General features: G+C 61.4%; 230 protein-coding genes and 2 tRNA genes (1 of these 232 cut by a window edge). 109 read left to right on the top strand and 123 right to left on the bottom strand.

What is annotated here, in order from left to right:
• The 3 genes in view from Q0936_RS06260 to dusB are tightly spaced (at most 3 nt apart) and all read right to left on the bottom strand, a layout consistent with a single transcriptional unit that may run on beyond the window.
• Positions 1-1076 carry the 5' portion of a sigma-54 dependent transcriptional regulator gene (locus Q0936_RS06260; RefSeq protein ID WP_299298753.1) on the bottom strand. It extends 286 nt beyond the left edge of the window, so the window shows 1076 of its 1362 coding nt (coding positions 1-1076); its start codon is at positions 1074-1076; the stop codon falls past the left edge of the window.
• 3 nt (positions 1077-1079) lie between these two features.
• Positions 1080-2168 carry an ATP-binding protein gene (locus Q0936_RS06255; RefSeq protein ID WP_299140975.1) on the bottom strand — a complete coding sequence of 363 codons (1089 nt, stop codon included), beginning with the start codon at positions 2166-2168 and terminating at the stop codon, positions 1080-1082.
• The gene (dusB, locus tag Q0936_RS06250) at positions 2165-3145 is read right to left on the bottom strand and encodes a tRNA dihydrouridine synthase DusB (protein ID WP_299298750.1); all 981 of its coding nucleotides are present in this window, start codon (positions 3143-3145) and stop codon (positions 2165-2167) included. Before dusB ends, Q0936_RS06255 begins: the two co-directional genes overlap by 4 nt.
• A gap of 166 nt (positions 3146-3311) precedes the next feature.
• On the opposite strand from dusB, the gene ispD reads away from it, so the two are divergent.
• From ispD to Q0936_RS06225, 5 genes are all read left to right on the top strand, one after another.
• Positions 3312-3998 carry a 2-C-methyl-D-erythritol 4-phosphate cytidylyltransferase gene (gene ispD / locus Q0936_RS06245; RefSeq protein ID WP_299298747.1) on the top strand — a complete coding sequence of 229 codons (687 nt, stop codon included), beginning with the start codon at positions 3312-3314 and terminating at the stop codon, positions 3996-3998.
• A complete protein-coding gene (gene ispF, locus Q0936_RS06240; RefSeq protein WP_299298744.1) occupies positions 3988-4467 on the top strand; it encodes a 2-C-methyl-D-erythritol 2,4-cyclodiphosphate synthase in 480 nt (159 codons plus the stop codon). Before ispD ends, ispF begins: the two co-directional genes overlap by 11 nt.
• Positions 4464-4958 carry a phosphatidylglycerophosphatase A gene (locus tag Q0936_RS06235; RefSeq protein WP_299298741.1) on the top strand — a complete coding sequence of 165 codons (495 nt, stop codon included), beginning with the start codon at positions 4464-4466 and terminating at the stop codon, positions 4956-4958. The genes ispF and Q0936_RS06235 overlap by 4 nt, the downstream gene beginning before the upstream one ends.
• The gene (locus Q0936_RS06230) at positions 4955-5422 is read left to right on the top strand and encodes a CinA family protein (protein ID WP_299298738.1); all 468 of its coding nucleotides are present in this window, start codon (positions 4955-4957) and stop codon (positions 5420-5422) included. The genes Q0936_RS06235 and Q0936_RS06230 overlap by 4 nt, the downstream gene beginning before the upstream one ends.
• A 176-nt stretch (positions 5423-5598) precedes the next feature.
• Positions 5599-6780 carry an ammonium transporter gene (locus Q0936_RS06225; protein ID WP_299298735.1) on the top strand — a complete coding sequence of 394 codons (1182 nt, stop codon included), beginning with the start codon at positions 5599-5601 and terminating at the stop codon, positions 6778-6780.
• Here Q0936_RS06225 and Q0936_RS06220 read toward each other — a convergent pair.
• Both Q0936_RS06220 and Q0936_RS06215 read right to left on the bottom strand, forming a co-directional pair.
• Positions 6762-8009, bottom strand: coding sequence for an MmgE/PrpD family protein (locus Q0936_RS06220; RefSeq protein WP_299298732.1), 1248 nt, complete (start codon positions 8007-8009; stop codon positions 6762-6764). The two genes, Q0936_RS06225 and Q0936_RS06220, sit on opposite strands and share 19 nt — an antisense overlap.
• A 21-nt stretch (positions 8010-8030) precedes the next feature.
• Positions 8031-8474: a type II toxin-antitoxin system RatA family toxin gene (locus Q0936_RS06215; protein ID WP_299298729.1), complete on the bottom strand. Its 444-nt coding sequence runs from the start codon at positions 8472-8474 to the stop codon at positions 8031-8033.
• Positions 8475-8552: 78 nt separating this feature from the next.
• Between Q0936_RS06215 and hpt the strand changes: the two genes are divergently transcribed.
• The 3 genes from hpt (at position 8553) to Q0936_RS06200 (ending at position 10555) form a co-directional block, all read left to right on the top strand.
• The gene (gene hpt / locus Q0936_RS06210) at positions 8553-9089 is read left to right on the top strand and encodes a hypoxanthine phosphoribosyltransferase (protein WP_299140959.1); all 537 of its coding nucleotides are present in this window, start codon (positions 8553-8555) and stop codon (positions 9087-9089) included.
• A gap of 92 nt (positions 9090-9181) precedes the next feature.
• Positions 9182-9652, top strand: coding sequence for a cytochrome c (locus Q0936_RS06205; RefSeq protein ID WP_299298726.1), 471 nt, complete (start codon positions 9182-9184; stop codon positions 9650-9652).
• Positions 9653-9661: 9 nt separating this feature from the next.
• Positions 9662-10555, top strand: coding sequence for a cytochrome c family protein (locus Q0936_RS06200; protein ID WP_299298723.1), 894 nt, complete (start codon positions 9662-9664; stop codon positions 10553-10555).
• Here Q0936_RS06200 and lipA read toward each other — a convergent pair.
• The 3 genes from lipA to Q0936_RS06185 all read right to left on the bottom strand — a co-directional run bounded on the left by lipA (position 10552) and on the right by Q0936_RS06185 (position 13302).
• The gene (gene lipA / locus Q0936_RS06195; RefSeq protein ID WP_299298720.1) at positions 10552-11505 is read right to left on the bottom strand and encodes a lipoyl synthase; all 954 of its coding nucleotides are present in this window, start codon (positions 11503-11505) and stop codon (positions 10552-10554) included. The two genes, Q0936_RS06200 and lipA, sit on opposite strands and share 4 nt — an antisense overlap.
• Positions 11506-11587: 82 nt before the next feature.
• The gene (locus Q0936_RS06190) at positions 11588-12025 is read right to left on the bottom strand and encodes a hypothetical protein (RefSeq protein WP_299140952.1); all 438 of its coding nucleotides are present in this window, start codon (positions 12023-12025) and stop codon (positions 11588-11590) included.
• A gap of 140 nt (positions 12026-12165) precedes the next feature.
• Positions 12166-13302, bottom strand: a complete 1137-nt coding sequence (locus Q0936_RS06185; protein WP_299140948.1) for a DUF6456 domain-containing protein — start codon at positions 13300-13302, stop codon at positions 12166-12168.
• Between the two features lie 265 nt (positions 13303-13567).
• Between Q0936_RS06185 and Q0936_RS06180 the strand changes: the two genes are divergently transcribed.
• Positions 13568-13867, top strand: coding sequence for a DUF6477 family protein (locus Q0936_RS06180; protein WP_299140945.1), 300 nt, complete (start codon positions 13568-13570; stop codon positions 13865-13867).
• Between the two features lie 30 nt (positions 13868-13897).
• Here the strand turns inward: Q0936_RS06180 and Q0936_RS06175 are convergent, their stop codons facing one another.
• Entirely contained in the window at positions 13898-15442 is a 1545-nt protein-coding gene (locus Q0936_RS06175; RefSeq protein ID WP_299140941.1) for a trimethylamine methyltransferase family protein, read from the bottom strand.
• A 193-nt stretch (positions 15443-15635) separates the two neighbouring features.
• Here Q0936_RS06175 and guaA point away from each other — a divergent pair, with 193 nt between their 5' ends.
• From guaA to Q0936_RS06125, 10 genes are all read left to right on the top strand, one after another.
• Complete coding sequence (guaA, locus tag Q0936_RS06170) at positions 15636-17210, top strand: glutamine-hydrolyzing GMP synthase (protein ID WP_299298646.1); 1575 nt, start codon at positions 15636-15638, stop codon at positions 17208-17210.
• The gene (locus tag Q0936_RS06165) at positions 17201-17479 is read left to right on the top strand and encodes an antibiotic biosynthesis monooxygenase (protein WP_299298648.1); all 279 of its coding nucleotides are present in this window, start codon (positions 17201-17203) and stop codon (positions 17477-17479) included. The genes guaA and Q0936_RS06165 overlap by 10 nt, the downstream gene beginning before the upstream one ends.
• Positions 17476-18345 carry a DMT family transporter gene (locus Q0936_RS06160; protein WP_299298650.1) on the top strand — a complete coding sequence of 290 codons (870 nt, stop codon included), beginning with the start codon at positions 17476-17478 and terminating at the stop codon, positions 18343-18345. The genes Q0936_RS06165 and Q0936_RS06160 overlap by 4 nt, the downstream gene beginning before the upstream one ends.
• A gap of 148 nt (positions 18346-18493) precedes the next feature.
• The gene (locus Q0936_RS06155) at positions 18494-19630 is read left to right on the top strand and encodes an outer membrane protein transport protein (protein ID WP_299298652.1); all 1137 of its coding nucleotides are present in this window, start codon (positions 18494-18496) and stop codon (positions 19628-19630) included.
• A gap of 109 nt (positions 19631-19739) precedes the next feature.
• The gene (locus Q0936_RS06150; RefSeq protein ID WP_299298654.1) at positions 19740-20675 is read left to right on the top strand and encodes a DMT family transporter; all 936 of its coding nucleotides are present in this window, start codon (positions 19740-19742) and stop codon (positions 20673-20675) included.
• A gap of 33 nt (positions 20676-20708) precedes the next feature.
• Positions 20709-21578, top strand: coding sequence for an ATPase (locus tag Q0936_RS06145; protein WP_299298656.1), 870 nt, complete (start codon positions 20709-20711; stop codon positions 21576-21578).
• Positions 21579-21611: 33 nt separating this feature from the next.
• Entirely contained in the window at positions 21612-22559 is a 948-nt protein-coding gene (gene metA, locus Q0936_RS06140; protein ID WP_299298658.1) for a homoserine O-succinyltransferase, read from the top strand.
• Between the two features lie 4 nt (positions 22560-22563).
• Positions 22564-23535, top strand: coding sequence for an alpha/beta hydrolase (locus tag Q0936_RS06135; protein WP_299298660.1), 972 nt, complete (start codon positions 22564-22566; stop codon positions 23533-23535).
• A 53-nt stretch (positions 23536-23588) separates the two neighbouring features.
• Positions 23589-24458, top strand: a complete 870-nt coding sequence (gene ppk2, locus Q0936_RS06130) for a polyphosphate kinase 2 (protein WP_299298662.1) — start codon at positions 23589-23591, stop codon at positions 24456-24458.
• Positions 24451-25068: a TetR/AcrR family transcriptional regulator gene (locus tag Q0936_RS06125; protein WP_299140916.1), complete on the top strand. Its 618-nt coding sequence runs from the start codon at positions 24451-24453 to the stop codon at positions 25066-25068. The genes ppk2 and Q0936_RS06125 overlap by 8 nt, the downstream gene beginning before the upstream one ends.
• 73 nt (positions 25069-25141) lie before the next feature.
• On the opposite strand, the gene Q0936_RS06120 is transcribed toward Q0936_RS06125, so the two are convergent.
• The 3 genes from Q0936_RS06120 to rplM all read right to left on the bottom strand — a co-directional run bounded on the left by Q0936_RS06120 (position 25142) and on the right by rplM (position 26982).
• Positions 25142-25885: a hypothetical protein gene (locus tag Q0936_RS06120; protein WP_299298664.1), complete on the bottom strand. Its 744-nt coding sequence runs from the start codon at positions 25883-25885 to the stop codon at positions 25142-25144.
• 144 nt (positions 25886-26029) lie between these two features.
• A complete protein-coding gene (gene rpsI, locus Q0936_RS06115) occupies positions 26030-26518 on the bottom strand; it encodes a 30S ribosomal protein S9 (RefSeq protein ID WP_299298714.1) in 489 nt (162 codons plus the stop codon).
• Positions 26519-26520: 2 nt separating this feature from the next.
• Positions 26521-26982, bottom strand: coding sequence for a 50S ribosomal protein L13 (gene rplM, locus Q0936_RS06110; protein WP_299140909.1), 462 nt, complete (start codon positions 26980-26982; stop codon positions 26521-26523).
• A gap of 150 nt (positions 26983-27132) precedes the next feature.
• On the opposite strand from rplM, the gene Q0936_RS06105 reads away from it, so the two are divergent.
• A complete protein-coding gene (locus tag Q0936_RS06105) occupies positions 27133-27456 on the top strand; it encodes a hypothetical protein (RefSeq protein ID WP_299298666.1) in 324 nt (107 codons plus the stop codon).
• A complete protein-coding gene (locus Q0936_RS06100; protein WP_299298668.1) occupies positions 27456-28502 on the top strand; it encodes a hypothetical protein in 1047 nt (348 codons plus the stop codon). The genes Q0936_RS06105 and Q0936_RS06100 overlap by 1 nt, the downstream gene beginning before the upstream one ends.
• On the opposite strand, the gene Q0936_RS06095 is transcribed toward Q0936_RS06100, so the two are convergent.
• Positions 28499-29914, bottom strand: a complete 1416-nt coding sequence (locus Q0936_RS06095; protein WP_299164889.1) for a PLP-dependent aminotransferase family protein — start codon at positions 29912-29914, stop codon at positions 28499-28501. The genes Q0936_RS06100 and Q0936_RS06095 overlap by 4 nt on opposite strands.
• Before the next feature lie 93 nt (positions 29915-30007).
• On the opposite strand from Q0936_RS06095, the gene Q0936_RS06090 reads away from it, so the two are divergent.
• Positions 30008-30241 carry a DUF1127 domain-containing protein gene (locus Q0936_RS06090; protein WP_299298670.1) on the top strand — a complete coding sequence of 78 codons (234 nt, stop codon included), beginning with the start codon at positions 30008-30010 and terminating at the stop codon, positions 30239-30241.
• 72 nt (positions 30242-30313) lie between these two features.
• Here the strand turns inward: Q0936_RS06090 and Q0936_RS06085 are convergent, their stop codons facing one another.
• Positions 30314-30751, bottom strand: a complete 438-nt coding sequence (locus Q0936_RS06085) for a PaaI family thioesterase (RefSeq protein ID WP_299298672.1) — start codon at positions 30749-30751, stop codon at positions 30314-30316.
• A 57-nt stretch (positions 30752-30808) separates the two neighbouring features.
• On the opposite strand from Q0936_RS06085, the gene Q0936_RS06080 reads away from it, so the two are divergent.
• From Q0936_RS06080 to gluQRS, 4 genes are all read left to right on the top strand, one after another.
• Positions 30809-31594, top strand: coding sequence for an enoyl-CoA hydratase (locus tag Q0936_RS06080; RefSeq protein ID WP_299298674.1), 786 nt, complete (start codon positions 30809-30811; stop codon positions 31592-31594).
• A 259-nt stretch (positions 31595-31853) separates the two neighbouring features.
• Positions 31854-33206 carry a methylenetetrahydrofolate--tRNA-(uracil(54)-C(5))-methyltransferase (FADH(2)-oxidizing) TrmFO gene (gene trmFO, locus Q0936_RS06075; RefSeq protein ID WP_299298676.1) on the top strand — a complete coding sequence of 451 codons (1353 nt, stop codon included), beginning with the start codon at positions 31854-31856 and terminating at the stop codon, positions 33204-33206.
• A 41-nt stretch (positions 33207-33247) separates the two neighbouring features.
• On the top strand, positions 33248-33853 hold the full coding sequence (locus tag Q0936_RS06070) for a methyltransferase domain-containing protein (protein ID WP_299298678.1): 606 nt from the start codon (positions 33248-33250) through the stop codon (positions 33851-33853).
• A complete protein-coding gene (gluQRS, locus tag Q0936_RS06065; protein ID WP_299298680.1) occupies positions 33850-34752 on the top strand; it encodes a tRNA glutamyl-Q(34) synthetase GluQRS in 903 nt (300 codons plus the stop codon). Before Q0936_RS06070 ends, gluQRS begins: the two co-directional genes overlap by 4 nt.
• A gap of 8 nt (positions 34753-34760) precedes the next feature.
• Here the strand turns inward: gluQRS and hisI are convergent, their stop codons facing one another.
• Positions 34761-35126 carry a phosphoribosyl-AMP cyclohydrolase gene (gene hisI / locus Q0936_RS06060; RefSeq protein WP_299298682.1) on the bottom strand — a complete coding sequence of 122 codons (366 nt, stop codon included), beginning with the start codon at positions 35124-35126 and terminating at the stop codon, positions 34761-34763.
• A 78-nt stretch (positions 35127-35204) separates the two neighbouring features.
• Between hisI and Q0936_RS06055 the strand changes: the two genes are divergently transcribed.
• Both Q0936_RS06055 and Q0936_RS06050 read left to right on the top strand, forming a co-directional pair.
• The gene (locus Q0936_RS06055) at positions 35205-35657 is read left to right on the top strand and encodes an iron-sulfur cluster assembly scaffold protein (protein WP_299298684.1); all 453 of its coding nucleotides are present in this window, start codon (positions 35205-35207) and stop codon (positions 35655-35657) included.
• Positions 35658-35726: 69 nt separating this feature from the next.
• Entirely contained in the window at positions 35727-37121 is a 1395-nt protein-coding gene (locus tag Q0936_RS06050; protein WP_299140884.1) for a methyl-accepting chemotaxis protein, read from the top strand.
• Between the two features lie 181 nt (positions 37122-37302).
• Here the strand turns inward: Q0936_RS06050 and Q0936_RS06045 are convergent, their stop codons facing one another.
• The 5 genes from Q0936_RS06045 to Q0936_RS06025 all read right to left on the bottom strand — a co-directional run bounded on the left by Q0936_RS06045 (position 37303) and on the right by Q0936_RS06025 (position 43003).
• On the bottom strand, positions 37303-37431 hold the full coding sequence (locus Q0936_RS06045) for a hypothetical protein (RefSeq protein WP_299140883.1): 129 nt from the start codon (positions 37429-37431) through the stop codon (positions 37303-37305).
• A gap of 101 nt (positions 37432-37532) precedes the next feature.
• Positions 37533-39620, bottom strand: a complete 2088-nt coding sequence (gene recG, locus Q0936_RS06040) for an ATP-dependent DNA helicase RecG (RefSeq protein ID WP_299140881.1) — start codon at positions 39618-39620, stop codon at positions 37533-37535.
• Complete coding sequence (gene ligA / locus Q0936_RS06035) at positions 39617-41734, bottom strand: NAD-dependent DNA ligase LigA (protein ID WP_299298686.1); 2118 nt, start codon at positions 41732-41734, stop codon at positions 39617-39619. The genes recG and ligA overlap by 4 nt, the downstream gene beginning before the upstream one ends.
• 170 nt (positions 41735-41904) lie before the next feature.
• Positions 41905-42624: a response regulator transcription factor CtrA gene (gene ctrA, locus Q0936_RS06030; RefSeq protein WP_299140877.1), complete on the bottom strand. Its 720-nt coding sequence runs from the start codon at positions 42622-42624 to the stop codon at positions 41905-41907.
• A gap of 100 nt (positions 42625-42724) precedes the next feature.
• Entirely contained in the window at positions 42725-43003 is a 279-nt protein-coding gene (locus Q0936_RS06025; RefSeq protein WP_299140876.1) for a DUF1153 domain-containing protein, read from the bottom strand.
• 123 nt (positions 43004-43126) lie between these two features.
• Between Q0936_RS06025 and mnmA the strand changes: the two genes are divergently transcribed.
• A complete protein-coding gene (gene mnmA / locus Q0936_RS06020) occupies positions 43127-44266 on the top strand; it encodes a tRNA 2-thiouridine(34) synthase MnmA (RefSeq protein ID WP_299298689.1) in 1140 nt (379 codons plus the stop codon).
• A gap of 72 nt (positions 44267-44338) precedes the next feature.
• The gene (locus Q0936_RS06015; RefSeq protein ID WP_299298692.1) at positions 44339-45094 is read left to right on the top strand and encodes an SDR family NAD(P)-dependent oxidoreductase; all 756 of its coding nucleotides are present in this window, start codon (positions 44339-44341) and stop codon (positions 45092-45094) included.
• Here the strand turns inward: Q0936_RS06015 and Q0936_RS06010 are convergent, their stop codons facing one another.
• From Q0936_RS06010 to bamE, 3 genes are all read right to left on the bottom strand, one after another.
• Positions 45095-46903, bottom strand: coding sequence for an ATP-binding cassette domain-containing protein (locus tag Q0936_RS06010; protein WP_299298696.1), 1809 nt, complete (start codon positions 46901-46903; stop codon positions 45095-45097).
• A 131-nt stretch (positions 46904-47034) separates the two neighbouring features.
• Complete coding sequence (locus Q0936_RS06005; RefSeq protein WP_299298699.1) at positions 47035-47757, bottom strand: GNAT family N-acyltransferase; 723 nt, start codon at positions 47755-47757, stop codon at positions 47035-47037.
• Between the two features lie 85 nt (positions 47758-47842).
• Positions 47843-48295: an outer membrane protein assembly factor BamE gene (bamE, locus tag Q0936_RS06000; RefSeq protein ID WP_299298702.1), complete on the bottom strand. Its 453-nt coding sequence runs from the start codon at positions 48293-48295 to the stop codon at positions 47843-47845.
• A 103-nt stretch (positions 48296-48398) separates the two neighbouring features.
• Between bamE and Q0936_RS05995 the strand changes: the two genes are divergently transcribed.
• The 8 genes from Q0936_RS05995 to Q0936_RS05960 all read left to right on the top strand — a co-directional run bounded on the left by Q0936_RS05995 (position 48399) and on the right by Q0936_RS05960 (position 54602).
• Positions 48399-48953: a DUF177 domain-containing protein gene (locus tag Q0936_RS05995; RefSeq protein ID WP_299298705.1), complete on the top strand. Its 555-nt coding sequence runs from the start codon at positions 48399-48401 to the stop codon at positions 48951-48953.
• A 197-nt stretch (positions 48954-49150) separates the two neighbouring features.
• The gene (gene rpmF, locus Q0936_RS05990) at positions 49151-49357 is read left to right on the top strand and encodes a 50S ribosomal protein L32 (RefSeq protein ID WP_189370522.1); all 207 of its coding nucleotides are present in this window, start codon (positions 49151-49153) and stop codon (positions 49355-49357) included.
• Between the two features lie 40 nt (positions 49358-49397).
• Positions 49398-50489, top strand: coding sequence for a phosphate acyltransferase PlsX (gene plsX, locus Q0936_RS05985; protein ID WP_299140858.1), 1092 nt, complete (start codon positions 49398-49400; stop codon positions 50487-50489).
• On the top strand, positions 50486-51463 hold the full coding sequence (locus Q0936_RS05980) for a beta-ketoacyl-ACP synthase III (RefSeq protein ID WP_299298708.1): 978 nt from the start codon (positions 50486-50488) through the stop codon (positions 51461-51463). Before plsX ends, Q0936_RS05980 begins: the two co-directional genes overlap by 4 nt.
• A gap of 113 nt (positions 51464-51576) precedes the next feature.
• Positions 51577-51879 (top strand): integration host factor subunit alpha, encoded by a 303-nt coding sequence (ihfA, locus tag Q0936_RS05975; RefSeq protein WP_299140856.1) that lies wholly within the window; start codon positions 51577-51579, stop codon positions 51877-51879.
• A 3-nt stretch (positions 51880-51882) separates the two neighbouring features.
• Positions 51883-53310: a MerR family transcriptional regulator gene (locus Q0936_RS05970; RefSeq protein WP_299377947.1), complete on the top strand. Its 1428-nt coding sequence runs from the start codon at positions 51883-51885 to the stop codon at positions 53308-53310.
• Between the two features lie 65 nt (positions 53311-53375).
• A tRNA-Pro gene (locus Q0936_RS05965) sits at positions 53376-53452 on the top strand.
• 70 nt (positions 53453-53522) lie between these two features.
• Complete coding sequence (locus Q0936_RS05960) at positions 53523-54602, top strand: 2'-deoxycytidine 5'-triphosphate deaminase (RefSeq protein WP_299297733.1); 1080 nt, start codon at positions 53523-53525, stop codon at positions 54600-54602.
• On the opposite strand, the gene Q0936_RS05955 is transcribed toward Q0936_RS05960, so the two are convergent.
• The 8 genes from Q0936_RS05955 to Q0936_RS05920 all read right to left on the bottom strand — a co-directional run bounded on the left by Q0936_RS05955 (position 54599) and on the right by Q0936_RS05920 (position 62663).
• Positions 54599-55822 carry a hypothetical protein gene (locus Q0936_RS05955; RefSeq protein ID WP_299297734.1) on the bottom strand — a complete coding sequence of 408 codons (1224 nt, stop codon included), beginning with the start codon at positions 55820-55822 and terminating at the stop codon, positions 54599-54601. The two genes, Q0936_RS05960 and Q0936_RS05955, sit on opposite strands and share 4 nt — an antisense overlap.
• Before the next feature lie 78 nt (positions 55823-55900).
• Complete coding sequence (locus Q0936_RS05950) at positions 55901-56131, bottom strand: hypothetical protein (protein WP_299297735.1); 231 nt, start codon at positions 56129-56131, stop codon at positions 55901-55903.
• A gap of 60 nt (positions 56132-56191) precedes the next feature.
• Complete coding sequence (scpB, locus tag Q0936_RS05945) at positions 56192-56845, bottom strand: SMC-Scp complex subunit ScpB (RefSeq protein ID WP_299140849.1); 654 nt, start codon at positions 56843-56845, stop codon at positions 56192-56194.
• On the bottom strand, positions 56829-57632 hold the full coding sequence (locus Q0936_RS05940) for a ScpA family protein (RefSeq protein ID WP_299140848.1): 804 nt from the start codon (positions 57630-57632) through the stop codon (positions 56829-56831). Before Q0936_RS05940 ends, scpB begins: the two co-directional genes overlap by 17 nt.
• A complete protein-coding gene (locus Q0936_RS05935; protein WP_299297736.1) occupies positions 57625-58629 on the bottom strand; it encodes a glycoside hydrolase family 3 N-terminal domain-containing protein in 1005 nt (334 codons plus the stop codon). Before Q0936_RS05935 ends, Q0936_RS05940 begins: the two co-directional genes overlap by 8 nt.
• Positions 58626-59612 (bottom strand): SPOR domain-containing protein, encoded by a 987-nt coding sequence (locus tag Q0936_RS05930; protein WP_299297737.1) that lies wholly within the window; start codon positions 59610-59612, stop codon positions 58626-58628. Before Q0936_RS05930 ends, Q0936_RS05935 begins: the two co-directional genes overlap by 4 nt.
• A gap of 108 nt (positions 59613-59720) precedes the next feature.
• Entirely contained in the window at positions 59721-61463 is a 1743-nt protein-coding gene (gene argS, locus Q0936_RS05925) for an arginine--tRNA ligase (protein WP_299297738.1), read from the bottom strand.
• 60 nt (positions 61464-61523) lie between these two features.
• Positions 61524-62663, bottom strand: coding sequence for a deoxyguanosinetriphosphate triphosphohydrolase (locus Q0936_RS05920; protein WP_299297739.1), 1140 nt, complete (start codon positions 62661-62663; stop codon positions 61524-61526).
• An 84-nt stretch (positions 62664-62747) separates the two neighbouring features.
• Between Q0936_RS05920 and Q0936_RS05915 the strand changes: the two genes are divergently transcribed.
• Entirely contained in the window at positions 62748-63071 is a 324-nt protein-coding gene (locus Q0936_RS05915; RefSeq protein ID WP_299140843.1) for an iron-sulfur cluster assembly accessory protein, read from the top strand.
• A gap of 46 nt (positions 63072-63117) precedes the next feature.
• On the opposite strand, the gene Q0936_RS05910 is transcribed toward Q0936_RS05915, so the two are convergent.
• Together Q0936_RS05910 and Q0936_RS05905 are read right to left on the bottom strand one after the other, a co-directional pair.
• Complete coding sequence (locus Q0936_RS05910; RefSeq protein WP_299297740.1) at positions 63118-64203, bottom strand: hypothetical protein; 1086 nt, start codon at positions 64201-64203, stop codon at positions 63118-63120.
• Positions 64204-64253: 50 nt separating this feature from the next.
• Complete coding sequence (locus Q0936_RS05905; protein ID WP_299377944.1) at positions 64254-64775, bottom strand: DUF6749 domain-containing protein; 522 nt, start codon at positions 64773-64775, stop codon at positions 64254-64256.
• A 345-nt stretch (positions 64776-65120) separates the two neighbouring features.
• Between Q0936_RS05905 and xth the strand changes: the two genes are divergently transcribed.
• Complete coding sequence (gene xth / locus Q0936_RS05900) at positions 65121-65903, top strand: exodeoxyribonuclease III (protein WP_299297742.1); 783 nt, start codon at positions 65121-65123, stop codon at positions 65901-65903.
• Positions 65904-65911: 8 nt separating this feature from the next.
• On the opposite strand, the gene Q0936_RS05895 is transcribed toward xth, so the two are convergent.
• A complete protein-coding gene (locus Q0936_RS05895; RefSeq protein ID WP_299297743.1) occupies positions 65912-66472 on the bottom strand; it encodes a hypothetical protein in 561 nt (186 codons plus the stop codon).
• Between the two features lie 76 nt (positions 66473-66548).
• Complete coding sequence (locus Q0936_RS05890; protein ID WP_299297744.1) at positions 66549-67133, bottom strand: HNH endonuclease; 585 nt, start codon at positions 67131-67133, stop codon at positions 66549-66551.
• Positions 67134-67429: 296 nt separating this feature from the next.
• Here Q0936_RS05890 and Q0936_RS05885 point away from each other — a divergent pair, with 296 nt between their 5' ends.
• A complete protein-coding gene (locus Q0936_RS05885) occupies positions 67430-67570 on the top strand; it encodes a hypothetical protein (protein ID WP_299297745.1) in 141 nt (46 codons plus the stop codon).
• 13 nt (positions 67571-67583) lie between these two features.
• Here the strand turns inward: Q0936_RS05885 and Q0936_RS05880 are convergent, their stop codons facing one another.
• Genes Q0936_RS05880 through Q0936_RS05870 form a run of 3 tightly spaced genes read right to left on the bottom strand, consistent with a single transcriptional unit; the run spans position 67584 to position 69558 of the window.
• The gene (locus Q0936_RS05880) at positions 67584-68249 is read right to left on the bottom strand and encodes an alpha/beta fold hydrolase (protein ID WP_299140829.1); all 666 of its coding nucleotides are present in this window, start codon (positions 68247-68249) and stop codon (positions 67584-67586) included.
• Positions 68246-68875, bottom strand: a complete 630-nt coding sequence (locus tag Q0936_RS05875; RefSeq protein ID WP_299297746.1) for a DNA-3-methyladenine glycosylase 2 family protein — start codon at positions 68873-68875, stop codon at positions 68246-68248. The genes Q0936_RS05880 and Q0936_RS05875 overlap by 4 nt, the downstream gene beginning before the upstream one ends.
• A complete protein-coding gene (locus tag Q0936_RS05870) occupies positions 68872-69558 on the bottom strand; it encodes a precorrin-6A/cobalt-precorrin-6A reductase (RefSeq protein WP_299297747.1) in 687 nt (228 codons plus the stop codon). Before Q0936_RS05870 ends, Q0936_RS05875 begins: the two co-directional genes overlap by 4 nt.
• A 91-nt stretch (positions 69559-69649) precedes the next feature.
• On the opposite strand from Q0936_RS05870, the gene Q0936_RS05865 reads away from it, so the two are divergent.
• A complete protein-coding gene (locus Q0936_RS05865) occupies positions 69650-70873 on the top strand; it encodes an MFS transporter (RefSeq protein ID WP_299297748.1) in 1224 nt (407 codons plus the stop codon).
• Here the strand turns inward: Q0936_RS05865 and Q0936_RS05860 are convergent.
• The 4 genes from Q0936_RS05860 to cysS all read right to left on the bottom strand — a co-directional run bounded on the left by Q0936_RS05860 (position 70870) and on the right by cysS (position 75445).
• Positions 70870-71637, bottom strand: coding sequence for a squalene/phytoene synthase family protein (locus tag Q0936_RS05860; protein WP_299297749.1), 768 nt, complete (start codon positions 71635-71637; stop codon positions 70870-70872). The genes Q0936_RS05865 and Q0936_RS05860 overlap by 4 nt on opposite strands.
• Entirely contained in the window at positions 71634-72362 is a 729-nt protein-coding gene (locus Q0936_RS05855) for a class I SAM-dependent methyltransferase (protein WP_299297750.1), read from the bottom strand. Before Q0936_RS05855 ends, Q0936_RS05860 begins: the two co-directional genes overlap by 4 nt.
• A complete protein-coding gene (gene cimA / locus Q0936_RS05850) occupies positions 72359-73975 on the bottom strand; it encodes a citramalate synthase (RefSeq protein ID WP_299297751.1) in 1617 nt (538 codons plus the stop codon). The genes Q0936_RS05855 and cimA overlap by 4 nt, the downstream gene beginning before the upstream one ends.
• Positions 73976-74053: 78 nt before the next feature.
• A complete protein-coding gene (cysS, locus tag Q0936_RS05845; protein ID WP_299297765.1) occupies positions 74054-75445 on the bottom strand; it encodes a cysteine--tRNA ligase in 1392 nt (463 codons plus the stop codon).
• A gap of 211 nt (positions 75446-75656) precedes the next feature.
• Between cysS and Q0936_RS05840 the strand changes: the two genes are divergently transcribed.
• Together Q0936_RS05840 and Q0936_RS05835 are read left to right on the top strand one after the other, a co-directional pair.
• Positions 75657-76019, top strand: a complete 363-nt coding sequence (locus tag Q0936_RS05840; RefSeq protein ID WP_299140800.1) for an MmcQ/YjbR family DNA-binding protein — start codon at positions 75657-75659, stop codon at positions 76017-76019.
• A gap of 98 nt (positions 76020-76117) precedes the next feature.
• Positions 76118-77293 (top strand): aminotransferase class I/II-fold pyridoxal phosphate-dependent enzyme, encoded by a 1176-nt coding sequence (locus tag Q0936_RS05835; protein ID WP_299297752.1) that lies wholly within the window; start codon positions 76118-76120, stop codon positions 77291-77293.
• Between the two features lie 35 nt (positions 77294-77328).
• Here the strand turns inward: Q0936_RS05835 and Q0936_RS05830 are convergent, their stop codons facing one another.
• Positions 77329-78867, bottom strand: a complete 1539-nt coding sequence (locus Q0936_RS05830) for a trimethylamine methyltransferase family protein (RefSeq protein WP_299297753.1) — start codon at positions 78865-78867, stop codon at positions 77329-77331.
• A gap of 392 nt (positions 78868-79259) precedes the next feature.
• On the opposite strand from Q0936_RS05830, the gene Q0936_RS05825 reads away from it, so the two are divergent.
• Complete coding sequence (locus Q0936_RS05825; RefSeq protein WP_299297766.1) at positions 79260-79856, top strand: outer membrane beta-barrel protein; 597 nt, start codon at positions 79260-79262, stop codon at positions 79854-79856.
• 259 nt (positions 79857-80115) lie between these two features.
• Here Q0936_RS05825 and Q0936_RS05820 read toward each other — a convergent pair whose 3' ends face one another.
• Positions 80116-80364, bottom strand: a complete 249-nt coding sequence (locus Q0936_RS05820) for a hypothetical protein (protein WP_299140786.1) — start codon at positions 80362-80364, stop codon at positions 80116-80118.
• Positions 80365-80598: 234 nt separating this feature from the next.
• Between Q0936_RS05820 and Q0936_RS05815 the strand changes: the two genes are divergently transcribed.
• The gene (locus Q0936_RS05815) at positions 80599-81078 is read left to right on the top strand and encodes a sigma-70 family RNA polymerase sigma factor (RefSeq protein ID WP_299140784.1); all 480 of its coding nucleotides are present in this window, start codon (positions 80599-80601) and stop codon (positions 81076-81078) included.
• 458 nt (positions 81079-81536) lie between these two features.
• Here Q0936_RS05815 and Q0936_RS05810 read toward each other — a convergent pair whose 3' ends face one another.
• Entirely contained in the window at positions 81537-85193 is a 3657-nt protein-coding gene (locus Q0936_RS05810) for a vitamin B12-dependent ribonucleotide reductase (protein ID WP_299297754.1), read from the bottom strand.
• Between the two features lie 620 nt (positions 85194-85813).
• Here Q0936_RS05810 and Q0936_RS05805 point away from each other — a divergent pair.
• Complete coding sequence (locus Q0936_RS05805) at positions 85814-86185, top strand: hypothetical protein (RefSeq protein ID WP_299377943.1); 372 nt, start codon at positions 85814-85816, stop codon at positions 86183-86185.
• An 11-nt stretch (positions 86186-86196) separates the two neighbouring features.
• On the opposite strand, the gene Q0936_RS05800 is transcribed toward Q0936_RS05805, so the two are convergent.
• From Q0936_RS05800 to pdxH, 4 genes are all read right to left on the bottom strand, one after another.
• Positions 86197-86273 (bottom strand) — tRNA-Pro (locus Q0936_RS05800).
• 43 nt (positions 86274-86316) lie between these two features.
• The gene (locus tag Q0936_RS05795; protein ID WP_299297767.1) at positions 86317-86796 is read right to left on the bottom strand and encodes a DUF192 domain-containing protein; all 480 of its coding nucleotides are present in this window, start codon (positions 86794-86796) and stop codon (positions 86317-86319) included.
• Entirely contained in the window at positions 86789-87325 is a 537-nt protein-coding gene (locus tag Q0936_RS05790; RefSeq protein WP_299140778.1) for a cold-shock protein, read from the bottom strand. Before Q0936_RS05790 ends, Q0936_RS05795 begins: the two co-directional genes overlap by 8 nt.
• 120 nt (positions 87326-87445) lie before the next feature.
• Positions 87446-88069: a pyridoxamine 5'-phosphate oxidase gene (gene pdxH, locus Q0936_RS05785; RefSeq protein ID WP_299297756.1), complete on the bottom strand. Its 624-nt coding sequence runs from the start codon at positions 88067-88069 to the stop codon at positions 87446-87448.
• Between the two features lie 116 nt (positions 88070-88185).
• Here pdxH and fabI point away from each other — a divergent pair, with 116 nt between their 5' ends.
• The 7 genes from fabI (at position 88186) to Q0936_RS05750 (ending at position 95828) form a co-directional block, all read left to right on the top strand.
• On the top strand, positions 88186-88992 hold the full coding sequence (gene fabI, locus Q0936_RS05780) for an enoyl-ACP reductase FabI (protein WP_299297757.1): 807 nt from the start codon (positions 88186-88188) through the stop codon (positions 88990-88992).
• A 2-nt stretch (positions 88993-88994) separates the two neighbouring features.
• Positions 88995-89603, top strand: a complete 609-nt coding sequence (locus tag Q0936_RS05775; protein ID WP_363323316.1) for a LysE family transporter — start codon at positions 88995-88997, stop codon at positions 89601-89603.
• Between the two features lie 2 nt (positions 89604-89605).
• Positions 89606-90124 (top strand): xanthine phosphoribosyltransferase, encoded by a 519-nt coding sequence (gene gpt / locus Q0936_RS05770; RefSeq protein ID WP_299140771.1) that lies wholly within the window; start codon positions 89606-89608, stop codon positions 90122-90124.
• A 53-nt stretch (positions 90125-90177) separates the two neighbouring features.
• On the top strand, positions 90178-91353 hold the full coding sequence (locus tag Q0936_RS05765; RefSeq protein ID WP_299164884.1) for an aminotransferase: 1176 nt from the start codon (positions 90178-90180) through the stop codon (positions 91351-91353).
• A gap of 77 nt (positions 91354-91430) precedes the next feature.
• Positions 91431-93275 carry a peptidylprolyl isomerase gene (locus Q0936_RS05760; protein WP_299140767.1) on the top strand — a complete coding sequence of 615 codons (1845 nt, stop codon included), beginning with the start codon at positions 91431-91433 and terminating at the stop codon, positions 93273-93275.
• Positions 93275-94783, top strand: coding sequence for an anthranilate synthase component I (gene trpE / locus Q0936_RS05755; protein WP_299297758.1), 1509 nt, complete (start codon positions 93275-93277; stop codon positions 94781-94783). The genes Q0936_RS05760 and trpE overlap by 1 nt, the downstream gene beginning before the upstream one ends.
• A gap of 7 nt (positions 94784-94790) precedes the next feature.
• Positions 94791-95828 (top strand): succinylglutamate desuccinylase/aspartoacylase family protein, encoded by a 1038-nt coding sequence (locus Q0936_RS05750; protein ID WP_299297769.1) that lies wholly within the window; start codon positions 94791-94793, stop codon positions 95826-95828.
• Between the two features lie 4 nt (positions 95829-95832).
• Here the strand turns inward: Q0936_RS05750 and Q0936_RS05745 are convergent, their stop codons facing one another.
• Positions 95833-97296, bottom strand: coding sequence for a polysaccharide deacteylase family 2 protein (locus Q0936_RS05745; RefSeq protein ID WP_299297759.1), 1464 nt, complete (start codon positions 97294-97296; stop codon positions 95833-95835).
• A gap of 165 nt (positions 97297-97461) precedes the next feature.
• On the opposite strand from Q0936_RS05745, the gene Q0936_RS05740 reads away from it, so the two are divergent.
• The 6 genes from Q0936_RS05740 (at position 97462) to lexA (ending at position 102369) form a co-directional block, all read left to right on the top strand.
• On the top strand, positions 97462-98043 hold the full coding sequence (locus tag Q0936_RS05740) for an aminodeoxychorismate/anthranilate synthase component II (RefSeq protein ID WP_299297760.1): 582 nt from the start codon (positions 97462-97464) through the stop codon (positions 98041-98043).
• Positions 98040-99056, top strand: coding sequence for an anthranilate phosphoribosyltransferase (gene trpD, locus Q0936_RS05735; protein WP_299297761.1), 1017 nt, complete (start codon positions 98040-98042; stop codon positions 99054-99056). Before Q0936_RS05740 ends, trpD begins: the two co-directional genes overlap by 4 nt.
• 76 nt (positions 99057-99132) lie before the next feature.
• Positions 99133-99948: an indole-3-glycerol phosphate synthase TrpC gene (gene trpC / locus Q0936_RS05730; RefSeq protein WP_299297762.1), complete on the top strand. Its 816-nt coding sequence runs from the start codon at positions 99133-99135 to the stop codon at positions 99946-99948.
• Positions 99948-100421 (top strand): cyclic pyranopterin monophosphate synthase MoaC, encoded by a 474-nt coding sequence (gene moaC, locus Q0936_RS05725; protein ID WP_299297763.1) that lies wholly within the window; start codon positions 99948-99950, stop codon positions 100419-100421. The genes trpC and moaC overlap by 1 nt, the downstream gene beginning before the upstream one ends.
• Entirely contained in the window at positions 100418-101593 is a 1176-nt protein-coding gene (gene glp / locus Q0936_RS05720; RefSeq protein WP_299297764.1) for a gephyrin-like molybdotransferase Glp, read from the top strand. Before moaC ends, glp begins: the two co-directional genes overlap by 4 nt.
• 77 nt (positions 101594-101670) lie before the next feature.
• A complete protein-coding gene (gene lexA, locus Q0936_RS05715; RefSeq protein ID WP_299140745.1) occupies positions 101671-102369 on the top strand; it encodes a transcriptional repressor LexA in 699 nt (232 codons plus the stop codon).
• Between the two features lie 48 nt (positions 102370-102417).
• Here the strand turns inward: lexA and Q0936_RS05710 are convergent, their stop codons facing one another.
• Positions 102418-104505 (bottom strand): ComEC/Rec2 family competence protein, encoded by a 2088-nt coding sequence (locus Q0936_RS05710; protein ID WP_299297350.1) that lies wholly within the window; start codon positions 104503-104505, stop codon positions 102418-102420.
• 81 nt (positions 104506-104586) lie between these two features.
• Between Q0936_RS05710 and gltX the strand changes: the two genes are divergently transcribed.
• From gltX to Q0936_RS05695, 3 genes are all read left to right on the top strand, one after another.
• The gene (gene gltX / locus Q0936_RS05705; RefSeq protein WP_299297349.1) at positions 104587-105987 is read left to right on the top strand and encodes a glutamate--tRNA ligase; all 1401 of its coding nucleotides are present in this window, start codon (positions 104587-104589) and stop codon (positions 105985-105987) included.
• A gap of 105 nt (positions 105988-106092) precedes the next feature.
• Positions 106093-107388 carry a citrate synthase gene (gltA, locus tag Q0936_RS05700; protein ID WP_299377941.1) on the top strand — a complete coding sequence of 432 codons (1296 nt, stop codon included), beginning with the start codon at positions 106093-106095 and terminating at the stop codon, positions 107386-107388.
• Between the two features lie 273 nt (positions 107389-107661).
• Positions 107662-109362 carry a calcium-binding protein gene (locus Q0936_RS05695; protein ID WP_299297942.1) on the top strand — a complete coding sequence of 567 codons (1701 nt, stop codon included), beginning with the start codon at positions 107662-107664 and terminating at the stop codon, positions 109360-109362.
• A 52-nt stretch (positions 109363-109414) separates the two neighbouring features.
• Here Q0936_RS05695 and Q0936_RS05690 read toward each other — a convergent pair whose 3' ends face one another.
• The 10 genes from Q0936_RS05690 to Q0936_RS05645 form a co-directional block, all read right to left on the bottom strand.
• On the bottom strand, positions 109415-110191 hold the full coding sequence (locus tag Q0936_RS05690) for an enoyl-CoA hydratase-related protein (protein ID WP_299140730.1): 777 nt from the start codon (positions 110189-110191) through the stop codon (positions 109415-109417).
• Positions 110192-110261: 70 nt separating this feature from the next.
• A complete protein-coding gene (locus Q0936_RS05685; protein ID WP_299140729.1) occupies positions 110262-110717 on the bottom strand; it encodes a cytochrome c-type biogenesis protein in 456 nt (151 codons plus the stop codon).
• Positions 110714-112672: a heme lyase CcmF/NrfE family subunit gene (locus Q0936_RS05680; protein ID WP_299297940.1), complete on the bottom strand. Its 1959-nt coding sequence runs from the start codon at positions 112670-112672 to the stop codon at positions 110714-110716. The genes Q0936_RS05685 and Q0936_RS05680 overlap by 4 nt, the downstream gene beginning before the upstream one ends.
• Positions 112673-112859: 187 nt before the next feature.
• Positions 112860-113432: a holin family protein gene (locus Q0936_RS05675; protein WP_299297939.1), complete on the bottom strand. Its 573-nt coding sequence runs from the start codon at positions 113430-113432 to the stop codon at positions 112860-112862.
• Positions 113423-114034, bottom strand: coding sequence for a holin-associated N-acetylmuramidase (locus Q0936_RS05670; RefSeq protein WP_299140720.1), 612 nt, complete (start codon positions 114032-114034; stop codon positions 113423-113425). The genes Q0936_RS05675 and Q0936_RS05670 overlap by 10 nt, the downstream gene beginning before the upstream one ends.
• A gap of 82 nt (positions 114035-114116) precedes the next feature.
• Complete coding sequence (gene ccmE, locus Q0936_RS05665) at positions 114117-114560, bottom strand: cytochrome c maturation protein CcmE (RefSeq protein ID WP_299297937.1); 444 nt, start codon at positions 114558-114560, stop codon at positions 114117-114119.
• A 9-nt stretch (positions 114561-114569) separates the two neighbouring features.
• On the bottom strand, positions 114570-115598 hold the full coding sequence (argC, locus tag Q0936_RS05660; RefSeq protein ID WP_299297935.1) for an N-acetyl-gamma-glutamyl-phosphate reductase: 1029 nt from the start codon (positions 115596-115598) through the stop codon (positions 114570-114572).
• A gap of 27 nt (positions 115599-115625) precedes the next feature.
• Positions 115626-116435, bottom strand: a complete 810-nt coding sequence (locus tag Q0936_RS05655) for an aspartate/glutamate racemase family protein (RefSeq protein ID WP_299297933.1) — start codon at positions 116433-116435, stop codon at positions 115626-115628.
• An 8-nt stretch (positions 116436-116443) separates the two neighbouring features.
• Entirely contained in the window at positions 116444-117325 is an 882-nt protein-coding gene (locus tag Q0936_RS05650) for a lysophospholipid acyltransferase family protein (protein ID WP_299297931.1), read from the bottom strand.
• A gap of 87 nt (positions 117326-117412) precedes the next feature.
• Positions 117413-120814 carry an indolepyruvate ferredoxin oxidoreductase family protein gene (locus Q0936_RS05645; RefSeq protein WP_299297929.1) on the bottom strand — a complete coding sequence of 1134 codons (3402 nt, stop codon included), beginning with the start codon at positions 120812-120814 and terminating at the stop codon, positions 117413-117415.
• Between the two features lie 185 nt (positions 120815-120999).
• Here Q0936_RS05645 and Q0936_RS05640 point away from each other — a divergent pair, with 185 nt between their 5' ends.
• The 5 genes from Q0936_RS05640 to purL all read left to right on the top strand — a co-directional run bounded on the left by Q0936_RS05640 (position 121000) and on the right by purL (position 127987).
• A complete protein-coding gene (locus Q0936_RS05640; protein WP_299297927.1) occupies positions 121000-121905 on the top strand; it encodes a LysR family transcriptional regulator in 906 nt (301 codons plus the stop codon).
• 328 nt (positions 121906-122233) lie between these two features.
• Entirely contained in the window at positions 122234-124468 is a 2235-nt protein-coding gene (locus tag Q0936_RS05635) for a mechanosensitive ion channel family protein (protein WP_299377988.1), read from the top strand.
• A 97-nt stretch (positions 124469-124565) separates the two neighbouring features.
• A complete protein-coding gene (locus Q0936_RS05630) occupies positions 124566-124949 on the top strand; it encodes a hypothetical protein (protein ID WP_299297923.1) in 384 nt (127 codons plus the stop codon).
• 152 nt (positions 124950-125101) lie between these two features.
• Positions 125102-125500, top strand: coding sequence for a hypothetical protein (locus tag Q0936_RS05625; RefSeq protein WP_299297921.1), 399 nt, complete (start codon positions 125102-125104; stop codon positions 125498-125500).
• Between the two features lie 327 nt (positions 125501-125827).
• The gene (gene purL / locus Q0936_RS05620; RefSeq protein ID WP_299297919.1) at positions 125828-127987 is read left to right on the top strand and encodes a phosphoribosylformylglycinamidine synthase subunit PurL; all 2160 of its coding nucleotides are present in this window, start codon (positions 125828-125830) and stop codon (positions 127985-127987) included.
• 60 nt (positions 127988-128047) lie between these two features.
• Here purL and Q0936_RS05615 read toward each other — a convergent pair whose 3' ends face one another.
• Positions 128048-129307 (bottom strand): VWA domain-containing protein, encoded by a 1260-nt coding sequence (locus tag Q0936_RS05615; protein ID WP_299297917.1) that lies wholly within the window; start codon positions 129305-129307, stop codon positions 128048-128050.
• Between the two features lie 57 nt (positions 129308-129364).
• Positions 129365-130279: a MoxR family ATPase gene (locus Q0936_RS05610; RefSeq protein WP_299297915.1), complete on the bottom strand. Its 915-nt coding sequence runs from the start codon at positions 130277-130279 to the stop codon at positions 129365-129367.
• Between the two features lie 214 nt (positions 130280-130493).
• Between Q0936_RS05610 and Q0936_RS05605 the strand changes: the two genes are divergently transcribed.
• The 10 genes from Q0936_RS05605 to Q0936_RS05560 all read left to right on the top strand — a co-directional run bounded on the left by Q0936_RS05605 (position 130494) and on the right by Q0936_RS05560 (position 141754).
• A complete protein-coding gene (locus tag Q0936_RS05605) occupies positions 130494-131522 on the top strand; it encodes a glycosyltransferase family 2 protein (RefSeq protein ID WP_299297913.1) in 1029 nt (342 codons plus the stop codon).
• Positions 131519-132145: a sulfotransferase gene (locus Q0936_RS05600; RefSeq protein ID WP_299297911.1), complete on the top strand. Its 627-nt coding sequence runs from the start codon at positions 131519-131521 to the stop codon at positions 132143-132145. The genes Q0936_RS05605 and Q0936_RS05600 overlap by 4 nt, the downstream gene beginning before the upstream one ends.
• Complete coding sequence (locus Q0936_RS05595; protein ID WP_299297909.1) at positions 132145-134514, top strand: glycosyltransferase family 2 protein; 2370 nt, start codon at positions 132145-132147, stop codon at positions 134512-134514. The genes Q0936_RS05600 and Q0936_RS05595 overlap by 1 nt, the downstream gene beginning before the upstream one ends.
• Position 134515: 1 nt before the next feature.
• Entirely contained in the window at positions 134516-135217 is a 702-nt protein-coding gene (locus tag Q0936_RS05590) for an FkbM family methyltransferase (protein WP_299297907.1), read from the top strand.
• Positions 135214-136260, top strand: a complete 1047-nt coding sequence (locus tag Q0936_RS05585) for a glycosyltransferase family 2 protein (protein WP_299297905.1) — start codon at positions 135214-135216, stop codon at positions 136258-136260. Before Q0936_RS05590 ends, Q0936_RS05585 begins: the two co-directional genes overlap by 4 nt.
• A gap of 87 nt (positions 136261-136347) precedes the next feature.
• Positions 136348-137313, top strand: a complete 966-nt coding sequence (locus Q0936_RS05580; protein WP_299297903.1) for a phosphoadenosine phosphosulfate reductase — start codon at positions 136348-136350, stop codon at positions 137311-137313.
• 33 nt (positions 137314-137346) lie between these two features.
• Positions 137347-138381, top strand: a complete 1035-nt coding sequence (gene pyrC, locus Q0936_RS05575) for a dihydroorotase (protein ID WP_299297901.1) — start codon at positions 137347-137349, stop codon at positions 138379-138381.
• A 30-nt stretch (positions 138382-138411) separates the two neighbouring features.
• Positions 138412-139086 carry an orotate phosphoribosyltransferase gene (locus Q0936_RS05570; protein ID WP_299297899.1) on the top strand — a complete coding sequence of 225 codons (675 nt, stop codon included), beginning with the start codon at positions 138412-138414 and terminating at the stop codon, positions 139084-139086.
• 254 nt (positions 139087-139340) lie between these two features.
• Positions 139341-140837 (top strand): replicative DNA helicase, encoded by a 1497-nt coding sequence (locus Q0936_RS05565; protein ID WP_299140664.1) that lies wholly within the window; start codon positions 139341-139343, stop codon positions 140835-140837.
• A gap of 125 nt (positions 140838-140962) precedes the next feature.
• Positions 140963-141754 (top strand): DUF1194 domain-containing protein, encoded by a 792-nt coding sequence (locus tag Q0936_RS05560; protein ID WP_299297897.1) that lies wholly within the window; start codon positions 140963-140965, stop codon positions 141752-141754.
• Here the strand turns inward: Q0936_RS05560 and Q0936_RS05555 are convergent.
• The gene (locus Q0936_RS05555; protein WP_299297895.1) at positions 141751-142884 is read right to left on the bottom strand and encodes a sterol desaturase family protein; all 1134 of its coding nucleotides are present in this window, start codon (positions 142882-142884) and stop codon (positions 141751-141753) included. The genes Q0936_RS05560 and Q0936_RS05555 overlap by 4 nt on opposite strands.
• 131 nt (positions 142885-143015) lie before the next feature.
• Here Q0936_RS05555 and alr point away from each other — a divergent pair, with 131 nt between their 5' ends.
• The 17 genes from alr to Q0936_RS05470 all read left to right on the top strand — a co-directional run bounded on the left by alr (position 143016) and on the right by Q0936_RS05470 (position 157988).
• Positions 143016-144050, top strand: coding sequence for an alanine racemase (gene alr / locus Q0936_RS05550; RefSeq protein WP_299297893.1), 1035 nt, complete (start codon positions 143016-143018; stop codon positions 144048-144050).
• A complete protein-coding gene (locus Q0936_RS05545) occupies positions 144047-144820 on the top strand; it encodes an ABC transporter permease (RefSeq protein WP_299140658.1) in 774 nt (257 codons plus the stop codon). The genes alr and Q0936_RS05545 overlap by 4 nt, the downstream gene beginning before the upstream one ends.
• A 67-nt stretch (positions 144821-144887) precedes the next feature.
• Positions 144888-145637, top strand: a complete 750-nt coding sequence (locus Q0936_RS05540) for an ATP-binding cassette domain-containing protein (RefSeq protein WP_299297891.1) — start codon at positions 144888-144890, stop codon at positions 145635-145637.
• 65 nt (positions 145638-145702) lie between these two features.
• Complete coding sequence (locus Q0936_RS05535) at positions 145703-146161, top strand: paraquat-inducible protein A (RefSeq protein WP_299297889.1); 459 nt, start codon at positions 145703-145705, stop codon at positions 146159-146161.
• 106 nt (positions 146162-146267) lie between these two features.
• Positions 146268-147026 carry a DNA repair protein gene (locus tag Q0936_RS05530; protein WP_299297887.1) on the top strand — a complete coding sequence of 253 codons (759 nt, stop codon included), beginning with the start codon at positions 146268-146270 and terminating at the stop codon, positions 147024-147026.
• A 40-nt stretch (positions 147027-147066) separates the two neighbouring features.
• Positions 147067-148434 (top strand): DNA repair protein RadA, encoded by a 1368-nt coding sequence (radA, locus tag Q0936_RS05525; RefSeq protein ID WP_299140655.1) that lies wholly within the window; start codon positions 147067-147069, stop codon positions 148432-148434.
• A gap of 32 nt (positions 148435-148466) precedes the next feature.
• A complete protein-coding gene (locus Q0936_RS05520; RefSeq protein ID WP_299140654.1) occupies positions 148467-149021 on the top strand; it encodes a CvpA family protein in 555 nt (184 codons plus the stop codon).
• 89 nt (positions 149022-149110) lie between these two features.
• Positions 149111-150142 (top strand): Hint domain-containing protein, encoded by a 1032-nt coding sequence (locus tag Q0936_RS05515; protein WP_299297885.1) that lies wholly within the window; start codon positions 149111-149113, stop codon positions 150140-150142.
• 150 nt (positions 150143-150292) lie between these two features.
• On the top strand, positions 150293-151747 hold the full coding sequence (gene purF / locus Q0936_RS05510; RefSeq protein ID WP_299141238.1) for an amidophosphoribosyltransferase: 1455 nt from the start codon (positions 150293-150295) through the stop codon (positions 151745-151747).
• A gap of 47 nt (positions 151748-151794) precedes the next feature.
• Positions 151795-152208 (top strand): hypothetical protein, encoded by a 414-nt coding sequence (locus Q0936_RS05505; protein ID WP_299297883.1) that lies wholly within the window; start codon positions 151795-151797, stop codon positions 152206-152208.
• A gap of 116 nt (positions 152209-152324) precedes the next feature.
• A complete protein-coding gene (locus Q0936_RS05500) occupies positions 152325-152603 on the top strand; it encodes a hypothetical protein (protein ID WP_299297881.1) in 279 nt (92 codons plus the stop codon).
• A 31-nt stretch (positions 152604-152634) separates the two neighbouring features.
• Positions 152635-153276 carry an SDR family NAD(P)-dependent oxidoreductase gene (locus Q0936_RS05495; protein WP_299377939.1) on the top strand — a complete coding sequence of 214 codons (642 nt, stop codon included), beginning with the start codon at positions 152635-152637 and terminating at the stop codon, positions 153274-153276.
• Entirely contained in the window at positions 153266-153955 is a 690-nt protein-coding gene (locus Q0936_RS05490; protein WP_299377937.1) for a class I SAM-dependent methyltransferase, read from the top strand. The genes Q0936_RS05495 and Q0936_RS05490 overlap by 11 nt, the downstream gene beginning before the upstream one ends.
• Positions 153956-154062: 107 nt before the next feature.
• Positions 154063-154845 (top strand): 5'/3'-nucleotidase SurE, encoded by a 783-nt coding sequence (gene surE / locus Q0936_RS05485; RefSeq protein ID WP_299296727.1) that lies wholly within the window; start codon positions 154063-154065, stop codon positions 154843-154845.
• Entirely contained in the window at positions 154842-155501 is a 660-nt protein-coding gene (locus Q0936_RS05480; protein WP_299296726.1) for a protein-L-isoaspartate(D-aspartate) O-methyltransferase, read from the top strand. Before surE ends, Q0936_RS05480 begins: the two co-directional genes overlap by 4 nt.
• Before the next feature lie 69 nt (positions 155502-155570).
• Positions 155571-156776: a peptidoglycan DD-metalloendopeptidase family protein gene (locus Q0936_RS05475; RefSeq protein WP_299296724.1), complete on the top strand. Its 1206-nt coding sequence runs from the start codon at positions 155571-155573 to the stop codon at positions 156774-156776.
• A gap of 168 nt (positions 156777-156944) precedes the next feature.
• Entirely contained in the window at positions 156945-157988 is a 1044-nt protein-coding gene (locus tag Q0936_RS05470; protein ID WP_299296722.1) for a Hint domain-containing protein, read from the top strand.
• On the opposite strand, the gene Q0936_RS05465 is transcribed toward Q0936_RS05470, so the two are convergent.
• From Q0936_RS05465 to tatA, 4 genes are read right to left on the bottom strand one after another with little or no spacing between them, the layout of a single operon-like run.
• On the bottom strand, positions 157985-158827 hold the full coding sequence (locus Q0936_RS05465) for an ATP-binding protein (protein ID WP_299296720.1): 843 nt from the start codon (positions 158825-158827) through the stop codon (positions 157985-157987). The genes Q0936_RS05470 and Q0936_RS05465 overlap by 4 nt on opposite strands.
• A 1-nt stretch (position 158828) precedes the next feature.
• Positions 158829-159725 (bottom strand): twin-arginine translocase subunit TatC, encoded by an 897-nt coding sequence (tatC, locus tag Q0936_RS05460; protein ID WP_299296718.1) that lies wholly within the window; start codon positions 159723-159725, stop codon positions 158829-158831.
• The gene (gene tatB, locus Q0936_RS05455; protein WP_299296714.1) at positions 159726-160172 is read right to left on the bottom strand and encodes a Sec-independent protein translocase protein TatB; all 447 of its coding nucleotides are present in this window, start codon (positions 160170-160172) and stop codon (positions 159726-159728) included.
• Between the two features lie 3 nt (positions 160173-160175).
• Complete coding sequence (gene tatA, locus Q0936_RS05450) at positions 160176-160394, bottom strand: twin-arginine translocase TatA/TatE family subunit (protein ID WP_299140640.1); 219 nt, start codon at positions 160392-160394, stop codon at positions 160176-160178.
• Between the two features lie 217 nt (positions 160395-160611).
• On the opposite strand from tatA, the gene Q0936_RS05445 reads away from it, so the two are divergent.
• Together Q0936_RS05445 and Q0936_RS05440 are read left to right on the top strand one after the other, a co-directional pair.
• Positions 160612-160986, top strand: a complete 375-nt coding sequence (locus tag Q0936_RS05445) for a hypothetical protein (protein ID WP_299296712.1) — start codon at positions 160612-160614, stop codon at positions 160984-160986.
• 1 nt (position 160987) lies between these two features.
• Complete coding sequence (locus tag Q0936_RS05440; RefSeq protein WP_299296710.1) at positions 160988-161659, top strand: YafY family protein; 672 nt, start codon at positions 160988-160990, stop codon at positions 161657-161659.
• 66 nt (positions 161660-161725) lie between these two features.
• On the opposite strand, the gene Q0936_RS05435 is transcribed toward Q0936_RS05440, so the two are convergent.
• From Q0936_RS05435 to Q0936_RS05410, 6 genes are all read right to left on the bottom strand, one after another.
• A complete protein-coding gene (locus tag Q0936_RS05435; protein WP_299296708.1) occupies positions 161726-162061 on the bottom strand; it encodes a Lin0512 family protein in 336 nt (111 codons plus the stop codon).
• Entirely contained in the window at positions 162061-162402 is a 342-nt protein-coding gene (locus tag Q0936_RS05430; protein ID WP_299140633.1) for a Lin0512 family protein, read from the bottom strand. The genes Q0936_RS05435 and Q0936_RS05430 overlap by 1 nt, the downstream gene beginning before the upstream one ends.
• On the bottom strand, positions 162399-163484 hold the full coding sequence (locus Q0936_RS05425) for an ABC transporter ATP-binding protein (protein ID WP_299296705.1): 1086 nt from the start codon (positions 163482-163484) through the stop codon (positions 162399-162401). The genes Q0936_RS05430 and Q0936_RS05425 overlap by 4 nt, the downstream gene beginning before the upstream one ends.
• Positions 163485-163520: 36 nt before the next feature.
• Positions 163521-164876: a sodium:proline symporter gene (locus Q0936_RS05420; protein WP_299296702.1), complete on the bottom strand. Its 1356-nt coding sequence runs from the start codon at positions 164874-164876 to the stop codon at positions 163521-163523.
• Positions 164877-165025: 149 nt separating this feature from the next.
• Positions 165026-166153, bottom strand: coding sequence for a DNA alkylation repair protein (locus Q0936_RS05415; protein ID WP_299296699.1), 1128 nt, complete (start codon positions 166151-166153; stop codon positions 165026-165028).
• Positions 166153-166932, bottom strand: coding sequence for an SDR family oxidoreductase (locus tag Q0936_RS05410; RefSeq protein ID WP_299296696.1), 780 nt, complete (start codon positions 166930-166932; stop codon positions 166153-166155). The genes Q0936_RS05415 and Q0936_RS05410 overlap by 1 nt, the downstream gene beginning before the upstream one ends.
• A gap of 137 nt (positions 166933-167069) precedes the next feature.
• On the opposite strand from Q0936_RS05410, the gene Q0936_RS05405 reads away from it, so the two are divergent.
• Positions 167070-168071, top strand: a complete 1002-nt coding sequence (locus Q0936_RS05405) for a Hint domain-containing protein (RefSeq protein ID WP_299296694.1) — start codon at positions 167070-167072, stop codon at positions 168069-168071.
• 4 nt (positions 168072-168075) lie between these two features.
• Here Q0936_RS05405 and Q0936_RS05400 read toward each other — a convergent pair whose 3' ends face one another.
• Positions 168076-168441, bottom strand: a complete 366-nt coding sequence (locus Q0936_RS05400; protein WP_299140620.1) for a nuclear transport factor 2 family protein — start codon at positions 168439-168441, stop codon at positions 168076-168078.
• Positions 168442-168568: 127 nt separating this feature from the next.
• Between Q0936_RS05400 and Q0936_RS05395 the strand changes: the two genes are divergently transcribed.
• The 4 genes from Q0936_RS05395 to Q0936_RS05380 all read left to right on the top strand — a co-directional run bounded on the left by Q0936_RS05395 (position 168569) and on the right by Q0936_RS05380 (position 173637).
• A complete protein-coding gene (locus Q0936_RS05395; protein WP_299296692.1) occupies positions 168569-170179 on the top strand; it encodes a peptide chain release factor 3 in 1611 nt (536 codons plus the stop codon).
• Between the two features lie 4 nt (positions 170180-170183).
• Positions 170184-171137 (top strand): glycosyltransferase family 2 protein, encoded by a 954-nt coding sequence (locus Q0936_RS05390; RefSeq protein ID WP_299296690.1) that lies wholly within the window; start codon positions 170184-170186, stop codon positions 171135-171137.
• A 3-nt stretch (positions 171138-171140) separates the two neighbouring features.
• The gene (locus Q0936_RS05385) at positions 171141-172076 is read left to right on the top strand and encodes a glycosyltransferase family 2 protein (RefSeq protein WP_299296687.1); all 936 of its coding nucleotides are present in this window, start codon (positions 171141-171143) and stop codon (positions 172074-172076) included.
• Between the two features lie 124 nt (positions 172077-172200).
• Positions 172201-173637, top strand: a complete 1437-nt coding sequence (locus Q0936_RS05380) for a DEAD/DEAH box helicase (RefSeq protein WP_299296685.1) — start codon at positions 172201-172203, stop codon at positions 173635-173637.
• 73 nt (positions 173638-173710) lie between these two features.
• Here Q0936_RS05380 and Q0936_RS05375 read toward each other — a convergent pair whose 3' ends face one another.
• The 31 genes from Q0936_RS05375 to Q0936_RS05225 form a co-directional block, all read right to left on the bottom strand.
• On the bottom strand, positions 173711-175381 hold the full coding sequence (locus Q0936_RS05375) for a ribonuclease J (protein WP_299296682.1): 1671 nt from the start codon (positions 175379-175381) through the stop codon (positions 173711-173713).
• Between the two features lie 4 nt (positions 175382-175385).
• The gene (locus Q0936_RS05370) at positions 175386-176159 is read right to left on the bottom strand and encodes a type III pantothenate kinase (RefSeq protein ID WP_299296680.1); all 774 of its coding nucleotides are present in this window, start codon (positions 176157-176159) and stop codon (positions 175386-175388) included.
• A gap of 16 nt (positions 176160-176175) precedes the next feature.
• Positions 176176-176925 carry a biotin--[acetyl-CoA-carboxylase] ligase gene (locus Q0936_RS05365; protein ID WP_299296678.1) on the bottom strand — a complete coding sequence of 250 codons (750 nt, stop codon included), beginning with the start codon at positions 176923-176925 and terminating at the stop codon, positions 176176-176178.
• 23 nt (positions 176926-176948) lie between these two features.
• Positions 176949-178385, bottom strand: a complete 1437-nt coding sequence (nuoN, locus tag Q0936_RS05360) for an NADH-quinone oxidoreductase subunit NuoN (protein ID WP_299296675.1) — start codon at positions 178383-178385, stop codon at positions 176949-176951.
• 47 nt (positions 178386-178432) lie between these two features.
• Positions 178433-179974, bottom strand: a complete 1542-nt coding sequence (locus Q0936_RS05355) for an NADH-quinone oxidoreductase subunit M (protein ID WP_299296673.1) — start codon at positions 179972-179974, stop codon at positions 178433-178435.
• Positions 179974-182040: an NADH-quinone oxidoreductase subunit L gene (gene nuoL / locus Q0936_RS05350; RefSeq protein WP_299296671.1), complete on the bottom strand. Its 2067-nt coding sequence runs from the start codon at positions 182038-182040 to the stop codon at positions 179974-179976. The genes Q0936_RS05355 and nuoL overlap by 1 nt, the downstream gene beginning before the upstream one ends.
• A 459-nt stretch (positions 182041-182499) precedes the next feature.
• Entirely contained in the window at positions 182500-182805 is a 306-nt protein-coding gene (gene nuoK, locus Q0936_RS05345) for an NADH-quinone oxidoreductase subunit NuoK (protein WP_011569388.1), read from the bottom strand.
• Between the two features lie 42 nt (positions 182806-182847).
• On the bottom strand, positions 182848-183318 hold the full coding sequence (locus Q0936_RS05340) for a hypothetical protein (RefSeq protein WP_299296668.1): 471 nt from the start codon (positions 183316-183318) through the stop codon (positions 182848-182850).
• Positions 183319-183321: 3 nt separating this feature from the next.
• Positions 183322-183924 carry an NADH-quinone oxidoreductase subunit J gene (locus Q0936_RS05335; protein ID WP_299296667.1) on the bottom strand — a complete coding sequence of 201 codons (603 nt, stop codon included), beginning with the start codon at positions 183922-183924 and terminating at the stop codon, positions 183322-183324.
• Positions 183921-184340 (bottom strand): carboxymuconolactone decarboxylase family protein, encoded by a 420-nt coding sequence (locus Q0936_RS05330; protein ID WP_299140583.1) that lies wholly within the window; start codon positions 184338-184340, stop codon positions 183921-183923. The genes Q0936_RS05335 and Q0936_RS05330 overlap by 4 nt, the downstream gene beginning before the upstream one ends.
• The gene (locus tag Q0936_RS05325) at positions 184333-184719 is read right to left on the bottom strand and encodes a carboxymuconolactone decarboxylase family protein (RefSeq protein WP_299296666.1); all 387 of its coding nucleotides are present in this window, start codon (positions 184717-184719) and stop codon (positions 184333-184335) included. Before Q0936_RS05325 ends, Q0936_RS05330 begins: the two co-directional genes overlap by 8 nt.
• Entirely contained in the window at positions 184716-185210 is a 495-nt protein-coding gene (gene nuoI / locus Q0936_RS05320) for an NADH-quinone oxidoreductase subunit NuoI (protein ID WP_299140578.1), read from the bottom strand. Before nuoI ends, Q0936_RS05325 begins: the two co-directional genes overlap by 4 nt.
• 3 nt (positions 185211-185213) lie before the next feature.
• A complete protein-coding gene (nuoH, locus tag Q0936_RS05315; RefSeq protein WP_299140575.1) occupies positions 185214-186254 on the bottom strand; it encodes an NADH-quinone oxidoreductase subunit NuoH in 1041 nt (346 codons plus the stop codon).
• Between the two features lie 6 nt (positions 186255-186260).
• Positions 186261-186641 (bottom strand): hypothetical protein, encoded by a 381-nt coding sequence (locus Q0936_RS05310; RefSeq protein ID WP_299140573.1) that lies wholly within the window; start codon positions 186639-186641, stop codon positions 186261-186263.
• Positions 186638-188656 (bottom strand): NADH-quinone oxidoreductase subunit NuoG, encoded by a 2019-nt coding sequence (gene nuoG / locus Q0936_RS05305; protein ID WP_299296665.1) that lies wholly within the window; start codon positions 188654-188656, stop codon positions 186638-186640. Before nuoG ends, Q0936_RS05310 begins: the two co-directional genes overlap by 4 nt.
• 3 nt (positions 188657-188659) lie before the next feature.
• Positions 188660-189058: a DUF5333 domain-containing protein gene (locus Q0936_RS05300; protein WP_299296664.1), complete on the bottom strand. Its 399-nt coding sequence runs from the start codon at positions 189056-189058 to the stop codon at positions 188660-188662.
• A gap of 122 nt (positions 189059-189180) precedes the next feature.
• Positions 189181-189549: a hypothetical protein gene (locus Q0936_RS05295; protein ID WP_299296663.1), complete on the bottom strand. Its 369-nt coding sequence runs from the start codon at positions 189547-189549 to the stop codon at positions 189181-189183.
• A gap of 27 nt (positions 189550-189576) precedes the next feature.
• On the bottom strand, positions 189577-190023 hold the full coding sequence (locus Q0936_RS05290) for a DUF3291 domain-containing protein (RefSeq protein ID WP_299296662.1): 447 nt from the start codon (positions 190021-190023) through the stop codon (positions 189577-189579).
• Positions 190024-190423: 400 nt separating this feature from the next.
• Entirely contained in the window at positions 190424-191704 is a 1281-nt protein-coding gene (nuoF, locus tag Q0936_RS05285; protein ID WP_299296661.1) for an NADH-quinone oxidoreductase subunit NuoF, read from the bottom strand.
• 73 nt (positions 191705-191777) lie between these two features.
• Complete coding sequence (locus Q0936_RS05280) at positions 191778-191996, bottom strand: DUF5337 family protein (protein WP_299140557.1); 219 nt, start codon at positions 191994-191996, stop codon at positions 191778-191780.
• A 3-nt stretch (positions 191997-191999) separates the two neighbouring features.
• On the bottom strand, positions 192000-192875 hold the full coding sequence (locus Q0936_RS05275) for an endonuclease (protein WP_299296660.1): 876 nt from the start codon (positions 192873-192875) through the stop codon (positions 192000-192002).
• Positions 192876-192902: 27 nt separating this feature from the next.
• Positions 192903-194066: an NADH-quinone oxidoreductase subunit E gene (locus tag Q0936_RS05270; protein ID WP_299296659.1), complete on the bottom strand. Its 1164-nt coding sequence runs from the start codon at positions 194064-194066 to the stop codon at positions 192903-192905.
• On the bottom strand, positions 194066-194416 hold the full coding sequence (locus Q0936_RS05265; protein WP_299296658.1) for a hypothetical protein: 351 nt from the start codon (positions 194414-194416) through the stop codon (positions 194066-194068). Before Q0936_RS05265 ends, Q0936_RS05270 begins: the two co-directional genes overlap by 1 nt.
• Positions 194417-194422: 6 nt before the next feature.
• Positions 194423-195634 carry an NADH-quinone oxidoreductase subunit D gene (locus tag Q0936_RS05260; protein WP_299296735.1) on the bottom strand — a complete coding sequence of 404 codons (1212 nt, stop codon included), beginning with the start codon at positions 195632-195634 and terminating at the stop codon, positions 194423-194425.
• Between the two features lie 154 nt (positions 195635-195788).
• Positions 195789-195959, bottom strand: coding sequence for a hypothetical protein (locus Q0936_RS05255; protein ID WP_299140551.1), 171 nt, complete (start codon positions 195957-195959; stop codon positions 195789-195791).
• Entirely contained in the window at positions 195960-196835 is an 876-nt protein-coding gene (locus Q0936_RS05250; RefSeq protein ID WP_299296657.1) for a sulfotransferase, read from the bottom strand.
• Positions 196836-196865: 30 nt separating this feature from the next.
• Positions 196866-197465, bottom strand: a complete 600-nt coding sequence (locus Q0936_RS05245; RefSeq protein ID WP_299140547.1) for an NADH-quinone oxidoreductase subunit C — start codon at positions 197463-197465, stop codon at positions 196866-196868.
• A gap of 9 nt (positions 197466-197474) precedes the next feature.
• The gene (locus tag Q0936_RS05240) at positions 197475-198008 is read right to left on the bottom strand and encodes an NADH-quinone oxidoreductase subunit B family protein (protein WP_299296733.1); all 534 of its coding nucleotides are present in this window, start codon (positions 198006-198008) and stop codon (positions 197475-197477) included.
• Positions 198005-198370, bottom strand: a complete 366-nt coding sequence (locus Q0936_RS05235) for an NADH-quinone oxidoreductase subunit A (RefSeq protein ID WP_299140543.1) — start codon at positions 198368-198370, stop codon at positions 198005-198007. Before Q0936_RS05235 ends, Q0936_RS05240 begins: the two co-directional genes overlap by 4 nt.
• A gap of 159 nt (positions 198371-198529) precedes the next feature.
• Positions 198530-199270, bottom strand: a complete 741-nt coding sequence (locus Q0936_RS05230; protein ID WP_299296656.1) for a GAF domain-containing protein — start codon at positions 199268-199270, stop codon at positions 198530-198532.
• Between the two features lie 209 nt (positions 199271-199479).
• Entirely contained in the window at positions 199480-199761 is a 282-nt protein-coding gene (locus Q0936_RS05225; RefSeq protein WP_299296655.1) for a DUF1330 domain-containing protein, read from the bottom strand.
• A 106-nt stretch (positions 199762-199867) separates the two neighbouring features.
• Here Q0936_RS05225 and Q0936_RS05220 point away from each other — a divergent pair, with 106 nt between their 5' ends.
• Entirely contained in the window at positions 199868-200770 is a 903-nt protein-coding gene (locus Q0936_RS05220; protein ID WP_299296654.1) for a LysR family transcriptional regulator, read from the top strand.
• On the opposite strand, the gene Q0936_RS05215 is transcribed toward Q0936_RS05220, so the two are convergent.
• From Q0936_RS05215 to Q0936_RS05165, 11 genes are all read right to left on the bottom strand, one after another.
• Positions 200761-201552, bottom strand: a complete 792-nt coding sequence (locus Q0936_RS05215; RefSeq protein ID WP_299296653.1) for a crotonase/enoyl-CoA hydratase family protein — start codon at positions 201550-201552, stop codon at positions 200761-200763. The two genes, Q0936_RS05220 and Q0936_RS05215, sit on opposite strands and share 10 nt — an antisense overlap.
• A 16-nt stretch (positions 201553-201568) precedes the next feature.
• A complete protein-coding gene (locus Q0936_RS05210; protein WP_299296652.1) occupies positions 201569-202429 on the bottom strand; it encodes a hydroxymethylglutaryl-CoA lyase in 861 nt (286 codons plus the stop codon).
• Positions 202430-203089, bottom strand: a complete 660-nt coding sequence (locus Q0936_RS05205) for a glutathione S-transferase family protein (RefSeq protein WP_299296650.1) — start codon at positions 203087-203089, stop codon at positions 202430-202432. It lies immediately after the preceding gene.
• Positions 203086-205020 (bottom strand): acetyl/propionyl/methylcrotonyl-CoA carboxylase subunit alpha, encoded by a 1935-nt coding sequence (locus tag Q0936_RS05200; RefSeq protein WP_299296648.1) that lies wholly within the window; start codon positions 205018-205020, stop codon positions 203086-203088. Before Q0936_RS05200 ends, Q0936_RS05205 begins: the two co-directional genes overlap by 4 nt.
• Positions 205020-205709 carry a hypothetical protein gene (locus tag Q0936_RS05195; RefSeq protein ID WP_299296646.1) on the bottom strand — a complete coding sequence of 230 codons (690 nt, stop codon included), beginning with the start codon at positions 205707-205709 and terminating at the stop codon, positions 205020-205022. Before Q0936_RS05195 ends, Q0936_RS05200 begins: the two co-directional genes overlap by 1 nt.
• A 7-nt stretch (positions 205710-205716) precedes the next feature.
• Entirely contained in the window at positions 205717-207321 is a 1605-nt protein-coding gene (locus tag Q0936_RS05190; RefSeq protein WP_299296644.1) for a carboxyl transferase domain-containing protein, read from the bottom strand.
• A complete protein-coding gene (locus tag Q0936_RS05185) occupies positions 207318-208790 on the bottom strand; it encodes an AMP-binding protein (RefSeq protein WP_299296642.1) in 1473 nt (490 codons plus the stop codon). The genes Q0936_RS05190 and Q0936_RS05185 overlap by 4 nt, the downstream gene beginning before the upstream one ends.
• Positions 208787-209047, bottom strand: coding sequence for a hypothetical protein (locus Q0936_RS05180; protein WP_299296640.1), 261 nt, complete (start codon positions 209045-209047; stop codon positions 208787-208789). Before Q0936_RS05180 ends, Q0936_RS05185 begins: the two co-directional genes overlap by 4 nt.
• Positions 209047-210210, bottom strand: a complete 1164-nt coding sequence (locus tag Q0936_RS05175; RefSeq protein WP_299296638.1) for an isovaleryl-CoA dehydrogenase — start codon at positions 210208-210210, stop codon at positions 209047-209049. Before Q0936_RS05175 ends, Q0936_RS05180 begins: the two co-directional genes overlap by 1 nt.
• An 81-nt stretch (positions 210211-210291) precedes the next feature.
• Entirely contained in the window at positions 210292-211485 is a 1194-nt protein-coding gene (locus tag Q0936_RS05170; RefSeq protein ID WP_299296636.1) for an aminotransferase class I/II-fold pyridoxal phosphate-dependent enzyme, read from the bottom strand.
• Between the two features lie 81 nt (positions 211486-211566).
• Positions 211567-212229, bottom strand: coding sequence for an HAD-IA family hydrolase (locus tag Q0936_RS05165; protein ID WP_299296634.1), 663 nt, complete (start codon positions 212227-212229; stop codon positions 211567-211569).
• Positions 212230-212356: 127 nt separating this feature from the next.
• Here Q0936_RS05165 and glmU point away from each other — a divergent pair, with 127 nt between their 5' ends.
• The 3 genes from glmU to Q0936_RS05150 are packed head-to-tail and all read left to right on the top strand — an operon-like array spanning position 212357 to position 216199.
• Positions 212357-213703: a bifunctional UDP-N-acetylglucosamine diphosphorylase/glucosamine-1-phosphate N-acetyltransferase GlmU gene (glmU, locus tag Q0936_RS05160; RefSeq protein ID WP_299296632.1), complete on the top strand. Its 1347-nt coding sequence runs from the start codon at positions 212357-212359 to the stop codon at positions 213701-213703.
• A 1-nt stretch (position 213704) separates the two neighbouring features.
• On the top strand, positions 213705-215525 hold the full coding sequence (gene glmS, locus Q0936_RS05155) for a glutamine--fructose-6-phosphate transaminase (isomerizing) (protein WP_299296630.1): 1821 nt from the start codon (positions 213705-213707) through the stop codon (positions 215523-215525).
• Positions 215522-216199, top strand: a complete 678-nt coding sequence (locus tag Q0936_RS05150) for a DNA alkylation repair protein (RefSeq protein ID WP_299296628.1) — start codon at positions 215522-215524, stop codon at positions 216197-216199. The genes glmS and Q0936_RS05150 overlap by 4 nt, the downstream gene beginning before the upstream one ends.
• A gap of 18 nt (positions 216200-216217) precedes the next feature.
• On the opposite strand, the gene Q0936_RS05145 is transcribed toward Q0936_RS05150, so the two are convergent.
• Positions 216218-216583, bottom strand: a complete 366-nt coding sequence (locus tag Q0936_RS05145) for a hypothetical protein (RefSeq protein ID WP_299164878.1) — start codon at positions 216581-216583, stop codon at positions 216218-216220.
• A gap of 154 nt (positions 216584-216737) precedes the next feature.
• Here Q0936_RS05145 and moaA point away from each other — a divergent pair, with 154 nt between their 5' ends.
• From moaA to Q0936_RS05130, 3 genes are read left to right on the top strand one after another with little or no spacing between them, the layout of a single operon-like run.
• A complete protein-coding gene (gene moaA, locus Q0936_RS05140; protein ID WP_299296626.1) occupies positions 216738-217745 on the top strand; it encodes a GTP 3',8-cyclase MoaA in 1008 nt (335 codons plus the stop codon).
• Positions 217746-217750: 5 nt separating this feature from the next.
• Complete coding sequence (locus Q0936_RS05135; protein WP_299296624.1) at positions 217751-219046, top strand: 3-deoxy-D-manno-octulosonic acid transferase; 1296 nt, start codon at positions 217751-217753, stop codon at positions 219044-219046.
• Positions 219039-220088, top strand: coding sequence for a glycosyltransferase family 4 protein (locus tag Q0936_RS05130; RefSeq protein ID WP_299296622.1), 1050 nt, complete (start codon positions 219039-219041; stop codon positions 220086-220088). The genes Q0936_RS05135 and Q0936_RS05130 overlap by 8 nt, the downstream gene beginning before the upstream one ends.
• A 55-nt stretch (positions 220089-220143) precedes the next feature.
• Here the strand turns inward: Q0936_RS05130 and Q0936_RS05125 are convergent, their stop codons facing one another.
• From Q0936_RS05125 to Q0936_RS05105, 5 genes are all read right to left on the bottom strand, one after another.
• A complete protein-coding gene (locus Q0936_RS05125) occupies positions 220144-221310 on the bottom strand; it encodes a M20 aminoacylase family protein (protein ID WP_299140501.1) in 1167 nt (388 codons plus the stop codon).
• A 28-nt stretch (positions 221311-221338) separates the two neighbouring features.
• On the bottom strand, positions 221339-222505 hold the full coding sequence (locus tag Q0936_RS05120; protein ID WP_299296620.1) for a M20 aminoacylase family protein: 1167 nt from the start codon (positions 222503-222505) through the stop codon (positions 221339-221341).
• Positions 222506-222549: 44 nt separating this feature from the next.
• Positions 222550-223893, bottom strand: a complete 1344-nt coding sequence (locus Q0936_RS05115; RefSeq protein ID WP_299296618.1) for an FAD-binding oxidoreductase — start codon at positions 223891-223893, stop codon at positions 222550-222552.
• Positions 223894-223983: 90 nt separating this feature from the next.
• Entirely contained in the window at positions 223984-225144 is a 1161-nt protein-coding gene (gene argE, locus Q0936_RS05110) for an acetylornithine deacetylase (protein ID WP_299296615.1), read from the bottom strand.
• Between the two features lie 130 nt (positions 225145-225274).
• Positions 225275-227107: an ABC transporter ATP-binding protein gene (locus Q0936_RS05105; RefSeq protein WP_299296613.1), complete on the bottom strand. Its 1833-nt coding sequence runs from the start codon at positions 227105-227107 to the stop codon at positions 225275-225277.
• Between the last annotated feature and the right edge of the window lie 202 nt (positions 227108-227309).

The following is a 227309-nucleotide window of genomic DNA, read 5'->3' as shown; positions in this document are numbered from 1 at the left end:
GGCTGGCTGCCCAGCACTTGTTCGACCTCGGAGGCGGAGATTTCGACGGCACGGCTGGTCAGCCCCAAGCGGCGCACGGCGTTTTCCAGTTGGCGGACGTTGCCGGGCCAGGAGTATGTGCGGAAGATTTCGGCGGCGTCTTCGGACAGGACGCGGCGGGGTTGACCGGATTTCTCACCGCGCAGCAGGAAGTGGTCGGCCAGCAGTGGGATATCGTCGACCCGTTCGCGCAGTGCAGGCACGTTGAGGGTGGCACCTGAGAGGCGGTAGTAGAGGTCCTTGCGCACCTGCCCCGCCTCCATCGCCATCGTCAGATCGTTTTGCGACGTAGCGAGAAAGCGCGGGACGTATTCGCCGGGCGTGTCCATCATCCGCACGATGCGGGCCTGAAGCTCTTCGGGGATGTCGCCGATCTCGTCGATCAGGAGCGTGCCGCCCTTGACCTTGGCCAGCACGCGGGCCGGGCCTTCGAGGTTTTGCAGCTCGGCGGCGGTGACGGTCACAAATGGCAGCGTGCGCCGGTCGGAAAAGTCGTGGATGGCGCGGGCGATGAGTGATTTGCCTGTGCCGCTTTCGCCCCAGATCAGCACGGGCAGATCGGTGTTCATGACCCGTGCCACAACGCGGTAGAGCGCCTGCATGATCGCGGTGCGCCCCACCAGCGGCAATTCGTCGGGGCGGTCGGTTTCTTCCTCGCGGGCGGGCGCGTGGGCCTTTTGCTCGAGCGCCTTGGCGGTGCGTTTCATCAGATCGGGCAGATCGAAGGGCTTGGGCAGGTAGTCATAGGCCTCGGCCTCGGCGGCCTGGATCGCCGTCATAATGGTGTTCTGCGCAGAAATCACGATCACCGGCAGGCCCGGCCGGTCCTGATTGATCTTGGGCAACATCTCGAGCCCATTGCCGTCAGGCATCATCACATCCGAGATCACGACGTCGCCCTTGCCCTCGCCCACCCAGCGCATCAGCGTCGTCAGGGACGAGGTTGCGTGGACCTTGCACCCGGCCCGTGTGAGCGCCTGGGTCAGAACCGTGCGGATCGTGCGGTCATCATCCGCGACAAGAACGGTGCCATCCATGAATTAGTCCTCTTTGGTCAGGTCGGGGTGAGCAGATTTGGGCGCGCGCGGCAGAGACAGGCGAAACACCGTCCGGCCCGGCACGGAAGTGACCGAGATCCAGCCGTCGTGATCGGAGATGATCTTGGACACCAGCGCGAGGCCCAGGCCGGTGCCGTTTTCCTTGCCCGACACAAACGGGTCAAAGATGTCGGCGGCGATGCCGTCGGGCAGACCGGGGCCGTCGTCGATGATCTCGACCTGCAGGGGCAGCGACTGGCCGGAACCATCGGCGCGGCGCAGTCGGAACGAGTGTTCGAAATAGCTGTGCAGGTGGATCGTACCGCCGGCATTGCCCGCCGCTTCGGAGGCGTTTTTCAACAGGTTCAGCACCACCTGCAAAAGCTGATCGGCATCGCCGTAGGCCAGCGGCAGCGATGGGTCGTAGTCTTCGACGATGGTCATCTGCGCCCCAAACCCAAGCAGCGCAGAGCGCCTTGCGCGGTCCAGAACATCGTGGATGTTCACAGGTTTCAGATCGGGTGGCGACAGGTTGCCGAACTGTTCGACCTGTTCCAGCAATTTCACGATGCGGCGGCTTTCGGCGACGATCAGGTCCGTCAGTTCGAGATCATCCTGATTTAGGTTCATCGACAAAAGCTGGGCCGCGCCAGTGATGCCCGCCAGCGGATTCTTGATTTCATGGGCCAGCATCTCGGCCATGCCAATCGCGGACTTGGCCGCCGATTTGACCGAATGGTTCTGGGTCATCCGTCCCGCCAGTTCGCGGGGCGACACCATCAGCACCATGTGATCCGGCGCGCCCACCAGCGGCGCAATCTGGAGCGCGCATTGCAACGGCGCGCGTTGGCCATTACCCACATCCACATCGTTCACAAACAGGGGCGTGCCGTTTTTGCGGGCGCGGGCCAGGCTGTCTTCGAGGGGGGCGTCGACGGCCAGTTGATCCCAGAGGGGCATGCCGCGCATCGTCTTGGCCGACGCGTTAAAGAACCCCTCGGCGGCGGAGTTGATATCGACGATGTCGTCATTCGGGCCGATTACAATCGTCGGCACGGGCAGTGAGGCCCAGAGGTCGCCAGCGCCGGTCATGCGGCGGCCTGCGCGTGTTCACCCGCAAAGGCGCGGGGCAACAGATCAAGCGTGGCATCTGGCGTCGCAGCGGTCAGTACGGCGCGGCGCAGGTCCGTTGGCGTGTGCGCTGTGTCCATGAACCAACCCAGGTGCTTGCGCGCGACGCGCAGGCCCAGTGTGGTCCCGTAGAAGGCGCACATGTCCTGATAATGCTCGGCCACCAGTTCGAGCAAATCGGCGCCCTTGGGCACCAGGGGTGCGGGCATGCCGTAGAGGTCATGGGCAATCTGGGCCAAGGCCCAGGGCCGCCCCTGTGCGCCACGTCCGATCATCACGCCATCCGCGCCCGACAGCGCCAGTGCCGTGCGCGCAGTCACCGTGTCGGTGATGTCGCCGTTGGCGATGACGGGAATGCCCACTGCGTCCTTGACCTGGGCAATCGCCGCCCAATCGGCCTGTCCCTTGTAGAATTGGCAACGGGTGCGCCCGTGGATCACGATCTGGCGGATACCTGCGGCCTCGGCCCTGCGCGCGATCTCGGGGGCGTTCATCATCGCGTCGTCCCAGCCCAGCCGGGTTTTCAGAGTGACAGGAATGTCCACCGCGTTCACCACCGCCTCGATCAGGGTCAGCGCGTGGTCGGGGTCACGCATCAGCGCAGAGCCGGAATAGCCCTGTGTCACCTTTTTCGCGGGACACCCCATGTTGATGTCGATGACCTGAGCACCCTGCCCGGCAACCATGCGCGCGGCTTCGGCCATCGGCGCGGCCTCGCGACCGGCAAGCTGCACGGCGGTGCCAGCAGCGCCCAGCCCCAGTTCCGCCTTTTCCCGGCTGCCGGGACGGGCGTTCAGCATGTCGTGGCTGGCGACCATTTCAGACACGACCATACCCGCCCCGAACCGCGCCACGAGGGTGCGGAACGGCAGGTCTGTGATTCCGGCCATCGGGGCCAACATCACCGGTGCGATCATATCGAGCGGGCCAGAGGCCATGGGCGGGTGCCTAATCCTTGTGCGTTTGTTCCGAACTATACCACGATTCCGTGTTTCTCAATCAAAGCAAAGGCATTCACTGCCACGGGTTAGACCATTTGCCTGTTTTTTGTGCAAAAGCCACGTGGCATGGACAGCGCAGACGCAACCGCCTAGAGCTTTGAGCATGACTGAAGAGCATGCAGAGGGCCGTCGCGCCGCCGCCGTGATCGTTGCCGCAGGACGCGGGCAGCGCGCAGGTGGCGATGTGCCAAAGCAGTGGCAAATGCTGGGGGCGCAGCCGGTGTTGGCGCACACCTTGGCCGCCTTTGCCGCGCATGATGCGGTGGGTGAGATTGTGTTGGTGTTGCACCCGGATGACCGCGACCGCGCTGCGCCGTTCCTGGTGCCCGGCATGGTGCTGGCAGATGGCGGTGCGGACCGTGCGGCGTCGGTGCGGGCCGGGTTGGCCGCCGTGCGCGACAGTGATTTTGTGCTGATCCATGATGTGGCCCGCCCGCTGGTGTCGGCGGCGTGCATTTCGGCGGTTTTGGCGGTGTTGGAACATCATGCAGGCGCGGCCCCGGCCCTTGCCGTCACAGATGCGCTGTGGACGGGGCGTGATGCGCTGGTGACGGGGACGCAGGATCGGTCCGGCCTGTATCGCGCGCAGACACCACAGGGGTTCCGTCTGGACGCTATTCGGGCGGCGCATGATGCCCATCCCGGCGGCGCGGCGGACGATGTCGAAGTGGCGCGGGCCTATGGGCTGGACGTGGCGATCGTAGCGGGCGACGAAGACAATCTGAAGATCACGCTACCCGGCGATTTCGCGCGGGCGGCACGTATTTTGCGAGGACGCGATGGACATTAGGCTTGGCAATGGGTTTGACGTGCATGCCTTTGGGCCGGGGGATCATGTCACGCTGTGTGGTGTGCAGGTGCCGCATGAGGCGGGGCTGGTTGGCCACTCGGACGCGGATGTGGGGATGCACACGGTCACCGACGCGATCTATGGCGCGTTGGCGATGGGTGACATCGGCCAGCACTTTCCCCCGTCGGACCCGCAATGGAAGGGTGCCGCGAGCGAGATTTTCCTGCGCCACGCGGTGAACCAGGCCGGTGAGATGGGATTTACCCTGTCCAATGTGGATTGCACGCTGATCTGCGAGTGGCCCAAGATCGGGCCGCATGCGCCCGCGATGCGCGCGGCGATGGCCGAGATCATGGGAATGACGCTGGACCGGGTGTCGGTCAAGGCCACGACTTCGGAACGGCTGGGGTTCACCGGGCGTGGTGAAGGTATCGCCTGTATCGCCACGGCCACGCTGGTGAAACCATGATCGCCCAAATGATAGGCACGGTGTGCGGCGTGGGGCATCTGCGCCCTGCCCCCGGCACTTGGGGGTCGGCGGCGGCATTGCCCCTAGGCTGGGCGGTGCATGTGATCGGCGGCTTTCCCATGCTGGTCGTCGCCACGGCCCTTGTGTTTGCCGCCGGTTGGTGGGCAACGGCGCGCATGACCGCCGGGCAAGAAGACCACGATCCATCAGAGATTGTCGTGGACGAAGTTGCAGGCCAGTGGATCGCGCTGGCGCCACTCAGCTATGCGGCGTGGGACCGTGGGATCGACATTCTGGCGATGTGGCCGGGTTGGGTCGCGGCCTTTGTCCTGTTTCGACTGTTCGACATCTGGAAACCGCTGTGGGTCGGAACGGCAGACCGGCGTGGTGACGCACTGGGTGTGATGCTGGATGACGTGATTGCGGGCGCTATGGCCTCCGTGGGCGTTCTGGCCCTTGCGGCGCTGGCGCATGGGGTGTTGATGGGATGAACCTGGCCCCGCAAATCATTGAAAATGCGACATATAAGTCCGTGATGATCGCGACCGCCGAAAGCTGTACCGGCGGAATGGTCGCGGCCGCGCTGACGGATATTGCCGGAGCATCGCGCGTGTTGGAACGCGGGTTTGTCACCTACACCAACGCGGCCAAGACCGAGATGCTGGGCGTGGCCCCCGCAACGCTGGACGCCCATGGTGCCGTCAGCGAAGAAGTGGCGGCCGAAATGGCCCAAGGGGCGGTGCGCCATGCACATGTTCAACTGGCAGTGTCGATCACCGGGATCGCGGGACCCGGCGGGTCGGAGTTCAAACCCGAAGGGCGCGTGTGTTTTGGCATTGCGCAGGGCGATTCCGTGCGCACCGAAACGGTCGAATTCGGGGCGCTAGGCCGGATCGAAGTGCGGACAGCCGCGCGGGATCACGCGCTTGGGCTGTTGCTGGACGCGCTGCGCTGAGCCGCACCGCACCTTTCCATTCTGCCGATTTTTAAGTCACTCAACCGCATTTTACGCCTATTTTTTAGCCTGTTTGCGTTTTGCACTGTTTTAGGGCGTCGTTTTGCCCGCTTGCCGCTTTTTTCTACACCGGCACTGCGCCAAAGCCCCTCGCATATAAAATTCCGGAGGGGACAATGAACGGAGCCGATACAGCCTGGATCATCGTGGCGACCGCCTTGGTGCTGATGATGACGTTGCCAGGTCTTGCACTTTTTTATGGGGGTCTGGTCAGATCCCGGAATGTGCTGAGCGTTTTCATGCACTGCTACGCCGTGGCATGCCTGATGAGCATTCTGTGGTTTGTCGCAGGCTATTCGATTGCATTTGGCGGTGGCACGTCGGGCTTTTGGGGCGGTTTGGACAAACTGCTGCTGAGCGGTGTGGACGCTGACAGCCTGTCTGGCACCCTGCCCGAAGTGCTGTTTTTCGCGTTTCAGATGACATTTGCGATCATCACGCCTGCGCTGATCGTCGGAGCCTATGTCGAGCGGATCGGCTTTGGCTTTGTCCTGCTGTTCTCGGGCCTCTGGATGCTCTTGTGCTATGCGCCGGTGGTGCATTGGGTCTGGGGTGGCGGGATGCTGGCCGATGGCGGCATCTTTGGCGAGACGGGCGTGCGTGATTTCGCGGGCGGCATCGTGGTCCACGAGACTGCGGGTATCGCAGCCCTCGTGCTGGCCGTGTTCCTGGGCGCGCGCAAGAACCAAACAACGCCACCGCACAATCCCGGCATGGTGATGATGGGCGCGGCGCTGCTGTGGGTCGGTTGGTTCGGCTTTAACGGTGGTTCGCAACTGGCGGCTGATGGCGGTGCTGCGATGGCGCTGACTGTCACGCATATCTCGGCGGCGATGGCATCGCTGACCTGGGCGCTGTGGGAAAAGGTCAAATTCGGCAAAGCGAGCCTGGTTGGCATGGTCACGGGCACCATTGCGGGTCTTGCGTCGATCACACCTGCGTCGGGTTTTGTCGGCCCGGTCGAGGCGATGATCATCGGCGCAGTGGCCGGTATTCTGTGCCAGGAGGCCGTGAACCTGATCCGCAACACGCTCAAGATCGACGACACGCTGGACGTGTTCGCGGTGCATGGTGTTGGCGGTATCTTTGGCACGATCATGATCGCGGTGTTCGGTGCCGGTGCATGGGCCGCGCAGTTGGGATCGCTAGTGATCGTGGGTGTTTACACCGTGGTTGTGTCGGTTGTTCTGGTGCTGGTTGTGCGTGTCATGACGCCGCTGCGGGTCGATGAAGAGACCGAAGAACAGGGTCTGGACCTGATTGTCCACGGTGAACGTGCCTACGACGTAAGCAGCTGAACCAGTCCGGCGCGGTCGCCCTTGGTGATCGCCGCCCATATGCCATCCGCCCGTGCGCCCACCAGCGCGCGGGCTTTTTGCATCAGACGTGCGGTGCGTTGATCCAGCGACAGCGGCGTATCGAGATCGTGCAGATAGATGGTGCCATCCACAACGACGCGCGCCTGCATTTCCGTCAGTTGGGGATCTGCGTGCACCTGCACACGGTGTCGGAACCGGCCCATGCCCGCATCGCGCGCGCAGGCATCCGAAAAGGCCGCAATGTCCCCGGTGTCATGGCCCGCCGCCGTCGTGGCCAGCACGTGGGCATAGGAAAACTTGGCCCCCAGACCGGTCTCGGGCGCGGGTTGGTTGCACACTGTCAGCCAGCGGGGATGGGTGTGGACGGTGATCTGTTGGGCATCGGCAAGTGGTATATCCCGCACAGCCTCTAGGCAGGCATGCAGCCCATGGCAACAGGCGTGGAACTTGTGACTGACGCGGGGCATGCGCCAGTCCAGCGTGACGGGGTCCCCGGCCCCGTGATGGGTGTCGCCAAAGCCCAGCGGCCCGGCCAACCCGTCGGGCGCAGCGGTCATGCCAGTTTGGGCCCAGAGCGCGGCCTCGACCCCGGTGCGGGCGGCAAGCCCGGCGTTGAGCGGCTTGCCCATGGTGCCGAACTGGGATTTCAACCCCGAGGCCATGGTGGAACACAGACCAATCGCGTGCCGCGTTTGCGCGGGCGTCAGGTTCAGCAGGCGGGCGGCGGCGATGGTCGCACCGAAGGCACCGGCGGTGGCGGTCTGGTGATAGCCGATCTGGTAATGCGCGCGGCCCAGCCAGAGGCCCGTGGCAATCGACGCCTCTGCCCCGACGAGCGCCGCGTCAATCACCGAAGCCAGCGTTGCATCCTGCGCCTCGCCCACGGCCAGCGCTGCCGAGCAGACCACCACAGAGGGGTGGCCGATGTGGTCGAAATGGGTGTCGTCGTAGTCGAGCGCGTGAGACAGTGTGCCGTTCACCAGCGCCGCGTCGGGCATGGTGCGTGCAATGCCGTCAAAGCCTGTTGACGGGCCAGATGTGCCAAGGCCGCGCGCCCAGTTGGAGAATTCGCCCTGTGCCGCGCCAGCGATGCCGCATGCCGCCCAATCCAGCACCGAAAGGCGCATGACATCTCGCGCTGATTGGGGCGGTGTCGCGCTGGCATAGTCTATCAGCAGCGTGGTGATGTCACCGTTGTCCGGTTGCACGTGATCCCCCTTTTGGGCGCATCAGCCGTAGAGGTCCGCCGCCCGTCTTTCAAAGGCACGCACGATCCGCTGCATCGCCTCGTTGAACACAACGCCGATGATGCCCTGAAGGATCGCGTTTTTGAACTCGAAATCCACAAAGAAGGACACGTCGCAGCCCCCCTCTGTGTCGGTGAAGGCCCAGTTTGATTTCATATAGCGGAACGGGCCGTCCAGATATTCGGTGTCGATCTTGTGGGCATCGGGCCAAAGGACGACGCGGCTGCCGAAGCGTTCGCGGAAAACCTTGAAGCTGATGACGAGGTCGGCCTCCATCACGGAATGATCCGTGTGTGGCGTCACCTGCCGCACGCGGGCCGCGGCACACCACGGCAGAAACTGGGGATAGGCGGCCACATCGCCCACCAGATCGTACATTTGTTGCGCAGTGTAAGGCAGGAAGCGGGTTTCGGAATGGGTTGGCATTGCGTAAGTAGGGACCTTGGAACAACCGGGTTGCTTCGGCATGTGTCGCGAACGGCGCGTAAATTCAAGGGGATGGGTGTGTCAGAGCGGCCATATGTCATAGACCGGATGATCTCGGCCAAGGCGATTGCGGCCCGCATCGAAGCCTTGTGCGGCGAGATTCAGAGCGAATTTGCAGGCACCGACAAGCTGATTGTGGTCGGTCTGTTGCGCGGATCCTTTGTGTTCATCGCCGATCTGGTGCGCGAGCTGGACCTGCCGATCGAGGTCGATTTCCTTGAGGCGTCATCCTATGGCGACGGTATGGAATCGAGCCGTGAAGTGCGTATTCTCAAGGACTTGCGCGGCGCCATTGAAGGGCGCGACGTGCTGGTTGTCGAGGATATCGTCGACACAGGGTACACGATGCACCACGTCATCCGCCTGTTGCAGGGGCGCAATCCGGCCCGTTTGCGCACCATTGCGCTGCTCGACAAACCCACGCGCCGCGAAGTCGACGTCAAGGCGGATTGGACCGGCTTTGAAATCCCCGATGAATTTGTCGTGGGCTACGGGATCGACTTTGCCCAGCGCAATCGAAACCTGCCCTTTATCGGCAAAGTACGGTTCACCTGACAGCGCCCCACGGCTCACATCGACAAGTTGTGACTTTGGTTAATGGCGCAACCGCGCTAGGGTTGTGTCACATCGCCACACAGGAGTTCCCCATGAAGCGTATTTTCGGTCTGTCCCTTGCCACTTGTGCCCTGGCCGCCGCCGCCTTTGCCGGCAGCCATGCCAATCCCGCGTTGGAAGGTGCCGTCAAGGCGCGCAACGCGCAGATGTCCGTGATCGCCTATCACACCGGTTTGCTGGGCGGGATGGCCAAGGGCGATGTGCCTTATGACGCCGCGACAGCGGTGGCTGCGGCGGAAAACCTGGCCTCGGCCGCGGCGATGAAACGCGCCGTTCTGTGGATTGAGGGGACGGAACAGGGTGCTGTTGCCGGATCACGTGCCAAAGCCGAAATCTGGAGCGATGCCGCCGGGTTCGAAGAAAAAGCCGTGGCGCTTGAGGCCGCATCAAGCGCGATGATCACCGCCGCCGGTACGGATCTGGATGCGTTGCGCGCGGCGATGGCGGATGTGGGCGGCAGCTGTGGCGCGTGCCACAAAGCCTACCGCGGCCCCAAGAACTGAAGCGATACCATGCGCATCTGGCATGGCCTGCTGATTGCACTGGGTCTCGGAGTTGCGGGGGGGCTGTACATCACGGCCCCTGCGCCACTTGATGCAGGCTTTGCCTCTGATCATACGGCGGATACCGAGGCCGGGGCGCTGGTTTTTGCCGCAGCGGGCTGTGCCTCGTGCCATACAGCACCAGATGGTGCATCCGAAGGCCCACAGGTGCTGGCCGGTGGCCATGCCTTTGCCAGTGATTTCGGGACGTTTTATGCCCCCAATATTTCGCCCGATCCCGCATCAGGGATCGGTGCGTGGGATTTGCCGACATTTGCGCGCGCTGTCACCAAAGGCGTGTCGCCGGACGGCGCGCACTACTATCCCGCGTTTCCCTATGCATCGTATCAGAACATGACGGATGCGGATGTTGCGGACCTGTTTGCCTATATGCAAACCCTGCCCGCGAGTGCGCAGCCGAACCAACCACATGATGTCGGGTTCCCATTTAACATACGGCGTGGTCTGGGCCTGTGGAAGGTCGCGTTCATGCCAGATGGCTATGTGACCCCTGCCCCGGATGATCCGGTGCTGGCGCGCGGGCGATACCTGGCTGAGGGGTTGGCGCATTGTGCCGAATGTCATACGCCGCGCAACGCTGTCGGCGCATTACTGACCGACCAGTGGATGGCGGGCGCGCCCAACCCGTCGGGCAAGGGGCGCGTGCCCAACATCACGCCCGCAGCGCTGGACTGGTCAGAGAGCGATCTGATCGAGTATTTCACGTCCGGCTTTACACCTGACTATGACAGCGCGGGCGGCGAGATGGTTGAAGTCATTGAAAACCTGAGCCAATTGCCCGAGGCTGACCGGGCGGCTTTGGCAGCCTATGTGGCCGCCCTGCCCCCGATCCCGTCGCCTTAGGCGCGGCCCAGTTTGGCCTGACGTGCGTCCCGCAAGCGGGCAAAGTCGTCGCCTGCGTGATAGGATGACCGGGTGAGCGGCGTGGCCGACACCATCAGGAACCCTTTGCCGTAGGCGGCCTTTTCGTAAGACGCAAATTCCTCGGGCTTGACAAAGCGGTCCACGCGGTGGTGTTTGGGCGTGGGTTGCAGGTACTGGCCGATGGTCAGAAAATCGATGTCCGCGGCGCGCATGTCCTCCATCACCTGAATGACGGATTGGCGATCTTCGCCCAGGCCAACCATGATGCCCGATTTGGTGAACATGGACGGGTCCAGTTCCTTGACCCGTTGCAGCAGGCGCAGAGAGTGGAAATAGCGCGCGCCGGGGCGCACCTCTGGATAGAGGCCCGGCACGGTTTCGAGGTTGTGGTTGAAGACGTCGGGGCGCGCCTCGACGACGACCTCGAGCACGGAGGGATCACAGCGGATGAAGTCCGGCGTCAGAATTTCGATCGTGGTGCCAGGGCTGCGGTGGCGGATGGCGCGGATGGTCTGGGCAAAGTGATCAGCGCCGCCATCCTCGATATCGTCGCGGTCCACGGAAGTGATCACCACGTGGTTCAGACCCAGTTTCTCGACGGCATGGGCCACACGACCCGGTTCAAACGCATCCAGATCTTCGGGTGGTTTGCCGGTGGCGATGTTGCAGAAGGTGCAGGCGCGGGTGCAGACCTCGCCCATGATCATCATGGTGGCGTGGCCCTGGCTCCAGCATTCGCCGACGTTGGGGCAACCGGCCTCTTCGCAGACGGTGACGAGCTTGTTCTCGCGCATGATGCGGGCGGTTTCGGCATAGCCTTCGCCGCCGGGGGCTTTTACACGAATCCAGTTGGGTTTCTTGGGTTGCGGATTGTCCGGGCGGCGCGCCTTTTCGGGGTGGCGCTGTTCGGGAATTTTCAGATCACGCATGGGGTCCCCCGGAGGTCGTTCAACGTTAAACTTGTTTCTAACATAGAAAGCGTACGAAAAAATACCACGCGGCGCATGGCCGCTATGCGTGTTTGCGCCGGACCCAAGCCCCAAGACTATAGTGATCGCGGTGGATCAGCAGGATCAACGCCACCATCGCCGCCAGCACAGCAAGGTCAATCACCTGATTGCGGTGGATGGGAAAGCCGCGCGCATTGAGGGCAAAGGGGTCCAAGAACCCTTCCCACCGGCGCAGGACGGTAAAAAGGTGCATGAGGGCCAGGGCGGGGTAACTGACCCAGCGGATGGCCCCAAGCGCAACGAGAATACAGATGAGGATCTGAACACCGGCCACCGCGTAGATCGTCGTGAAATCCAGATCGACGCCGTCAAAATGGCGCGCAAGCCCCTGATACTGCTTGGGTGTGATGATTTTATGCGCCGCCCACAGAAAGATGAACCAAGCCAGCCCCAACCGCATGAGCAAGAGCGCAAGCCCGTCGCGCGCGTGATGTGTCATCTTTGGTTCCCCCCGGCGGATGCGTTACCGCGCGGCCTAGCCAATCGTGCGGGTTTTGCCAAATCACATTGCCTGCGGGGCATGCAAAAATGGCGCTGCGGGGAGGGACGCAGCGCCATTTTCTCAGGATCAGAGTGGTGTCAGCCGATCAGGCCGCCACCCGGTCCCGTCGTCTCGTCATAGTGTTGCTTGAGCCGCATGAGCGCGATGCGCAGCACAATCTTGCCGGACCGCGCCGACCAGCCCAGCCGTTTTTCAGTGCTTTCCAGGCCCTCGAGGTAGCAGCAGCAGCGCAGCACCACGTCCGACAGGCCCGGCCCCAAGTCCTTGAGCGCATGCGCCACCCGGCCCCGCGCCTGTTCGGGGCCATTGCCCACCCCGCTGTCCATGGCAAAGCCGCCGCGTCCGCCCCCAGTCAGGAAACGATCCCAGTTCTGTGCGACGCGCGGCCCCATCTGGGCCAGTTCGAAGTCTTCGCGCAAGCGCTCTCCGGCTGTGACCAGATCATCGCTCAGAAACGGGCTGCCGTCCTTGTCGCGGCGCCGGGCCAGCGCAGTCAGTGGCGATTCCGCGAGATTGTAGCGCAGCTTGCGCGGTTGGCCGGTGTCGGTGTCCTGCACCGTCCGTTCACCCCATACCCGGTGCTGGTCGGCGAAATCGGCTGGCGCCTCAGAGAGACCGGGCGCGGTGCGCTCTTCGACGTCCATCATGTCCTCGAGAGCGGCGCGGCCTGCGGGGGTGATGCGGTAGCGCGTGATGCGCCCCGCCCGCTCTGCGCTGATCCAGTCCTGCAACGCCATGGCTTCGGCGACCTTGCGATCGACCACCGCGGTGCGTGTGCTGGAACCGGATACGCCATCGCGCACCACGACAGCCTTTTCCATATCCACGGCCACGGCCAGCACAGCCCCCGTTTCGCACAGGCGACGCAAAATGCGCCGCGCATCGCGGTTGAGTGTCGGCGTGTCCGGAGCTTGATCTTTGAGGGCGGCTTGCATCGGAGTGGTATCCTTTTGTTGCGCACGTGCAGCCGACGAATGTGTGTGACCGACACGCGCACCAAGTTTTCGCAGCGCCGCGTCGATCAACGGATCATCGCGGCGGGTTTCGAAACGGCGGATCTGGCGCAGCACAGTCGAGGCATGGCAACCCGATTTCCGCGCAAGTTCGCGGATCGGCAGGCCGGCCTCTGTATGGGCAAGGTAATGCAGCGCGGCATCCGGCACCCAAGCCGGCAAATCCGCCAACACCGGGTCTGATCTATTGATCTGATGCATGTGTCTTGTCCGTCCTCTTCGTGTGTTGGTCCGAGGTCGTTGCGCCCCAGTTGCCCACAGGTTTATCCACACAACCTAAAAGTGCATTGGTTACCCGTTCGTTAACATTCGTCGATATGCCAAGCATTGTTTCTAAATGATAAACAGTTGCTAAACCATCGAACGGCGGCGCGGGAGCCTGCGCAACACCCGTTCAGGTTGTGCCATGGTCGAGACGTCACACCGATGGGGATCGGTCAAACGACTTGCTAGAGGAGCACTGGAAATGAAAGATATTTTGTCGATGCTGAACGCGCTGCGCCGCCCACGTTTGCTGATGCGGGCCGCCCGAATCGGTGCAGAAGACTACCGCCGGTCCGCCCACCTGCCCCGCCTTTTGGGCTATGGTCAGCTGCCGCGCCACGGGGCCGCGCTGATGCGCCTGATGGAGATCGAGGGAGAGCTGAACACGATGCGTCTGGGCGACGATTCGTCCTACAGCCTGTTGCGTCACATCGACGTTTTGATCGCAATCGTGGGCGAAGCACGCATCCTGCGCGCCGCACAGGCAGAGCCCGCGCTCTGATCCTGTGGGCCCGTCGGACCAGCGCAGATCCTACATGAAACTGTCAGGTTCCGCCTCTTTTTTCATAGCCACATAGGCATCAAGTGCCTCGCGCGTTGCGGGGTCCATGGCGGGTTGCTGATAGTCGCCCAGCATCTTTTTGACCCGTAGGGAGGCCAGTTGCATCGTGTCGCGGGCGCCCTCGTCTTCCCATGTCTCAAAGGGTTTGTAGTCCAGCAAATCCGATTTCCAGAACGCGGATTTGAAATTGGCCTGTGTGTGCGCGCAGCCCAGATAGTGACCACCCGGACCCACCTCGCGGATGGCGTCCATGGCTTGGGCATTGTCATCCACACTGACACCCGCGGCCAGGTGGTGCAGCGTGCCGAGTTGATCCGCGTCCATCACGAATTTCTCATAGGAACTGACCAGCCCGCCTTCCATCCAGCCGCAAGAGTGCAGCATAAAGTTCACGCCGGACAGCAGCCCCATATTGAGTGAATTGGATGTCTCATAGGCCGCCTGCGCATCGGGCAGTTTGGACCCGCAGAACGATCCCGCCGACCGGAAGGGCAGCCCCAGCCGCCGCGCCAGTTGCCCAGCGCCATAGGTGATATGCGCTGCTTCGGGCGTTCCGAATGTCGGCGCGCCAGAATTCATGTCAATCGAGGTCACAAAGGCCCCCATGATCACGGGCGCACCTGCTTTGCACAGTTGTGAATAGGCGATGCCTGCCAAAACCTCGGCCAACACTTGCGTCAGCGTCCCGGCGACGGACACAGGCGCCATGGCCCCCCCCACGATGAACGGCGATACGATGCAGGCCTGGCCCGCCTGAGCATAAACCTCGAGCGCACCCATCATCACATCGTCAAACGTCATGGGGGAGTTGATGTTGATCAGCGATGTCATCACCGTGTTCTCGGCCACGAAATCCTTACCGAAAAGCACTTCGCACATCTCGACGGAATCGCGCGCGCGGCTGGGTTCCGTGACCGACCCCATGAACGGCTTGTCGCTCAGCGTCATATGGGCGTGCAGCATATCGAGGTGGCGCTTGTTCACCGCCACATCTGTCGGCTCGCACACGGTGCCGCCGGAATGGTGCAGCCACTTGGACATATACCCCAGTTTCACGAAGTTGCGGAAATCCTCCATGGTCGCATAGCGGCGACCGCCTTCGGCATCATGCACAAAGGGTGGCCCATAGACCGGGGCCAGGACCAGGTTTTTGCCACCAACAACCACCGACCGTTCGGGATTGCGCGCGTGCTGGGTGTAGGACGCAGGCGCCGTCTTGCAAAGCTGGCGGGCCAGCCCGCGCGGTATGCGCACACGTTCTCCGTCGACGTCCGCGCCGGCATCGCGCCACCGTTGCAGCGCGGGGGGATTGTCGGGAAAGTTGACACCGATCTCTTCGAGCACCGTTTCGGCGTTGTGCTCAATGATCTCTAGCGCCTCTTCGGTCAGGACCTCAAAGTTGGGGATGTTGCGTTCGATAAAGCGGGCCGTCTCGAACGACACTGCGCTGCGTTCGGCCCGACGCGCTGCGCCACCACCGCCACGACCCCGTCTGCGTGCTGCTGCCTCGGCCATCGCTCGTCCCCTTGTCCATGATCCTTTGATGCGATGGTGCTACCGTTTGCAATCGGCGACGGGTGCGCGGTTAGCGCCCCCCAAGGGAAAAAAGCGACATCCCCCGGTCATCTTGCCAAATAAACTCCGGGGTACGGGGCAGAGCCCCGTCCGACGCTTGCCACCATCCGTTCACGGGCCTATTGGACAGACCATGACCGACCAGACCCATGACCGCCTCCTGATCATTGATTTCGGCAGCCAGGTGACGCAGTTGATTGCGCGCCGCTTGCGCGAGCTGAACGTGTATTGCGAAATCCACCCCTACCAAAGCGTGAGCGCCGATTTCATCCGCGACATGGTCCCCCGCGCGGTGATTCTGTCCGGTGGCCCCGACAGCGTCACGCGTGACGGCTCTCCGCGCGCGCCGGATGCCTTGTTTGACATGGGACTGCCGGTTCTGGGCATCTGCTATGGCCAACAGGTGATGATGCAGCAGCTCGGTGGTCTGGTCGAAGGTGGCAAGATTTCGGGCGGCGGCGGCACTGCCGAGTTTGGCCGGGCCTTTGTCACGCCAACAACCCCCCTGCCCCTCCTCGACGGTTGGTTCGAGGCAGGCAACGAGCAGGTCTGGATGAGCCATGGCGACCACGTGTCGAAGCTGGCCCCCGGCTTTGAGGTCTATGGCACCTCGCCCAACGCGCCATACGCCATCACGGCTGACACCACGCGCAATTTCTATGCGGTACAGTTCCACCCGGAGGTCCACCACACGCCCAAGGGCGCCAAGCTCTACGAAAATTTTGTCCGGCTGGCCGGGTTCGCGGGCGACTGGACGATGGGCGCCTACCGCGAAAAGATGATCGAGGCGATCCGCGATCAGGTGGGCGACCGCAAGGTGATCTGTGCCCTGTCGGGGGGCGTCGACAGTTCGGTGGCCGCGATCCTTATTCACGAGGCGATTGGCGACAACCTCACCTGCGTCTTTGTCGACCACGGGTTGTTGCGCAAGAACGAGGCGGAAGAAGTCGTGGGCATGTTCCGCGACAACTATAACCTCAAACTGATCCATGCGGATGAAAGCGATCTGTTCCTGGGCGAGTTGGACGGCGTGTCCGACCCCGAGACCAAGCGCAAAATCATCGGCAAGCTCTTTATCGACGTCTTCCAGAAATACGCCGATCAGGTCGAAGGGGCCGAGTTCCTTGCCCAAGGCACGCTTTATCCGGATGTCATCGAATCCGTCAGCTTCTCCGGTGGCCCGTCCGTCACGATCAAGTCGCATCACAATGTGGGCGGTCTGCCGGAAAAGATGGGCCTCAAGCTGGTCGAGCCGCTGCGCGAGCTGTTCAAGGACGAGGTGCGTGCGCTCGGGCGCGAGCTGGGCCTGCCGCCCAGCTTTATCGGTCGCCACCCCTTCCCCGGTCCGGGCCTTGCCATCCGCTGCCCCGGAGAGATCACCCGCCCCAAGCTGGAAATCCTGCGCGAGGCGGATGCGGTCTACATCGACCAGATTCGCAAACACGGGCTTTATGACGACATCTGGCAGGCCTTTGTCGCGATCCTGCCTGTGCGCACAGTCGGTGTGATGGGCGATGGGCGGACCTATGACTATGCCTGCGCCCTACGCGCCGTGACATCCGTGGACGGCATGACGGCGGATTACTATCCGTTCACCCATGACTTCCTGGGCGAGACGGCCACGCGGATCATCAACGAGGTACCGGGCATCAACCGGGTGACCTATGACATCACCTCGAAACCGCCGGGCACTATCGAATGGGAGTGACCCTGACAGGAACGCTGCGGTGCAAGACGGCTGAAGAAGCCGATCGCGTGCGCGCGGCCTTGCCTGCGCATGTGGCACTGACGCGGGCGGAGCCGGGCTGCGTGTCTTTTGAAGTGACGCCGACGGATGATCCGATGATCTGGACCGTCGCCGAAGAGTTCACCGACCCCGCCGCATTCGACGCGCATCAGGCGCGGGCGGCGGCCTCGGACTGGGCGCGCGAGACGGCGGGCATCGAACGGGATTACGTCGTCAAAGGCATGCCATGAACCCGGTGCTCAAGGCCGCCCTGTGGATGAGCGGATCGATCGGATCGTTTTCGATCATGGCGGTGGCGGGCCGCGAGGTGGCGACACAGCTCGATACATTTGAGATCATGATGTACCGCAGCGTTGTCGGCGTGATTGTCGTCTGTGCGCTGCTCACGGTCACGGGGTCATGGGCCCAGGTACAGACCGCGCGCATCGGCACCCATCTGATGCGCAATCTGGCCCATTTCACCGGACAAAACCTGTGGTTCTACGCAGTCACCGTAATCCCGCTGGCGCAGGTCTTTGCACTGGAGTTCACCTCACCGATCTGGGTGATCGTGCTGAGCCCGTTGATCCTGGGCGAACGGCTGACGGCAGTGCGTGCATTTGCGGCCATCATGGGGTTCATCGGTATCCTGATCGTGGCGCGCCCCGACATGGCGGGGATCACGCCCGGCGTTATCACCGCTGCCAGCTCTGCGATCTTTTTCGCGCTGACCATGATGCTGACCAAGAAGCTGACCCGCAACGAGGGCATCGCATCCATCCTCTTTTGGCTGACGGCGATGCAGCTGGTCATGGGCCTGATCATGGCGGGCTATGACGGGGACATCGCGGTGCCGGACATGCAAGCCGCCCCTTGGGTGTTCCTGATCGGCTGTGCGGGCCTTTTGGCGCACTATTGCCTGACCAATGCGCTGGCCATCGCGCCTGCCACGGTGGTGGTGCCCATCGATTTCATCCGCCTGCCGACCATCGCGATTATCGGCATGCTGGTATACGGCGAAGTGATCGACATATGGGTTTTCGTCGGTGCCGCGGTGATTTTTGCGGGCAATTATATCAACATTTGGGTTGAAACACGGGCATCCAAACCGCTGTGACAGGAAAGTCACAAATTTATGACGCTCCGTCACTTGGGCATTTTGTTCCCTAGGGTCAATATTGACGCACCCCTCTTGCAATGGGCAACTTACCGCCCATCGCGCAATCACTCGAAACAGTCCTACGCGCGCTTTTGGGAGGAATAACATGAAAACCCGTCTTTTGACGGTTGCGGCGCTTTTGGCGTCCACCGCATCTGCACACGCCGTTGGACTTGACCGCTCGGGTCAGCGCATCGGCATCCTGTTCGAAGAAGGCAACCGCGTCGAGCTGAGCTTTGGCTATACGGACCCGACGCTGGAAGGCACGACGCAGACCAACCCTGCATTTGGCCCCCTTGGCGGTCAGAGCATCGACAACGTTGGCGACTCTTTCCTGATCTGGAACCTAGGCCTGAAATACGATTTCAGCGAGAAACTGTCCTTCGCGTTGATCACGGACGAACCATACGGGTCCGACGTGTTCTACCCAGGCAACCCGGCCGCAAGTCTGCTTGGTGGCACTGGCGCGACAGTTGACAGCTTCGCCGTTACCGCACTTGGACGCTATAAATTCAACGACAACTGGTCGGTGCATGGCGGCCTGCGCTACCAAGAAGTGTCTGCCGGTGTGACATTGGGTGGTGCTGCATTCGGTGCAACGAACGGATACTCGAGCTCTTTCGGCTCTGACGGTGACGTAGGCTACGTTATTGGTGCGGCCTATGAAATTCCGGCGATCGCGCTGCGCGTTGCGCTAACTTACAATTCGTCGACGACGCACCAACTCCCCACAAGTGAGTCCGGTCTGCCAGTTCCGTCTCTCAACACGACGAGCATCACCGAAGTTGATACACCTGAAACTCTGAACCTGGACTTTCAGACCGGTATCGCCGCCAACACGCTTGTGTTCGGTAACTTGCGGTATGCCCGTTACAGCGACACTGTGGTTGCTCCTACAGGATTTACCGGTTTGACCGGCAACCCCTTGACCGACCTCGAAGATGGCTATGATTTCGAAATCGGCATTGGCCGTCGTTTCAACGAAAAATGGTCCGGCTCTGTTGCAATTGGCTTCTCGACCGTGGGCGACGACAATTTCGTCTCACCTCTGGGCCCGAACAACGGCTCGCGCCACATTGCGGTGGGTGCGAAATATGACGTCAATGAGAGCTTCGCGATCTCGGGTGGTATCCGCTACACCAGCCTCGGCGACGCGGTTTCTTCGCCCGGCGGCAATCCGGTCGCCGACTTCACAGGCAACGACGCGATCTCGGTCGGTGTGAAGTTCGCCTACAAATTCTGATCTGCCCCAAGAGGCAAATCAAACAAAACCCCGTCTGTTTCAGGCGGGGTTTTTTCGTATGCGCAAGAAACGGGTGTCGGCGCGTGGACACGTCTGACACTAAGGCGGCATGACACAGCAAAAGACATTGACCGGCCGCGCTTGGGTCGAATTGATCCTGTTGGCCGTGATCTGGGGCGGGTCGTTCCTGTCGATCAGGGTCGCGCTGGATGAAATCTCACCGCTTACATCTGTGGCACACCGCACGGGTTGGGCCATGGTCGCGCTGTGGCTTGTCGTCTGGGCAATGCGTTTGCCGATACCACGTGATCCGCGGGTCTGGATTGGGTTTCTGGGCATGGGCCTGCTCAACAACGTGATCCCCTTTGGTTTGATGGCGTGGGGGCAGTTGCACATCGAAACCGGCCTCACCTCCATCCTGAACGCGGCGACGGCGATTTTCGGTGTGCTGGTGGCCGCCCTGTTTTTTGCCGACGAGCGGATCACCCTGCGCAAGGGTGTAGGCGTTGCTCTTGGGTTTGTTGGCGTGGCGACGGCCATTGGACTGGACAATTTCCGCAACTTTGACCTGCGCAGCCTCGCGCAGATTGCAATCATTGCCGGCACGTTGAGCTATGCGCTGGCGGGGGTGTGGGCGCGCAGCTTTCTGAGCGGCCTGTCACCGCAAGTTGCGGCGGCAGGCATGCTGACAGGCAGCACATTGATCACCGTTCCGGTGGCGTGGATTGTGGATGGCCCCATCTCGTTTGATCTCCAACCCGCCACACTCATCGCCATCGGCTACTATGCGATTGTCGCGACGGCGGGTGCTTACCTACTCTATTACCGGGTGCTGGCCATGGCCGGTTCGGGCAACCTGATGCTGGTGACACTGCTGATCGCGCCGGTTGCCATCACGCTGGGCGCATTGGTCCGCGATGAGGCGCTTTCGGCAAACGCCTTTGCCGGGTTTGCCATGCTGGCGCTGGGGTTGGTCATATTGGATGGCCGTCTGTGGGGCCACATCAGACGCCGTGCCGTTGACCCATCCCGTCCCCGCAGCTAGGACAGCCTGCAAACGGGGACGGGGACAACCGGAATGCTCTATCGCGATGCTGATCATTGGCGTGCGGCGCCACAAAAGCGGGTGCTGGTCTATGGAATGTCAGGTCTGGGCAAGACCCATATGTCGACAACCGTCAGGGCGTCGGGGACCTGGTTCCACTACTCGATAGATTACCGCATTGGCACGCGGTACATGGGTGAACTGATCGCGGACAACGCCAAAGCCGAGGCCATGAAGGTGCCGTTTCTGCGGGATCTGTTGTTGAGCGACAGCATCTATATCGGGTCCAACATCACCTTTCACAATCTGAGCCCGGTATCGACCTATCTGGGCAAGCCCGGTGATCCGGACCGCGGCGGATTGCCAATCGACGAATATCGGCGGCGTCAGGAACAGTTTCGCCAATCCGAACTGGCGGCATTGAACGACACGCTGCACTTCGCCGAACGCGCGCAAAGCCTTTACGGCTATCCGAATTTCATCTGCGACACCGGCGGCTCTATCTGCGAATGGGTGAACCCGGACGATCCGTCAGACCCTCTGATGACCACACTCAGCACTGCATGCCTGCCGATCTGGATCAGGGGTGACGATGCGCATACCGCCGCCCTGATTGCCCGCTTTGACGCGGCCCCCAAGCCCATGGCGTATCAGCCCGAGTTCCTCTTGACCTGCTGGCAGGCTTATCTGGCCGAAACCGGCCTGCCCGACAGCCGCGTGGACCCGGATGCCTTTGTGCGCTGGACCTATGCGCGCGCGCTGGCGCACCGCCAACCGCGCTACGAGGCCATGGCGCGCTGGGGTGTAACCGTCACTGCGGACGAGGTTGCCTCGCTCAAAGGTGAAGCGGATTTCATCGACCTTGTCGCCACAGCCCTTGAGCGCCGCGCGTCGCTGGCATAAGTCCAGCCTTCACATCATTATCGGACCAATCCCATGCCCATCAAACTGCCCAGCACCCTGCCCGCCTACTCCGTCCTCACGGACGAGGGCGTGATGGTGATGGACGAAGAGTTGGCGGCGCATCAGGATATCCGCCCGCTCAAGATCGGGTTGCTGAACCTGATGCCCAAGAAAATCCAGACGGAAACCCAGTTTGCCCGTCTGATCGGCGCGACCCCACTGCAGATCGAACTGACCCTGATCCGCATGTCCAACCACGAGACGCGCAACACCGCGGCCGAACACATGGAGAGCTTTTACCGCACCTTCCAGGACGTGAAGGACCAGAAATTCGACGGGCTGATCATCACTGGCGCCCCGATCGAACATCTGGAGTTCGAGGACGTCGACTATTGGGCGGAGCTGGAAGAGGTCATGGACTGGACCCAAACCAATGTGCATTCCACGTTTGGCGTGTGCTGGGGTGGGATGGCGATGTTGCACCACTTCCACAAGGTACCGAAACACCTGTTGGGATCGAAACTGTTCGGGACGTACCGGCACAGCAACCTCGCCCCGGCCTCGCCCTATCTGCGCGGGTTCTCGGATGACTGTGTTGTGCCCGTCAGCCGCTGGACTGAGGTGCGTGCCCCCGAGGTGGAAGCCGCAGGCCTGCCCATTCTGCTTGGGTCAAATGTCACCGGGCCATGCTTGATCGAAGATCCCGAGCATCGCGCGCTCTATATTCTGAACCATTTCGAATATGACAGCGACACGCTGAAACAGGAATATGACCGCGATCTGGCCTCGGTGCAGGTCGAAGGGGCCGAAATTGCCCTGCCCGTCGGGTATTTCCCGGAAAATGATCCCAGCCAGACCCCGGCGAACCGTTGGCGCAGCCACGCGCATCTTCTTTATGGAAACTGGCTGTCCGAGATTTATCTGACCACCCCGTATGACATGGAACGTATCGGACAGGACCGCACAGACCTGCGGGGGTGACATTATGAAAACCGGATTGTTTTTCTTGCTGGGTCTTGTGGTTCTGGCATTTGCGGTTGTGCAGTTGTTTGCGTTGAAACGCGAACGCGCGGCGACGCGGAATTTTCCGCCAACGGGTCAGATCATCGATGTTAACGGTGTGGATGTGCATGCGGTGCAGATGGGTGCGGGACCTGACCTTGTCCTGATCCATGGCGCATCGGGCAACACGCGTGATTTCACCTTTGCTTTTGCCGACAGCGTGGCGGATCGATACCGCGTGACGATACTGGATCGGCCCGGCCTTGGGTGGACCGAACAGATGTCAGACATCCACAAAGCGGCATGGAGCACAGCCCACGCCGATCCACGCGCGCAGGCAAGGCTGCTCAAGCAAGCGACGGATCAGCTGGGCGTGGTGCAACCGATTGTGCTGGGGCACTCGTTTGGGGGCGTTGTTGCGCTGGCCTGGGCGCTGGAGTTTGACGATCTGGCGGGCGTTGTGTCTGTGGCTGGTGTGGCAAACCCATGGCCGGGCGATCTGGGCTGGACATACACGGTGAATGGGTCGGCCTGGGGCGGGGCTTTGGTCGTGCCGGTGCTGTCTGCCTTTGTGCCGCAGTCTTACGTGGATGGCGCTGTGGCCAGCATTTTCGCCCCGCAGGTGGCGCCCGAGGGATATGTGGACCATGTGGGCCCTGCCTTGATCCTGCGGCGCGGGTCGATGCGCGCCAATGCGCGGCAGGTGAACTGGTTGCGGCCACATGTGGTCGAGATGTCCGCGCAATACGGGTCCATCAACGTGCCAGTCGAAGTTGTCCACGGCGACGCGGATACAATTGTGCCGCTGTCCGTGCATTCCGCGAAACTGCCGGGACAGATCGAAGGCGCGAATGTCACGGTGTTACAAGGTGTTGGCCACATGCCACAGCACACGCACCCCGAGGAGGTCATCGCCGCGATTGACCGGGTCGCGGCACGTGCGGGTTTGCGTTAAGCGCCGCCCTCCCCCATATTGCATGTTAAGAGCAGTAACTTGGACAATGCAGCATGAGCCTTCCTTTTGACGGCGCGATCACGGCGTTTTACGAAACACACGCCCCGGATGACATCCGCGACCAGATCCGCGGTGCCAAGAAGAATGACATTCTGACACCGACCTACCCGCATGATGCGCCGATGGACAAGAAATCCTATGAGCGCCAGATGGAGGCGTTGCAGATCGAGCTGGTCAAGATGCAGGACTGGGTGTCGACCACAGGCGCGCGGGTGGCCTGCGTGTTCGAGGGCCGCGATGCCGCAGGTAAGGGCGGCACGATCAAACGGTTCCGCGAAAACCTGAACCCGCGCGGTGCACGCGTCGTTGCCCTGTCCAAACCGACCGAGACCGAGGCGACAGAGTGGTATTTTCAAAGGTACGTCAGGCAGTTGCCCGCGGGTGGCGAAATCGCCTTCTTTGACCGCAGCTGGTACAACCGGGGCGTGGTGGAACATGTGTTCGGGTTCTGCGAACCTGCCCAGCGGCAACACTTTTTCGGGCAAGTGAACCCGTTTGAGCAGATGCTGGTCGATGACGGCATCCACGTATTCAAATTCTGGCTCAACGTAGGTCGTGCCGAGCAGTTGCGCCGTATCATGGCCCGCGAAAGTGATCCCTTGAAACAGTGGAAACTGAGTTGGATCGACGTAGAAGGGCTGAAGCGTTGGGATGCGTACACCGCTGCCATCCGCGAAACGCTGGACCTGACGCATACAGGCCACGCGCCCTGGACCATCGTACGATCCGACGACAAAAAGCGCGCCCGTCTGAATGCAATCCGCACGGTTTTGCACGGGTTGGACTACACGAACAAAGACGCGCAAGCCATTGGCGACATAGACACTTCTATCTGCGCAGGCCCGGATATCTGGGATGCCTAAACGCGGCTACCACCACGGTAACCTGCGCCAAGCCCTAATTGACGCAGCCCTCGTGTTGATCGAAGAAAAGGGTCCCACGGGGTTCACCTTGTCAGAGGCGGCCAAGCACGCCGGTGTGACCCCTGCGGCGGTGTATCGGCACTATGAAGGCCGCGAGGATCTGATCGCCGAATGCGCGCGCCAGGGGTATGGCATTTTCGCTGACCTGATGGAGCATGCGTACCAGTCGGGGCAGCCCTCGGCCTTGGCGGCGTTCGAGGCGACGGGCCGCGCCTACCTCGCATTTGCACGTCGGTTTCCGGGCCACTACATCGCCATGTTTGAAGGCGGCATATCAGTCAACCGCACGCCTGAACTGGCCGACGTTGCCGGGCGGGCCAATGCGGTGCTGGAAAAGGCCGCGGGCGACCTGAGCCAACACATTCCCGAAGACCGCCGCCCACCTGCGTCGATGTTTTCGGCGCATATCTGGGCCATGAGCCACGGAGTGGTCGAGCTTTTCGCGCGCAATTCGCCGGGCCGCGCCTCTCCCTTTCCACCTGAGGATCTATTGGAAACCGGGATCGGGATCTATTTGCGTGGTCTAGGACTGATCCAGCCGGACAACTGACGCAGGTTTGCCCTTAACCGGCGGTCATTTGGCGATCACCTTTGCACAGGCAAGTGACCCACGACTTCAACGACTAGAGCAACCCGCCCAGTGCATCTTTGGCCCGTACCGTGCTTTGGTCGATATCTTCGGACAACTGTTTGACCTCACGGGCGATCAGTTTGAAACCAGCGGCGGACTGCTGCGGTCGGGTGGCCAGAACCGCCGTGTTGATTGCAATCATGCGAATGGCAGCGGAAAACTGTTTGATGTCAGACAACGTGGTCTGCAGCGTTGTTTTGAGCGCAGCGTTCTGAGCGACTGCATCCGTTTTCTGCGCGTCCAGATCGGCCCACAGATCCCAAATGATTTCTGTGATCTTGTCGCGGACGATCGGCCAATTGGTATCAAACACCTCTCGCGCCGCGTCAAAATCCGGAACGTGCCCATCGGAGAGTTGCTTAGACAGTGCCAAAAACCGACTCTGCACGGCCTCCAGCGCGGTGCGGCGCGCGACATCATTCCTCACGATGTCTCGGATCCAAAGGACATGATCACGCATCTCACCGCTTGGCGGGGACGTCCCGAACAGAATGTCCATATTTGCGCAAAACTGCTGAAACAGAGACTGAAATTCCGAGCGGATACGCTCTTGTTGCGTCGGATCAGGCGTCGCGGCAAGGGCCATCAACCGCATGGACATCTGGATTGTCAAACCCCGCAAGGTCGCCGCCTCGTCGATCATGACGCGCAATTTGTGTTGCGCGGGGTCCGCATGGGCCGTCGCCGGTTCGTAGTAGGTCGGTGTGGTTTGGGTATCCAGAGCGCCGCCAGTCACAGGTGTGTTTTCCTTGATGCTGTGGCATTGCTACGCGGTTATTGCTTTCCCACCGATTAATATTCCCAAGCCATAGACAGGCCTCGCAAACAAAAAAGGCCGCTCCGGGGTGGAGCGGCCTTTTGATTGTTTGTGGGGTACAGCTTAACGCTTGGAGAACTGGAAGCTCTTGCGCGCTTTGGCCTTACCGTATTTCTTACGCTCAACCACACGGCTGTCGCGGGTCAGGAAACCAGCAGCTTTCAGCGCGGGACGCAGCGAAGGATCGTAGAGTTGCAGCGCCTTGGACACGCCGTGCTTGACCGCGCCGGCCTGACCGGAGAGTCCACCGCCCTTGACGGTTGCGACAACGTCGAACTGACCTTCGACACCTGCAACGGTGAAGGGTTGTGCGAGGATCATCTGCAACACGGGGCGGGCAAAGTATGTGTTCATCTCTTTGCCGTTCACGGTGACCTTGCCCGAACCGGGTTTGATCCAGACGCGGGCAACCGCATCTTTCCGCTTGCCTGTGGCGTAGGACCGGCCCAGCTCGTCGCGGACGGGCTCACGGTGCACCAGGTCAACCGCCTCGGGGGCTGCGTCGCCTGCAACTGCTTGCAGGTCTTCGAGTGTGTTGATTTCGTCGGACATACTCATGCGCTCCGCGTGTTTTTCGAGTTCATGGATGCGACATCCAGAACTTCGGGGCTTTGCGCCTCGTGGGGGTGTTCGGCGCCTGCATAGACGCGCAGGTTGGTCATGATCTGACGGCTCAGGCGGTTGCCGGGCAGCATACGCTTGACCGCGAGGGTCACGACGCGCTCGGGGTGCGCGCCCTCAAGGATCTGTTCCTTGGTCCGCGATTTGATCCCGCCGGGGTGGCCAGTGTGCCAGTAGTGATGTTCCTGGCGTTTGTTCCCGGTCAGCTGGATCTTTTCAGCGTTGATGATGATGACGTTGTCACCGCAATCCATGTGGGGTGTGAACGACGGCTTGTGCTTGCCACGCAGGCGCATGGCGACAATCGACGCAAGACGGCCCAGCACCACGCCTTCGGCGTCGATGATGATCCATTTCTTGTCGATGTCCGCAGGTGTTGCGGTATAGGTTTTCATAAGTCACTTCCAAGACGGGTGGAATTTCAGATTGCGCGGTTATACAGCAAGGCCATGTCAGGTCAACGGCATGAAAACGGATTTAAGTGAGCGAAATCAATTGATTGAAAATAAGGTATCATTTTACCCCATGAAAATAGCGGCCAAACCATGACGATGTTGATCCAATGGGCGGCCCCTGCTCTCTCGGCACTGCTGCTTTTATTGATCGCGACGGGCGCGGGTGTACCCGCGATGCGCAAGCTGATCACGGTGTACGAGGCCAAACACGAGCTCAAACACGGCTCGGCCGGGTGGCTGCGGTCCTTGCGTGGTTGGTCGATGGTGGCCTTTTGGCTGATGATCACGTGGTACGTGGCCTCAATCATCGGAGACTGGGGCATGAACGGTGATCTGGGCGGCGCCATTGACCGCGGATGGTTACGGCTGCGCATTCTGTTGGAGATCGCGATGGCCATCATGGAGAGCAACTGATGCAGGTGGCCGGAACCGCTCAGAGTGAACTGCAATGCGCGGCCTGTGCCGGGCAATGCCTGTATGAACCGGCACAGCAGGCGTTGGTGTGTTCAAGCTGCGGCACGCGCTATGGTCTGGAAACGGACGCTGATGCCGATGCAGCGGCGGAGTTTCCGTTCGACCCTGCCGCACCTGATGTCGACCCACCTGTCACGCAAGATGCACAGGTCCATCACTGCGAAACCTGCGGTGGCGACGTGGTGTTTGTTGGTGCTGCACTGAGCGAGCGTTGTGCCTATTGCGACGGGCCTGTGGTGATCACGGGCCATGACACCGGGTATGCGTCCACCGCTTTGATCCCCTTTCGTGTGCCACACAAGGATGCCCACGACGCGGCCGTGGACTGGGTCGCCCGCCGGTTTGCGGCGCCGGGTGATCTGAAATCCGTTGTCGCAAGCGCACGGGTGGCAGGGATATATGTGCCCTTCTGGACCTTCGACAGCGATGAGGCCGTGAATTACTGGGCCAAGTACAAGGTGCGCAGCGGCAAAAACACCATCACACGGGAAACACGGGGCGCGGTGCGCATCCGGTTCAATGACATGTTGGTGCCCGCCTCGGACCACGTCACGCCATTGATCCGCGACGGCATCCTGCACGAGTTTGAACCCCGCCGCCTGCGCCCTTATCGCCCCGGTTATCTGGCAGGGTTCGGCGCAGAGCGGCACCACCAGACGGTGGCCGAGGGGCTGGACGCAAATGCAAGCGACAAGGATTTGTTGATCCGCAACCAGATCAAGAGTGACGTGGGCAAATCGAGCGTCCACGGCGTCAGGTATCTGACGGACACAACCGGTATCCACTATCGCCGAATTCTGCTGCCTGTTTGGATCCTGCACTATACGTACCGGGGCGAAGCACTCAAAATTGTGGTCTGCGGCATGCAGCGGCGGGCCTATGGTGAGCGACCGTTTTCCGTTTGGAAGCTGATAGGCTATGCCGCCGCCCTGTCGGCCCTGACCATCGCCTTTGGATTGGCGTGGGGGGCGGGCGGGTTGCTTTAGACGCCGATCTGTTCGGGCGGATTGTCCAGCAGTACGCGCAGACGTTCGATTGCGGCCTCAAAAGACTGCAACGACACCCCCGCATTGACCGCCATGCGCACCGCGTGGGGTGTCCGCGCGTCACGGCAGGCGTATTCCTCGGCGGCACGGATGCGCACGCCCTGTTGTTCTGCCGCTTGCACAAAGGCACCTGCGCGCCAGCCTTCGGGCAGATGCAGCCACAAAAACGGTACATCCTCACGCCATACGATCTCGTACCCACCCAGAATGTTGACGGCGCGGCGCACATACGTGCCGATGCCCTTACGGGCGGCATCCATCAAGCGTGGCAATTCGGGATGCACCAACAGCTTGGCCGTCAGGTCCGTCAAAGGTGTCGCCAAGCCAAAGAACGAATATTCCGCGGTCCGGCGCAGAACACCGGCCCGCCCTTTGGGCGCGACAGCCATGCCCAGACGCAGTGCAGGCGTGATGGATTTCGAGATCGACGAAATGTACCAACTGCGTTCTGGTACAATCATGCGGTATCCGGGCGCTTGTGCCTGCCCCAATCTGTAACAATCGTCTTCGAGGATCTGCAAATCGTTGCGGCGCGCCACTTCGGCCAATTCATTCCGGCGCTCGAGCGGCGTAAATCCACATGTGGGGTTGTGCACTTCGGGGGATGTGCAAAAGACCTGTGCGTCATGGGCACGTGCGGCGGCGTCCAACGCCTCTGGAATGACACCATGCGCGTCCATTTCTACTGGGATCACATCTGCGCGCAACAACTCGGCGGCGCGACGAAAGCCGGGGTATGCCAGATCCTCGACCAGAATCGCGGGACGGCGCCCTTTGAGAAGCGCCTGAAAGATCAAGAGAATCGCGTTTTGCCCACCATTGGCCAAAACCACATCATCCGCACCAAATGATCCAATCGGCGCGCCGTCCAACCACGCGACCGCCGCCGCGCGGGCTGCAGCACCGCCCGTCCGCGTCGGGTAATGCATCATCCCCGACGGCGGGTCCTGCGCAACCTCGGCCAAAAGGCCACGGATCAGGGTCGCCTGCCCCACACTGGGCAGGTGCGGGGAAAACAGGTTTACATGCCAGGACTGCGCTTCTGACAGGTGTGTCGCGCTGTCTACTTCAAGCGGGACATCTGCGAATAACGGCGCCTTTTCATCAGGTTGTGCGACGAACGTTCCGCGCCCCACCTCTGCGGTCAGGGTGCCGTCATCGGTCAACAGCGTATAGGCACGCGCCACCGTTCCCGGTGTAATGCCAAGGTGCCAGGCCAGATCACGCACCGGCGGTAACTTGTCTCCCGGTGTCAGATCATGGTCCGCAATGCGCAGCCGGATCGCCTGCATCACCGCTTTGTATTTCGGGCCTTGCCCCTCGATGAGATCCGGCGACCAAATTGTATCCATTACAATATATCCATAGCATTTGCGCAGCACGCATTGTACCACTTATTTGTGCGCTATACGCCACATTGTGTCAATACAATTTAGGAGATACCCATGACACGGTCCCTGCAGTCTACACATCCCCACCTCGCCTACCTGACGGCGCAGACAAATATGCCTGCTGTCTCGGTGCTGGCGGTTCGTGTTGCAGTGACCGTCTCGAAATGGGCCACACGCCGGCGTACGCGCCTGGCGCTGCGTCAACTGACGGCTGAGCAGTTGCGCGATGTGGGACTGACACCCGTCGACGCCTCAATCGAGACCCGGCGCGTGTTCTGGCGGGCGTGACATCCCCGTGGCATCCGCCAGACCTCTTCCTCTGCGGTCGGGTTCAGGTCATCTCCTGGCTCGACCGTTTTTTCAGCTCGGCAGATCGACGCCCGCTGGTGGAATAGCATATGTCAGACTGGCCCGCGCAACGGGCTGCTCCACCCCTTCGGAATAGATCAGCACGTCTGACACCGACAACTGTTTGCCCAGTTTGAGCAACCGACCGTGCGCAATCAGGTCGACCCCAGCGGCAGGTTTTCGCATGAAATCTATGGCGCAATTCGTCGTCACGGCAAGCGCGCGCGGCCCGATATGTGCCAGTGTGACCATATAGGCGGTCACGTCCGCCAACCCGAACATTGCAGGCCCGGAGATCGTGCCGCCGGGCCTCAGGTGACGGTCCTGCACCAAGAGCCGAAGGGTGACGCCGGTGTCGCTCACCTCTTCGACGTGAAATTCGCCGGCCACTTCCAAAAAGACCTTTTGCAGAAATGCGTTCATTTCTGTCGCCGTCATGACAACGCCCATACTTCCCCTCGTGCATTTGGTGTCCTAGGGTTTGCCGGAAACGGGGTGGAGGGCAAGATGGCAATTCTGGAACGTGAGGTCGCAAACGGGGTTGCGCACCTAAGGCTGAATGCGCCCGAACGGCTGAACGCCCTGTCGGACGAGATGATTTCAGCGCTGCATTCCGCATTGGACGAAATAGCCGACGACAACAGCGTGCGCGCCGTGGTTCTGTCGGGCGCGGGCAAGGCATTTTGCGCGGGCCATGACCTCAAACAGATGACTGCCGGGCGGCAGGCCGAAGATGGCGGTGCGGCGTATTTCAAGGATTTGTTCGACCGCTGTGCCGCGATGATGGCGCGGGTACAGTCCCTGCCCCAGCCTGTGATCGCGCAGGTACACGGGATCGCAACAGCCGCCGGGTGTCAGTTGGTGGCCACATGCGACATGGCAGTTGCCGCGCAAGGCACACGGTTTGGCGTGAATGGGGTCAATATCGGCCTGTTCTGCTCCACCCCCATGGTCGCCCTCAGCCGCAACATCCCCCGCAAGCAAGCGTTTGAGATGTTAACCACAGGCACGTTCATCGAGGCGGACAAAGCCATAGAACTGGGCCTGATCAACCGCGCCGTCCCAATGGACGAACTGGCACAGGAGGCGCATGCGCTTGCCACGCAAGTGGCTGCAAAACTGGGTTCCGCCGTGCGCATCGGCAAGCAAGCGTTCTATGCGCAGCTGGAGATGCCCGTGGCGCAAGCCTATGAATTTACAGGTGACGTGATGGTCCACAACATGATGCGTGACGACACCGCCGAAGGTATCGCCGCCTTTATCGACAAGCGTGATCCAAACTGGCGTCAATAACCTTTCTCGCACCTTTGTTTCCAAAACGGGACCTGACTATTTCCAAAAGAAGTCTGGCAAATTGGGCGCAAATGAGGCATAAATGGGTCACGGTTAACAGCAACCGTGACTATTTTGGGTCGCCGTGGGCGGAAGGTCCCTCCAGGTCAGCCTCTCTCTGACCGACCATTCCCGCAGCGGCGACCCCAAAATCCTCCTCATTGTATCCACGGTGATCTACAGCATTGCGCTGTGTGTGCCCCTGCCCTACATCCGCGTCATGACACAGACATTGCATATTGTGGGCGGCGGCATGGCCGGGTCCGAAGCGGCGTGGCAAGCGGCACAACTGGGCGTTCAAGTGGTGATCCACGAAATGCGCCCCAGCGTTGGCACCTTTGCGCACCAGACAGGGTTGTTGGGCGAAATGGTCTGCTCGAACTCGTTTCGGTCTGATGACAGCGAACAGAACGCCGTGGGCCTGTTGCATTGGGAAATGCGCGCCGCGGACGGGTTGATCATGCGCACGGCCGATGCGCACCGTTTGCCTGCGGGCGGCGCGCTGGCTGTGGATCGTGAACCATTTGCTCAATCGGTCACCGACGCGCTGATGGCGCATCCGAATATCACAGTGGAATACGGCGAAGTGACAGCCCTGCCCGATGACGGCAACTGGATCTTTGCAACCGGTCCTTTGACGTCCTCGGCCCTTGGGGCCGCCATCGCGGCAGAGACTGGCGCCGATGCGCTGGCATTTTTCGACGCCATTGCGCCCATCGTGTATTTTGACAGCATCGACATGTCCAAGGCGTGGATGCAGTCGCGCTATGACAAGGGTGAAACCGAAGAAGAGCGGACCGCCTATTTGAATTGTCCCATGGACCGGGATCAGTACGAGGCCTTCATCGACGCGCTGTTGGCCGCTGACAAGACCGAGTTTCACGAAGGCGAGACGGCGTCCTATTTTGATGGGTGCCTGCCGATTGAGGTGATGGCCGAACGCGGTCGCGAGACATTGCGGTTTGGCCCGATGAAACCCGTCGGCCTGACCAACCCCCATGCGCCTGACATCAAACCCTATGCGGTTGTTCAGTTGCGCCGGGACAACAAATTGGGGACGCTCTATAATATCGTCGGCTTTCAAACCAAGATGAAGTACGGTGCGCAGACCGATGTTTTCAAACAAATTCCAGGGCTGGAAGAGGCGAGTTTTGCGCGACTGGGCGGCATTCACCGAAACACGTTTTTGAACGCACCGACGCTGCTGACGGCGGATATGCGTTTGAAATCACGCCCCCACATCCGTTTTGCAGGCCAGATCACCGGCGTCGAAGGTTACGTTGAATCCGCCGCTATGGGGCTGCTTGCTGGCCGTATGGCAGCGGCGGACATCATGGGTGGGACGTTGGACGCACCGCCACCCACCACCGCGATGGGCGCGCTGATCACCCACATCACCGGCGGCGCAGAGGCAAAGACGTTCCAACCCATGAACGTGAATTTTGGCCTGTTCCCACCGGTCGAAGGTCTGAAGGGTGGACGCCGCGGGCGCAAGGATCGGTACAAGGCATATACGGATCGCGCCAAGGCAGATTGGCAAACCTGGCTCGCGCCGCAGGCCGTTGCAGCCTGAAACGCTGGACGGGACAGCATCTGCCCCGTTAATCTGCTGCCATGACTGGTTTTCTGGACAAAGCCTACAAGGCCCGAGATACGGCATCTACACGTGCGCTTTATGATGATTGGGCAACGAGTTACGAGGCCGAGCTGGCCGAAAACGGTTACGCGACGCCCGTGCGGTGCGCCGAAGCCCTCAAGGCACACGTCACAGACATGGCATCACCTGTTCTCGATTTTGGATGCGGCACGGGCCTGTCAGGGCTTGCTCTGAAACATGCTGGGTTCACCACGATTGACGGCGTGGACTTGTCTTCGGAGATGCTGGAACAAGCGCGCACCAAGGGGGCATATCGCCAACTCGATACTGTGGATGCGGATGGTGCAGTACCGCGCGGCGCTTACGCCACAATGTCCGCCATCGGTGTCATTGGCGCGGGGGCCGCACCGATTTCCGTTTTGCACAGCTTGATGCGGGCCCTACAGTCGGGAGGCAAATTGGTGTTCTCACTGAATGATCATGCGTTGGAAGACCCCGCGAACGAAGGGGCAATTGCCGAATGGACCGACTGCGGTGCTGCGCGGCTCGTGTTCAAAGAGCATGGCCCGCACTTGCCCGGAATCGACTTGAGCTCCACTGTCTACGTGATTGAAAAAGCGTGATCTTTACGACCCGCTTTGCACCGTCTCCAACGGGTCCGCTGCATTTGGGCCATGCCTATTCCGCCATCCTTGCACATGATATGGCGCGCGCGCGCGGCGGGCGTTTTCTGTTGCGTATTGAGGATATCGATACCACGCGAGCGCGACTGCAGTGGGAACATGCGATCTACGATGATCTCTCGTGGCTCGGGCTCACCTGGGACGCCCCGCCGATCCGTCAGTCGGACCGTATCGAAGCCTATCGCGATGCGTTGCACGATTTGTGGGCGAACCGTCATGTCCTCTTTGACTGCACCTGCTCTCGCAAGGATATCCTTGGCGCCTTGGGTGCGCCGCAAGAAGGCGCGGAGCTGCCCTTTGGTCCTGATGGATTGATCTATCCCGGAACGTGCCGTGATGACCGCGAGATGCACGAGGCTTTTCCAGACAAGACGACCTTGCGCCTGGATATGAGCAAAGCGGTTCAGATGGCGGATGGCGGGCCGTTCACCTTTCAGGAAACAGGTACTCCCACCGATCAATGGGCGACCGAGTGTTCTGTGACAGGCCATGCGTTGATCCGCGACGTGGGCGATATCGTCTTGTCACGCAAGGATTTTGTCGGTTCCTACCACCTGTCTGTGGTGCTGGACGACGCGTATCAGGGGATCACCCATGTGGTGCGCGGCGCGGACCTGTTTGACAGCACAAAAATTCACGTATTGTTGCAACGGCTGCTTGGCTTGCCGACACCTGTTTACCACCACCATCGACTGATCCGCGACGATGCCGGGAAACGGCTGGCCAAACGCGACGATGCACGCGCTATATCCAAATACCGGGCGGATGGATGCAGCCCCGCAGATATCCGCGCCATGGTGGGCTTGCCAGTCGCATCCGACACTGCGACCAGCGGGTGAGGCGCAGGCTAGACCTCAGGTGCCATCAATTCGACTTCGGGGCCGTCCGTGACGTCCGTATAAAAACAGGTGCGCCGCCCTGTGTGACAGGCGGGACCGGTTTGACGGATGCGCAGCAACAGGCAATCCCGGTCACAATCAACCCGCATCGATACCAGTTCCTGAACGTGCCCGGATGTTTCACCCTTGATCCAGAATGACTGGCGCGAGCGCGACCAATACGTGACGCGCTTTGTGTCCAAGGTTCGTGCAACCGCTTCGGCGTTCATCCAGGCCATCATCAGAACGTCGCCGTTTTCGTCATCTTGAGCGATGGCGGGGATCAGGCCGTTTGCATCATAGCGCAGTGTGGCGGGGTCAAACGGAACGGTCATGGCAAAACCTTTTTGCATCTGGTTCAGGGCCGCTTATGTAAGGACAAAGACCACACGACACCATACCCGGATCATGCCATGCCCGCCGACACCGACCTGATCAAACTCTATTCGACACGCATCCTGGCTCTGGCGTCCGAGATACCGCATGCCACCCGCCTTGATGCACCCGACGCCACGGTCAAGAAACGCTCCCCCCTGTGCGGATCGACCGTCACGGTGGATGTGCAAGTCACGGATGGGCGGATCAGTGGTTTTGGACAGGACGTAAAGGCATGCGCCCTGGGTCAAGCTGCGGCGTCGGTTACTGGTGCGGCAGTCATCGGGCGAAATCTGAGCGAGCTTGAGGCCGCCCGCGACGGCTTGCGCGCCATGTTGAAATCAGGTGGCCCCGTACCGGACGCGCCATTTGAAGGGTTCGAAGTATTGGAACCTGCGCGGGACTACAAAAATCGCCACGCGTCGATCTTGCTCAGCATCGAGGCCACAACCGAAGCCTTGGATCAGGCACTGCGGTCTGATTGCGCCTGACTGCATTAGCCAAATCTGAACGAATTCCCCCTACCCACCTGTCATTCGATATGTAGCAAAGGCGCTTGAATGACGGCCCGGCAAGAGTTTCCCGAGATACCGCAGTTGAACGCTTTGGCGCGTGCGGCAGCAACCCTTGGCTATGAAATCGTCGACATCGCCGGATTTCTCGACATGGTCGAAGCCCAAGCACTTGAGCAACGCACGGCGCTTTCTGCGTTGGAAAGCGGAGCAAGTGACATTGAGGCCGCCAATGCGGCGGTGCAAACATCCGCGTTCGACCTGGGCGAAAGCGTTTCACGCACGGCCGAAGACGTTGAACAGTCAGCGACCCTGATGCGCGCGCTCGGGGCACGTTCGCAGGATGTGGCGGAGTGGGTTCAGGATTTGTCCGATCGCAGCGGCACGGTCAGCGACACCCTGAAAGCGGCCAAAGACAACAACGCCCAGATCGCCGCGATCTCAATGCAGGTCAACACACTGGCCATCAATGCCAAAATCGAAGCCGCGCGCGCCGGGGATGCCGGGCGTGGCTTTGCCGTCGTGGCCGAGGCGATCAATGAACTCTCGCGCAAGACCAAGGATGCGGCCGCGCAGATCTCCACCAATATCGAGACGCTGACCGACTGGATTGCCACCCTGAATGTCGAGGCGAGCAATGTCTCACAAACGGCAACCGAACTGATTGACCATTCAAGCAGGACCGACGGGGCGCTGACGCGGATGGAACGGTCGATTGCCGACACGCAAGAACAGGCACAGCGGATCGAAACCCAGGCAGGTAAAGTGCGCACCGCTATTGAGCAGTTTTCACCGGATATGCGCGGGATCGGAGCCAGCATTGCAACCACGACCTCTGGCATCCACGAAGCACATGGACGTATCCAACGGTTGATCGACACATCGGAAACCATTGTTCAGTCCAGTGCGGGCTTGGGCGGGATGACTGATGATGCGCCATATATCGCTTACGCGCGTGATCGTGCCGCTGCGATCATCGCGGCCTTTGAGGCGCTGCTTGAAAGCGGGCGCCTGACACGCAACGCGCTGTTTGACCGCGCCTATCAACAGATACCCAACACCAACCCGGCGCAGGTCCGAACGGCTTATGTCGATCTGTTTGACCAGATTCTGCCGGCTATCCAGGAACCTGCGCTAGAGTTTGATCCAAAGGTCGTGTTTTGCGCGGCTGTGGATGTGAACGGTTATCTGCCGACGCACAATCTCAAGTTCTCACAACCGCAAAGCCACGACGTTGTCTGGAACACCGGGCATTGCCGCAACCGACGCATTTTTGACGACCGTGTGGGCCTGAAGGCTGGCCGGAACACTGCGCCATTCCTGTTGCAGGTGTACCGACGTGATATGGGCGGCGGCGCGTTCAAGATGATGAAAGACTTGTCTGTACCGATCACGGTGAACGGTGAACACTGGGGTGGGCTGCGCCTCGCCTACACGTTCTGAACCACGCAAAAAAAAGCGCCGCACATCCGGGCGGATGGCGGCGCGAGGAAAGCGTCTCTTGCGTGGGACAGATCCGGAACCCCGAAGGCAGACGGGGCGTGATACGGCAGGCAGAGCCGGTCACGAGGGCGCCAATTGGGACGGGCGCAAAAAGGGATCGAAGCAAGATCGCAGGCAGAACTCAGATCAAGGCAGGAAGATGCAGACCCACCACCAGCATCACCGCCAAGGCCGCTGCCCCAATCGCATCCTGAAGCAATGTGGCTTCGGCGCGGGTGGCAATATCCTTGATGTGGCGCAATGTGGTCATGTCGGCATCTCCCATCTTGAGTTGCCTCTTTGTTCCCATATTATTAACGAAGCGTAAAGAACTTTTTGAGAACATTTGCGAACTTTTTGGAACAAATAGGGTTAACCGACTGATATCAAACGGATCGCCTCGTCTTGCCGCATCAACCACAAGAGAACGCGGGCCGCTTGACCTCGAGGGGAACTGAGAGTCGGATCATCAGCCAGCAACTTTCGCGCATCGCTTTGCGCCACGGCCATCAGCGCGGATTGGCGATCCAGATCCGCAATCCGAAACTTGGGCACCCCAGACTGTGCTGTGCCGATCAGATCGCCATAACCCCGCATCTGTAAATCCGTTTCAGAGATGCGAAATCCGTCCTCGGTTTCCCGCAACACCTCTAACCGTTTTTGCCCCGCCTCGGACATCGGAGCCTGATAGAGCAGCAGGCAGGTTGAAGCCGCATCACCACGCCCAACCCGCCCCCGCAACTGGTGCAACTGAGCGAGCCCAAAGGTTTCGGCACGTTCAATGACCATGATGGTCGCGTTTGGAACGTTCACACCGACTTCGATCACCGTTGTCGCGACCAGCACGCCCGTCTCGCCCGCTTGGAACCTGGCCATTGCCGCATCTTTGTCCGCAGGCGGCATTTGCCCATGCACCAGACCCACGCGGTCCTCGCCCAAAACAGCGCGCAAGCGTTTGAACCGTTCCTCCGCCGCTGTCAAATCCACGGCTTCGCTTTCCTCGACGAGTGGACAGACCCAGTAACACTGCCGCCCCTCGGCCATGGCAGCACTGAGGCGCGCGATCACTTCGTCCATGCGCCCTGTGCTGACCAATGCCGTTTTGATCGGTTTGCGTCCGGGCGGTTTTTCATCAAGGACAGAAACATCCATGTCGCCATATTGCGCGAGCGCTAGGGATCGCGGGATTGGCGTGGCAGTCATGACCAAAACGTCCGCCCCACCCCCTTTTTGACCAAGTGCAAGGCGCTGTCGCACACCAAACCTGTGCTGTTCATCGACGATGGCCAGACGCAAATCGGCAAATTGTACGTCGTTCTGGAACACAGCATGGGTGCCCACGAGAATGTGGATGTCCCCACGCGCAAGCGCATCCAGTTTGGCCTGTCGTTCGCGCCCCTTATCGCGACCAGTCAACAGCTCGAGAACGACGCCTGCGTCCTCGGCCATGGGTTGCAACCCTTCAAGATGCTGACGCGCCAGAATTTCCGTCGGGGCCATCATCACGCCCTGCCCGCCCGCTTCGACGGCAATCAACAGCGCCATAAACGCCACGAGCGTCTTGCCAGCACCGACATCCCCTTGCAGCAGGCGGTTCATTCGCGCGGGCTGCGCCATGTCGGCCGCTATTTCGCCAATTGCCCGTTCTTGCGCACCCGTCGGCGCGTAAGGCAGGCCAGCGCGCACACGTTGCTGCAGCGTTCCCGACCCGATCGATGCAACCCCGGCACCCCGGCGTTCGGACACCCGCGCCAGCGCAAGTGTTAGCTGATGGGCCAACAACTCGTCATAGGCCAACCGCTCGCGCGCCACACTGGTCGGCGATACATCCCCTTGCGATTGCGGCGTATGTGCCGACCGCACCGCAGTGGTGAAATCGGGCCATTTCGCTTGCGCGACTTGGTTGGCATCAGCCCATTCAGCAAATTCCGGCAGACGCGCCAAAGCCGAACGGGACGCCTTGAACATGGTTTTCTGCGTCACTCCTGCAGTCAAAGGATAGACCGGTTCAAAGGGCGGAATCGTCTCGGCGTCTTCTTCGGGCACGATATGTTCGGGGTGCACCATGTTTGCGATGCCGTCGAACAGCTCAACCTTGCCGGAAACGATACGTGTGCTTCCTGTTGGCAGGACTTTGTTCAGGTAATCGCTCCGCCCATGAAAGAAAACGAGTTGAAAACTCGTTTGCGCGTCTTCGACATGGATCCGGTAAGCACCGCCGCGATTGCGCGCGGGGTGATGCGCGCCCACCGTCACTTTGACCGTGACAGTTGCTGGCAGCGGCAGGCTGTCCACCGTTTCCTGCAACGCACGGTCAATCCCGGAATGCGGCAAGGTAAACAACATGTCGCGCGGTGCTTGAATGCCCAGATGGTCAAGGTTCTGGGCTGTCTTCGGCCCCACGCCATCAAGCGTTTCGAGATCGGCGAAAAGAGGAAAGAGAATTTCGGGTCGGCTCATGACGCGCTGATCAGGTCCAGCCAACCGTCTTCATCAAGCGTTTCAATGCCCAGTTCCGCGGCTTTTTTCGCCTTCGATCCTGCACCTGGCCCCGCCACCAGAATGTCGGTTTTCGCGCTCACTGATCCTGACACTTTGGCGCCCAATGTCTCGGCCCGCGCCTTGGCCTCGGCCCGCGTCATCTTTTCCAATGTCCCGGTGAACACGACGGTTTTGCCTGCCACCGGGCTGCCAGACGTGTCGGGGCGCACTGCATCCTGAATATCGAGATGCGCGGCCAACCGGTCGATGCTGTCGACCTCGGCTTGCTGGTTGAAAGTCGTGACAAGCGAACCCGCCATGACAGCCCCCACGCCGTCGATGTCGGTCAGTTCTTCCCACGCGGCGTTACCCGTTTCGGCCGCACGCATTGCGGCGCTGAATGCGTCCCAACTGCCGTAGTGATTGGCCAATAGATTTGCCGCTGCTTCGCCAACGTGGCGGATCCCCAGTGCAAAGATCACGCGCCCCAGTTCGATCTTGCGCCGCTCGTCAATTGCGTCGAAGAGGTTGGTCGCTGACTTTTCGCCCCAACCCTCGCGGTTTTTCAGTTGCTGCATGCCGGTGCCATAGCGCGTGCGCAGTTCAAAAATATCCGCAGGTTCCGCGATCCACCCATCGGTATAGAATTGTTCGACTTGCTTTGCCCCCAATCCGTCGATGTCAAAGGCCGCGCGGCTCACCAGATGTTTCAATTTTTCAACGGCTTGCGCCGGACAGATCAACCCACCAGTACACCGCCTTACGGCATCACCGGGTTCACGCACGGCATCGCTTTGGCAATCCGGGCATTGGGTCGGCATCTCAAATGGGACTGACTGCTCTGGCCGCTTTGACAGATCCACATCAGCAACTTTGGGGATCACATCGCCCGCGCGGTACACTTGGACCCAATCACCCACGCGGATGTCTTTGCCATCACGAATCTCGCCACCCTTGTTGTCGCGACCAGCAATATAGTCTTCGTTGTGGAGCGTGGCGTTCGATACCACGACGCCACCCACCGTCACCGGTGTCAAACGTGCCACGGGGCTTAATGCGCCCGTGCGCCCCACCTGAATGTCGATGGCTTCCAGGCAGGTCCAGGCCAGTTCCGCAGGGAATTTATGTGCGATCGCCCATCGAGGGGTCGTCGAGCGAAAACCAAGTCGGGATTGCAAAGTCAGGTCATCAACCTTGTAGACCACGCCGTCGATATCATAGCCCAGCTGGGCCCGTTGCTGTTCGATGGCACGGTAATGCGCGACCATTTCCGCGGGTCCGTCGCAAATGGCGGTGAGCGGATTCGTCTGAAATCCAAGGTCAGCCAGTCGTGTGATCGCCGCGTGTTGCGTTTGAGCCAACGGATCCGAAAGCGTGCCCCACGCGTAGGCAAAGAACCGAAGAGGACGGGCGCGGGTGATTTGAGCGTCAAGCTGGCGCAACGATCCGGCAGCCGCATTGCGCGGATTGGCAAATGTTTTTTGGCCCGCATCCTGTTGGCGGACGTTCAGCGCTTCGAAATCGGGGTGAGACATGTAGACTTCACCCCTTACTTCCAAGACCTCTGGTGCGTCGATCAATTCGTGGGGAATATCCGCAATCGTCCGGGCATTTTCGGTAACGTTCTCACCGGTAGTGCCGTCACCGCGTGTGGCAGCCTGCACCAGTTTTCCGCCTTGGTACCGCAGTGACAGTGACAGCCCGTCAATTTTTGGCTCTGCGGTGTAGGCAAGTGGCGCATCAGACGGCAGACCGAGATATTTGCGAACACGCCCGTCGAAATCAGCCACATCTTCATCATCGAAGGCATTTGCCAAAGACAACATGGCGACACTATGTGCAACCTTGCCAAAGCCTTCGGCTGGTGCAGCGCCAACTTGCTCCGAAGGGCTATCTGTGCGCTTCAGGTCTGGAAAACGCGCTTCGATGTCTGCGTTTCGACGTTTGAGCGCGTCGTATTCGGCGTCCGAAATATCAGGTCTGTCCGCTGCGTGATAAGCGGTGTTCGCGCGTGCCAAGGTTTCGGCAAGGCGTGCCAACTCCGCTTTAGCTTGTGTGTCAGACAATTCATGGATGGCGATTTCGGCAGTCACGGCGTCCCTCGGGTCAATCTGGCCAAGAGATAGAAGCGTGTGCGGACGCGGTCCAGTCATTGATCCCATCACGCCTCAAAAAGGCGGGATCGATGGCAACAGGATGCCCAACGGAAAAGGGACCGGTCACTGCATTTGCAACCGGCCCCGTGCGTGTCATGTGTCGGAAATCAGGCGCCGATGGCGATCCGTTCGTCATCCGTTTGTTCCGCCGGTTCAGGATCACGCAATACGTATCCCCGCCCCCAAACGGTTTCGATGTAGTTATGCCCACCAGTGGCTGTGCTGAGTTTCTTGCGCAACTTGCAGATGAACACGTCGATGATCTTCAGTTCGGGCTCATCCATGCCGCCGTAGAGATGGTTCAGGAACATCTCCTTGGTCAACGTCGTCCCCTTGCGCAGGCTGAGAAGCTCGAGCATTTGGTACTCTTTGCCGGTCAGATGCACGGTCTTGTTGTCGACGCTCACCGTTTTGGCATCCAGGTTCACGGACACGTCGCCAGTGACAATCACCGACTGTGAATGACCCTTGGACCGCCGAATGATCGCGTGGATGCGTGCAACCAACTCTTCGCGGTGGAACGGCTTGGTCAGATAGTCGTCGGCGCCAAAGCCGAACCCCTTGATTTTATTCTCTGTATCGTCGGCGCCAGACAGGATCAGAATGGGCGTTTCCACCCGCGCGAGGCGCAGTTGGCGCAGAACCTCGTGGCCGTTCATATCCGGCAGATCGAGATCAAGGAGGATCAGGTCGTAGTCATAGAGCTTGGCCAGATCAATCCCCTCCTCGCCTAGGTCCGTGGCATAGACGTTCAGGTTAGCATGGGTCAGCATCAGCTCGATGCTTTTGGAGGTCGTTGGATCGTCTTCTACAAGCAGCACACGCATTCGTCGGTCTCCGCACTTGGGGGTGTCTAAGGGGTCGAACTAAACGTGAACTGAAAAGGTTAACCACACGTTACCCTTGATGGACTAATAACATAACAACTTAAGGTTGTCTATATTTTTGTAGTGCCGTCGCTTTGAGCGCCTCTTCACCATGGGTGGAGACGGCACGCACCCACTCGTGAAACTCTTCTTCGCTTAGCTTGTAACGCTCCAATGCGCCCTCTTGGGTGATCAACCCATAGAGCACGCCCCGCACCACCGCCGCCTTGCGCGACGCGACCCACCGCCGGGTGGATGCAGGCGGCAAATCCGCCTGTGTCAACACAGTCCCATCCGGGAGGGTGACGGCACGCGGGCCATCGACTTTCTTCAAATACATTACACTGCTCACGTTTGATGTTGGCCAGACCATCACCGCGCGCGTTTAATGCAGCGTTAAACCGCCCCTTGAGACTATTTCGCATTTTCATATATATGCGCCCAACATCCCCGGAGACATGCCATGCTTGACCAAACCGGTCCGCTCAATTCGCTCGGCTTTGCCAAAGCGCCCGAAGACACGCGTGTGGTCGTTGCCATGTCAGGCGGCGTTGACAGTTCTGTGGTCGCGGCCGAGTTGAAGGCACAGGGGTATGACGTGGTCGGCGTGACACTGCAGCTCTATGACCATGGCGCTGCATTGGCCAAAAAGGGGGCATGCTGCGCGGGGATCGACATCCATGATGCGCGCCGGGTGGCCGAGGAAATGGGCTTTCCACACTACGTTTTGGACTATGAAAACGTGTTCCGTGATGCGGTGATCGACGAATTTGCTGACAGCTACCTGGGTGGCGCAACACCTGTGCCCTGCATTCGGTGCAATGAACGGGTGAAGTTCAAAGACCTGTTGGAAACGGCCAAGGATCTGGACGCCGACTGCATGGCGACCGGCCACTACATTCAGCGGCTGGTGGGCTCACATGGCCCGGAGTTGCACAGTGCAGCGGACGCAAACCGGGATCAGAGCTATTTTCTGTTTTCCACAACGCCGGAACAGCTGGCCTATCTGCGCTTTCCCTTGGGGCATTTGCCGTCAAAGGACGACACCCGCGCGCTGGCGGCAAAATACGGCCTGAGCGTTGCCGACAAGCCGGACAGCCAAGATATTTGTTTTGTGCCTGACGGCGATTATGCCTCTGTTATCCGCAAGTTGCGTCCCGAAGCGGCAGCACCCGGTGACATCGTGGATGTCGACGGACGTGTTCTGGCGCAGCATGAAGGGGTGATAAACTACACCATCGGCCAGCGGCGCGGCTTGGGCATCGGCGGCTTGGCGGACCCGCTCTATGTGGTCAAGCTGGATGCAGATGCGCGTCAGGTGATCGTTGGCCCCAAAGAGATGCTGGCCACCCGAATCGTACCAGTCAAAGAGGTAAACTGGTTGGGCGACGCACCCTTCGACAGCCAGCCGGAATGGCATGTGGCGGTCAAAGTCCGTTCGACCCGCCCACCGACTGACGCCATCATCCGCCCGCTCAGCGCGACCGAGGCAACGGTTGAACTGGTGGCTGCTGAAGCAGGTGTTTCGCCGGGTCAGGCCTGCGTGTTCTACGACCGCGACAGCAGCCGGATCTTTGGCGGCGGCTGGATTCACAAGGGCTGATCTACGGCTTGCCAGATGGCGGTGGCTGCGGGTAAATGAACATACGTTCATATACGCGGAGGAACTGGCCAGATGAAGCTCGACACAACCTTAGCGATAGTTACCGGCGGCGCATCGGGCCTTGGCGAAGCCACAGCCCGGCATTTTGCGTCACGTAGAGCCGTCGTTACGATTCTGGATCGCGATGCGAATCGCGGCCCGCAAGTGGCCCACGACATTGGTGGGCACTTTGTAGAAACGGATGTCACCGACGATGTGTCGGTCCAAACTGCGATTGATCAGGCCTGCGCCCAGATGGGCGGCATTACCACTGCGGTAAACTGTGCTGGCATCGCGCTTGGCATCAAAACTGTGGGACGCGACGGCGCGCACCCCTTGCCCGCGTTCCAGAAAACCATCGACATAAACCTCGTCGGCAGTTTCAACATCGCGCGACTGGCAGCGGTCGCCATGACGCAAAACACACCCGAGCCAGACGGCGCACGCGGTGTGATCATTAACACCGCGTCCATCGCGGCCTTTGACGGCCAGAAAGGTCAAGCCGCATATGCCGCATCCAAAGGCGGCGTCGTCGGCATGACCTTGCCCATGGCGCGCGATCTCGCATCCAGCGGCGTGCGCGTCATGACCATCGCGCCGGGCATTTTCAAAACACCGATGCTGGCCGGTTTGCCCGAAGACGTGCAGACCGCCCTCGCTGCAGACGTGCCAAACCCTGCGCGTTTGGGCGACCCGTTGGAATACGCCCGCTTGGCCGCGTTTATCGTCGAGATGGGGTATTTAAACGGCGAAGTGATCCGTCTGGACGGTGCGCTGCGGATGCGATGATCAGGCGTCTGCCTTTTCGGCCAACGTCAGCCACTCTTCCTCTGCCGCATCCAGCTTGGCCTGGCGTTCGATCAAGGCATCCGTGGCCTTCTGGAATTTCACCGGGTTCGAGGTAAAGAGGTCGGGATCGGACAGCAACTCCTGCACCTTGCCGATCTCTGCCTCCAGACGCTCCATCTCCGCGGGCAATGCGTCCAGACGGTGCCGCTCCGTAAAGCTCAATCCTGTTTCGGCCTGAGCCTTGGGCTTGTTCCGGTTTTCGGACTTCTTTGCCTTGGTTCCGGCGTCCTGCGACGTCTTTGGCTGGCGTTGTGAGCGGTAGTCGCTCCAACCGCCCGCATAAACGGTCGCTTTGCCGTCGCCTTCCATTGCAATCGTCGTGATCGCCACACGATCCAGAAAGTCGCGATCGTGGCTGACCAACAGAACCGTGCCGTCATAGGCCTCGATCAGATCTTGCAACAGATCGAGCGTTTCCACGTCCAGATCATTGGTCGGTTCGTCCAAAACCAACAGATTGCTGGGCCGCGCCATCAACTTGGCCAAAAGCAGCCGCGCTTTCTCCCCCCCGGACAGCGACCGGACGGGTGCGCGGGCTTGCGCCTCGTCGAAAAGGAACTCTTTGAGGTAGCCCACCACGTGCTTGGGTGCGCCGCGCACCATAACCTGATCCGCCTTGCCACTGACGCGCATGTCCGGATCACCCGTCAGGCTGTCCCAAAGGCTCATGTCCGGATCAAGCTGTGCACGGGATTGGTCAAAAACAGCAAGTTCAAGGTTGGTACCACGGGTCACTTGCCCGTCATCCGGTGTCGTGGTGCCGATCAGCATATTCAGCAGCGTCGTCTTGCCAACGCCGTTGGGGCCGACAAATGCAATGCGGTCGCCCCTTTGTATCGTCAGAGAGAACGGCTCAAGGATCACCTTTTCGCCGAAAGACTTTGAAATATCTTTGACCTCGATGACCTTGCGGCCCGACTTCGGACCTGCCTCAAAGGCCATTGCCGCTGTCCCTTGGCGCTTGATCTGGCTGGCACGCTCCGCCCGCAACTCCTGCAACGCACGCACGCGGCCTTGGTTGCGCTTGCGTCGCGCACTGATGCCTTCCACGGCCCAGCGGGCCTCGGCCTTGATCTTGCGGTTCAGCTTGTGCCGTTGGGTGTCTTCTTCTTCCCACGTGGTGTCGCGCCATGCCTCAAAGGCGTCAAAGCCTTTCTCTTGCCGTCGCACAATTCCCCTGTCAATCCAGAGAGTTGCACGCGTTAGCTCACGCAGAAACGCACGGTCGTGGCTGATCAGTACAAACCCCGCTCTCGTCGCCTTAAGCTCCGCTTCGAGCCAGGCGATCGCTTCGATGTCCAAATGGTTGGTCGGCTCGTCCAAAAGCATCAGGTCCGGCGCTTCGGCCATCAACCGGGCGAGCGCCGCGCGACGACGCTCCCCGCCGGATGCTGTGCTGACCGGGCGCGCGGGGTCAAATTTCAACCCTTCGCCTGCGCGTTCCACTTTGTAGAGGTCCGAGGCATCAAGGCCCGCAGTTGCAAAGTCTCCAAGCGTGGAAAATCCTGACATGTCAGGATCTTGCTCCATGTAGCCAACACTGATCCCAGGGCCGGCCACGATGTCGCCGCGGTCAGCCTCGACCAGACCGCCCATCACTTTCATCAACGTGGATTTGCCCGAGCCATTGCGCCCCACCAGCGCAACGCGGTCGCCGGGCTGGATCACCAACGACAGGTTGTCGAACACAGGATCGCCACCAAAGGTAAGCGAAATATCGGAAAGCTGGAGCAAGGGGACACGGGCCATCCCCGCCAGCTAGCCGCCCTTCCTGCGGGCGTCAACCACACTGTACCGCGTGTACGCCGTTAGCTGGTGCGTCCGTGTGGCACGTGGCTTGAAGCTATGCACCGGCTTGCGCACCAAGCGGCGTTTTTCGACTAGCCAACAACCGCGCGCAGCAGCCGTTTGCGTGCCGGTGGAATCGCCCCAATCTCTACGCCGGTAAACACGTGCAGCGTGTTCATCTGGCGGTCGACAACTGCATGGTCGCTCACCCAGCCCCCCATCATGAGATAGGTCCGCAACAGTGGTGGCATCCGAACCATCGCCTTTTTGACGTCAGGGGCGCGGCGCAGGCGGGCTGCAAATTTAAAAACATGCGGGGCCTTGACCCGTGGCAGCCAGCGTTTGGGGGCCAGATGACGCGCCTTCAGCATTGCAAACGCATCCAGATAGTCGGCGGTTTCTGTCCCTGCAAAAGAAGAACAGCCAAAGAGCAGTTTGACCCCATGCGCATCCACGAACGCGGTCATTGCACCCCATGCCACGCGCAGGATGTCGGGATCTGCAACGGTCGGGTCCACGCAAAAACGGCCCATCTCGACCATGTTGCCATCATAGCTCTCTAACGCGCCGAGCTCGTAGTACTGCGCCGAGTAGCTGCGCGAGATGTCAGCGCCTGTGAGCGGCATCATACGAAAGCAACACACTAAGCTGTCGTCAACATCACGGGAGATCAGAATGTGCTTGCAGTGGGCGTCAAACAGATCCTCGTCATGTGCGAGCCCGAAACAGCGTGCGCGCAAGGCCTGCGCGTCTGCAATATCTTGCTGTGTGGTGGCCTGCCGCGCGCTGTAGCGTCCCTTTTTCAAACCGATCATGCCACGCGCCCTCCACCGATGGGATGTGCCATCCCGGTAGCACGAAACGCATGACGTTGGCGTGACAGGGTCAGAGCAACATCCTCTAGCCGTCGCCGCCAAAGGCGCCAGCGGGGCCAACGCGTCCGATGTTGCCGAGCAATTGACGCAGGAAACCGATGTTGGTTGTGCCGTTGTCCGTCACGCGCCGGTTCAGGCGGACGACATTGCCATCCTCAAGCCCAAAGCGTTCGATGTTCTGCAACACGCCCTTGCCGTCAAAGCTGATCGCCAGAACCTGACGGTCAACGACCTGCGGCCTGCGCGGGCCAAAGGTGCGCACCTTGCTGCGCACATAGAAGTAATCACCACCCTCAAGAACACCGCCCGCCGTTGGCGGCCCAACCAGGTCTTCGACCGAGGCACGGGTGTCGATCCCGACGACCAATTCCTGCAGGTCTTCTTCGGGCGGGATATAGCCGTGATTGCGGAACGTCGGCGCGCAGCCCGCAACGGAAAGGGCCAAAACGGTGGCCAGTAATGCTGTAAAGGTCCGCATTCCGGCCCCCCTTGTCTGCGACGCCCCTTGCTCAGAGGACGCCGTGCTTTTATCTCGACTTACTCAAGGATTGGCTCTGGTTCAAGAAACGAAAGTAGGTGGCATGTCCAAGACCCCTCCCTCGCGCGCGGCTTTGCGGGTGTCAGACCTGGCACAAAACACCGCCACAGCCTTTGAAATCGTGCCTGATGCGACGCAGATGACGGCCATCGCGCAAGAGTTGGACCTGACCGGTTTGCGCAAGGTGCGTTTTGTCGGCGAGGTTCAGGCCGAGGGGCGTGCCGACTGGCGATTGACGGCGAAATTGGGCGCAACGGTTGTGCAGCCCTGCGGTGTGACGCTGGCCCCAGTCACCACACGCATAGACGTTCCCGTGACACGGTTGTTTCTGCGCGCATGGCAAGAGGTCGATGATGAAGAGATTGAAATGCCTGAGGACGACTCGGTCGAGGCATTGGGAATGTGGATTGACCCCGAGGCCGTAATGATCGAGGCGCTGAGCCTCGAGATACCGGCCTATCCACGTGCCGCCGATGCCGAACTGGGGCAGACCGTGCTTGCCGAACCGGGTGTCGCCCCCCTGACAGACGAAGCGATGCGCCCCTTTGCAGGGCTGGCCGATCTCAAGGCGAAACTCGAAGGCGACAAAGAGGGCTGATTTGCCCTTGCGCGCCTGACAAAGATGCGTATTTTGCCGCCCTCACGTCATTTTGGGTTGGACATGGCCAAGGGCTTTGCCTAAACGCACGTCACGCCCACGATCGGACGACAGAATTTGCGCCCCACACCGGGCACGTTGAAACACGCATCCGCGCAATGCCGCGGCCCTGCCCAGAAAACCAAAGGCCCATTCCAATGGCTGTGCAACAGAATAAAGTGTCGAAATCGCGCCGCAACAACCGCCGTGCGCATGACAGCTTGACCCCCGCGAACCCCAACGAATGCCCAAACTGCGGTGAGCTGAAGCGCCCGCACCACGTTTGTGCGGCATGCGGTCACTATGACGACAACGAGATCGTCGCGATGACCGAAGAAGTTGATCTGGAAGACGACGCGGCGTAACGTACACGGGCAACAAGGCGGCACGGCACGACAGTACCCTATGACGGCCCTCACATCAGACAAGGCCGACGCCGGCGCCGCACTCGATTTTCCAATCATTCTATCCGTTGATGCAATGGGCGGGGACGCGGGCCCCGCCGTTGTCGTGTCCGGATGCTCGACATCTGCCAAAAAGAATCGCGACATCGGGTTCATCCTTCATGGACCCGAAGACGAGCTGCGTCGTTTGGTCGACCGCCGCAAACACTTGCGCGGGCGATGCATCATCCGGGACGCGCGTGATGTTGTGACCATGGACGACAAACCCAGTCATGTGGTGCGCAATGGCAAAGGGACGTCCATGTGGTCCGCCGTCGAATCAGTGCGCGCCGGTGAGGCCACCGTCGCGGTGAGTTGCGGCAACACCGGGGCCCTGATGGCCGTTTCGATGATCCGCCTGCGCAAACTGCCGGGTGTGAACCGTCCTGCCATTGCCGTCCTATGGCCAAGTCGCAATCCGCAAGGCTTTAACGTGATGCTGGATGTCGGGGCCGATGTGCGCGCTGACGCGACCGATCTTTTGCGGTTTGCACTAATGGGGGCGTCATACGCCCGCAACGGTATGGATTTGCGCCGTCCACGGATCGGGTTGCTCAATGTCGGGACCGAAGAACATAAAGGTCGGCCAGAGCTCAAGGAAGCATTTGAGTTGATCCGCGACCACGCGGACGCCGCCGAGTTTGATTTTGTTGGCTTTGTCGAAGGTGGCGACTTGCCCGGTGACGTGGCTGACGTGATTGTCACGGACGGCTTCACCGGCAATGTGGCGATCAAGACCGGCGAAGGCACTGCCACACTGATTGGCGAGCTTTTGCGCGAGGCGTTCCGTTTCACCCCCCTGTCCCGACTTGCGTCGGTTCTGGCGTTCACGTCGATGCGGCGTTTGAAAAAACGAATCGACCCGCGCCGCGTAAACGGTGGCGTCTTTTTGGGTCTGAATGGCACGGTGGTCAAAAGCCACGGCGGCGCAGATTCCACAGGTATCGCGGCAGCAATCAAACTGGCTGCGCAATTGGCCGAACTGGGCTTTAACGACAAATTGGCGGCACGGATCGCCCGCGCGGCATCCGCCGCCGAGGAGAGCAAGGAATGACAGTTCGAGCCGTTGTGCGTGGTGTTGGGCACTATTTGCCCGGTCGTGTGGTTGAGAACGCCGAATTCGAGGCGATGCCGGACCTCGACACAACCGATGAGTGGATCAAAACGCGCTCGGGCATCGAGCGCCGCCATTTTGCCACCGAAACCGACACGACGTCCTCGATGGCGACCGAGGCCGCCAAGGCCGCGCTGGCCGATGCCGGTTTAGTGGCGGATGATATTGATGCCGTCGTTCTGGCGACGTCCACTGCGGACCTGACATTTCCATCCGCCGCGACCATGGTGCAAAGCGCATTGGGGATGACACGGGGGTTTGCCTTTGACGTACAAGCGGTGTGCGCCGGGTTTGTCTATGCCCTCGCAAATGCAAATGCGTTGATCATGTCAGGCCAGGCCACTCGGGTTCTGGTCATCGGAGCCGAGACCTTTTCCAAGATCATGGATTGGACCGATCGTACCACCTGTGTCCTGTTCGGTGACGGTGCCGGGGCATTGGTGCTCGAGGCGCAGACGGGCGCAGGCACAAGTGCCGATCGCGGTATTCTGGCCACTGACCTGAATTCCGATGGGCGGCACCGTGACCTGCTTTATGTGGACGGCGGTGTCAGCACGGGCACCAGCGGGTATCTGCGGATGCAGGGCAATCAGGTCTTCCGCCACGCCGTCGAAAAACTGGCATCCACGGCCCAGACGGCCATGGACCGCGCCCAGGTGACCGCCGACGACGTGGATTGGATCGTGCCGCATCAGGCCAATATCCGCATCATCCAAGGCACCGCCAAAAAGATGAGCATTCCGATGGACCGTGTCGTTGTGACGGTTCAGGACCACGGCAACACGTCGGCGGCCTCTATTCCGCTGGCGATGTCGGTGGGAAAATCGCGCGGCCAAATCAAGGAAGGTGACCTGGTTGTCACTGAGGCAATTGGCGGCGGTCTGGCTTGGGGCGCAGTTGTTTTGCGCTGGTAGCATCAAATTCGAACGGATTGCCGATGCGGAATCGGCTTTTGCCCGCTTTCGCAAGCCATTGATATTGACTCGGAATTTCCCCTCAACTTATGCTCACCCAAAGGGGAGAATTCATGGCTGAGAAGACTTTGACGCGCATGGACCTGAGCGAAGCAGTGTTTCGTGAGGTCGGATTGTCGCGGAACGAAAGCGCGCAACTGGTGGAAAGCGTGCTGGATCACATGTCGGATGCATTGGTAAAAGGTGAGCAAGTCAAGATTTCGTCCTTCGGCACATTTTCTGTGCGCGACAAGTCGGCTCGTGTGGGCCGAAACCCGAAGACCGGCGAAGAGGTGCCTATCAATCCCCGCCGGGTTCTGACCTTTCGCCCCTCGCATCTGATGAAAGAGCGTGTGGCCGACGGCAACAAGTCCTAAGCCATGACCAAGTCCGCAGACGCCTTTCGCACCATTTCCGAGGTGGCCGAATGGTTGGGTGTCCAGACCCATGTTCTGCGGTTTTGGGAAAGCAAGTTTACACAGGTCAAACCGGTCAAACGTGCGGGTGGTCGACGGTATTACCGCCCTGCAGACATGTTGTTGTTGGGCGGCATTCGCAAGCTGCTGCACGAAGACGGTTTGACGATCAAAGGCGTGCAAAAGATCCTGCGCGAAGAGGGCATGGCCCACGTGGCGGATATGTCGCCAGCGCTGGACGAAGAAACCGACGCGCAACTGGACAATGACCTGGTGTCTCGCATCGCGGATGACGTGGAAATGCCTGTCACACAGGAAGCTGCACCCAAAGCACCCGCGAGGCCCATTGAAGTGTTGGGGGGCGCTCCGGTTGATCCAACGCCCGCACCGGCGGTTGAAGAAGGCCCGCCGCCGCCCAGCCTGACCGTCGATCACGTGCCGGTCGATGACGCGCCAGCGCCACCCGAACCAGAACCGCCAGTTTTTGTTGAGACCGAAGGTGCTGTGCCTGTAGCGCCTGCGCCTGAGTTACCTCCGGCACCTATGACCGCCGAGCCGACACCGGAAACGACCGCACCGGACACGCCAATCGAAAACGATGCGCCTGCTGCTGAAATTACTTCGACGGAGCAGACGACACCGGTTGAAGCAACTGAGGCCCCTGCCGCCGCTGAGTCGCCACAGAGCGAAGACCCGCTGGATCCGCCCACATTGCCCTCGTTTCTGTCAAACACCGAGGACGAGCCAGTCGAAGCACCCGGTGAACCTGTCGCCGACACGGCCCCGGCCGAACCATCCCAGAGCGTCGATGCAGAGGAGGAGCCAAGGCTGCCTTCGTTCCTGTCGGCGCCACCAGAAGCAGTGCCACCGGTCACCGAAGAGCCAACGCCGGAAGCAGGAAACGAAGCCGTAGAACCCGCTCCGCTTCCATCGTTCATGACCCCAACACAGGCGGAGGACACGCCGGTAGAGCAAGTTGAGGATGAGACGGCGACTGACGACACGGCCCCTGCTCCGGATGAAACGATGTCACCTTTGCCGTCGTTCCTCACCGCGGAACCAGCACCTTCCGTGCCAGTTGAGCCCGAGGAACCGATTACCACCTCAGACGCGCAAACATCCGAAGATGTCGAACAAGAGATCGTCGAAAACATCCCAGCAACTGAGACCATTGAGGCCGCCGCACCCGAGGCTGCCGCGCCCGTGCCGCGCATCATTGACGCGCCAGATGGGCCGGATGCAGACACTCTGGATGCCACCCCGTCCCCGCTTGGCCGCGTTGGGCAAATCACGTCTCTGACGCCCACACAGCGCGACGCCATTCGCCCGCTGGTTGCTCAACTCAGTGCGTTGCGCGACCAGATGTCCGGCGCCAGACGCGATCCGCGTTAAAGAGGCACGTCAGTGCGAATTGTCCCTTGCCCCCGGCCAAAAATCGGGTATGACACCCATCACGTCGGGCTATGGCGCAGCCTGGTAGCGCGTCCGTCTGGGGGACGGAAGGTCGCAGGTTCGAGTCCTGCTAGCCCGACCATTTTCTTCCGCCCCAGCGCTACGGGGCCATGTTTCCAAACCCAAGTACACGGCGACCGCTGGGGGGAAACATGACAGGTGTTCTTGCAGACACACAACTGAAAGACATGATTGCGAACGGTGCGATTGTGGCCGAACCGGCTGTTACCGACGCACAGGTCCAACCCGCCAGCCTCGATCTGCGATTGGGGCGCGTGGCCTACCGTGTGCGTGCATCTTTTCTCGCTGGGCATGGGCGCACTGTAACAGACCGCTTGTCCGAGTTTGAAATGCACCGGGTCGACCTGAGCGAAGGCGCCGTCCTTGAAAAAGGATGCGTCTATGTCGTGCCTTTGATGGAAGCGCTCAATCTACCAAATCATGTGCAGGCCGTCGCAAACGCCAAAAGCTCAACCGGGCGGCTGGACCTGCTGACACGCACAATCACCGATGGTGGAACCGAATTTGACCGCATCGCGCCCGGCTATCGCGGTCCTCTGTTTGCCGAGATATGTCCCCGATCGTTTTCGGTGCTGGTCCGTCCCGGTATGCGCCTCAACCAAATCCGTTTTCGCACCGGCCAAGCGGTATTGAGCGACGCAGAGCTATCTGCCCTGCACAGCGACACGCCGCTTGTGGACGGTGCTGCCGTGATCGACGAGGGGCTTGGGTTTTCCGTTGACCTCCGCTTGCCCGGCTCCACGCTGGTTGGATACCGGGCCAAGCCGCATACAGGCGTCATCGATCTGGACAAGATCGGTTGCTACAACCCCGCCGAATTCTGGGAAGAAGTGCACGCAAGCGATGGACACATCATCCTCGACCCCGGCGCGTTTTATATTCTTGTCAGCCGCGAAGCTGTGCACATCCCGCCTGAGTATGCGGCGGAAATGGCACCTTACCTGGCGATGGTGGGCGAATTCCGCGTCCACTACGCCGGCTTTTTCGACCCCGGCTTTGGCCACGATGCCGCTGGCGGCACCGGATCGCGCGGTGTTCTCGAAGTCAGATGCCACGAGGCCCCGTTCGTGTTGGAACACGGGCAGATTGTCGGGCGGTTGATCTACGAGCGTATGGCCGCCCTGCCCGCACAACTCTATGGCGCTGACATCGCGTCAAATTACCAAGGGCAAGGTTTGAAGCTGTCCAAACACTTCGCGACACCGCACTAACCCGTGGTGTCGTCTTCGGCAATCGTGTCGATCACGGTATCATCACCCCGTTTCGTCCCATCGGATGCAGGATTCGGTTTGAAGATGCGCTTGCCCGCCGATTGGATCGAGGCAAAGGCATCCTCGGCCATAAAGCCGGACAGAAAAGCGATAAACGCCACCGTATAGGGGCTGAGTTCGACATCGTTGCCGGGGCTGCCACCTTGGGTGAGCGCGAGCATCCCCGCACCTGAGAACAAGAAAATGGCGATCGCTGCGGCGATGCCTTCGCCCACGTTGACGAACAAGCGCGAAAGGGTCAGGTTCTCGGCCTGTTTGGACGAATAGTAGCGACGGGAAAAGGCCACAACCGTCCCCAAACCACCCGCCGCGATGGTCACGATCAGCGTCAGGAAGATGGTTGGAAAGCTGACCAAGCGCATCAGGATGTCTGGAAAGATCGGGGAATCCAATGACAAAGCAGCCAATCGCGCACGTGCGACCGAAGCCAGCGGCAGGCGTTCCTGCAGCTCTGCGATGGCTTTGTCATGGTTTTCAATTTTATCTGTCAAAGCCGTAATCTGCGACTTGACGACCGACTGCTCGGACTGAACATCAAGAGACGCCTTGATCGCAGCGTCGCGCGTGGTGATCAGGTCATCAAACACCTGCTCAGACCGGGTTTTGAGATTTTCAAATGCACGGCGCAATTCGGGACTGACATCCGCGCTCTCCGGGCTCAATCCGGTATCGACAATCTGCAACAGGCTGCGAACTTTGGCGTCGGGGTCAAAGTTCTCATCGTTCATGACCAACTCGAATGCCGACCGATTGGTTCCCGGCAATGCAAACCGGTAGTCTTCCAACGCATCAACGCTGACGATCATCTGATCGCGCAACGCATCCTTGGCGCGCGCAATGGGACCAAAGGACTGTTTGACCCGCGACCCAAAGCCTGAAAGTTCGATCTCGGCCTTGGCAATCTGCCCCATGATTTCGGTCTTCGATGCTTCAAGCGATTGTTCCCGCTTGAGAATGAACAGCATGTTGTCGATGTCCACCGATTGGGCTTGCTCAATGTTGCCGTTCGCATCCGTCGCGGCTTCGACTTGCCACGTTGTGCGGTAGATATAGCTGCCAAACCCAAAGGCCACCAAACTCACGAACAGGAAATACAACCCGACAACCGTCACCCCCAGCAATACGCTGCCAACGCTCTTGCGTTTGCCATCTGCGGCCATGATCAAATCTCCCATTGAAATCAATGGGTTTACGCTAGGTCAGCGCCGCACTTCAATCAACGGTGGATTTCCGTACCCTTACCCGCGGTCATTCTCGCGCGCTTGACGGGCCGCACGGCGCGCCTGGCGGGCGGCTCGCACCTCGGCTTGGGTCGGGCCGTTTTGAGGGGTCTCATCCACATCAAGCTGCTGGCGCTGTGGTTGTTTGCGCCCCCTTGTGGCCCGGTTCACACCGGCGTCGATGCTCTTGGAAATTGCTTTGCGCATCACGATGCGCATGATCATATTGATAATCTGATTTGCATTCATGGGACTGCTCCGCCCTGTTGCGTTGACCGCAATATAGCGACAAATGCGGCGAATTTCAGGTCAATCTTCAAAAAGCTCGGATTGACCCTCTGTGCTTTCCTCGTCGTCTTCACTCTCTGGTCCTGGCAATGTACCGGGCGGCGGCCGGTTTTCCAAAAGGCCAGCGGCGCGCAATTCCTTGAGACCCGGCAGATCGCGTGCGTTTTCCAGCCCGAAGTGATCAAGAAAGGTCTGCGTCACAACAAAGGTAACAGGGCGACCGGGTGTCATTTTGCGGCGGCCAAAACGGATCCACTCCAGTTCCAGCAATTGGTCCACCGTTCCCCTGCTCACACTCACACCGCGGATCTCTTCGATCTCGGCGCGGGTGACAGGCTGGTGGTAGGCGATGATGGCCAGCGTTTCGATGGCCGCGCGGGACAGTTTGCGGGTTTCGACGGTTTCCTTTTGCATCAGGAACCCTAGGTCAGCCGCGGTGCGTATTGCCCAAGCATCACCGATTTTCATCACCTGCACGCCGCGCCCTTCGTAGCGTTTGCGCAGATACACCAATGCCTCGGCCGGATCGCACCCGTGCGGCATGCGGGCAGCCAATTCACGGATTGTGATCGGTTCCGCCGTGGCAAAGAGGATGGCCTCGCACATGCGCTCCTGTTCGGCCATCGGAGGCGCTTCGAACAGGCTTTCTTCTTTTTCTTCAGGTGCTTCTGTCACGTGCTTCGTCTCGCTTTCGCAGCTGAATGGGTGCGAATGTCTCGGATTGGCGAATGTCGAGGTGTCCCTCTTTGACCAGCTCAAGAGATGCGGCAAACGTCGCGGCTGTCGCAGACCGGCGTTTCACTGGGTCCGCCTCCCAACCCTCGGGCAGGTACGACAGGATGTCCGTCCAATCGCCCGCATATCCAATCAAACCCCGCATCCGGTCCAGCGCCTGTTCCATGGTGAAAACGGCGTCACGGTCCATAACAAACGGTCTGAATTCGTCGCGGGTTCGGATACGAGCATAGCCCTGCATCAGGTCCAGCAACGTGGCGGAATATGTCACCTTGCGCACACGCGTCACCATTTCGGACTGACCGCGCGCAAAGAAATCGCGGCCCAACTGATCACGCGCCATCAGCCGCGCCGCCGCATCGCGCATCGCTTGCAGCCGCTCAAGTTGGAACGCCAGATGGGCGGCCAGTTCTTCGCCGGACGGCCCCTCTTCGGTAGGGTCAGGGGGGAGCAGGAGACGCGATTTAAGGAACGCGAGCCAGGCAGCCATCACGAGGTAATCCGCGGCCAATTCCAGCCGGAGCTGCTTCGCTTTTTCCACAAATGCCAGATACTGATGGGCCAGTTGCAGAACCGAGATTTTGCGCAAGTCCACTTTTTGCGTACGGCTGAGCGTCAGCAAAAGGTCTAGCGGCCCTTCAAAGCCATCGACATCAACGATAAGCGCCTCGGCGGCGAGGCGTTCGGCGACAGAAACCGTGTCTTCTTCGAATGTGTCGTCAGCCATGCACCGGTCCGCCCAAAAGCGCTTCAAGTTCGGCTTTCAGGTCGGCAATGTCAATGTCGTCAGGTGTCTGGCGCGCCGCAAGCGCTGCCTCTGCCCGTGTTTGTGCGGCATCTGTCATTTGGCCCGCGACGTTTGCACACGCGATGCGGTCGGCCAGAGGGGCGTTACAGTGCAGGATCACGTCGCATCCAGCCGCAAGCGCCCGCGCCGCGTTCTGCGCCACCGTTCCACTCAGCGCCTTCATCCCGATGTCATCCGTCATGATCAACCCGTCAAAGCCGATGTCATTGCGGACCAGCGCCATCGTATCGGCAGACAAAGTGGCCGGCACTTCGTCAATCGCCTCGTAAAGAACATGCGCCGTCATACCCATCGGCAAATCATTGAGGGCTCGAAACGGCGCAAAGTCGGTTTCACGCAATGTATCAAGGCTCACATCCACACGCGGCAGATCATAATGACTGTCGAGGTTCGTGCGGCCATGGCCCGGAATGTGTTTCAGCACCGGCAGAACACCGCCGTCCAACATGCCATTCGCAGCCGCGCGACCGAGCAACGCAAGATCACCAACCGACGTTCCATAGCACCGGTCGCGCAGAAATGCGTGGGTTTCCTTGACAATCAGGTCGACCATAGGCGCGCAGTTGCTGTCGATTGTCAGCGCATAAAGCTCATGCGCGATGTAGCGGTAGCGCAGATACATCGCCCGCTCTGCCTCGTCCCCGGCCTTTTGCACGAAATCCAGCGGCGGCAACCAGTCTGTCCACGTGGGCGCGCGCAGTCTCTGGACGCGCCCGCCTTCCTGATCGATGGTGACCGGCGCATTACGCCCTATCGCGTCCCGAAATTCCGAGCACAACCCATAGACCTGATCCGGCGTGTCTATGTTTCGGGAAAACAGAATGAACCCAAACGGGTTTGCCTCGCGAAAGAATGCCTTTTCATCGCGCGACAGCGTCAATCCGTCAGCATCAAGTATGGTTGCGCCAAAGTTCATCGCGTCACGACGGGGATACAGTCAGCGCCTTCGGCAACCAGCGCAGAACAAAAGCGGCGCGCGTCGCTCAGATCGGCAAACCCGTGCGCCCGGAGCCGGTAGAAGGTCCTGCCACCCGATTGCGCCTGCTGCACGATCCGGTCCTTGCCCGCCAGATAGTCACCAAAGCGGCCTTGCATCTTTTCCCACTGCGCCCGCGCGATGTCGGCGCTGTCAAAGGCACCCAACTGCACGAGCCGCGTTCCCGCGGGGATCGCGGCGGGGTCAAGTTCGGATTGCTGCGGCACAACGGCGGTGACAGTCGCGGGCACAACCACGGCAGGGGCCGAGTTTGGCCGCAGTTGCGGTCGCTTGGATAACTTCGGGCCCGGCCCGGTCACAACGGCAGCACGCGGCGTTGGAGCCGCCGGAGCCGCGACGCTGGCCAAAACGGGTTGCGTTTCATCTTCGGTAGCGTCGATGGTCGCTATGCCGGACGTCAACTGGTTGACCAGGTCTTCGACATTGCCACTCGTGAGCGCATCGGCAACATCGACGGGCTGCTCAGCGTCAAAACTGGCGGCCACATCAAGGGGTGCAGGCTGTTGCACGGGTGCCACCGTTGCGGTCGACATCGGCTGGTCTTCTTCGGTCAAATCGATGGGTTTCGGGGCCAACACAACTTGATCAACTGGTCCCGACGCCTCTCCGACGGCGGCCACTTCGTTCACCGCAAGGCCCGTGTTTTGCGCAAGCTGTCCACCGGGATCCGCAGGTCGAACGCGCATCTCGCCTTCGGCGGCACGCACAACCGGAATGCCCGATACGTCACGCATCACCAGCTTATAGCCCCACACCGAAACGCCCGCGATCAACGCAAGGGACACCGCAGCGCCAGCAAGGTTCGTGATGTTCTTCAAAGGGTTAGAGGATGATCCGGACGTGGGTTCGGGGGCCGCATACCCCACGTGACCCATATCATGGGTGTACTGCATATCTGCCATCTCTGCCTCGTTGTCCGCGCAGATACGTGCCCGCGCAGATCATCTGATTGTGGGTGCGCCATATGGCGCAAAGGGAAACGTTGCCTGTGTTGCCCCTTTTGGCGGGGCTTAACGCAGCTCTTCGGCTGGTTCGACGCCAAGAATACCAAGACCGGATGCAATTACAACGGCGCAGGCACGTGCCAGTGCAATTTTTGCCTGTGACACCGCGGCATCATCCTGGAGAAAGCGCAGTTCCGGCAGATCATTGCCCCGGTTCCACAGTCCGTGAAACACGCCCGCGAGATCGTAGAGATAGAACGCCACCCGATGTGGTTCGTTTGTCCGGGCCGCCGTTTCCACCAACCGCGGCCATTCCGCCAGCTTAGCCGCCAGCGCCAGTTCCGCCTCGTGATCCAGCAATGCAAGGTCTGCCGACGCCAAAGTCGCGTCGTCCACAGTGACACCTGCCTCGCCTGCTTTGCGCAGCACGGATGTGACCCGCGCATGGGCGTATTGTACGTAGAACACAGGGTTCTCGCGGCTTTGCTCAAGCACCTTGTCGAAATCGAAATCCAGAGCGGCGTCGTTTTTGCGGGTTAGCATGTGAAACCGGGTCACTCCGGGACCCACCTGATCCACCACGTCCCGCAAGGTCACAAAGGTCCCTGCCCGCTTGGACATCTTGAACGGCTCACCGTCTTTAAAAAGCTTCACCAGCTGCGTCAGCTTGATGTCCAGCGGCACACTGCCCTCGGACAAAGCCGATACCGCCGCCTTCATCCGTTTGACATAGCCACCGTGGTCGGCACCAAACACATCAATCAGGGCGTCAAAACCGCGCTGCACCTTGTCGTAGTGATAGGCGATGTCCGGCGCAAAATAGGTCCAAGCGCCGTCCGACTTCATCACGGGCCGGTCCACGTCGTCGCCATGTTCGGTTGATTTGAACAGTGTTTGCTCGCGCGGCTCCCAATCCTCGGGCTTTTTGCCTTTGGGTGGCTCCAGCACACCTTCATAAATCAGCCCCTTGGACCGCAGATCGTCCAGCGCCGCCTCGATCCGGCCCGTGCCATAGAGCGACTTTTCCGAATAGAACACGTCCATCTCGACGCCCAAGGCCGCGAGGTCCTCGCGGATCAGATCCATCATCGCCTCGGTGGCAAAGGTCCGCACGTCCTCAAGCCAGTACTGCTCGCCCTTGTCGAGATAGCTGTCACCGACCCGCGCCTTGAGCGCTTGCCCCACTTCGATCAGGTAGTCGCCGGGATAGGTGCCATCCGGGAATGCCACGTCTTGCCCATGCGCTTCCAGGTATCTGAGGTACACCGAGCGCGCCAACACATCGACCTGCGCGCCGCCGTCGTTGATGTAGTATTCGCGCGTGACGTCATGCCCGGCGAAATCCAGCAGGGACGCCAACGCATCACCAAACACCGCGCCGCGCGTGTGCCCCACATGCAGCGGGCCGGTTGGGTTTGCCGACACATACTCGACGTTGACCTTCTTGCCCTGCCCCATATCCGACCGGCCAAAGCTCGGGCCCGATGTCAGGACGGCTTTCACGACGCCCTGCCAAACCGACGGCGCCAAGCGCAGGTTCAGAAAACCCGGACCAGCCACATCCGCAGACGTGATCCGCGGATCAGCGGCCAAACGTGCCGCCAGCGTCTCGGCAATATCGCGTGGCTTCATGCGCGCGGGCTTGGCCAGCACCATCGCGGCATTTGTGGCCATGTCCCCGTGTGCCGCATCGCGCGGCGGTTCAACTGTCACGTTGGCGGTGGACAGGTCGGCAGGCAACTGCCCTGCCTCGACCATGGCAGCAAGATCGGACAGCACAAGGGCGCGAATGTCGGCAAAAAGGTTCATCAGGGGCCTATTCATTGGATGCGCGGGGTGTATCACCTGCACCCCAAGCGTCAAGCGCGCTTAGCCGATCAGGCGCGCATGTTCCTGCAAGGCAAAGCGGTCCGTCATACCGGCGATGTAATCCGCGATGATGCGGGCCAGCGCCGTCTTGTCACCGTCCGCCTTTGCGACGTCCCGCCCCCAGCGGTCGGGCAGCAGATGCGGTTGGTTCAAAAAAAGCGGGAACAGGTCATGCACGACCAGCGTCACCTCTTGGCGTTTCTCCATCACGGACGGTGCGCGATACATGTTGTGAAACAGAAACGAGCGGATGGCGTTCAGGTCAGTCCATAACTGCTCAGAAAAACGCACAACGGGACGTCCGAGGTGGCGAATATCAACCACATCCTGCGCACCGCTGTCCGCCAACAGGACACGAGAGGTTTCAACAACATCACTGACCATCGCTCCGAACACCCGGCGCAGCGCCTCGTGACGGCGCCGTATGGGGTCAAGGTCCGGGTACTTACGATCGACAGCCGAGAACGCGGGCCCGATGATCGGTAGTCCGACAATATCCGCCTCTGTGAACAGACCCGCGCGCAGACCGTCGTGCAGATCATGGTTGTTGTAGGCAATATCATCCGACAGCGCGGCGACCTGCGCCTCTGCACTGGCATGGGTCGCCAGTTCCAGATCATGTTCCGCATCGTATTCGGCCAGCGCATAGGGCAGCGCGCCCGTCACCGGCCCATTGTGCTTGGCAATGCCTTCGAGACACTCCCACGTCAGGTTGAGGCCATCAAAGTCGGCATAGTGACACTCAAGCTGGGTCACGATCTTGATCGCCTGCGCATTGTGATCAAAGCCGCCGTAGGGTTGCATCAACGCCTGCAAGGCATCCTCACCCGTATGGCCAAATGGCGGATGGCCCAGATCGTGTGCGAGGGCCACCGCTTCGGTCAGGCAGTCGTTCAGCCCCAAAGCACCGGCAATTGTGCGCGCGACCTGAGCCACCTCGATCGAGTGGGTCAACCGCGTGCGGTAATAGTCCCCTTCGTGCTCAACGAACACCTGGGTCTTGTGCTTGAGGCGGCGAAAGGCGGATGCATGAATGATGCGGTCCCGGTCACGTTGAAAAGACGACCTGAAAGGCAGCTCTTCTTCAGGCCACCGCCGCCCGCGCGCATGTGCGGGATCAGAAGCATATGGCGCAGTCATGTCTGCTGATCCTTGTCGCCTGTTCCTGCGCACCATATATTGCAGTTGCAGCGAAGTTAAAACGCGCCTTTTCGGAGAAATGCGATGCAATTGCCCCCAACGGTCACGCCCCGCGCCTTTGAGCGTCTTGCCGAAATCGGTGCCGCCGATCAGGGACAGGCCCTGCGTGTGGCAGTCGAGGGCGGTGGTTGCTCTGGGTTTCAGTACGAGATTGCGCTGGATGCGCCCAAGGACGACGATCTGATCCTCGAAGGGTCCGGCCAAAAGGTCGTCGTGGACAGCATCAGCCTTCCGTTCCTGTCAAACGCCGTGATCGACTTTTCCGAGGAACTGATTGGTGCACGCTTTGTCATCGAAAACCCAAATGCGACCAGCTCTTGCGGCTGCGGCACGTCATTCTCGATGTGAGCGCCAGCAAGGCCCTCAAGTCGCATATTGGTGAATTAAATTTTTCTTAACCGAACCGCGCAAGGCTTTGGGTTTTCCCTGCCCGCGCGAACCCTTCAAAGTACGCTTCGAAATGCGGGCTGGCTGCTGCGGCCTCGGACAGGGTGAGTGCCGCATCGTCGTCGAGCATGGCATAGATCGCGTCCTGCATGTGCGACCAGGACCCTGATCGCGCATCCGCGAGCCCAAGCAGTGCCGCAGACATCCCACGCAATGCCCCGCTGTCCGTGGCGGGACGCGCAAAGGTGCAGCGCGTACTCGAGACAGGCGCAAGTGGATCATCAATGTTCATCACGGCCATCGCCCAGGACGACACGAGGTATTCGTGATACCCATCCGTCAGTGGCGCATGGTTATCTTCAAGAATTTCAAAGCTCGCCAAACCGTGCCGTACTGCTGCCACCCAAAGTGGGTTGGGCCGATGCCCCGCTTGCCGCAATGCTACGCAGATCTCTGCCAACAAATCGACGTTTTGATCGAGGAAAGCGGTGATGCCTGCGAACTCTAGGCTGATACGCCCGGCCTCACCGATCATCGGATCCCGCCGTCCATATTCCGACAGGTAAAACACGATATGGGTCAGCTCATAGGCGGCCTTTTTGTTCGGCAAGGCGAATGTATCGGTGCGCTGCACAAAGGCGCGCAGCCTATCATCCAACCCCGCATCCGCAGCGGTCGTGCGCACACCACGGCGCGCCAAGAGGCGGCGCGCTTCGGCGCGTTGCAGATCGCTCAACTCTGCATCCGGCAATCCACGTTGGCTTGCCCAGTCGCACAACCCTTCCATTTGCCCGCCCGGCATACCCAGATCTTCCAGATCGAGGCCAATGGACAGCAAGAACCGGTAGTACTGAGGAAAGAACCCGATCCGATCAGCCAGTCCGGCATAGAAATGCCCAAGCGGTTCCAGTGCCGCTTGGGGCACAGATTGCCCTGTACACTCAAGTATATTGAGGATTTCCGCATTTTCCTTGAGCCAGAAGACATCGTCCTGAACCCGGCGCTGACGTGCGAAACAGTCGATCAGCGCCGGAATGCGTTCCGCCAGGTATTGGCGCCGGGTGGGGGCAGTGAAGGCAATGATATTTGACATGGGTACGTGTCCTTTTCATGCGCTGTGACTGCCCCGCGCGGGCATGTGGATCAGGAGCCCGAGGAAAAGAGGCCGGTTACGGCGCCTTCTGCCACGGTGCCTGTTGTGGGGGCCGAACCGGAGGAAAACATCTCGGTCGCGTCGCCGCTGGTCGCATCGGACGTCACAGGGGCAGAGCCGGACGAAAACATGTGCGTCGCATCGCCTGCGGACAGGTCGGATGCTGTCGGCGCAGAGCCTGACGAAAACATCTCGATTGCGTCACCGCTGGCGGCGTCCGACGCCATCGGGGCCGACCCTGATGAGAACATTTGGACGGCATCGCCGCAGGTTGCATCCGTTGCAGTTGGTGCGGAGCCGGAAGAGAACATTTCTGTTGCGTCACCGGTTGCGCCGCATGCTGCCATGGTTGGCGCCGAGCCTGACGAGAACAGCGCCGTGGCGTCGCCCATCAACAGGTCAGAGGTCTGCGGCATGCTCCCCGACGAGAACATTTCAACAGCGTCCCCAGAGTGCGCAGCGCTGATGTCAGAGCTGGTGTGAACGATGACAGATTTACGTTGGGCGGTCATGAGGACATCCTTTCATCCCGAAGTTTCGACCCCTTCAGCGTTACCCGTAAAAAGTGTGTTGAGAAGGAATTTTTCTCGCCAAAGTCGATCAGAACACCACTTATCCACAGGTTGAGCACGTGAATTTGGATGCGTGAGGCGCAGTTTCCGATCCCGACGAGACAGAGTGAAAAAACTTATCCACAAAGTTATACATGGCCGATTTGGCCCGTTTCGGTTCAAGTTTTCTATAAATCCGCCCGAATCAAATGGTTAAGAATTTATTAATTGTCTGTCGCAACGCCCTCTTGCGAACAATTATCCGATAGGTCACTGGTATCAGCAGAGTGACGACAGGGGGTGGCCATGAAGATCGCGACATTCAACATCAACGGGATCAAGGCCCGGATCGAGGCCCTGCCGCGCTGGTTGGATACGGCGGCACCGGACGTGGTCTTGCTGCAAGAGATCAAGTCAGTCGATGAAAACTTCCCGCGCGAAATCTTTGAAGACCGCGGATACAATGTCGAAACGCACGGGCAAAAGTCGTTCAATGGCGTGGCGATCCTGTCAAAGCTGCCGCTTGAAGATGTCACGCGTGGTTTGCCGGGCGATGAGACGGATGAACAGGCACGGTATATCGAAGCCACGGTTATGGGCGACACTCAGGCCGTGCGTATCTGCGGGCTATACCTGCCAAACGGAAATCCGACACCCGGACCAAAATACGACTACAAACTGGCGTGGATGGAACGCCTGCGCCAACGCGCAACTGTATTGCTGGCCGAAGAGACCCCGTTTTTGATGGCCGGCGACTATAACATCATTCCGCAGGCCGAAGACACCAAGCGTCCGGATGCATGGCGCGAAGATGCCCTTTTCAAACTGGAAAGCCGCACAGCGTATCGCCGCCTTCTCAACCTGGGTTTGACCGAAGCGTTCCGTGCACGCACGCATGGGCCGGGTCACTATTCGTTCTGGGACTATCAGGCTGGTGCCTGGAATCGCGATGATGGCATCCGCATTGACCATTTCCTGATGTCGCCCGGCTGTGTCGACATGATGGTCGACTGCCAGATCGACAAACAGGTGCGCGGCGAAGAAAAACCATCCGATCACGTTCCAGTTTGGGTGCAACTGGCCGCGTAAGCCTTGCGCTACATGAGCAACGCGCCGGGTGAGCGTTCGGTAAACACCCGCACATAGTCACCCGGCGATGAACCCGCCCAATAGACCCACAAACGGGTCGGTAGTCTTTGATCAACCCACACCTGATCGCCCTCTTCCAGGCCACGCAATTCTTCGCTGATGTAAGTGACATTGGTATTGGCGAGGAAATCCGTGGCCCCCATCGTGTCCTGAAACGCCGCGACACCGAGTATGGGCGCATCAAAGTCAACATATCCCATATGCACGCCGGACAGGCTGTCGAAAAACACGTAGTGGCTGGCGACCGTCGTGCCTGCCGGGATGAACCCACGCGCATTGCCGATGTCCACGCGCACCGGTTCGATCAAGGTGATGTTCTGATCTTCGTCGAAACCGTACAGGTTGTCGTCGTCAAACGTATCCGCACCGACGACAAAAGGCTGATCCGTTGGCAAAAGGACAAACGTGCCAGCGCCGGACTGTCGAAAGATCTTGCCCTGCAAAATCTGTGCCTGCGCCGCCTGCCCCACCAAAGACACCAGCATGGCAAAAGCCGTCAAAAATCGCATCGCTGTCCCAACCCACTGCGCCATCGTTCGACACTACCTGATCCGTCGGGATCATGGCCTCACGAGATCGCGATCATCACGCCTCGAGCTCGGCGTCCCAGTACAGGAAGTCCATCCAGCTTTCATGAAGGTGATTGGGCGGGAATTTGCGCCCCATGTTGCGCAACTCTTCGGCACCCGGTTGGCGCGGTGGCTTGCGGAGCGCCATGCCAGTCCGGTGCAGCGCCTTCGACCCTTTGCGCAGATTGCACGGGCTGCAAGCGGCCACGACGTTTTGCCAACTCGTCACGCCACCGCTCGCACGCGGCACCACGTGATCAAAGGTCAGCTCACCACGCGCACCGCAGTACTGGCATCGGAATTCGTCCCTCAAAAACAAATTAAAGCGCGTGAAGGCCACGCGCTTTTGAGGTTTGACATAGTCTTTGAGGACGACAACCGACGGTATCCTGATCTCGGTACTTGGGCTTCGGACCACTTCGTCATATTCGGCGACGATGTCCACCCGGTCGAGCCAGGCCGCCTTGACCGCCTCCTGCCAGGGCCATAGCGACAAGGGATAGTAACTGAGCGGTCGGTAGTCCGCGTTCAACACCAACGCCGGATGCTGTTTCAGCGCAGAGGGGCTGCGCACAAATTCCGTTCTGAAATCACCGTCCATTACTCTGAATCCGTCCTCGCCCTGTCTGCCACCCGGCACCAGAGCGGGGATCCCGCCCCGGCCTTATGTCGTGACTATATCTTGTGGAAACGTTCTGGCAAGCGCCGATGTACCACGAGATGTCGCAGGTCAGATAGGACACCGGCGTGACAGTCATGTGACGTTTTTGCAGGCAGTGACGGAACCCAAAAGAGGTCAGGAAAACCCGACTGGACCTTTGGACACATAGGGCGCATTACGTCGCTCATAGACAGGCCGCATACCGGCCACAATCAATTGAGACGCAGGACATTCCGATGGCATCCCTCATCGCAGATTTCTTTTCGACGCTGCGCAGGCAGTTGGCGACGCTCTGGCGGTCATTTGACCACAACCGCGATGACATCACGGCGTGCAAAGCGCCCCACGGCGAAACCAGCTTTGAACAGATTTGCTGACAGGAGTTAGCGTTTACAGCCCCAGCTTGTCCCGCATAAAGGCAAGCGCAACGCTTAGGCCATCCGGCGCTATCCCGTGGGCCGTGCCCTTCATCACATGGGCGTAGACGTCCTTCCAACCCGCTTCCTGCAACGCTTCGGCGGCTTGAGGCAAGGATTGCGGTGGCACAACATCGTCCTGATCCCCATGCACCAACAGGATCGACGGACGGCTGACCACCTCATCGGCCAGGACTTCGGGGTTCAGCAAACGACCTGAAAACGCAACAATGCCCGCCACAGGGTCTTCGCGCCTCGGAGCCACGTGCAGGGACATCATCGTGCCTTGCGAAAATCCAAACAGCACAACCTGTTCGGGCAGGACGTCTTCGTCCACCATCAAAGCGTCGAGAAAAGCGTTTAAATCATCGCTGGCGGCCATCAGGCCCCGCTCTGCCTCTTCTTCGGAAGAGCCGTCGATCCACGGGATCGGAAACCACTGGTAACCTCCGGGATATCCCGGAATGGCTTCTGGTGCGTCGGGCGCAACAAAGAGAGTATCGGGCAAGTGTTCCGCCATGGGCTCGGCAAGGCCCAAAAGATCGGCACCGTTTGCGCCGTACCCGTGCAGAAACACAACAATCGAGCGCAGCTCACCCGATGCGGGTTCGACCCGCCCTGCCTGCAATACTCTGGTCATGTGGTTCCCTCCCGGCCCTTTGCCACGTGGTAGTAGGTGAAGAACAGCCGCGCGGCAACCGCGCGCCAGGGGCTCCAGTCTTCGGCCATCTGACGCAGCGCCTTTTCCTTGGGGCGCTCCGGCAGATCAAAGATCATGCGTGCGGCTTCTTGCAGGGCCAAATCGCCGGGCGCAAAGACATCCGCCCGCCCCAGTGCGAACATCGCGTAGATCTCAGCCGTCCAGACGCCGATGCCTTTGACCGCAGTAAGTGTAGCAATCAGCTCTGCGTCCGGGGCCGTGCGCAGCGCGTCATAATCAATTCCGGCTTCGGCCAGCGCGATGGCATATGCAGTCTTTTGGCGGCTCAGGCCCGCTGCGCGCAGCCCGTCTTCGCCCGCGCTCAAAACGGTTGCAGGTGATACAAGGTCAGCCCCTTCGAGGCGGGCCCAAATAGCCCGCGCCGACGCGGTGCTGACCTGTTGTCCGATGATGGCATTCAGCAGCGCGGCAAAGCCGTCCGGTCTGCGGCGCAACGGCAGGGTACCAGCAACAACCAGTGCCTTTGCCAAAGCGGGATCATGCCCCGCCAGCCATTGCGCGCCCTCGGCCACATCGTCCAAGGTGTCGATGATCCGTCCTGTCATAGTGTCGCCACCCATTTTGCAACATCATCTGCGTTGGACAATCGCGGGCCTGCGGGTGTCGGGGGCGGATTTAGCAACACAACCGGCAATCCCAACGTCCGCGCCGCCGCCAGTTTCGGAAACGCACCCGGCCCACCGATATTGCGCGCCAGCACAACGTCCACATCCAAATCCTGCATCAGTTTGACCTCGCCCGATTCTGTAAAGGGCGCAGTTCCAAACACAAAGCTGCAGTTGTCCACGCCCGTAGGTTCCATGTGATGCGTCAACTGCCGCAGGAACACAGGCCCATCATGTCGCGCCAAAAGCGGCAGGCTGTCCCGCCCCGTCGCCGCGAAAACGCGCGCCTTGCGTGGTAATGCAGCAATCGCCGCCTCCAACGTGTCGCAATGGGTCCAGTCATCACCACGTCCCGCAACCCAGGTATCGCGGCCGATACGCGCATAGGCACATCCGTCGGGCCAAGCGATCTGCCGTGTCCGTATGTCAAAGGCATGCGTTGCATCCAATACGGCATCGGTGTCTGGCGGCACGGTTGAGCAGCGCGGCATACCCAATGGCACAACGCGCGCACCCTCAGCCCACAAGACACGCGGCGTGCAGGGCACGGCTTGCAGCCATGCAGCCGCGTCTGTCGCTTCCCGCGCGCCAGCGAGCAAAAGGATGTTTGGCCGAGCCGTCATGTCGCCACCCTACCCCCCCGATGCCCATGCGCAACCACCTGTGCCATTTCACACGCTTGCCGGATGGGGTGGACAAGGATAGTCAGGGTTCATGACCCAAATTGATGACTCCCGCGCCAAACGCAATGTCGCCGTCCTTGTCGCGGCGCAGGCGTTTCTTGGATCGCAAATCACCATGATGTTCGTTGTCGCGGGCCTCGCCGGACAACAGCTCACTCCTTATGCGTGCCTTGCGACATTGCCGATCTCCTTGATCGTGTTCGGGTCAATGACCACGGCCCCTTGGCTGTCGAATGTCATGCAGAACCATGGGCGCAAAACGGGGTTTGTGCTGGGCGCCATTGGTGGTCTGATCGGTGCGGCCATCGGGGTCTGGGCGCTGAGTATTGGCAGTTTCTGGCTGTTCCTCGTGGGCAGCTACATGACCGGTATCTATATGTCCGCACAGGGTTTTTACCGGTTCGCAGCGGCGGATACCGCGTCGGACGCATTCCGCCCCAAGGCGATCTCATATGTCATGGCGGGCGGTTTGCTGTCTGCCATCATCGGCCCGCAGGTCGTTGGCTATGTCACTGCAGGTGCTGCCGATGCAACGGTGGCACGCTATATCCCGATCTATTGGGTCGCAATGGGGTTCAACCTGATGGGCATGGCGCTCTTTATGTTCCTCGACATCCCCAAACCGCCCGCCGCTTCAGCCGAGGATGGTCCCGGTCGCACGCGGCGTGAACTGCTGGCCAGCCCGCGCATCGCCGTCGCGGTGATCTGTGCCGCGGTGTCCTACGCGCTGATGAACCTTGTGATGACCTCGACCCCGCTCGCGGTGGTCGGATGTGGCTATACCGAACCGGACGCGGCGAACATCGTCACCGTTCACGTGCTGGCCATGTTTGCGCCCTCATTCTTTACCGGTCACCTGATCACACGTTTTGGCGTTGAGCGGATCATGGGCCTTGGCCTCGGCATTCTCGGGGTGGCCGGCGTTGTGGCTCTGCAAGGTGTGGAACTGACCAACTTCTACGGCGCATTGTTCCTGTTGGGGCTGGGTTGGAATTTCGGGTTCATCGGCGCGACCACCATGCTAGCGGGGTCGCACACACCGCAAGAACGCGGGCGTATGCAGGGTATGAACGACCTGATCGTCTTTGGCGGCGTCACCGTCGCGTCGCTGGCGTCCGGCGGCTTGATGAACTGCATCGGTGGCGACCCGGTCGAGGGTTGGGCCGCAGTGAACATCGCGATGGTCCCGTTCCTCGTCTTGGCGGGTGGATCGCTGATTTGGCTGATGATCCGCCAAAAGCGCGTCGCAGTCTAAAGCACCACGCGCCCGCTCAAGACGGACATACCCAACCGCCATGGCGTCAATGGTGGCGCAAGCCGCCCGTCGGCCACGGACCCTGGGTCTCGCGTCACGTCGTTCAACAACCGCACGGCACCGATGGCAGGCCAAAGCGCCGGTTTGGCACTGGCAGGCAAGCTTGGCCGCGCCACCGCGTCTTTGATCCGGCGGGCCAAATCCATGATCCCGTCATGTGTACCATCGACCAGCGGAATGCGTTTGCTCGCCTCCAACTGCGGAACCGCCCGCAAAAAGGACGCCAGCCCCCCAGCAACAGCGACAGATCGCACTGCTGCCTCCTGCCCCTGCGGTGCGCCCAAAACCTGCGCGGCAGTCCACATCAAATGCCCGCTGGTTTGGTTCAGGTAACCAAGCAAATGCGCCTCGTCTTCGAACGGGTCCTTGTAAATGTCCCAACGCCGCGCCGCCACGGCTTCATCAAGGCAACGCGCCATGGCAGGTGAAAGCACACCCGCCAGCGGTGTGGTCACCTCGTGCTTGCGCACGGACCTGCCGTCCGCAACCTCTTCCAGCGCGTCTCGCCACCATTGCAGGCGCATCTCTGCAATCATCGCCTCTTGGGTCACCCATGGTGCGCGCGCCACTTCGATGTTGAACGCATAAAGCGGGAACAGACGCAGCCGCGCGGACATTGGGGCCGCCATCACGGTGCGAAACCGGTCCGGGTCGCCCTTTTCCACCAATTGCGCACAGGGAAAAACGGCGTCGGGCAAGGTCATTGCGGGCTCACGATCAGCAATGCATAGGCAACTTGGTCACGGGCCGCGCGCCAACGGTCGATTTCCAACTGATTTTCGTCCAGTGCCCGTGCAACCTGTGGATCGGGGTCCGATTGACGCAACATGTCTACGCGCGCCTGCATTGGCTTGTAGTATGCCTCCCACGGCGCGCCGACGATCATGCGATGGGCGTGGGTTTGAAAGCCTGCCGCTGTGACACGCGCCTCAATGCCGGACAAATCCGTGATGTGCGGATAGTCCGACCAAAACGCTGCGACCTCAGCCGAAGGTGTGGGGTCAAGCAAAACCGGTTCGGAAAACACAACATGTCCGCCGGGGCGCAAAGCTCTCCGCCAACCACGCAGCACCTCGGTCACGCCGAGGAAATAGAGTGCGCCAGCACACCAGATCAGATCGTATGATCCATCTGGCGACGCCATATTGTCACAACGCACGCTCACCCGGTCCGCATCGTCGGCCAATTGCGCTTGCGCCTGCTCAACAAAACTCAGCGTTGTATCGACCGCCGTGATCCGCGCCTCTGGCAACAAACGTGCCAGCGTCATCGTATCGGCACCCGGACCACAGGCGGCGTCGAACACATCAACCGCTCCGCTTAGCCCAATGGCATCCACGGCCCACGCCACATCGTCGGGCAAGCCGGGCCCCTGACGTGGCAGGCCCTTGTGGACCTCCAAAAACGCCGCCCACTCTTCGGGGCTCATGTCACGTCGTCCTGCACAAGTTTCCAGCGAATGGCATCAAGCAGCGCTTCAAATGACGCATCCACTATGTTGGCAGACACGCCCACAGTGGACCAACGCCGACCCGTGCCATCCGCACTGTCGATGATGACGCGGGTGACAGCTTCGGTGCCGCCCTGGGTGATGCGCACCTTGAAATCCACCAGCTTTATGTCCTCGACATGCGACTGGAACCGCCCAAGATCTTTGGCCAGCGCCTTGGCCAGCGCATTGACCGGGCCACGGTCAGTTCCGTGTTCATCCATGCTCTCGCTCACCGACAACATCTTGGTGCCATCGACCTTGAGAACGACAACCGCCTCGGACAGCGACACCATCTGATCACGCTTGTTCTTGCGACGCTCGATTGTCACCCGGTAGCGTTTGACCTCGAAGAAGTCGGGCAAAAGGCCAAGCTCCTTGCGCGCCAACAACTCAAACGACGCCTGCGCGGTGTCATAGCTATAGCCTTGCGCCTCGCGCGCCTTGATCTGGTTCAGAATAGCGGACAAGGCGGGATCCTTGGGGGCCACATCCAACCCCATGTCTGACAAACGCTTGCGCAGATTGGACTGCCCGGCCTGATTGGACATCGGGATGATCCGCGCGTTGCCCACGATCTCTGGATCGACATGCTCATAAGTCGTTGGATCCTTGAGGATCGCGCTGGCATGCAAACCAGCCTTGTGGGCAAACGCCGACGCGCCGACAAAAGCCGCCTGTTTCTGCGGGACGCGGTTCAGGATGTCATCCAACATACGCGACGTGCGCGTCAGCTCTGCCAATGCCTCAAGGGTGACGCCCGTCTCGAACTGGCTGGCATAGGGTTCTTTGAGCAACAGAATAGGGATCAGCGTCGTCAGGTTGGCATTGCCACAGCGTTCGCCCAAACCGTTTAGCGTGCCCTGTATCTGGCGCGCGCCTGCCTCCACAGCCGCCAAGGATCCCGCAACCGCGTTCTCCGTGTCGTTGTGCGTGTGAATACCCAACCTGCGGCCATCAATGCCGGATGCGATCACCGCCTTGGTGATTGCGTGAATGTCCTGCGGCAAAGTCCCGCCGTTGGTGTCACACAGCGCAATCCACCGTGCGCCAGCATCATAGGCCGCGTGGATCGCCTCGAGCGCGTAGTCCGGGTTGGATTTGTAACCGTCGAAAAAGTGTTCCGCGTCAAAGATCGCCTCGCGCCCTTGCGCCACGATATGGGCAAAGCTGGCGGCGATATTTGCAGTGTTTTCCGGCAGGGAAATCCCCAGTGCCTTGTCCACGTGGAAATCATGGGTCTTGCCGACAAGGCAGACGGCCGGTGTGTTGGCGTTCAACACGGCGGCCAGCACATCGTCGTTTTCCGCGCTGATCCCCGCCCGTTTGGTCATGCCAAAGGCGGTGAAAGTCGCGCGCGTCTGCGGCTGGTCCTCGAAAAATGCGCTGTCGGTCGGGTTCGCGCCGGGCCACCCGCCTTCGATATAGTCGATGCCCAACGTGTCCAGAGCGGCGGCAATCTGGTGCTTTTCAGGGGTTGCAAACTGGACGCCCTGCGTTTGTTGCCCATCGCGCAACGTGGTGTCGAAGAGGTAGAGACGTTCTTTAGTCATGGTGCGCCTCTTGGTACATCTTCGATACTGCATCTACGCCGAGGCTTTCACCGGCGATGCAAACTCGGCGGAAAAAGGTCATAGGAATGAGTCCAATTTGCTAAGGTCCGCATCAAGATCGGCGCCAAGTACAATGCCATCTTTACTCATCCGAACTTCAACGCCTGCATCCAAATATGCGGCCTTCAATCGATCAACCTCGGTAAAGTCTTTTGTTTCCATTGCCTTGGCGCGGGCTTGCGACAAACGTTCCGTAAGCGCATCTAAAACTACTCCTGGGCGATTAATCCACTCACCCATGCCATTGTTCAACAAGCCAATCATAGCGGCACTCGCCTTTAGTTCTCCGAAGCACCCCTGATTGAACAAATCGTGCAAGACGGCAATCGCGCCTGCAGTGTTCACGTCATCAAGTAAAGTTCGCAAAAACTCGTCCGATGGCGGCTGATTAACATCGACTTCGTCCGTCACAGCGCGCCACTTTCGCAAAACTCTTGCCGCATCTTTGGCTTTCTTTCCTGTCCAATCCATCGGCTTGCGATAGTGCGTCGACAGCATGACAAAGCGGATCACCTCACCCGGCACACCCTGATCCAGCAGATCGCGCACAGTAAAGAAATTGCCCAAGGACTTGGACATTTTCTTGCCCTCGACCTGCAACATCTCGTTGTGCATCCACACGTTTGCAAAGCCGTGGCCTGCGCATTTTGACTGTGCAATCTCATTCTCATGGTGCGGGAATTGCAGGTCGTTCCCGCCGCCATGAATGTCGAAACGGTCGCCCAACAACTCATAGGCCATGGCTGAGCATTCGATGTGCCATCCCGGACGCCCACGTCCCCACGGACTGTCCCACCCCGGCAGCGCATCATCCGACGGCTTCCACAGGACAAAATCCATCGGGTCTTCCTTGTAGGGCGCGACCTCGACCCGCGCGCCTGCGATCATGTCGTCCACTGACCGGCCCGACAGCGCGCCATACGCCTCATAGGCCCGCACCCGGAACAGCACATGGCCGTCATTTTCGTAGGCAAAGCCCTTGGTGATCAGGTCGGCAATCATATCGACCATCTGCGAGATAAATGCCGTCGCGCGGGGTTCGTGATCCGGACGCAGCGCGCCAAGCGCATCCATATCCGCGTGATACCACCCAATTGTCTCATCAGATCGCTCTGCCACCAGCTCTTCGAGCGTGCCTTTGGCTCCGGCCTCTTTGCGGGCCAATGCGGTGGCGTTGATCTTGTCATCCACGTCGGTGAAATTGCGCACATATGTCACCGCGCTTTCACCATAGACGTGGCGCAAAAGGCGGCTCAGCACATCAAACACCAGAACGGGACGCGCATTGCCGAGATGGGCGCGGTCATAGACCGTCGGCCCGCACAGATACATCCGCACGTTGGCCGGATCGATGGGGACAAACGTGTCCTTGCGTCGTGTTGCGGTGTTGTAAAGTTGAATGTCCATCAGGACCTCATCAGGCATATGCGCAAGGGGCGCGCGGTTGGCGCGGGCCTATCAACTCTTGTATGTCATGGAAACAAAGAACCGGCCCGCTGAAAGGATCAGCAGATAATGCAGCAAGTGATGCAAGTGGTCCGGGTCATACGACAGGCCTAACGCGGCACGGGCCACCTGGTCAAGCCTTGTGTCCCGCGATCTGATACGCCACCTTCCAGACATGACACGCGAAACCGTAGACAAGATTTGCCGCGCCCTGCCCGGCGCCCACTGGGCCAGCCACCACGACGGTGGCCTCGATGCGTGGAAAGTTGGCGGCAAGATGTTTGCCTGTATCGGTCAGTCAAACGACGGCGTTTCGGTCAAATGCGACAGCGTGGATACAGCCGCGTTTTTGATCGAGATCGGCGCCGCAGAGAAGGCCAAGTATTTTCACCGGTCCTGGGTCCGCATCCCTTTTGGCACGAAAGACGCCGGTGAATTTGCCGAACGTATCCACACGTCATACGGCCTGATCCGCGCCAGCCTGCCCAAAAAAGTGCAGGCAGAACTCGCCGCCTGGCAAGACAACGACGGGTCGTGAACGGATGACCTCCTGTAGGCCATATCGCGGCCCGCTCACGTGTTGACAATGGCTGTTGGCTCTGCGTCCTTGGCGTTGAAATCTGATCGGAGCGTGCCATGAATCTGTCCCAACGATTGACGACCCTGACTGGCGGTGGATCTGACGGTTGGGACGTGTTTATCAAAGCTCGCAAAATGATTGCCGAAGGCACGCCAGTGACGGAATTGACCATCGGCGAACACGACATTCGAACGGCGGCACCGATCCTTCAGGACATGCACGCAAGCGCCATGGGCGGACACACAGGTTACGCGATGGTGCCGGGCACAGACACGTTGCGCGACGCAGTTGCCGCACGCACCGAGGCGCGCACCGGCGTGCCGACCAGTCGCGACAATGTGCTGATCACACCCGGTGGTCAGTCGGCGCTTTTTGCTGCGCATGCGGCAGCGTGTGATCCAGGCGATGTGGCGCTTTACCTCGATCCCTACTATGCCACCTACCCCGGCACTTTGCGTGGTGTGTCCGCTGTGCCGCGCGCGATCATTACCCGTGCCGAGGACGCGTTTCAGCCACGCGCCAGCGACATCGCCGCCGCCTGTGACGGGGCCACGTCGCTGCTGATCAACTCGCCCAACAATCCGACCGGCACTGTCTATTCGCACGACACCATGACCGGGATTGCAGGTGTGTGTCAGGATCACGACCTATGGCTGATCTCGGACGAGGTCTATGACAGTCAGATTTGGGACGGCACGCATCTGTCGCCCCGCGCTTTGCCGGATATGGCCAAGCGCACGCTGGTGGTCGGTTCAATGTCCAAGAGCCACGCGATGACCGGGTCACGCTGTGGCTGGCTGATCGGGCCAGAGGATATGATTGCGCATCTGATCACCTTTGCCACCCACACGACCTATGGGGTGCCGGGGTTCATTCAGGACGCCAGCGTTTTTGCACTGGGCCAAGGCCCTGAATTCGAAGATGAAATCGCTGCTCCCTTCCGTCGCAGGCGGGCCATTGCGCACGGGGTTCTAGCAGGGCAAAACACTGTCGGTCTGATCCCGGCGCAGGGTGCGATGTACCTCATGCTGGACGTGAGGGCGACCGGCCTCAGCGGTGACGATTTCGCCAATGCGCTGCTGGACACACACCACATCGCCGTCATGCCGGGTGAAAGCTTTGGTGCGGCTGCCGCAGGTCATGTGCGCGTGGCCATGACCATCGACGACAGCGCATTCGAAGACGCACTGCGCACCGTCTGCAGCTTTGCCGAAAGCCGCGCCGCTGCGTGATACGGGCGCGCGCAGCGCCCGTACAGCCATTGCGTTCAGCCAGGCAGGTGAATGTTCAGCCGCGCACGTATCGTCGCCTCGACTGTTGGGTCCAGCGCGGCTCGCGACGGTTGCGACAGTATCTCAGCCTTGCGGGCCTTGGCCCGGTCCAGCAGTGCCGGCTTGCCCAGTTCAACCCACTCCTTGGGCGACGTCCGGTCGCCGAATGTCGGATAGACATAGTCGCTCTGCATCCGGCTGAGCGTCTGTTCTGTCCCAAGGTAGTGGCCGGTCCCGGACAGACAAACGTCCGCGATCTGATCGACGGCCAATGTCTCGTCCGTGACTTCGATCCCGCGTACACACCGCATCGCCTGACCGATGATGTCATCGCCAAGGATCAAGCTTTCGGGGCAAAACCCAAGCAGCGACGCATGCATACCCGCCGCCTCATAGACAAGGTTCACCCCAGACAAGCCCGCTGTCAGGTTGGAACACATCTGTTCCCATCCGGCCTGCATATTTGGCAACTTGCTGTCGGATGCACCGCCCGCGGCCCCACCCGGCAAATCGTAGAACCGGTGCATCTGGCCGCAACCCGCGGTCAACAGCGCCTGCTCACCCGAACCGATCGACATCGCGCCTGTGCGCAGGTCCAAACCAAAGGGCCATGTGCCAAAAATTGCTGGCGCACCAGGGCTGATCGCATTCACGTAAACAAGTCCCGCCAGACACTCAGCGGTCGCTTGCACAATGGCACCCGCAATCGTCGACGGCGCGGTCGCCCCCGCCATCCCCGCAGAGAGCAGCAGAACCGGCATACCGTGCTTGATGCACTCCTCCATCACCTGACAGCTTTCGGGCGCAAACTTCATTGGTGGCACGACAAAACAGTTGGAATTGGACACAAATGGCCGTTCCCGCCACGCCCCCTCACCACCCGCAATCTCGTGCAGCATTTCAATGGCTGGCGCGACAAACTGCGGCTCGGAAAAGCTGGTGCCAATATGCTTGGTCGTGCCCGTGACGCAGGCAAAGATCGAATTGTACTCCATCTCGCAGGTGTCCGGGATGTCGCGACAGATCATAGGTCGCTGGAAAAAGTGGATGTTGTCCAACTGATCCGCGATCCGCGCCGCGTCGTGCAAATCCTGCACCGTGGAATCTCGGTAGGACTCACCGTCCGGCTCAACCACATGCACAGCCGCACCTGCAGTGCCGTAATGCACCCGTCCACCACTCAGACGCATGTCATGGCGCGGGTCGCGGGCATGCAGCGTGATGGTACGATTGGCCTTGGCCAACATGTCCTCAACCAGCGCGCGCGGAAAGCGTATGCGACCGTCATCGCCCTGAATGGCGCCCGCTTTGGTGAGATAGGCAACGCCGCTTTCGGGCGCATCCGCCAGCCCCACGCGTTCCAGCGCATCAAGGGCTGCATGGTGGATGCGCTCCATCTCGGCGGCGGACAGTGGGTTATACAGCCCGCCCTCAAGGCCGGGGCGGATGGGTCGAAGATGGTCAGCCAGCGGTGCTGCACGCGCTGCACGGCGTGCCGCGCGGCCGCCAGCGCGCGAAGTGGATTGATCGTTCATGTTTGGAATCCGAAGTTGGTGTCTAGACAGTGGGTGACAAACTCAATCCCGCGCGGGTCGTCCCCGCGCCGCACGACCACGCTCTGCACCGATGGTACGGCACACAAGTGCGATCTTGCATCGACATCCTTGCACGACAGACCTCCCTCACGTCCCGTTGCAGTGCGGCGTTGTTTGTAAGCTTGATGCGCAAAACGTCGCCTGTCTGTCCCATTTGCGACGCCCCAACGGCGGTGCGCCGCGCAGTGCCTGCGCGCATTTGTGCGGTCCATTGCCCAGTTTAGCACCCGACCCACACTGCCTCTGGAACCACGCCGCGAACTCCCCAGTTGTTGTCACAGCAGGCCTCAAAGGGCCTGTGACACGACGACCAAAGGAGCAGATAAATGAAAATGCGTACAATCCCTGCAACATCGCTGGCGGCCTTGGTGGCATTGTCCACAACGCCAGTCCTTGCGGGCGGCTTTGACACACCCGTTGCCGACGCGCCTGCGCCAACTGCACCACCACCACCCGCACCCCTGCCTGCATTGGGCGGCGATTGGACTGGCGCTTATGGCGGTGTGCAATTGGGCTACGGCGACGTGAATGGTTCGGGTGCTGCGGATGGTGATGACGTCCTCGGCGGTGTTCACCTGGGCTACAACTACGATTTCGGCACCTTCGTTCTGGGCGGCGAACTGGACTACGACTTTGCCGACATCGACCTGAACGGTGCCGCAAGCGTCGACAGCGTGGCGCGTCTGAAACTGAAAGCTGGCTATGACTTTGGCCCGGCGCTGGGATACGTCACCGCAGGCGTCGCAGATGTCGACACCTCGATCGGTTCAGAAAGCGGAGAGTTCTACGGGATCGGCGTCGCCTACCAAATCACGGACCGCTACGTCGTGGGTGCCGAATTGCTGGAGCACAGCTTCGACGACATCGGCGGCAGCGGTGTGGATGCCGACGCCACAACCCTGACCCTGCGGGGATCCATCCGGTTCTGAGCGCACGCGCCCCGGCCGATCCTCCCCCAGAGGCCGGGCGCTGATGCGTCAGATGTAAGCACGGTGCGCTTCGGCGTACCGTGCTTTTTTCGTGCCAACTGTTCCGCTCAACTCAGACAGCAGGCAAGCCGAACACCCCGCCGCAAACACAGTGAGGCCCGGCCCCTGGGGGGAGACCGGACCTCACACCCCCACCCTTCCGCGGAGACGTAGCATCTAAATCCGCACGCCGCGCGGAATTGCAGGTGACCCTTTGGCCTTAGCCGTCTGTGGCTGGCATCAGACCCGCTTCTTGCGCTGCGGCAATCTCATCCGCATCCAGCGCACCGTCCGCGTTCAGGTCCATCGCTGTGAACCCGTCCGATGTGACTTCGGGAAAGCTGGCTTGCACTTCGTCAATGGTCAAAACGCCATCGCCGTTGGTGTCCAGCTCTGACGCGCTTTGCCCCATTGCAAGGGCGGGGATGGCCATAGCGGCCAGAAACGTCAGCGAAGCAAATTTGGTCATAGGGAACTCCCATTCCATTTACGTTGTGAGGGTCCGTGAGTGGCGCCCTCACAGTGTATGAGCCTGAAACACGCCCCAACATCCGCGCGGCACGGCGCGTCGGCAAAACACGCAACCCCACGCCGATTGGCGGCCACCCCATCAGCGATCCGTTGCCCAAAAAGGGGGCATTCCTGACATCGGCAGAAACCCCCCGGCTGTTCAATCCAATCGCAAAGGCGCAGCATCGGCTGCATGAGACACCACAGCCCAATGACCCCGCGCCGCCTTGTGCCGCTGATCCCGATGCTCACCCGCCGGGCCCGTCGCCTCGCGCGCAGTCGCACCGAAGCCGAAGACATCGTGCAGGACACGTTGCTCAAACTGTGCCAACGCCTGCGGGATGGTGCCTCCATTGATGACCTGCCCGCCTACGCCATGCGCACGCTGACCAACCGGGCGCGCCGCAGTTGGCAACATGCCGGAACCGACGAATTAGAAGAAACACACGCCCTGACGGAGCCGGACGCACTGATCCGCCTCGATTGCGCTGATACACTCGCCGCCATCACGACACTTCCACCGCCACAACGGCATTTGATGGATCTTGTCGTGGCTGGCGAAACGTCCCCCCGCGCCTTGGCCAAGGCAACCGGCCTGCCCCTGGGCACCGTCATGTCGCGCCTGGCCCGCGCCCGCGCCCGCCTGCGCCTCACGCTACACGAGGACGGTTGATGCAACGCCGGGGTCGGCGGGTGGGCGAATTTGCAAAGCAAAGAGAGCACCCACCGATCAAAACTCCCAAAAGGAAAAACGGTGGACCGAAGCTCTCCGTTGAGTTTCGCTGTTCTGCGGGCGTTTGCCTAGCAAACGCATGCCCCCTGACAGAACGCATGGCATAGCTCAGCGTGTAGTCAGCGTGCAGATGCCCTGAACAAAAAAATGGGGAGCGCGAACGCTCCCCGTTAGTTTCGCCGTTCAGGCTCAATATGTTAACCGCCCGGTACTTTTCTGCCTGCGGCCTGAACGTCGTCAGGGGCGAGCGCACCCGCCCCGTGTGCCAGAGGCAGATCGCTCTGCCTCCGTAGTAGGATGGGAAGGACTAAAGTCGCGCCCCACCCTGTCTCGTCGGGGGCCAGACCAGCCAAACCGGCCCGACCCCCTCGCGCCCCTGACCGGGACGCGTAAACTGATCAGCTACACCCGGACGTCCCGCCGCAGGTGTTGCACTTCATGCATGTGCCGTTGCGCACCAGTGTGTAGTTGCCACACTCGCCACAGGCCTCGCCCTCATAGCCCTGCATCTTGGCCTTGGTGCGTGCATCCATCGTCGTGGTGGCAGCGGCGACTGTTGTGGTCGACACTTGCGCCGCACCATTCACAGCCACTTCAGGCACCAAGGTCTGCAAGGCAACCTCGGCATCCAGACCGGTCTCGGCCATCCCGCCCTGCAAAACCACCAGATCCTGCGGCAAACGCTTGCGCAGATACCCGGTCGAGCTGATTTGCTTCAACACTTCCAGAGACTTGGATGCGGCCGTTTCCGACAACTCCGAGACGTTGGACACGCCTTCTTCCTCGCCCTGACCCAATGTATCGAACGTGGCGCCCTCTGGCTTCACATGCGCCAGATCGGTGCGGTCGAGGTAAGACACAGCCAATTCGCGGAACACATAGTCGAGGATCGACGTCGCGTTCTTGATGCTGTCATTGCCCTGCACCATGCCTGCGGGTTCGAACTTGGTGAAGGTGAAGGCGTCCACGAATTCCTCCAGCGGCACACCGTATTGCAGGCCCACGGACACAGCGATGGCAAAGTTGTTCATCATCGCCCGGAAGCCAGCACCTTCCTTGTGCATGTCGATGAAGATCTCGCCCAGGTTGCCGTCCTCATACTCACCAGTCCGCAGGTAGACCTTGTGGCCGCCAACGATGGCTTTCTGAGTGTAGCCCTTGCGGCGCTGAGGCATCTTTTCGCGATGCGATTTGATGATCTCCTTGACGATCACCTTCTCCACGATCTTCTCGGCCAGCACGGTGGCTTTTTCCATCGGTGCACCGGTTTCGAGAACCTCAGCGGCATCCTCGTCGTCTTCCACCAGCGCAGCCGCCAGCGGTTGCGACAGTTTGGAGCCGTCACGGTACAACGCGTTGGCTTTCACCCCCAGCGACCACGACAGCTCATATGCGCGCTGGCAGTCCTCGATGGTCGCGTCGTTGGGCATGTTGATCGTCTTCGAGATCGCACCAGAGATGAACGACTGCGCCGCGGCCATCATGGTAATGTGGCTGTCAACACTCAGGAAACGCTTGCCTTTCTTGCCGCACGGGTTGGCACAGTCAAAGATGTGGTAATGCTCTTCCTTCAAGTGCGGCGCCCCTTCCAGCGTCATCGTCCCGCACACGTGGTCGTTGGCGGCGTCGATATCGGCTTTGGAGAAACCCAGCGACTTCAGCAGGTCAAAGGTCGGGTCGTTCAGCTTGTCCGCCGGGATGCCCAGCACTTGCGTGCAGAACTCTTCGCCCAGCGTCCACTGGTTGAACACGAACCGGATGTCGAACGCACTTTCCAGTGCCGCTTCCACCTTGGCCAGCTCGTTGGCACCAAACCCATGTCCCGCCAGTGTCGTGTGGTTGATCGCCGGTGCATTGCCGATGGAACCATGGCCCACCGCATAGCTGACGATCTCCTCGATCTGGGCAGAGCCATAGCCGAGGTTCTCAAGTGCGGCTGGCACCGAACGGTTGATGATCTTGAAGTAGCCGCCACCCGCAAGCTTCTTAAACTTCACCAGCGCAAAGTCCGGCTCGATCCCAGTGGTGTCGCAGTCCATGACCAGACCGATGGTCCCGGTGGGCGCAATCACGGTGGACTGCGCATTGCGGTAACCGTGCTTCTCGCCCAGCTTCAGCGCCTCATCCCATGTCGACATGGCGACATCGATCAAACGTGGATCGGGACAGTTGGCGTGATCCAGAGCGACAGGCTTTACCGCCAGCTTTTCATAGCCTTCGGTTGACCCATAAGCCGCTGTGCGGTGGTTGCGCATCACACGCAGCATGTGGTCAGCGTTCTTCTTGTAACCGGGGAACGGCCCCAATTCGCCCGCCATCTCGGCAGAGGTGGCATAGGCCACACCCGTCATGATCGCCGTCAGCGCACCACAGAGCGCACGGCCCTCGTCGCTGTCGTACCCGTGGCCCATATTCATCAGCAGGCCGCCGATATTCGCGTAGCCAAGGCCCAAGGTGCGGAAGTCATAGGAGCGTTGAGCGATTTCCTTGGACGGGAACTGCGCCATCATCACCGAGATTTCCAGCGTCACGGTCCAAAGACGCGAGGCGTGCATGTAATCCTCGACCTGGAATTTACCGTCCTTGAGGAAGGTCAGCAGGTTCATCGACGCCAGGTTACAGGCCGTGTCGTCCAAGAACATGTACTCGGAGCATGGGTTGGACCCGCGGATCGCACCGTCTTCGGGGCACGTGTGCCAGTCATTGACCGTGTCGTGATACTGAATACCCGGATCGGCACAGGCCCAAGCGGCGTGGCCGACCTGTTCCCAAAGATCCCGCGCCTTGACGGTTTTGGTGACCGACCCGTCAACACGGCTGATCAGTTCCCAATCCGCGTCCTTCTCAACAGCGGTCAGGAAAGCATTTGTGACGCGGATCGAGTTGTTGGAGTTCTGACCCGAAACCGAGTTGTACGCCTCGGAGTCCCAGTCCGTGTCGTATGTCGGGAATTCGATGGCCGTGTGACCCTGACGCGCGTAATCCAGCACGCGTTTGATGTATGTCTCTGGGATCGCGACCTTTTTGGCCGACTTCACCGCGTCCTTCAGTGCATTGTTTTTTTTGGGATCGTAGGCATCTGCCTCTGCGCCGTCCCATGTTCCGATGGCTTCAAAAATGCCGTTCAGCTTTTCTTCGTGCATTTTCGAGCCAGCAACGATCGACGCCACTTTTTGCTCTTCCAGCACCTTCCAATTGATGAAATCCTCGATGTCCGGGTGGTCCGCGTCTACGATGACCATCTTGGCGGCGCGGCGCGTTGTGCCGCCCGATTTGATCGCACCCGCAGCGCGGTCACCGATCTTGAGGAAACCCATCAGGCCAGACGATTTGCCACCACCAGACAGCTTTTCGCCCTCGCCGCGCAGCGACGAAAAGTTCGTGCCGGTGCCGGACCCGTATTTGAACAGACGCGCTTCGCGCACCCACAGGTCCATGATGCCACCATCGTTCACCAGATCGTCTGACACGGACTGGATAAAGCAGGCATGCGGCTGGGGGTGTTCGTAGGACGATGCGGATTTGGTCAGCTCACCGGTCTTGTAATCGACATAGTGGTGGCCTTGCGCAGGACCGTCGATGCCATAGGCCCAGTGCAGGCCTGTGTTGAACCACTGTGGGCTGTTGGGCGCGGCGCGTTGTGTTGCCAGCATGTGACGCATTTCATCGTAGTATGCGCGCGCATCCTCTTCAGTGGTAAAGTATCCACCCTTCCAACCCCAATACGCCCACGCACCTGCGAGACGGTCAAACACTTGCTTGGAAGACGTCTCACCGGCAATCTCTGCGCCGTCGTCCGCTTCGGAGCGCCACAGAAACTCGGGCACGCCCGCCTCTTCGACTTTGCGCAGTTTGGACGGCACGCCCGCTTTGCGGAAATATTTCTGCGCGATGACGTCGCTGGCCACCTGAGACCACTTTGCAGGCACTTCGACCTCATCCAGGTGGAACACGATGGTGCCATCAGGGTTACGTATCTCGGACACTGTGGTCACGAAATCGAGGTCAGCATATGCGTCCTGACCGGCCTTGGTGAACTGTCTTTCAATTTTCATCGCGCTGCCTCGTTTCCAGCATGTCTCTTTTCGCGAATGAACCCGACGTTGCAGGCCTTCGCACTCAGGTGCCGACACGATGGACATACCTCTCCGGTCAAGCGCGATGCAGTGCACGCTTGTTGCGTTGAGCCGCTCGAATGACGATGCTGTCTGTCCCTCGTGCCTGGCCGCCCCCTCATAGTGTTAGCCACTAAATCTTGTGGTAGGCGACCCGGCCCACACAAACTGACGTATCTGAGGGTCTCTCGTCAACGTCATTTTAAAAGTTTTTTGACAACTTTTGTCTTGACCCGTCCGCCGCTTTTGGCACCTCGGACACGCATCCGATTCACTTCGTTAACGCCCGCAGAAACTGCAGAAATTTCGCCCCAAGGGCCCTTTGGAATTTTACCTGCATTCGGGGCAAGTTAGCCCCGCCTGTGGATGCTTCACCTCAAGTTATCCACAGTTAACGCCCGCATAGGTAGAAAGGTTTTGCCGCACTGCGGAAAATATGGTGTTGTGTCTCAGCACCCATCGAAAGGCTGTTTATGCGACCCTTTTTGCCCCTGTTATTGGTCGCGTTGTCCGCCTGCGCACCACAATATGTAGAGACTTCGGTGGAACCGGGACAAGATTTGCCCGTTCGCCGCGCCCTCTTTGCCGAACCGCCGGCACCCCTTGATGCCGCATTCCGCTCGTCCTGCGACTCACCGGGTGATGAGTTGCGCCAGATTTCGCGGGCCGTCGTTCAATGCCGGATCCTGCCGCCGCCAGATGTCGCCGCATTCCTTTTGCTGCAATATGATGGTGCGCTGGAGGCGCCAACTCTGGTCGTCCAGAAAGAGACGGATCAATCCGACGGAAGCTACGTCGTGGAACTGTCCTATTTCGCCGAAGTCGTCCAGAAATCCGGCAACCCGCGCCGCATCTACTTCAAGCAGCGCGATCTCGACAGCCTCATGGACGAATTGCTCGCCGCAACAGGCGGTATCGCCGCAAATACGTGATCTGGGGAAAATGGTCGGAGCGAGAGGATTCGAACCTCCGACCCCCTGTACCCAAAACAGGTGCGCTACCAGGCTGCGCCACGCTCCGACCGTGCGCCCCTCTTAGACGGCGAAATCAGGATTGAAAAGACCTAACAGGGCCAAGCGGGCTCAGAGTTTTCAAAGCTGGGATGCCGCAGCTCGTCACCGACGCTCAACCCAAGCATTTCTGCGAACCCACCATTGATCTCCAGCACGTGCGTCAGGTTGTTGCCGCCGAAAATAGAGGTCTCGTCCAGAGGCACGGCGCGGTGGTGGATATTCTGCACGACGCCGTGCTCGTCCACAAACAGCATATCCAGCTCGATCAACGTGTCGCGCATCCAGAACGACAGGCGTTGCGGGCGCGGGTAGACAAACAACATGCCCGCAGAGGCCGGCAAAGACGGTCGGTGCATCAAACCCAGAGCACGCTCGCCGTCGTCATCCGCAACTTCGACCGTGAATCGCGCTTCGCCAAAGTCGCCGCGAATCCATACGGTATCGTCTCGACATGCAGCCGACGCGACAACAGGCACACAGATCAATGCGTACAGCGCCGCGATACGAACTGTCAGACCACGCTTAATCATCATCACGCGTCAGCGCCGCTTCCCATGCCAGCACTTCTGCTGCCATACGGCCGCGCTTGCCATCGATCACGCGCATCGCCAAGGCTTCGCCCGGCGCCAAATCCGAAAGGCCCGACCGGCGCAAGACTTCGACATGCAAGAATACATCGTCCGCTGAGCCAAAGGCATTCGCGAACCCAAACCCCTTGCCCTTGTCGAACCATTTGACCCTGCCGGGCTGCAATGGGGCATTCGACACCGCTTCGGCGTCCATGTCTGCAATGTCGGTCAGATTCGACGCAGCTTCGTGCGCAGGTGGTACAATGCGTACCACTTCCACGGCTTGCACGCCCCGATCTGTTTCCTGAATGCGCACGTCAATTGCCGCGCCATCCGCGACAGAAGACTGACCGAAGTTGCGCAGCACGTTCACGTGCAAAAGGATGTCCGGACCACCAGATTCCGAAACTATAAAACCAAACCCCTTGACGGGGTCGAACCATTTCACTGTCCCCGTGACCAGGCTCGTATCATCGTTGTGTTCTGACACGACGTGTCTTTCTTTGAGTGTACTGTGCCGCACCACAAGACTTGCGCTATTTCGCACATAGTTTTCAACCCGTAATAAATCGTTTTTTTACAGCGCGTTGCATTTCACGTCACATGAAATTCATGGGTGTAGACGTGTAATATGCCATAGCTGCCCCGATTTTTCACGCCGCCAACGGAACCGGTCGTGCAGCCGAAACGCGCCATCAGCCCAAAACTCGATCTCTGTGGGGACGATCCGGTAGCCCCCCCAAAACGGTGGTCGTTCGGGGCGTGTGCCTTGCTGCGCGGTGACCTTGGCCACCTTGGCCAGCAACGTGGCGCGCCCGTCCAGCGGTTGGCTCTGATCAGAAGCCCAAGCCCCCAACCGGGACTTTAACGACCTGGAGTTGTAGTACGCATCCGCCTGTGGCCCGTCTTCTTTCTGTACCAGACCGCGCACACGCACCTGCCGCCGCAGTGATTTCCAGTGCAGCACAAAGGCGGCCTTGCCCGCATGGTCCAGTTCCGCCGCCTTGGCACTGCCGTAGTTCGTGTAAAAGACAAACGCGTCGTCTTCGATTTCCTTGAGCAGCACCATCCGCACATTGGGCAGACCGTCCGCATCCACCGTGCTCAGCGCAATGGCGTTTGCGTCGTTCGGCTCGCTGGCTTCGGCTTCAGCCATCCAGTTGCGCACAATGGCAAACGGGTCGTCGCCTGCAAATTTCCCATCCCGATCCAACGTCGCGTCCTCCTGTGTCATGCAACATCCAGCTAGCCCGGACACCGACCGGCTTCAACCGGTGCGCACTCCCTTGATGCTACTATGGCAATGGCCTAAAGCTGACCGACAGAAACACGGGACGGGGTGGGCATATCATGGCAACTGACCTTATGGCGGGCAAACGCGGGCTGATTATGGGCCTTGCCAACGACAAATCCATCGCATGGGGCATTGCGCGCACCTTGCACGAGGCCGGGGCTGAACTGGCCTTTTCCTACCAGGGTGAGGCACTGAAGAAACGTGTCGACCCCCTCGCCGCCCAGCTTAGCAGCGACATTGTCCTGCCATGTGATGTAGGCGACGAGGCGTCGATTGATGGGCTTTTTGCATCTCTTCAAGAACGCTGGGGCAAGTTGGACTTTATCGTTCACGCCATTGGGTTCTCCGACAAGAACGAGTTGCGCGGGCGCTATGTCGACACGAGCCGTGGCAACTTTGCCCTGACCATGGACATCTCAGTCTACTCTTTTACCGCCGTGATGCAGCGCGCCGAAAAAATGATGAACAGCGGCGGCAGTGCCGTCACGCTGACCTACTATGGCGCCGAACAGGTCATGCCGCACTACAACGTCATGGGTGTGGCCAAGGCGGCGCTCGAGGCGTCGGTCAAATACCTGGCCGAGGATCTGGGCAAAGACGGCATCCGCGTGAACGCCATCAGCGCCGGACCGATCAAGACGCTGGCCGCTTCGGGGATCGGCGATTTCCGCTACATCATGAAGTGGAACGAATACAACTCGCCCCTGCGCCGCAATGTGACAATCGAAGATGTGGGGCGGTCCGCCCTCTTCCTGCTCAGCGATCTGGGGTCTGGCACCACGGGTGAAAACCTGCACGTCGACGCCGGCTATCACGTGGTGGGCATGAAGGCCGTGGACGCGCCCGACATCTCCAAGGGGTAAACATGACCCTGACCGCATCCGAGCTGCTGGTCTTTAACACCGTTTTGCTGGCGGCACTGGCATCGCCCGGTGCGGCGATGCTGTTCATCACACGCATGACGGTCGCCTCGGGGCGCATTGCGGGCATCGCGACGGGCATTGGTCTTGGAACAGCTGCTGCTATGTGGACGTTGGCCGCGCTTTTGGGCCTTGAGGCGGTATTTGCCCTGTTTCCCTGGACCTACACGGCACTGAAACTTGGCGGCGCGGCTTATCTGATCTGGATCGCCATCCAGACATGGCGCAGCGCGCGTGACCCTCTGGGTGATGCGCCCACGGCACGTGGGCGAGCCTTTCTGTCGGGCCTTCTTGTCAACGCGGGCAACCCGAAGTCCATGCTCTTTGCTGCGGCAATCATTGTCGTCGTGTTCCCGCAGGGACTTGCCGCTGCGGACATTGCGGTCATTGTCTTCAACCATTGGCTGCTCGAACTGGTGTTTTACACCGGGCTTTCCGTGCTGCTCAGCTCAACGCCCGCACGCCGTGGGTACATCAGCCTCAAACCCCTGCTCGACCGCATCGCGGCCACCTTGCTCGGCGCGCTTGGCGTGCGACTGATACTGGAGAAATAACCATGGCAGACCGCCTTCCCCACGAAAAAGGGTTCCACGTCAGCTGGGACCAGATGCACCGCGACAGCCGTGCCTTGGCATGGCGTCTTGATGGCAAGGGCCCCGATGACGGTCAGTGGCGCGCGGTGGTGGCCATCACACGGGGCGGCATGGCCCCCGCCATGATCGTCGCACGCGAGCTGGACATTCGCACCGTGGACACGATCAGCGTCAAATCCTACCACTCGGGCGGCGGCAAGGCGGACCAGCGCCGCGATGCCGAAGTGCTGAAGTCGCCGGATGCCGATATGATGGGTGACGGCACTGGCATTCTGATCGTCGATGACCTCGTGGACAGCGGCAAAACGCTTGAGCTGGTACGCAGTCTCTATCCCAACGCCCATTTCGCCACGGTCTACGCCAAACCCTCGGGCGAGCCTCAGGTCGATACCTTTATCACCGGCGTCAGCCAGGACACGTGGATCTTCTTTCCGTGGGACATGGCCCTGCAATATGTCGAACCCTATCGCGGCACCGATTAAGCCCACCCAACGACATCGCCGCACTGCGCGGCCGCTAACACCGGAGATCCTGCATGCCCGTATCGCGCACTGCCGCCACCTTTGCCCCGCCGGTGATGGAGGCGCGTCGCTGGCTTGACGGCGTGACATTCTCACCGGACGCGCCGCTCATCAACGTGAGCCAGGCCGCTCCGGTTGATCCGCCGCCCCCTGCGTTGCGTCAGGCCATGGCGGACGCGGCGCTGACGCGTGACGACGCACATCTCTACGGGCCCGTTCTGGGCATGGCCGCACTGCGCGACGCGCTGAGCACCCAAATCAACACGCACTACGACGCCGCCACCCGCGCGGAACACGTCGCCATCACGTCGGGATGCAATCAGGCCTTTGCCGCCATCATCGCCAGCCTGTGTGATGAAGGGGATGAAGTCATCCTGCCAACTCCATGGTATTTCAACCATAAAATGTGGCTCGACATGTCAGGTGTGGCCTCTGTCCCACTGCCCGTTGGTGCTGGCATGTTGCCGGACGTCGCAGATGCAAGGGCGTTGATCACCCCACGCACCAAGGCGATCGCACTGGTCACGCCCAACAACCCGGCAGGCGTGGAATACCCCGCCGACCTCGTGCTGGCTTTCTACGAACTGGCGCGCGACGCAGGCATCACCTTGATCGTCGACGAAACCTATCGCGACTTCGACAGCCGCTCAGGGCCTCCGCACCCGCTGTTCCAGCAGGACGGATGGGAAGACACCTTTGTCCATCTCTACTCTTTCTCCAAAACCTACCGCCTCACCGGCCACCGCGTTGGCGCGCTTGTTGCCGCGTCGGACCGACTGGCCGAGGTCGAAAAGTTCCTCGACACCGTGGCCATCTGCCCAGGGCAGTTGGGGCAATACGCGGCCCTCTGGGGGCTAGAGAACCTTGGCCAATGGGTCGCCAGCGAACGCGACGAAATCCTGACGCGCCGCGCCGCCATTACGGATGGTTTTCCACAGCTTGAGGCCAAGGGCTGGTCTCTAATGGGTCTTGGCGCGTATTTCGCCTATGTCACTCACCCCTTTGCACTGTCGTCGGCGGACCTCGCTCCGCGCCTTGTGCGCGAAGCCGGTATTCTCTGCCTGCCCGGCACCATGTTCTGGCCCGATGGAGACGAACGTGGCGCACGCCAATTGCGCATCGCCTTCGCCAATCTGGACGCAAACGGGATTGCCGACCTTTACACAAGGCTGTCAGCCCTCGATCTCTGAGGTCAAGCGCCCTTGCCCGCCGATGCCTGCGCAGATAGACATCGGCTCAACAAAAAATCACCCAACAGAGGGCACCCATGGCCAAGGGCTCAAACAACCTGTCGAAAACCGCCGTTTGGGTCCTTCTGGGCCTGCTTATCCTCGCATTGGGTGGCTTTGGCGCCACCAACCTCAGCGGCACAATCCGCACTGTGGGGCAAGTCGGCGACAAACACATCGACGTGCAGGATTACGCGCGCACCCTGCAACAGGAAATCCAGGCCGTCAGTCAACAGACCGGCAGCCAACTGACCTTTGCCCGCGCACAGGCCATCGGCCTCGATCAAGCGGTGCTGGCCCAGATGGTCCGCGCCCGCGCACTGGACCACGAGGCGCAACAAATGGGCCTCAGCGTCGGCGACGCGACCCTGCGCGACGAAATCCTGAACATTCCGTCGTTCCGCGGGCTCGACGGGTCCTTTGACCGAGATGCCTACAGCTTTGCACTGGAACAGTCCGGCACCAGCGAGGCGCAGTTCGAAACGCAACTGCGCGAAGAGGTCGCGCGGTCTCTCCTGCAGGGCGCAATCATGTCCGGTGTGACCATGCCCGACACCTATGCACGCACGCTGGTGTCTTTTCTGGGTGAGACACGCGACTTTACCTGGGTCCGTTTGGGTCAGGCTGATCTGGCCACCCCGCTGGCCGCACCCAGCGACGACGAATTGCGCGCCTACTACGAGGACAATCTCGACGACTACGAGCTGCCAGAGACCAAGCGGATCACCTACACGGTCCTCTTGCCCGACATGATCCTCGACAGTGTCGAAGTGTCCGAAGATACCCTGCGCGCCGAATACGATGCCCGTGCCGATCAGTTCAACACGCCCGAACGTCGTCTGGTGGAACGGCTGGTCTATCTCGATGCCGCAGCAGCAGACCGCGCCGCCGCCCAGCTTGAGGTAGGTGGCACCACGTTTGAGGCGCTTGTACAGGATCGCGGCCTGACATTGGGCGATGTGGACATGGGCGATGTGTCCCGTCTGGAACTGGACGCTGCAGGCGAGGCGGTGTTCGCCGCAGAGGTGGGCGATGTGGTTGGCCCACTGCCCTCCACCACTGGCCCTGCTCTCTTCCGGGTTAACGCTGTGCTGCCCGCACAGTCCACAACCTTCGAAGAGGCCGCGCCGCGTCTGCAACAGGCCCTGGCACTCGATGCCGCGCGCCGCCAGGTTGCGTTTGAGGCCGAAGAATTCGACAACCTGCTCGCCGGTGGTGCCACGCTCGAAGAGCTGGATGCCGAGACCGATATGGAACTGGGCACAATCGATTGGTTCCCCGCCCAAGGCGAAGGGATCGGCGCATATGACGGGTTCCGCGACGCCGCCGCCCAACTGACCGCCGACGATTTCCCGGAAATCATCAGCCTAGATGACGGCGGTATTGTTGCGATGCGTCTGGAGGAAACCCTGCCGCCGCGCCCTGCGCCCTTTGAGGACGCGCGCGACAACGTGCGTGGCAACTGGGACGCCGAACAGACCGAGCTTCAGTTGACCCAGCAAGCCGAAGCGGTCCTGCCCGCGCTGCGCGCTGGCGAGAGCTTTGCGTCGCAGGCACTGGATTCAATTATCGAAACCGATCTCGACCGTGGTGCCTTTGTTCAGGGCACACCGCCCGAGTTCATGCAAACCGTGTTCGAGATGTCCCCCGGCGATGTTGAGGTGATTTCGGGCTATGGCGCACTGCTGATTGTGCGGCTCGACGCCATCACACCGATTGACGACAACGCCGATGCGATTGCCGAGACCGAAGCCCTGAGCGAAGAGATTGGCCAACTTGTGGCCGCTGAACTCTTCAACATCTTTGGCGAGGACGTCGTGGTGCGCGCCAGCCCCCAGATCAACCAACAGGCGCTTGACGCCGTGCACGTGAATTTCCCCTGATGGCACTTGTTCCCGACTACGACGCCTTTGCCGCAGCCTATGCGGCAGGCGAAAACCAGGTGGTCTATACCCGCCTGGCCGCTGACCTTGATACACCCGTGTCCCTGATGCTCAAACTGACGGGCGCGCAAAAAGACGCCTTTGTTCTGGAATCGGTCACAGGTGGTGAGGTGCGCGGGCGCTATTCCATTGTTGGTATGAAACCCGACCTCGTGTGGCGCTGCCGTGGCGAGACATCTGCCATCAATCGCATGGCACGGTACGACGCCGACGCGTTTGAGGACGTCGCGGGCAACCCGCTGGACGTGCTGCGTGATCTGATCGCCGAAAGCCGGATCGATCTGCCCGGCGACCTGCCACAATCGGCGGCGGGCCTCTTTGGCTACCTCGGCTATGACATGATCCGTCTGGTCGAACACCTGCCCGACATCAATCCCGACCCGCTGGGCTTGCCCGACGCCATCATGCTGCGCCCTTCGGTGATTGCGGTATTGGACGGCGTCAAAGGTGAGGTGACAGTCGTGTCACCCGCATGGGTCAGTGACGGGCAATCCGCACGCGCGGCCTATGCCCAGGCGGCAGAACGTGTGATGGACGCGGTGCGTGACCTCGAACGGGCCATGCCCACCGAAACGCGTGATCTGGGCGATGCGGCCCCCGTGGCCGACCCGGTGTCCAACTTTACCAAACCGGCCTACAAGGCCGCCGTGGAACGCGCCCGCGACTACATCAAGGCGGGCGACATCTTTCAGGTTGTTCCGGCACAGCGCTGGACCCAAGAGTTTCGCGAACCGCCCTTTGCGCTCTATCGCAGCCTGAGGCGCACCAACCCATCGCCGTTCATGTTCTATTTCAACTTTGGCGGCTTTCAGGTCATCGGTGCCAGCCCCGAAATCCTCGTGCGTGTCTTCGGCAACGAGATCACCATCCGCCCCATCGCAGGCACCCGTCCCCGCGGGGACACGCCCGAAAAGGACAACGCGCTCGAGGCGGATCTGCTTGCCGACAAGAAGGAACTGGCCGAGCACCTCATGCTGCTCGATCTGGGCCGTAACGATGTGGGCCGCGTGGCCAAGATCGGCACGGTACGTCCAACCGAGGAATTCATCGTCGAACGCTACAGCCACGTGATGCACATCGTGTCGAACGTCGTCGGCGAACTGGCGACGGGCAAGGACGCGCTTGATGCGTTCTTTGCGGGCATGCCTGCGGGCACCGTGTCCGGCGCGCCCAAAGTCCGCGCGATGGAGATCATCGACGAGCTGGAGCCGGAAAAGCGCGGCGTCTACGGCGGCGGCGTCGGCTATTTCAGCGCGGGCGGCGACATGGACATGTGCATCGCCCTGCGCACCGCCGTGGTGCAGGATCAAAAGCTCTATATCCAGGCCGGTGGTGGCGTCGTCTATGACAGCGACCCGGAGGCCGAGTTCATGGAAACGGTGCACAAGGCCGGTGCCATCCGTCGCGCAGCCGCAGATGCCGCGCGCTTTGGCGGCGGCAACCAGTGACGCTCTGATGGCGCGCCCTGCCTTTCTGCTTGGCGACATGGAGATTGCCGCCGGAACCCGCGCCAGCGTCCCGTTGCCCGTGTCCGCACTGCCTGACCACACGCCTATCAACCTGCGGGTCGAAGTGATCCACGGCAAGCGCCCCGGCCCCACCATGTTTGTCAGTGCCGCCGTGCACGGCGATGAAGTGATCGGCGTCGAGATCGTGCGCCGCCTGTTGCGCACGCCACAACTAGACACGCTGCGCGGCACCCTGCTGGTTGTTCCGGTTGTGAACAGCTTTGGCTTTCTGGCCCGCTCGCGCTATTTGCCCGACCGCCGCGACCTCAACCGTTGCTTTCCCGGCTCATCCAAAGGCTCGCTTGGGTCGCGTCTGGCCCACATCTTTCTGCAGGACGTCGTGCTGCGCTGTGACTTTGGCATCGACCTGCATTCGGCTGCGGAACACCGCACCAACCTGCCGCAAATTCGGGTCACACCCGGTGACGACACCACCGCCCGCATGGCCCGTGCCTTTGGCGCGCCGGTCATCCTGACCTCTTCCTTGCGTGACGGATCGCTGCGCGGTGAGGCCGCCGCCCGTGGCACCCCGGTTCTGCTGTACGAAGCAGGCGAAGGATTGCGGTTTGACGAATTTGCAGTGCGCGTCGGTGTGGCTGGCATCCTGCGCGTGATGCGTGATCACGACATGGTCGCCACCAAAGGCATCGCCAAGGCTCGCACGCCGTCGCTGGTCTGCCGGTCGTCCACCTGGCTCCGCGCGCCCGTGGGTGGCCTCTTGCGCACCTTCCGCGCCGAGGGCGACATCGTCGAGGCGGGAGAGGTCCTTGCCGCGATTTCAGACCCGTCCGGGGAGGCCGAAACCGAACTGACCGCGCCCGAGGCGGGTATTCTGATTGGCCGCGCAGTCGTGCCTGTCGTGAACGAAGGCGACGCGGTCTTTCATCTGGCCGAACTCAGCCCCAAAGCGGACGAAGACACCGTAGATACCCTGTCGGCGCAGCTTGATGCCGATCCGCTTTTTGACGAAGACGAGATTATCTGACCCGTCACCGGTCCGCGCTGAGCGTGGTCAGAACCGCAGACACAGGTGCCAGCGCAACCCGTTCGGCACGGTCCTGCAGACCCCAGAGCAGCAAGGCGGAAATCGTGTCAGGACGCACCCGTCCCACCATGATCACACCGCCTTCTTGCCCTGCACGGAATGCCGCCTGATCGAGGAACCGCCGAATGACCGAAGGGGTCTGATCCGCGCTGTCAAAGTCGCGGAACACCAGGCCCGTCGGCACACCGGCCCGCGCGGCGAGTTTTTGTGCGGTGTTCAATCCCTTCGACTGCAACACCAACCCATGCCCGCTGGCCAGAATGGCTTCGGTCACCTGATCGGACGCGTCACGGGTGTCCTGAATGCCCGTGCCCGGCCCTTCCATCACAGCGACTGCTTGCGGCACTGCGTCCAGCGCGGCGGACAGTGCGACTTCGGCATCGCTGGCCGTGGCACCTTGTGGCAGATCGACCAAAGCCATCACCTCGAACCCCTGCGCGCGGTAGTCCGCGGTGCGCGCACCTGCATCCGTCAGGCTCGCGTCCACCGCAAATGTCAGCGGATAGGGAAAGCTTTGCAGCGCGGCCAGCCCAACCGGCCCACCGCTGAGATCAATGCCGCTGTCGATCAACACAATCGACATCAGCGGTTTGTCATCGGGATTATCGAAACCGGCAGCATAGGCCACGATGGGCGGGGCGTCAGCATCGGTGCTTTCGGCCTCTGGCGTGGCGGTCACGGGCACATCCGGCGTGCGGTCCACCAGCGACACGGCGGGTGTGCCGATCGTCGGACGCCCCTGGGTCGCATCTTCGGTCTCAGGTTCCGTCGCCGCAACCTCTGGCAAAGGCGGAACTGTGCCGTCTTCGCTGGGCGCATCTGGGACTTCGGGTTCGGCCGGTGCTGGCGCGGGACCCGCCGTGGACGTGTCGGGCACGGCGGCCTCTGGTGCCGGTGTGGCAGGTGCCTCGCCCGTTTCGGGCGCTGCATCATCTGTCACTTCCGACGCGGTGGGTGGTGCGGGCAAAGAGGGATCCTCAGAAATCGCAGGCGCAGTGCCGGTGGCCGGCTGGGTCGGCGCATCCGCCGGGGCGACGGGTGCAACGGGGTCAACGTCAGCAATGGCCACCTGTGCATCGGTGTCTGTGGTGTCGCCCGCGTCCGCCTGCGGCGCTGCCCCCGTTTCGGGCAGTGCGGGCGCATCCGCGTCCGCCGCTTGCACTGCGTCCGCATCGCCGGTTTCCGGGGCTTCAACCGCCGGGGCGGTGCTGGTGTCTCTGGTCAGGCCCTCATCCGCCTCCGCGGTGGCGGTCGTCGCGGCATCCGCCTCGGGCGCTTCGGATGCGGCGGGTGCGCGCACATCGGCATCCGGGCTGACCGGGCCGTCGGCCACAACCGACAAAACGCCCGCGCCCACGACGCTCACCACGCCACCCAATACAATACCGCTCAAAAATCCCCGTGCCATGTCCCTGTCTCCGCCTGAGTGTCCGGCCCCGCTTTGCGATGTGCCGGACGTGCCTGCCCGCCCCGTCCTGTCGCCGCCATCCCCTTGACGCTGGCGTACAAGCCTGAGCATGTATGCGCGTAACTATACGGGCCAAACGGCCCCCTTGGAACACGAGATTTTGCGATGCTGCTGCTGATCGACAATTACGACAGTTTTACCTACAATCTGGTGCACTATCTGGGCGAGCTTGGCACAGATGTGGCCGTGCATCGCAACGACGCGATCAACGTCCAGGAGGCGATGGCCATGCGTCCCGACGGCATTCTGCTGTCGCCAGGCCCCTGCGACCCGGACCAGGCTGGCATTTGCCTTGCACTTACCGAAGCCGCTGCCGAAGCCAAAATCCCCTTGATGGGCGTCTGTCTCGGCCACCAGACCATCGGTCAGGTGTTCGGTGGGACTGTCGTGCGCGCACCCGACATTGTGCACGGAAAACTTGGCACAATGCACCACACCGGACGCGGCGTTTTTGCCGGTCTTCCGACCCCTTTCGAGGCCACGCGTTATCACTCGCTGACAATTGCCAGAGAGGGGCTGCCCGACTGCCTTGAGATCACAGCAGAGGTGGATGACGGCACGATTATGGGCCTGTCGCACCGCGAGCTGCCGATCCACGGGGTCCAATTCCACCCCGAGAGCATTCGGTCCGAACACGGACATGCGCTGCTCAAGAACTTTGTCGATCTGATGCCGGTGGCCGCATGAGTGACGCGCTCAAACCCCTGATCGACGCCGCAGCCAACGGCCCGCTGGACCGCACCCAGGCCGAGGCGGCATTCCAGATCCTGTTCGACGGCGAGGCAACCCCTTCGCAAATTGGCGGGTTGCTGATGGCGCTGCGCACGCGCGGCGAAACGGTGGATGAATACGCCGCCGCCGCCGCCGTCATGCGCGCCAAGTGCAACGCCGTGTCCGCCCCAGAGGGCGCGATGGACATCGTTGGCACCGGCGGCGACGGCAAGGGGACGCTGAACATCTCGACCGCAACGGCCTTTGTCGTGGCAGGCGCAGGGGTCACGGTGGCCAAGCACGGCAACCGCAACCTCAGTTCGAAATCCGGCGCGGCAGATGCCCTGACCCAGATGGGCATCAACGTCATGGTTGGCCCCGACGTGGTGGAAAAGGCGCTGGCCGGGGCGGGCATCGGCTTTATGATGGCCCCCATGCACCACCCTGCCATTGCCCATGTCATGCCCACGCGCGCCGAATTGGGCACGCGCACGATTTTCAACATCCTTGGGCCGCTAACAAACCCGGCAGGCGTCAAAAGGCAACTGACCGGGGCGTATCGCCGCGACCTGATCCGCCCCATGGCTGAAACGCTGGGACAGTTGGGATCGGATGCCGCCTGGCTGGTGCACGGCTCGGACGGAACAGACGAATTGACAATCACCGGCGTGTCCTGGGTCTCGGCTCTGGACGCAGGCACCGTGACCGATTTCGAAGTCCACCCTGAAGAAGCGGGCCTGCCCGTTCACCCCTTCGAGGACATCGTCGGCGGCACACCCGAAGAAAACGCGCAAGCGTTCCGGGCGCTGCTCGATGGTGCCGCGGGTGCCTACCGGGACGCGGTCCTTTTGAACGCGGCTGCCGCCCTCAAGGTTGCAGGCAAGGCTGCGACGCTCAAGGACGGTGTCGCCCTCGCCACCGAAAGCATCGACAGCGGCGCTGCAAAAGCCAAGATCGCAGCCGTCGCAGAGATCACGCAAGCCGCCTGATCTCACCCTCTTTCCAAATGTCCGGTCACAGGGCGCACGCCTTTTCTGACCGGACACCAGCAAAAGACACGAGTGCATGACCGATACGATCCTCGATAAAATCAAGGCCTACAAACTCGAAGAAGTTGCCGCCGACAAGGCCGCCAAACCGCTCGAAGCGGTCGAGGCAGAGGCCCGCGATGCAGGCCCTGTGCGTCCTTTTGCGCAGGCGCTGCAACTGGCCAACCGCGAAGGCTATGGCCTGATTGCCGAGATCAAAAAGGCCAGCCCCTCCAAGGGGTTGATCCGCGCCGACTTTGATCCGGCCGCATTGGCCCAAGCCTACGAAGAGGGCGGCGCGACCTGCCTGTCGGTGCTGACCGACACGCCCAGCTTTCAGGGGGCCAACGAGTTCCTTGTCGCGGCGCGTGGTGCCTGTGCGCTGCCGTGCCTGCGCAAGGATTTCATGTACGACACATATCAGGTCGCCGAGGCGCGCGCGCTGGGGGCCGACTGTATCCTGATCATCATGGCCTCAGTCAGCGACGCGCAGGCTATCGAACTCGAGGACGCCGCTCACCATTGGGGCATGGATGTTCTGATCGAAGTCCACGATGCCGACGAGTTGACCCGCGCCAGCGCGCTCAAGAGCCCGCTTATGGGCATCAACAACCGCAATCTCAAGACGTTTGAGACCTCGCTCGACACCACCCGCACCCTGTCCAAACAGGTGCCTGCCGACCGCACAATCGTTGCCGAAAGCGGGCTGAACACGCCGCAGGATCTGGCCGACATGGCCATGTACGGCGCGCGCACCTTCCTGATCGGCGAAAGCCTGATGCGCCAGGACGACGTGGCCGCCGCCACAAGGTCACTGCTGGCCAACCCGCTTGTGTCTGGCGGGGGCATGTGATGGCGCTCACGCATTTTGACGACTGCGGAGCCGCGCATATGGTCGATGTGTCCGACAAGGACATCACCGACCGCGTGGCAGTGGCAGAGGGCTGGATCAGGATGCAGTCCGAGACGCTGGACATCATCATGGATGGCCGCGCCAAAAAGGGCGACGTGATCGGCGTGGCCCGTCTGGCCGGCATCATGGCGGCCAAGCGCACGTCCGATCTGATCCCGCTGTGCCACCCCCTGCCCATCACCAAGGTGTCGGTGGACCTCGAACCCGACACGGCGTTGCCCGGTCTGCGCATCACCGCGACCGTCAAGACCACTGGCCAGACCGGGGTCGAGATGGAGGCGTTGACTGCCGCCTCGACCTGCGCACTGACGGTCTATGACATGGCCAAGGCCGTGGACAAGGCGATGGAGATCGGCGGCATCCGCGTGGTCCTCAAGGATGGCGGCAAGAGCGGCCGGTACGAGGCGCAATGATCCCGGTTTCCAACGCGCTCGACCACCTCTTTGCCCTCGCGGACCTGTTGCCGATAGAAACCGTTCCACTGCGCGCGGCTGCGGGCCGTGTTCTGGCGGAACCTGTCACCGCACAACGCACACAACCGCCCTTTCCCGCGTCGTCCATGGATGGATATGCGCTCAAAGCGGTCGAGGCGGATCAACACGCACAGTTCAAAGTCATAGGCGAGGCCGCCGCCGGGCATGGATGGGACGGCACCGTGGGCGCCGGTCAGGCCGTGCGCATTTTCACCGGTGCACCCGTCCCCGCAGGCGCCGATAAGGTCGTGATACAAGAGGACGTCACGCGCACCGGCGATGTGATCACCATCACCGACGCCCCCAATGCCAAGGACAACATTCGCCCCGCCGGTATCGATTTTGAACGCGGTTCGGTCCTTGATGCCCCGCGCCGCCTGTCACCTGGTGACGTGGCCCTGCTCGCCTCGATGAACATCGCCGAGGTGCCTGTGCGCCGCGCGCCCGTGGTCGCATTGATTTCGACCGGGGATGAACTGGTGCAACCCGGTGAAACACCCGGCCCTGACCAGATCATCGCATCCAATACCTACGGCCTGGCCGCCATTCTGACGGCCCACGGGGCCGTGCCGCGCATCCTGCCCATCGCCCGCGACACCGACATGTCCCTGCGCACCGTGTTTTCCCTCGCCGCCGGTGCGGACCTTATTGTGACTATTGGCGGCGCATCCGTCGGTGACCATGACCTTGTCGCCGGCGTGGCCGCAGATCTCGGGATGGATCAATCGTTCTACAAGGTTGCGATGCGGCCCGGCAAACCACTGATGGCGGGCCGCTTGCATGGCGTTCCTATGGTGGGCCTGCCCGGCAACCCTGTCTCGGCCATGGTCTGTAGCACCGTCTTTCTGCAACCCATGCTGAACGCCATGCTGGGGCTGGGCCGCAATGCCGCACCGCGCGTACAAATGCCGCTTGCGACACCCCTGCCCGCGAACGGGCCGCGCGAACACTATATGCGCGGTATCGTCGCGGACGGATTGGTTGCCGATGCCGGGGCGCAAGACAGCTCCCTCTTGTCCGTACTCGCACGTGCCAATGCCCTGATCGTACGTGCGCCAAATGACCCCGCCGCCGCGCCCGGCGACCCGGTCGACGTTGTCCTCCTGCACTGACTGTTGACACAAAACGGGAACGTCCGTAGAACAAACGCGAGACAATTGCGTTTTGCGCAACAGATGGAGGACAGGGCATGTTGACAAAGAAGCAGCTCGATTTGCTGGAATTCATTCACAAGCGCGTACAGCGCGACGGCGTTCCACCGAGCTTTGACGAAATGAAAGAGGCGCTGGACCTGCGGTCCAAGTCGGGCATTCACCGCCTGATCACGGCGCTGGAGGAACGCGGCTTTATCCGTCGTCTGGCGCACCGCGCCCGCGCGATTGAGGTCGTCCGCCTGCCAGAAAGCCTTGGTGGCGCACCCAGTGGATTTACCCCCAAGGTGATTGACGGCGACCGCCCCGACGCACCACCACCCGCGGGCGCTCAGCGGATCGAGACCGCGCACGCGATTGAACTGCCCGTGATGGGCCGCATCGCCGCTGGTGTGCCGATCTCTGCCATTTCCGAAGTGTCCCACTCGGTGGCCGTGCCGGGTCAGATGCTCAACGGTCAGGGTGAGCACTACGCCCTCGAAGTCAAAGGCGACTCGATGATCGACGCAGGCATCAATGACGGTGACGTCGTGGTGATCCGCGAAACCTCTGCGGTGGACAATGGCGACATCGTTGTCGCCCTGGTCGAAGATCATGAAGCCACGCTGAAACGCTACATGCGCAAAGGCGACACCATTGCACTTGAGGCGGCAAACCCCGCCTATGAGACCCGCATGTTCCCCGTGGGCCACGTCAAAGTGCAGGGCAAATTGGTCGGACTGATCCGGACCTATTGATCCAATCTGATGATGACAAAATATGAGGGCGGGCCAGTTGGTCCGCCCTTAGTCGTTCTGGCGGGCCAGTTTCTCTACACCACCTCGCAGCGACAGCACCGGCTCGGGAAACCGTGACCAGCGCGACCACATCCGGTCCCCGGCCATGTCACGTGCAGTGACCAGATGCGGCCCCTGCCCTGCATCACGAATGGCAATCGCGCCGGTCCGACGCAGCAGCTTGGGCGCCAGCACCAGACAGGGCAAAAGATCGCTGTCTGGCAGTTCGGTGTTGGCCACAACCACCTCGCCCACCGCACATCCGGTAAAGGTCGCAGCGGCACGCTTGCCGCTCAGGTGGATGACCGCCGGCCCAAGGTGCGCACGCGTGTCCCAACGGGCGGCCGCCCGTGCCTGATCCACACCGTCGCCGTCATTCTCCAACCAGTTGCGCGCCACGAACCCGCCGCCCTTTTCCTTGCTCAGCGCGCGACCTTCGGCCGTCATCACCCCAACCAAACCGCCGGTGTCCGCAATCAGCACCGCCGGTCGCGCGCCCGTCTGCCACAAACCAAGCGCCACGAGGATCGGCACAACACCGACAAACCGCGCCCGCCCCTGCCACAGGATCACAAACAGCGCCCCTACCGCCATGATTGGCAAAACCCAAGGGTTAGGTCCGGCAACAAAGCCGCGTGCGCCATCCAGACCGGACACAAAATCTGCAACCCACAGGATCCACTGCAATCCCAACCCCATGGCCCACAGGCCCACCGCCTCTGCCCCGACCGGGGCCAACACCAGCGCCAGGACCGCCGCAGGGATCACCAGCGCGCCCATCAACGGCACGCTGGCGAGGTTCGCAATCAGCCCGTAATGCGCCACTGCGTTGAAATGCGCCGCACCAATGGGCGCTGTGGCGAGCCCGGCAACGCCGGATGAGATGATCACCGCCACCACGGGCTGCGCCCATTTCGGTCCGATCTTGATCTCGGCGTCGCGCATCCAGCCAAAGACCGCGACCAGGGCCGTTGTCGCTGCAAATGACATCTGAAACCCCGGCCCCATCAGCGCCTCGGGCCGCAAGGTCAGCACGATCATCGCCGCAATCGCCACTGCGCGCAGGCTCAGCGCGCGGCGGTTGATCATGATCGCACAAAGCGCCACCGCCACCATGACAAAGGCGCGCTCTGTCGCGACGTTGCCGCCCGACAACGCCAGATAGACCGACGCGGCAGCAAGCGCACCCGCCGCTGCCATTTTGCGCGCGGGCCAATACAGCGCCACACGCGGGATCAAGGCAAAGATCAACCGCAAGAGGCCAAAGACGAACCCGCTCAGCAGGCCCATATGCAGGCCCGAAATCGCCAACAGATGCGCGGTGTTCGAGGCGCGCAAATCCTGCAACGCATCCTGACTAATGCCGCTGCGATCCCCCGTTGTGACCGCCGCGGCAAAGCCACCCACGTCGCCCGGCAAAACGGCACGCACCCGTGCGGATGCCGTCATACGGATGCGGAACACGGCTTGGCGCAGGTCAAATTCCGCCGCGCTGATGGCCACAAGGGGCACACGTGTGTATCCAACTGCACCCAACCGGGCAAACCACGCGTGGCGTTGAAAATCGAAACCACCCGGCTCCACCGGCCCGCCCGGCGCGCTCAGATGTCCGGTGGTCATAACGCGCAGGCCTGGTTCCGGCGTCACACCCAACGTCGCATCACCGTGCAGCGATATGCGCACCCTGTGCGGCGTGTTTTCGGGGGCCACGCGGTCCAGTTTGACGTGATCCAGTGTCAGGCGGATGGCATCAGATCCGCTACGATCCATACCCACAATCCGCCCCTCGACCGGCCCGTAATAGCGCCAGTCGATCACCGGCCCCGCCACATGGTGGGCGCGCACCGCCGCCAGTACAAACCCCAGTGCGATCATCGCCGTACAGACGCACACCGGGGAAATCCGTTCATCCAACCGCCACGCCAGCGCCGCGCAGGCGAACACGCCCACACCGACACCGGCAATCCACGCGCCCGGCGGCTCCGCTGGCATGGCAAAGAACAGGCCAATCCCCACAGCCATCGCCACCGGCAACCATCCAAACAGGTTGCCGCGTTGATGCAGTAACACCTCTGAAACGCGGCGCACAAGGCCCATGCTTGCCCCTGTCGTCCTTGGTGAGTATCAGGAGGCGAAATCCTAGAACCATCGTGGTTAAGCAAAGGTAAATAGGCCCCAATGACCCAACCCGTCGTCACCCGTTTCGCGCCCTCTCCCACGGGCTTTCTGCACATCGGGGGCGCACGCACGGCCTTGTTCAACTGGCTCTATGCCCGTGGGCGCAGCGGCACCTTCCTGCTCCGGATCGAGGACACGGACCGCGCGCGCTCCACACCCGAGGCGACGCAGGCCATCCTCGATGGCATGGCATGGCTGGGCCTCGACCACGACGGCGACGTCATCAGCCAGTTCGACCGCGCCGACCGCCATGCAGAGGTGGCCAACCAACTGCTGTCTGAAGGCAAGGCCTACAAGTGCTTTGCAACCCAGGACGAAATCGCCGCCTTTCGGGACGCCGCACGGGCCGAGGGCAAATCCACCCTCTTCCGCTCGCCCTGGCGTGACGCGCCTGAAGACACGCACCCCGACGCCCCTTTCGTGGTGCGGATCAAGGCGCCACAAGACGGCGAGACCGTGATCCGTGACGAGGTGCAGGGCGATGTGACCATCCGCAACGACCAATTGGACGACATGGTCATGCTGCGCGCCGATGGCACACCGGTCTACATGTTGGCCGTGGTGGTGGATGATCACGACATGGGCGTCACCCATGTGATCCGCGGCGACGACCACCTCAACAACGCCGCGCGCCAGATGATGATCTACAACGCGATGGGCTGGGACGTGCCGGTCTGGGCGCACATTCCGCTGATCCACGGCGCCGATGGCAAGAAATTGTCGAAACGCCACGGCGCACTGGGCGCGCAGGAATATCAGGCAATGGGCTATCCTGCGGCGGGCATGCGCAACTATCTCGCCCGTCTGGGCTGGAGCCACGGCGACGACGAATTCTTTAGCGATGCGCAAGCGCGCGACTGGTTCGATCTGGGCGGCATCGGAAAAAGTCCCGCGCGGTTCGACGTCAAAAAGCTGGAAAACCTCTGCGGGCAGCACATGGCGCAAGCGGACGATGCCGCATTGCAGCGCGAAATCATCGCATTTCTGGCCGCAGCCGCCCTGCCCGAGATCACAATTTCACAGCAGGACGCATTGTTGGCGGCGCTGCCCTACGTAAAGGAACGCGCCAAGACATTCCCGGAACTCCTTGAAAAGGCTCACTTTGCGCTGACGGAGCGCCCAATTTCGCCGGATGAAAAAGCATCAAAGGCGCTGGATACGGTATCCCGTGGTATACTGGCGCAATTGACGCCGCATCTGCAAACCGTTAGTTGGGACCGTGACACTCTGGAGGCGGTCCTGAACGATTTTGCTGCGGCACAGGACACGAAATTCGGCAAGCTGGCTGGCCCGCTCAGGGCGGCACTCGCAGGTCGGGCCGTAACGCCTTCTGTCTTTGACATGATGCTGGTCCTGGGGCGCAAAGAATCCCTTGCCAGGCTCGAGGATGCTGCCACCTGACGGGGTTCATAATTCGTTCATGGTGCGCAGTCTAACGAAGTGGTCATTGCACATGCAGTGACCCGCGGCGGGCCTGCCCGCCCCGCGACGAAAGGAACGACCCTTATGGCTGACGCACCCAAATCCGCAACGCTGACGATCGGCGACGATTCATACGACCTGCCCATTCATTCGCCAACCGCGGGCCCCGACGTCGTAGACATCCGCAAACTCTATGGCCAGGCGGGGGTGTTCACCTATGACCCCGGCTTCACATCAACGGCCAGCTGCGACAGCACGATCACCTTTATCGACGGTGGCAAAGGCGTGCTGTTGCACCGCGGCTATCCCATTGATCAACTTGCGGAAAAGTCTCACTACCTCGAGGTGTGCTACCTGCTGCTCTACGGTGAACTGCCGTCCGCCACACAGCTCGAAGAGTTCGAAAACCTGGTGACAAACCACACCATGCTGCACGAGCAAATGGTGTACTTCTATCGTGGTTTCCGCCGTGATGCGCACCCAATGGCGATCATGACCGGCGTTGTTGGCGCAATGTCCGCGTTCTACCACGACAGCACCGACATCCATGACGCGCACCAGCGCGAGGTCGCCTCGATCCGCCTGATCGCCAAAATGCCGACCATTGCCGCCTGGGCCTACAAGTTCTCGATCGGCCAGCCGTTCGTCTATCCGCGCAACGATCTGGACTATGCGTCGAACTTCCTGCGCATGTGCTTTGCCGTCCCCGCCGAGGATTACGAGGTCAACCCGATCCTGTCCCGCGCCATGGACCGCATCTTTACCCTGCACGCGGACCACGAACAGAACGCATCGACCTCGACCGTGCGTCTGGCCTCGTCCTCGGGTGCCAACCCGTTTGCCTGTATCGCCGCTGGTATCGCTTGCCTCTGGGGCCCTGCCCACGGTGGTGCAAACCAGGCTTGCCTCGAGATGCTCAAGGAAATCGGCACCGTTGACCGCATCCCCGAGTTCATCGCCCGCGCCAAGGACAAGGAAGACCCGTTCCGCCTGATGGGCTTTGGCCACCGCGTCTACAAGAATTTCGACCCGCGCGCGACCGTGATGAAACAGTCCGCTGACGAAGTGCTGGAACTGCTTGGTGTCGAAAACAACCCGGTCCTGCAAGTGGCCAAGGAACTGGAAAAAGCGGCTCTGGAAGATCCGTATTTCGCCGAGAAAAAGCTGTTCCCGAACGTCGACTTCTACTCGGGCATCATCCTCGAAGCGATGGGCTTCCCCACATCCATGTTCACACCGATCTTTGCCCTGTCCCGTACCGTGGGCTGGATCTCGCAGTGGAAGGAAATGATCGGCGACCCACAGAACAAGATCGGCCGCCCGCGCCAGCTTTATCTGGGCGAAACTGCGCGCGACTACGTGGACATCGAAAAACGCTGATCCGCGCACATCACGATCCCGAAATGCGTCGCTTGCAAAAGCGGCGCATTTTTTGTGTCGACTCGCTGGTGCCACTGTTTCCAAATCCGGGAAAATCAACCGGAAGTCGAGTAACTACTTATAATTTGGGGATAATTTTACCATCCAGCGGTTGCAAACTTGACAGGGGCAGACGCACAAGCAGACAATATGGCTTGCTTTGTTTGTTTTGGATCCGGGGGGACCACCATGCTTTTTTTGCTATCGCTTTTTCCTGCTTTATTTGCGGGCTCATTGACACCGGACGAGGACTTCGATGACCAGATCGGAGCTGAAGACGAAAACGGCAAGACCCTGATCGGCACCATCGGCCCGGATGCGATCACCGGCACGGATGGCAATGACGACATCATCGGTCTGCTGGGTGACGACACGCTCGACGGCACCGCTGGCGACGACGTGCTCCAGGGTCTCAACGGTGACGACCTGCTAATCGGCGGCATAGGCAACGACGCCATGCAGGGCCGCGGCGACGACGACACCCTCCAGGGCTTTGACGGCGACGACTGGGTTGACGGCAACGACGGTTCGGACGTGGTGCGTGGTGGCGTTGGCTCCGACGTTGTGATCGGCGGCATGGGCGAGGACATCGTCAACGGCCGCAGCGGCGACGACGTCGTTGTCGGCGGCGAATTCAACGCCGACCCTCTGTCCACCGCTGAACTGGGCGTTTTGCGCGACGGCGGCACAATCAACGACATCTTTGTGGACGGAACCCCACCCGTCGCCGAGCTGCGCGACGACGGCGCCGCAGACCAGCTCTTGGGCGGCGAAGGGTCGGACCTGCTGATTGCCGGCGCCGGTGACGAGGTGACAGGTGGCCGCGAACTCGACGCCTTTGCCATCATCGCCGACAATGGCGACAGCGATCTGGGCCCCGCAACCATCACCGACTTTAACAAACCCAACGGCGAGGCCATCGCGCTCTACTTCCGCGCGGATGAGACCGTGGATGAGGACGCCATCAGCGTCGCGGACGAAGACGGCGATGCGCTGGTGTCCTATGACGGCGAGGTTCTGGCCCGCGTCACTGGCGCGGCTGGCACGCTCACCGCAGACGACATCGAAATCCTGCAACCCGAAGACCCCTCCACCACGCCCGTGATTGACGGCACAGAGAGCGACGACAACATTGTTGGCACAGCGGCTGACGAAATCATCAACGGCCTCGGCGAAGAAGACGTGATCGAAGGCCGCGCAGGCAACGACACGATCAGTGGCGGTGACGGCTCGGATATTGTTCAGGGTCAGGCCGGTTTTGACGTGATCACAGGCAACGCCGACAACGACTACCTTCAGGGCCGTGGCGGCGATGACACCCTGTCCGGCAACCAGGGCTTTGACTGGGTTGACGGCAATGACGGCGACGACCGCGTCAACGGCGGCCTTCAGGCTGACACGGTGATCGGCGGCACCGGCGCTGACCTGCTGTCCGGGGGTGAAGGCAACGACGTCGTCATGGGCGGCGAGCTTTTGGCCGATCCACTGACCACGTCGCAGCTGACACAGGTGCGCAATGGTGAAGAGTTGGATGATTTGGTGCCCGGCGTCGGTGACACGTTCACACCCTTCGATGACAGCGGCAGCAGTGACACGCTGGATGGCGGCAACGGCGACGATCTGTTGATCTTTGGCCAGAACGACATCGCCTCGGGCGGCGCAGGGGAGGACACCTTTGCAATCCTCGGCCAAACCGACGCGACCGGTGTCGCGCAAATCACCGACTACAGCGCGGCGGATGACAGCATTGTCGTGGTGGACACACAGGCCAGTGCAAACCCACAGATCGTTGTCGATGCATCGGGCGCCGACGCGCTTGTGTTCCTGAACGGCGCGCAGATCGCAACGGTGACCGGTGCCGCAGCCACGCTGACGGCCGCAAACGTCACGGTTGTGACGGAACTCGACACGTCACTGGTCGATCCAAACAGCTGATGCGAAACACGCGCGCGGCGGGCCACTGGCCCGCCCGCACTGTCCGCCGCGCCTAGCGCCCTTCGAAATTCGGCTTACGCTTTTCGACAAAGGCCAGAACGCCCTCGCGGAAATCACGGCTCTGACCGCAATCGCCTTGCTCGGACGCCTCTGTCTCCAGCTGTGCATCCAAATCATTTTCCCAGCTTGCCCGGATCACCCGTTTCGCCGCAGCAAAGGCCTTGGTCGGACCGGTGGCCAGATGCATGGCGCGGGCATTCCAATGCGCATCAAAGTCTTTTTCCGGCACCGCTTCCCAGATCATGCCCCAGGCATCCGCCTGCTGCGCCGTGATCTTGTCCGCAAAGAGCGCCGCCCCCATCGCCTTGGCCATGCCCATCGTGCGCGGCATCACATAGGTGCCGCCCGCGTCAGGGATCAGACCAATGCGCGTAAAGGCTTGCAGGAAATACGCCTTTTCCGACGCAATCACCACGTCACAGGCCAGTGCCAGATTGGCGCCTGCCCCTGCCGCGGCCCCGTTTACCGCCGCAATGGTCGGCACCGGACAGGCGACAATAGCGTTCAGCATGGGCGTATATTCGTCCCGCAGCGTCCGCTCCAGATCGAGGTCCGACGCATTGGCGCGGTCGCCCAGGTCCTGCCCTGAGCAAAAGGCGCGTCCCGCCCCGGTCAGCACAACAACGCGCGCGGTCTTGCCTGCGTGGGTCACGGCCACTTCGATCTCGGCGCGCATCTGGGTGGTCAGCGCATTCATCACATCTGGCCGGTTCAGCGTGATCACCGCCATGCCGTCCGTCATCGAATATGTCAGGGTCTCGTACTTCATCGCGGGCCTCCGCATTGGGTTCCCGTCCTGAATATCAAACCGTTTAGTTTAGAAAAGCCCCGACGCGCCGTCAGTCGTCCAAAATCTCGCGCAAACGCCGGGATTCCTCGGCGCTGAGTGCCGCATCTTCTGCGGCGGGCGTTGTGCTGCGCCCTCGGACATAGAAAAACCCGACACCTGCCGCGAGCAAAAACATGAGCGGCCCCGCCGCCCACAGCATCCAGTTCGACCCGGACGCCCGCGGCGTCATCAGCACAAACTCACCATAACGCTCGACAAAGAAATCAACGATCTGGTCATGGGTCTGCCCCGCAGCCACCTGCTCCCGGATCACCCGGCGGGTGTCCACGGCCCATTGCGCGTTCGATGAGGCAACCGATTCCGACTGGCACACCACACAGCGCAGCGCATGATCCAACGCCCGCGCCTGCGCCTCCAGCGCCGGATCATCCAGCATCTCGGACGGATCCAGCGCCAGCGCCACCGACGCCAGCACAAACCACATCGCTGCCGCCAGCCGCATCATTCCGCAGGCACCGCCGCTGTCTTGCGCGCACCAACCGCCACACGGAACCGCCGGTCACTCAGGCTCAACAGCCCCCCCAGCGCCATCAACGTGCATCCAATCCAGATCCAGTTGGTCAGCGGCTTAATATAGGTCCGCACCGCCCACCCTCCGTTGGCCTGCGCATCCCCAATCACCACATAAACATCGCGCGCCAGATCATAGTCGATCGCCGCCTCCGTTGTGGGCATCTGCGCCACCGGATAAATCCGCTTTTCAGGCCGCAGGTCCGCAATCTCACGCCCGCCCTTGGCCAGCGTGATCTCGGCCACCGTCGCCAGGTAATTCGGCCCCTCGACGTCATTCACCGCATTCAACGTCAGATCATAGCCGCCCACGTTGAACGTCTCGCCAATCTGCGCCACGCGGATGTCCTCGGATTGCCACGAGGTCAGCCCCGCCACCCCCAGCATCGTAATGCCGAGGCCAGCATGCGCCACCGCCTTGCCCCAATCGGCACGCGGCAAGCGGAACAGACGGCCCGCGTTAAACCGCTGGCCGGTACGCGACGCGATATCCACCGCCGCCCCCATGACCAGCCACGCACCCAGAAACGCGCCCATCGGCCCGATCAGACTGCGCCCCGTCTGCAACGCCCAGGCCAAACCGCCAAAGGCAATTGCCGCCAAAAACACATAGCGCAGCGGCCAGGCCGCCTTGGCCACGCTACCACGCTTCCACGGCATCATCGCGCCCACGGGCAGGATCAGCCCCAGCACCACCATGAACGGCGTAAACGCCATGTTGAAAAACGGCGGCCCCACACTCAGCTTACGGTCAAAGAACATCTCCGCCACCAGCGGCCACATCGTCCCGACAAAAACGACAAAACAGCTCACCGCAAGCAGCAGATTGTTGGCCACCAGCGCGCTCTCGCGGCTGACCATGCCAAACACACCGCGCGCTTCCATCGTACCGGCGCGCAGCGCAAACAGGATCAACGCGCCCCCCATGAAAAAGCCCATGATCATCAGGATGAACACACCGCGCTCTGGATCATTGGCAAAGGCATGCACAGATGTCAGCAACCCCGACCGCACGATAAACGTGCCAATCAGCGAAAAGCCAAAGGCCAGGATCGCCAGCAAAATGGTCCAGGATTTCAGGCTCTCACGCTTTTCCACCACGATGGCCGAATGCAGCAGCGCCGCCGCCAACAGCCACGGCATGAACGACGCATTCTCGACCGGGTCCCAGAACCAGAACCCGCCCCAACCCAACTCGTAGTAGGCCCACCAGGACCCCAGCGCGATACCGATGGTCAAAAACACCCAGGCCGCCAGCGTCCAGGGCCGCACCCAACGCCCCCAGGCCGCATCCACGCGGCCCTCGATCAACGCGGCCACGGCAAAGGAAAACGCCATGCTCAGGCCAACATAGCCCAAATACAGAAACGGCGGATGAAAGGCCAAACCGGGGTCCTGCAACAGCGGGTTCAAGTCCTGCCCGTCAAAGGGCGGCACCGCCAGACGCAAGAACGGGTTCGAGGTAAAGAGGATAAAGGCCAGAAACGCGACTCCAATCGCCCCCTGCACCGCCAGCACCCGCGCCCGCAGGCTGGGCGGCAGATTGCCCCCGAACCACGCCGCCATCGCCCCAAAAAGCGCCACGATCAGCACCCATAGCAGCATCGACCCCTCGTGGTTCCCCCAGGTGCCCGAAATCTTGTAGAGCATCGGCTTGGCCGAATGGCTGTTCAGCACCACCAGCCGCAGCGAAAAATCCGACACGATGAACGCATACATCAACGCGGCAAAGGAAAACCCGATCAGCAGAAACTGCGCCGAGGCCGCAGGCTCCGCCACGGCCATCCACCGATCATTGCGCCGCCACGCCCCCACAAGGGGCACAGTCGCCTGCAAGATCGCCACCAGAAACGCAAGAATAAGGGCAAAGTGACCAAGTTCTGTAATCATGCCCAAACTCTAGTGCACCGCCCCCGAAACGCCAATGCGACAAACGCATCGCCCCCATCACGACATCGCCAGTTGCCCGCTTCCTTTCGCCCCCAATACCTTGGGGGGAGTCCGCAAGGACGGGGGGCAAAGCCCCCCTGACAATCACGCCGCCCGTCAGGGCGTCCGCAAGATCACGAGGCGGCCATCACGCCGCACGCTGCCATGCCTCCAGCGCCGGGTTTGCGTCCGGCAGGATCGCCGCCGCCGTCAACCGCGCATCCGCCCCCGTGGCCGCAACACCCACACTGTCCGCGCGCATCTTGCGCAAGGCGGCGACGTTCTCCATCACTTGCGGCACACGGCTCATGGTGGTGACAATCTCGCGCTGGAACTGCTGCGCCTTCACCTGATGGCGCGCCCCGAAATAGAACGACACGATCACCCCCAACAACCACCACAGCGGCTCAGGCACCAGTGCGATGCCCTGCATCCGTTCCGCAAACCACAGCGGCGCGACCATGGCCGACACGAACAACCCCAGCGTCCCCAGCGCCAGCGCCGGGCGCGGCAACCGGTTCACCCCGTCCATGATACGGTCAAATACCCCCTGGCGCGGCACCATGAATTCCTGGCCGAACTCCGTCATCGCCTGGACCTGCACTTCATGCGCGCGCGCCGATCCGGCTTCCGCGTTTTCGCGGAACACTTCAACTGTGTCTTTCACAACATTTGATCCGCCGCCAAACAGCAGACCGAACATCCGCTCCATCAACCCCATGACGCAACCCTCTCCTGAAACTGCGCCGGGCTCATGTGATAGCGCGGCGTGATGAATTCCTCGGCCCGTTTGATCCAACCGCCCTTGCGACCGGCGCGGGTGCGGGCGTATTTGCGGCTCGCCGGACGGCGATCCCCGATGCGGAAATAGTAATTGCGCCGCGCAATGCCGTAGGCGTCCACCAGATGATCCGGCGCCGCCTCATGGGCCGCGCGCGCCGCCGCAATCGATTGCGGCCCAAGTGCTCCGTCCACAACACAGGCAAACCCCATCTGGGTCAGCAACCGCTGCAGGATCTTGATCGCGTTGCCACCTGCGTTGACATACATGTCAAACACCGTCGCATGCAGCGTCTGCGGCAGCTCCGCAATCAAGGGACGTTCGAAATAATGCGTGACGAAAATGTCCGTGGCCTGCGCTTGCGTCAGGCGTTTGACATCGCGCACGTCCACATCTCCGTCCCCGTCCAGGTCCAGACCCAAACGACGCATCGTGTGAATGGTGACGCCAAAATTCGTGGCCCCGCCGGGATCATCCGGGTCATTCACATAGCCACCCTCGCGGGCCACAATTTCCTTGGCAATCTCTCTGACCGTCTGCATCTCAGGCTCCCCTCGGCACAGGTCCGTTCCGTGGGGCAACACTGCTGCAATGTTGGTTAACGGGTCTTAACCCGACCGTGCGCTAGCCGTTGGGGTCCTGATAGACACCCTGTTCCTTGAGGGCATCCACCACTTCGGCAGGCATATAGGTCTCGTCATGTTTGGCAAGAATTTCAGAGGCTTCGAACACACCATTGATGTAGCGCCCGGTGCCAACCATGCCCTGATTTTCCTCAAAGAGATCCGGCAACACGCCCGTGAACACCACCGGCACAGTGGCACCCCCATCCGTCACCGCAAAGCGGATCGATTCGCCCTGCCCCCGGATCAGCGAGCCTTCGGCCACCAACCCGCCGATGCGAAACACCTCTGCGGGACCGGGTGGTTCGGCGACAATCTGGCTCGGCGCGCGGAAAAAGTTGATGCCGTCCCGCATCGCATAGCCAATCAGCGCCGTGGACAAGGCCAAGGCCACGGTGGCCAAAGCGATGATCTGGATCCGGCGCTGTTTCTTGAGGCTTTTCATGCGGTCTCGTTACGGAAAAAGCGGGGCCATCATCAGCCCCTCGGTCTCTTCAATACCTAACATCAGGTTGGCGTTTTGCAACGCCTGCCCCGATGAACCTTTTGTCAGGTTGTCCAGCGCCGCCACCACGACCACTCGACCAGGCAACCGGTCCGCCGCAACACCGATATGGCAAAAGTTCGACCCGCGAATGTGCCGTGTCGACGGCACCTCACCCAGAGGCAGCACCTCGATGAACGGCTCGCCCGCATAGGCCGCGGCCAGCGTGTCATGCACCGCCTGCGCGTCGCCCTTCACATAGGCCGTGCCCAGAATACCCCGGTTCGCCGGGATCAGATGCGGCTGGAACTGGATGCGCACGTCCCGGCCCGCCACCTTGGAAAACTCCTGATCGAACTCGCCCAGATGCCGGTGCGCCCCGCCCGTGGCATAGGCGTGATACCCCTCCGACAGCTCTGCGTGCAGCAGGTTTTCCTTGAGCGCTCGACCCGCGCCCGACACCGCCGCCTTGAGGTCCAGAATGATGTCATCCAGATCAATCACCCCCGCCGCAATCAACGGCCGCAACGCAAACTGCCCCGTCGCTGCATTGCACCCGGTGCCCGCCACCAACCGCGCGGCGCGGATCTCGCCCCGGTAAAACTCGGTCAGGCCATAAACCGCCTCGCCCTGCATCTCGACCGCCGCATGCGGGTTGCCATACCACTTCTGATACTCCGCCGGATCTTCCAGCCGGAAATCAGCCGACAGGTCCACGATCCGCAAATCGCGCGGCAGGCCGGAAATCACCTCTTGGCTCGTCTTGTGCGGCAAGGCGCAGAAACACAGGTCAATCCCCGCCCAGTCGATGGCGTCAAACGGCACCATGTCCGGCAGATCCAGATGACGCAGATGCGGATACACCTGCGACACCGGCTGACCCGCCTTGGAAAACGCGCCCAGCGCCTTGATTTGAATAGAGGAATGCCCGGCAATCAACCGGATCAGCTCAGCGCCCGTATAGCCGGAAGCGCCCAGAATTGCGATGTTATAGGTCATGTCAGTCTTCTTGAATAAGGTGTCAGATCAGGCGGCTTCGAACGTGATCTGTCGTCGCAAGAACTGCGTGGCGCGCTGGCTGACGGTCTTGGGATCGCCCGTGGTCAGGAACGCACCCGGCCCCGCGCCCATCTTGTCGGGGTGCCGCTCAAGGTAATCGGCGAGGCTCTCGCCCACCAGACCGGCCTGCGAATAGACGCTGACATTTGCGCCCAGCGCCTCTTGAAACGCCTCCTGCATCAGCGGGTAATGCGTACAGCCCAGAATGGCCGCCTGCGGCTCGGGCATCTTGCGGCGCAGCGCATCCACATGGGACCGCACCAGCGCATCGGCAAGGATCATGTCGCCGTCTTCGATGGCATCCACCACACCGCCGCAGGCCTGCGCCTCGACATCCACGCCGATGGCGCGAAACGCCAACTCGCGCTGAAACGCGCGGGACGCCACCGTTGCTGGGGTCGCAAACAGCGCCACATGCTGCACGCCCACCTCGCGCGGCGGGGAATTGTCGCCCCACTGCCGCTCGGTCAGCGCCTCGATCATCGGCACAAACACACCCAGCACCCGCTTGTCGGCAGGCACCCAGGATTCCTGCATCCGCCGCAATGCCGCCGCCGACGCCGTGTTGCAGGCCAGGATCACCAGATCACAACCCGCATCAAACAGCCGTTGCACCGCCGCACAGGTCAGATCAAAAATATCGTCCGCCGTACGCACCCCGTAAGGGGCATGGGCACTGTCCGCGAGATAGACAAACTCCACCTCCGGTAACCGCGCTTGGGCGGCGTCCAACACGGTCAGACCGCCCAGACCGGAATCGAAAATACCAACTGCCATGTTCCGCCTTACGTGCGATGCCGCTCTTCGAATTCATACCCAAGGTCAAAGACCTTCACCGGGTTCGGGTTCAGCTCATACGTGGCTTTTCGCAGGAATTCCATCATCTGTTTCGGATCGCGCGCCATCGGGTCCAGAACATCCCGGCCAATGGGTTGCCCCACGACCACATCCACGGGCGTGTCCACCCGTTTCTTGAATTCCTTGATCAACAGACCCAGCCGCAGCGTGTTGTGCAGGTGGCTGGCGATCTGGAACAATCGGCTGGTGTGTCCGTCGAAATACAGCGGCACAACCGTCGCCCCGGACTTGGCCACCATGCGCGCGGTGAAACTGCGCCAGCCGGGATCCATGGGGCGCGAAAACGGCTTGGCCGCCGTGCTGACCGTACCACCGGGAAAGATGCCAATCGCCCCGCCATCGCCCAGATAGCGCAGCGCCTCCTTGCGGGTCTCCACGTTCATCGCCATGGCCGCGCGCGTGTCGTCAAAACTGATCGGCAACAGGACGCGGTTCAACTCTTCGGCCTTTTTGAAAACCGAATTTGCCATGATCCGGAAATCGCCTCGGATGGTCGACAGGATATGGCCCATCATCAGCCCGTCCATGATCCCATACGGGTGGTTCGCAATCAGGATCAGCGGCCCCTCACGCGGGATATTGTCCAGATGCCCCGCCACCACGTTCAGCGTCAGGCCATAGCGTTCGACCATCACGGCCCAGAAATCGCGGCCCGCCGCCACCTCGTCCTCATAGCCCTGCGCCCGCTTGATCAGACGCAGCCTGCCGGTGGTGTTCTCCAGCAGGCGGATCATCGCCCGCCCCCCCTTGGTCGCGGCCGAGTGGGAATAGCTGATCTCACGGGTGATTTCGCGTTGGCGGCTGGGCATCTTCTCTGGCCTGTCGGGTGTGCTTGTCTCCCGTTCTACGGGCTTCGGACAAAACTGCCTAGCCCATATGACACGAGTGTGACGCGATCACTCAGCCGCCGCGCGCTGTTCCGGCCCCCCTGCACGGATAACAGACAACAATTCCTCGCGCCGTTTGGCGGCCCGCGCCTCATTAGCCTGTTTGACCGGGCCAAAGCCGCGGATGTCCAGCGGCAGCGACGCCAGCGCCACAATCGCGTTACGCGTGGAGTCGTCCAGCTTTGGCAGCACCGCTTGCATATCCGCCTCGTACTGTTTGATCAGCGCCCGTTCCATCCGCCGTTCCTCGGTCCGCCCGAACACGTCCAGCGGTGTGCCGCGCAGCCCCTTGAGCCGCGCCAACAGGCGGAAATTGCGCATCATGCCCGGCCCGTATTCTTTCTTCATTGGCCGCCCGTCGGACCCGACCTTGGACAGCATCGGCGGCGCCAGATGGAATTTCATCGTGAAATCCCCGTCGAACTGCTCGCGCGCCTTGGCTTCAGTCTCCAGATGCAGGCGGGCAACTTCGTATTCGTCCTTATAGGCCAGCAGCTTGTGATAGCCCTTGGCCACCGCCTCCTTGACGGCCACATCGGCAACCCCGTCAACCAGCTTGCGGTACCGCTTTGCCAGCCGCTTGCCCTGATACTTGACCAAATGGTCCGCCCGGAATGCGATCTTTTCCTCCAGCGACTTGGGCAGTTGCACGACCTTCGGCTCGGCAGTCCGCCCCGCCTCTTCGGGGTGCAGCACCGCCCAGCGCCCGATGTCAAAGGCGCGGGTGTTCTTGTCCACCGCCGCCCCGTTCAGATCAATCGCCGCCATGATCGCGTCATAGGTCAGAGGCACCAGCCCCCGCTGCCACGCCGCGCCAAAGATCATCATGTTGGAAAAGATGCTGTCGCCCATCGTGGCCTTGGCCAGATCGGAGGCATCGAACATGTCCACCCGGTCCCGCAACCGCGCCTCAAGCGCGAGACCCAGCCGATCCGTCGGCAACGCAAACTCCGTATCGCGGGTGAAATCCCCGGTGATAATCTCGTGGCTGTTCACAACCGCGCCCGTGCGCCCCGTGCTCATCAGCCCCAGCGTCTTGGCCCCGGCACTCACCACCAGATCGCCGCCGATTAGCGCGTCACACTCGCCCGTCGCCACACGGATCGCACTGATGTCGGACGGATCGTTGGCCAACCGGCAGTGGATGTGGACCGCACCGCCCTTCTGGGCCAGACCCGCCATCTCCATCATGCCCGCACCCTTGCCGTCGATATGCGCGGCCTGCGCCATCACCGCCCCGATGGTCACAACACCCGTGCCACCCACCCCGGTGATCACCACGTTCCACGTGCCGTCAATCGCGGGCAGCTCCGGCATCGGCAGGTCCGGCAGGTCCAGCGCGGCCGTCGCCTGTTTCTTCACCTGCGCGCCCTCAAGCGTCACAAAGGATGGACAGAACCCTTTGACACAGGAGAAATCCTTGTTGCAGGACGACTGGTCAATCGCCCGCTTGCGGCCCAGCTCCGTCTCCGTGGGCACGATCGAGACACAGTTCGACTGCACCCCGCAATCGCCACAGCCCTCGCAGACATCCGTGTTGATAAACACGCGCTTGTCGATATCCGGGAAGGTGCCGCGCTTGCGCCGCCGCCGTTTCTCCGCCGCACAGGTCTGTACATAGACAATGACCGACACACCTTGGGTCTTCGCCATCTGCTCTTGCACAGCCTGCAACTCGGCCCGCTCATGCGTGGCCACACCGGACGGGAACCGAGACAGATCCACGTCTTCCTTGTCGTCATAGACCACCGCAACCGTCTGACAGCCCATCGCGCGGACCTCGTTCACGATGCGGTAGGGATCAAGCCCGCCCTCGTTGCCCTGCCCGCCGGTCATCGCTACAGCGTCATTGTAAAGGATCTTGTAGGTGATGTTGGTGCCTGCCGCCAAAGCGGCGCGAATGGCCTGCACACCCGAATGGTTGTACGTCCCGTCCCCAAGGTTCTGGAACACGTGCTCGCGCGTCGAAAACGGCGCCTCCCCGATCCAGTTCGCACCCTCGGCCCCCATATGGGTGAACCCCAGCGTCTCGCGGTCCATCCACTGCGCCATAAAATGACAGCCGATGCCCGCATAGGCCCGGCTGCCCTCCGGCACCTTGGTCGATGAATTATGCGGACAGCCCGAACAGAAATAGGGCAACCGCGCCGCTATCTCTTCGGCATTGTCGGACCGACGCGCGGCATCCAGCGTCGCCATCCCCGCCTGAATGCCATCCGTATTGCGCCCCTCGTCGATCAACACCTGCCCCAGCTTGGTGGCAATCTCCACGGGGTCCAGCGCCCACTTAGCGCTGAAAAACACCTCGCCGTCCTTCATGCCGCCATAGACACGCCGCCCCTGACGGTTGTCGAAAATGGCTTCCTTGATCTGCACCTCGATCAGCTTGCGCTTTTCCTCGACCACCACAATCAGGTCGAGCCCTTCGGCCCAATCACTGAACCCACGCATATCCAGCGGCCATGTCTGCCCCACCTTGTAGGTGGTGATCCCCAGCCGCGCGGCCTCGTCTGCATCGATATTCAGCAGCGACAGCGCATGCACCAGATCCAGCCAGTTCTTGCCCGCCGCGACAAAGCCGATCTTGGCCCCCGGCTTACCCCAGACGCGCTTGTCCATCTTGTTGGCATTGGCAAAGGCTTCGGCTGCATGGCGCTTGTGATCAATCAGCCGCGCCTCCTGCTCAATCCGGTCATCCACCAGACGGATGTTCAAACCTCCCTCAGGCAACGCACCCTCCGGCGTGACAAAGGACAAACGATGCGGATCACCGTCAACCACCGACGTGACTTCAACCGTGTCCTTCATGGTCTTGAGGCCCACCCAAACACCGGCAAACCGGCTGAGCGCGATCCCATAAAGACCGTAGTCCATCATCTCCTGCACACCGGCGGGCGACACCACCGGCATATAGGCATCAACCATGGCAAATTCGGACTGGTGCAGAACGGTCGAGGATTCGCCGGTATGGTCATCCCCCATCGCCATCAGCACGCCACCATGACGCGACGACCCGGCCATGTTGGCATGGCGCATCACGTCGCCCGACCGGTCCACGCCTGGCCCCTTGCCGTACCACAGACCGAACACACCGTCGTACTTGCCTTCACCGCGCAGCTCTGCCTGCTGCGCCCCCCACAGTGCGGTGGCGGCCAGGTCTTCGTTCAAGCCCGGCTCGAATGTCACATCCGCCGCCGACAACTGTTTCAGCGCCCGCGTCATCTGCATGTCGACCGCACCCAGAGGCGATCCGCGATAGCCCGTCACATAGCCTGCGGTGTTCAGCCCCGCCGCCACATCCCGCGCCTTTTGCATCAGCATCAACCGCACCAGCGCCTGCGTGCCGTTCAAAAGAACCGGGCTTTTGTCCAAATCGTAGCGGTCGTTCAAGGAAATCTTCTGCGTGCTCATCGCTGGCCTCCCCTGCCGTGATCAGTCTTGCATAACTTTCACCCGATAATAGGTCACAAATGCTGACCTGCATAGGAAAATTTTCGTTATTCGCCGGTTCCGCTTGGCGGGGCGCTGTGAAATAGGGAGATTTCGGTTAGGGTGACGTAGGTTAATGTGACGTTAACGTTGCGAAAGTGGTGCTGATGGACTGGGACAAGTTACGGATTTTTCACGCGGTCGCGGATGCGGGCAGTTTGACCCACGCCGGGGACAAGCTGAACCTCAGCCAATCCGCCGTCTCACGCCAGATCCGCGGGCTTGAGGAATCGCTCAGCGCCACGCTGTTTCACCGCCACGCACGCGGCCTGATCCTTACCGAACAGGGCGAACTGCTGTTTGACGCGACCACCGCGATGAACAAACGGCTCGACACCGCCAGCGCCCGCATCCGCGACAGCGAAGAAGAAGCGTTCGGCGACCTGCGGGTAACCACGACCATAGGCTTTGGCACGCTGTGGCTCGCGCCCCGGCTGGTAAAGCTTTATGAACAATACCCCGATCTGCGCGTCGATTTGATGCTCGAGGAACGCGTGCTCGACCTGCCCATGCGCGAGGCCGACGTGGCCATCCGCATGAAGGAACCCAGCCAGGCGGACCTGATCCGCAAACGGCTGATGACGGTCAAGATGCAGGTCTTCGCCACCCGCGCCTATCTGGATGCCAACGGCCTACCCGAGGACACGGATGACCTCAAGGATCACCGCCTGATCTGTCAGAACGTGAACGCGGCCCAGGTCGGCGCAGGCTCCAGCCTTGTGCAGCACCTGTTGACCTATGACATCAAATCCCTGCTGACGGTGAACAACTACTTTGGTGTGCTGCAAGCGGTGCTACAGGACTTGGGTCTGGGGATTCTGCCTGACTATGTCAGCCTCGATGATCCGCGACTCGTTCGGGTGCTGCCAGACATCGAATCCGCCGATGTGCCTGTTTTTTTGGCATACCCAGAAGAACTCCGGCACTCCAAGCGGATTGCCGCCTTCCGCGACTTTGTGCAGGAAGAAATCATCGCCTACCGCAAGATGTTGAGAGATAAAGAAAAACACTGAGCTATGCAAAAAATGCATAGCGGCCATGCCACGCCGGGTTCAAAAAGTGCCTTGATCGGTGGCAATTCCACCCCTACCTCGCCTCTTGAAGAGACATGGCGCATACGCGTCATCTTCATACCTCCCTGTTGGACTTGGCCGAGCTTCGCGCTCGGCCTTTTTTTTGCCCATCTGCCTCCTCTGCGCACATCTGCCCGGTGCATGTGCCGAAAAAACTTGCGGCTGCGCGACGGAATTGGTCAGTGTCAGCGTTAAACAAGGGTTCCGGGGGGGTACCGTGTTGTCAGTACTTAGATCTGCATGTCTTTTGATCGCGTTTTTGGCGCTTATGCTGCCCGTCCAGGCACAGGCACAATCGCTGGTCAACACCGGCACAGCCGAGGCGGACGCGTCTGTCACCCTGCCCGATCCGCTGACCCCCGAGGCGGCAAATGCCCTGATCTCGCGGCTCAGTGACACGCAGGTGCGCGACCTGCTGCTGGACCAACTCAATACCCAGGCCAGCGAAGACAAGCTCGAAGAAGACGCCTCGCAGCTATGGTACCACGCCACGGCTGGCGCGTTCTCCACCATCTCAGTATCGATCGAACGCCTGCCTATCCTCTTCACCAGTCAGGCCAAAGCATTTTCCAACTTCGGCAACTTCCTCGGCGCGGACGGGCTGGCGCGGCTCTTTGGCTACCTCCTCCTCTCCATCGCGGGCGGGCTTGCGGCCGAACTGCTCTTCCGTCGCATCACCCGTGGGTGGCTGATACTGCCCAAGGAGATGCCGCAGGACGCGACCCTGCGCCAAAACCTGTTCCTGCTGGCCAAACGCCTGACCAGCGAAATCGGCGCGGTGGGCGTCTTTGTCGGGGTGGCGTTCTTGATCACCTATAATGTCGTGCCCCCGTTCTACCGCCCGTTCCTCGGCACCGTTGGCCCGCTGCTCATCGGCCTGCCACGGCTGGCGGTGGCCGTGTCGCGCTTTCTTATGGCCCCCAACAACCCGGCCTACCGGATCGTGCACGCCACCGACGCTACCGCACGCGCGATGGTGTTCCACATGTTCTGGTTCGTCTTCCTCGTCGGGTTCTCGACCTTCATCATCCGCTTCAACGCCGCCAACGGCGTGCCCATGGGCGAAACCCGGCTGGGCTTCTGGCTCAACCTCGGCATTCACCTCTATGCGGCCATCGTCATCTGGCGCTACCGCGAGGCCTCCGTGATGATGATGCGCGGGGCCGACCCCGACGTGAGCCCGGTCGAAGACCGCATCGCCCGCGCCTTCCCTTATTTCGGCGTGGTTGTCGCACTGGGCACATGGTGGATCGTCAACATCGTGGTTTCCACAGGCAACTTCCAACTGCTGGCCGGATCGCCCCATTACAAGACCATGGGCCTCCTGCTCTTTGCCCCAGCTATGGACACGCTGATCCGGGGCCTTGTGCGCCACCTCGCGCCCCCCATGACCGGCGAAGGGCCCATCGCCGAACGCGCCTATGCCTCCACCAAACGGTCCTATATCCGCATCGGCCGTGTGATCGTCTTTGGCATCGTCCTGCTGACCATCGCGGGCTTCTGGGGGATGGACCCTACCAGCATCGCGTCGGCGGGCGTGGGCGAACGCTTTGCCGGGCACATCATCGAATTCCTGATGATCCTGTCCGTGGGTTATCTGGTCTACGAAGTCGTCTCTCTCTGGATCAACCGCAAACTCGCCGCCGAACAGACCGCCGCAGGCTATGACCTCGAAAGCGAGGAAATGGGCGGCGGTGACGGTGGCGGCGCGGGTGGCTCGCGCCTGTCCACGGTGCTGCCCCTGATCCTCGGCGTGTCACGCGCGGCAATCGTCGTGGTGTTCCTGCTGCTGGGCCTCGGCAATATCGGCGTCGACACCACCCCGCTGCTGGCTGGTGCCGGTATCGTCGGTCTGGCCATCGGCTTTGGCGCCCAGAAACTGGTCACAGATGTTGTCTCCGGCATCTTCTTTCTCATCGACGACGCCTTCCGCACCGGCGAGTACGTCGAAGTCGAAGGCACCATGGGCACGGTCGAGAAAATCTCGATCCGGTCGATGCAGCTGCGCCACCACAAAGGGCCGGTCCACACCCTGCCCTACGGTGAGATACCCAAGATCACCAACTTCTCCCGCGACTGGGTGATCATGAAACTGCGCTTTACCGTGCCCTTCGGCACCGACCCCGAAAAGGTGCGCAAGCTCTTCAAGAACATCGGCAAGGACATGATGGCCAACGAGCTTTACAAGGATGACTTCCTACAACCGTTCAAATCGCAGGGCGTGTTCGAATTTGACGACGTCGGCATCGTGATCCGGGGCAAGTTCATGGCCAAACCCGGCACCCAGTTCACCCTGCGCAAGGAAATCTACAACCGGGTGAACAAGGCGTTCGAGGAAAACGGCCTCGAGTTCGCCCGCCGCGAGGTGCGCGTGGCCCTGCCCGGTCGCGACGACACCCAATCCCTGTCAGAGGACGACAAACAGGCCATCGCAGCCGCCGCCACCCAGGCCGCACAGGACATGGCCCCCGCAGCCCCCAAAGGCGATGCGCCCGGCGACTGACCGACACGGGCCACACACAACAACGTGACGCGCGCTTTCCAATTGGGATGCGCGCGCCACGTGTTGTTCAGGCACCGTAACAAAATCGGAGACCACCATGAACTACGCCACACTCATGACTGCCCTCACTCTGGCCTTCACCGCTGCCACCACCGCTCAGGCCGACCTGTCGCCCGCTGATGTGGACACCCTCAACCAACGGGTCAAATACCCCGTGCTCGCCTCTGACGGCTCGGTTTTGGGCACAATGGACGGCATCAGCTTTCAGGGCGACCGCGCGCGCATCTTTGTCCGCTCGCGCGGCGGCAACATCTTTCGCCGCACCGGCGGCAAGGACATTGTCGTTACCACCCGCACCGACCTTCTGACGCTGCGGGGCAATCAACTGGTGATGGACGCGGACACCCAGCGCGTGCGCGTCAAGGCGAACAAATCCTTCACCGATGACAGCTCGCCTATCACCATCCTGCTGCTGAACTGACGCATCCGCCCGGAACCGCCGCAAACGCAGACGCACGCGATTGGTTCCGGGCAAATTCATGTATTTTTCTTGGGGTTTATTTGAAACCAAATGCGCACGGCGGCGTTCCTTGACCATACGAAACACAACGTATGAAACGAAAGGAAAACAACATGACACTGCGCAAATCCGCACTGATCGCTTCGACCGCCCTGACACTGGCTGCGACGCCTCTGCTGGCCAACACCGGCTATACGTTCGACGCATCGAACACGCTGGCGGGCGAAACCGACACCGTGGCTGTGATCGGCGCCATCACCGGTGACCAGATCGTGACACGCGAAGGCGAACTGCTGGGCACCATCGAGGAATTCAAGGTGACCGACGAGGGCCGCGCCCACGTCAAGGTCGACCTCGAAGCGGACCTGCTGTTCCAAGGTGACACCATGGATCTGACCATTGATCCGGCCAACGTGACTGTGCTGGACGGTGCCGTGGCACTGAACGCCAGCCAAGAAGAGCTCTATGCCGCACGCGGTGCCGTTGGCGGCGCGGTCAAGGTCGACTTCTAAGACCACCGGTCGGCCCCTGTGCCGACATCGGACGACAAGGGCCATCCTGCATCCCGCAGGGTGGCCTTTTTTGTGGGCCGGGGACACGGCATGCGGCCCCTTGCACCCCTTCGGCGCTCAGCATGCGCGCAAATCCCTTAGAAAGGGTTGGGGCGGCGTGCGCTGGTCCAAGCCCCCGAAACAAGGCGCGGAATATATAGGCATTGATTTTGCGTGACCCCGGCGCACGCGGTGTCCCCGCGGGGACAGGCTGCCGCCTTTGTCGTTTCCCCACTTTCCCCCGCCCCGCCCTTGGCCTAAAACGCGCCGCAACGGACGGGGGACACCATGCCAGAACCAAAGATCACCGAGGACCTGATTGCCAGCCACGGGCTCAGCCCGGATGAATATGACCGCATCCTCGACATCATAGGCCGCGAACCGACCTTTACCGAGCTGGGGATTTTCTCGGCCATGTGGAACGAACACTGTTCCTACAAGTCCTCCAAGCTGCACCTGAAGAAGCTGCCCACCACAGGCCCGCAAGTGATCTGCGGCCCAGGTGAGAACGCAGGCGTGGTCGACATCGGCGACGGTCAGGCGGTGGTCTTCAAGATGGAGTCGCACAACCACCCCTCCTACATCGAACCATACCAGGGTGCCGCCACCGGCGTGGGCGGCATCCTACGCGACGTCTTCACCATGGGCGCGCGCCCAATCGCCTCGATGAACGCGCTCAGCTTTGGCGAACCGGACCACCCCAAGACCCGCCAACTCGTGCACGGCGTCGTCGAAGGCATCGGCGGTTACGGCAACGCCTTCGGCGTGCCTTGCGCGGGCGGCGAAGTCCGCTTTGATCCGGCCTACAACGGCAACTGCCTCGTGAACGCCTTTGCCGCCGGCCTCGCAGTCGCGGACAAGATTTTCTACTCCGCCGCCTCCGGCATCGGCATGCCCGTCGTCTATCTGGGCGCCAAGACGGGCCGCGACGGCGTCGGCGGTGCCACCATGGCCTCCGCCGAATTCGACGACACGATCGAGGAAAAGCGCCCCACCGTTCAGGTCGGCGACCCCTTCACCGAAAAGCGCCTGATGGAGGCGACGCTCGAGCTGATGCGGACCGGCGCGGTGATCTCGATCCAGGACATGGGCGCCGCGGGCCTCACCTGTTCCGCCGTCGAGATGGGCGACAAGGGCGGCCTCGGCGTCAAGCTGAACCTCAACGCCGTCCCTGTGCGCGAAGAGAAGATGACCGCTTACGAGATGATGCTCAGCGAGAGCCAGGAACGCATGCTCATGGTCCTCAACCCGGACCTCGAGGCCGAAGCCAAAGCCGTCTTCGACAAATGGGACCTCGACTTTGCCATCGTCGGCGAAACCATCGCCGACGATCGGTTCATAATCGAACATGACGGCACGGTCAAAGCCGACCTGCCCCTGTCCAAACTGTCCTCCGAAGCACCTGAATACGACCGCCCATGGGTGCCCACCCCCGCCGCCGAGCCACTTGCGGACGTCCCCGCCATCGACCCCATCGACGGGCTCAAGGCGCTGCTGGCCAGCCCCAACTACGCGGCGAAGCAATGGGTGTTTGAGCAATACGACACAATGGTCATGGCCGACAGCGCCCGCACGCCGGGCCTGGGCGCGGGTATCATGCGCGTGCACGGCACCGACAAGGCTCTGGCCTTCACCTCCGACGTGACGCCCCGCTACGTCAAGGCGAACCCGGTCATGGGCGGAAAACAGGCCGTCGCCGAAGCCTACCGCAACCTGACCGCCGTGGGTGCCAAACCGCTGGCCACCACCGACAACCTCAACTTCGGCAACCCGGAAAAGCCCGAGATCATGGGCCAGTTCGTCGGCGCACTGGACGGCATCGGTCAAGCCTGCACCGCGCTCGACATGCCCATCGTGTCGGGCAACGTCTCGCTCTACAATGAAACCGACGGCACCGGCATCCTGCCCACACCCACCATCGGCGCCGTGGGCCTGATCGACCACCCCGACGACATCATCGCCGGGGACGTGCGCGAAGGCCATGTGGCACTCCTGATCGGCACATGTGGCGGCCACCTGGGCCAATCCGCGCTCCTGGCCGAAGTCTTTGGCCGGACAGATGGTGACGCCCCCCATGTCGATCTCGACGCGGAAAAACGCAATGGCGAGTTCATCCGCGCCAATCGCCACCTGATCAACGCCTGTACCGACCTCAGCGATGGCGGCCTTGCACTGGCCGCATTCGAATTGGCCGAGGCCGCAGGCGTAGGCGTCTGGATCGACGCCAGCGAAATGGGCAGCTTCTTTGGCGAGGATCAGGCCCGCTACCTCGTGGCCTGCAGCTTTGACAAGGCCGAGGCACTGATGATCGCGGCAGGCCAGGCCGACGTGCCAATTGTCTCCGTGGGCAAATTCTCCGGCGACACCGTCTGGATGGGCAACAGCTCGGCCCCCCTGGCCGAACTGTCGACACTCTACCGGTCGAGTTTTGAAAACACCTTTGCATGATATGGGTCGGTGGGCGGGCGCCTTTTGGGCGTCAGCCCAAAACAGAGCCGCCCCACCGACCTAATCAGTGATCATCCGAAGCAAACGGTCCCGGTCCCCCACATCATCGCGGCGTGAAATCACTTGCGCCAGGTCCTCAAGTGCTGCAATCGAATGGCCCGCGCGAAAGCTGTCTACATGCGGCAACATCGCCGCAATGCCACGGGCCTTGGGGGCAAAGGCGTCCCAACGCAGCAACGGGTTGATCCAGATCAGCCGCTTGGCCGACAGATGCAGCCGCTGCATCTGCGCCGCCAAAGCACCTGGGTCATCCCGGTCCAACCCATCCGTGATCAACAGCACAACCGCGCCCTGCCCCAACACCCGGCGGGACCAATCGCGGTTGAAGTCCTGCAAACATGTGCCGATCCGCGTGCCGCCTTCCCAATCCTGCGCCTCGGCCCCGGCCGCGCGCAGGGCGGCATCCACGTCGCGCTGATAGAGGTGACGGGTGATGTTCGTGAGCCGCGTGCCAAAGGTAAACGCATGCACACGCGCCCACCCCGCTCCTTTCGCATTGGCCACTGCGTGCAGAAAGTGCAGCACCACGCGGGAATACTGGCTCATGGAGCCTGAAATGTCGCACAGAACCACAAGGTTCGGGTATCGGACCCTGGGGGTCTTCCACTTGAGGTCGTGCATCTCGCCACCCCGGCGCATCGCGGTGCGCAAGGTGCGTGCGCCGTCCACCCGCCCCGCGCCAGCCATACGCATCCGGCGGGTGGGCAGTGGGTCCACGGGCAAGGTCATGCGCGCCAGCAACGCTTTGGCGCGCGCCATCTCGGCGGTGCTCATCTGTTCGAAATCCAGCGTCTTCAGCCGTTCTTCGCCGGACATGGTGAGGGACGCATCCACTTCGATTTCGGTGCCGTCCTCCTCGTCCGTGTCGTCTGGCGGGTCGATGTCTTCACCAGCACCGTCCAGCAGTGCTTCGGCGGCGCGTTTCTCGCCAGCCTGTGCGCCACGGTCTTCCTGCACGCCGCGCACCGCGGGCAGCATCGCCGCCATCATGTGTTCAAGGTACCGCGGGTCGCGCCAATAGAGGCGAAAGATCTGGGCAAAGATCACCCGCTGTTCGGGTTTGGTCACGAAACAGGCGTGCAGCGTCCAGAAAAAGTCGCGCCGTTCGGTGAACCCGGCTGCGGCCACAGCATTGATCGCATCAATCAACCGTCCCGGACCGATAGGAATACCCGCGCGGCGCAACGCACGGGCAAAATGCGCGATGTTGCCCGCCAGTTTGGGGTCGTCAGGCAGGTCGAGCGGTGCGTATTCAACCATGCCCGCGACCGGGGGCCAGCCCCCGGACCCCCGAGGTATTTGGCGCGAAAGGAAGCATCAGGCGGGTTCGAGCGATGCTTTGGCTTCGTCCAGCAGGCGTTTGGCCTCGGAGCCTTGGAGTTTCTGGATATCATCCTGATATTTCAGCACCGCCCCCAGCGTGTCGGCGATGACCTCGGGTGACAGGGTCAGCACGTCGAGCGCCAGCAGGCATTTGGCCCAGTCGATGGTTTCGGCGACGCCCGGTTTCTTGAAGAGATCCTCGGTGCGCAGGCGCTGGACAAAGGCCACCACCTCGCGGCTGAGACTTTCGGCGGCCTCGGGCGCGCGGGCAGTGAGGATCTCCATCTCACGGTCGAAGTTGGGGTAGTCGACCCAGTGGTAAAGGCAGCGGCGTTTGAGTGCGTCGTGAACCTCGCGGGTGCGGTTGGAGGTGAGGATCACCACCGGTGGTTCGGGCGCCTTTATCGTACCCAGTTCGGGGATGGTGACCTGAAAATCGGAGAGGGCTTCGAGCAGGAAGGCCTCGAACGGCTCGTCCGTGCGGTCCAGCTCATCGATCAGCAGGACGGGTGCGCCGTTTTCGTCCGGGCGCATGGCGTCGAGCAGCGGTCGTTCGATCAGGTAGTCGTCTGAGAAGAGCTCGGCCTGAAGCGCCTTGCGGTCGGCGGCACCCGTGGCTTCGGCGGTGCGGATGGCGACCATTTGCGCGGCAAAGTTCCATTCGTAGACGGCGGAGGACGCATCGAGCCCTTCGTAGCATTGCAGCCGGATGAGGCGTTTGCCCAGACCTGCGGCCAGTGCTTTGGCGATCTCGGTTTTGCCCACGCCTGCCTCGCCCTCAAGAAAAAGCGGGCGGCCCAGCGACAGGCTGAGGAAGGTCACAGTGCCAAGGGCGCGGTCGCACACATATCCCTGATCTGCCAGCATGGATTGGACGGCGTCGATGGAGGAGATGTCGGGCATGGTCATTCCTTGGGCTGTTCGGACCAACCTGCATCGTCTGCCCCTGCCGTCAAGGGGCGGCACGTCCTTAACATTGACCTGATTCGCCACAAATGGCATGATGCGCACAGCGTGGGCGTGCCCGTGCGTTAACGACAGAACAAGAGGTTTGGGGCATTCAGGACCACGAACCCGGACAGAGGCGGCGGGCAATGGACCCCATCAAAAAGGCGGAGTGCGCATGCGCGTAACGGCTGTGACTTGCGTGAAGAACGAAGGCCCGTTCCTGTTGGAGTGGATTGCCTTTAACCGTCTGATCGGGGTCACCGATCACCTGTTTTATTCCAACGATTGCACCGACGGCACGGACCGGTTGCTGGATGCGCTGGCCGAACGGGGCCTGTGCCAGCATCTGCCGAACCCCGCAGAGGGGCGCAATTACCAGATGGAGGCGCTGAAAGACGCGCGGCGTCATGACATCATCACGCAGGCCGATTGGGTCTGGGTCGCGGATGTGGACGAGTTTTTGAACATCCATGTGGGCGATCACACGATCCCGGCGCTGATCGATGCCTGCGGTGATCCGCAGGCGATTTCGGTAAATTTCCAGTTCTTTGCCAGTGATGGTGTGGACGGGTTCGAGGACAGACCGGTGATCGAGCAGTTCACGCGCAGCCACAATCCGGACCTGTGGTGTGGCGAGGCCGCGATCGAGGTCAAGTCACTGGTGCGGCACGATTTTCCCTTGCAGTATTTCGGCGCGCACCGCCCCTTTCAAAAGGGCAAGGCGCGTCCTGCGTGGACGGACGGGTCCGGCCGAAAGGTGCCGCACAAGTTTCTGGTGGCGGCCAATCCGCGCCGCATCCGGCGGTTCCCGGCACATGGCGCGCGGCAGATGGCGACGTTGAACCATTACGCGCTGCGCAGCCTCGACAGCTATCTGGTCAAGAACGACCGGGGCGACGTGAACCGCGAAAACCGCGCCTTTGACGACACTTATTGGCGCGAGCGCAATGATCCGGCCTGGGAAGATCTGTCGATCCAGCGGTACCTGCCGGGGCTGAAAAAGGCGCTGGCGGAGCTGAAGAAAGACAAAGAGATCAATGCGTTGCATGACGAAGCTGTGACGCTGCACATTGCCAAGCGCGACGAGCTGTTGGCCCAGCCCGCCTATCAGGCCATGCAGGCGCAGTTGCGCGCCGCCTCGACCCTGCCGCCGCAGGAAGAGGCAATGTTGATCGAACTGGGGCTGATGGAGCCTGCGGCATGACATTGAAGGTCGTCAATCTGGGCCTGCCCAAGACCGGGACGACTACGCTGGCGCGTGCCTTGCGGCGTGCGGGCTGTCATGTGGCAGACCACCGTATTCGCCCACGTCAGACGCAGAACACGCAGTTGCACAACGCCTTTGTGGCTGACCTGCTCTATCGCGGGTATTTTGAGACGGGCGATCCGGGCGTGTATTTCCAGGACTTTGACGCGATTTCGGAGATGAGCGTGCTGCGCGAGGGGCGGTCATTGTGGCCGCAGATGGATTACGGGCTGATCATGGCCATTCGGGCGCACAATCCCGGTGTGAAATTCCTCGCCTCGTCCCGCGATCCGTTTGCGATGTCGCAAAGCATGCTGGCGTGGTCTGATCTGGGCACTTCGCGCCTGCCTGCGAGCAACATCCCCGGCATGCCCGAAGGGTTTGGCGAGACCAGCATCGAGCGGATGCAGTGGATCGAAGCGCATTATGCGCATCTGCGCGCCATCTTTCGCGATGACGATGATTACCTTGAATACGACGTGGCCGATCCGGCGGCGCGCGACCTGATCAGTGGCTTTCTGGAGATTCCGGTCCACTGGTGGGGCAAGACGAATGTGAACAAGTTGAACGAGGTTGCGTGATGAAAATCCACCTGCATATCGGACTGGAACAGGTGGGCGCGGATCGCCTGCAATCGGTGCTGGCCACCAAGCGGGATCAGCTGATCACCAAGGGGGTGCTCTATGCGCGCAGCCCCGGCAACAAGAACCATACGCGCCTTTATATGGCCGTCACGGACCCGGCACATATCGATCCGCTGCGGTATAATCGCGGGTATATCACCGGCGACAAGCAGAAGGTGCTGCGCGATGCGTTGGCCGGTGACCTAGCCAAGGAGGTGGCACAGCATAGCCCCGATCACCTGATCCTGTCGGCCTCGCAACTGGGGGTCAGCCTGATTGCGCGGTCGGAGCTGGAGACGCTGAAGGCGCTGCTAACGCCCTTGTCGGATGATATTCGGATCATTGCGCATGTGGACGAGCCTGCGCGCCTGCTGACGCGGCATTACGCCGAGCAGATCCTTGAGGGGCGCGGCGTGTCGCTTGCGCAGGAGATGGCGCTGGCGGGCACGGACACGTGGTGGGCCGATGCGCTGGCCGAAGCGCCCAAGGTGAACCCGCAGGCGGGTGTGTTCATTGAAAATCAGGGCGCGCCGTTCTGGCTGGATTATGCTGCGTTGGAACGGCATTGGAATGCGGTGTTTGGCGCGGGTGCTGTGACTTTCCGCGCCTATGACGCAGAGGCTTTTGCCGCCGAGACGGTGACGGATGAGATCCGCGCGGCATTTGAGATTGAGAATGCGATTGGCAAGGCCACGGCGGTGGACGTGGCGGAGGCCCCGTCGGCGGCGTGGCTGGCGCGGGGGCGGCAGTTGAATGATCTGATCCTTCAGGTTCTCAAGGCCGAAAAGCGGATATTGCCACGGCAGTTGTGGCGGTCTTTTGTGAATGAAATCAAGGTGGACGGGGACGCAATTGATCCCGCATCCCTGTCGGCCATCTCCAAGACCTTTGCCACGCAGAACAAGGCGATTGCCAAGGCGCATGGGCTTCCAGCGGACCTGTTCAAGGCGCCGCGTGCCAAGAAGGCCTGGGAAGAGGCGGACCCGACGCTGGGGTTCCGGGCGTCGCAATATCTGCTGGGGTTCATGTGGCGCATCGACAAGGCCACGCAAGAAGAACGCAAGACCAAGGCCGCCGATCTGGCGCGGCTGAACGGGACCGCCGCCCCTGCACCTGCCGCTGTTGCCACGCCGGATGATGGGCTGACCGACAGTGCGCGCGCGCTGATGCCGCCGCTGGCTGTGCAGAATTTCGAGAAACTGCGCACGTCTTCCTTTGCGCCGCACAACAAGCTGGGCGCGGTGAACGAAGAAGAGCTGGCCGCGGCCTATACGCCCCTGCCCCCACGGGATCTGCCCAAGGGGTCATCTGGCAATGTGATTGTCGGCTGCATGAAGAATGAAGCGCCGTATATCGTCGAATGGGTCGCCTATCACCGGGCGATGGGCGTGGACAATTTCCTGATCTACACCAATGGCTGCGAGGACGGGACGAGCGAGATCCTCGACCGGCTGCAAGAGATGGGCGTGATCCAGCACCGCAACAACGACAACTGGAAGGGCAATTCGCCCCAGCAATACGCGCTGAACCAGTCGCTGAAGGAGCCGTTGATCAAGAATGCGGACTGGATCATCCACATTGATGTGGATGAGTTCATGAATGTGCGCACGGGCAACGGGACCTTGCAGGATTTCTTTGACGCGGTGCCGGATGCGACCAATGTGGCGATGACCTGGCGGCTCTTTGGGCACAACGGGGTGACGGATCTGAAGGATGATTTCGTCATCGATCAGTTCGACCATTGCGCGCCGAAATTCTGTCCCAAGCCGCACACGGTCTGGGGCTTCAAGACGATGTTCAAGAACATCGGCGCCTATGAAAAGATCAGCTGCCACCGGCCCAACAAGCTGGATCCGAAGTTTGCCAAGAAAGTGCGCTGGGTGAATGGATCCGGCAAGGATATGACCAAAGAAGTGGCCGAGAACGGATGGAGAAGTTCGAAAAAGTCAATTGGCTATGACCTGCTCCAGCTCAATCACTATGCGTTGCGGTCGGCCGAGAGCTTTTTGATCAAGCGGCAGCGGGGCCGTGCACTGCATGTGGATCGGTCCATCGGGATCAACTATTGGATCCGCATGGATTGGTCCGATTTCCGCGACATCACGATCAAGCGCAACCTGCCCCGGATGCGCACCGAATATGAGACGCTGATGCAGGATGACACCCTGCGCGGCTGGCACGAGAAGGGCCTGGAATGGCACCGTGCCAAGGCGGATGAGCTTCACGCCAACCCGGAGTTCCAAGACCTGTATGACCAGGCGCTCAAGGTCAAACTGACCGAGACCGAGCGGGTGGCCTATGCCCTCGCCCTAGACATGGAGAGCTGACATGGACGGCAGCAATACCATCGACCCCACTGGCTTTATCAAGTCGCGGGGGCTCAAGTTCCCCAAGGACGGGACGTACCTGACCGGCAAGGTGCGCGGGCTGTTGCGCGCGGGCGATTACGAACGGGACCTGACAGCGGCGGCGCTGAAGGCCACGCGCGAGGGTGATACGGTTCTGGATCTGGGATGCGGGTTGGGGTTCGTGTCGGGCATGATTGCGAAACGACGCAATATCAAAGAGATACACGGGTTTGACGGCAATGCGACGCTGTTGACCTATGCAGAGGCGATGCTGGCCACCAACGGGATCGACAATGTGACGCTGACCCCCGGGGTGCTGGGCAAGCGCAAGTCGAGTGTGCCGTTTTACGTGCGTGCGCCCTTTGCCGCGTCGTCGCTGACCCCGATCGAGGGGGAGGAGGCCGAAGAGGTCAAGGTCGAGATGCAGAACATCAAGACCGTGCTGAGTGCGGTCAAACCCACGGTGATCATCTGTGACATCGAGGGCGGAGAGGCGGAGTTGCTGGACGGTGTGTCGCTGAAAGACGTGCGGCAGGTTGTGGTCAAGCTGCACCCCGGCCCTATCGGCCACGCCGGTATACGCACGGTGTTCGACGCGATGAGCAAGGCCGGGCTAGCCTATGACCCGCGGCTGAGTGCGGGGCGCATTGTGGGGTTTGTGGCCCCGACCGACGCGGCGTGAGCCACCTTGCCATCCTGTGCGTGCGCAACGAAGCGGCGTTCCTGTTGGAATGGCTGGCGCATCACCGTGCGGTGGGGTTTGATCATTTCCTCGTCTTTTCAAACGATTGCGACGACGGCACCGATGCGATGCTGGATCATCTGGCCCAGCAGGATTGGCTGACCCATGTGCGCAATGACGGCCCCTATGATCAGGGGGGCATTCAGTTTACGGCGATGAAACAGGCCGCAAAGATGGATGTGGTGCGGGACGCGGACTGGATCCTGCCGCTGGATGTGGACGAGTTCGTGAACATTCATGTGGGCGACGGCACGCTTGCCGATCTGCATGCCACTCTGCCCGATGCAACGGCGATCACGCTGACCTGGCGGCTCTTTGGCAACAACGGTCAGGTGCGGTTTCAGGACGTGCCGGTCACGCAGACGTTTGCCCGTGCCGCCCCCGAAATCCTGTTCTGGCCGTGGCGCGCGTCGATGTTCAAGACGCTCTATGCCAATGACGGCACCTATCGCAAACCGGGTGTGCACCGCCCGCGCAGCCCGGACCATGACCGGCTGGACAACGCGCGCTGGTATGACAGCAATGGCCGCCCGCTGGACGATCAGTTCAAGACCAAGCGCATCTTTTCCAACTATGGACGCCCGAACTTTGGTCTGGCGCAGATCAACCATTATCCGCTGGGCGCGATGGAGAGCTATGTCCTGAAAGCGGACCGGGGGCGTGCGGTGCATTCCGATGACCTGTTGGGCGTGGACTATTGGGTCGAGCGGAATTTCAGCACCGATGCAGACGACACGATCCGCCGCTATGACGCGGCGCGGGATGCGCTTTTGACCGAGATGCGCGCCGATCAGGACCTTGTGGCGCTGCATGATGCGGCAGTGGCCTGGCGCAGCGCGCGGTTCGACGCATTGATGGAGCAAGAGCCCTTTCGCGCTCTGTTTGGTCGTCTGTTGATGACCCCGCCCACCCGGCCGGTGCCGCAAAAGGCCGCGCAATTCATGATCCGCTATGCCAACAAGGCCCGGCAATCGGCCCAATAGTCGCGCAAATTTTCCGCAATTCTGCCGCATTGCCACAGTATCCAATCCCAAACCCGCATATAAACCGCGGGACAAGAGGATGATGCGATGCAGGACGCAACACTGGAACTGGATGCCGATCTGGCGGATTTGCCCAAGGGCGAATGGCTGACCCGTTTGGCGACGACAACAGACGCGCACGGGTTCTTCCAACCCCTGGGGCGCAAGCATTTCGCGGCCATGGTGCAGCGCGGTGACACGCTGTTGGTGACGTTCGAGACAATTCAGGGCATGCGCGCGCTGTCGCCCGAGGCGGAGCCTGTGGGCTGGCAAATGGTGCGCGATCATGGCTGGTCGCATCTGTGCATTGCCTCTGATGGCGACACCTGGTTCCGCGACCGGCATGTGATTGGCCTGTTTGATCGGATGATCGACGACGGGTACTTCGACGATTTCGAGACCATTCTGTTTTATGGCGCTGGCCCTTGTGGGTATGCGGCGGCGGCCTATTCGGTGGCGGCACCGGGCGCGCGCGTTCTGGCGATCCAGCCCCAGGCGACGCTGGACCCCCGCGTGACCGAGTGGGACGACCGTTTTGTCGAGATGCGCCGGACCGATTTCACCTCGCGCTATGGGTTTGCGCCCGACATGCTGGACGCCAGTGCGGCGGCCTATGTCCTTTATGACCCGGTCGAGACACTGGATGCGATGCATGCGGCCCTGTTTGTGCGCAGTGGCGTGACCCAGTTCCGCCTGCGCAACATGGGTGATGCGTTGCAGAGCGATTTGATGAAGATGGACATTCTGCCCGAGCTGATCGAGCAGGCGATGGCGGGCACCCTGAACGACATGGTTTTCGCCAATGCCTACCGCGCGCGGCGGACCTATCCGCCCTATCTGCGCCGTGTGATGGCGGCGCTGGACAGTGCCGAGCGGACGGACCTGACCTATATGGTGGCGCGCAATGTGACCGCCCGGATGAAGGCCCCAAGGTTCCAGCGTCGGTTGTCCGAGATCGAGGCGTTGCGCAAGATGGATGCGGAAAACCCCGATGAGGCCGCGCACGGGGATTGAGGCTTTGGGTCTGCTCGTGCTAACGCGCAGGCCATGACATCCCTGACCATTGCCCGCCCCGACGATTGGCACCTGCATCTGCGCGATGGCGCGATGATGGAGGGCGTCCTGCCCCACTCTGCCCGCGATTTCGCCCGTGCGATCATCATGCCCAATCTGGTGCCGCCCGTGGTGACGGGCGCGCAGGCCGCCGCCTATCGTGACCGGATACTGGCCGCCCTGCCCGAGGGGATGGCGTTTGATCCGCTGATGACGCTGTACCTGACCGAGGACACGGATGCGGACGATGTGGCCGCGGCCCATGCAAGTGGTCTGGTCAAGGCGGTGAAGCTGTACCCCGCCGGGGCCACGACCAATTCCGCCTCGGGTGTGGCGAATTTCGACAATGTGCGCGCTGTGCTGGAGCGGATGGCCGAGATTGGCCTGCCGCTTTGTGTCCATGGCGAGGTGACGGATGGCGATATCGACATTTTTGACCGCGAGGCCGTGTTCATCGACCGGGTGCTGGGCCCGATCCGGCGCGCGACCCCCGGCCTGCAGGTGGTGATGGAGCATATCACGACCTCGGACGCCGTGGCTTACGCGCGTGCGCAGGATGGCAGCTTTGGGGCCACGATCACGGTGCAGCACCTGATGCTGGACCGCAATGACATGTTGGTGGGCGGGATCCGCCCGCATTACTACTGCCTGCCGATCCTGAAACGCGGGTCACACAAGACGGCGCTTTTGGATGCAGCAACGTCAGGCGAGGCGCGGTTTTTCCTGGGCACTGACAGCGCGCCGCACGCGACGCACACCAAGGAGAACGCCTGTGGCTGCGCGGGGTGTTTCACAGCACCCGTGGCGCTGTCCTGTCTGGCCGAGACCTTCGAGGCGGCGGGCGCGCTGGACCGGCTGGAGGCGTTTGTGTCGTTGAATGGCCCTGCGTTCTATGGTCTGCCCGTGAACACCGACACCATCACCCTGACCAAGGGTGACCCGATCACGCCACCCACATCCGTCGACACCGGTGCCGGGCCCGTCACCGTCTTTGACGCTGGCCGTCCGCTGCATTGGAGCGTCGGCTGATCCTGTATTCCTGACCAAAAAGGCACGCCCATGATCCCCACCAGCTATCCCACCGCCGAAGAGATGGCGCGCCTGACCGCGCGCATGTTGCTGGAGATCAAGGCGGTGCATTTCAACGCGGCTGATCCGTTCATCCTGTCGTCCGGTCTGCCCAGCCCGACCTATATCGACTGTCGCAAGCTGATTTCGTTCCCGCGCATCCGCGCGACGCTGATGGATTTCATGACCGTGACTGTGATGCGCAACGCAGGCTTCGAGGCGTTCGACAACATTGCCGGTGGCGAGACGGCGGGCATGCCCTTTGCCGCGTTGGTGGCCGAGCGGATGGGCCTGCCGATGACCTATGTGCGCAAGAAACCCAAAGGGTATGGCCGCAACGCCCGGATCGAGGGCGTAATGACCGAGGGCGAGCGTGTGCTGCTGGTCGAGGACCTGACCACCGATGGGGGGTCCAAGCTGTCCTTTGTGGATGCGATCCGCGAGACTGGGGCCAGTTGCGCCCATACGGCGGTGATTTTCTACTACGGTATTTTCCCGGAGACGGAAAAGATGCTGGGCGATCATGGGGTTGACCTGCATTACCTGTGCACGTGGTGGGATGTTCTGGCCGAGGCGCGCGCCAGCGGGACCTTTGACGAGGACACGCTGAGCGGGGTCGAGGCGTTTCTGAACGACCCGCGCAAATGGCAGGCAGACCGCGCCTGAGCCATCGGAAAAAACCCGCCGACGTCGCGTGATGCGCCCTGTGGACGGGGTGTGGACAAGAGCGATTCTGACCTTCATGCCCCGCTATATGTGGTGTCAGGCCCGGCTCGGACGTCGACATGTGCGCCGGTTCATGGCATTATCGGATTTATCCAAAGGGTTGCGCACAGGGTTGTTCTAGGTTTCCAGACGGTGCGCGCTGTGGCATTGCCCCTGTCTACGGGGACAATGAAAAAACAAAGCGGGGCCGGGCCATGAATGAAATTGCAGCGATCAATCCGACTGGCGTGGCCGTGCAAGACGCGGAGACAATGCCCCATTCGATCGAGGCCGAACAACAGTTGCTGGGCGCGATCCTGACCAACAATGACGTCTATGACCGGGTCGCGGCGATTATCAATCCGGGCCATTTCTATGATCCGGTGCATGCCCGCATCTTTGAAATCTCTGCCGCGCGGATTGCCAAGAACAACCTGGCCAGCCCCGTGACGCTCAAGGCGTTCATGGAGGATGACGAGGGCCTCAAGGAGCTGGGCGGCCCGGCCTATCTGGCCCGTCTGGCGGGCGCGGCGATCAGCGCCTTTGCGGTGCGCGACTATGCGCAGATGATCTATGACCTGGCGGTGCGGCGGGATCTGATCCTGCTGGGGCGGGACATTTCGGCGCGCGCGGCCAAGGTCGATGTGGCCTCCGAGCCCAAGGAACAGATCGTCGAGGCGGAACAGGCGCTCTACAAGCTGGCCGAACAGGGCAGCACCGAGGGCGGGTTCCAGTCCTTCCTCAAGGCGGTGACGGATGCGGTGAACGTGGCCAATGCCGCCTATCAGCGCGAGGGTGGGCTGGCGGGCATTTCCACCGGTCTGATCGACATGGACAAGAAGTTGGGCGGCCTGCACCCGTCTGACCTGTTGATCCTTGCCGGGCGTCCGTCGATGGGCAAAACATCGCTGGCCACCAACATCGCGTTCAACATTGCCAAGGCCTATAAAAAGGGGATCAAGCCCGACGGGTCCGAAGGGGCCATCGAGGGCGGCGTCGTGGGGTTTTATTCGCTGGAGATGAGCGCGGAACAGTTGGCCGCGCGGATCCTGTCGGAAGCATCCGAGGTGCCCAGCGAACAGATCCGCCGGGGCGACATGACCGAGGCCGAGTTCCGCCGGTTCGTGGATGCGGCCAAGCAGTTGGAGGCCTGTCCGCTGTTCATCGACGACACGCCCGCCATCCCGATTGCACAGCTGGCCGCGCGGGCGCGACGGCTGAAGCGGACGCATGGGTTGGACGTGCTGATGGTCGATTACCTCCAGCTGGTGCGCGGCGGGGCCGAGAACCGGGTGCAGGAGATTGCGGAGATTTCGATGGGCCTGAAGGCCATCGCCAAGGAGCTGAACATTCCCGTCATCGCCCTGTCCCAGCTGTCGCGTCAGGTGGAAAACCGCGAGGACAAGCGGCCACAACTGTCGGACCTGCGGGAATCGGGATCGATCGAGCAGGACGCGGACGTCGTGATGTTCGTGTTCCGCGAGGAGTATTACAAAGAGCGTGAAAAGCCCGGCGATCACGATCTGGAGGCCATGGCCAAGTGGCAGGAAGAGATGGAGCGCCTGCACGCCCGCGCCGAGGTCATCATCGGCAAGCAGCGTCACGGCCCGATTGGTACGGTCGATCTGTCCTTTGAGGGCCGGTTCACGCGGTTTGGCAACCTTGTGCAGCCTTGGCAGCAGGGTGCTGGCGGCGGCGACGTGGGGTTCTAGGCGTCCTCTGGCTTTGCTCGGCCCCGTGGCTGCGCCCTAATATTTCTGTGCAATCGACCCAAACTGGTGCACGCACACTGTGCTGTGACTGGACAGGCGTGGAAATCTGCGGCCCACTGGGGGTCATGCGTTTGATTGCCCTTTTGCTGAGCCTTTTGGCCGCGCCTCTTTGTGCACAGGACCGCACGGAGGTGGATGTGGAGCTGTTTCTGGCCGTGGATGTCAGCCGGTCGATGCAGCCCTTTGAGCTGGAGATCCAACGGCGCGGCTATGCCGAGGCGTTGGTCAGTCCGGAGGTGCAGGCGGCGATCACTGGTGGGCTTTTGGGCCGAGTAGCGGTGACTTATGTGGAATGGGCGGGCGTGTACAACCAGCGGGTCATCGTGCCGTGGACGATGATCGAAGGACCCGAAGACGCCGCCCGCGTGGCGTCGCAGATCACCGCGCATTTCGACGAGGCGCTGCGGCGCACGTCGATTTCGGGCGCGCTGGACCATGCGGCGGCGTCGATAGAGGCCAACGGGTTTGACGGGTTGCGCCGGGTCGTCGACATCTCGGGCGACGGGCCCAACAATATGGGCCCGCCCGTGACGCAGGCCCGCGACCGGGTGCTGGCGCAGGGCATCACCATCAACGGCCTGCCGCTGATGACGCAGGATGACAGTTTCATGTCCCGCTGGAACATCCCCGATCTGGATGTCTACTACATCGCCTGCGTGACGGGCGGCACCGGGTCCTTCGTGTTGCCGGTGGTGGAGTGGAGCGCTTTTGCCGACGCGGTGCGGCAAAAGCTGGTGCTGGAAATTGCGGGCCTGCCGCCCGAGCGGCTGTGGCGGGCGCAGGCGGCGGGGCCCTACAACTGCCTCATCGGCGAGGAGATCTGGGAGCGCAATCGCGACATCTTTGCCCTGCCCTAGCGGGTGCGGCGGAACGGGTGCAGGAATTGCCGCCAGTAGCCTTTGGGCACGTCATCGCCCACCACGCCATAGCTGTCAGGCCAAGCGGTGTCCGGCAGATGGTGCGTGCCAAAGAGGAAGTCATAGACCGGGAAGTGCGAGGCATAATTCACGTCGATGGCCGCGCGGTCGCTGCCGTGGTGCCAGTGGTGAAAGCGTGGCGTGACGAGGAACCGTTCCAGCCAGCCGAAATGCCAGCTGAGGTTGGCGTGGATGAAGGTCGAGTAGAAATAGACCACCAGCAGGTAGGTCTGGATCGCCGCCGGATCGAACCCCAGCGTGAACATCGGCACCGCCGTCACCCCGCGCAGCACCGCGATCTCGACAAAGTGCATGCGCCCGCTGGCCAGCCAGTCCAGTTGCCTGGGCGAGTGGTGGATGGCGTGAAAGCGCCACAGGAACGGCACGGTGTGAAAGGCGCGGTGGACCCAGTATTGCACGAAATCCGTGGCTGCCATGATGATCAGCACCTGCACCCAGAATGGGATCAGCCCGATCACCGCGCGTGTGCCTGCAAAGTCGAACCAGCCCGAGACGGCATTGCTGGGCGCCATAGCGAGGAAGGTCAGCACCTGCACCAAGAGCGAGCTGACGAGGAAATAGAACACGTCCTCGCGCCATTCATCGCGCAGCACGGTCTGGTCGGCACGGTTCGGGAAAAACCGTTCAATCGGCACGAACAGCAGCCCCACCACGACGATGTTGATGATGAAATAGTCCAGCCCGAAATAAAGTGACTGACGCGCATCCCCAATCACCTGCGACTCTGCCGTGCCCAAAAGCGAGGCCAGCACCACAAGGCCCAAACCCGTCCAGCCCAGCACCTTGCGGCGGCAGAGCATCACGCTGAGCACTGCCAGCGCATAGCCCGTCAGCAGGATCACCCGCAGCGCCGTCGTGGTCGCCCCGCTGTCATGGATCACCTGCAGGTCGGGCATAGTGAAGGTTTCGGGGAAAAACCGGATCAGGATGATCAACAGCCCCGTCAGCCCGGCCAGAACCGACAGGCTGCCGCTGATCCAGCCGCTGCCAAAGGGGCGTTTGGCCCGCGGTCGTTCAAATTCGGCCAGCAATCGCGTGATCAGCCCCATGCGCCCTCTCCTCCGTTGGGTCGCACAGAGGTAATCACGCAGCCCACAGGCACAAGCAGGGTATTCCCCACCTTGAAAGCCACGCAGATTTGCCCTTTCCCAAGCGGCGATTGCCTGTCAAAACCCCCTGCATGACCTCTGCGACCCTCTCTATCGACCTTGGCGCGCTTGTGCGCAATTGGCAGTCCCTTGATGCGCGATCCGATGGCGAGACCGGCGCGGTGGTCAAGGCCAATGGCTATGGGCTGGGCGCGCCTGTTGTCGGCCGAGCGCTGGCGCGCGCGGGCGTGCGCAGCTTTTTCGTGGCCACGGCCGAGGAAGGGGCCGTGCTGCGCGCCGCCCTGGGTCAGGGGCCTGAGATCTATGTCTTTTCCGGCCATATGGCCAATGACACCAAACCGATCCGCGAGGCGGCTCTGGTACCGCTCCTGAACTCGGTCGATCAGATGTTGCGCCATGTCGAGGCCCTGCCCGGCGCGCCCTTTGGCATCCAGCTTGACAGTGGCATGAACCGGCTGGGCATGGAGCCTGCCGAATGGTCCGCCGTGCGCGACATCGCCATCGCCCAGGGCCCGCAGCTGATCATGTCGCACCTGGCCTGCGCGGACGAGCCCGGTCACCCGATGAACGCCCACCAACTGGCCGAATTTCGTGCCATGACCGACGGTCTGGATGTGCCGCGCTCGCTTGCCGCCACAGGTGGGGCGCTGATGGGGCCGGAGTATCATTTCGACATGACCCGCCCCGGCGTGGGCCTCTATGGCGGTCTGCCCTTTGTCGATGCGGTGCCGGTGGTGACGCTGGACCTGCCGGTCATTCAGGTGCGCGACGTCGCACAGGGCGAGACCGTGGGTTACGGCAATGTCTGGACCGCCCCGCGCGACAGCCGCATTGCCACCGTGTCGGGCGGCTATGCCGACGGGCTGATCCGCGCCATGGGACCGCGCGCCACACTATACGCAGGCGATACGCCCTGCCCCGTGGTGGGCCGCGTGTCGATGGACCTGATCACGGCGGATGTCACGATGCTCGACCGCGATCCCGGCTACCTGCAACTGATGGGCCGGCACCAATCGGTCGACACCGTGGCCGATGCCGCAGGTACTATCGGCTATGAAATCCTGACCTCGCTTGGTCTGCGCTATCACAGGTCCTACGTGGAATGAGGTTTCTCGCCGCCATCGGACGCACGGTGTTGGGCTTTCTCGCGGCCATCGGGCGCGTCAGCCTCTTTGCCTGGGCCACACTGACCCACATCCTGCGCCCCCCCTTCTATCCGCGTGAATTTGGCCTCGCGCTCCTGAACATCGGCTGGCTATCCCTTCCCGTGGTGGGCCTCACCGCCATATTCACCGGCGGCGCGCTGGCACTGCAAATCTACGCAGGGGGCGCCCGTTTCAACGCCGAGGCCGTGGTGCCCCAGATCGTCGCCATCGGCATGGTCCGCGAACTGGGTCCGGTGCTGGTGGGGCTGATGATCGCCGCCCGCGTCACCTCCTCCATCGCAGCCGAGATTGCGACGATGAAGGTCACCGAACAGATCGACGCGCTGGTCACCCTGTCCACGCACCCGATGAAATACCTCACCGCCCCGCGCGTGCTGGCCGCCACACTGGTGGTGCCACTGCTGGTGGGCGTGGGCGACATCATCGGCATCTTCGGCGGCTATGCGGTCGCCACCGGCACGCTGGGCTTCAATGCCGCGGCCTATATCCAGAACACCGTCGACTTCCTGCAACTGCGCGACATCACCTCCAGCCTCGCCAAAGGTGCTGTCTTCGGCTGCCTCGCCGCCCTCATGGGCTGCTATTTCGGCATGAATTCGGGCCGCGGCGCCCAGGGCGTGGGCCGCGCCACAAAGGGCTCGGTCGAAGCCGCCGCTGTCCTCATCCTCGCTGCGAACTTCGTACTCACGGGGGTGTTCTTCTCGCTATGATCGCCCCTTCATTGTTCCCCGAATATGCCCGCCGGAGGCATGCCACCCAGGCCAAAGGCCCCCGCCCATGATCACGCTCGACAACGTCCACAAAAGCTTTGGCGACAACCATGTGCTGCGCGGCGTCGACCTGCACGTGGCACGCGGCACCTCCATGGTGATCATCGGCGGCTCGGGCACGGGCAAATCGATCACAATCAAAACCGTACTTGGCCTCGTCACCCCGGATCAGGGCACAATCACCGTGGACGGCCAGGACGTCACCAGAACCGGCGACCGCGACGCCTTCCTTGCGCGCTTCGGCATGCTCTTTCAGGGGGCGGCCCTCTTCGATTCTCTGCCCGTCTGGCAAAACGTGGCCTTCCGCCTGCTGCGCGGCAGCCTCGCCAAACCCCGCGACGAGGCGCGCCACATCGCCATCGAAAAACTGCGCCGCGTGGGCCTCACCCCGGACGTGGCCGACCGTCTGCCCGCCGAACTGTCGGGCGGCATGCAGAAACGCGTGGGCCTCGCCCGCGCCATCGCCGCCGAACCCGAGATCATCTTCTTCGACGAACCCACCACGGGTCTCGACCCGATCATGGCCGGCGTGATCAACGACCTGATCCGCGAAATCGTCACCGAAATGGGCGCCACCACCATGACCATCACCCATGACATGACCTCCGTGCGCAGCATCGCCGACACCGTCGCCATGCTGCACGGGGGCAAGATCCGCTGGACCGGCCCCGTCTCCGACATGGACAGCGCGGGCGATCCTTACGTCGATCAATTCATCCACGGCCGCGCCACCGGCCCCATCGAAGCCGTCAGATAAAAAAGGGTCGGCGGGTGGGCGTCTTTGGCCGCAAGGCCAAACAGAGCCACCCAACGGCACATCCCATGCACCGCTGGATCAACCTCTCCCTCCTCATCCTCTTTCCCCTGTCGTGGTTCGCACCGCTGATGCGCGCAGGCCTCCTGCCGCTCTTCAATCTCAAGGAAATCTCCGTCATCACCGGGCTGCAATCGCTCTGGGCCTCGGACGTTTTCCTCGCCCTCGTCGTCACTGTCTTCGCGCTTTTCGCGCCCTATCTCAAAACCATCGCCCTGGCGCTCATGCACTGGCGCCTGCTCAGCCCGCGACTGCTCCCCGCCGTCTCGCTGCTGGGCAAGCTGGCCATGGCCGACATCTTCCTCATCGCGCTCTACATCACGCTCGCCAAGGGCATCGGCGTGGGCCGCCTGGAAACCGCGTGGGGTCTCTACCTCTTTACCGCCTGCATCCTCACGTCGCTCTGGGTGAGCTGGGCCACAGAACAATCACGCAAATCCAAGCCGACTGTTTCCACCGACGGGTGAAAACGCGCATGTCGTGACACTTTTCCTGCGACTTTCCCCTATGTCCGCCCCCGCGACCCGTTTTATATAGCGGTTAACGACTTGTTTCTTCTGGGGGGGAGACACCTTGGCCCATCTGCGCGCGGTTTTTCATCTTGTCCGGTATCTGGTGCAGCATCTTGCGATGTTCAGCGTGATCTGTGCCGCCATTCTTTCGGTTACGGCGCTGGTGCTGGCGTATCTGGGCATCTGGCCATGGATTGACCTGCCGCTGACGTGGAACGGCGCATATGTGCCGCAAGCCGGGATGTACACCCAGATCGGCGCGGCCGTCCTGGCTGTGGGGCTGTTGGCCTATCTGCCGACCAACCGCCGGGTGCTGCAGCTGGAGAACTCGCACCGCAAGTTCCACGTGGGCATGCAGGACATCGTGCGCGCTTATGGGGCGGTGCATGCCGCCGACCGTGGGCAGGTGTTCCAACTCAGCGGCGAATTCGAGGCCGTGCGCGAACGGCTGGCCTATCTCCACGATCACCCGGACCTGCGCGATCTGGAACCCGAAGTTCTCGACCTCGCCGCACAGATGTCATTCCTGTCGCGCGAACTGGCCGACACCTATTCCGATGACAAGGTCACGCGCGCCCGTGCGTTCCTGACCCAGCGTCAGGAAGAAATCGACACCTTCAACACCCGCCTCGACAAGGCCAAGGGCATCGCAAACGAGCTGACCCATTGGCGCACCCAGATCGAGTTGGAGGAAAGCGTGGCCGCCGCACAGTTGGAGCGTCTGCGCGAGACTTTGGATGGTCTGGTGCAGGATCAGGGGACCGAAACCGTGGTCAGCCTGGACCGCGACACGCCCGCCCTGCCCCGTGCGGCGGAATAAGCCTTTGACCCCGCTCGGCGGCTGAGGCACACCCCTCGCCATGGCCAAATCCACCACCACCTATACCTGCGCCGCCTGTGCCGCATCGTTCTCGAAATGGTCGGGGCGTTGCGACAGTTGCGGCGAATGGAACACGATCACCGAAGACACCGGCCTGTCGGCAGGTCCGGGCGGCAAATCCCTGGGCGCGAAGCGCGGCACCGGTGTCATCCTGACCGAACTCGCCGCCGAAGAAACGCCGCCGCCGCGCACGCAAAGCCGGGTCGCGGAACTGGACCGGGTTCTGGGCGGCGGGCTGGTGCCGGCCTCTGCCATTCTGGTCGGCGGCGATCCGGGCATCGGCAAATCCACCCTGCTCTTGCAGGCGGCCGCCCGGTTTGCACGCAATGGCCTCAAGACGATCTATGTCAGCGGCGAAGAGGCCAGCGCGCAGGTGCGCATGCGCGCCCAGCGCCTTGGTCTTGCGGATGCGCCGGTACAACTGGCCGCCGACACGAACCTGCGCAACATCCTCACCACGCTCGAGGCCGAGGCACCGGGGCTGGCCATCATCGATTCGATCCAGACCATGTGGCTCGATACCGTGGACAGTGCCCCCGGCTCTGTCAGTCAGGTCCGTGCCGCCGCGCATGAATTGACCACATTTGCCAAGCGCAAAGGCATCAGCATCGTGCTGGTGGGTCACGTCACCAAAGAGGGCCAGATCGCAGGCCCCCGCGTGGTTGAACACATGGTCGATACTGTACTCTATTTCGAGGGTGAACGCGGCCACCAGTTCCGCATCCTGCGCGCGGTCAAAAACCGCTTTGGCCCTGCAGACGAGATCGGCGTGTTCGAGATGACCGGCAAGGGGTTGGCCGAAGTCACCAACCCCTCGGCCCTGTTTTTGTCCGAAAGGGGCAAACCGTCGCCCGGTTCGGTGGTCTTTGCAGGCATCGAAGGCACGCGGCCCGTGCTCTGCGAAATGCAGGCGCTGGTCGCCCCCTCGCCACACAGTCAGGCGCGGCGCACGGTTGTGGGCTGGGACGGTGGGCGGCTGGCCATGATCCTTGCGGTGCTCGAGGCGCGGTGCGGCATCCCCTTTGCGGGGCTGGACGTCTATCTGAACGTCGCGGGCGGCATGAAAATTTCGGAACCGGCGGCTGACCTTGCGGTTGCAGCGGCATTGCTATCTGCACGTGAAGATAGTGCACTGCCTGCAGATACGGTTGTTTTTGGCGAAATCAGCCTGTCGGGTGCGCTTCGGCCTGCACCCCAGACCGAAAACAGGTTGAAAGAGGCGGAAAAACTTGGTTTCACAACGGCCATTGCACCCAAAGGCGGAAAAGCTCAGGGGGCCTCTGGTTTGACGCTGAAACGCTTCAGTGATCTGACCGGATTTGTCGGGGACGTGTTTGGCGCCGGGTAAGTGCCACAGGGCAGAATAAAAGGGGCAGGACCATGGAAGGGTTCACCATCATTGACGGCGCTGTGGCCGTGGTCATCATCCTGTCGGCCCTGCTGGCCTATGGGCGCGGTCTAGTGCGCGAGGGCATGGCCATCGCGGCATGGATTGCAGCGGCCATCCTCGCCTTTCTCTTTGCGCCACGGGTCGAGCCGATGGTGCGCGAGATCCCCGTGATCGGTGATTTCCTTGCTGACAGTTGCGAGTTGAGCATCATTGGCGCCTTTGCGCTGGTCTTTGCCGTGATCCTGATTGTGGTGTCCCTGTTCACGCCGCTGTTTTCGTCGCTGGTGCGGCGTTCGGCGCTAGGGGGGCTGGATCAGGGCCTCGGGTTCCTCTTTGGGGTTGCGCGTGGCGTGCTGTTGGTCGCCATCGCGTTCTTTGTCTATGACACCGTGATCACCGGTCAGGAGTTCACCATCGTGGATGAAAGCCGGTCTGCAGCCGTCTTTGGACGCTTTACCGGGCAGATCGAAGAACAGAACCCCGAACAGGCGCTTGGCTGGATCACCCGCCAGTACGAAAGCCTGGTTGGCGCCTGCGCCGAATAAACGCCCCGACAAGGTCGCAATTTGATCCAAGTCTGGACACTTGGGTCCGTCAGAACACGCACCTCTGCTAACGATTGCTTTGGTGCATCATGGTTCTAAGAACGTTTGTCGCGATAGACAGTGAAAATCTGGTTGTTCAATCCAGCTCTTCTGCGGGGATTGTCGGCAATCCGATCATCAACAATTCCAGCACGCCAAACGGGACGGTGTTCACCTATACCCAAGGCAGCGGGCGGACGATCACCCTGGATGACACCAGCGGCGATCCGGATGTGTTCGAAGACGATCAATCCGGCGGTCACACCGTCGTGGACGGTGCCGGTCTGGTGGGCAATGGCAACGGGGTCGAAGCGGAATCGCTGATCCAGGTGCGCGCGCTTGATGCAGGTGGCAATCAGGTTGGCCCGGTGATCACCATCACCGTCTTTTCCCAGAACGGGAACACAGGCGATGTCTGGGGGTTTTCAAGTGACGCGCCGCTTGGCGACGGTGTGTCCTATGAAAAGGTCAGCGGTAGCAATGCCGGATCTTCAAACTACACAGATTTCGTGACCTGTTTCGGTCCCGGTTCCATGATCGCGGCGGACGGTGCGGACATTCCGGTCGAGGCGCTGTGCGTGGGCGACAAGGTGTGGACCGCGGGCAATGGCCTGCAACCGGTGCGTTGGATCGGGCGGTCGACCGTCATCGGTGCCGGCGCCTTTGCCCCCGTGGTGATTGCGCCGGGTGCGATGGGCAACGCGCAGACGCTGAAAGTGTCGCAAGAACACCGCATGTTCTTTGACGATGCCAGTGCGGCCTATCTGTTCGGCGCCTCCGAAGTGTTGATTGCGGCCAAGCACCTGACCGATCTGCCGGGGGTGTCCATCATCCCGCAGCCAACCATCGAGTACACGCATTTCATGTTCGACACCCACGAGGTTGTGTCCGCCAATGGCATCCTGAGCGAGAGTTTCTTTTTGTCAGAGATGTCGATCCGGGGTCTGGGCGACGCGGCACGGGCCGAACTGTTGGCGCTGTTCCCCTGTTGGCGCAACGCTGTGGCGCAATTTGGCACAGCGGCAGCCGTCACGTTGAAGCAGCACGAGGCAACCGCCTGGGCGCACTACCGCGCGGCGTGACTTTTGCGCATGGGTTGTGGCGTTCCGATCAACGTTTCGGAACATTTGTGATCCTTTCGTGACAGCGCGTGCCGGGCTTGCTACACGGCACGCAGTCCCCTGAAACGGATTCGGAGCTGCCTCTTGTCCGACTTTGACGCTGACGCGCTGATGCCCCCCGCCCATCCCTTTGACGACGACAAACTCAAGGAAGAGTGCGGCATCTTTGGCGTTCTTGGCACGCTCGATGCAGCCAATTTCGTAGCCCTCGGCCTGCACGCCCTGCAACACCGTGGTCAGGAAGCGGGCGGCATTGTCGCCTACCATCCCGACCAAGGGTTCAACTCGGCCCGCCGCTTTGGCTATGTGCGCGACAATTTCACGTCTCAGTCCGTGATGGAGACCCTGCCTGGATCCCTGTCGATTGGGCATGTGCGCTATTCCACGGCCGGGTCCAAAGGTCAGACCGCGATCCGCGATGTGCAGCCGTTCTTTGGCGAGTTTGCCATGGGTGGTGCCGCCATTGCCCACAACGGCAACATCACCAACGCCGACGCTCTGCGCCGCGAGTTGATCGAGCGCGGGTCGATCTTTCAATCCTCGTCCGACAGCGAGTGTATCATTCACCTGATGGCCCGCAGCCTGCAACGCAACATCCCCGAGCGGATGGAAGACGCGCTGCGCCGGGTCGAGGGCGCGTTTTCCGTGGTCGCCATGACGCGGACCAAGCTGATCGGCGTGCGCGACGCACTTGGTGTGCGTCCGTTGGTGCTGGGCAAGCTGGAAACCGGTTACGTGCTGAGTTCCGAGACCTGTGGTCTGGACATCATCGGTGCCGAATTCGTACGCGAGATCGAGCCGGGCGAGATGGTGGTGATCACCGACAAGGGTGTCGACAGTCGTTTCCCCTTCCGCCCGCAAAAATCGCGGTTCTGCATCTTTGAACACGTGTATTTCAGCCGCCCAGACAGCATCCTGGGTGGGCGGTCAGTCTATGAAACCCGCGAGAACATTGGCCGCGAACTGGCCAAGGAAGCGCCTGTGGAGGCCGATCTGGTCTGTCCGGTGCCCGACAGCGGCACGCCTGCGGCTATTGGGTTCTCGCTGGAATCCGGCATTCCCTATGCCATGGGGATCATCCGCAATCAGTACATGGGCCGGACGTTCATCGAGCCCACGGAGAGCATCCGCAACATGGGTGTGCGGCTCAAGCTGAACGTCAACCGGGCACTGATCCGGGACAAGCGCGTGATCCTCGTGGATGACAGCGTCGTGCGCGGCACCACCAGCCGCAAGATCAAGGAAATGATCCTGGATGCCGGTGCCAAAGAGGTGCATTTCCGCATTGCATCCCCGCCGACTGCTTGGCCCTGTTTCTATGGTGTCGACACGCCCCAGCGCGAAAAGCTGCTGGCCGCCACCATGAGCGAAGAGGAGATGTGTCAGCATCTGGGTGTCGACAGCCTCAAGTTCATCTCGCTCGATGGGCTGTACCGCGCGGTCGGTCAGGCCAAGGGCCGTGACCCAAGCAGCCCGCAATATTGCGACGCCTGTTTTTCCGGGGAATATCCGGTCGAGCCCGCTGATATGATCGAAAAAGGGTTCGAGATGAAGGCAGCGGAATAGTGCGCTGCTGACACTTTTCGTCAAGATGCCGTGCCAGTGTGCAGTCCGTGGAACATATGCACCGAGACCTGCTTGATCTGATTGCCAACTGGCCCGACCGCGTGCAGCTCGCATTCGCCAGGGCGCGCACCGTCTTTTGCGACGTAGCTGATGCAGCCGAAGTTGGTCCACTGGACGAAAGCCTCAAGTGGGGACAACCGGCCTGGCGACCGCGGCGGGCGCGTACCGGTTCGACCTTGCGCATGACGTGGTCACCTGAAACTCCGGATCACCTGTTGGTCTATGTGGACTGCAAAACTGACCTTGCTGAACAGATGGAGGCGCGGTTTCCGGGCCAGTTCGACAATGATGGGCGGCGCGCAATGACCTTTGAGATTGGCGCGGACCTGCCGGAGGATGCGCTGTGGCAACTGGCCTATTTGACGTTCACCTATCATCGGAACAAACGCGCGTCGGCATAGGTTTGCCACCTGCCCAAACGTCAATGCGCGGGCGGTTGCGCACTGCGACAAGCCCGGATTTCACCCTCTGACACCCTGTGATAGCGCCCGCGTTCACCCACGAACGCAGAGGCATTATGTCCGAGACAACCAACCGCACCACCGCCGATCACGCCACGCAGCGCAGTGCATTGCCACTGCGCTCATTGCAGGTGATCGGGATCATGGGCACAGACGACAACCGGCGCGCGCTGTTGCGCACCCCTGCTGGCCAGATCCGTCAGATCGTGCCGGGTGACCGGCTGCGTCAGGGCACAGTTGCGGCGATTTCGGTGGATGCCGTCATCTTGCAGACCGCCACAGGGCAGCGGGTGCTGCGCCTGCCTGAGGTGCCGGGTGCGCGTGCTGCTGCTTGACCCTCGCTGCGGCACAGGGCAAGAGCGGCGCATGACACAGACAGCCCTCATCACCGGCGCATCCCGCGGCCTTGGCGCGGCCCTTGCACGCGCCCTCGCACCGACGCATCACATCATCGCCGTGGCCAAGACCACAGGCGCGCTCGAAGAGCTGGATGATCAGATCAAGGCCGCAGGCGGCGCGGCGACATTGGCGCCGATGGACATCACAAATGACGCAGCCATGCAAACGCTGTGCCGTGGCATCCATGACCGCTGGGGCGCGTTGAACCTGTGGGTGCATACGGCAGTGCATGCCGCCCCGCTGGCACCGGCGAGCATGATCGACGCCAAGGACATGGCGAAATCCGTGGCGGGCAATGTGACAGCCACGGCCACCTTGATCACCTATGTCGCGCCGCTGCTGGGGACCGAAGGCACGGCGGTATTCTTTGACGATCCCAAAGCGGGTGCGACGTTCTATGGCAGCTATGGCGCGACCAAGGCCGCGCAGATCGCGCTGGCGCGCAGTTGGCAAGCCGAGACCGTAAAGACCGGCCCCCGTGTCCACATTGCGACACCAAACGCGATGCCTACCGCCACCCGCGCGCGGTTCCACCCCGGAGAGGACCGCAGCCCCTTGGCCGATCCGCAAACCGAGGCTGTGCGCATTTTGGCGGAACTTGGCGCTTGATCTTGGGGCCGCGCCGTGGCCCCATGGCGGGATGCTGAGATACTTTACCACCTTTGACCGACCCAAACCCGTGGCACGCGGTGGTGCGTTGCGCGCCGTCTATGATGCGGCGGCAACGGGTTGGCAGGACGGCATTTCCAAGCTTGGGTTTTTGACAGCCTATGCCGAAGTCATGGCGCATACCCCGGAACCTGCGCCGGACGCGCGGGTGCTGGATGTAGGGACCGGCACGGGTGCCTTTGCGACCGCTTGGGTGGCGCGGCATGGCCGACCCGGTGCGCTGACCCTGACCGACATCTCGCCCGCCATGCTAGAGGCCGCCGCCACCCGGCTGGCCCCTGCCCGGACGGTGGCGACGCCATTGGGCGCTCATGTGCCAGACCTGCCGCCGCAGGACGTGGTGCTTTGCGCCCATGTTATCGAGCATCTGGATGATCCGCTGGACGCGCTGCGTTGGCTGCATGATCGGCTGGCCCCCGGTGGCACGCTGGTCATGGCCATTTCGAAACCGCATTGGTGTACGGCACTGGTGCGTTGGCGGTGGGGCAATGCAGCGTTTGAGCCGGAACACGCAGCCCAGATGCTGAACGAGGCAGGGTTCGAGGACGTGACCGCCCATCCGTTTTCCGCCGGACCACCGTCGCGTCTGTCACACGGATATGTGGCGCGCCGCGCGTAGCGGGTGCGCAACGATCCATGCAGTGGCACAAAAAAATCGGCACCGAGGCTTGCGATGCGTTGCCACCACCACTGTCCCGCGCCTAGTAAAGCGGAAAGGGGCAGCACATGCGCATTCTCATCACCAATGACGACGGCATTTCGGCACCGGGCCTTGCGGTTCTGACCGACATCGCGACCGCACTTGCGGGACCGGATGGCGAGGTCTGGACCGTGGCGCCGGCCTTTGAACAGTCTGGTGTGGGGCACTGTATCTCTTATTCCCGGCCGTTCATGATCCAACAGCTGGCCGAGCGGCGGTTCGCGATTGAGGGCAGCCCGGCGGATTGCGTGCTGGCGGGGCTGCACCAGGTGCTGGACACGGCCCCCGACCTGATCCTGTCGGGCGTCAACCGGGGCAACAACTCGGCGGAGAATGCGCTTTATTCCGGGACCCTGGGCGCGGCCATCGAAGGGGCGCTGCAAGGCGTGCTGTCGATTGCGATCTCGCAATATTACGGCCCTGCCAATCGCGACCTCGACAACCCGTTCGAGGCATCGGCCATCCATGGCAAAGCGGTGGTTGAGCGGATTATTGCCGCCACGCCCAGCGGTCAGCCGGGGTATCAACTGTTCTACAATGTCAACGTGCCGCCCGTGGCCGCAGCAGACGTCAAAGGCACGCGGCTGGTGCCGCAGGGGTTGCGCCCCGGCACCGGGTTTCACACCGAGGCGACGACCTCGCCTACGGGCCGCGATTACCTTTGGATCAAGGGCGGCAACCAACAGGTGCAGACGGCGGCGGGCACCGACGCGGCGGTCAATCTGGATGGCTATATCTCGGTCACGCCGATGCGCGCGGACCTGACGGCCCATGACATGCTGGACACGCTCGGGGCCATCGCCACATGAGCGCAGAGCACAGCGAGGACGACCTCGCCACCCGCAAGATGCAGTTCCTCTATGCGCTCCGCTCCAAGGGCGTGACCGACAAGCGCGTGTTGCAGGCGATGGAGGAAATCGACCGGGGGCCCTTTGTACGTGGGCTTTTCTCGGAACGCGCGTACGAGGATATGCCGCTGCCCATCGCCTGTGGGCAGACGATCAGTCAGCCGTCGGTGGTGGGGCTGATGACGCAGGCGCTGAACATCAGCCCGCGGGACAAGGTGCTCGAGATCGGGACCGGATCGGGCTATCAGGCGGCGATCCTCGCGAAACTGGCGCGGCGCGTCTATACGATCGACCGGCACCGGCGGCTGGTGCACGAGGCGCGCGCCATCTTTGAAGAGCTGGATTTGCATACCATCACGGCGCTGACGGCGGACGGGTCACATGGGCTGCCGGATCAGGCGCCCTTTGACCGGATCATCATCACCGCCGCTGCCGAAGACCCCCCCGGCCCTTTGCTGGCACAGTTGAAAGAAGGTGGCATTATGGTGCTGCCTGTGGGTCAATCCGATGCCGTCCAGAGCTTGATCCGTGTGCACAAGACCGCATCGGGCCTCGAATATGACGAAATGCGCGACGTCCGCTTTGTCCCGCTGCTCGAGGGCTTGGGCAAAGAGTAGAACTGGTGTAAAAGATGCGCGACCGACAAGGCCCCCGCGAACGAGGGGTCCGGCGAGAGGACGACGCAGATGACCCCGAGTTTCCCCACCCCCCGTTTGCGCACGCGTGGGCCATTGATGATTGCAACCTGCGGCCTGCTGGTGCTGACCGCCTGTGACGAGCCGCTGGATTTTGACCTGCGCGGCATTGGGGGCGGGTTTACCACCGCGCAGGCTGCGCAGAACGCCACCGCGGACCGCCCGCGCCCGGATGCGCGCGGTGTGATTTCCTATCCCAACTACCAGGTGGCTGTGGCCCGGCGCGGGGACACGTTGACGGACGTGGCCAGCCGTGTGGGCCTGCCGCCCAACGAACTGGGACGGTACAACGGGATCGAACCGGACGTGCCATTGCGCGCCGGAGAGGTCATCGCCCTGCCCCGCCGTGTGGCCGAACCGTCGCCCGCAACAGGCGCCATTGGCACCGGACCGATCCAGCCGTCTTCGGTGGATGTGACCACGCTGGCCGGAAACGCCATCGACAACGCAGCCCCCACCCCGGCCACGGCCGCGCCGACAGCGTCCCTGCCACAAACCGGGCAGGAACCGATCCGGCACCGGGTGGAACGCGGCGAGACCGCCTTTACCATCGCGCGGCTCTATCAGGTGCCCGCCAAGTCGCTGGCCGAGTGGAACGGCCTGGGTGCCGACTTTGCCGTGCGCGAGGGGCAGTTCCTTTTGATCCCGGTCGCGCGTGTGGCCGCACCGCCGCGCAATGCAAACGCCAATGGGACCACCGCCCCCGGCTCTGGCACACCCACGCCGTTGCCCCCCAGTGCGGCCAAGCCATTGCCCGAGGACGACACCGCGAACCCACCCCCCGGATCGCCCGATCCCGACAAACCCACGGCAGATGTGGGTGAAACGACCACAGCGGCCAAACCCGCGCAGATGGCGCTGCCCGTGCAGGGCAACATCATCCGCGAATACGCCAAGGGCCGCAACGAAGGCATCGATATCAAGGCAGCACCCGGCAGCCCGGTCAAGGCCGCGACCGGTGGCACCGTCGCCGCCATCACCAAAAGCGCCGAAGGCGTCCCGATCATCGTGATCCGCCATCCCGGCAACCTGTTGACCGTTTACGCCAATGTGGACGGCGTTCAGGTGGCCAAGGGCGACACTGTCCGGCGCGGCCAGGCCATCGCCAAACTGCGCAGTGCTGACGACGACGCCTTTGTCCACTTTGAGGTGCGCGACGGTTTCGACAGCGTCGATCCCGGCCCCTTCCTGAAATAAGGCGCACCTGCGGCAACTGTGGCGCGGTTCCTACCCCAGCGGGTGAACCCGCCACATTTGCCTAAAAATGACCTCTGATTTATCGAAAACGGCGGCGTATGGCCCAATCCATGCCCTGTTGCTGGATCAGAAACAATCCAAGGAAACAACTTGGATTGGTTCGGGCCCATGCCTGTCTTTTATGGATACAGTTTTGCCCTGCGCGGCATTCAGACAACCGTCAACGGAGCGGCGAACAACTATGCCTTCGCTCCGTCCGGCACCTGGAGCTATACCGGCGACACCACCTATTTCGTCGTAAACGAGAACGATGGTGCCACGAACTTTAACGGTGACGGAGCCAACAACGAAACGGTGCAGGCGCAAGAGCGGTTTGGCGCGATTGGTCAGCAGACCGTGTTCATCGGCGGGGTCGAACGCCAGATCATCTGGGATTACACCTTTACGGTCACAGACGGCACGACCACGTGGCAGGTTGCGGTCATCGATGTCGACCTGAACAACGACAACGATCTGAACGATGGGGCCAACGCCTCTGCGAGCGATGAGGACGGGTATTTCCTGGTCTTTCCGGACGGGATGCCACCGCCGAACACGAACCTGACCATTGGCGGGATCGTGGACAATGGCGAGTTGGTGCCGCACACGTCACTGGGCGGGACCGTCGTGTGTTTTGCCTCGGGCATGATGATCGACACGCCCTGCGGTGCGCGCAGGGTCGAAGACCTGTCCGAGGGCGATTTGGTCCTGACCGCCGCGTCAGGCCCACAGCCCATCCTATGGGCTGGTCAGTCCACAGTCGCGGCCACAGCGGACATCGCTCCCATCGTGATTTCCGCCGGCACGTTGGGCAATGACAGCGATCTTGTGGTCTCTCCGCAGCACGCCATTTTGCTATCGGACTGGCGGGCGGAAATGCTGTTTGGTCAGGACGAAGTGCTGGTGCGGGCCAAAGACCTTTCGTGCATGGACGGTGTCTATCGCAAGGTTGGCGGGCGGGTGACCTATCATCACATCCTGCTTGAGACACATAACGTGGTGCGATCCCACGGCATCTGGAGCGAGACGCTCTATCCCGGTGCAATTGCGATGGGTGCGGTCGGAGAGGAAGCTCGGCACGAGATTGAGCGGCTGTTCCCGGACCTCACTGGCTATGGCCCGATGTATGCGCCATGCCTCAAAGGCTATGAGGCACAGCTATTGGCGGCCTAGATAGCGACGCCGCGTCGACCGGCAAGGTCGCAGAAATACTGCCAGGCCACGCGCCCCGACCGGGACCCGCGTGTGGCCTGCCATTCAATCGCCTCGGCCCAGAGCGTGTCATCGTCGATCTCGACCCCATAGGCCGCACAATAGCCGCGGATCATCGCCAGGTACTGATCCTGATCGCAGGCATGGAAGCCCAGCCACAGCCCGAACCGGTCTGACAGCGACACCTTTTCCTCGACCGCTTCGGACGGGTTGATGGCGCTGCCGCGTTCGTTTTCGATCATGTCACGGGGCATCAGGTGGCGACGGTTCGACGTGGCATACAGGATGACATTATCGGGCCGCCCCTCGATCCCGCCATCCAGCACCGCCTTGAGCGACTTGTAGTGCTGGTCATCATGGCTGAACGACAGGTCATCGCAAAAGAGGATAAACCGCGCCGTGTCAGCGGTACGCAAAAGGTTCAGCAGACGCCCCACAGACGGCAGATCCTCGCGGTGCAGTTCGACCATTTTCAGATCTTTGTATTCTGCCTCAAGTGCGCCATGGATTGCCTTGACAAGGCTAGATTTTCCCATGCCTCGTGCACCCCAAAGCAGGGCGTTGTTCGCAGGCAATCCAGCCGCAAACTGACGGGTGTTGGCCAAGAGCGTGTCGCGCGACCGTTCAACCCCCAACAGCAGATCCAAAGGCACGCGCGACACATGCGTCACAGGCTCCAGCCGGTCCGGTCCCGTCTGCCAGACAAAGGCCGAAGCCGCGTCAAAATCAGGGGCCGCCAGAGGCGCCGGAGACATCCGCTCCAGCGCCGCAGCGATGCGATCCATGGGGTCGTCGATCATCTTACTTCAACTCGTCCTCGGGCAGATCACCCAGATCGTCCTCGTCGTCGAAATAGCCCTCTTCGCGCAGCTTGGCATCGCGTTTCTTTTCAACGCGGGCCACCAGCCAGATGGAAATTTCGTAGAGGCCGTAGACCACAGTGAACAGGATCAACTGCGTGATGACATCAGGCGGCGTGACCACGGCAGCCAGCACCAGAATACCCACCATCGCGTATTTGCGCACATTGCCGAGGCCTTCGGAGCTGACCAGCCCCGCCTTGCCCATCAACGTCAGCAGCACAGGCAGCTGAAAGCACAGGCCAAAGGCCATGATGAATTTCAGAGTGATATCAAGGCTTTCGTTGACCTTGCCGTTGAACACGATGGTCGGACCATCGCCAGGTTCAGTGGCCGAGCCAAGGATCGAGGCAAACATCGACGACGCATCGGCAAAGCCCAAAAGGAACCGCATCGCAAGCGGCGTAACCACGAACTGGGCAAAGCTGGCACCCAGTATGAACATCAGCGGCGAGGCGATCAGGAACGGCAGAAAGGCGTTCTTTTCCTGCTTATACAGTCCCGGCGCCACGAATCGCCACATCTGGTAGCCGATCACCGGAAAGGCGATGCCAAAGCCGAACACCATCGACACGCGGAACAGGGTGAACAGGTATTCCTGTGGGCTGGTATATTGGAACGTCGGCGACGGATCACCCAAAGCGCGCAACGTGCTTTCAATCGGGGCTAACAGGAATTCCAGCACGTGCGCTGCGATAAACTCGCCTTGGATCGGCACGAAAAAGATCGTGATCGCGATGATGAACGCGATCACGGACCGGATCAGCCGGGTGCGCAGCTCGGCGAGATGCTCGATCAGCGGCGCGGTGCTGTCGTCCATATTGTCAGTTTGGCTCATCTAGCTCTCTTTCGGGGCCTGCGCTTCCAGCTCTTCGGCGCGTTTGAGCGCGTCGGCTGCTTCCTGGGTCTTGCGCTCGGCCTGCGCACGGGCGGTAGCCGCCTGGATCTTACGCGCGTTCTCGGCACGTTCCGCCGCCAGCTTGCCGGTTTCGCTGTTCGGGTCCAGATCGCTCAGGGATGATGTCACGTCGCGTGCGGCGTCCTTGACCCCGTCCATGGCACTGCCCACCGGGTTGGTGGCGGTGTTGATCGTGCGCTGGATGTCCTTGACGCCCGCCTCATCCGCCGCCTGGTTCATGGCCGTCGAGAACTCGCGCGCCATGCCGCGGGCCTTGCCCACAAACCGCCCCACCTGGCGAAACACCATGGGCAGGTCCTTGGGGCCAATCACGATCAGCGCCACGATCCCGATGATCAGCAGCTCGGCAAAGCCAAGGTCGAACATGGATCAGACCTTGTCTTTTTCAGTCTCGGGCGTAATGTCCTTGGCCTCTTCGGCGCTTGCCGCTTCCAGCTCGTCCTTGCCCTCGTTCACGCCCTTCTTGAAGCTGGTGATGCCCTTGCCGACTTCACCCATTAGGCTCGAGATTTTGCCCCGCCCAAACAGCACCAGCACCACAACAGCGATAAGCAGCAGGCCCGGAAGTCCGATGTTTCCAATTCCCATTGGTCTCTCCCATGTCTTTGGCGACGGAATGCCGCCTGTCGCCTCCAGATTTATGAAAAGCCCACTCGCGCCGAAAGGGTCAGACACGCGTTGCAAGTGGTCTGAGGCCGGAAAAGCCGTAAAAATTTCGGTGGCCTGCATCCAACTGACAGGTTAGTGTCAGTTGGATCTCTCTAAACCGGCCGCATCACGCATGAACCAAGAAGGAGACCTATCGATGCGCGTCCTCACCACTTCCCTCTTTGCCCTCACCATCGCCCATGCCGCCAGCGCCGAGGGCGCTGGCCCGTCAGGCCCCGTGTCCGAAATTGTGACCTTCCGCCTGATCGAAGGCACCAGCCCAGCCGCGTTCATTGACGCTGCGGATGATATGGGACCATTCCTGCGCAGCACGGATGCCATGGTTAAACGCACCCTGTCGGTCGACGACACCGGGCTCTGGACCGATCACATCGTCTGGACGTCGCTCGACGCCGCAAAATCCGCTGCCGCCGCCATGTTCGAACGCCCCGAAGCCGCCCCCTTCATGGCCATGATCGCACCCGACGGCATGGACATGCGCCACGCCGCGATCCAGTTGCAACAGGAGTGATATGCGCCGCACCGACCGACTCTTTTACCTGATCCAGATCCTGCGCGACGGCAAGCTGCACACCGCGCAGGAGATGGCAGAAATCTGCGAGGTGTCGGTGCGCACCATCTACCGCGACATGGACACGCTGGTGGCGTCCGGCTTGCCTGTGCAGGGGGAACGCGGCGTGGGTTACATGATCACCCAAGCGATCAGCCTGCCACCCCTTACCCTCACCACCGAAGAATTGGAGGCCCTGAACCTCGGCATGGCAATCGTGGCCGAGGCCGCAGATGACACGCTCAAGACCGCCGCGCGCACGCTGGCTGACAAGATCGACGCAGTCCTGCCCGAACGCACCGTGGCGGACGCTGACAAGTGGAAATTCGCGGTCTACCCTTTTGCCGACGCGGTACGCGGCTTTGCCCAGATGCCCACCCTGCGGGCAGCCATCCGTGCCCGGCAAAAGCTGCAACTGACCTACCACTCCAAAGGCGACCGCATCACCACGCGCACCGTGCGCCCGCTGCACATGGAATACTGGGGCCGCGTCTGGACGCTGACCACCTGGTGTGAACTCCGAAACGATTTCCGGGTGTTCCGCGTCGACCTCATCCAGACCGCCGAAGCATTGCCCGAACTCTTCACCGACGAGCCCGGCAAGCGCCTGCAAGACTATGATCCAACGCTCTGACGCCCCAAGGGTCGGCGGGTGGGCGCCTTTTGCGCCGCAGAGGCGCAAAACAGAGCACCCGACACCCTAACGCACCGGCAGGAACACCTCGATCGCCGCCACGGCCATCACGGCCACATCACCCGCCACAGGCACATCAAGGCCCCCAGCTTCCGCCACGACCTCAACCTGACCGTAAGGCAACAGGCCAGCAATCAGCTCCACATCCACCGCCTCAGGCCGCGGCACGCCAATATGCACCACGATGCGCATGGACTCGCGATCCACACCCAACGTGCCAAAAATCGGCAGCGACGCCCCCTGCAGGGCCTGCTCCACCGCGCGCCGCGCAGCTTTGGTGTCATCCCGCCCATGCAGATCGACGCCCTGCGCCATCTCGATGATCAAACGCTGCTCTGCCATCACGCGCCCTCCACCGACACGACCAGCGCCGCCTGCGCCATCACCGTCGGATTGCCGACCCCCTCGGGCCGCACCACATCAAGGCCGCCATGCCCCACGACAAAGGACGTGCGCCCATAAGGAAACACCTCGGCCAGCACGGACGTATCCACCAGATCGGGCCGCGCACAGCCCACATGCACCTCGATCACCATGTCCTCCTTGCCGACACCCATATATTCCGCAAGGTTGATCGAATTGCGCCACAACGCCGCCCGCACGGCACGGGCCGCGGCTTCGGTATAACTGCCCCGGCGCAACGACGTGCCCAGACCAAATTCCACAATCATCGGCCCACTCATGTGCGCTCCTCACTTGCAAAGACAAAACACTTGTCGCGCCGGATCCGCAGCCACATCACCGTGCCCGCCTGCGGCAGGAACACCCCCGGCACCGTCACTTTGATCACCGATGCATCATGGTCAAGGCGGTATTCCACAAGGCTCTCGTTGCCCATGAACCGCGCGCGGATCACTTGCGCCCGCGCCGCCGTCCCTTCAGCGGCCGTAGGCCCCGGCCCAACGCCCGCCCGGTCAAAATCAATCTTCACATGCTGAGGCCGAAACACGATGTCCACTGGCGTTCCATCCGGCACACCCGGTGCCAGAAACCGGCCAAAGGGTGTCATCGCCAGCGCCCCATCGACCACCGATGCCAACCGGTTCGCATCGCTGAAAAATGCGACCGATGCCCGATCGGCGGGCCGCGTGTAAACGTTGTATGGCGCGCCGCGCTGCACCACCTGCCCGTCGCGCATCAGCGCAATCTCGTCGGCCATCCGCATCGCCTCGTCCGGCTCATGGGTGACCAGCAAAACACCGGTATCCTCTTCCTTGAGGATCGCCAGCGTCTCGTCGCGGATCCCGTCACGCAACCGGTTGTCGAGGCCCGAAAACGGCTCATCCATCAGCATGATCCGTGGACGCGGCGCCAAGGCCCGCGCCAGCGCAATCCGTTGCTGCTCGCCGCCCGACAGCTGATGCGGAAACATGTCGATGAACCGCCCCATGCGCACACGGTCCAGCATCTCTTCGACCCGTGCCCGCTTTTCCTCGCGTGACCCGCTCAACCCATACGCCACATTGCCCGCCACACTCAGATGCGGAAACAGCGCAAAATCCTGAAACATAAGGCCAATTTCCCGCCGTTCGGGCGGCACACGGAACTTGGTGTCGCAGATCAGGGCACCATCCACATAGATCTCGCCCGAGTCCTGCATCTCGACGCCTGCGATCATCCGCAAGGTCGTCGACTTGCCGCAGCCCGACGGCCCCAAGAGGCATGTCACCTGGCCCGGCTGAATCGAAAGGCTGACCCCATCGACCACACGGCGGCCGCCAAAACTGCGCACCAGATTGCGAATTTCCAGCCGAGGTGCCGTCACGTTCCGCCCATTCCCGATCAAAACAGTCGGGAGGTATCAGGCCCGGCGCGCGCCCGCAAGCACCGCCGCAAAACCAACGGCCAGAACAACCACGCAGATCACCAGAAGCTGCTCATATTTGTGGCCCTCCGGCAGCAGAGTCGCAAAGAGGCTCCAACCCCGCCCGAAATAGGCCACCGCGCCCAAAACCGCCGCACCAAAGGCCATCAGATAGGACCAGACCGGCACAGCCCGCCCCATCACCAGACCCACGATCAACACCGGCGTCAGGAACATCGACGCCGTGCCGCTCACCGCCACCGCATCAAAAAGCGTCGCGTTGCCCCACACAGTCAAACCGGCCCCCAGCGCCATAAAGACGACCATGACCAGCCGCCCGCCCAACAGGCTGCGCGGCGCGGCACGGACCTCTTCGACGACCAAACGTGCGGCCGAGGCCAGCGCCGAATCCAAGGTCGAAACGGCGGACACCAACAGCGAAAGCATCAACAGCGCAAACACCCATCCCGGGAACATCACACCCCAGGTGCCGATCAACTCTGCCTCATAGGTCGCGCCGACAAGGCTGGCCTGAATGCCAAAGAACCCGAACCCGATGATGCACAATGTGGACAACCAGAACGCATGGAGAAACGAAGCCCGCGTGGTCCGCGCATCTGCCAGAAACCCCCGGTCCATCATCACCGGATCATGCACAGGATAGGAAAAAACCTGTAAAGCGGCCACGGCCAGCAAGACCCAGCCGTTGTACGCACCCGCCGTACCAGGTGCCGTCAGGACTGCCCCCAACGAAAATCCAGGGCTCAGTACGAGATAGGCAAGCGCCACACTGAACACCGCCAGAAAGACAATCATCTGCGCCACGTCGGTCCGCAACGCCGCACTCAGCCCGCCCCAGGCCGAATAAGCGAGGCCCAACACGGCAACCACAACAATGGCCGCCGTAGCACTGCCCTCAAGAACCGCACCCGCGATCAACCCAACCACCAGCAAATTGGCAAAAACCTCAGACAACAGGCGCAACGCGATGACGATGTTGTACGCCCCGGTGCCCAAGGCCCCGAACTGGCCCGTCAGCCAATCCTGCACCGACATGGCCCCGCGCGCGCGCAAATGACCCACGACATACGCACCCGTCAAAAAGCTACCGTAGTAGGCGGCATAGGCCAGCGTACCGGCGATCCCATAGAAGTAGCCCAGAATGGCCGCGTTCATCAGGCTGCGCGCAAAGATCCAGGTGGTCACCTGGCTCAGCACCAGAACCCACAAACCGGGCGCACGTTCGCCCACGCGTCCGGCAAAAAACCCTTCGACCGTGGCGCGGCGCGGCGCGGCCAGTATGCTGACAGCAATCACAAGGGCAAACAGCCCCATCAACAACGGCATACTCATGGGCAAGGGTCTTTCCTGTGACGTCTTTGCACGGCGAGGTAACAGTCACACCGCAACCGAACCAGCCCATCCACAAACTTGTGATGCGGTATCAGGGTCGGTGGGGGGGCGCCTTTTGCGCGCCAGCGCAAAACAGTGCCCCACCGACCCTACACGATGTCAAATGTGGTCTCGGCCCGGTCCACACCGTTAACCTGCACCACCAGACCATGCGTGCCGGGATGCAGTTCAAACGTCGTCGCATTGGCCTTCAAAACATGACGCTTTTTCAAAACCAACGGTTTGGGCGTTTTGACCGCCCCAACCTTCAGCTTGAACACCTTTTCACCACTGCGCCCGTTTGGTCGGGCAAACCGGATACGGTAGTCCACCAGAACCGGCACATCCTGCGCGGCTTCAAGCGTCACAGTAAATTCCAACGCCTCCCCCAAAACCACACGCGGCGTGGCAACGTCTACGCGCACATCGACCTCCGCATCCTGGGCAAAACCGAGCATGTCCATCGCACCGGCATGCCCGTCCTTGATCAACGTCCGCAAGGCATGACGCCGCATCCAGTCACGCTCTTTCTCCACTTGATCGCCCGCCGCGTCCCAGGCCGCCAACCGCCCCAACACAGTATCAGGATCGAACTTCGCAATATCGTTGAGATGATTGGCCACCGACCGCGTCACAAACCGCGTGCTGTCCGCCTGCAACCTGTCCAGCAAGGGCAATGTCTGATCCAGCGTCAGGTCCACCTTCTGCGCCCAGGGCAATTTGGGTCGCATGCCCTCGCTCACCAGACGCCGCACGTGGTAATTCTCGTCCCCCGCCCAAACCGCAAAACGCGCCAGCGTCTCGTCCGGCCAGCGGTTGAGAAAGGCGCGGATATAGAACTCCATCGAAAACCGCTGTGTCGCGGCATGCAGCAGATCAAGCGCCCGCTCCCTGTGCGCCTCCAATCCGTGCCGCACAGCCAGAATTCCCGGCACCGCATGGATGAACCGGCCAAAGTCGTCGTCCCGCAGTGTCGGATCCAGGCGCGGTGGCATCGCCGCCTCGATCTGGTCCGCCATGGTCGGAAAGTCCGGCGCCAAATACGGCTCCAGACAATCGGCAAACCAGTCAAGGCACGCCATCAACGTCCGGTCCGCGATGCCCGAAACCGCAGCACGGTGGAACGCATCACGGTCAAACCCCGGCACCGCACCGGCGTATTCATCCGCCAAATCACCTACGCTATCCGCGTTAAACAGCTGATCCTTCAGCGAAAATGTCGGTGCGGCTTTGGCCATCAGATGGTCGCCACCGTTGCACCGCCATCCAAAAGCAGGTTCTGACCCACGATGAACCCGGCATGCTGAGAACACAAAAACGCGCAGGCTGCGCCAAACTCTTCGCGTGTGCCGTAGCGCTGTGCGGGGATCGTGGCGGCACGCTGCGCACGGGCCTCGTCCAACGTGATGCCCTGCGCCGCAACAACACCACCGTCCAGCGCATCGGCGCGGTCCGTGGCGTGGATGCCGGGCAACAGGTTGTTGATCGTCACGCCCTTGCCCGCGACTTGGCGCGAGGTGCCCGCCACATAGCCGGTCAAACCCGTGCGCGCCGCGTTCGACAGACCCAACACGGGGATCGGCGCCTTGACCGACTGCGAGGTGATGTTGACCACCCGGCCCCATCCGCGATCCATCATGCCCGGCACCAGTGCCTTGATCAGCGCGATGGGCGTCAGCATGTTGGCATCAAGTGCCGCTATAAAGTCATCGCGGTCCCAGTCGTGCCACATCCCCGGAGGTGGGCCACCCGCATTGTTCACCAGAATATCGGCATCCCCCGCCGCCTCAATCAGCGCCGCCTGCCCGTTCGAAGTTGTTACATCCGCCGCAACCGTCGTGACGTGGACACCGTGCGCCTTGCGCAACCGTTCGGCGGCCGCCTCAAGCGCATCCGGCCCACGGCTGTTCATCACCAGATGTACGCCCGCAGCGGCCAGCGCCTCGGCGCACCCCAGACCCAACCCCTTGGACGATGCACAGACGACCGCCCGCTTGCCCGCAATTCCCAGATCCATGACTTTTCTCCTGTCGTGATGTCACCAACTGGTAACGGCCCCCTCACCAATGCGCCAGCAAAAGACCGAACCGTTGACCGACGCGCGCCACAATTCTAGGTTATGTCGTCTGCAACAAGGCTAGACATCGTCCAAACATGACCGATCACAACATCCCCCCGGCCCAAAGCCTGCCCGTCTACCGGGCCGACGCTTTCAAGGTCAGCCAAGGTGCCAATCTGGGCGACGCGCTGTCGGTCGAGGATGATCTGATGCTCGACGATGTCTACATGCTTGGTGCATCCGCGCGCACCGACGCCCTGACACTGCATGCAACAGACGCCGCCCACCTGACAGTTGCCGAAACCAGCCGTCTCGGCACACCGGGTGCGGCCATCCACCTCGATTGCGCGCTCACGCTGATGTCGCCCGACGGCCAGATCACCGATGCAATTGTTCTGGTCGAGGTCGACGCCGACGGTGACATCGCCGAAATATACCTGCTGCCACTGGCCAGCCTTACGCCGCGCACCGGCTATGCCCTCGTGGGCACTGATCGGGACAGCGTCCGCACCAAGTTTGCGCACCTCGCCTGCGCCCGTTTCACCCGTGGCACGCACATCACGCTGGGCTCCGGCGCGCAGACCCCGATCGAAGAGCTGAGCATCGGCGACCGGGTTCTGACCCGCAATGACGGCGTCCAGCACGTCCGCTGGATTGGCCAAAGCACCGTACGCGCAGTGGGCGATTTCGCCCCGATCTGTATCCGCGCGGGGACCCTGAACAATGACCGCGACCTGATCGTGTCGCCGGATCACCGCCTGTTCATCTACCAGCGCAAGGATCGCCTTGGCGCCGGGCGCTCCGAGCTGTTGATCAAGGCGCGTCACCTCGTCAACGGCGACAGCGTGGTGATCCAGGATGGCGGGTTTGTCGACTATTTCGAACTGCTCTTTGACACGCACCAGATCATCTATGCCGAAGGGATTGCAGCCGAATCCATGCTGATCGACACGCGCACCAAACCTGTGGTGCCCGAAGAAGTGTCAGACCGGTTGACTGCGCACACGGACGCAGGCCTGTCCGGCCTCGATGTCACCGAAACCCTTCTCGACCGGCCCGACGCAGCAGAAATCCTGCGCCGGGCCAGTACGCGCTGACGGGTTACGCGCTGTAAAAGAACTCTTCGCGCACGATCTTGCCATCACCGACGGTATAAAGCGCGACTTCTTTCATGTCAGACACTTCGCCCGATTCCTTGTGCTTGGCCGTCATCTCGAACACGACGGCAAACCGATCTTCGCCGTGCGGCATCGGATCGGAAATCTGGCCGCCCATCACCTCGAACGTGGCATCCCACCATGCGTGCTTGCCCCGGATCGCCTCGATCCCTTGCGCCTCGCGGCCCATGCCGTTGTCCAGTGCCTCGACTGACACCGCATCTGCTGCATAAAGCGCATCCAGATTTTCATGTGCGCGGTTCTCGCGGCATCCTGCGACCAATTCCTGTGCGATTTCATTCAGTGTCATGTGAGCCTCCTGTGCTGTGACTGTGATCAACCTAGCTGGCGCTCCTGACAGTTTTTGGCATGAACCTTGCCGCGCGTGTTGGATGGCCCCGCTTGCCCCGTCCCGGCGCCACCGCTATAGGGCTGGCATGTTGGACAATCGCCCCGAACTGCCCCCCGAAATCGCCCGTCGCCGCACCTTTGCGATCATCTCGCACCCGGATGCGGGCAAGACGACGCTAACCGAGAAATTCCTGCTGTTTGGCGGTGCCATTCAGATGGCCGGACAGGTGCGCGCCAAGGGCGAGGCGCGACGCACGCGGTCGGATTTCATGGCGATGGAAAAGGACCGGGGCATTTCCGTCTCCGCCTCGGCCATGTCGTTCGATTTTACCAACAAGACCAACACGTTCCGCTTCAATCTTGTGGACACGCCCGGTCACTCGGACTTTTCCGAGGACACCTATCGCACGCTCACGGCGGTCGATGCGGCGATCATGGTGATCGACGGCGCGAAGGGAGTGGAGAGCCAGACGCAAAAGCTCTTTGAGGTGTGCCGCCTGCGCGACCTGCCGATCCTGACATTCTGTAACAAGATGGACCGCGAAAGCCGCGACGTCTTTGAGATCATTGATGAAATTCAGGAAAACCTGGCCATCGACGTGACCCCGGCCAGCTGGCCCATCGGGGTGGGTCGGGACTTTATCGGCTGCTACGACATCCTACGCGACCGCCTTGAGCTGATGAACCGCGCCGACCGCAACAAGGTCGCCGAAAGCATCGAGATCAATGGGCTGGACGATCCGAAACTGGCCGAACACGTGCCAGAGAGCCAGTTGAACAGACTGCGCGAAGAGCTTGAAATGGCGCGGGAATTGCTGCCGCCACTCGACCCTGAGGCCATGCTGCAAGGCACGCTGACGCCCATCTGGTTCGGCTCTGCCATCAACTCCTTCGGGGTCAAGGAGCTGATGGATGGCATCGCCACCTACGGCCCGCAGCCGCAAATCCAGAGCGCAGAGCCAAGGCAAATTCTTCCAGAAGAATCAAAAGTTTCCGGCTTTGTCTTCAAAGTCCAAGCGAACATGGACCCCAAGCACCGCGACCGCGTGGCCTTTTTGCGGATGGCGTCGGGGCATTTCAAACGCGGTATGAAGCTGACCCATGTGCGGTCCAAAAAACCAATGGCGATCTCGAACCCTGTGATGTTCCTCGCCTCCGACCGCGAGCTGGCGGAAGAAGCCTGGGCCGGCGACATCATCGGCATCCCCAACCACGGCCAGTTGCGCATCGGCGACACGCTGACCGAAGGCGAGGCGCTGCGCGTCACCGGCATCCCGTCCTTTGCGCCCGAACTGCTGCAAGGCGTGCGCGCGGGCGACCCGATGAAGGCCAAGCACCTCGAAAAGGCGCTGATGCAATTCGCCGAGGAAGGCGCCGCCAAGGTGTTCAAACCCTCCATCGGCTCGGGCTTTATTGTGGGCGTCGTGGGTGCCTTGCAATTCGAAGTGCTGGCCAGCCGGATCGAGCTGGAATACGGGCTGCCCGTGCGGTTCGAACAATCGCAATTCACTTCGGCCCGCTGGGTGAGCGGTGACAAGCAAGCCGTTGATAAATTTACCGAAAGCAACAAGCAGCACATCGCGCATGACCACGACGGCGACATCGTTTACCTCACGCGCCTGCAATGGGACATCGACCGTGTCGGCCGCGATTATCCAGACGTGACGCTGACCGCGACCAAGGAAATGATGGTCTGACCGGATGGCCGATCCGCTGATCGTCCCTGTGCCGCAGCCGGTCGAAACCAGACCGGACCATCTACGCTGGGGCATTGTATCGACGGTCAAAGCGCCGCTGCGCAAGGTGGCCGAGTTCATCGCCCATCACCTCGATCTGGGCGCGCACCGCATCCATATCCACCTCGACGTGCCGGACCCGGCTCTCGCCGAACGCCTGGCGCATCCCAAGGTTCGGTTCACCCAATGCGACGACGCCTATTGGCAGGGCAAGCCCAACCGCGCCCGCGAAACACACCAGATGCGTCAGGCCTTCAACGCCACGCGCGTCTACCGGATCATCGCGCTCGACTGGCTGGCCCATATCGACGTGGACGAGTTGCTGTTGCCGCCCGCCCCCATGACCGAGTTGCTGGCCGCCGTCGATCCGCAGGCCAGCCACGTGTCGGTCGATCCGCGCGAGATGCTGGACGACTGGGGGGCAACGCGGCATTTCAAACGCCCTGTGGGCGGGGCCACCAAACGCAGCGTCTACCCCACATTCGGCGAACACGTTCCGGGCGGTTTCATCAGCACGCTCAGCCCCAAAGTGATCGCGCGCCGCGGGCTGGATGACATCCGGTTCGGCATCCACGCCCTGCGTCTGCGCGGCAAGATCGTGCGCAGCGGCACGACCATTCCCGGCCTTGATCTGGGCCACGCCCACGCGCCGGATTTCGAAACATTTCAACGGCATCTGGCCTATCGCCTCACCAAGGGCAGCTACCATGACCGCAGGGGGCACCTGAACCCGCTGGGCCACCTGATCCGCGCGCTGATGGATGACCCGGACCCGGACGCACTGCGCCGGTTCCATGCGGAAATGTGCGGGGCCACGCCGGAACGGCTTGACCTGATGGCCGCCCATGGCATGCTGGTGTCGGCCCGCCTCGACCTTGATGCCAAGGTCGCGCGGTTCCTTGGCAAGCTGGAGCACTGAAACGTGACAACATGGGGCCTGACCGCCACGATCCTGGCACCCACATCCGACATTCTGCGCTTTGCCGCCTATCACCTCGATCAGGGCGCGCGCCGGCTGTACCTCTATCTCGATGCGGACACGCCGGATGCCTATGCCGCGCTCAAGGCCCATCCCAAGGTGCGGGTGCAAACCTGTGACGCGGCGCATTGGAAGCGTCTGATGGGCCGCCGCCCGGACAAGCATCAGGCACGCCAAACCCTGAACGCCACCCACGCATATGCCCGCAAGGCCGAGGTTGATTGGCTGATCCACATAGATGCCGATGAATTTTTAGTGCCCGACAGCAGCGTCACCGCCGCCCTTGAGACTGTCCCGGCCACCACCACATCTGCCCGCATCCGCCCTATGGAACAGCTCGGCGGGGCGCAATCAGCGTTCAAAGCCTTCATCCCCTCGGACGGCAACCGACGCGCCACGGTTTCAGCCCTCTACCCGACCTTTGGCAAGCACCTCAAAGGCGGGTTCGTCAGCCACGTGGCGGGCAAGTTGTTTGTGCGTACGGGCCTCGATGACATCACGGTCAAGATCCACAACGCCTTTCAGGGGGATCAGATGCTGCCAGACGCCGCCGAATTGACAGACCTGTCGCTGGCCCATTGCCACGCCAAAACCTGGGACACATGGCGCGCGGCCTATGGCTACAGGCTCGACAAGGGCTCCTACCGCTCCGAACTCAAACCTGCGACTGGACCGGATAAGGGCGGCATGACCCTGCACGACCTGTTTCGCTGGCTCGAGGCGGAACAGGGCGAAACAGGACTGCGCGCCTTTTACGATGAGGTGATCGGTGACAGCCCGGACATGCGCGCCAGACTGACGTCGCAGGGCCTTTTGCGCTTGGTCGATCTGGATCTGGATGCGTCTTTGATGCGACACTTCCCAGACGCAGCGGTTTGACGCCAACCGGTGCCTTTGTTATGGACGCGCAGCATGTCGGGGCCTCGCGCCTCCACTTGGGCCGTGCGGGCCGACATCACCAGACGCCGCGGGCCAAGTCAGTGTCCGCAACACACGGACATACATGACAAAATTCTCTGATCTGAACCTGAATACCAAGGTGCTCAAAGCCATCGACGAAGCGGGCTATGAAAGCCCCACGCCCATTCAGGCCGGTGCGATTCCCCCTGCCCTCGAAGGGCGCGACGTCTTGGGCATTGCCCAGACCGGGACGGGCAAGACGGCAAGCTTTACCCTGCCCCTCATCACCCAACTCGCCCGTGGCCGCGCACGCGCCCGTATGCCGCGCAGCCTGGTTTTGTGCCCAACCCGCGAACTGGCCGCACAGGTTGCAGAGAATTTCGACACCTATGCCAAGTATGTCAAACTCTCCAAGGCGCTGCTGATCGGCGGTGTCTCGTTCAAGGAACAGGACATCCTGATCGACAAGGGCGTTGACGTTCTGATCGCGACACCGGGTCGCCTGCTCGACCATTTCGAACGCGGCAAGCTGATCCTGAACGACGTCAAGGTCATGGTCGTGGACGAAGCGGACCGGATGCTCGACATGGGGTTCATCCCCGACATCGAACGCATCTTTGGCCTGACACCGTTCACCCGCCAGACGCTATTCTTCTCCGCCACCATGGCGCCCGAGATCGAGCGGATCACAAACACTTTCCTGTCCAACCCTGAACGGATCGAAGTCGCCCGCCAGGCCACTGCATCCGAGACGATCACGCAAGGCGTGGTCATGTTCAAAGGGTCGCGCAAGGACCGCGAGGCTTCGGAAAAACGCAAAGTGCTGCGTGGCCTGATCGACGCTGAAGGCGAAAAGCTGACCAACGCCATCATCTTCTGCAACCGCAAGACAGATGTGGATATCGTCGCCAAGTCCCTGAAAAAGTACAAATATGACGCGGCACCGATCCATGGCGATCTGGACCAGTCCCAGCGGACACGCACCTTGGACGGGTTCCGCAATGGCGAGTTGCGTATACTGGTGGCGTCTGACGTGGCTGCACGCGGCCTCGATGTGCCTTCGGTGAGCCACGTGTTCAATTTCGACGTTCCGGGCCACCCCGAGGACTACGTGCACCGCATCGGCCGCACAGGCCGCGCCGGTCGCGAAGGCAAGGCGATCACCATCTGCGTGCCACGCGACGAAAAGCAATTTGATGCCGTCGAAAAGCTGATCCAGAAAGATATCCCGCGCCTCGACAATCCCGTGGCGAAACCCGCCAAGACGGAAGAGACCGCAGAGAAACCTGCACGCGCACCGCGCACCACAACCAAAAAGACCGAAGCACCTGCTGCGGTCAGCGACGCGCCCGTGGCCGAGGAAACGCCCGCCAAAGCAGCGCCAAGCACCAAATCTTCCAGCCGGTCCTCGTCGTCTTCCAGCCGCAGCCGGTCATCTTCCAGTCGCAGCGACCGTGACAGCAGCAACAAGGTTGTGGGCCTGGGCGATCACACACCCAGCTTCATCGAGCTGAGTTTTGAGCAGCGCCGGGCAAGCTGATATACATCTGATTTGAAACACAAAAGGCGGACCGTCATGGCCCGCCTTTTTTCATGTCCGCCCTTGCGCGGGCTCAGTGCATCCGACTGATCACAACCGTCACTTCGGGTTTCTTGCCGATCTCGTCCTGCCCCGTCTTGCGCACGATCCGGCGCAGGGCTTCGGTCAGCGGATCATCATCGCGCAGCGTCTTGGCATCGGCCCGGCCAAGGAACTGGCTCAGGTCATGCTCCATCACCTCGACCAGTGCTGCCTTGGACCGCCCCGTTTCCGGCAGGCCCATGGTCTCGCACCACGGCTCGCCCAGCGGCTCGTCCTCCTCGTCGAGGATCAGCGTCACCAGCACATGCCCGTTCAGCGCCATGCGGATCCGGTCCCGCACCACACCGTCCAACGCGCCGATCTGCACCGACCCGTCCAGATAGGTGCGCCCGGTCTCGATATACTCGGCTACGCGCGGCGCATTGCCACTGAGGTCGATCATCATGCCATTGACGGCCAGAACGCCGCGACGCCCCTTGCCCTCGGCCAGCTTGACGTGCTCGCGCAGATGACGGTGTTCGCCGTGCATCGGCACCACGATCTGTGGATTCACGATGTCCTGCAACCGCGCCAGATCCGGCCCGTTCGCATGGCCCGACACGTGATACAGGCCGGACGAATCGTCCACAACATCCACGCCCTTTTCGGACAACTGGTTCATGATGCGGATCACACCGCGTTCGTTGCCGGGGATGGTTTTCGAGGAAAACAGGAACAGATCGCCCTCTTTCAGCTCCAACCCCATATACTTGCCATTGGCCAGCTGTGCGGACGCCGCGCGCCGCTCGCCCTGCGACCCCGTCACCAGCAGCATCAGGTTTTCGCGCGGGATATTGCGCGCATCCTCGGGGCTGACGACTGTGGGGAAGTCCTTGAGCACGCCTGTTTCAATCGACGCCTCGATCATGCGCCGCATCGCGCGCCCCAACAGGACGATCGACCGCCCCGCACGCGCGCCCGCCTCGGCCAGCGTTTTGACCCGCGCCACGTTGGACGCAAAGGTCGTGGCGACCACGATGCCCTCAGTATGCCCGCGCACTAGCTTTTCGATCTCCGGCCCCACGGTTTCCTCGGACCGGCCGGGGTTGGGGGAAAAGATGTTGGTGCTGTCGCAGACAAAGGCCTTAACCCCGTCCTTGCTCACCTCGGCCCAGAGGTCGGGATCAAACGGCTCGCCCACCACCGGTGTCTCGTCCAGTTTGAAATCGCCGGAATGGATCACGCGGCCGTCGGGGCTGTCGATGATCAGCGCCGCACTTTCAGGGATGGAATGCGACATCGGCAGGAAACCCACCTGAAACGGCCCCGCCTGCACCTGATCCGGCCAGCCCGAAACGATCTGCACCGCCTCTTCGTCGTGGCCATGTTCGCCCATCTTGCGACGCGCGATATTGCCGGTGAAGGGGCGCGCATAGATCGGCACACGCAGCTGTTCATAGGTGTGGGCCACGGCGCCTACGTGGTCTTCGTGGGCGTGGGTGATGAAAATCCCCTCGATCCGGTCGCGGCGTTCCGCCAGCCACGCGATGTCCGGCAGGATCAGGTCCACACCGGGGCTGCCATCCATATCGGGAAAGGTCACGCCAAGGTCGACCACGATCAGGCGTTCCTGACCGGGTTTGCCATAGCCATAGACATAGGCATTCATGCCAATTTCACCCGCCCCCCCGAGGGGCAGGTAGATCAATCGTTCACTGCTCATGAGTTCAGTTATTTTCCTTGTTATAGCGATGGATGACCGTCAGGCCATGCATCGTCAAATCATCCTGGAATGCGTCAAAGAGGGTCTCGGTCTGTTGAAACAGCGGGGCCAGGCCCCCGGTCGAGATCACGCGCATGTCACGGGCGCGCTCCGCTTTAATTCGGGCACATATCTCACGCACCAGTCCGACGTAACCCCAAAAGACGCCGGATTGCATGCAGGCCACGGTATTGGTGCCGATCACGGACTGCGGTTTGGTGATATCGACATGCGGCAGGGCCGCGGCGGCATTGTGCAGCGCCTCAAGGCTGAGGTTCACGCCGGGCGCAATCACCCCGCCAATATAGGCGCCGTCGCTGTCCACCACGTCAAAGGTCGTAGCCGTGCCGAAATCCACCATGATCAGGTCACCACCATAAAGGTCATAGCCTGCCACCGTGTTGACCAGTCGGTCCGGCCCCACTTGGGTGCCTTCGTCCACGCGCACGCCCACAGGCAACAGGCAGTCGGGCTTGCCCACCACGATGGGCCGCGTGTTGAAATAGCGATCCGCCAGAACCCGCAGGTTGAACACCACGCGCGGCACGGTGGACGAGATGATCATGTCCGTGATTTCGACATCGATGTTCTGGAATTTCATCAACGTGGACAGCCAGACGTAATACTGATCTGCCGTGCGCTGCCACTCGGTCGAGGTGCGCCAGGTGCCGATGAACTCCTCACCGTCCCAGATGGAAAACACGGTGTTGGTGTTGCCGCAGTCAATCGCCAAGAGCATCGCGCGCTCCCCTCTGTCAGAAATAGACGTCGCCCGCCGGGATGGTGACCCGGCCCTTGGCGGTCTCTAGAACAAGTTGGCCGTCGCCGTCCACATCCGTGAATGTGCCCTGATGGGTGTCGCGGGTGGTGCGGGCGGTGATCGCCTCGCCCAGACGCGCGGCACGGGCCAGCCACGCGGTGCGGATCGGGGCAAAGCCAAAGGTGCGGAATTGATCCTCGTGCCGGGCATAGGCCTGCGCCAGCAGATCTAGGAATGGCTCTGGTTCAACCCGCGTGCCCAGTTCCCCGGCCAAAGCCACGGGGGCAAGCGCGCCCGGCTCAACCGCATCCACGCCGGGGGCTGCGGCAAGGTTCACACCGACACCGATGGCAAGATGGGTGATCTGCGCACCGCTGCCGATGGTTTCCAGCAGGATGCCCGCCAATTTGCCCCCGCGCAGCAGCACGTCATTGGGCCATTTCAGCGCAAATGCGTCCGCGCGCCCCGTCGCCGCCACGCAGGCATCGAACAGGGCCAGTGACATCACAAAGGACCGCAACGCCGCCTGCCCCGGTGCCTCGCTCAGCGGCAGCACCAGCGTGGCCGCGAAATTGCCCGGCGGCATCGCCCACGCCCGCCCGCGCCGTCCGCGGGCTGCCGTCTGTTCGTGGGCCAGGATCCAAGTGGGCGCGGCCATGGAAGGTGCAATGCGCGCGGCCTCGGTCAGGGTCGAATCGACCCGTACCAGCACGTGCCGACCATAGCCTTCGGGCCATCCGGTCACGACAACGGTTCCGTCACGCGGCCCTAGTTGACCAGCGCTGCCGCCGCTGCGGCTGCGGCCCCTTCGACACCCAGCATGTTGATGATGCCCACCACCATGATCAGCGCCGAGGCCATCAGCATCACATAAAGAACCGGAGACCGGCCGCCATTCAGGCGTTCCTCATCCGCGTCGCCGAAATACATGAAGAAAACGATGCGCAGATAGTAGTAGGCCCCTATCACCGACGCGATCACGCCCGCCACGGCCAGCCACGCCAGACCACCCTCATAGGCGGCGCGCAGCACATAGAGCTTGCCAAAGAACCCCAGCATCGGCGGCACACCCGCCAAGCTGAACAGCAGCACCAGCATCGCCAGCGCCTTGCCCGGCTCGCGCTTGGCATACATGTTCAGCGACGCGATATCGACAACCGGCTGGCCGTCTTTCTCCATCATCAGGATAAAGGCAAAGGTGCCGATGTTCATGGTCACATAGATCGCCATGTAAACCAGCATCGCCTGCACACCCAGAACGGTACCGGCGGCCAGCCCCATCAGCGCATAGCCCATATGGGCGATGGACGAGAACGCCATCAGACGCTTGATGTTGGTCTGTCCGATCGCGGCAAAGGCGCCAAGGAACATCGACAGCACCGACAGCATCGCCATGATCTGCTGCCAATCGGCAACCGCGCCGCCAAAGGCATCGTGCATTACCCGCGCAAACAACGCCATGGCCGCAATCTTGGGGGCCGTGGCAAAAAACGCAGTGACGGGTGTGGGCGAGCCTTCGTAGACGTCGGGCGTCCACATGTGGAATGGCACCGCCGACACCTTGAACGCAAAACCCGCCATCAGGAACACCAGGCCAAAGAGCAGACCCAGCGACACGCCCTCTTCGGCGACCTGCACGATGCCGGAAAACAGCGTGGTCCCGGCATAACCATAGACCAGCGACGCCCCATAAAGCAGCAGACCGGAGGACAAAGCGCCCAGCACGAAATACTTCAGCCCCGCCTCTGTCGATTTCACCGACTCCCGGCGCAGCGACGCCACGACATAAAGCGCCAGCGATTGCAGCTCGAGGCCCATATACAGCGCCATCAGATCGCCCGCCGACACCATCATCATCATGCCGACCACGGCCAGCACCACCAGCATCGGATACTCGAACCGCAAGAGGCCCCGGCTGGTCATGTATCCTTCGCTCATCAGCAGCACCGCGGCAGCCGACAGCAGGATCGTCACCTTGGCAAAGCGCGCAAACGCGTCCTCGACGAACATGCCGTTAAAGGCGACATTCGTGCCCTCTCCGGTGAACCCGATCCACGCGCCCACGGCGATGAACACCGCCGCCGTCGCCCACAGCAGGGCCGAGGCCATGCCGTCCTTGGTGGTATAGACCGCAACCACAAGACCCAGCATGGCAAACACAGCCAGCAGGATTTCGGGCAGGATGATGGTCAGATCAGCAGACATGAGTACAGTCCTCAAGAAACAGAGTGGTCGGACATTGATACATGTCCTTAGTTCCCGGCAAACTGGGTTGCGGCCTCTGCCGCGGCCAGCGCCGTGTCGTATTGGGTCACAAGGGCAGCCACCGAAGGCCCGATGATGTCGAGGATCAGCGCAGGATAGACACCCAGCAAGATCGTCATCACCACCAGCGGCGCAAAGATCGCGCGTTCGCGGCGGCTCATGTCCGTGATGGATTTCAGGCTTTCCTTGATCAGATCACCCATCACCACCCGGCGATAGAGCCACAGCGCATAGGCCGCAGAGAAGATAACACCGGACGTTGCCACCAGCGCGACCCAGGTGTTGACCTGGAACACCGCCATCAGCGTCAGGAATTCACCCACAAACCCGGAGGTACCCGGCAGGCCCACATTGGCCATCGTGAACAGCATGAACACCAGCGCATAGGCCGGCATCCGGTTCACCAGACCGCCATAGGCGTCGATGTCGCGGGTGTGCATCCGGTCATAAATCACGCCAACACACAGGAACAGCGCGCCAGAGATAAAGCCGTGGCTCAGCATCTGGAAGATCGCGCCGTCAATGCCCTGCTGGTTCGCAGCAAAAATACCCATGGTCACGAAACCCATGTGCGCGACGGACGAATAAGCGATCAGCTTTTTCATGTCTTCCTGCACCAGGGCCACCAACGACGTATAGACAATCGCAATCGCCGACATCCACAGGACCAGCGGCGCCATCACGTCCGACCCCACCGGGAACATGCCGATGGAGAACCTGATGAACCCATAGCCGCCCAGCTTCAGCAGGATCGCGGCCAGAACAACGGACCCCGCCGTGGGCGCCTGCACGTGCGCATCCGGCAGCCAGGTGTGCACCGGCCACATCGGCATCTTGACGGCAAAGCTGGCAAAGAAGGCAAGGAACAGCAGCGTCTGCATGCCGCCCACCACCTGCATCCCCAGCAGGCTGAACGCCTCGGTGCCAAACTGGTGGTTCAGCAGTGCCTCGATATCCGTGGTGCCCGCATCGGCATACATGCCCACCATCGCCACCAGCATCAGGACCGACCCGAGGAAGGTATAGAGGAAGAACTTGAAGCTCGCATAGATGCGGTTCGCCCCGCCCCAAATGCCGATGATCAGGAACATCGGGATCAGACCGGCCTCGAAGAACAGGTAGAACAGCACCAGATCCAGCGCCATGAACACGCCCAGCATGAGCGTCTCCAACAGGAGGAAGGCGATCATGTATTCCTTGACCCTGTCCGTGACCGACCAGGACGCGGCAATGACCAGTGGCATGATGAACGTCGTCAGCATCACAAACAGGACAGAGATGCCATCGACCCCCATCTTGTAGGTCAGGCCCATGATCCACTCGCCTTCCTCGACGAACTGGAACCCGGTGTCGTTGGGATCAAATTCGAACAGGATGAACAACGACGCAATGAACGTGATGCCCGTGGTGGCCAGCGCCACCCATTTGGCATTGCGCTGTGCCGCCTCGTCTTCACCGCGCAGGAACACGGCCAGGATCAGCGCCGCCAAGGCGGGCATGAAGATGACGATGGAAAGAAGGTTGTCCATCAGTTCGCTCCTCCGCTGAGCGTCATCCAAGTGACAAGGACTGCGATCCCGATCACCATGGCGAAGGCATAGGTAAAGATATAGCCGGACTGCGCACGGCCAGCGAGGCGGGTGATAAAGGGCACGATGCCCATCGACACGCCGTTGATTGTGCCGTCGATCACATCGCCATCACCGCGTTTCCACAGCTGTTTGCCGATCCACATCGCAGGCACGATGAACACGTAGTGATAGAGTTCGTCAAAGTACCACTTGTTCTTGAGGAACAGGTACAGCGGGCGCTGGTTCTCGGCCAGACGACCGGGCAGCGATGGGTTCTTGATGTAGAACCAGAAGGCCACCAGGAACCCGACCAGCATCGCAACGAACGGCGACAGCTTGACCCATGTGGGCACATAGTGCGCCTCGTGCAGCACGGTGTTTTCGGGGGCCATGTAGATGCCCGCTTCACCCGGCGCGCTCTCCATCACGTATTTCAGCTCGGAGGCTTTCGGGCTGCGTTCGGCCACGGCCTTTTTGATCTCTTCCGCAGGGGCCGTGTACTCGCCGCCAAAGAATTTGACCACCTCGTTCGGCTTGCCAAAGAAAGACCCATACCAGATCGCACCTGCGAACATCGCGCCAAGGCTCAGCACACCCAGCGGGATCAACATGACCATCGGGCTTTCATGCGCATGATCATGGGTGTGCTTGTCGCCCCGCGCCTCGCCGTAGAAGGTCAGGAACATCAGGCGCCACGAATAGAACGACGTGAACAGCGCCGCGATCACCAGCAGCCAGAAGGCAAAGGTCGACCCGACATAGGCGCTTTCGATCACCGCATCCTTGGACGCAAACCCGGCAAAGCCGATCCAGCCCGTCAGCGGGATACCGACACCGGTGATGGCCAGCGTGCCGATCATCATGGCCCAGAACGTATAGGGGATCTTTTTGCGCAGACCGCCATAGTTGGTCATGTCCTGCTCGTGGTGCATCGCATGGATCACCGACCCGGCACCAAGGAACAGCATCGCCTTGAAAAACGCGTGCGTGAACAGGTGGAACATCGCCACCGAATAGACGCCGACACCGGCGGCCACGAACATGTAACCCAGCTGCGAACAGGTCGAATAGGCGATCACGCGCTTGATGTCCGTCTGCACCAGACCCACGGTTGCGGCAAAGAACGCGGTCAGCGCGCCCAGCACTGTGACAAAGGCCATCGCCTCGGGCGCGAACTCCATCAGCGGCGACATGCGGCACACAAGGAACACGCCCGCCGTCACCATGGTCGCCGCGTGGATCAGCGCCGACACAGGCGTCGGCCCCTCCATCGCGTCCGGCAACCACGTGTGCAGGAACAGCTGCGCCGACTTGCCCATCGCACCGATGAACAGCAGGAACGCAATCAGGTTCGCCGCATTCCAGTCCGTCCACAGGAAGGTCAGCTGCGTCTGCGCAATCTCGGGCGCTGCCGCAAACACATCGTCGAAATTGATGCTGTCGGTCAGGAAGAACAGGCCAAAGATCCCCAGCGCAAAGCCGAAATCCCCCACCCTGTTCACCACAAACGCCTTGATCGCGGCGGCATTGGCCGACGGCTTGCGATAGTAGAACCCGATCAGCAGGTAGGACGCGACACCCACACCTTCCCAGCCAAAGAACATCTGCACAAGGTTGTCCGCTGTCACCAGCATCAACATCGCAAAGGTAAAGAACGACAGGTACGCAAAGAAGCGCGGCTTATAGCTTTCGCCCTCACGCCACTGCGGGTCATCGGCCATGTAGCCAAAGGAATAAAGGTGCACGAGGCTCGACACGGTGGTGATTACGATCAGCATGATCGCGGTCAGCCGGTCCAGCCGGATCGCCCAATCGGTGCTCAGAGAGCCGCTCTCGATCCAGCGCAGGATCTGGATCTGTTCGGTCGTGCCGTCAAAGGTCAGGAACACAACCCAGGACAGGATCGCCGACAGGAACAGCAGACCCGTGGCAATCCACATGGCCGCTGTCTCGCCAAAGATGCGCCAGCCAAAGCCACACAGCAGCGCGCCAACCAGCGGGGCAAAGAGGATGATGGTTTCCATTATTTCTGATCCTCTTCGATCAACTTGTCTTTAAGAGCTGGCGGAACAAACGCTTGCTGCAACGTCTTCGGGTCACACAGACAACCATTTGGTCGATAACCTTGTATGCTCGATGCAAACCCGTTTTCGTCCAACAGTTTGTCCAATGTTTTAAACGAAACGGTGTCTTCGCTTGCGGCTGCATCTATCAGTATGGACTCTGCGCTCACACGTGAATTGGGGCGGTCTGCATTAGAAATCCAAATCGCGGGACGATCGGAAGAGCACGCCACAAACACCAGTTTGGTTCTCTGACCCAACCCCGATGTGTACCCAAACACCTGATCATCAGCCACGCGTGTCACAACATCATAGACACGCCCATCTTCCTCGACGCAAAACGATGTATCCGGCACCGACGCAAGGGCCTGGGACGCAACGAGGAACGCGAGAATACTTGCTGTATACCTTTTCACAGCCTCAGCCCTTCATCACGTTGACGTCTTCGACGGCGATGGTGCCGCGGTTGCGGAAGAAACAGACCAGAATGGCCAGACCAATCGCAGCCTCGGCGGCGGCGACCGTCAGGACAAACAGCGTGAACACCTGCCCCACGAGGTCATCCAGAAAGCTGGAGAATGCGACAAGGTTGATGTTCACCGCCAGCAGCATCAACTCGATGCTCATCAACAGGATGATGATGTTCTTGCGGTTGAGAAACAGCCCGAAGATGCCAATGACGAACAGCGTCGCCGCCACTGTCAGGTAATGTTCAAGTCCTATCATGTCGTCCCTCCGGGGCTGTCCCCGCTTGTCGTCTGATGCCGGTTAACCCAGCATGAATTCTGTCTTGTCGCCCCGCGCCTCGGGGTAGAGTGCGGCGCAGGCACAGGGCTCCGCATCCAGCGTGATGATGTCGATATCCCGCGCGATACCGTCCAGATCGGCGGCCATGCGGTCAAAGGTGGCAAAGGCGCGCGCGCCGCTTTCGTGGCGCTTGATCACGGCCAGTGCCTTGTCGGTGCGGTCAAACGGCAGGCGCGTGCCCATGTTGTCCTCGGCTGCGCGAAAGGTCAGCGCCGTGCCGGGGCCACAATCCACAACCGTGAACGAAGTCGCAGTACCCTCCTGGCTCCACCAGTCGCGCCACATCACACGGCCCTCACCCAGATCCACATGATCCGCCTCTCCCCCATGGGAGATATGCGTGGTCCGGTCGCAATCGATCAGGGTCAGCGCAATGGCCTGCCCTCCGATCAGCGCGACGACCGCCGCCAGATATGCGCACCGTGTGATCAAGACTTACAGCCCCTGCCCCGGTTTGACGTCCTTCAACTCCATCGCTTTGGCCGGATCGCGGTACATCTGTGCCAGCACATCCTGGCGCTTGACGTCGACGCGGTGGCGCAGGGTCAGGACAATCGCCCCCACCATCGCAACCAGTAGGATCAGACCCGCCAGCTGGAACAGCAGGAAATACTGGTCATAGAGGATCAGGCCGAGGGCTTCGGTGTTGTGACGGTCAACCGGGGTGACCTGCGCCCGCAGCCCTTCGGCGGCGGCATTGCTTTCCCAGGCGCCAAAGGCCAGCACGAATTGCATCAGAATCACCAAACCGATCAGCAACGCCAGCGGCATATACCGGGCCATCTCGGCCTTCAGCTCGGCAAAATCGACGTCCAGCATCATCACCACGAACAAGAACAGCACCGCGACCGCGCCCACATAGACAATGATCAGCAGCATCGCGACAAATTCCGCACCCAGCAGGACGAACAGGCCCGCCGAACTGAGGAACGCGAGGATCAGCCACAGGACCGAGTGCACCGGGTTGCGGCTGATCACCGTGAACAGGCCACCGGTGATCACTGCAATCGCAAAGAGATAAAAGGCAAATACAGTCATGTCTTGTCCTTGTCGTCGTCCATCACCTCTTGGGCCAGTTCCATGGCCCGGGTCATGGCGGGCACACCGGCGAACATCGCCATCATGCCCAATGTCTCGGAAATCTGTTGATCGGTGGCACCAGCCTCGCGGGCGTGGCGCACGGTCTGGCGCACGGCGCTGTCGGCCTGCGCGCCCTGCATTGTCAGCCCGGCAAGGGTGATCAGAAGCCGCGTCTTGGCATCCAGCCCGTTTTCGTTCAGCGCATTGCCGAACCACGTCTCCATCACCTCTTTGGGCATGGTCGGCCACAGGGCCTCCATCGCCTTGGCGTCAAAGCCCTTGGCCGGGTCAAAGGCGCCCATCTGCGGCATGGCCTTTGCCATTTCCTGCATCTGCGCCATCAGCGCGGCAAAAGGGTTCGGCGCGTCAGTCATCTTCGGCCTCGAACACTTCGATTGCGGCGTTCATGCCGTTGATCATGGCCGGAAACCCACCATAGAGCGTCATCTGGTAGATGATCTCGCAGATTTCTTCGCGGCTCGCGCCCACAGCGCGGGCACTGGCGATGTTGACCTTGAGCTGCGGACGCGTCTGGCCGCCCTGCGCGGTCAGCGCGGCAACCGTGGCCAGCAGCCGGGTCTTTTCGTCAACCACACCGCGGGAATAGAACGTGCCATAAGGCACCTCGACCACCATGCGCGACAGACCAGGCACCAGCGCGTCATAGCGGGCAGCCAGGGCCTCCTCCATGCCAGGGTTTACCTGCTCCGACAGCTCTTTGCCGCGCGCATATGTGGGTTCATCAAGGCTCATCTGTAAGGCGCATCCAGTTCGAGGTTGCGCGCGATCTCCGCCTCCCAGCGCTCGCCATTGGCCAAGAGCTTGTCCTTGTCATAGTACAGCTCTTCACGCGTCTCGGTGCTGAATTCGAAATTCGGACCCTCGACAATGGCGTCCACCGGGCATGCCTCCTGGCAGAACCCGCAATAGATGCACTTGGTCATGTCGATATCGTACCGCGTGGTGCGGCGGCTGCCGTCCTCGCGGGGTTCGGCATCGATGGTGATCGCCTGCGCTGGGCACACGGCCTCACACAGCTTGCACGCAATGCAGCGTTCCTCGCCATTCGGATAGCGGCGCAGCGCGTGTTCGCCACGGAACCGGGGCGACAACGGCCCTTTTTCATGCGGATAGTTCACCGTCGCCTTGGGGCGGAAAAAGTGCTTCAGCCCCAGTTTGAAACCCACATAGAAATCCTGCAACAGGAAGTACTTCGCGGCGCGTCCATAGTCGATCTGCGTCATGGATTATCCTCCCATCGGCCAGCGGGCATAGACGCCCCAGAACCATTCGAACTTGGCCGCAAAGGCCACGAACACCACCCAGAAAAGCGAGAACGGCAGGAACACTTTCCACCCAATCCGCATCAGCTGGTCATAGCGGTAGCGGGGCGTGATCGCCTTCACCATCGAGAAGATGAAGAAGACGAACAGCATCTTGGCCACCATCCACAGCACCCCATCGGGCAGGAACGGCACAGGCGACAACCAGCCCCCAAAGAACAAGAGCGACACCAGCGCGCACATCAGCACCACAGCCACCAGTTCACCGATCATGAACAGCAGGAAGGGCGTGGACGAGTATTCCACCTGATAGCCAGCCACCAGCTCGGATTCGGCCTCGGGCAAGTCAAAGGGCGGGCGGTTCGTCTCGGCCAGGGCCGAAATCAGGAACAGGAACAACATCGGGAAGTGCGGCAACCAATACCAGCTGAACAGACCCCAATCGCCATCCTGCGCGGTCACGATCCCGCTGAAATTCATCGATCCCGTCGAAATAATCACCCCGATGATGATCAGACCGATGCTGACCTCATAGGAAATCATCTGCGCCGCAGACCGCAGCGAGCCAAGGAACGGGTATTTCGAGTTCGACGCCCAGCCGCCCATGATCACGCCATAAACCTCAAGCGAGGAGACCGCGAACACATAGAGAATGGCCACGTTGATGTCCGACAACACCCAGCCGTCATTGAACGGGATCACCGCCCAGGCAATCAGCGCCATGACCAGGCTGACCATCGGCGCCATAAAGAACACCGCCTTGTCCGCACCCGCAGGCACCACGACTTCCTTGACGATATACTTGCCGAAATCCGCGAAGCTTTGCAGCAGGCCGTAGAAACCAACCACGTTGGGACCACGGCGCATCTGCACGGCGGCCCAGATCTTGCGGTCCGCATACATCAGGAATGCCAGCGCCACCAAAAGCGGCACAACCACCAGCAGGACCTGACCCACGATCAGCAATCCAATGCCCAACGGGCTATTTGTGAAAAAGTCAGCCATCAGTCCTCACACCGTCGGTATTCCCTTCTCCGCACAGGATGCAGACACGACTTCGGCGTCGATTGTCTTGATCCCCCGCGGCAGGGCTGGCGAGATGGTGTAAACAGCATCCGCCGTCCACACGCCAGCCTCTTCGTCCACATTTGTGCGCAAATGACGCGCAAAGCCCCAGCCCCGGATCAACGTGTATCCGGCAGCGGCACATTCGGCATAGTTCGACACGTCCTGCGCGCTCAGCGCATTGGTCATGGACACGTTGAACTGCACCAGATCATCATCCAACAGCGTCGTCTCCACCCCGCGATAATCGGGGATGAACTGCTCGGCCGTTGGGACCGGGTCACAGGCGGCCAAAGGCACGCAGCTTATGAGCCAAGCGGCCTTCATTCAGCGGCCATCGCCTCGGTCTTGCGCGCCTTGGCGTTGGCGCTCAGCTCTGCCATCAGCTGGCTGGCCCGTGCAATCGGGTTGGTCAGGTAGAAATCGGTCACGTTGGAGGCCAGCGTGCCGCCTTCCATCGTGCCCATCTCCAGCGTCTCACCGCTGTTTTCGGCCACCACGTCGATGTCACCCAAATGCGGATGCGCCGCCACAATCGCCTGACGCAGCGCGCCGATGCTGTCATAGGGCAGTTTCGCATCCATCTCGCCCGACAAAGCGCGCAGGATGGCCCAGTTTTCCTTGGCATCACCGGGGGCAAAGCTGGCGCGGGCCGCCAGTTGCGGACGCCCTTCGGTGTTCACGAACAGGCCCGGCTCTTCGGTATAGGCGGCACCGGGCAGGATCACGTCAGCGCGGTGTGCGCCGCGATCCCCGTGGCTGCCCTGATAGATCACGAACGCGCCGTCCGCGATTTCGATCTCGTCCGCGCCGAGGTTATAGATCACGTCCGCCCCGTCCACGGCGGCCATGGCGTCGGGGTTCGTGGCCCCCACATCCATCGCGCCCACGCGTGCCGCCGCGGTGTGCAGCACCAAGAGGCCCGATTTCGTGCTTTCCGCCAGCGCTTGTGCTGCGGCCAGAACCGCCGCACCGTCGCCGCGCGTCAATGCGCCCTGACCCACGATGATCGCCGACGGCTTTTCCTGCACTGCACTGTGATCGCGCTTGAGCAGCTCGTTCATCACGGAAGGCTCTGTGCCGATGTGGTTCGCCTCATAGGTCAGGTCGACCATCTCGCCGATCACACCAACGCTGGCGCCCCGCGCCCACGCCTTGCGGATGCGCGCGTTCAACACGGGCGCCTCAACGCGCGGGTTGGTGCCGATCAGCATGATCGCTTCGGCCTCATCAATATCTTCGATCGTGGCAGTGCCGACATAGGCCGCGCGGTTGCCGCTGGGCAGTTTCGCACCATCGGTGCGGCACTCGACAATACCGCCCTGCCCTTCGATCAACTGTTTCAGCGCGAATGTCGCCTCAACCGGCGCCAGATCACCCACGAGACCCGCCAGTTTGCTGGCCCCTTTGATCGCTTCTGCGGCCCTGCCCAAGGCTTCGGGCCATGTGGCGGGGCGCAGTTTGCCGTTCTCACGGATATAGGGCTTGTCCAGACGCTGACGGCGCAGCCCGTCCCAGACAAAGCGCGTCTTGTCCGAAATCCATTCCTCGTTGGTGCCATCGTGGTTCAGCGGCAGGAACCGCATCACTTCGCGGCCCTTGGTGTCCACGCGGATCGACGACCCCAGCGCGTCCATCACGTCCACGCTCTCGGTCTTGGTCAGTTCCCAAGGACGGGCGGTGAACGCATAGGGCTTCGACACCAGCGCGCCCACGGGGCACAGATCGATGATGTTGCCCTGAAGGTTCGATTCGAGCGTCTCGCCCAGATAGGACGTGATTTCCGCATCCTCACCACGGCCCGTCTGGCCCATCTGCGTGATGCCCGCCACCTCGGTGGTGAACCGCACACAACGGGTGCAGGAAATGCAGCGCGTCATATGTGTTTCGACCAGCGGACCGAGGTCCAGGTCATCCGTCGCGCGCTTGGCCTCGCGGAACCGGCTGAAGTCGACGCCGTAAGCCATCGCCTGATCCTGCAAATCGCACTCGCCCCCCTGATCGCAAATCGGGCAATCCAGCGGGTGGTTGATCAGCAGAAACTCCATCACCCCCTCGCGGGCCTTCTTGACCATGGGGCTGTTGGTTTTCACGACAGGCGGCTGGCCTTCGGGACCGGGGCGCAGATCCTTGACCTGCATCGCGCATGACGCGGCAGGCTTGGGCGGGCCACCCACAACCTCGACCAGACACATCCGGCAGTTCCCCGCAATCGACAGACGCTCGTGATAACAGAACCGCGGGATCTCGATCCCCGCCTCTTCGCAGGCCTGGATCAGGGTCATTGCCCCATCCACTTCGATCTCGTTACCGTCGATGATGACTTTGCGGAGGTTGCTCATACGTCAGTTCATCCTCAATAGGGCGCCGATCTGGCTGCCTTTTTCAATCTCAACACGGCCAAGGTCGCAATAGCTGGCCGCCTGGCCCTGTGCCACTCCGCCTTGCCGCAAATAAGCGTCTCGCGCACCTTTCAGCCGTGCCTTCTCAGCATCCGACTTGCGATAGGCGTCGATCTCCGCGTTGGAATACCCCAGATCGCGTGCACGGGACTTTAACGACAAAACGGTGCGATAGGCCTTGGCCAGACGGCCCGATATATCCGGACAGTTCGTCCGAATCTCATCCGCAATCCCGACAGCCAAAATCGTACCGTCAATTTCCGGCACCTCCCGCAAAGGAGGCTTCGCCGAGGCTATCCCGGCAGTCAGGCTAAGGATCAGGGCCATAATCATTGCGCGCATCTTTATTTCTCCACATGTCGCGTCAGGTCAACGCAAGGTGGGAAAGCAGTGTTGTGCTATGCAATAACATGGGCTGACACAACCCGTTAGCACACAAAATGTCGCCATTTCGCGAGGCGACGTCACTGCGGCGCACAGGCACCGCGCAACAACAGCTTGTCACCCGAAATCGTTAACCGCCCGTCTTCCGCATCCGGCCCGTTCACCCAGTCGATAGTCGACGTGCCGAACTGCGCAATGCAATACCGGATCGCTTCATACCGTCCCGCCTCGCGCGCACCGTCCAGCGATGCCGACACAGGCGTCACCGACACCTCAAACTGGTCGCGCTGTTTGTCCACTTTCTTGGCCGTCGACCGGAAAAACACGCCGTCAAAAGCCACCCGGTCCGCACGCCGCTCGGCACAGGCCGACAAAAGCAATGCAGCGATCAAAAGCACTCCGGTCAACAACGCGGGGCGCATATCCATCAGGGTTCGGGTCTTGGTCACGGGTCGTCTCCTCCGCCGGTGGCAATCTCACGGGCGGACGTGGTCCCACCCAAAGGCGTGATCCGTATTGCCATGGTTTTCAAGATGATGAAAGCGTTCCATCGCCTCCCCGACCGTGGGGATGTGCCCCTCGGCCACCCACCACATCACCAGCCGCGTGCCCTGTTGGTCCAGATCGTACCACTCCGCCTTGCGGTCATAGAACTGCTTGTGCACCGTTTGAAACACGAAATGCCGGAAACTGTCGACATCCGCCCAGACGGACAAAGTGGACGCCGTCCGCGGATTGCCCCCAAGCGGCCCGCCCGCTTCAAGCTGCGCGGCCTCCATATCCTCGTTTTCCATATGCCAGACATAGCCAGGACAGCGCCGCGCGATGTCATAGACCCGGTCAAGGTTGTCCCGAAAATCCGCAACACGCGGGTCTTCCCAGTCGTATTTGAGAGTGCCTATGTTGAACTCAGCGAGGTGCATTTTGACTAAAAAAACCCTCGACTTCGACAACCGTGCTGAACCTCTACTGCCCCATCCTCTCGCCAGATCACGCGCGGCTAAATTTCGGTTGGCCGCGATACTTCTCGACAAAATGAATTGGCGACATCACGCACAGCTGCCTCTTCGCCGCATTGTATAGGAGTGCCGTCGGATTTCTTCACGATGATAGTGGCTCGACGCACACTCGGAAGCGTAAGAATGACATTCTCTCGAGCGGTGGGCTGAACACAAGGTGTGTCGTGCATTGGTCCAGTGTAGTTGATGAAAAAGAGGTCGTACCTCTCACTCCCAACACGCTGCCCTTGCTGCGCAAGGACCACATCATTTTCGGCAGGGGTGCATGCAGCTAGAAAAGCAAGTGCGATGCAAGCGCAGTATTTCACTCCGCCGCGATCCGCTTGCCCGCAATCCGATCCTCGATCTCATCCCGGAAGTTCCGGATCAAACCCTGGATCGGCCAGGCCGCCGCATCGCCCAACGCACAGATCGTGTGCCCTTCAACCTGCTTGGTCACATCCAGCAGCATGTCGATCTCTTCGACCTCCGCCTCGCCTTTGACCAGACGGTCCATCACGCGCATCATCCACCCCGTACCCTCACGGCAAGGCGTACACTGTCCGCAGGACTCATGCTTGTAAAACTTGGACAAGCGCCAGATCGCCTTGATGATATCGGTGCTCTGATCCATCACGATCACCGCCGCCGTGCCCAGACCCGACTGCAGATCGTTCCGCAGATAGTCGAAATCCATGGTGGCGTCTTTCATCTTTTCCCCGCGCACGCAGGGAACAGAAGACCCACCGGGGATCACGGCCTTGAGGTTGTCCCAACCGCCGCGAATACCGCCGCAATGCTTTTCGATCAGTTCTTCAAAGCTGATCGACATCGCCTCTTCGACGACACAGGGGTGGTTCACGTGGCCCGAAATGGCAAACAGCTTGGTGCCCGCATTGTTCGGACGGCCAAAGCCCGAGAACCAGGACGCCCCGCGCCGCAGGATCGTCGGCACAACGGCAATCGATTCCACGTTGTTCACAGTCGTCGGGCAGCCATAAAGGCCCGCGCCCGCCGGGAACGGCGGCTTCATCCGGGGCATCCCCTTCTTGCCTTCGAGCGATTCCAGCAATGCGGTTTCTTCGCCGCAGATATAGGCCCCTGCCCCGTGGTGCAGGTAAATCTCGAAATCCCAGCCCGACCCAGCGGCGTTCTTGCCCACCAGCCCTGCGTCATAGGCCTCGTCAATCGCGGCTTGCAGCGCCTCTTTCTCGCGGATGTATTCGCCGCGGATATAGATATAGCAAGCGTTGGCATTCATCGCGAAGGAGGCGATCAGGCACCCTTCGATCAGCGTGTGCGGATCATGGCGCATGATCTCGCGGTCTTTACATGTGCCCGGCTCAGATTCGTCGGCGTTCACAACCAGATAGCTGGGGCGACCGTCGCTTTCCTTGGGCATGAACGACCACTTGAGACCGGTGGGAAAGCCCGCGCCGCCACGTCCGCGCAGCCCGCTGTCCTTCATCTCCTGAACGATCCAGTCGCGGCCCTTCTTGATCAGGTTGCCGGTGCCGTCCCAATGCCCACGCGCCTGCGCGCCCTTCAGCGTGCGGTCGTGCATCCCGTAGATGTTGGTAAAGATACGATCCTTGTCAGCCAGCATGGGTACGTCCTTTTTGTAACACGCGGTAGGGCGCGTGATATCCTTTGCCTTTAGTGGCCCTGCGCGCGCAGGCCTAGTTGTCTCGGCTCTTTTGCCAAATCCTGACGGCCACCACCAGTGCCCAAATGAACGCAGCCAGTGCGAAAAGCAGCAGAAGTATCTCAAACCGGCGCGGCAGACCCAAACCTGTCACGATCACCGGTGAAAATATAGATAACAAAGCGGCCCCCGCAATGACGAGGGCCGCGATACGGCCCTGCCGGGCCAGCTTTGGATCAAGCTGATCTGCCATGCGTTAGTAAACGCCGCCTTTTTTGACCTTGCTCGAGAACTCGGTGGTGCCGCCTTCGGCCAGGATCTTGGCTTGCGATACCCATTCGTCACGGGTCACGCGGCCTTTGAACCCTTCGAGGTTCTGATCGACCCAAGCCACTTCGTCCGCGCCCCACGAGGCGACCTGGTCAAAGTGATAAAAGCCCATCGAGTGCAGCAGCGCCTCGAGCTTGGGACCAACGCCTTTGATCTGCTTGAGGTTGTCGGGCCCACCCTCGCGGGCCGCGGCCAGCGTCTCGGGCTTGGTGCCCGCGCCTTCCGCTGCGGCGGGCACGGTCTCCTTGGCCTTGGCTTTGGGTTTGGCTTTTGCCTTTGGCTTGGCTTTCGGCGCTTCGGCCTTGGGCTCTGCGGCATCGCCTTCGTATTTCCACTCGCCCTTGCGCGCAGCCAGCTCTTCCTGTCCGGCCAGCGGCTTGGACGCGGTCACGGCAGGTGCCGCGGGTGCTTCGGCCTTTGCTTCGGCGGCTTTCGGTGCTTCGGCTTTCGGTGTCGGCTTCTCGGCCTGTGCCGCCACGGGTGCCGCCGCCGCAGGTTGCGCAGCCGCTGCTTCGGCCGCCTCTGCCGATCGCGCCTCTGCCGCGGCACGCGAGGCATCCGCCCGCGCTGTCGCGTCGTCCTTGTCACCAACGGACGCCGTGCCCGCCGCAGGCAGCGGACGGCACATGATCCAGCTCAACAGCAGCCCGGCCACAGCTGCGACAACCACAGCGGCGAATACGCCCTGCATGAACGTCCAGCCGCCCAGAACCCACAACAGCACTGCGGCCAACACGCCGCCCAGCACCGCAACCAGCCAGCATCCGAGTGCGCAGCTGATCGATCCCTGTTTATTGTCCATCGGTATCCCTCTCCCGTTTTGAGGTTATTACTCTTTATAGATACCGTCTTTTTTCGCACGTTGGGAGAATTCTGTCTCGGTCCCGCTGGCCAGAGCCTGCGCCTGCGTGACCCAATTGTCACGGCTGACACGCCCCTTGAAGCGCACAAGGTGCTGATCAGCCCAGGCAACTTCCTCTGGCGTCCACGACGCGAGCTGGTCGAAATGGTAGACGCCCGCCGCGTTCAGTTCCTTTTCCAGACCCGGCCCGATGCCCTTGATCATCTTCAAATCATCGGCGCCACCGGCGCGGGCCTCGGTCAGCAATGCAGGCTTTGTCCCCGCGGGGACAGCCGTATCCGTTTGTTTTGCCTCATCCTTTTTCTCGGCCGCAGGGGCGGAGCGCTTGGGCTTGGCCTTGGACTTCGACTCTTTGGGCGGGGCCTTGGACACGGGCGCAGATGCAGGCGCGTCATTGGCATTGCTCGGCTCGGGCGAGGCATTCGCCTTGCCCCACGGGGCGAGCAGCGGCACTTCGGTGCCGTCGATCCGCTTGACCGTGTCGCCGATATCCGTCGCCAGCTGGACAGAGGCGTTGTACTTGGTGTGGCCGCTGTCGAAATCCTTGAGCGAGGTCAGACCGCTGAGCGGCTCGGCGGCGTAGCGCCCGTTCTGAGGGCCCGGCGTGGGCACCTGGCCGGCAGCCAGCTCATCAATGATCTCGCCCATGCGCGCCGCCGTCAGATCCTCGTAATAATCCTTGCCGATCTGCGCCATGGGCGCGTTGGCGCAGGAGCCGAGGCATTCGACCTCTTCCCACGAGAACTTGCCATCGTCCGACAGCTGATGCGCTTTGGCTGCGATCTTGTCCTTGCACACGGCCACGAGATCCTCGGCACCACAGATCATGCAGGACGTGGTACCGCAAACCTGAATATGGGCAACGGAACCAACAGGTTGCAACTGGAACATGAAGTAGAAAGAGGCGACTTCGAGACCCCGGATATAAGCCAGGCCCAGCATGTCGGACACATGTTCAATCGCCGGACGGGTCAGCCACCCCTCTTGCTCTTGCGCGCGCCACAACAGCGGGATGATGGCAGAGGCCTGACGACCTTCGGGGTATTTGGTGATCTGCGCTTCGGCCCAGGCCTGATTGTCCGGGGTGAAGGCAAAGCTGTCGGGTTGTTCGGCGTGGAGACGGCGGAGCATCAGTTACCCACCTTTCGTTGACTGTAGAAAAAGAGTGCAAAAAGGGCGCATATCAGCCCCGTGACGGCATGGCGGGTCGGCGCGATGTTCCAGTAGATAACGGTATCGACAAGCGCCAAAAAGGTGAACCCAATCAACAGGGCCGTGGTTACGATACTGTCTTTGTAGAGAAGTGCGGCAACGAGCAAAGCGCCGAACAGTGCGTAGCGCCCTCCCATCACCAAGGGCAGTTGGTCAACCGTATGATCCGCCGCAGCGAGCGCGGCCACCGGTTGCACGAAATACCAGAACCCATAGGCAACAAATGCGACACCTACGGCGATCCCGAATATGTTGACGGCCCTTTGCATCTGGTGTCAGCGGTCGATTTCGCCGAACACCACGTCCATCGTGCCGATGATGGCTGCGACGTCGGCCAGTTGGTGGCCGGTCGAGATGTGGTCCATCGCTTGCAGGTGCAAGAACCCCGGTGCGCGGATCTTGCAGCGGTAGGGTTTGTTGGACCCGTCCGCGACGAGGTAGACGCCGAACTCGCCCTTGGGGGCCTCGACCGCGCAGTAGACCTCGCCCTCGGGGACGTGGAAGCCTTCGGTATAGAGTTTGAAGTGGTGGATCAGCGATTCCATCGACGTTTTCATGTCGGTGCGCGACGGCGGTGTGATCTTGCCACGGGCCAGCACGTCGCCAGTGGCTTCGCGCAGTTTGGCGATGGCCTGTTTGATGATCGACACCGACTGGCGCATCTCTTCCATCCGGCACAGGTAGCGGTCGTAGCAATCGCCATTCTTGCCCACCGGGATTTGGAAGTCGAATTCGTCATAACATTCATAGGGTTGCGCACGGCGCAAATCCCATGCGAGGCCACTGCCCCGTACCATGACACCGGAAAAGCCGTATTTCTGAATGTCATCTTCGGTCACGACGCCGATGTCGACGTTGCGCTGTTTGAAGATACGGTTTTCAGTCAGCAGACCGTCAATGTCGCTGAGCAGGTCGGGGAACTCATGTGCCCATTGCTCGATGTCATCGATCAGGTCGTCGGGCAGGTCCTGATGCACACCGCCGGGCCGGAAGTAGGCCGCGTGCAGGCGCGCGCCGCAGGCCCGCTCGTAAAAGATCATCAGCTTTTCACGCTCTTCAAAGCCCCAGAGCGGCGGTGTCAGCGCGCCCACGTCGAGGGCCTGTGTCGTGACGTTCAGCAGGTGGTTGAGCACGCGCCCGATCTCGGAATAGAGCACACGGATCAGGGACGCGCGGCGCGGCACCTCGACGCCCGTCAGCTTTTCGATGGCGAGACACCAGGCGTGTTCCTGGTTCATCGGCGCCACATAGTCGAGCCGGTCGAAATAGGGCAGGTTTTGAAGGTACGTCCGGCTTTCCATCAGCTTTTCGGTGCCGCGGTGCAGAAGGCCGATATGCGGGTCGCAGCGTTCCACGACTTCACCATCCAGCTCGAGCACCAGACGCAGCACGCCGTGCGCCGCCGGGTGTTGCGGGCCGAAGTTGATGTTGAAATTGCGGATCTTCTGCTCGCCCGTCAGAGCGTCGTCGAAATTGGAGCCATCCATCATGTCATCACCATGCTTTCCGCGATGTGCCGGCACCTGAGACTGCGCCTGCGTGTATGTGCTTTTACGACCTTATATTGAGGACGCAAGGGGCGTACCAGTGTTACGTGGTCGCGGACCCGCCGGAAAATGCAGCGGATCGTGCCAAAGCCGGTCAGCGGCGTTCCAGTTCCTGGAGTTTGATCGCCATAAACCAGAGCAGACCGAGTGTGCCGATCGGAACGATGGCGGCCAGAGCCCAGTATTTGTTGATGCCGAAGTGGGGCAGCAATTTGAACAGTGGAATGACACTGAGTGCGGCGATGATCAGCCAGTAGATCGACATTTATCCGTAAACCTCCATTGCGTTTTGCCATGCGGCGGGCATGCGGCCCATGTGTTCTGCCACGGCGTCGTATTGCCGTGCCAGCCGTTGATACAGTGCGCGCCCAAGATCGCGGGGCAGATCGGCTGCGTGTCCGGCGTTGACGGGTGCCGGTGCGGTGGCGGCGTGGGGCGCGATGCCCAGAAACGCGCACAGACGATCCAGACCACTGTCAAAGAGGTCTTCGTAGAAGTCGAGATGTACATGTGCGGCGGATGCGATGTGGGACAGATTGTCGAGGGTCATCGCGTAGTCGGCGCGCAGGTCATAGGCGGGCATCTCACCGTTCAGGGCGGATGTGACAACGGAAATGGCGTGATCGACTTCGGACCCCGGCGACTGTTTGCGACCCCGCATCCGGGCGGCCGACCAAAAGCGGTCAATGGGATCGCGCATCACAAAGATCAGCCGCACGCGGTCCGACATTTCATAGAGCGTGCGCAGGCCGTCGCGGGGCAAAGTGGCATAGGCGGGCGTCACCTCGCCCACGACTTTGGCAGGTGGTCGGTTCAGGTGCAGCAGTGCGAGATAGGCCGCCGTATCGATGGTGGTGTGTTCAGTCAGCGCGGCCCATGCCTCGACCTCGGCGGCAAAGTCGTCGAGCGGGACACCGGCGATCATGGACGCCCCGTTTGATCTGGCGCGCGCGATGCTGGTGCGTTTGCGAGCCACGAGGAACCGGTCACGCTCTGCGCGGCCCGGTTCGAATTTGTTGAAGTAGTGCAGGCCTTTGACCCTGGTCATGGCGCAGTCGGGGTGATGCGCCAGCGCGCTGTGCAACCATGAGGTCGCGGCCTTTTGCGCGCCGATGCCTATTGCGATGAGCGGCTCTGTCACGTGTGCCCTACCGCGCGGTGCGGCACGGGGTCAGTCCTTTTTCTCGTCACCGGGCAGGATGTATTCGGCCCCTTCCCACGGCGACATGAAATCGAACTGGCGGTATTCCTGCACCAGGCTAACCGGTTCATAGACCACGCGTTTTTCGACCTCGTCATAGCGGACTTCGGTGTAGCCGGTCGTTGGAAAGTCCTTGCGCAGCGGGTGGCCGCGGAAGCCGTAGTCGGTGAGAATGCGGCGCAGGTCCGGATGGCCCGAAAACAGGATGCCGAACATGTCGAACACTTCGCGCTCGAACCAATTGGCCGAAGGGTGCACATCGACAATCGACGGCACCATCTGATCCTCGCGGATGGACACGCGCAGACGGATGCGGTGGTTCTGGTACATCGACAGGAAGTGGTAGACGACGTCGAACCGCTTGGACCGGCCCGGATAATCGACGCCGGTGATGTCGACCAACGTCGAAAAGCGTGTCGTCGAATCGGTGGTCAGAAACTCGGCCAGTCCCGCAATATTTGCAGGCGCCACATCGACGTTCAGTTCACCATGGGTGACGTCCCAGCCCAGCACACAGTCTGGGCGCTTGGCTTCGATATAGGTGCCAAGTTCGTTCAGGGCTTCGGTCATGGCGTCCTCTTAGCGTACGATGGTGCCGGTGCGGCGCATTTTGCGCTGCAACTGCATGATGCCGTAAAGCAGCGCCTCGGCCGTGGGCGGGCAGCCGGGCACGTAGACGTCGACGGGCACGATCCGGTCGCAGCCGCGCACGACGGAGTAGCTGTAATGATAGTACCCACCACCATTGGCGCAGGAGCCCATGGAGATCACGTAACGCGGCTCGGGCATCTGGTCGTAGACCTTGCGCAGGGCGGGTGCCATTTTGTTGGTCAACGTCCCGGCCACGATCATCAGGTCGGACTGGCGCGGGGACGCGCGGGGTGCTGTGCCGAACCGTTCGAGGTCATAGCGCGGCATGGACGTGTGCATCATCTCGACCGCACAGCAGGCCAGACCAAAGGTCATCCAGTGCAGCGAGCCGGTGCGCGCCCAGTTGATCAGATCGTCCGTGGACGTGAGCAGAAAACCCTTGTCCTGCAATTCGGCATTGAGCGCCTGTGTCGCGTGATCCTTGTCGCCGCCTGCATAGGCGGGACCCGCTGTGTCGGTCATTGCCATTCCAGCGCCCCTTTCTTCCACTCGTAGGCGAACCCGATGGTCAGGACCCCGAGGAAGACCATCATCGACCAGAAGCCCACCATGCTGATGTCCTTGAACGCGACGGCCCATGGGAACAGAAAGGCGATTTCCAGATCGAAGATGATGAACAGAATCGACACCAGATAGAACCGGACGTCGAATTTCATCCGCGCATCGTCAAAGGCGTTGAACCCGCATTCATATGCGGACACCTTTTCAGGGTCGGGGTTACGAACGGCAAGCACGACCGCAGCAAGCAACAGCACAAGGCCAAGCCCGATCGCGACGGCAAGAAACACGAGAATGGGGAGATACTCCCGCAACATCTCTTCCACGTTTGGCTCCTTTTCTTGGCCCGGGAATGCTCGCGCCAGGTCAAGTGGCAATATTGACTGGGAAACGGTTTACGCGCGCCCACCGGCAGGGTCAATAAAGGCAACGCCCGAAGTCACGGAAAAGAACGGGTGATTTCGACGCAGTTTTGCGCCAACCGCTCAGACGCGCCGCCATTCCGCCAGTGTCAGCCCATTTTCAACCCGCGACAGGTTCACATGCAGGGCGTTCACATCGCGTCCGGGCAGATCAAGGACAATCTCACCGGTGTCGCGTCCCTTTTCAGCCAGTTGTTGCGCCGCCTTGGGCAGAGCCAGCAACTCTTGATAGCTGAGATGCAGATCGGTGCGCAGCGCAGAATTTGCAAAAACCAGTTCACCGGCGTCGTTGTGAACCGTCATTGCCTGACCGCGCAGTTCGGCCAGCGTCGTCAGGATTGCATCATTTTCCGCCAGTGCCGCACTGAGCGCCTTTTGCTCATAACGCAGCACATGGCGTTCGATCTTGCTTTCGACCAGGTCAGCGAGGGCTTCGAGATAGGTTTGTTCGGCCTCTTGCCAGATGCGCGATTCCTTGGATATCGCGCAGAGCGCCCCCACCACTGTCCCGTTTTCAAGGCGCAGCGGTACGCCAAGATACGCACCAATATCCAACGCTTGCACCGTGGGCGTGCCGGACAAGACCGGATCGGCCCGGATGTCGGCAACCCTCAGGGGCTTTCCGCTTTCCATGGTGTGCGCGCACACGGCGTCGGAAATAGGGACCGAGCGGTCCGCGGTTTGCACCGTGCGTTTGGAGTGGCCCAGAGCAAAAAATGCGTCATCATGTACAACGCTGATGAGGCTTGTCTCGCAGTTCAAGCGCGCCGCCACGGACTGCGCCAGCGCATCGAACTCTGCCAAGTTACTGAATTCTATGGAATGCAAGGCCATGCGCGCGCGGGAAACCTGTTTAGGTCTTGGGTGACCCAAGAGTGTCAAATGTTAACGACCCCGAAAGTAACGCATTTACACGGTTTCTCAAAACATTCTTAGCGGCGACCTCAGAACAGGTCGCCGCCAAGGTTTCGCAATCAGATACGCGCTGGCGATCCCGCGCGGCACACAACGGTTCAGAGCAGGATGATGTCTGACCCGCCTGCGCCGCGACGCAGCGCGTGCACATCTGCCAGTGTCGGATCGTTGATCCATGCCTCGGCGGCGCTGCGGTCGGGAAACTGCACAATTGCGATGGCGTCCGGCAACACCGGGCTGCCTTCGAGCGTTTTGAGATCCGCGGACGCCTGGACAACCGATCCACCGTGCACCGCAAGGGCGTCTGCGGCCTTTTCGCGGTATTTGGCGAGGCTGTCGGGGTTGCTGACACGCAGTGAGACAACGATATGAGTGGTCATTGAGGCTTCCTTTTCCTGATGATGGACGGAGCATAGCGGTGGCTGGATCGTTCGGAAATTAATGATATGATGGCCCCTCTTGTGCAAAAACGATCAGGGGCAGGCTGTGGCGATCAAGGATATGGATTGGGGCGATCTGCGATATGTGCTGGAGACGGTGCGGCATAGCGGGTTGAGCGGTGCCGCGCGGGCCTTGGGCGTCAATCACGCGACCGTTGCGCGCCGGATTGCAGCGGCGGAGGCGACGTTGGGTGTGTCGCTGTTTGATCGGCGGCCCACGGGATATGTGCCAACCGAGGCCGGTCTGGATGCCGCGCGCACGGCGGAAGCGTTTGAAGCGCACGGTGCGACCCTCAGCCGCGCAATCGCGGCGCGGGATGCGTCAGTCAGCGGGCCGTTGACCGTCACGGCACCGGCGCTGATGATCCAAACGGTTCTGGCACCGATCCTGGGCGCGTTTGTTGCGCAGTATCCCGAAGTTGAGCTGACCGTTCTGGGTGCGAACGCGCCGCTCAACCTTGCGCACCGCGAGGCGGACGTGGCGATCCGCATTTCGGACACGCCGGACCCAGATCTGGTGGGTCGGCGCGTGGCCGCGCAGTCATCCGCCGTTTATGCCAGCCACAGCGTGCTGGAGACATTGGCCGCCGATCCGGAAAAAGAGCTTAGCTGGTTGCGTTTCTTGCATTGGGAGCCGCCGAACAAGGCCGTGCGCGCAGCCTATCCGAACACGCGGGTGGTGATGCATCTGGACGATATGGTGGCCATGATCGGTGCGGTGCGCGCCGGGTTGGGCGCGACGCGGATGGCCTGTTTTCTGGGCGACACCGATCCGCTCTTGGGGCGGGTGCCGGGCCTGCCGCTCTTTCCCTACCCGTCTGTCTGGGTGCTGACCCACGCCGATCTCAAGAACGTGCCGCGCATCGCGACCTTTACGCGTTTTGTGTCGGATGCCTTGCGCCGCCAGCGCGGTGCCTTTGTCGGCGAGGCGTCGCAGGGTCAGGAGTGATCATGGACCCAGGGCGCGGGGCGTTTGTCGAAAAAGGCGCTGATGCCGTCCCGTGCCTCATCGGTTTCCCAGCGCGCTTTGAGTGCGTCGATGGTCATTGCGATTGTGTCTGCGTCAATGCGCGGCCCCAACGCGCGGGCCAATGCCTTGGCCGATGCCACCGCACCGGGGGCGCAGGCGAGATAGGGAGTGACTTCGGCCTCGATTGCGGAGGCAAGGTCGGATGCAGGCACCGCGCGGGCCAACAGCCCCAGTCGCACCGCCTCTGTGGCGTCAAAGAGGCGTGATGACATAAAGACCTGACGCGCCCGCCCTTCGCCCATGCGGGCCAGGACATAGGGCCCAATGGTCGCGGGGATGATGCCAAGGCGCGTTTCGGTCAGCCCCATTTTGAGATGATCGACTCCGATGGCAATGTCGCAGACGCAAGCCATCCCCACTCCGCCGCCAAAGGCGTTGCCCTGTACCGCGCCGATCAGCGGTTTGGGCAAGGTGTTCAACGCCTGCAGCATATGCGCGAGCTTGCCCGCCTCGCGGGCGCGCGTGTCGGCGTCGGCCTGCATCTGTTCGCGCATCCAGGCCAGGTCCCCCCCGGCGCAAAAGCTTTTGCCCGCCCCCGTCAGCACCACCACGCGCACAGCATCGTCGCGGCCCAGCGCATCCGCCGCCTGCGTCAACTCTGCGAGCATTTGCGCACTGAGCGCGTTGTGTTTGTCGGGCCGCGCAAGGGTCAGTGTCGCGACACCGCGCGCGTCCGTTTCGATGGTGATGGTCTCGGGCATAATCGGTCTACTGTTCCTAGCTGCGCAATCGTTGTGCCATCGCGGCGGCGGTATGGATCACGTCCATATCGAGCCCGGTGGTGTATCCCAGCCGGTGCAGATGCGCGGCCACGGCCTCAGTAGCGACATTGCCTGCGGCACCCGGCGCGTAAGGACAGCCGCCCAGACCACCAACCGCCGCATCAAAGACGCGCAGACCCAAACTGAGCGAAGCATCAATATTGTCCAACGCCCGCCCGGCCGTGTCGTGAAAATGCCCGGCCAGCCGACCCACGGGCACCACATCGCGCACCGCAAGCAACATGCGCGCAACGGCATCCGGTGTGCCCTTGCCCAGCGTGTCACCGAGACTGACCTCATAGCAGCCCATCGCAAAGAGACGGTCGGCCACGCGCGCCACCGCCTCCGGCGACACAGGCCCGTCATAGGGGCAATCCACCACGCAAGACACATAGCCCCGCACGGGCACATCGATGGCGCGCGCGGCCTCGATCACCGGTGCGAACCGTTCCAGCGCCTCGTCAACGGATGCGTTCACATTTGCCTTGGAAAACCCCTCGCTGGCCGAGCCAAAGACGGCAACCTCGTCCGCGCCAGCCGCGCGTGCGTCGTCAAAGCCGCGCATGTTCGGCGTCAGCGCGGCATAGCGGATGCCCGGCGCGCGTTGGATCCCGGCGAGCACCGCGTCACTGCCTGCCATTTGCGGCACCCATTTCGGGCTGACAAAGCTGGCACATTCGATCCGCTTGAACCCGGCAGTGCTGAGGCAATCCACCAACGCGATCTTGTCCGCGACGGGAATGTCGGCGGTTTCGTTCTGCAACCCGTCGCGGGGTCCCACCTCGTAGATTTCTGCCATATGCGTTGCGTCTGACATCTAGCCCTCCCAGACCGGGTAAAAGTCCCGAGCGTAGAGCCTGTTTGCGGAATTGGGCAAGCTTTTGACAAAGGCAGGCCTGTCCGTGATCCGGTCAAACCAGCGCGCGGTGGCGGGATGGCTGTCGAGGGCGGTAAAATGGCGGGCCATATAGACCGCCTGCCCCACGCAGATGTCCGCCGCACTGAACCCCGAGGCCAGCAGGTGATCAGAGCCTGCATCCGTGAGCTGCGTTTCCAGAGCGTCATAGCATTTGGCGAGCCGCGCGGCCTCGATCTTCATGATGAGGGGGCTGCGCATGTGATCCTCGTAGAGCACGACATGCTGTTGTGTTAGAGCGGCGGCGTGTTGGCTGATGGTTTCGGCAAAATGGACCCACACCAACCAATTCATCCGGTCCGCATGGCCCGGCGGTCGGCCCAGTGTTTGCGGACTGAAGCGTTCGCAGAGGTATTCGGCAATGGCACCGGTTTCGATCATCTGTCTGCCGTCGATTTCCAGCGCAGGCACCCGCCCCGCCGGGCTGACAGACAGAAATTCGGGCTGGCGCAAGGATTTGTCGAAGGGATGTTCCACCACCTCGAATGGCACATCCAGTTCGTGCAAGATCCACAGCGTGCGCATCGACCGGGTCTGGGGACAGTGGTGCAAGGTGATCATGTGGCGTCTTCCAGTCGGACAAGGGCCGCGCCCGCAGTGACCTGATCGCCCTGGGTCGCATAGACCTCGGCCACGATGCCGTCGCGTGCGGCCAGCAACGCATGTTCCATTTTCATGGCTTCGAGAATGGCGAGCCTGTCGCCTTTGGCCACGGTATCGCCGGGCTTGGCAAAGACGGCCCTGACCAGTCCGGGCATTGGCGCCTCGACGATGTTGCCGTCGCCTGCAGCGCTGGTGGCCACGTCGAGCGGGTCAACGATGTCGTAGATCAAGCCGTAGCCGTCAAACACCGTCGCCGTCCCATCGTGCACGGACACATCCGGTGCCGGATGGCCGTCAATGACCCACCTGCCGTGGCTTTGGGTGGCCTCGACCGAGGTGTCATCGACCGACCAGAGTTGCGTGTGCGCGTCGATCACCTGCACCGAGATCGCAAGCGGTTGGTCCGCATAGGTCAGGGGGATGGCGCGCGTCATCGGTTGCCACAGGGCGAACCCGGCCAGTGCGGGCGGCTGGTCGAGCCCCGACACCGCCATCGCAGCCGCAACCGAGTGGCGTGGTTGTGCCACGGGGGCCGCTGTCAGCGCGTTCAGGTCACGTGCGATGAGACCGGTGTCGACCTTGCTCTGCCCAAAGCCCTCATGCCCGGCCAGCGCCCCGAGAAAGGCGAGGTTGGTCACGGTGCCTGCGACCTGCGTGTCGGACAGGGCGGATTGCAGACGCGCAAGGGCTGTGGCGCGCGTGGGGCCGTGGGTGATCACCTTGGCAATCATTGGGTCGTAGAACGGGCTGATCGTATCGCCCGCGCGCACGCCGCTATCGGCCCGTGCGCCGCCCGGAAAAGACAGATGCGTCAGCACGCCCGTCGCGGGCAGGAAGCCTGCTGGCACGTCCTCGGCATAGAGGCGCGCCTCGAAGGCGTGGCCGGTGATGGACAGCTGGTCCTGGGACTTGGGCAGGCCCTCGCCTGCGGCCACGCGCAATTGCCACTCCACCAGATCGACACCCGTGATGGCTTCGGTGACCGGGTGTTCCACCTGAAGCCGGGTGTTCATTTCCATGAAAAAGAACCCGTCCGCGCGCAGATCGCCAGAACCGTCAACGATGAACTCGACCGTGCCTGCGCCTTTGTAGCCGATGGCTTCGGCGGCACGCACGGCGGCTGTGCCCATTGTGTCGCGCATTTCGGGCGTCATACCGGGGGCTGGGGCCTCTTCGATCACCTTTTGGTGGCGGCGTTGCAGTGAGCAGTCCCGCTCAAACAGATGGACCGCATGGGTGCCGTCGCCAAAAACCTGCACCTCGATGTGGCGGGGATGTGTGACGAATTTCTCGACCAGAACGTCCGGGTTGCCAAACGCGGTCTGTGCCTCGCTGCGCGCACTGGCGAGTGCGTCGGCAAAAGCGTCTGGCGTCTCAACAAGGCGCATGCCCTTTCCGCCGCCGCCGGCAACCGCCTTGATCAGCACTGGATAGCCGATTTTGGCGGCTTCGCCCGCCAGCAGGTCGTCAGACTGGTCAGCGCCGTGATAGCCGGGCACCACAGGCACGCCCGCCTCGACCATCAGCGCCTTGGCCGCGTCCTTGAGGCCCATGGCGCGGATCGCATCCGCTGAGGGCCCGATGAATGTGAGCCCCGCCGCCTCGACCGCTTCAACAAAGTCGGGGTTTTCGGAGAGGAACCCATATCCGGGGTGGATCGCTTGCGCCCCTGTGTCACGTGCGGCGGCGATAATGGCGTCACCACGCAGATAGCTGTCGGCGGGCGCGCTGCCGCCGATATGGACGGCCATGTCGGCCATCTGCACGTGTTTGGCCTGCGCATCGGCGTCGGAATAGACAGCGACACAGCGCACCCCAAGGGACTGCGCGGTTTCCATCACCCGACAGGCGATTTCACCCCGGTTGGCGATCAGAATTGTGTTGAACATTACCACCATGCTCCTGATTTGCCGTCGTTGAGATGCTGGCGCACATAGGCGGGCAACGGCCAGGCATCAAATTCGAGGTCCGCACGCTTGCCCCGCGTGCCATCGCGGAACGCATGATCGTAGAGTTCGCTGTGCAGGCGGATTTCGAGGTGGGCGAGCGCGGTGTCTACCTTGGTCTGCGTGTCCTCAATGCTGTCTTCGAGCTTGGACGCATCCGATTTTCCGGCAAACCAACGGGCAGGCAGGACCTGGGTCAGGATTTTGGTGCCTGCGCTTGTGGCCACCAGCAGGACAAGGTTGGCCAGAAAGGCCGACAGGGATGCCCCGCGCAATTCGGAAAACGTACCCGTGAGAAAGCCAAACCACCCCCGTGGTTTTGCATCGCGGGCCGCCAGTTGTGCACGTGCAATATCAAATTCCCGCGCGAAACTTTCCCGGAACTGGGTGGCAAACGCAGAGCGTCCAAAATCCGAACGCCCGGCCCAAACCGTCAGTGCAGGGCGCACAAACACGCCGTTGCGCGTCTGTTCCACGAACTGTTCGAAATCGAAGATAAAGAAATAGTCCTCTGGATCGCTGGAATTGTGGACAACGTAAACCGGCAGTTTCACTTCCCGACCGATCGACGGCAGTTCGACCTTGGGAATGGCGCGCTTGACCCGGTTGGCGATGTCTTTGGGATTGATCATATCTGCCTCACATCCGGAACACGCCGAAACGTGTGTCCTCTATTGGTGCGTTGAGGGCCGCGCGCAGGCTGAGGTACAGCACATCGCGGGCGCGGCGCGGGTCGATGATGCCGTCATCCCACAGGCGGGCGGAGGCATAGAGCGGGTGTGACTGTTCTTCGAACATGTCGATTGTGGGCTGTTTGAACGCGGCCTCTTCGTCTGCGGACCACGTACCGCCGCCACGTTCGATGGCATCGCGTTTGACGGTGGCCAGCACCCCGGCCGCCTGAGCCCCCCCCATGACGCTGATGCGCGCATTGGGCCAGGACCACAGGAACCGCGGGTCATAGGCCCGGCCTGACATGCCGTAATTCCCCGCCCCGAAAGAGCCACCGACCAGCATTGTGACTTTGGGAACCGACGTTGTGGCCACAGCCGTGACCATCTTGGCCCCGTGGCGCGCGATACCTTCGTTCTCGTATTTCTGCCCCACCATGAAACCAGTGATGTTTTGCAAAAATACCAATGGGATATGCCGCTGGGAACACAGTTCGATAAAGTGTGCGCCCTTTTGCGCCGCCTCGGAGAACAGGACGCCGTTGTTGGCGATGATGCCCACGGGCACGCCCTTGATATGGGCAAAGCCGCAGACCAGCGTTTCACCAAACCGCGCCTTGAACGCATCAAACCGGGACCCGTCCACGATCCGGGCGATGACCTCGTGAATATCGTAGGGGGTGCGCAAGTCGGCAGGCACGACACCCAGAATTTCGTCGGGATCAAATGCGGGCTCTTCGGAGGTTTGCAAAGTGACCGATTGAGGTTTGCAAAGGTTAAGGTTTCCGACACTTCTGCGGGCGAGTGCCAGCGCGTGGGCGTCATCCTCGGCCAGATAGTCCGCCACACCGGACAGGCGTGTGTGTACGTCCCCGCCGCCCAGATCCTCGGCGCTGACCACTTCGCCCGTTGCCGCCTTGACCAGCGGCGGACCGGCGAGAAAGATCGTCCCCTGTTCCTTGACGATGATGGTGACGTCGGACATCGCAGGCACATAAGCGCCACCGGCCGTGCAGGACCCCATGACAACAGCGATTTGCGGGATACCCTTGGCGCTCATCTGCGCCTGATTGAAAAAAATGCGGCCAAAGTGGTCGCGGTCGGGAAACACCTCGTCCTGATTGGGCAGGTTCGCTCCGCCACTGTCGACCAGATAGATGCAGGGCAATCTGTTGGCCGCGGCAATGTCCTGCGCGCGCAGGTGCTTTTTCACGGTCATCGGGTAGTATGTGCCGCCTTTGACAGTCGCGTCATTGCAGACGACCATGACGTCCTGTCCCATCACCTGACCGATGCCCGCGATGACACCGGCGCAAGGTGCCGCGCCGTCGTAAAGGCCATGCGCAGCAGTCGCGCCAATTTCCAGAAAGGGCGTGCCGGGATCGAGCAGGTTCGCCACACGGTCGCGCGGCAGCATCTTGCCCCGCCCAAGGTGGCGGTCCCGCGACCGTTCCCCACCGCCTGCAGCAGCGGCCAGCGCAGCGGTATGGACCTCTTCGAGTGCGGCCAGATGTGCCGTGCGATTGGCGCGGAACGTCTCGGATGCGGGCACGGCCTGCGATGTCAGTTTCATATGCGTTCTCCGGCTTCGGCGGCAGCGCGCGCCTTGAGTTCCTTGCGAATGACCTTGCCTGTGACGGTCATGGGCAGTGCGTCGAGAAATTCGATTTCCCTTGGGTATGAATGGCTTGCAAGGCGGGTTTTGACATAATCGCGCAATGCGGGTCCGTCGGGTGTGCGGCCTGCTTTGAGCACCACATAGGCCTTGACGATTTCGGTGCGCAGGGCGTCCGGTTTGCCAATGACGCCCACGGTAGCGACATCGGGGTGGGTCAGCAGGCAGTCTTCGATTTCGGCGGGGCCGATGCGGTAGCCGGACGATGTGATTACGTCGTCATCGCGCCCGACAAAGCGGATGAACGCGCCCGCGCGCTGGCCTTTATCACCGGTGAGCATCCAGTCGCCCTGGAACTTGTCCGCCGTCTCCATGGGCCGGTTCCAGTAGCCCAGCATCATGGACGGTGCGCCGCGACGGATTGCGATGTCCCCCTCGCCCGCCGTTGGGCGGCCATTCTCGTCGACTACATCGACGTCGAAGCCCGGCACCGGTTGCCCCATGCAGCCGGGTTCTGGGGCAAATCGGCTGGCGCAACTGGACACGACCATGTTGCATTCGGTCTGGCCGTAAAATTCGTTGATCGTGACACCCAGTGCGCTGCGGCCCCAGTCCAGCATTTCGGCCCCAAGCGGTTCGCCACCGCTGGCGACGCTGCGCAGGCCGGTCAGGTGAACACCACCGGCCTTGAGCATCCGCAGCGCGGTGGGTGGAAAAAACACGTTGCGCACTTGGCCGCGCGCGATGACGGTTTGACAGGTGGCGGCGTCGAATTTGGGCAACCTTGCCGCCACCACCGGGACCCCAAGGGCGAGGCCCGGCATCAGCACGTCAAAAAGCCCGCCGATCCACGCCCAGTCGGCGGGGGTCCACAGGCAGTCATCCGGTCGGCCAAGGTCATCATGGCTGATGCGGACACCGGGAAAATGCCCCGCCAGCACACCGTGGCCATGCAGCGCGCCCTTGGGCTTGCCGGTGGTGCCAGAGGTGTAAATCAGGACGGCAGGCGTATCAGCATCGGCCGGTGCGAAGGCGACGGGGTCACCCGCTGTGCCCGCCATCTCGGCCAGCCAGCAGTCCGCGAGGTCACCAACCAGTGTGCGCCCTTCGGCATCTGTCAGGACCAGAGACACGCCCGCATCCGACAAACGGGTGGCGAGTGCGTCCTGTTTGAACAGCTTGAACAACGGCACGGAGATTGCGCCGATCTTCCAAATGGCGAGATGTGCCGCGGCACACCATGGTGTCTGGCTGAGCAACACGCCGACGCGGTCGCCGGGGCTGATCTGTTTCATCAGCGCGCGGGCCAGCCCGTCGGTCATGGCCGTGAGATCGCCATAGGCAATCGGCACGTTCTGGGGGCCGCTCACGTCCATGATTGCGACTTGATCCGAGGGATGGTCCAGGCATTGCGCCGCCATGTTCATATGCCATCCTCCGGTGCGCGTGACACCTGGCCGAACCGGTTCACGCGGTACGTGACGCCACTGCATTCGACATACATCACCCACGCGCCCTGCCCCGGCCAGCCGACGCATGTTGCGGGATCACCGCCGTGCAACCGCGCCACCGCAGCAATCACATCCGCCGAGTCGACATTGACCTGACGCTGCCCAAGCCAATAGCCCGCAAGCGCGGCCAGGATCACAAGCGATCCGGTTGTGATGATGACCGAGCGCGGCATCACCCCATTGCCGTGACCAGTTCGCGCCCCACAAGCATGCGGCGGATTTCCGACGTGCCCGCCCCGATTTCCATCAGTTTGGCGTCCCGGAACAGGCGCGCCACCGGGGCATCGTTGAGGAACCCGGCGCCACCCATGGCCTGAACGGCCTGGTGGGCCTGTTTCATCGCTTCTTCGGAAGCATAAAGACAGCAGGCTGCGGCGTCCTGGCGGGTCACAGTCCCTCGGTCACAGGCCTTGGCCACTTCGTAGACATAGGACCGGGCGGAGTTCATCGCGGTATACATGTCGGCGATCTTACCCTGCATCAGCTGGAAATTTCCAATCGGTTGGCCGAATTGCCGCCGTTCGGCCAAATAGGGCATCACCTCGTCCATACAGGCGGCCATGATACCCAGGCCGATGCCCGCCAAAACCACGCGCTCGTAATCCAGCCCGGACATCAGGACGGCCACACCGCGCCCCTCTTCGCCGAGTACGTTGTCAAAGGGCACCTCGACGTCCTCGAACACCAGTTCACCCGTGTTCGATCCACGCATCCCCAGCTTGTCAAAGTGCGGAGAGGTCGAAAACCCGACCATGTCACGTTCGATCAGAAACGCCGTAATGCCGCGCGGGCCTGCATCTGCGTCCGTCTTGGCGTAGACCACAAGCGTGTCCGCATCGGGCCCGTTGGTGATCCAGTATTTTGTGCCGTTCAGGATGTAACGGTCGTTACGCTTTTCCGCGTTGAGTTTCATCGACACAACGTCAGAGCCTGCGCCCGCCTCGGACATGGCAAGCGCGCCGACATGCGCGCCGCTAACAAGGCCCGGAAGGTATTTTTCCTTTTGCGCGGGCGTGGCGTTCAGCTTGATCTGGTTCACGCACAGGTTTGAATGCGCGCCATAGCTGAGCGACACCGACGCGCTGGCGCGGGCGATTTCCTCGACCGCGACTGTGTGCGCCAGATAAGACATGCCTGCCCCGCCGTAGTCCTCTTCGACAGTGATCCCCAACAGGCCCAATTCGCCCATCTCGGGCCAGAGTTCAGGTGGAAATGTGTTGGATTGGTCAATCTGCGCCGCCAGTGGTTTGACCCGCTCTTGCGCCCAGCGATGCACCATCTCGCGCAGCGCGTTAACATCCTCGCCCAAGTCGAACGCCATGGAATGGGTGAACATTACTCGCCTCCCCGCATTAATGAACACTTGTTCATTAATAGGGCGTAGTTGTCTGCGAGTCCAGACCCTGTGTTGTGCGGCTCAGGCGGATTGGTAGACGCTGGACACTTCGGCGCGGATGATGCGTGCAATCAGCGCACAGTCTTCGAGGGTAAATGTGAGCGGCACGCGCATGTCGACGACACCGGCCAGAATGCGGTCGCTGGCGGCCATCGGCTCGGATGGTGCGTAACGCCAGCTGTCGTACCGGCTGGTAAAGGCGACAGGGTCCGGAGCGCCGAACCACTTCAGCTCGACCCCGCGCGCCGCACAGCGCGCAATCACGTCTTGTACGGCCGAGGCTGCCCAATCCAGCAACAGGAACTGAATGGATGAGCCCACGATTTCTTCGGCGTCCGGTCTGTTGATCAGGGTGAGGCCCGGCGTGTCGCGCAGCCCGTCTTCGAGCGTGTGATAGCGTTCGTTCCACCGCGCGCATTGTGCTGCGATATCCGCGAGTTGAGGCCGCAGAATGGCCGCCCGCAGATTGTCCATGCGGCCCGAAATATTGGGCGTGTGGAATTTGATGTTGTCGAATGCTTCTTTTGGGGGACCGGCAAGATGCCGTTCAAACAGCATGTAGCTGCCGGACAGCATGATGGATTTTGCAGCAAGATGGGGATCATCGGTCACGATGAAACCACCCTCGCCCGAGTTCACGTGTTTGTAGGTTTGGCACGAATAGCAGCCGAAGACGCCGTGCCGCCCGGACGGAACACCGTTCCATGATCCGCCCATCGTGTGCGCGCAGTCTTCGATAACCGCCACGCCTGCCGCATCGCACATAGCCATCAGGCGGTCCATGTCGCATATATGGCCGCGCATGTGGCTGAGCAGGAGCACCCGCGCCTGTGGCAGCTTGGCCTCGAGATCATCGAGGTCGATTGTCAGGTCTTCGGTCACGCCAACGAAGATCGGCGTGGCGCCAACCGATGCAATTGCGCCCGGCACAGGCGCCAGCGTAAAGGCGTTCGAGAGCACTTTGTCGCCCGGTCCCACATCTAGGGCACGCAAGGCTGTTGCCATGGCATAGCCGCCCGAAGCGACGGCCAGACAGTATTGCGAACCGACATAGTCGGCAAATTCGCGTTCCAACAGCGCGGTTTCCGCCACTTCGTCACCCGCCGTATTGTAGCGGTGCAAACGGCCATGGCGCAGCACGGCCAGAGCGGCGTCGATGCCTGCCTCCGGGATGGGGTCCTGTTGGGTGAAACTGCCGGTAAAATGCTCTGTCATAGGCCCGTTTTGGGCATGCGCCCCGTCACCGTCAAGCGTGCGGCGCGTCATTTGGTGTCCTGAAATCGGCGATGTGGGCAATCAGCGGGCAAAAAGCGCGGCAACCACCTGTGGCAATACGGCGTAGGTGTCGAGCAAAGCCTCGGGTTCCAGCGCGGCCATGTCTTCGCCAGAGGGGCCAAAGGTCACGAGAATCGATGGGACACCCGCAGCACGGGCCGTGTTGCGATCCGTATCGCTGTCCCCCACCAGAAGACAAGCGGCCGGGTCCACGCCAAGTCGGCGGGTCGCTTCAAAAAGCGGCTCTGGGTTCGGTTTGCGTACTGGCAACGTGTCGGCCCCCACGAGGCTGCCAAAGGCGTCGCGCACGCCAAGCGCGCGCATCAACTGTTCGGCCAGACCTTCGGGTTTGTTGGTGCAGATCCCAACGGCGTGCCCTTGGACCTTGAGGGTTTCGATGGCGTCCATGGCACCGGGATACAGAGTGGTGTGCGTGCAGATCGCACTGCCGTAAGCCTCGAGCAACATGGGATAGTATTGATCCACAATCGCCTCGTCCGCCTGTGCGACGCGCGCCAGACCGGTGCGCAGCATCATGCGCCCGCCCCGCAGTGCAACACCGGCATCCGCAGCGTCCAAGACATCGCCGTACCCCATGTCGCGAAAACAGACGTTCGCGGCGGCCAGCAAGTCGCCACTGGTGTCCGCAAGTGTCCCGTCGAGATCGAAAATCACCGCTGTCATGGCTGCTCCCTTGGCAAAAGCCCGCTTACACCTGTTGCAAGCCGCAATCTTGTTTGATGGCGCATACGCTTGCGTGCGCGCGCCCAGCGGATAAACAGGACGGAACAAAAAGACAAAGAGAATTGGTATGAAAACCGCATTGATCATCCTGGCCGCGGGCAAAGGCACACGGATGAATTCGGACCTGCCCAAGGTTCTGCACCCTATTGCCGGCGCTCCGATGTTGCACCACGCGATGCGGGCGGGCGATATTCTGGACCCGGAACATACAGTCATCGTGGCCGGATACGGCGCAGAGGCGGTCACGACATCCGTTGCCAGCGTCGATCCGGGCGCGCAGGTTGTCCTGCAAGAGGAACAATTGGGAACGGCACACGCCGCAGCGCAGGCGCGGGATGCGCTTGCAGGCTTTGACGGGCATGCCGTCGTGCTCTTTGGCGACACACCCTTTGTCCGGCCTGAAACCCTGCAAGAGTTGGCCGCATCACCCGCGGATGTGACGGTGCTGGGGTTCGAAGCCGCAGACCCTGCCCGCTATGGTCGGTTGGTGATGAACGGCACGCAGCTAGAGCGGATTGTGGAGTTCAAGGACGCCACGCCGAGTGAGCGCGAAATCACCCTGTGCAATTCGGGTGTGCTGGCCGCCCCTGCGCCGCTCTTGTTCGACTTGATCGACGCCGTGGGCAACAACAACGCACAGAACGAATACTACCTGACGGAATTGCCACGCCTCGCCAGGGCGCGCGGCCTGTCTGTTGCGGTGACGCGCTGTGACGAGGCAGAAACGCTTGGCATCAACAGCCGTGCCGAACTGGCCGCCGCCGACGCGCAGTTTCAGACACGTGCACGAGCGCAGTTGATGGACGACGGCGTGACACTCGTTGCGCCCGACACGGTCTACTTGTCATTGGACACCATTATTGGGCGTGACGCGCTGATTGAACCCAACGTGGTCTTCGGCCCCGGTGTCACCGTGGAAAGCGGCGCAACTGTACGCGCGTTTTCCCACCTCGAGGGGTGCCACGTGTCGCGTGGTGCCACGGTCGGCCCCTATGCGCGCCTGCGGCCCGGCACCGAACTGGCCGAAGACGTCCGCGTCGGCAACTTTGTCGAGATCAAGCAAGCGACCATCGCAGCGGGCGCCAAGGTCAACCACCTCAGCTATGTGGGCGACGCCACGGTGGGGCCAGCCAGCAACATCGGCGCAGGCACAATCACCTGCAACTATGACGGCGTGATGAAGCATCGGACGGAGATCGGCGCGCGCGCCTTTATCGGGTCAAACACGATGCTGGTCGCACCTGTGACGGTCGGTGACGATGCCATGACCGGATCGGGGTCGGTGATCACGTCGGACGTCGAAGACGGCGCGTTGGCCATTGCACGGGCGCCGCAGGTCGAGAAACCGGGCATGGCCCGCAAATTGTTCGAAATGTTAAAGGCCAAAAAGGCCAGACAGAGCAGAGGCAGCTAAAATGTGTGGAATTGTAGGGGTCTTGGGTGACCACGAAGTCGCCCCCATCCTGGTCGAGGCCCTCAAACGCCTCGAATATCGCGGCTATGACAGTGCAGGCATCGCGACCGTCAACAGTGGCACGTTGGACCGTCGGCGTGCCGTCGGAAAGCTGGCCAACCTGAGCGACAAGCTGGTGCATGAACCGCTCGCCGGCAAAGCCGGGATCGGCCACACACGCTGGGCAACGCATGGTGCACCAACCGAGGACAATGCCCACCCCCACAAGGCGGGTCCGGTGGCAGTGGTCCACAATGGGATCATCGAGAACTTTCGCGAATTGCGTGCTGAACTGGCCGAGGCTGGCATCAACTTTCAAACCGAGACGGATACCGAAACGGTGGCCCTGCTGACGCAACACCACCTGGCGCAGGGGCTGGCCCCCGCCGAGGCGGCGTTTCGCACGTTGGACCGTTTACAAGGCGCGTTTGCACTGGCGTTTCTGTTTGATGGCCAAGACGACCTGATCATCGCAGCGCGCAAGGGATCGCCGCTAGCGATTGGACATGGTGATGGCGAGATGTTTGTGGGCTCCGACGCGATTGCGCTCGCGCCCCTGACCGATCGCATCACCTATCTCGAAGAAGGCGACCGCGCGATTGTCACGCGGTCAGGTGTCGAAATCAGGGATGCTAACGGCACGCTGGCGAACCGTCCCGTCCGGCAAATCCAACTGGACGCAGCACGGGTCGACAAGGCGGGCCACAAGCACTTTATGGCCAAGGAGATCGCGGAACAGCCCGTGGTCATCAACAACACGCTGACGCATTATCTGGGTGCAGACGGCAGGATCACCCTGCCCGAGCCGAGCATTGATTTCACCGCTGTTGACCGGCTGACGATGGTGGCATGCGGCACCGCGTACTACGCCTGCCTGACGGCGAAATACTGGTTCGAACAGATTGCGCGACTGCCGGTCGAGGTCGACGTGGCGTCAGAATTCCGCTACCGTGAGCCGCCCGTCCCGGCCCGGACCTTGGCGTTGTTTGTCAGCCAATCCGGCGAAACGGCGGATACTTTGGCCGCGTTGCGTTACTGCGACGGCAAGGCGGACAAGATTGTTTCGGTGGTCAATGTCCCCGAAAGCTCGATTGCGCGTGAAAGCGATCTTGCCCTGCCGATCCATGCGGGCGTCGAGGTGGGCGTGGCATCAACCAAGGCCTTTACCTGCCAATTGACCGTATTGCTGATGCTGGTCTTGAAGGCAGCACGCGACCGGGGAACTTTGACCGACGAGGCACTGGCCGATCATGTGTCCGCCTTGCGCAGCTTGCCCGCGTTGATCAACCTCGGGATCGAGCAGAGCGACGCGATGCAGCGCACGGCACGCAAACTGTCGGAGGCGCGCGACATTCTGTTCCTGGGCCGTGGCGTGATGTATCCACTGGCACTTGAGGGCGCGCTTAAACTGAAAGAAATCAGCTATATACACGCCGAAGCGTATGCATCAGGTGAACTGAAGCACGGCCCCATTGCGCTGATCGACAAACACGTGCCTGTGGTTGTCATGGCCCCCCGCGATACGCTGTTCGACAAGACGGTATCGAACATGCAGGAGGTGATGGCGCGCAAGGGCAAGGTGGTTCTGGTGTCTGACGCCGAAGGGTTGAAAGAGGCCGGTGACGGCATTTGGGAAGAGATCAAGATGCCGGATTGTCCGGATATCGTGGCCCCCATCCTGTATGCCGTACCTGCGCAGTTGCTGGCCTATCACACGGCTGTGGCCAAGGGCACGGATGTGGATCAGCCGCGCAATCTGGCCAAGTCGGTGACGGTCGAGTGACGCCCGAGGACGCGCTGAACCAGATCCGCGCACACGCTGATCCGGAACGCGCGGCAGGCGCGAAAGCCTATCACAAATCGGACCGGTTGCATCTGGGCGTTGCCAATCCGGTGTTGAACGACCTGAGCAAGTCATGGCGTCAGACCTTGGATGTGGAGGCGCGCGTCGCACTGGCTGACGGCTTGTGGCAGACCGACATCTACGAAGCACGGTTGGCCGCTGCCAAGGTTCTGACGCAGGCGCGCTTGCGCCCGGATGATGCGGCATGGGCGCTGATCCAATCCTGGGTGCCGACGTTTGACAGTTGGGCCATTGCCGATCACGCCTGTATGGCGGGACAAAAACGCTTGGTGGCCGCGCCCGAGCGTCTGGATCAGGTCGAAGCATGGACACAGTCGGACCATTTATGGACCCGCCGCGCGGCTCTGGTGATCACCCTGCCCTGGACCAAACAGAACTTCCCCAAACCGGATGAGATCGCCGCGCGCGAGCGGATTTTGGGTTGGGCGGCAGGATACGTGCCGGACCGGCAATGGTTTATTCAGAAAGCCATCGCGTGGTGGGTGCGCGAGCTGGGCAAACACGACGCACCACGGGCGCGCGCGTTTCTCGACACGCACGGCGCGCAGATGAAACCATTCGCGGCCAAAGAGGCGGCAAAGTACCTGACCTAACGCGGAAATAGCGGGCGTTTAACCTGCGAGAACGTCGACCTCGGGGAGGTCCGTCAGAGACGCGCCAATGGCCTGCATTGCAGCGAGCGACATGCGGCTGCCAGCCGTCTTTGGGCCATCAATGGGGATCAGGGTCACGGCCACCGTTTTGCCCGTGTCGGGCGAGAACACCTGCCCGGCCTGTTCGCGTGACACGAGCGGCGTTTTCAACCACAAGCCCGGCTCAGCCGCATTGCCAAGGGACACCACGGTGCGCCCAAGCGTGCCAGCGGACACTTCGGGGGCAACCGCGGGCGGCGCATCAGGCGGGGATGTTTCCAAGCCACCGGGGCGGATCTGTGGGCGCACCACATCGGCGGTCGCTCCGCTCGGTGCATCACTCACTACCACAGGCGGCGCACTGCGGTCTGGCAACAACCCGCAGCCCGACACACTTAACAGACCTATCAATAGCATTCGCATAAATGCACCATAGCTTGCGCAGTTAGGCGCGCAATGCCCCTTGCAGCCGACGCGCACCACCCCTACCACTTTAGGCATGACCGCACCATTGATCGACCCCTTCCAGCGCGCAATCACCTATCTGCGCGTCTCCGTCACGGATCGCTGTGACTTTCGCTGTGTGTACTGCATGTCGGAAAACATGACATTCCTGCCCAAAAAAGAGCTTTTGACGCTCGAAGAGCTGGACAGGATGTGTTCGACCTTTGTCGGTCTGGGGGTCGAAAAGCTGCGCATCACAGGCGGTGAACCGCTGGTGCGGCGGGACATCATGACGTTTTTCAACGCGATGGGCCGTCATCTCGAGGCTGGGACCCTCAAGGAACTGACGCTGACCACCAATGGCAGTCAGCTCGGGCGGTTCGCCAAGGATCTCTATGCGGCGGGCGTGCGACGGGTCAACATCTCGCTCGACACATTGGACGAAACCAAGTTTGCCGACATCACTCGCTGGGGGCGTTTGCCGCAGGTTCTGCGCGGCGTTGATGCAGCCCTTGCCGCTGGCCTGCGGGTCAAAATCAATGCGGTGGCGCTGAAGGACTTCAACGAAGACGAATTGGCGACCATCACCGCGTGGTGTGCCGAACGGGACATGGACTTGACCTGGATCGAAGTCATGCCGATGGGCGACATCGGCAACGAGGATCGTTTGGGGCAATATTGGTCCCTCAAGGACGTGCGCGCCCGGTACGCTGAACATTACACCGTGACGGACCTCGCCGAACGCACCGGTGGCCCCGCGCGTTACGTGCGCCTCGAAGAGACTGGGCAAAAGATCGGGTTCATTACGCCGCTCAGCCATAACTTCTGCGAAAGCTGCAACCGTGTGCGGATCACCTGTACAGGTGAGATTTACATGTGCCTGGGTCAAGAGGACATGGCCGACCTGCGCGCGCCGTTGCGTGCGCATCCCACGGACAACACGCCGCTGGAGGACGCCATTCGCGGCGCGATCCAACTCAAGCCCAAGGGCCATGATTTCGACTATTCGCGCCAGCGTCTTGATGGTCAGATGCCCCGCCACATGAGCCACACGGGCGGCTAACGGGCATGCGCCCGACCTTTCTCTTTCGGCTGTATCAGGCTCTGGTCGCGCTGGCCCTGCCCTTCGCCGCGCGCCGTGCGGTGAACAAGCTGCGCCGCGCGGGCGTTTCCGTGGACCGCGCGCATGAACGATTGGGTCACGCCACAGCGCAGCGCGGCTTTGGTCCGTTGATCTGGTTTCATGCCGCAAGTGTGGGCGAGGCGAAATCCGTTCTGCCTTTGATTGCGCAGACGATGACGGAACATCCGGATGTTCAGGTTCTGCTGACATCCGGCACCGCAACGTCGGCACAGGTGGTGTCCGGGCGGCTGCCGCGGGGTGCAGTGCACCAGTTTGGCCCTTTGGACGGCAACGGCCCCTTGAACCGGTTTCTACGGCACTGGCGCCCAGATCTGTGTGTTCTGGTCGAATCGGAGTTGTGGCCAAACCTGTTGGATCAATGCGCCCGTCGTGACATCCCCTTGGCCCTGTTGAATGCACGATTATCCGAAAACAGCGCGCAGGGGTGGAAGAGGTTCCCGGCCACTGCCGCTTATGTGATGCGTGGGATCACTCTGGCCTTGTGCCAGGACCGGCGCAGCCTGGATCATCTGCGTGATCTCGGGGTGCGAGGCGCGGCGATGGGCGTCAACCTCAAGTCACTGACGGGACCGCCTTTGCTCGACCCTTCGGCGGTTGCTGCGGCACACGCCGCATTGGGCGACAGACCTGTCTGGGTGGCCGCCTCGACCCATCCGGGCGAAGAAGAGATCGTGTTGGCCGCGCACAAGCGTCTGTGTGCGGATCGCCCTGACCTGTGCCTGATCCTCGTCCCCCGCCACCCCGAACGTGCCAACCAAATCGTGGCCTTGATAGAACAGACGGGACTGAATACCGCCCGGCGCAGCACCGGTGCCAACCTTGGCCAAGGCATTCAAGTGTATCTGGCCGACACGATGGGTGAGACTGACCTTTGGTACACACTCAGCCCCATTGTGTTTCTCGGCGGGTCCTTTGCACCCGTCGGTGGCCACACCCCCTACGAGCCAGCAGCCGCAGATACCGCCATCCTGCATGGGCCACTTTATGACAATTTCTCAGATGTTTACGCGACATTCCTGGCGCAGGATGCAAGCGTGCAGGTCAAGGATGCCGAAACGCTCTGTGAAGCGGTAAGGACGTTGTTGGACCACCCCGCGCGCGCCGCCCGGCTGGCGCGCAATGCCCGACCATTGGCAGTGTCTGGCACAGAAACTCTGGCGCGTCTGGGCCAGGACCTCTACTCAATGGCGGCAGAGCACGCGGAAGGACCACATGACTGACCTCGCCGAGATTGACGTGATTGCGCCCAATTTCAAACGGCGCCTGTCGGGGGTGACGTCCACGGTCATTCGTTTGGTTCCCTTGCAGGCCGAAGAGATGGCCATCACCGCCTGTGCGCCAGAAATGCCGCCGCATGTGCCCAACGTCGCATGGCCCCATTTGCTGACCATGCCGCGCCGTGGACCGCATGGCGCGCGCGTCTGGCATGCGCGTCGCAACGTGGAAATGATCGCGGGTCTGGCCTTGAAATACCTGCTTGGAAAGCGGCTAAAGCTGCTCTTTACCTCGGCCAGCCAGCGCCATCATACCGGCCTGACCAAGTGGCTGATCGCACGTATGGACGCGGTGATCGCCACCTCTGCCAAAACCGCCGCCTATCTTGAACGGCCGGCCACCGTGATCCACCACGGGATCGACACTGACACGTTTTCGCCAGCGCCGGACAAACCGGCCCTCAAGTCAGAGCTCGGGCTGCCGCCCGGACCACTGCTGGGATGTTTTGGCCGGATCAGGGCACAAAAAGGCACCGACGTTTTTGTCGACGCGATGATCCGTGTCTTGCAAGCGCATCCGACCGCCGCCGCAATTGTCATGGGCCGCGCAGTCGACAAAGACGCTGAATTTCTGCAAGATCTCAAGGCGCGGGTCCAGGCATCCGGCTGCGCGGATCGTCTCTTGTTCTTGCCCGAAGTGCCGGTGTGGGAGACGCCCAAATTCTATCAGGCCCTCGACGTCTATGTGGCCCCACAGCGTTGGGAAGGGTTCGGTTTGACGCCGCTCGAGGCCATGGCCTGTGGCGCGCCGGCCATCGCCACACGCGTGGGTGCGTTCGAAGAATTGATCCGCGACGGTCATACAGGCGCTCTGATCGAGGCAGGCAACACCGATCAAATGGTTGAAGCAACGGAACATTTGCTGACAAACCCCGACTTGCTGACCACGTGGTCACGCGCCGCGCGGCAACACATGCTGGACCACTTCCAATTGTCACAGGAAGCATCCGCCATCATGGACATCTACCGCACACTATTGCGCGACTAAGGGACGATGGGTGGGGCGATCTGCGCCCCTCAGGGCGCAGGAGCGTCAGCCGACGTCAGGACGCCGCGGGCATACGCTGTTCAACGATTTCCGCCCACCAGGAACACCCGGCTGGAATGGCCTCATCGTTAAAGTCATATTCAGGGTGGTGCACCATCGCCGTGTCCCCGTTCCCGACCAGAATATACGCGCCGGGCCGCTCTTCGAGCATGAATGCAAAATCCTCGCCCCCCATGACCAAGGGCGCTTCATCGCACTGCCCGGACACCGACCGCGCCACGTCCGCAGCAAAGGCCGTCTGTTCGTCGTGGTTTACCATCACCGGATAGTTCCGCTGATAATCCACACGCACCTGCCCGCCAAAGGTCGTGGCTATGCCTTCACAAACCTCGACCACGCGTTTTTCAGCCAGATCACGCATCTCGGCGCTCATTGTGCGCACGGTGCCCATGATCTGCACCTTCTGCGGGATCACGTTAAAAGCTTTGGACGACGTCTCGAACGACGTGATCGACACCACGATCCGGTCAATCGGATCGGCATTGCGGCTGACGATCGACTGCAACGCCGTGACGGCATGTGACGCCATCAATGTCGTGTCGATGGTCTCTTGCGGTTTGGCCGCGTGACCACCCAACCCTTCAAACTCGATCTCCAACAGGTCAGTCGCCGCAAAGAACGGGCCGGGACGAATTGCAAATTCTCCGACGGGACGTCCGGGCCAGTTGTGCATCCCGTACACTTCCTGAATGCCCCAGCGATCCATCATGCCATCATTGCACATCTCACGGCCGCCGCCGCCGCCCTCTTCGGCGGGTTGAAAGATCACCACCACCGTCCCGTCAAAATTCCGCGTCTCAGCCAAATACTGCGCCGCACCCAGCAACATCGCGGTGTGGCCGTCATGTCCGCAGGCGTGCATCGCATTGGCCGTTTTCGAGGCATGTGCGACGCCCGTTTGCTCATGAATTGGCAGCGCATCCATATCGGCGCGCAGACCAATTACCTTTCCGCTTGCATCCGACGACCCCTTGATCACGCCCACGACACCAGTGCGTCCGATCCCCTCGACAACCTCATCGCAGCCAAAGGCCCGCAACTTCTCTGCGACCAACGCGCTGGTGCGATGCGTTTCAAATAGGATCTCGGGATGTTCGTGCATGTCGCGCCGCCATGCGGTTATGTCAGCATGCAGGTCGGCGAACCGGTTTTTGGTGGGCATGGTATGAAAATCCTTGTGTCGTCGTAAATTATTGCGCGGGCATACGTTGCTCGACCAACTCAACAAACCAGCTGCAGCCAGCCGGGATGGCATCGTCGTCAAACCGGTAGGCCGGGTGGTGCAACGTCCCGTTGTCCCCATTGCCCAGCATGATGTAGGCGCCCGGCCGCGCCTCAAGCATATAGGAAAAGTCTTCGGCCGCCATGATGGGCGGTGTGTCGGTGATCACCTCACCGGCAACACTCCGCGCAGCGGCAGCCGCATGTTCCGTTTCCGCTGGATGATTGACCGTCACCGGATAGCCACGGGTATAGGTCACCTCTGCCACGCAGCCATAGGCATCCGCAGTCGCAGTCGCGATTTTCTTGACCCGTTCCTCCATCATATCGCGCACAGCGCCGTCCAATGCGCGCACGGTGCCGGTCATGCGGGTGACCTGTGGGATGACGTTGTGCGTGTCCACATCCGAATGCAGCGCACAAACGGACACCACCGCAGAGTGCAACGGATCAACATTGCGGCTCGCAATGCTCTGAAGCCCAAGGATAATATGCGCCGCTGTGACATTGGGATCCAGTGCCTCATGCGGTGCAGCCGCATGGCCGCCCTTGCCCGTCACATGAACCTCGAACTCATCAGCTGAGGCCAAAAGCGGACCAGTACGGATCGCAAACTGCCCGGTGGGCAAGCCAGGCATGTTATGCAGACCATACACCTCTTGCACGCCCCATCGGTCCATCACGCCTTCATTCACCATCTCGCGTCCGCCACCACCGCCCTCTTCGGCGGGTTGGAACAGCAAAACCACAGTGCCGTTAAAGTTCCGTGTCTCGGCAAGATACTGCGCAGCCCCCAACAGGATGGATGTGTGCCCGTCATGGCCGCAAGCGTGCATGACGCCTTCGTTCTGCGAGGAAAAATCGACGCCGGATGCTTCGAGGATCGGCAACGCGTCCATATCCGCGCGCAGCCCGACAACACGGCCAAGCGTGTCTGTGCGGCCCTTGATGACCGCCACAATCCCGGTCTGCGCAATGCCGGTTTCAACCGTATCCACACCCAGATCACGCAGTTTTTGCGCAACAAAGGCCGCGGTCTCGTGCTCTTCAAACCCCAATTCGGGATTGGCATGAAGATGGTGACGCCAGCCAGTGATCTCGGCATGGGTCTCTGCAAGACGGTTCTTGATCGGCATGACGCACAGTCCTTTTTGGGTTTCGCATGAAACCAGCTAGAGCTTTAGACGGATGGTCCAAGTCGCATCGCGCTGCCGTCATGAAAGCGCGCCAACCGGAACCTGCTCAGATCATGGCCCACCGCGCCACCGGTGACCAGAGCCGCCAGCACCTTTCCCATGCCTGGGCCAATGCCAAATCCATGGCCACTCATCCCTGTTCCGACGGTCAACCCCGGTATCTGGGCCATACGGTCCACAACCGGCACCACGTCTGGCATCGTGTCGATCATCCCGGCCCAAGCCGCCTTGATCCCGACGGGCCCTATCTGCGGAAACAGTTCGCCGAACGTGCGTTGCAGCGCCGCGACTTTGCCTGCGTTGGGCGCCGGGTTCAAAACGCGCATCGCCTCAAACGGAGAAACATCGTCATCCTGCCAGTGCCGCGCAGTGCCCCAGGCATCCGGAAACCCACGCGGCGCAGCCGGTAGAAACCGTGTGCCAAACGGATCCGCGCGCAGTTGCGTCAGATACTTGGGCAAGGCCCGAAACGCATCCGGCCCCACAAACAATTCGTGAAATCCACCGGCAGCCAGCGAATACCCGCCATCTGCACGGGGCCGAAACGCAATACGGTCATCAGCAACGCCACCTGCATGTATTTCGGGCAACGGCTCGGTCGCGGCCACCGTCGCGCGCACGGACAATTGTGGAATATGCACACCGTGGCGGCGCAAAAACAGGCTGGACCACGCACCACCTGCCAACACAACCTCTGGCGCCGAAATCCGCCCCTGTTCCGTCACAACCCCGCTGACACGCCCCGCCGAGATGTCCAAACCACGGACCGCACAGTTTTCGACCAACACCGCACCGGCTCGCGACGCGATCCCCGCCAACGCAGGCACAGCAACCCAGGGCTCCGCCCGCATGTCGCTGGGTGTGTGCAATGCACCCAGGTAGGTCTGTGACATGTCAGGGACCAGCTCCGCCACCTCACGCGACGACAGGATACGACTGTCCACGCCGGCCGCCTTGGCATTGGGAAGCCAGTCTGCATAGCGCTCCAAGTCCGCATCGGAACGGGCCAGATAGGTCACCCCACCGGTCACAAGGCCAATATCGACATTTGTGCGCGCAGCCAGATCTCGCCACAAGCGATTGGCCTCGACCATAATGGGCAATTCGTCGGGATCGCGACCCTGCTGGCGGATCCAGCCCCAATTGCGCGAGGATTGTTCTCCCGCAATGCGGCCCTTTTCTAACATCACAACGCGCACGCCCGCCTCGGCCAGATACAGCGCCGTGCAGACGCCGATCACCCCACCGCCAATCACAACCACATCCGCATGATCCGGGTGCGGCCCCGGCCAGGTTACAGGTGACTGCTCAGATATCGGAAACGTCACGGGCTTACCCCTGTCCAAAGAAATCGCGTCCAGCTTGGGTCGGTGGGTGGGCGCCTTTTGGCCAAAGGCCAAAACAGTCCAGCCCCGACATCATTTCAAACGCGCAACCAGATCACGCATAAACGCATGCCCAGCCTCAAACTGCGCCACACTGATAAATTCGTTTGGTTGGTGGGCTTGGGCAATGTCACCCGGCCCGCACACCACTGCCGAATAACCAGCCGCCTGAAATTGACCCGCCTCGGTGCCATAGCTAACCACATGGGTGCCATTGTCACCTGTAATGGCGCGCGCCAGCGCTTCGGCGCTCCCGTCTTCTTCTGGCGTCAACGGCGGCACGTTAAATCGCGCATCCACTTCAATCCGCGTGTCCGGATGGATCGCTTGCATACCCTTTTCGATGTGGGCAACATGCGCCAGATACGCCTCTTTCAGCGCAACGACGTCGTCCCCAGGGACTGCCCTGAAGTCCATGGAAAACGCGCAGGACTTGGCCGTGATATTGTGCGCGGTCCCCCCCTTGATCTGGCCCACGTGCCACGTGGTGAAGGGCGGGTCGAACATCGCCGCCAAAGCAGACGGCGTCGCCGCCATGTTCTCGGCATTGCGCGCATTGGCAAAATCGATGACCTTGGCCCCCTCCAAAATCGCACTGACGCCCTGTGGCAAGAGTGACGAATGCACCTCAAAGCCGACCACATGAGTGGCAAAGCCTTGCCCACCCTTGTGGCCCGTAACGGCCTTCATCATTGACGGCTCACCCACAATGACCGGCCCGCCTTTGGGCACAACAGCCTGCATGGCCTCGATCATCGGCGGTGCGCCAAGGCATCCGATCTCTTCGTCAAAGCTTAGCGCCAATTGCAAGGGCGTCCGCACACCAGCGACATGCGCCTCAACCAGCGCCCAAATGGCCAGCGCATCGAACCCCTTCATATCGCAGGTGCCGCGCCCAAAATATTTGCCGTCCCGTTCGGTAACAACATACGGATCCGACTCCCACGGTTGGCCGTCGACAGGCACCACATCGGTGTGACCGGACAAGACAACCGCCCCATCGACCTCAGGGCCGACATGCGCAAACAGCGCGGCTTTGGGTTGATCGGGGTCCACATAACGATGCGCGACGATCCCGTGATCTGCCAGGTATCCTTCGACCCAATCCACAAGCGGCAGGTTTGTGTCCCGGCTTACCGTGGGAAAGCTGATCAGCTTGGTCATCAATTCCAGCGGGGTCATTCGGACGGTCACGCGGTCGCCTCCATTGGCTTTATGATTGTTTTGCAGCGGTCTGCCGCAAGACTGCAGCACTGGTCAGCGCCGTACATCCCAAGGCAAGCAACCGACAGGACACTGCTCAGGGCGGCTTGGGTATGGCGCATCAATACCCACTGTCGGTGGTCAGGACGAAATGCCCCGGCTCGACCTCGTTGTAGACAGATGGCTCTGGACGATAGTCGACAGGATGAATGGGCGACGGAATCGGTTTGAAGTTCAAATCCTTCTCGGCCTTCCGTTGCCTTGGGTCTGCGATTGGCACGGCCTTCATCAACGCTTGCGTATAAGGGTGTTGGGGGTTCTCGAACACGCGCGCCCGTGGGCCCATTTCGACGATGCGGCCCAGATACATCACCCCGACCTGATGGCTCACCCGCTCCACAACCGCCATGTCGTGACTGATAAAAAGGAATGACAAATCCATCTCGGATTGCAGCTCCATCATCAGGTTCAAAACCTGCGCCTGAACGGACACGTCCAGCGCAGACACCGCCTCGTCCGCAATGATCAGCTTGGGATTGAGCGCAAGCGCGCGCGCGATGGCCACCCGCTGACGTTGCCCGCCTGACAATTCGTGCGGATAGCGGCGCATGAAGCTGCGCGGCAATTCCACACGGTCAAACAACATCTCGACCCGTTTGCGCCCTTCCTCTCCTTTGAACATGCCAAAGTTGTGCATCGGTTCTGCCACCTGGTCCGCCAACTGCATCTGCGGGTTGAGCGAGGCAAAGGGGTCCTGAAAGATCATCTGCATGTCCACACGCGCCCGCCGCAAATCGCGGTCGTTCAGTGCCATGACATCCATGTCGCCCAAACGAATCTCACCGGATTGCGGTTCGACCAATCGCAGGATCGAGCGGCCCGCCGACGACTTGCCGCACCCGCTTTCGCCCACAAGGCTGAGTGTTTGCCCCTTGTTGATGGTGAATGACACGTCTTCGACCGCGTGGACGTTTGCGACCAGTCTGCGGAAGAAACCACCGCGCACGGGAAAGCGGGTCGTCAACCCTTTGACATGCAAAAGCGGGGTGTCAGATCCGGGGATCGGCTTGATCTCGTCTTGCGCGCGCCCCATCAGCTTCATCGGCTCCGGGTGCGCCTTGCCACGCATCTCGCCCAGTTTGGGCACAGCCGCCAGCAGCGCCTTGGTGTACGGGTGCTGCGGATTCTCGAAAATCTCTTCGACCGGCCCCTCTTCAACCTTGTTGCCGCGGAACATCACCACAACCCGGTCCGCCATCTGCGCCACGACGGCCATGTCATGCGTGATGAACATCACCGCCGTACCGGTTTCGCGCTTTAGCCGGTCCATTAGCGCGAGGATTTCCGCCTGGATCGTCACGTCCAGGGCCGTTGTTGGTTCGTCTGCAATCAGCAGACGCGGCGCACAGGCCAATGCCATGGCGATCACAACGCGTTGGCGCATACCGCCCGACAATTCGTGCGGGTACTGTTTCATCCGGCGCGCAGGTTCCGGAATGCGCACCTGCTGGAGCAGCGCAAGCGCGCGCTCTTCTGCCTGGCTTTTGCTCAGCCCCTTGTGCAGGCGCAGGCCCTCGGTCAGTTGCCGCCCCACGGTAAAGACCGGGTTCAGCGCAGTCATCGGCTCTTGAAAGATCATGCCAATTTCATTGCCGCGGATCGTGCGCATCAGGTCCTGATCCGTTTCGGCGAGATCGACCGCCTCAGCATCTTTGCGATCAAAGACGAGGCGGCCACCCGCGATCTGACCGCCGCCGAACTCGACCAACCGCATCAGCGACAGTGAGGACACCGATTTGCCCGACCCGGATTCGCCAACGACACAGACGGTTTCGCCCGGTTTGATGTCAAACGACACGTCTTCGACACCGACCACCGGACCGTCCTTGGTTTGGAACTCAACGCGCAGTCCCTGGATACTGGCAATCGGCGCTGTGTCGGTGTGATCAAGCATGGACATCCCCGTTAATTGAGCCTTTTCGACCCGTTTGTTTCAAAGAGTGGGCGAAGGCCGCGGCACTGTCAAACCCAAGCGCACGAAATTCACGATTGACTGCACGCAACGCTTGCAATTTCCCCAAAGTCTGTTTCGATATTGGCATGTACTTGGGGGGCCAAGAGTAAAAATCGCGGGGAAACCGTGGGTTACCTTGTTC

The organism is uncultured Tateyamaria sp. (genome assembly GCF_947488715.1).
Classification (GTDB): Bacteria; Pseudomonadota; Alphaproteobacteria; order Rhodobacterales; family Rhodobacteraceae; genus Tateyamaria.
This window is presented reverse-complemented; position numbering and strand designations above follow the sequence as displayed.

Bases quoted from the DNA above. Each gene is read 5' to 3' on its own strand.
- Q0936_RS06255 (WP_299140975.1), bottom strand. From the start codon at position 2,168: ATGACCGGCGCTGGCGACCTCTGGGCCTCACTGCCCGTGCCGACGATT.
- dusB (WP_299298750.1), bottom strand. From the start codon at position 3,145: ATGGCCTCTGGCCCGCTCGATATGATCGCACCGGTGATGTTGGCCCCG.
- ispD (WP_299298747.1), top strand. From the start codon at position 3,312: ATGACTGAAGAGCATGCAGAGGGCCGTCGCGCCGCCGCCGTGATCGTT.
- ispF (WP_299298744.1), top strand. From the start codon at position 3,988: ATGGACATTAGGCTTGGCAATGGGTTTGACGTGCATGCCTTTGGGCCG.
- Q0936_RS06235 (WP_299298741.1), top strand. From the start codon at position 4,464: ATGATCGCCCAAATGATAGGCACGGTGTGCGGCGTGGGGCATCTGCGC.
- Q0936_RS06230 (WP_299298738.1), top strand. From the start codon at position 4,955: ATGAACCTGGCCCCGCAAATCATTGAAAATGCGACATATAAGTCCGTG.
- Q0936_RS06225 (WP_299298735.1), top strand. From the start codon at position 5,599: ATGAACGGAGCCGATACAGCCTGGATCATCGTGGCGACCGCCTTGGTG.
- Q0936_RS06215 (WP_299298729.1), bottom strand. From the start codon at position 8,474: ATGCCAACCCATTCCGAAACCCGCTTCCTGCCTTACACTGCGCAACAA.
- Q0936_RS06205 (WP_299298726.1), top strand. From the start codon at position 9,182: ATGAAGCGTATTTTCGGTCTGTCCCTTGCCACTTGTGCCCTGGCCGCC.
- Q0936_RS06200 (WP_299298723.1), top strand. From the start codon at position 9,662: ATGCGCATCTGGCATGGCCTGCTGATTGCACTGGGTCTCGGAGTTGCG.
- lipA (WP_299298720.1), bottom strand. From the start codon at position 11,505: ATGCGTGATCTGAAAATTCCCGAACAGCGCCACCCCGAAAAGGCGCGC.
- Q0936_RS06190 (WP_299140952.1), bottom strand. From the start codon at position 12,025: ATGACACATCACGCGCGCGACGGGCTTGCGCTCTTGCTCATGCGGTTG.
- Q0936_RS06185 (WP_299140948.1), bottom strand. From the start codon at position 13,302: ATGCATCAGATCAATAGATCAGACCCGGTGTTGGCGGATTTGCCGGCT.
- Q0936_RS06180 (WP_299140945.1), top strand. From the start codon at position 13,568: ATGAAAGATATTTTGTCGATGCTGAACGCGCTGCGCCGCCCACGTTTG.
- Q0936_RS06175 (WP_299140941.1), bottom strand. From the start codon at position 15,442: ATGGCCGAGGCAGCAGCACGCAGACGGGGTCGTGGCGGTGGTGGCGCA.
- guaA (WP_299298646.1), top strand. From the start codon at position 15,636: ATGACCGACCAGACCCATGACCGCCTCCTGATCATTGATTTCGGCAGC.
- Q0936_RS06165 (WP_299298648.1), top strand. From the start codon at position 17,201: ATGGGAGTGACCCTGACAGGAACGCTGCGGTGCAAGACGGCTGAAGAA.
- Q0936_RS06160 (WP_299298650.1), top strand. From the start codon at position 17,476: ATGAACCCGGTGCTCAAGGCCGCCCTGTGGATGAGCGGATCGATCGGA.
- Q0936_RS06155 (WP_299298652.1), top strand. From the start codon at position 18,494: ATGAAAACCCGTCTTTTGACGGTTGCGGCGCTTTTGGCGTCCACCGCA.
- Q0936_RS06150 (WP_299298654.1), top strand. From the start codon at position 19,740: ATGACACAGCAAAAGACATTGACCGGCCGCGCTTGGGTCGAATTGATC.
- Q0936_RS06145 (WP_299298656.1), top strand. From the start codon at position 20,709: ATGCTCTATCGCGATGCTGATCATTGGCGTGCGGCGCCACAAAAGCGG.
- metA (WP_299298658.1), top strand. From the start codon at position 21,612: ATGCCCATCAAACTGCCCAGCACCCTGCCCGCCTACTCCGTCCTCACG.
- Q0936_RS06135 (WP_299298660.1), top strand. From the start codon at position 22,564: ATGAAAACCGGATTGTTTTTCTTGCTGGGTCTTGTGGTTCTGGCATTT.
- ppk2 (WP_299298662.1), top strand. From the start codon at position 23,589: ATGAGCCTTCCTTTTGACGGCGCGATCACGGCGTTTTACGAAACACAC.
- Q0936_RS06125 (WP_299140916.1), top strand. From the start codon at position 24,451: ATGCCTAAACGCGGCTACCACCACGGTAACCTGCGCCAAGCCCTAATT.
- rpsI (WP_299298714.1), bottom strand. From the start codon at position 26,518: ATGTCCGACGAAATCAACACACTCGAAGACCTGCAAGCAGTTGCAGGC.
- rplM (WP_299140909.1), bottom strand. From the start codon at position 26,982: ATGAAAACCTATACCGCAACACCTGCGGACATCGACAAGAAATGGATC.
- Q0936_RS06105 (WP_299298666.1), top strand. From the start codon at position 27,133: ATGACGATGTTGATCCAATGGGCGGCCCCTGCTCTCTCGGCACTGCTG.
- Q0936_RS06100 (WP_299298668.1), top strand. From the start codon at position 27,456: ATGCAGGTGGCCGGAACCGCTCAGAGTGAACTGCAATGCGCGGCCTGT.
- Q0936_RS06095 (WP_299164889.1), bottom strand. From the start codon at position 29,914: ATGGATACAATTTGGTCGCCGGATCTCATCGAGGGGCAAGGCCCGAAA.
- Q0936_RS06090 (WP_299298670.1), top strand. From the start codon at position 30,008: ATGACACGGTCCCTGCAGTCTACACATCCCCACCTCGCCTACCTGACG.
- Q0936_RS06085 (WP_299298672.1), bottom strand. From the start codon at position 30,751: ATGGGCGTTGTCATGACGGCGACAGAAATGAACGCATTTCTGCAAAAG.
- Q0936_RS06080 (WP_299298674.1), top strand. From the start codon at position 30,809: ATGGCAATTCTGGAACGTGAGGTCGCAAACGGGGTTGCGCACCTAAGG.
- trmFO (WP_299298676.1), top strand. From the start codon at position 31,854: ATGACACAGACATTGCATATTGTGGGCGGCGGCATGGCCGGGTCCGAA.
- Q0936_RS06070 (WP_299298678.1), top strand. From the start codon at position 33,248: ATGACTGGTTTTCTGGACAAAGCCTACAAGGCCCGAGATACGGCATCT.
- hisI (WP_299298682.1), bottom strand. From the start codon at position 35,126: ATGACCGTTCCGTTTGACCCCGCCACACTGCGCTATGATGCAAACGGC.
- Q0936_RS06055 (WP_299298684.1), top strand. From the start codon at position 35,205: ATGCCCGCCGACACCGACCTGATCAAACTCTATTCGACACGCATCCTG.
- Q0936_RS06050 (WP_299140884.1), top strand. From the start codon at position 35,727: ATGACGGCCCGGCAAGAGTTTCCCGAGATACCGCAGTTGAACGCTTTG.
- Q0936_RS06045 (WP_299140883.1), bottom strand. From the start codon at position 37,431: ATGACCACATTGCGCCACATCAAGGATATTGCCACCCGCGCCGAAGCC.
- recG (WP_299140881.1), bottom strand. From the start codon at position 39,620: ATGAGCCGACCCGAAATTCTCTTTCCTCTTTTCGCCGATCTCGAAACG.
- ctrA (WP_299140877.1), bottom strand. From the start codon at position 42,624: ATGCGTGTGCTGCTTGTAGAAGACGATCCAACGACCTCCAAAAGCATC.
- Q0936_RS06025 (WP_299140876.1), bottom strand. From the start codon at position 43,003: ATGTATTTGAAGAAAGTCGATGGCCCGCGTGCCGTCACCCTCCCGGAT.
- mnmA (WP_299298689.1), top strand. From the start codon at position 43,127: ATGCTTGACCAAACCGGTCCGCTCAATTCGCTCGGCTTTGCCAAAGCG.
- Q0936_RS06015 (WP_299298692.1), top strand. From the start codon at position 44,339: ATGAAGCTCGACACAACCTTAGCGATAGTTACCGGCGGCGCATCGGGC.
- Q0936_RS06010 (WP_299298696.1), bottom strand. From the start codon at position 46,903: ATGGCCCGTGTCCCCTTGCTCCAGCTTTCCGATATTTCGCTTACCTTT.
- Q0936_RS06005 (WP_299298699.1), bottom strand. From the start codon at position 47,757: ATGATCGGTTTGAAAAAGGGACGCTACAGCGCGCGGCAGGCCACCACA.
- bamE (WP_299298702.1), bottom strand. From the start codon at position 48,295: ATGCGGACCTTTACAGCATTACTGGCCACCGTTTTGGCCCTTTCCGTT.
- Q0936_RS05995 (WP_299298705.1), top strand. From the start codon at position 48,399: ATGTCCAAGACCCCTCCCTCGCGCGCGGCTTTGCGGGTGTCAGACCTG.
- rpmF (WP_189370522.1), top strand. From the start codon at position 49,151: ATGGCTGTGCAACAGAATAAAGTGTCGAAATCGCGCCGCAACAACCGC.
- plsX (WP_299140858.1), top strand. From the start codon at position 49,398: ATGACGGCCCTCACATCAGACAAGGCCGACGCCGGCGCCGCACTCGAT.
- Q0936_RS05980 (WP_299298708.1), top strand. From the start codon at position 50,486: ATGACAGTTCGAGCCGTTGTGCGTGGTGTTGGGCACTATTTGCCCGGT.
- ihfA (WP_299140856.1), top strand. From the start codon at position 51,577: ATGGCTGAGAAGACTTTGACGCGCATGGACCTGAGCGAAGCAGTGTTT.
- Q0936_RS05970 (WP_299377947.1), top strand. From the start codon at position 51,883: ATGACCAAGTCCGCAGACGCCTTTCGCACCATTTCCGAGGTGGCCGAA.
- Q0936_RS05960 (WP_299297733.1), top strand. From the start codon at position 53,523: ATGACAGGTGTTCTTGCAGACACACAACTGAAAGACATGATTGCGAAC.
- Q0936_RS05955 (WP_299297734.1), bottom strand. From the start codon at position 55,822: ATGGCCGCAGATGGCAAACGCAAGAGCGTTGGCAGCGTATTGCTGGGG.
- Q0936_RS05950 (WP_299297735.1), bottom strand. From the start codon at position 56,131: ATGAATGCAAATCAGATTATCAATATGATCATGCGCATCGTGATGCGC.
- Q0936_RS05940 (WP_299140848.1), bottom strand. From the start codon at position 57,632: ATGGCTGACGACACATTCGAAGAAGACACGGTTTCTGTCGCCGAACGC.
- Q0936_RS05935 (WP_299297736.1), bottom strand. From the start codon at position 58,629: ATGAACTTTGGCGCAACCATACTTGATGCTGACGGATTGACGCTGTCG.
- Q0936_RS05930 (WP_299297737.1), bottom strand. From the start codon at position 59,612: ATGGCAGATATGCAGTACACCCATGATATGGGTCACGTGGGGTATGCG.
- argS (WP_299297738.1), bottom strand. From the start codon at position 61,463: ATGAACCTTTTTGCCGACATTCGCGCCCTTGTGCTGTCCGATCTTGCT.
- Q0936_RS05920 (WP_299297739.1), bottom strand. From the start codon at position 62,663: ATGACTGCGCCATATGCTTCTGATCCCGCACATGCGCGCGGGCGGCGG.
- Q0936_RS05915 (WP_299140843.1), top strand. From the start codon at position 62,748: ATGCAATTGCCCCCAACGGTCACGCCCCGCGCCTTTGAGCGTCTTGCC.
- Q0936_RS05910 (WP_299297740.1), bottom strand. From the start codon at position 64,203: ATGTCAAATATCATTGCCTTCACTGCCCCCACCCGGCGCCAATACCTG.
- Q0936_RS05905 (WP_299377944.1), bottom strand. From the start codon at position 64,775: ATGACCGCCCAACGTAAATCTGTCATCGTTCACACCAGCTCTGACATC.
- xth (WP_299297742.1), top strand. From the start codon at position 65,121: ATGAAGATCGCGACATTCAACATCAACGGGATCAAGGCCCGGATCGAG.
- Q0936_RS05895 (WP_299297743.1), bottom strand. From the start codon at position 66,472: ATGCGATTTTTGACGGCTTTTGCCATGCTGGTGTCTTTGGTGGGGCAG.
- Q0936_RS05890 (WP_299297744.1), bottom strand. From the start codon at position 67,133: ATGGACGGTGATTTCAGAACGGAATTTGTGCGCAGCCCCTCTGCGCTG.
- Q0936_RS05885 (WP_299297745.1), top strand. From the start codon at position 67,430: ATGGCATCCCTCATCGCAGATTTCTTTTCGACGCTGCGCAGGCAGTTG.
- Q0936_RS05880 (WP_299140829.1), bottom strand. From the start codon at position 68,249: ATGACCAGAGTATTGCAGGCAGGGCGGGTCGAACCCGCATCGGGTGAG.
- Q0936_RS05875 (WP_299297746.1), bottom strand. From the start codon at position 68,875: ATGACAGGACGGATCATCGACACCTTGGACGATGTGGCCGAGGGCGCG.
- Q0936_RS05870 (WP_299297747.1), bottom strand. From the start codon at position 69,558: ATGACGGCTCGGCCAAACATCCTTTTGCTCGCTGGCGCGCGGGAAGCG.
- Q0936_RS05865 (WP_299297748.1), top strand. From the start codon at position 69,650: ATGACCCAAATTGATGACTCCCGCGCCAAACGCAATGTCGCCGTCCTT.
- Q0936_RS05860 (WP_299297749.1), bottom strand. From the start codon at position 71,637: ATGACCTTGCCCGACGCCGTTTTTCCCTGTGCGCAATTGGTGGAAAAG.
- Q0936_RS05855 (WP_299297750.1), bottom strand. From the start codon at position 72,362: ATGAGCCCCGAAGAGTGGGCGGCGTTTTTGGAGGTCCACAAGGGCCTG.
- cimA (WP_299297751.1), bottom strand. From the start codon at position 73,975: ATGACTAAAGAACGTCTCTACCTCTTCGACACCACGTTGCGCGATGGG.
- Q0936_RS05840 (WP_299140800.1), top strand. From the start codon at position 75,657: ATGACACGCGAAACCGTAGACAAGATTTGCCGCGCCCTGCCCGGCGCC.
- Q0936_RS05835 (WP_299297752.1), top strand. From the start codon at position 76,118: ATGAATCTGTCCCAACGATTGACGACCCTGACTGGCGGTGGATCTGAC.
- Q0936_RS05830 (WP_299297753.1), bottom strand. From the start codon at position 78,867: ATGAACGATCAATCCACTTCGCGCGCTGGCGGCCGCGCGGCACGCCGT.
- Q0936_RS05825 (WP_299297766.1), top strand. From the start codon at position 79,260: ATGCGTACAATCCCTGCAACATCGCTGGCGGCCTTGGTGGCATTGTCC.
- Q0936_RS05820 (WP_299140786.1), bottom strand. From the start codon at position 80,364: ATGACCAAATTTGCTTCGCTGACGTTTCTGGCCGCTATGGCCATCCCC.
- Q0936_RS05815 (WP_299140784.1), top strand. From the start codon at position 80,599: ATGAGACACCACAGCCCAATGACCCCGCGCCGCCTTGTGCCGCTGATC.
- Q0936_RS05810 (WP_299297754.1), bottom strand. From the start codon at position 85,193: ATGAAAATTGAAAGACAGTTCACCAAGGCCGGTCAGGACGCATATGCT.
- Q0936_RS05795 (WP_299297767.1), bottom strand. From the start codon at position 86,796: ATGATTAAGCGTGGTCTGACAGTTCGTATCGCGGCGCTGTACGCATTG.
- pdxH (WP_299297756.1), bottom strand. From the start codon at position 88,069: ATGACACAGGAGGACGCGACGTTGGATCGGGATGGGAAATTTGCAGGC.
- fabI (WP_299297757.1), top strand. From the start codon at position 88,186: ATGGCAACTGACCTTATGGCGGGCAAACGCGGGCTGATTATGGGCCTT.
- Q0936_RS05775 (WP_363323316.1), top strand. From the start codon at position 88,995: ATGACCCTGACCGCATCCGAGCTGCTGGTCTTTAACACCGTTTTGCTG.
- gpt (WP_299140771.1), top strand. From the start codon at position 89,606: ATGGCAGACCGCCTTCCCCACGAAAAAGGGTTCCACGTCAGCTGGGAC.
- Q0936_RS05765 (WP_299164884.1), top strand. From the start codon at position 90,178: ATGCCCGTATCGCGCACTGCCGCCACCTTTGCCCCGCCGGTGATGGAG.
- Q0936_RS05760 (WP_299140767.1), top strand. From the start codon at position 91,431: ATGGCCAAGGGCTCAAACAACCTGTCGAAAACCGCCGTTTGGGTCCTT.
- trpE (WP_299297758.1), top strand. From the start codon at position 93,275: ATGGCACTTGTTCCCGACTACGACGCCTTTGCCGCAGCCTATGCGGCA.
- Q0936_RS05750 (WP_299297769.1), top strand. From the start codon at position 94,791: ATGGCGCGCCCTGCCTTTCTGCTTGGCGACATGGAGATTGCCGCCGGA.
- Q0936_RS05745 (WP_299297759.1), bottom strand. From the start codon at position 97,296: ATGGCACGGGGATTTTTGAGCGGTATTGTATTGGGTGGCGTGGTGAGC.
- Q0936_RS05740 (WP_299297760.1), top strand. From the start codon at position 97,462: ATGCTGCTGCTGATCGACAATTACGACAGTTTTACCTACAATCTGGTG.
- trpD (WP_299297761.1), top strand. From the start codon at position 98,040: ATGAGTGACGCGCTCAAACCCCTGATCGACGCCGCAGCCAACGGCCCG.
- trpC (WP_299297762.1), top strand. From the start codon at position 99,133: ATGACCGATACGATCCTCGATAAAATCAAGGCCTACAAACTCGAAGAA.
- moaC (WP_299297763.1), top strand. From the start codon at position 99,948: ATGGCGCTCACGCATTTTGACGACTGCGGAGCCGCGCATATGGTCGAT.
- glp (WP_299297764.1), top strand. From the start codon at position 100,418: ATGATCCCGGTTTCCAACGCGCTCGACCACCTCTTTGCCCTCGCGGAC.
- lexA (WP_299140745.1), top strand. From the start codon at position 101,671: ATGTTGACAAAGAAGCAGCTCGATTTGCTGGAATTCATTCACAAGCGC.
- Q0936_RS05710 (WP_299297350.1), bottom strand. From the start codon at position 104,505: ATGGGCCTTGTGCGCCGCGTTTCAGAGGTGTTACTGCATCAACGCGGC.
- gltX (WP_299297349.1), top strand. From the start codon at position 104,587: ATGACCCAACCCGTCGTCACCCGTTTCGCGCCCTCTCCCACGGGCTTT.
- gltA (WP_299377941.1), top strand. From the start codon at position 106,093: ATGGCTGACGCACCCAAATCCGCAACGCTGACGATCGGCGACGATTCA.
- Q0936_RS05690 (WP_299140730.1), bottom strand. From the start codon at position 110,191: ATGAAGTACGAGACCCTGACATATTCGATGACGGACGGCATGGCGGTG.
- Q0936_RS05685 (WP_299140729.1), bottom strand. From the start codon at position 110,717: ATGATGCGGCTGGCGGCAGCGATGTGGTTTGTGCTGGCGTCGGTGGCG.
- Q0936_RS05680 (WP_299297940.1), bottom strand. From the start codon at position 112,672: ATGATTACAGAACTTGGTCACTTTGCCCTTATTCTTGCGTTTCTGGTG.
- Q0936_RS05675 (WP_299297939.1), bottom strand. From the start codon at position 113,432: ATGGGGTTGATGGAGCGGATGTTCGGTCTGCTGTTTGGCGGCGGATCA.
- Q0936_RS05670 (WP_299140720.1), bottom strand. From the start codon at position 114,034: ATGCAGACGGTCAGAGAGATTGCCAAGGAAATTGTGGCCCGCGAGGGT.
- ccmE (WP_299297937.1), bottom strand. From the start codon at position 114,560: ATGAAAAGCCTCAAGAAACAGCGCCGGATCCAGATCATCGCTTTGGCC.
- argC (WP_299297935.1), bottom strand. From the start codon at position 115,598: ATGACCTATAACATCGCAATTCTGGGCGCTTCCGGCTATACGGGCGCT.
- Q0936_RS05655 (WP_299297933.1), bottom strand. From the start codon at position 116,435: ATGGCAGTTGGTATTTTCGATTCCGGTCTGGGCGGTCTGACCGTGTTG.
- Q0936_RS05650 (WP_299297931.1), bottom strand. From the start codon at position 117,325: ATGCCCAGCCGCCAACGCGAAATCACCCGTGAGATCAGCTATTCCCAC.
- Q0936_RS05645 (WP_299297929.1), bottom strand. From the start codon at position 120,814: ATGAGCACGCAGAAGATTTCCTTGAACGACCGCTACGATTTGGACAAA.
- Q0936_RS05640 (WP_299297927.1), top strand. From the start codon at position 121,000: ATGGACTGGGACAAGTTACGGATTTTTCACGCGGTCGCGGATGCGGGC.
- Q0936_RS05635 (WP_299377988.1), top strand. From the start codon at position 122,234: ATGCTGCCCGTCCAGGCACAGGCACAATCGCTGGTCAACACCGGCACA.
- Q0936_RS05630 (WP_299297923.1), top strand. From the start codon at position 124,566: ATGAACTACGCCACACTCATGACTGCCCTCACTCTGGCCTTCACCGCT.
- Q0936_RS05625 (WP_299297921.1), top strand. From the start codon at position 125,102: ATGACACTGCGCAAATCCGCACTGATCGCTTCGACCGCCCTGACACTG.
- purL (WP_299297919.1), top strand. From the start codon at position 125,828: ATGCCAGAACCAAAGATCACCGAGGACCTGATTGCCAGCCACGGGCTC.
- Q0936_RS05615 (WP_299297917.1), bottom strand. From the start codon at position 129,307: ATGGTTGAATACGCACCGCTCGACCTGCCTGACGACCCCAAACTGGCG.
- Q0936_RS05610 (WP_299297915.1), bottom strand. From the start codon at position 130,279: ATGACCATGCCCGACATCTCCTCCATCGACGCCGTCCAATCCATGCTG.
- Q0936_RS05605 (WP_299297913.1), top strand. From the start codon at position 130,494: ATGCGCGTAACGGCTGTGACTTGCGTGAAGAACGAAGGCCCGTTCCTG.
- Q0936_RS05600 (WP_299297911.1), top strand. From the start codon at position 131,519: ATGACATTGAAGGTCGTCAATCTGGGCCTGCCCAAGACCGGGACGACT.
- Q0936_RS05595 (WP_299297909.1), top strand. From the start codon at position 132,145: ATGAAAATCCACCTGCATATCGGACTGGAACAGGTGGGCGCGGATCGC.
- Q0936_RS05590 (WP_299297907.1), top strand. From the start codon at position 134,516: ATGGACGGCAGCAATACCATCGACCCCACTGGCTTTATCAAGTCGCGG.
- Q0936_RS05580 (WP_299297903.1), top strand. From the start codon at position 136,348: ATGCAGGACGCAACACTGGAACTGGATGCCGATCTGGCGGATTTGCCC.
- pyrC (WP_299297901.1), top strand. From the start codon at position 137,347: ATGACATCCCTGACCATTGCCCGCCCCGACGATTGGCACCTGCATCTG.
- Q0936_RS05570 (WP_299297899.1), top strand. From the start codon at position 138,412: ATGATCCCCACCAGCTATCCCACCGCCGAAGAGATGGCGCGCCTGACC.
- Q0936_RS05565 (WP_299140664.1), top strand. From the start codon at position 139,341: ATGAATGAAATTGCAGCGATCAATCCGACTGGCGTGGCCGTGCAAGAC.
- Q0936_RS05560 (WP_299297897.1), top strand. From the start codon at position 140,963: ATGCGTTTGATTGCCCTTTTGCTGAGCCTTTTGGCCGCGCCTCTTTGT.
- Q0936_RS05555 (WP_299297895.1), bottom strand. From the start codon at position 142,884: ATGGGGCTGATCACGCGATTGCTGGCCGAATTTGAACGACCGCGGGCC.
- alr (WP_299297893.1), top strand. From the start codon at position 143,016: ATGACCTCTGCGACCCTCTCTATCGACCTTGGCGCGCTTGTGCGCAAT.
- Q0936_RS05545 (WP_299140658.1), top strand. From the start codon at position 144,047: ATGAGGTTTCTCGCCGCCATCGGACGCACGGTGTTGGGCTTTCTCGCG.
- Q0936_RS05540 (WP_299297891.1), top strand. From the start codon at position 144,888: ATGATCACGCTCGACAACGTCCACAAAAGCTTTGGCGACAACCATGTG.
- Q0936_RS05535 (WP_299297889.1), top strand. From the start codon at position 145,703: ATGCACCGCTGGATCAACCTCTCCCTCCTCATCCTCTTTCCCCTGTCG.
- radA (WP_299140655.1), top strand. From the start codon at position 147,067: ATGGCCAAATCCACCACCACCTATACCTGCGCCGCCTGTGCCGCATCG.
- Q0936_RS05520 (WP_299140654.1), top strand. From the start codon at position 148,467: ATGGAAGGGTTCACCATCATTGACGGCGCTGTGGCCGTGGTCATCATC.
- Q0936_RS05515 (WP_299297885.1), top strand. From the start codon at position 149,111: ATGGTTCTAAGAACGTTTGTCGCGATAGACAGTGAAAATCTGGTTGTT.
- purF (WP_299141238.1), top strand. From the start codon at position 150,293: ATGCCCCCCGCCCATCCCTTTGACGACGACAAACTCAAGGAAGAGTGC.
- Q0936_RS05500 (WP_299297881.1), top strand. From the start codon at position 152,325: ATGTCCGAGACAACCAACCGCACCACCGCCGATCACGCCACGCAGCGC.
- Q0936_RS05495 (WP_299377939.1), top strand. From the start codon at position 152,635: ATGACACAGACAGCCCTCATCACCGGCGCATCCCGCGGCCTTGGCGCG.
- surE (WP_299296727.1), top strand. From the start codon at position 154,063: ATGCGCATTCTCATCACCAATGACGACGGCATTTCGGCACCGGGCCTT.
- Q0936_RS05480 (WP_299296726.1), top strand. From the start codon at position 154,842: ATGAGCGCAGAGCACAGCGAGGACGACCTCGCCACCCGCAAGATGCAG.
- Q0936_RS05475 (WP_299296724.1), top strand. From the start codon at position 155,571: ATGACCCCGAGTTTCCCCACCCCCCGTTTGCGCACGCGTGGGCCATTG.
- Q0936_RS05470 (WP_299296722.1), top strand. From the start codon at position 156,945: ATGCCTGTCTTTTATGGATACAGTTTTGCCCTGCGCGGCATTCAGACA.
- Q0936_RS05465 (WP_299296720.1), bottom strand. From the start codon at position 158,827: ATGATCGACGACCCCATGGATCGCATCGCTGCGGCGCTGGAGCGGATG.
- tatC (WP_299296718.1), bottom strand. From the start codon at position 159,725: ATGAGCCAAACTGACAATATGGACGACAGCACCGCGCCGCTGATCGAG.
- tatB (WP_299296714.1), bottom strand. From the start codon at position 160,172: ATGTTCGACCTTGGCTTTGCCGAGCTGCTGATCATCGGGATCGTGGCG.
- tatA (WP_299140640.1), bottom strand. From the start codon at position 160,394: ATGGGAATTGGAAACATCGGACTTCCGGGCCTGCTGCTTATCGCTGTT.
- Q0936_RS05445 (WP_299296712.1), top strand. From the start codon at position 160,612: ATGCGCGTCCTCACCACTTCCCTCTTTGCCCTCACCATCGCCCATGCC.
- Q0936_RS05440 (WP_299296710.1), top strand. From the start codon at position 160,988: ATGCGCCGCACCGACCGACTCTTTTACCTGATCCAGATCCTGCGCGAC.
- Q0936_RS05435 (WP_299296708.1), bottom strand. From the start codon at position 162,061: ATGGCAGAGCAGCGTTTGATCATCGAGATGGCGCAGGGCGTCGATCTG.
- Q0936_RS05430 (WP_299140633.1), bottom strand. From the start codon at position 162,402: ATGAGTGGGCCGATGATTGTGGAATTTGGTCTGGGCACGTCGTTGCGC.
- Q0936_RS05420 (WP_299296702.1), bottom strand. From the start codon at position 164,876: ATGAGTATGCCGTTGTTGATGGGGCTGTTTGCCCTTGTGATTGCTGTC.
- Q0936_RS05415 (WP_299296699.1), bottom strand. From the start codon at position 166,153: ATGGCCAAAGCCGCACCGACATTTTCGCTGAAGGATCAGCTGTTTAAC.
- Q0936_RS05410 (WP_299296696.1), bottom strand. From the start codon at position 166,932: ATGGATCTGGGAATTGCGGGCAAGCGGGCGGTCGTCTGTGCATCGTCC.
- Q0936_RS05405 (WP_299296694.1), top strand. From the start codon at position 167,070: ATGACCGATCACAACATCCCCCCGGCCCAAAGCCTGCCCGTCTACCGG.
- Q0936_RS05400 (WP_299140620.1), bottom strand. From the start codon at position 168,441: ATGACACTGAATGAAATCGCACAGGAATTGGTCGCAGGATGCCGCGAG.
- Q0936_RS05395 (WP_299296692.1), top strand. From the start codon at position 168,569: ATGTTGGACAATCGCCCCGAACTGCCCCCCGAAATCGCCCGTCGCCGC.
- Q0936_RS05390 (WP_299296690.1), top strand. From the start codon at position 170,184: ATGGCCGATCCGCTGATCGTCCCTGTGCCGCAGCCGGTCGAAACCAGA.
- Q0936_RS05380 (WP_299296685.1), top strand. From the start codon at position 172,201: ATGACAAAATTCTCTGATCTGAACCTGAATACCAAGGTGCTCAAAGCC.
- Q0936_RS05375 (WP_299296682.1), bottom strand. From the start codon at position 175,381: ATGAGCAGTGAACGATTGATCTACCTGCCCCTCGGGGGGGCGGGTGAA.
- Q0936_RS05370 (WP_299296680.1), bottom strand. From the start codon at position 176,159: ATGCTCTTGGCGATTGACTGCGGCAACACCAACACCGTGTTTTCCATC.
- nuoN (WP_299296675.1), bottom strand. From the start codon at position 178,385: ATGTCTGCTGATCTGACCATCATCCTGCCCGAAATCCTGCTGGCTGTG.
- Q0936_RS05355 (WP_299296673.1), bottom strand. From the start codon at position 179,974: ATGGACAACCTTCTTTCCATCGTCATCTTCATGCCCGCCTTGGCGGCG.
- nuoL (WP_299296671.1), bottom strand. From the start codon at position 182,040: ATGGAAACCATCATCCTCTTTGCCCCGCTGGTTGGCGCGCTGCTGTGT.
- nuoK (WP_011569388.1), bottom strand. From the start codon at position 182,805: ATGATAGGACTTGAACATTACCTGACAGTGGCGGCGACGCTGTTCGTC.
- Q0936_RS05335 (WP_299296667.1), bottom strand. From the start codon at position 183,924: ATGACTGTATTTGCCTTTTATCTCTTTGCGATTGCAGTGATCACCGGT.
- Q0936_RS05330 (WP_299140583.1), bottom strand. From the start codon at position 184,340: ATGACTGACGCGCCGAACCCTTTTGCCGCGCTGATGGCGCAGATGCAG.
- Q0936_RS05325 (WP_299296666.1), bottom strand. From the start codon at position 184,719: ATGAGCCTTGATGAACCCACATATGCGCGCGGCAAAGAGCTGTCGGAG.
- nuoI (WP_299140578.1), bottom strand. From the start codon at position 185,210: ATGACGCAGATCGACTATGGACGCGCCGCGAAGTACTTCCTGTTGCAG.
- nuoH (WP_299140575.1), bottom strand. From the start codon at position 186,254: ATGGCTGACTTTTTCACAAATAGCCCGTTGGGCATTGGATTGCTGATC.
- Q0936_RS05310 (WP_299140573.1), bottom strand. From the start codon at position 186,641: ATGAAGGCCGCTTGGCTCATAAGCTGCGTGCCTTTGGCCGCCTGTGAC.
- nuoG (WP_299296665.1), bottom strand. From the start codon at position 188,656: ATGAGCAACCTCCGCAAAGTCATCATCGACGGTAACGAGATCGAAGTG.
- Q0936_RS05300 (WP_299296664.1), bottom strand. From the start codon at position 189,058: ATGCGCGCAATGATTATGGCCCTGATCCTTAGCCTGACTGCCGGGATA.
- Q0936_RS05290 (WP_299296662.1), bottom strand. From the start codon at position 190,023: ATGCACCTCGCTGAGTTCAACATAGGCACTCTCAAATACGACTGGGAA.
- nuoF (WP_299296661.1), bottom strand. From the start codon at position 191,704: ATGCTGGCTGACAAGGATCGTATCTTTACCAACATCTACGGGATGCAC.
- Q0936_RS05280 (WP_299140557.1), bottom strand. From the start codon at position 191,996: ATGGCAGATCAGCTTGATCCAAAGCTGGCCCGGCAGGGCCGTATCGCG.
- Q0936_RS05275 (WP_299296660.1), bottom strand. From the start codon at position 192,875: ATGGACAATAAACAGGGATCGATCAGCTGCGCACTCGGATGCTGGCTG.
- Q0936_RS05270 (WP_299296659.1), bottom strand. From the start codon at position 194,066: ATGCTCCGCCGTCTCCACGCCGAACAACCCGACAGCTTTGCCTTCACC.
- Q0936_RS05265 (WP_299296658.1), bottom strand. From the start codon at position 194,416: ATGCAAAGGGCCGTCAACATATTCGGGATCGCCGTAGGTGTCGCATTT.
- Q0936_RS05260 (WP_299296735.1), bottom strand. From the start codon at position 195,634: ATGGATGGCTCCAATTTCGACGACGCTCTGACGGGCGAGCAGAAGATC.
- Q0936_RS05255 (WP_299140551.1), bottom strand. From the start codon at position 195,959: ATGTCGATCTACTGGCTGATCATCGCCGCACTCAGTGTCATTCCACTG.
- Q0936_RS05245 (WP_299140547.1), bottom strand. From the start codon at position 197,465: ATGACCGAAGCCCTGAACGAACTTGGCACCTATATCGAAGCCAAGCGC.
- Q0936_RS05240 (WP_299296733.1), bottom strand. From the start codon at position 198,008: ATGACCGACACAGCGGGTCCCGCCTATGCAGGCGGCGACAAGGATCAC.
- Q0936_RS05225 (WP_299296655.1), bottom strand. From the start codon at position 199,761: ATGACCACTCATATCGTTGTCTCACTGCGTGTCAGCAACCCCGACAGC.
- Q0936_RS05215 (WP_299296653.1), bottom strand. From the start codon at position 201,552: ATGCCCGAGACCATCACCATCGAAACGGACGCGCGCGGTGTCGCGACA.
- Q0936_RS05210 (WP_299296652.1), bottom strand. From the start codon at position 202,429: ATGTCAGACGCAACGCATATGGCAGAAATCTACGAGGTGGGACCCCGC.
- Q0936_RS05205 (WP_299296650.1), bottom strand. From the start codon at position 203,089: ATGATCACCTTGCACCACTGTCCCCAGACCCGGTCGATGCGCACGCTG.
- Q0936_RS05200 (WP_299296648.1), bottom strand. From the start codon at position 205,020: ATGTTCAACACAATTCTGATCGCCAACCGGGGTGAAATCGCCTGTCGG.
- Q0936_RS05195 (WP_299296646.1), bottom strand. From the start codon at position 205,709: ATGATCAATCCCAAAGACATCGCCAACCGGGTCAAGCGCGCCATTCCC.
- Q0936_RS05190 (WP_299296644.1), bottom strand. From the start codon at position 207,321: ATGAAACTGACATCGCAGGCCGTGCCCGCATCCGAGACGTTCCGCGCC.
- Q0936_RS05185 (WP_299296642.1), bottom strand. From the start codon at position 208,790: ATGAACATGGCGGCGCAATGCCTGGACCATCCCTCGGATCAAGTCGCA.
- Q0936_RS05180 (WP_299296640.1), bottom strand. From the start codon at position 209,047: ATGCCGCGCTCGGTCATCATCACAACCGGATCGCTTGTGATCCTGGCC.
- Q0936_RS05175 (WP_299296638.1), bottom strand. From the start codon at position 210,210: ATGTTCACCCATTCCATGGCGTTCGACTTGGGCGAGGATGTTAACGCG.
- Q0936_RS05170 (WP_299296636.1), bottom strand. From the start codon at position 211,485: ATGACAGAGCATTTTACCGGCAGTTTCACCCAACAGGACCCCATCCCG.
- Q0936_RS05165 (WP_299296634.1), bottom strand. From the start codon at position 212,229: ATGACAGCGGTGATTTTCGATCTCGACGGGACACTTGCGGACACCAGT.
- glmU (WP_299296632.1), top strand. From the start codon at position 212,357: ATGAAAACCGCATTGATCATCCTGGCCGCGGGCAAAGGCACACGGATG.
- glmS (WP_299296630.1), top strand. From the start codon at position 213,705: ATGTGTGGAATTGTAGGGGTCTTGGGTGACCACGAAGTCGCCCCCATC.
- moaA (WP_299296626.1), top strand. From the start codon at position 216,738: ATGACCGCACCATTGATCGACCCCTTCCAGCGCGCAATCACCTATCTG.
- Q0936_RS05135 (WP_299296624.1), top strand. From the start codon at position 217,751: ATGCGCCCGACCTTTCTCTTTCGGCTGTATCAGGCTCTGGTCGCGCTG.
- Q0936_RS05130 (WP_299296622.1), top strand. From the start codon at position 219,039: ATGACTGACCTCGCCGAGATTGACGTGATTGCGCCCAATTTCAAACGG.
- Q0936_RS05125 (WP_299140501.1), bottom strand. From the start codon at position 221,310: ATGCCCACCAAAAACCGGTTCGCCGACCTGCATGCTGACATAACCGCA.
- Q0936_RS05120 (WP_299296620.1), bottom strand. From the start codon at position 222,505: ATGCCGATCAAGAACCGTCTTGCAGAGACCCATGCCGAGATCACTGGC.
- Q0936_RS05105 (WP_299296613.1), bottom strand. From the start codon at position 227,107: ATGCTTGATCACACCGACACAGCGCCGATTGCCAGTATCCAGGGACTG.